The 226,109-nt window shown below is 59.6% G+C and carries 216 protein-coding genes, 1 other RNA gene and 1 pseudogene (2 of these 218 cut by a window edge); 140 read left to right on the top strand and 78 right to left on the bottom strand.

The genetic code is table 11. The annotated features are described in order from the left end of the window. The 3 genes from JFT87_RS04245 to aspA all read right to left on the bottom strand — a co-directional run. A protein-coding gene (locus JFT87_RS04245) for an asparaginase (protein ID WP_201199101.1) crosses the window boundary here: on the bottom strand, positions 1-701 show its 5' portion. Its footprint begins 304 nt before the window's first position; the window shows 701 of its 1,005 coding nt (coding positions 1-701); it begins with the start codon at positions 699-701; its stop codon lies beyond the left edge, outside the window. A gap of 168 nt (positions 702-869) precedes the next feature. After that, positions 870-2,318, bottom strand: a complete 1,449-nt coding sequence (locus JFT87_RS04240; RefSeq protein WP_201199099.1) for an alanine/glycine:cation symporter family protein — start codon at positions 2,316-2,318, stop codon at positions 870-872. 556 nt (positions 2,319-2,874) lie between these two features. Continuing rightward, positions 2,875-4,299: an aspartate ammonia-lyase gene (aspA, locus tag JFT87_RS04235; RefSeq protein WP_140664972.1), complete on the bottom strand. Its 1,425-nt coding sequence runs from the start codon at positions 4,297-4,299 to the stop codon at positions 2,875-2,877. A 180-nt stretch (positions 4,300-4,479) separates the two neighbouring features. Here aspA and JFT87_RS04230 point away from each other — a divergent pair, with 180 nt between their 5' ends. From JFT87_RS04230 to JFT87_RS04210, 5 genes are all read left to right on the top strand, one after another. Beyond that, positions 4,480-5,397: a LysR substrate-binding domain-containing protein gene (locus JFT87_RS04230; protein ID WP_201199097.1), complete on the top strand. Its 918-nt coding sequence runs from the start codon at positions 4,480-4,482 to the stop codon at positions 5,395-5,397. 304 nt (positions 5,398-5,701) lie between these two features. After that, the gene (gene purE / locus JFT87_RS04225) at positions 5,702-6,193 is read left to right on the top strand and encodes a 5-(carboxyamino)imidazole ribonucleotide mutase (protein WP_019694319.1); all 492 of its coding nucleotides are present in this window, start codon (positions 5,702-5,704) and stop codon (positions 6,191-6,193) included. Between the two features lie 11 nt (positions 6,194-6,204). Beyond that, positions 6,205-7,287 (top strand): 5-(carboxyamino)imidazole ribonucleotide synthase, encoded by a 1,083-nt coding sequence (locus JFT87_RS04220; protein WP_201199095.1) that lies wholly within the window; start codon positions 6,205-6,207, stop codon positions 7,285-7,287. A 119-nt stretch (positions 7,288-7,406) separates the two neighbouring features. Next, entirely contained in the window at positions 7,407-7,652 is a 246-nt protein-coding gene (locus tag JFT87_RS04215; RefSeq protein ID WP_201199093.1) for a GlsB/YeaQ/YmgE family stress response membrane protein, read from the top strand. A gap of 88 nt (positions 7,653-7,740) precedes the next feature. Then, positions 7,741-8,277 (top strand): DUF3299 domain-containing protein, encoded by a 537-nt coding sequence (locus tag JFT87_RS04210; protein WP_201199091.1) that lies wholly within the window; start codon positions 7,741-7,743, stop codon positions 8,275-8,277. A gap of 82 nt (positions 8,278-8,359) precedes the next feature. Here the strand turns inward: JFT87_RS04210 and JFT87_RS04205 are convergent, their stop codons facing one another. Further along, positions 8,360-9,259 (bottom strand): D-hexose-6-phosphate mutarotase, encoded by a 900-nt coding sequence (locus JFT87_RS04205; RefSeq protein ID WP_201199089.1) that lies wholly within the window; start codon positions 9,257-9,259, stop codon positions 8,360-8,362. Positions 9,260-9,316: 57 nt separating this feature from the next. Next, on the bottom strand, positions 9,317-9,721 hold the full coding sequence (locus JFT87_RS04200; protein ID WP_007896491.1) for an acyl-CoA thioesterase: 405 nt from the start codon (positions 9,719-9,721) through the stop codon (positions 9,317-9,319). A 364-nt stretch (positions 9,722-10,085) separates the two neighbouring features. Here JFT87_RS04200 and JFT87_RS04195 point away from each other — a divergent pair, with 364 nt between their 5' ends. The 8 genes from JFT87_RS04195 to JFT87_RS04160 all read left to right on the top strand — a co-directional run bounded on the left by JFT87_RS04195 (position 10,086) and on the right by JFT87_RS04160 (position 20,864). Further along, positions 10,086-11,384, top strand: a complete 1,299-nt coding sequence (locus JFT87_RS04195; RefSeq protein ID WP_201199087.1) for an MFS transporter — start codon at positions 10,086-10,088, stop codon at positions 11,382-11,384. Between the two features lie 242 nt (positions 11,385-11,626). After that, positions 11,627-12,628 carry a phosphate ABC transporter substrate-binding protein PstS gene (locus JFT87_RS04190; RefSeq protein WP_201190582.1) on the top strand — a complete coding sequence of 334 codons (1,002 nt, stop codon included), beginning with the start codon at positions 11,627-11,629 and terminating at the stop codon, positions 12,626-12,628. A gap of 233 nt (positions 12,629-12,861) precedes the next feature. Next, positions 12,862-15,144 (top strand): ABC transporter permease subunit, encoded by a 2,283-nt coding sequence (locus JFT87_RS04185; RefSeq protein ID WP_201199085.1) that lies wholly within the window; start codon positions 12,862-12,864, stop codon positions 15,142-15,144. Positions 15,145-15,159: 15 nt separating this feature from the next. Then, positions 15,160-16,830: a phosphate ABC transporter permease PstA gene (gene pstA / locus JFT87_RS04180; protein ID WP_201199083.1), complete on the top strand. Its 1,671-nt coding sequence runs from the start codon at positions 15,160-15,162 to the stop codon at positions 16,828-16,830. Positions 16,831-16,972: 142 nt separating this feature from the next. Then, positions 16,973-17,806, top strand: a complete 834-nt coding sequence (gene pstB, locus JFT87_RS04175) for a phosphate ABC transporter ATP-binding protein PstB (protein ID WP_201184614.1) — start codon at positions 16,973-16,975, stop codon at positions 17,804-17,806. A 71-nt stretch (positions 17,807-17,877) separates the two neighbouring features. Further along, positions 17,878-18,639 carry a phosphate signaling complex protein PhoU gene (phoU, locus tag JFT87_RS04170; protein ID WP_008150055.1) on the top strand — a complete coding sequence of 254 codons (762 nt, stop codon included), beginning with the start codon at positions 17,878-17,880 and terminating at the stop codon, positions 18,637-18,639. Between the two features lie 164 nt (positions 18,640-18,803). After that, a complete protein-coding gene (locus JFT87_RS04165) occupies positions 18,804-19,757 on the top strand; it encodes a response regulator (RefSeq protein WP_201199082.1) in 954 nt (317 codons plus the stop codon). Between the two features lie 210 nt (positions 19,758-19,967). Further along, positions 19,968-20,864 carry a peptidoglycan DD-metalloendopeptidase family protein gene (locus tag JFT87_RS04160; RefSeq protein ID WP_201199080.1) on the top strand — a complete coding sequence of 299 codons (897 nt, stop codon included), beginning with the start codon at positions 19,968-19,970 and terminating at the stop codon, positions 20,862-20,864. A 195-nt stretch (positions 20,865-21,059) separates the two neighbouring features. Here the strand turns inward: JFT87_RS04160 and JFT87_RS04155 are convergent, their stop codons facing one another. From JFT87_RS04155 to phoB, 3 genes are all read right to left on the bottom strand, one after another. Further along, on the bottom strand, positions 21,060-22,400 hold the full coding sequence (locus JFT87_RS04155) for a hemolysin family protein (RefSeq protein ID WP_201199079.1): 1,341 nt from the start codon (positions 22,398-22,400) through the stop codon (positions 21,060-21,062). Between the two features lie 123 nt (positions 22,401-22,523). Beyond that, positions 22,524-23,810, bottom strand: coding sequence for a phosphate regulon sensor histidine kinase PhoR (gene phoR, locus JFT87_RS04150; RefSeq protein WP_207200056.1), 1,287 nt, complete (start codon positions 23,808-23,810; stop codon positions 22,524-22,526). A gap of 74 nt (positions 23,811-23,884) precedes the next feature. Further along, positions 23,885-24,574, bottom strand: a complete 690-nt coding sequence (gene phoB / locus JFT87_RS04145) for a phosphate regulon transcriptional regulator PhoB (RefSeq protein ID WP_007896474.1) — start codon at positions 24,572-24,574, stop codon at positions 23,885-23,887. Positions 24,575-24,725: 151 nt separating this feature from the next. Here phoB and JFT87_RS04140 point away from each other — a divergent pair, with 151 nt between their 5' ends. After that, a complete protein-coding gene (locus JFT87_RS04140) occupies positions 24,726-25,103 on the top strand; it encodes a COG4315 family predicted lipoprotein (RefSeq protein ID WP_201199077.1) in 378 nt (125 codons plus the stop codon). Positions 25,104-25,212: 109 nt separating this feature from the next. Here the strand turns inward: JFT87_RS04140 and ubiA are convergent, their stop codons facing one another. Both ubiA and JFT87_RS04130 read right to left on the bottom strand, forming a co-directional pair. Beyond that, positions 25,213-26,103, bottom strand: a complete 891-nt coding sequence (gene ubiA / locus JFT87_RS04135; protein ID WP_201199076.1) for a 4-hydroxybenzoate octaprenyltransferase — start codon at positions 26,101-26,103, stop codon at positions 25,213-25,215. Then, positions 26,103-26,666: a chorismate lyase gene (locus JFT87_RS04130; protein WP_201199075.1), complete on the bottom strand. Its 564-nt coding sequence runs from the start codon at positions 26,664-26,666 to the stop codon at positions 26,103-26,105. Before JFT87_RS04130 ends, ubiA begins: the two co-directional genes overlap by 1 nt. 201 nt (positions 26,667-26,867) lie before the next feature. On the opposite strand from JFT87_RS04130, the gene JFT87_RS04125 reads away from it, so the two are divergent. The 47 genes from JFT87_RS04125 (at position 26,868) to JFT87_RS03910 (ending at position 73,634) form a co-directional block, all read left to right on the top strand. Next, complete coding sequence (locus tag JFT87_RS04125) at positions 26,868-27,035, top strand: rubredoxin (protein ID WP_103398534.1); 168 nt, start codon at positions 26,868-26,870, stop codon at positions 27,033-27,035. A gap of 20 nt (positions 27,036-27,055) precedes the next feature. Then, positions 27,056-28,204, top strand: a complete 1,149-nt coding sequence (locus JFT87_RS04120; protein ID WP_201199073.1) for an NAD(P)/FAD-dependent oxidoreductase — start codon at positions 27,056-27,058, stop codon at positions 28,202-28,204. Positions 28,205-28,396: 192 nt separating this feature from the next. Further along, positions 28,397-28,672 (top strand): HU family DNA-binding protein, encoded by a 276-nt coding sequence (locus tag JFT87_RS04115; RefSeq protein WP_003213368.1) that lies wholly within the window; start codon positions 28,397-28,399, stop codon positions 28,670-28,672. A gap of 651 nt (positions 28,673-29,323) precedes the next feature. Beyond that, positions 29,324-30,880, top strand: a complete 1,557-nt coding sequence (gene tssA, locus JFT87_RS04110) for a type VI secretion system protein TssA (RefSeq protein ID WP_201199071.1) — start codon at positions 29,324-29,326, stop codon at positions 30,878-30,880. A 32-nt stretch (positions 30,881-30,912) separates the two neighbouring features. After that, entirely contained in the window at positions 30,913-31,416 is a 504-nt protein-coding gene (gene tssB / locus JFT87_RS04105) for a type VI secretion system contractile sheath small subunit (protein WP_201199063.1), read from the top strand. A gap of 29 nt (positions 31,417-31,445) precedes the next feature. After that, positions 31,446-32,921 (top strand): type VI secretion system contractile sheath large subunit, encoded by a 1,476-nt coding sequence (gene tssC, locus JFT87_RS04100; RefSeq protein WP_201199057.1) that lies wholly within the window; start codon positions 31,446-31,448, stop codon positions 32,919-32,921. A 13-nt stretch (positions 32,922-32,934) separates the two neighbouring features. After that, positions 32,935-33,342 carry a type VI secretion system baseplate subunit TssE gene (gene tssE, locus JFT87_RS04095; RefSeq protein ID WP_201199052.1) on the top strand — a complete coding sequence of 136 codons (408 nt, stop codon included), beginning with the start codon at positions 32,935-32,937 and terminating at the stop codon, positions 33,340-33,342. Between the two features lie 239 nt (positions 33,343-33,581). Then, positions 33,582-33,992, top strand: coding sequence for a hypothetical protein (locus tag JFT87_RS04090; protein WP_201199049.1), 411 nt, complete (start codon positions 33,582-33,584; stop codon positions 33,990-33,992). Next, positions 33,992-34,771, top strand: coding sequence for a hypothetical protein (locus tag JFT87_RS28290; protein WP_242487236.1), 780 nt, complete (start codon positions 33,992-33,994; stop codon positions 34,769-34,771). Before JFT87_RS04090 ends, JFT87_RS28290 begins: the two co-directional genes overlap by 1 nt. Further along, positions 34,762-34,884 carry a hypothetical protein gene (locus tag JFT87_RS28600; protein ID WP_274610058.1) on the top strand — a complete coding sequence of 41 codons (123 nt, stop codon included), beginning with the start codon at positions 34,762-34,764 and terminating at the stop codon, positions 34,882-34,884. The genes JFT87_RS28290 and JFT87_RS28600 overlap by 10 nt, the downstream gene beginning before the upstream one ends. Then, positions 34,881-35,327, top strand: a complete 447-nt coding sequence (locus tag JFT87_RS04080) for a hypothetical protein (RefSeq protein WP_201199048.1) — start codon at positions 34,881-34,883, stop codon at positions 35,325-35,327. Before JFT87_RS28600 ends, JFT87_RS04080 begins: the two co-directional genes overlap by 4 nt. Continuing rightward, positions 35,320-35,748: a hypothetical protein gene (locus JFT87_RS04075; RefSeq protein WP_201199047.1), complete on the top strand. Its 429-nt coding sequence runs from the start codon at positions 35,320-35,322 to the stop codon at positions 35,746-35,748. The genes JFT87_RS04080 and JFT87_RS04075 overlap by 8 nt, the downstream gene beginning before the upstream one ends. A 24-nt stretch (positions 35,749-35,772) precedes the next feature. Further along, positions 35,773-37,560, top strand: a complete 1,788-nt coding sequence (gene tssF, locus JFT87_RS04070) for a type VI secretion system baseplate subunit TssF (RefSeq protein WP_201199046.1) — start codon at positions 35,773-35,775, stop codon at positions 37,558-37,560. Continuing rightward, on the top strand, positions 37,524-38,531 hold the full coding sequence (tssG, locus tag JFT87_RS04065; RefSeq protein WP_201199038.1) for a type VI secretion system baseplate subunit TssG: 1,008 nt from the start codon (positions 37,524-37,526) through the stop codon (positions 38,529-38,531). Before tssF ends, tssG begins: the two co-directional genes overlap by 37 nt. Before the next feature lie 13 nt (positions 38,532-38,544). Then, positions 38,545-41,199 carry a type VI secretion system ATPase TssH gene (gene tssH / locus JFT87_RS04060; protein WP_201199029.1) on the top strand — a complete coding sequence of 885 codons (2,655 nt, stop codon included), beginning with the start codon at positions 38,545-38,547 and terminating at the stop codon, positions 41,197-41,199. A 10-nt stretch (positions 41,200-41,209) separates the two neighbouring features. Beyond that, a complete protein-coding gene (locus JFT87_RS04055; protein WP_201199022.1) occupies positions 41,210-42,730 on the top strand; it encodes a sigma-54 interaction domain-containing protein in 1,521 nt (506 codons plus the stop codon). Positions 42,731-43,045: 315 nt separating this feature from the next. Continuing rightward, positions 43,046-43,186, top strand: a complete 141-nt coding sequence (locus JFT87_RS04050) for a hypothetical protein (RefSeq protein WP_008030659.1) — start codon at positions 43,046-43,048, stop codon at positions 43,184-43,186. Positions 43,187-43,203: 17 nt separating this feature from the next. Next, positions 43,204-44,400, top strand: a complete 1,197-nt coding sequence (gene tagH / locus JFT87_RS04045; RefSeq protein ID WP_201199013.1) for a type VI secretion system-associated FHA domain protein TagH — start codon at positions 43,204-43,206, stop codon at positions 44,398-44,400. A 5-nt stretch (positions 44,401-44,405) separates the two neighbouring features. Beyond that, positions 44,406-44,906, top strand: a complete 501-nt coding sequence (tssJ, locus tag JFT87_RS04040) for a type VI secretion system lipoprotein TssJ (protein ID WP_201199011.1) — start codon at positions 44,406-44,408, stop codon at positions 44,904-44,906. Between the two features lie 2 nt (positions 44,907-44,908). Continuing rightward, positions 44,909-46,240: a type VI secretion system baseplate subunit TssK gene (gene tssK, locus JFT87_RS04035; protein WP_201190514.1), complete on the top strand. Its 1,332-nt coding sequence runs from the start codon at positions 44,909-44,911 to the stop codon at positions 46,238-46,240. Positions 46,241-46,245: 5 nt separating this feature from the next. Further along, complete coding sequence (gene icmH, locus JFT87_RS04030) at positions 46,246-47,121, top strand: type IVB secretion system protein IcmH/DotU (protein WP_201199003.1); 876 nt, start codon at positions 46,246-46,248, stop codon at positions 47,119-47,121. Positions 47,122-47,134: 13 nt separating this feature from the next. Then, positions 47,135-50,674: a type VI secretion system membrane subunit TssM gene (gene tssM, locus JFT87_RS04025; RefSeq protein ID WP_201198996.1), complete on the top strand. Its 3,540-nt coding sequence runs from the start codon at positions 47,135-47,137 to the stop codon at positions 50,672-50,674. Next, on the top strand, positions 50,674-51,402 hold the full coding sequence (locus JFT87_RS04020; RefSeq protein ID WP_201198987.1) for a PP2C family protein-serine/threonine phosphatase: 729 nt from the start codon (positions 50,674-50,676) through the stop codon (positions 51,400-51,402). Before tssM ends, JFT87_RS04020 begins: the two co-directional genes overlap by 1 nt. Continuing rightward, complete coding sequence (locus JFT87_RS04015; protein ID WP_201198985.1) at positions 51,399-52,400, top strand: serine/threonine-protein kinase; 1,002 nt, start codon at positions 51,399-51,401, stop codon at positions 52,398-52,400. The genes JFT87_RS04020 and JFT87_RS04015 overlap by 4 nt, the downstream gene beginning before the upstream one ends. Before the next feature lie 28 nt (positions 52,401-52,428). Then, a complete protein-coding gene (locus tag JFT87_RS04010) occupies positions 52,429-54,471 on the top strand; it encodes a type VI secretion system Vgr family protein (protein ID WP_201198983.1) in 2,043 nt (680 codons plus the stop codon). A 49-nt stretch (positions 54,472-54,520) separates the two neighbouring features. After that, a complete protein-coding gene (locus JFT87_RS04005) occupies positions 54,521-55,996 on the top strand; it encodes a hypothetical protein (RefSeq protein ID WP_201198981.1) in 1,476 nt (491 codons plus the stop codon). Further along, positions 55,996-57,375 carry a hypothetical protein gene (locus JFT87_RS04000; protein ID WP_242487235.1) on the top strand — a complete coding sequence of 460 codons (1,380 nt, stop codon included), beginning with the start codon at positions 55,996-55,998 and terminating at the stop codon, positions 57,373-57,375. The genes JFT87_RS04005 and JFT87_RS04000 overlap by 1 nt, the downstream gene beginning before the upstream one ends. Beyond that, positions 57,368-57,826 carry a hypothetical protein gene (locus JFT87_RS28285; protein ID WP_242487234.1) on the top strand — a complete coding sequence of 153 codons (459 nt, stop codon included), beginning with the start codon at positions 57,368-57,370 and terminating at the stop codon, positions 57,824-57,826. The genes JFT87_RS04000 and JFT87_RS28285 overlap by 8 nt, the downstream gene beginning before the upstream one ends. After that, the gene (locus tag JFT87_RS28280) at positions 57,792-58,217 is read left to right on the top strand and encodes a tetratricopeptide repeat protein (protein ID WP_242487233.1); all 426 of its coding nucleotides are present in this window, start codon (positions 57,792-57,794) and stop codon (positions 58,215-58,217) included. Before JFT87_RS28285 ends, JFT87_RS28280 begins: the two co-directional genes overlap by 35 nt. Before the next feature lie 272 nt (positions 58,218-58,489). Then, complete coding sequence (locus tag JFT87_RS03990) at positions 58,490-58,897, top strand: hypothetical protein (protein WP_201198979.1); 408 nt, start codon at positions 58,490-58,492, stop codon at positions 58,895-58,897. Beyond that, positions 58,897-59,370, top strand: coding sequence for a hypothetical protein (locus JFT87_RS03985; protein ID WP_201198978.1), 474 nt, complete (start codon positions 58,897-58,899; stop codon positions 59,368-59,370). Before JFT87_RS03990 ends, JFT87_RS03985 begins: the two co-directional genes overlap by 1 nt. Positions 59,371-59,444: 74 nt before the next feature. Further along, the gene (locus JFT87_RS03980; protein ID WP_201198977.1) at positions 59,445-59,783 is read left to right on the top strand and encodes a hypothetical protein; all 339 of its coding nucleotides are present in this window, start codon (positions 59,445-59,447) and stop codon (positions 59,781-59,783) included. A gap of 342 nt (positions 59,784-60,125) precedes the next feature. Then, a complete protein-coding gene (locus tag JFT87_RS03975; protein WP_201198976.1) occupies positions 60,126-60,773 on the top strand; it encodes a hypothetical protein in 648 nt (215 codons plus the stop codon). Between the two features lie 469 nt (positions 60,774-61,242). After that, on the top strand, positions 61,243-61,704 hold the full coding sequence (locus JFT87_RS03970) for an XAC2610-related protein (protein WP_201198975.1): 462 nt from the start codon (positions 61,243-61,245) through the stop codon (positions 61,702-61,704). Positions 61,705-61,715: 11 nt separating this feature from the next. Beyond that, entirely contained in the window at positions 61,716-63,092 is a 1,377-nt protein-coding gene (locus JFT87_RS03965; RefSeq protein WP_201198974.1) for a lysozyme inhibitor LprI family protein, read from the top strand. 138 nt (positions 63,093-63,230) lie between these two features. Then, entirely contained in the window at positions 63,231-64,625 is a 1,395-nt protein-coding gene (locus JFT87_RS03960; RefSeq protein ID WP_201198972.1) for a TIGR01777 family oxidoreductase, read from the top strand. 9 nt (positions 64,626-64,634) lie between these two features. After that, positions 64,635-67,085, top strand: coding sequence for a PEP-utilizing enzyme (locus JFT87_RS03955; protein ID WP_201198970.1), 2,451 nt, complete (start codon positions 64,635-64,637; stop codon positions 67,083-67,085). After that, positions 67,082-67,591, top strand: a complete 510-nt coding sequence (locus tag JFT87_RS03950; protein WP_342367166.1) for a hypothetical protein — start codon at positions 67,082-67,084, stop codon at positions 67,589-67,591. The genes JFT87_RS03955 and JFT87_RS03950 overlap by 4 nt, the downstream gene beginning before the upstream one ends. 32 nt (positions 67,592-67,623) lie before the next feature. Then, complete coding sequence (locus JFT87_RS03945) at positions 67,624-68,325, top strand: hypothetical protein (RefSeq protein ID WP_342367191.1); 702 nt, start codon at positions 67,624-67,626, stop codon at positions 68,323-68,325. Positions 68,326-68,413: 88 nt separating this feature from the next. Beyond that, positions 68,414-68,863, top strand: coding sequence for a hypothetical protein (locus JFT87_RS03940; protein WP_201205067.1), 450 nt, complete (start codon positions 68,414-68,416; stop codon positions 68,861-68,863). 10 nt (positions 68,864-68,873) lie between these two features. Next, on the top strand, positions 68,874-69,245 hold the full coding sequence (locus JFT87_RS03935; RefSeq protein WP_201198968.1) for a hypothetical protein: 372 nt from the start codon (positions 68,874-68,876) through the stop codon (positions 69,243-69,245). Between the two features lie 19 nt (positions 69,246-69,264). Beyond that, positions 69,265-69,813, top strand: coding sequence for a hypothetical protein (locus JFT87_RS03930; RefSeq protein ID WP_201198966.1), 549 nt, complete (start codon positions 69,265-69,267; stop codon positions 69,811-69,813). Continuing rightward, positions 69,800-70,645, top strand: coding sequence for a tetratricopeptide repeat protein (locus JFT87_RS03925; protein ID WP_201198964.1), 846 nt, complete (start codon positions 69,800-69,802; stop codon positions 70,643-70,645). The genes JFT87_RS03930 and JFT87_RS03925 overlap by 14 nt, the downstream gene beginning before the upstream one ends. Then, positions 70,642-71,403 carry a lysozyme inhibitor LprI family protein gene (locus JFT87_RS03920; RefSeq protein ID WP_201198962.1) on the top strand — a complete coding sequence of 254 codons (762 nt, stop codon included), beginning with the start codon at positions 70,642-70,644 and terminating at the stop codon, positions 71,401-71,403. Before JFT87_RS03925 ends, JFT87_RS03920 begins: the two co-directional genes overlap by 4 nt. 61 nt (positions 71,404-71,464) lie before the next feature. After that, the gene (locus JFT87_RS28275; RefSeq protein ID WP_242487231.1) at positions 71,465-71,806 is read left to right on the top strand and encodes a hypothetical protein; all 342 of its coding nucleotides are present in this window, start codon (positions 71,465-71,467) and stop codon (positions 71,804-71,806) included. Next, positions 71,797-72,456 (top strand): hypothetical protein, encoded by a 660-nt coding sequence (locus tag JFT87_RS03915; RefSeq protein ID WP_242487230.1) that lies wholly within the window; start codon positions 71,797-71,799, stop codon positions 72,454-72,456. Before JFT87_RS28275 ends, JFT87_RS03915 begins: the two co-directional genes overlap by 10 nt. A gap of 74 nt (positions 72,457-72,530) precedes the next feature. Then, positions 72,531-73,634, top strand: a complete 1,104-nt coding sequence (locus JFT87_RS03910; RefSeq protein ID WP_242487229.1) for a hypothetical protein — start codon at positions 72,531-72,533, stop codon at positions 73,632-73,634. 62 nt (positions 73,635-73,696) lie between these two features. On the opposite strand, the gene JFT87_RS03905 is transcribed toward JFT87_RS03910, so the two are convergent. Then, positions 73,697-74,077 carry a DUF6124 family protein gene (locus JFT87_RS03905; RefSeq protein WP_201198960.1) on the bottom strand — a complete coding sequence of 127 codons (381 nt, stop codon included), beginning with the start codon at positions 74,075-74,077 and terminating at the stop codon, positions 73,697-73,699. 529 nt (positions 74,078-74,606) lie between these two features. On the opposite strand from JFT87_RS03905, the gene JFT87_RS03900 reads away from it, so the two are divergent. Beyond that, positions 74,607-74,990 (top strand): helicase, encoded by a 384-nt coding sequence (locus tag JFT87_RS03900; protein WP_201198958.1) that lies wholly within the window; start codon positions 74,607-74,609, stop codon positions 74,988-74,990. A gap of 278 nt (positions 74,991-75,268) precedes the next feature. Here the strand turns inward: JFT87_RS03900 and JFT87_RS03895 are convergent, their stop codons facing one another. The 6 genes from JFT87_RS03895 to exbB all read right to left on the bottom strand — a co-directional run bounded on the left by JFT87_RS03895 (position 75,269) and on the right by exbB (position 82,188). After that, on the bottom strand, positions 75,269-76,669 hold the full coding sequence (locus tag JFT87_RS03895; protein WP_201198956.1) for an aminoacyl-tRNA deacylase and HDOD domain-containing protein: 1,401 nt from the start codon (positions 76,667-76,669) through the stop codon (positions 75,269-75,271). A 79-nt stretch (positions 76,670-76,748) separates the two neighbouring features. Beyond that, positions 76,749-78,824 (bottom strand): ATP-dependent DNA helicase RecG, encoded by a 2,076-nt coding sequence (gene recG / locus JFT87_RS03890; protein ID WP_201198954.1) that lies wholly within the window; start codon positions 78,822-78,824, stop codon positions 76,749-76,751. Between the two features lie 9 nt (positions 78,825-78,833). Continuing rightward, positions 78,834-79,763 (bottom strand): hydrogen peroxide-inducible genes activator, encoded by a 930-nt coding sequence (locus tag JFT87_RS03885; RefSeq protein ID WP_201198952.1) that lies wholly within the window; start codon positions 79,761-79,763, stop codon positions 78,834-78,836. A gap of 278 nt (positions 79,764-80,041) precedes the next feature. Continuing rightward, entirely contained in the window at positions 80,042-80,791 is a 750-nt protein-coding gene (locus JFT87_RS03880; RefSeq protein ID WP_201198950.1) for a TonB family protein, read from the bottom strand. Continuing rightward, entirely contained in the window at positions 80,788-81,216 is a 429-nt protein-coding gene (gene exbD / locus JFT87_RS03875; protein ID WP_201190481.1) for a TonB system transport protein ExbD, read from the bottom strand. The genes JFT87_RS03880 and exbD overlap by 4 nt, the downstream gene beginning before the upstream one ends. 6 nt (positions 81,217-81,222) lie before the next feature. After that, positions 81,223-82,188: a tonB-system energizer ExbB gene (exbB, locus tag JFT87_RS03870; protein WP_201198948.1), complete on the bottom strand. Its 966-nt coding sequence runs from the start codon at positions 82,186-82,188 to the stop codon at positions 81,223-81,225. Positions 82,189-82,377: 189 nt separating this feature from the next. Between exbB and JFT87_RS03865 the strand changes: the two genes are divergently transcribed. Beyond that, the gene (locus JFT87_RS03865) at positions 82,378-83,235 is read left to right on the top strand and encodes an SDR family oxidoreductase (protein WP_201198946.1); all 858 of its coding nucleotides are present in this window, start codon (positions 82,378-82,380) and stop codon (positions 83,233-83,235) included. 139 nt (positions 83,236-83,374) lie between these two features. Here the strand turns inward: JFT87_RS03865 and JFT87_RS03860 are convergent, their stop codons facing one another. From JFT87_RS03860 to JFT87_RS03835, 6 genes are all read right to left on the bottom strand, one after another. Then, positions 83,375-84,115 carry a hypothetical protein gene (locus tag JFT87_RS03860; protein WP_201198944.1) on the bottom strand — a complete coding sequence of 247 codons (741 nt, stop codon included), beginning with the start codon at positions 84,113-84,115 and terminating at the stop codon, positions 83,375-83,377. Positions 84,116-84,171: 56 nt separating this feature from the next. Further along, positions 84,172-84,552 (bottom strand): RidA family protein, encoded by a 381-nt coding sequence (locus JFT87_RS03855; protein WP_003229509.1) that lies wholly within the window; start codon positions 84,550-84,552, stop codon positions 84,172-84,174. A gap of 24 nt (positions 84,553-84,576) precedes the next feature. After that, positions 84,577-86,682, bottom strand: coding sequence for a bifunctional GTP diphosphokinase/guanosine-3',5'-bis pyrophosphate 3'-pyrophosphohydrolase (spoT, locus tag JFT87_RS03850; protein WP_201198942.1), 2,106 nt, complete (start codon positions 86,680-86,682; stop codon positions 84,577-84,579). Between the two features lie 57 nt (positions 86,683-86,739). After that, the gene (gene rpoZ, locus JFT87_RS03845; protein WP_007894670.1) at positions 86,740-87,003 is read right to left on the bottom strand and encodes a DNA-directed RNA polymerase subunit omega; all 264 of its coding nucleotides are present in this window, start codon (positions 87,001-87,003) and stop codon (positions 86,740-86,742) included. Between the two features lie 167 nt (positions 87,004-87,170). After that, a complete protein-coding gene (gene gmk / locus JFT87_RS03840) occupies positions 87,171-87,791 on the bottom strand; it encodes a guanylate kinase (protein ID WP_201198941.1) in 621 nt (206 codons plus the stop codon). Positions 87,792-87,803: 12 nt separating this feature from the next. After that, a complete protein-coding gene (locus JFT87_RS03835) occupies positions 87,804-88,667 on the bottom strand; it encodes a YicC/YloC family endoribonuclease (protein ID WP_201198940.1) in 864 nt (287 codons plus the stop codon). Between the two features lie 270 nt (positions 88,668-88,937). Between JFT87_RS03835 and rph the strand changes: the two genes are divergently transcribed. The 4 genes from rph (at position 88,938) to JFT87_RS03815 (ending at position 92,265) form a co-directional block, all read left to right on the top strand. Continuing rightward, complete coding sequence (gene rph / locus JFT87_RS03830) at positions 88,938-89,660, top strand: ribonuclease PH (protein ID WP_201190467.1); 723 nt, start codon at positions 88,938-88,940, stop codon at positions 89,658-89,660. A 28-nt stretch (positions 89,661-89,688) separates the two neighbouring features. Continuing rightward, positions 89,689-90,057, top strand: a complete 369-nt coding sequence (locus JFT87_RS03825; RefSeq protein ID WP_201198938.1) for a DUF4870 domain-containing protein — start codon at positions 89,689-89,691, stop codon at positions 90,055-90,057. A 29-nt stretch (positions 90,058-90,086) separates the two neighbouring features. Next, positions 90,087-90,980 carry a helix-turn-helix domain-containing protein gene (locus JFT87_RS03820; RefSeq protein WP_201198936.1) on the top strand — a complete coding sequence of 298 codons (894 nt, stop codon included), beginning with the start codon at positions 90,087-90,089 and terminating at the stop codon, positions 90,978-90,980. Between the two features lie 94 nt (positions 90,981-91,074). Then, on the top strand, positions 91,075-92,265 hold the full coding sequence (locus tag JFT87_RS03815) for a M24 family metallopeptidase (RefSeq protein WP_201198935.1): 1,191 nt from the start codon (positions 91,075-91,077) through the stop codon (positions 92,263-92,265). A gap of 56 nt (positions 92,266-92,321) precedes the next feature. On the opposite strand, the gene JFT87_RS03810 is transcribed toward JFT87_RS03815, so the two are convergent. Further along, positions 92,322-93,101 (bottom strand): exodeoxyribonuclease III, encoded by a 780-nt coding sequence (locus tag JFT87_RS03810; protein WP_003176915.1) that lies wholly within the window; start codon positions 93,099-93,101, stop codon positions 92,322-92,324. An 82-nt stretch (positions 93,102-93,183) separates the two neighbouring features. Here JFT87_RS03810 and pyrE point away from each other — a divergent pair, with 82 nt between their 5' ends. Further along, on the top strand, positions 93,184-93,828 hold the full coding sequence (gene pyrE, locus JFT87_RS03805) for an orotate phosphoribosyltransferase (RefSeq protein WP_201198933.1): 645 nt from the start codon (positions 93,184-93,186) through the stop codon (positions 93,826-93,828). A 170-nt stretch (positions 93,829-93,998) separates the two neighbouring features. Here pyrE and argB read toward each other — a convergent pair whose 3' ends face one another. From argB to coaBC, 4 genes and pseudogenes are all read right to left on the bottom strand, one after another. Further along, positions 93,999-94,904, bottom strand: a complete 906-nt coding sequence (gene argB, locus JFT87_RS03800; RefSeq protein ID WP_123403785.1) for an acetylglutamate kinase — start codon at positions 94,902-94,904, stop codon at positions 93,999-94,001. A 24-nt stretch (positions 94,905-94,928) separates the two neighbouring features. Beyond that, a pseudogene (locus JFT87_RS03795) lies at positions 94,929-96,305 on the bottom strand (phosphomannomutase/phosphoglucomutase); the annotation flags it as partial. A gap of 317 nt (positions 96,306-96,622) precedes the next feature. Then, positions 96,623-97,078 (bottom strand): dUTP diphosphatase, encoded by a 456-nt coding sequence (gene dut / locus JFT87_RS03790; protein WP_201198929.1) that lies wholly within the window; start codon positions 97,076-97,078, stop codon positions 96,623-96,625. A 5-nt stretch (positions 97,079-97,083) separates the two neighbouring features. Further along, the gene (coaBC, locus tag JFT87_RS03785) at positions 97,084-98,292 is read right to left on the bottom strand and encodes a bifunctional phosphopantothenoylcysteine decarboxylase/phosphopantothenate--cysteine ligase CoaBC (protein ID WP_201205063.1); all 1,209 of its coding nucleotides are present in this window, start codon (positions 98,290-98,292) and stop codon (positions 97,084-97,086) included. Positions 98,293-98,427: 135 nt separating this feature from the next. Here coaBC and radC point away from each other — a divergent pair, with 135 nt between their 5' ends. Next, positions 98,428-99,102 carry a RadC family protein gene (radC, locus tag JFT87_RS03780; protein WP_201198927.1) on the top strand — a complete coding sequence of 225 codons (675 nt, stop codon included), beginning with the start codon at positions 98,428-98,430 and terminating at the stop codon, positions 99,100-99,102. A 135-nt stretch (positions 99,103-99,237) separates the two neighbouring features. On the opposite strand, the gene JFT87_RS03775 is transcribed toward radC, so the two are convergent. Further along, a complete protein-coding gene (locus tag JFT87_RS03775; RefSeq protein WP_201198925.1) occupies positions 99,238-100,824 on the bottom strand; it encodes an ABC transporter substrate-binding protein in 1,587 nt (528 codons plus the stop codon). 446 nt (positions 100,825-101,270) lie between these two features. Here JFT87_RS03775 and rpmB point away from each other — a divergent pair, with 446 nt between their 5' ends. Then, a complete protein-coding gene (gene rpmB / locus JFT87_RS03770) occupies positions 101,271-101,504 on the top strand; it encodes a 50S ribosomal protein L28 (protein WP_007894701.1) in 234 nt (77 codons plus the stop codon). Positions 101,505-101,515: 11 nt separating this feature from the next. Next, positions 101,516-101,671 carry a 50S ribosomal protein L33 gene (rpmG, locus tag JFT87_RS03765; RefSeq protein ID WP_007894709.1) on the top strand — a complete coding sequence of 52 codons (156 nt, stop codon included), beginning with the start codon at positions 101,516-101,518 and terminating at the stop codon, positions 101,669-101,671. 189 nt (positions 101,672-101,860) lie between these two features. On the opposite strand, the gene JFT87_RS03760 is transcribed toward rpmG, so the two are convergent. Beyond that, positions 101,861-102,223, bottom strand: coding sequence for a cupin domain-containing protein (locus JFT87_RS03760; protein ID WP_201198923.1), 363 nt, complete (start codon positions 102,221-102,223; stop codon positions 101,861-101,863). Positions 102,224-102,459: 236 nt separating this feature from the next. Here JFT87_RS03760 and JFT87_RS03755 point away from each other — a divergent pair, with 236 nt between their 5' ends. After that, on the top strand, positions 102,460-103,953 hold the full coding sequence (locus JFT87_RS03755; protein ID WP_201198921.1) for an aldehyde dehydrogenase: 1,494 nt from the start codon (positions 102,460-102,462) through the stop codon (positions 103,951-103,953). Between the two features lie 188 nt (positions 103,954-104,141). After that, complete coding sequence (locus JFT87_RS03750; RefSeq protein ID WP_201198919.1) at positions 104,142-105,287, top strand: MFS transporter; 1,146 nt, start codon at positions 104,142-104,144, stop codon at positions 105,285-105,287. 111 nt (positions 105,288-105,398) lie between these two features. Here JFT87_RS03750 and JFT87_RS03745 read toward each other — a convergent pair whose 3' ends face one another. After that, positions 105,399-106,934 (bottom strand): phospholipase D family protein, encoded by a 1,536-nt coding sequence (locus tag JFT87_RS03745; protein ID WP_201198917.1) that lies wholly within the window; start codon positions 106,932-106,934, stop codon positions 105,399-105,401. 382 nt (positions 106,935-107,316) lie between these two features. Here JFT87_RS03745 and JFT87_RS03740 point away from each other — a divergent pair, with 382 nt between their 5' ends. From JFT87_RS03740 to JFT87_RS03725, 4 genes are all read left to right on the top strand, one after another. Beyond that, positions 107,317-107,988: a DUF1120 domain-containing protein gene (locus JFT87_RS03740; protein WP_201198915.1), complete on the top strand. Its 672-nt coding sequence runs from the start codon at positions 107,317-107,319 to the stop codon at positions 107,986-107,988. Positions 107,989-108,156: 168 nt separating this feature from the next. Continuing rightward, positions 108,157-108,873: a fimbria/pilus chaperone family protein gene (locus JFT87_RS03735; RefSeq protein ID WP_201198913.1), complete on the top strand. Its 717-nt coding sequence runs from the start codon at positions 108,157-108,159 to the stop codon at positions 108,871-108,873. Further along, on the top strand, positions 108,870-111,263 hold the full coding sequence (locus tag JFT87_RS03730) for a fimbria/pilus outer membrane usher protein (RefSeq protein WP_201198911.1): 2,394 nt from the start codon (positions 108,870-108,872) through the stop codon (positions 111,261-111,263). The genes JFT87_RS03735 and JFT87_RS03730 overlap by 4 nt, the downstream gene beginning before the upstream one ends. A gap of 13 nt (positions 111,264-111,276) precedes the next feature. After that, positions 111,277-111,777, top strand: a complete 501-nt coding sequence (locus tag JFT87_RS03725; protein ID WP_201198903.1) for a hypothetical protein — start codon at positions 111,277-111,279, stop codon at positions 111,775-111,777. Here the strand turns inward: JFT87_RS03725 and JFT87_RS03720 are convergent. Then, positions 111,764-113,197, bottom strand: coding sequence for an aminotransferase-like domain-containing protein (locus JFT87_RS03720; RefSeq protein WP_201198901.1), 1,434 nt, complete (start codon positions 113,195-113,197; stop codon positions 111,764-111,766). The two genes, JFT87_RS03725 and JFT87_RS03720, sit on opposite strands and share 14 nt — an antisense overlap. A gap of 178 nt (positions 113,198-113,375) precedes the next feature. Here JFT87_RS03720 and JFT87_RS03715 point away from each other — a divergent pair, with 178 nt between their 5' ends. Beyond that, positions 113,376-113,621 carry a DUF1127 domain-containing protein gene (locus tag JFT87_RS03715; RefSeq protein ID WP_201198899.1) on the top strand — a complete coding sequence of 82 codons (246 nt, stop codon included), beginning with the start codon at positions 113,376-113,378 and terminating at the stop codon, positions 113,619-113,621. A 136-nt stretch (positions 113,622-113,757) separates the two neighbouring features. Here the strand turns inward: JFT87_RS03715 and JFT87_RS03710 are convergent, their stop codons facing one another. Beyond that, positions 113,758-115,071, bottom strand: a complete 1,314-nt coding sequence (locus JFT87_RS03710) for an NAD(P)/FAD-dependent oxidoreductase (protein ID WP_201198897.1) — start codon at positions 115,069-115,071, stop codon at positions 113,758-113,760. Between the two features lie 147 nt (positions 115,072-115,218). On the opposite strand from JFT87_RS03710, the gene JFT87_RS03705 reads away from it, so the two are divergent. Further along, complete coding sequence (locus tag JFT87_RS03705) at positions 115,219-115,572, top strand: YkgJ family cysteine cluster protein (RefSeq protein ID WP_201198895.1); 354 nt, start codon at positions 115,219-115,221, stop codon at positions 115,570-115,572. A 79-nt stretch (positions 115,573-115,651) separates the two neighbouring features. Here JFT87_RS03705 and JFT87_RS03700 read toward each other — a convergent pair whose 3' ends face one another. Beyond that, a complete protein-coding gene (locus JFT87_RS03700) occupies positions 115,652-116,140 on the bottom strand; it encodes an Lrp/AsnC ligand binding domain-containing protein (protein WP_003177284.1) in 489 nt (162 codons plus the stop codon). 156 nt (positions 116,141-116,296) lie between these two features. Here JFT87_RS03700 and dadA point away from each other — a divergent pair, with 156 nt between their 5' ends. The 6 genes from dadA to JFT87_RS03670 all read left to right on the top strand — a co-directional run bounded on the left by dadA (position 116,297) and on the right by JFT87_RS03670 (position 122,582). Then, a complete protein-coding gene (gene dadA, locus JFT87_RS03695) occupies positions 116,297-117,601 on the top strand; it encodes a D-amino acid dehydrogenase (protein ID WP_201198893.1) in 1,305 nt (434 codons plus the stop codon). Beyond that, on the top strand, positions 117,573-117,926 hold the full coding sequence (locus JFT87_RS03690; RefSeq protein ID WP_201198887.1) for a RidA family protein: 354 nt from the start codon (positions 117,573-117,575) through the stop codon (positions 117,924-117,926). The genes dadA and JFT87_RS03690 overlap by 29 nt, the downstream gene beginning before the upstream one ends. A 109-nt stretch (positions 117,927-118,035) precedes the next feature. Then, the gene (gene alr / locus JFT87_RS03685; protein ID WP_201198886.1) at positions 118,036-119,109 is read left to right on the top strand and encodes an alanine racemase; all 1,074 of its coding nucleotides are present in this window, start codon (positions 118,036-118,038) and stop codon (positions 119,107-119,109) included. Positions 119,110-119,238: 129 nt separating this feature from the next. Then, positions 119,239-119,787, top strand: coding sequence for a cupin domain-containing protein (locus tag JFT87_RS03680; RefSeq protein ID WP_047226150.1), 549 nt, complete (start codon positions 119,239-119,241; stop codon positions 119,785-119,787). 181 nt (positions 119,788-119,968) lie between these two features. Then, the gene (locus JFT87_RS03675; RefSeq protein ID WP_201198885.1) at positions 119,969-120,385 is read left to right on the top strand and encodes a c-type cytochrome; all 417 of its coding nucleotides are present in this window, start codon (positions 119,969-119,971) and stop codon (positions 120,383-120,385) included. Between the two features lie 274 nt (positions 120,386-120,659). Next, positions 120,660-122,582 carry an acetyl-CoA hydrolase/transferase family protein gene (locus JFT87_RS03670; protein ID WP_201198883.1) on the top strand — a complete coding sequence of 641 codons (1,923 nt, stop codon included), beginning with the start codon at positions 120,660-120,662 and terminating at the stop codon, positions 122,580-122,582. A 127-nt stretch (positions 122,583-122,709) separates the two neighbouring features. On the opposite strand, the gene JFT87_RS03665 is transcribed toward JFT87_RS03670, so the two are convergent. Together JFT87_RS03665 and rep are read right to left on the bottom strand one after the other, a co-directional pair. Beyond that, positions 122,710-123,282, bottom strand: a complete 573-nt coding sequence (locus tag JFT87_RS03665; protein WP_201198882.1) for a xanthine phosphoribosyltransferase — start codon at positions 123,280-123,282, stop codon at positions 122,710-122,712. 56 nt (positions 123,283-123,338) lie between these two features. Beyond that, positions 123,339-125,348, bottom strand: coding sequence for a DNA helicase Rep (gene rep / locus JFT87_RS03660; RefSeq protein ID WP_201198881.1), 2,010 nt, complete (start codon positions 125,346-125,348; stop codon positions 123,339-123,341). 263 nt (positions 125,349-125,611) lie between these two features. On the opposite strand from rep, the gene JFT87_RS03655 reads away from it, so the two are divergent. After that, positions 125,612-127,285 carry a putative bifunctional diguanylate cyclase/phosphodiesterase gene (locus JFT87_RS03655; protein WP_201198880.1) on the top strand — a complete coding sequence of 558 codons (1,674 nt, stop codon included), beginning with the start codon at positions 125,612-125,614 and terminating at the stop codon, positions 127,283-127,285. 143 nt (positions 127,286-127,428) lie between these two features. Here the strand turns inward: JFT87_RS03655 and JFT87_RS03650 are convergent, their stop codons facing one another. Then, entirely contained in the window at positions 127,429-128,826 is a 1,398-nt protein-coding gene (locus JFT87_RS03650; RefSeq protein ID WP_201198879.1) for a NorM family multidrug efflux MATE transporter, read from the bottom strand. 157 nt (positions 128,827-128,983) lie between these two features. Here JFT87_RS03650 and JFT87_RS03645 point away from each other — a divergent pair, with 157 nt between their 5' ends. The 3 genes from JFT87_RS03645 to JFT87_RS03635 all read left to right on the top strand — a co-directional run bounded on the left by JFT87_RS03645 (position 128,984) and on the right by JFT87_RS03635 (position 133,418). Next, on the top strand, positions 128,984-129,904 hold the full coding sequence (locus JFT87_RS03645) for a LysR substrate-binding domain-containing protein (protein WP_201198878.1): 921 nt from the start codon (positions 128,984-128,986) through the stop codon (positions 129,902-129,904). Between the two features lie 174 nt (positions 129,905-130,078). After that, positions 130,079-132,055 (top strand): methyl-accepting chemotaxis protein, encoded by a 1,977-nt coding sequence (locus JFT87_RS03640; protein ID WP_201198876.1) that lies wholly within the window; start codon positions 130,079-130,081, stop codon positions 132,053-132,055. 148 nt (positions 132,056-132,203) lie between these two features. Next, positions 132,204-133,418, top strand: a complete 1,215-nt coding sequence (locus JFT87_RS03635) for an aldose 1-epimerase family protein (RefSeq protein ID WP_201198874.1) — start codon at positions 132,204-132,206, stop codon at positions 133,416-133,418. 6 nt (positions 133,419-133,424) lie between these two features. Here the strand turns inward: JFT87_RS03635 and JFT87_RS03630 are convergent, their stop codons facing one another. The 4 genes from JFT87_RS03630 to JFT87_RS03615 all read right to left on the bottom strand — a co-directional run bounded on the left by JFT87_RS03630 (position 133,425) and on the right by JFT87_RS03615 (position 137,187). Continuing rightward, positions 133,425-134,918: a YifB family Mg chelatase-like AAA ATPase gene (locus JFT87_RS03630; protein ID WP_201198872.1), complete on the bottom strand. Its 1,494-nt coding sequence runs from the start codon at positions 134,916-134,918 to the stop codon at positions 133,425-133,427. 381 nt (positions 134,919-135,299) lie between these two features. Beyond that, complete coding sequence (locus tag JFT87_RS03625; protein ID WP_201198864.1) at positions 135,300-135,764, bottom strand: hypothetical protein; 465 nt, start codon at positions 135,762-135,764, stop codon at positions 135,300-135,302. Positions 135,765-135,955: 191 nt separating this feature from the next. Continuing rightward, the gene (locus JFT87_RS03620; protein ID WP_201198862.1) at positions 135,956-136,483 is read right to left on the bottom strand and encodes a BRO-N domain-containing protein; all 528 of its coding nucleotides are present in this window, start codon (positions 136,481-136,483) and stop codon (positions 135,956-135,958) included. A 443-nt stretch (positions 136,484-136,926) separates the two neighbouring features. Continuing rightward, entirely contained in the window at positions 136,927-137,187 is a 261-nt protein-coding gene (locus JFT87_RS03615; RefSeq protein WP_201198860.1) for an accessory factor UbiK family protein, read from the bottom strand. Between the two features lie 415 nt (positions 137,188-137,602). Here JFT87_RS03615 and glnK point away from each other — a divergent pair, with 415 nt between their 5' ends. From glnK to sutA, 4 genes are all read left to right on the top strand, one after another. Continuing rightward, a complete protein-coding gene (glnK, locus tag JFT87_RS03610; protein WP_002555808.1) occupies positions 137,603-137,941 on the top strand; it encodes a P-II family nitrogen regulator in 339 nt (112 codons plus the stop codon). 35 nt (positions 137,942-137,976) lie between these two features. Continuing rightward, positions 137,977-139,314, top strand: a complete 1,338-nt coding sequence (locus JFT87_RS03605) for an ammonium transporter (protein WP_201198858.1) — start codon at positions 137,977-137,979, stop codon at positions 139,312-139,314. Between the two features lie 214 nt (positions 139,315-139,528). Then, positions 139,529-139,954, top strand: a complete 426-nt coding sequence (locus JFT87_RS03600) for a secondary thiamine-phosphate synthase enzyme YjbQ (protein WP_033060691.1) — start codon at positions 139,529-139,531, stop codon at positions 139,952-139,954. A 102-nt stretch (positions 139,955-140,056) separates the two neighbouring features. Continuing rightward, positions 140,057-140,380 (top strand): transcriptional regulator SutA, encoded by a 324-nt coding sequence (gene sutA, locus JFT87_RS03595; RefSeq protein WP_201198856.1) that lies wholly within the window; start codon positions 140,057-140,059, stop codon positions 140,378-140,380. A 112-nt stretch (positions 140,381-140,492) separates the two neighbouring features. Here the strand turns inward: sutA and JFT87_RS03590 are convergent, their stop codons facing one another. Genes JFT87_RS03590 through lptM form a run of 6 tightly spaced genes read right to left on the bottom strand, consistent with a single transcriptional unit; the run spans position 140,493 to position 145,106 of the window. Further along, on the bottom strand, positions 140,493-141,200 hold the full coding sequence (locus JFT87_RS03590) for an HAD family hydrolase (RefSeq protein WP_201198854.1): 708 nt from the start codon (positions 141,198-141,200) through the stop codon (positions 140,493-140,495). After that, positions 141,197-142,096 (bottom strand): tyrosine recombinase XerC, encoded by a 900-nt coding sequence (gene xerC / locus JFT87_RS03585; RefSeq protein ID WP_201198852.1) that lies wholly within the window; start codon positions 142,094-142,096, stop codon positions 141,197-141,199. Before xerC ends, JFT87_RS03590 begins: the two co-directional genes overlap by 4 nt. Before the next feature lie 2 nt (positions 142,097-142,098). Continuing rightward, a complete protein-coding gene (locus JFT87_RS03580; RefSeq protein WP_201198850.1) occupies positions 142,099-142,824 on the bottom strand; it encodes a DUF484 family protein in 726 nt (241 codons plus the stop codon). Positions 142,825-142,837: 13 nt separating this feature from the next. Then, positions 142,838-143,668 (bottom strand): diaminopimelate epimerase, encoded by an 831-nt coding sequence (gene dapF, locus JFT87_RS03575; RefSeq protein ID WP_201198848.1) that lies wholly within the window; start codon positions 143,666-143,668, stop codon positions 142,838-142,840. A 4-nt stretch (positions 143,669-143,672) separates the two neighbouring features. After that, on the bottom strand, positions 143,673-144,920 hold the full coding sequence (gene lysA, locus JFT87_RS03570; protein ID WP_201198847.1) for a diaminopimelate decarboxylase: 1,248 nt from the start codon (positions 144,918-144,920) through the stop codon (positions 143,673-143,675). Positions 144,921-144,929: 9 nt separating this feature from the next. After that, positions 144,930-145,106 (bottom strand): LPS translocon maturation chaperone LptM, encoded by a 177-nt coding sequence (gene lptM, locus JFT87_RS03565; RefSeq protein WP_201198845.1) that lies wholly within the window; start codon positions 145,104-145,106, stop codon positions 144,930-144,932. Between the two features lie 314 nt (positions 145,107-145,420). Between lptM and cyaY the strand changes: the two genes are divergently transcribed. The 3 genes from cyaY to rnk all read left to right on the top strand — a co-directional run bounded on the left by cyaY (position 145,421) and on the right by rnk (position 146,612). After that, a complete protein-coding gene (cyaY, locus tag JFT87_RS03560) occupies positions 145,421-145,753 on the top strand; it encodes an iron donor protein CyaY (protein WP_201198843.1) in 333 nt (110 codons plus the stop codon). A gap of 4 nt (positions 145,754-145,757) precedes the next feature. Beyond that, positions 145,758-145,979 carry a DUF1289 domain-containing protein gene (locus JFT87_RS03555; protein ID WP_201198841.1) on the top strand — a complete coding sequence of 74 codons (222 nt, stop codon included), beginning with the start codon at positions 145,758-145,760 and terminating at the stop codon, positions 145,977-145,979. Between the two features lie 222 nt (positions 145,980-146,201). After that, complete coding sequence (rnk, locus tag JFT87_RS03550) at positions 146,202-146,612, top strand: nucleoside diphosphate kinase regulator (protein WP_201198839.1); 411 nt, start codon at positions 146,202-146,204, stop codon at positions 146,610-146,612. 5 nt (positions 146,613-146,617) lie between these two features. Here the strand turns inward: rnk and JFT87_RS03545 are convergent, their stop codons facing one another. The 3 genes from JFT87_RS03545 to JFT87_RS03535 all read right to left on the bottom strand — a co-directional run bounded on the left by JFT87_RS03545 (position 146,618) and on the right by JFT87_RS03535 (position 150,434). Further along, positions 146,618-149,464 (bottom strand): class I adenylate cyclase, encoded by a 2,847-nt coding sequence (locus tag JFT87_RS03545; RefSeq protein ID WP_201198837.1) that lies wholly within the window; start codon positions 149,462-149,464, stop codon positions 146,618-146,620. Between the two features lie 182 nt (positions 149,465-149,646). After that, a complete protein-coding gene (locus tag JFT87_RS03540; protein WP_150748704.1) occupies positions 149,647-149,892 on the bottom strand; it encodes a TIGR02647 family protein in 246 nt (81 codons plus the stop codon). 257 nt (positions 149,893-150,149) lie between these two features. Beyond that, on the bottom strand, positions 150,150-150,434 hold the full coding sequence (locus JFT87_RS03535) for a hypothetical protein (protein ID WP_201198835.1): 285 nt from the start codon (positions 150,432-150,434) through the stop codon (positions 150,150-150,152). A gap of 124 nt (positions 150,435-150,558) precedes the next feature. Here JFT87_RS03535 and JFT87_RS03530 point away from each other — a divergent pair, with 124 nt between their 5' ends. Beyond that, the gene (locus JFT87_RS03530; protein ID WP_201198834.1) at positions 150,559-151,218 is read left to right on the top strand and encodes a glutathione S-transferase family protein; all 660 of its coding nucleotides are present in this window, start codon (positions 150,559-150,561) and stop codon (positions 151,216-151,218) included. Positions 151,219-151,347: 129 nt separating this feature from the next. Here JFT87_RS03530 and argH read toward each other — a convergent pair whose 3' ends face one another. Further along, complete coding sequence (argH, locus tag JFT87_RS03525) at positions 151,348-152,742, bottom strand: argininosuccinate lyase (protein ID WP_201198833.1); 1,395 nt, start codon at positions 152,740-152,742, stop codon at positions 151,348-151,350. Between the two features lie 460 nt (positions 152,743-153,202). On the opposite strand from argH, the gene JFT87_RS03520 reads away from it, so the two are divergent. The 7 genes from JFT87_RS03520 to JFT87_RS03490 all read left to right on the top strand — a co-directional run bounded on the left by JFT87_RS03520 (position 153,203) and on the right by JFT87_RS03490 (position 159,712). Further along, the gene (locus tag JFT87_RS03520; RefSeq protein ID WP_201198832.1) at positions 153,203-153,949 is read left to right on the top strand and encodes a LytR/AlgR family response regulator transcription factor; all 747 of its coding nucleotides are present in this window, start codon (positions 153,203-153,205) and stop codon (positions 153,947-153,949) included. A 138-nt stretch (positions 153,950-154,087) separates the two neighbouring features. Beyond that, complete coding sequence (gene hemC / locus JFT87_RS03515) at positions 154,088-155,029, top strand: hydroxymethylbilane synthase (RefSeq protein WP_201198831.1); 942 nt, start codon at positions 154,088-154,090, stop codon at positions 155,027-155,029. After that, entirely contained in the window at positions 155,026-155,793 is a 768-nt protein-coding gene (locus JFT87_RS03510; RefSeq protein WP_201198826.1) for a uroporphyrinogen-III synthase, read from the top strand. Before hemC ends, JFT87_RS03510 begins: the two co-directional genes overlap by 4 nt. 16 nt (positions 155,794-155,809) lie before the next feature. Next, positions 155,810-156,952 (top strand): uroporphyrinogen-III C-methyltransferase, encoded by a 1,143-nt coding sequence (locus tag JFT87_RS03505; protein WP_201198824.1) that lies wholly within the window; start codon positions 155,810-155,812, stop codon positions 156,950-156,952. Beyond that, entirely contained in the window at positions 156,949-158,187 is a 1,239-nt protein-coding gene (locus JFT87_RS03500) for a heme biosynthesis protein HemY (protein WP_201198822.1), read from the top strand. The genes JFT87_RS03505 and JFT87_RS03500 overlap by 4 nt, the downstream gene beginning before the upstream one ends. A 336-nt stretch (positions 158,188-158,523) precedes the next feature. Continuing rightward, complete coding sequence (locus JFT87_RS03495; protein WP_201198820.1) at positions 158,524-159,075, top strand: disulfide bond formation protein B; 552 nt, start codon at positions 158,524-158,526, stop codon at positions 159,073-159,075. 178 nt (positions 159,076-159,253) lie between these two features. After that, positions 159,254-159,712 (top strand): Rsd/AlgQ family anti-sigma factor, encoded by a 459-nt coding sequence (locus JFT87_RS03490; RefSeq protein ID WP_046045098.1) that lies wholly within the window; start codon positions 159,254-159,256, stop codon positions 159,710-159,712. A 57-nt stretch (positions 159,713-159,769) separates the two neighbouring features. Here JFT87_RS03490 and JFT87_RS03485 read toward each other — a convergent pair whose 3' ends face one another. Then, positions 159,770-160,435: an FKBP-type peptidyl-prolyl cis-trans isomerase gene (locus tag JFT87_RS03485; RefSeq protein ID WP_201198812.1), complete on the bottom strand. Its 666-nt coding sequence runs from the start codon at positions 160,433-160,435 to the stop codon at positions 159,770-159,772. A 192-nt stretch (positions 160,436-160,627) separates the two neighbouring features. Between JFT87_RS03485 and JFT87_RS03480 the strand changes: the two genes are divergently transcribed. Beyond that, positions 160,628-161,806 (top strand): AlgP family protein, encoded by a 1,179-nt coding sequence (locus JFT87_RS03480; RefSeq protein WP_201198810.1) that lies wholly within the window; start codon positions 160,628-160,630, stop codon positions 161,804-161,806. Here the strand turns inward: JFT87_RS03480 and JFT87_RS03475 are convergent. Then, positions 161,803-162,267 (bottom strand): TIGR02444 family protein, encoded by a 465-nt coding sequence (locus JFT87_RS03475; protein ID WP_201198809.1) that lies wholly within the window; start codon positions 162,265-162,267, stop codon positions 161,803-161,805. The genes JFT87_RS03480 and JFT87_RS03475 overlap by 4 nt on opposite strands. 50 nt (positions 162,268-162,317) lie before the next feature. On the opposite strand from JFT87_RS03475, the gene JFT87_RS03470 reads away from it, so the two are divergent. The 3 genes from JFT87_RS03470 to JFT87_RS03460 all read left to right on the top strand — a co-directional run bounded on the left by JFT87_RS03470 (position 162,318) and on the right by JFT87_RS03460 (position 165,679). Beyond that, a complete protein-coding gene (locus JFT87_RS03470) occupies positions 162,318-164,228 on the top strand; it encodes an ATP-binding cassette domain-containing protein (RefSeq protein WP_201198808.1) in 1,911 nt (636 codons plus the stop codon). Further along, positions 164,228-164,809: a mechanosensitive ion channel family protein gene (locus JFT87_RS03465; RefSeq protein WP_201198803.1), complete on the top strand. Its 582-nt coding sequence runs from the start codon at positions 164,228-164,230 to the stop codon at positions 164,807-164,809. Before JFT87_RS03470 ends, JFT87_RS03465 begins: the two co-directional genes overlap by 1 nt. Positions 164,810-165,046: 237 nt before the next feature. After that, positions 165,047-165,679: a LysE family transporter gene (locus tag JFT87_RS03460; protein ID WP_201198802.1), complete on the top strand. Its 633-nt coding sequence runs from the start codon at positions 165,047-165,049 to the stop codon at positions 165,677-165,679. A gap of 213 nt (positions 165,680-165,892) precedes the next feature. Here JFT87_RS03460 and JFT87_RS03455 read toward each other — a convergent pair whose 3' ends face one another. From JFT87_RS03455 to JFT87_RS03435, 5 genes are all read right to left on the bottom strand, one after another. After that, the gene (locus JFT87_RS03455; RefSeq protein WP_201198801.1) at positions 165,893-166,636 is read right to left on the bottom strand and encodes a penicillin-binding protein activator LpoB; all 744 of its coding nucleotides are present in this window, start codon (positions 166,634-166,636) and stop codon (positions 165,893-165,895) included. 3 nt (positions 166,637-166,639) lie between these two features. After that, positions 166,640-167,227 (bottom strand): penicillin-binding protein activator LpoB, encoded by a 588-nt coding sequence (gene lpoB, locus JFT87_RS03450; protein ID WP_201198800.1) that lies wholly within the window; start codon positions 167,225-167,227, stop codon positions 166,640-166,642. Between the two features lie 35 nt (positions 167,228-167,262). Next, the gene (locus JFT87_RS03445; RefSeq protein ID WP_011336502.1) at positions 167,263-167,637 is read right to left on the bottom strand and encodes a YcfL family protein; all 375 of its coding nucleotides are present in this window, start codon (positions 167,635-167,637) and stop codon (positions 167,263-167,265) included. Between the two features lie 15 nt (positions 167,638-167,652). Further along, on the bottom strand, positions 167,653-169,047 hold the full coding sequence (locus JFT87_RS03440) for a COG3014 family protein (RefSeq protein WP_201198799.1): 1,395 nt from the start codon (positions 169,045-169,047) through the stop codon (positions 167,653-167,655). Between the two features lie 204 nt (positions 169,048-169,251). Next, a complete protein-coding gene (locus JFT87_RS03435) occupies positions 169,252-170,640 on the bottom strand; it encodes a COG3014 family protein (RefSeq protein ID WP_201198798.1) in 1,389 nt (462 codons plus the stop codon). Positions 170,641-170,847: 207 nt separating this feature from the next. Between JFT87_RS03435 and JFT87_RS03430 the strand changes: the two genes are divergently transcribed. Next, positions 170,848-172,746, top strand: a complete 1,899-nt coding sequence (locus tag JFT87_RS03430; RefSeq protein ID WP_201198797.1) for an FTR1 family protein — start codon at positions 170,848-170,850, stop codon at positions 172,744-172,746. Positions 172,747-172,853: 107 nt separating this feature from the next. Beyond that, the gene (locus JFT87_RS03425; protein WP_201198795.1) at positions 172,854-173,309 is read left to right on the top strand and encodes a YaiI/YqxD family protein; all 456 of its coding nucleotides are present in this window, start codon (positions 172,854-172,856) and stop codon (positions 173,307-173,309) included. Positions 173,310-173,336: 27 nt separating this feature from the next. Here JFT87_RS03425 and elbB read toward each other — a convergent pair whose 3' ends face one another. Further along, complete coding sequence (gene elbB, locus JFT87_RS03420; RefSeq protein ID WP_201198794.1) at positions 173,337-174,005, bottom strand: isoprenoid biosynthesis glyoxalase ElbB; 669 nt, start codon at positions 174,003-174,005, stop codon at positions 173,337-173,339. 115 nt (positions 174,006-174,120) lie between these two features. On the opposite strand from elbB, the gene JFT87_RS03415 reads away from it, so the two are divergent. Further along, positions 174,121-175,356, top strand: coding sequence for a sterol desaturase family protein (locus JFT87_RS03415; protein WP_201198793.1), 1,236 nt, complete (start codon positions 174,121-174,123; stop codon positions 175,354-175,356). Here JFT87_RS03415 and JFT87_RS03410 read toward each other — a convergent pair. Beyond that, positions 175,337-175,960, bottom strand: a complete 624-nt coding sequence (locus JFT87_RS03410) for a DedA family protein (protein WP_201198792.1) — start codon at positions 175,958-175,960, stop codon at positions 175,337-175,339. The genes JFT87_RS03415 and JFT87_RS03410 overlap by 20 nt on opposite strands. A gap of 208 nt (positions 175,961-176,168) precedes the next feature. On the opposite strand from JFT87_RS03410, the gene hemB reads away from it, so the two are divergent. Beyond that, positions 176,169-177,182, top strand: coding sequence for a porphobilinogen synthase (hemB, locus tag JFT87_RS03405; protein WP_201198791.1), 1,014 nt, complete (start codon positions 176,169-176,171; stop codon positions 177,180-177,182). 18 nt (positions 177,183-177,200) lie between these two features. Continuing rightward, entirely contained in the window at positions 177,201-179,426 is a 2,226-nt protein-coding gene (gene ppk1 / locus JFT87_RS03400) for a polyphosphate kinase 1 (protein ID WP_201198790.1), read from the top strand. A 206-nt stretch (positions 179,427-179,632) separates the two neighbouring features. Here the strand turns inward: ppk1 and ppx are convergent, their stop codons facing one another. The 5 genes from ppx to JFT87_RS03375 all read right to left on the bottom strand — a co-directional run bounded on the left by ppx (position 179,633) and on the right by JFT87_RS03375 (position 184,237). Continuing rightward, positions 179,633-181,135, bottom strand: a complete 1,503-nt coding sequence (gene ppx / locus JFT87_RS03395) for an exopolyphosphatase (RefSeq protein WP_201198788.1) — start codon at positions 181,133-181,135, stop codon at positions 179,633-179,635. Positions 181,136-181,378: 243 nt separating this feature from the next. Beyond that, entirely contained in the window at positions 181,379-182,116 is a 738-nt protein-coding gene (locus JFT87_RS03390; RefSeq protein ID WP_201198787.1) for an amino acid ABC transporter ATP-binding protein, read from the bottom strand. Beyond that, on the bottom strand, positions 182,103-182,753 hold the full coding sequence (locus tag JFT87_RS03385; protein WP_201198785.1) for an amino acid ABC transporter permease: 651 nt from the start codon (positions 182,751-182,753) through the stop codon (positions 182,103-182,105). The genes JFT87_RS03390 and JFT87_RS03385 overlap by 14 nt, the downstream gene beginning before the upstream one ends. Then, positions 182,750-183,430, bottom strand: a complete 681-nt coding sequence (locus JFT87_RS03380; RefSeq protein ID WP_201198783.1) for an amino acid ABC transporter permease — start codon at positions 183,428-183,430, stop codon at positions 182,750-182,752. Before JFT87_RS03380 ends, JFT87_RS03385 begins: the two co-directional genes overlap by 4 nt. A 21-nt stretch (positions 183,431-183,451) precedes the next feature. Continuing rightward, positions 183,452-184,237 carry a transporter substrate-binding domain-containing protein gene (locus JFT87_RS03375; RefSeq protein ID WP_201198781.1) on the bottom strand — a complete coding sequence of 262 codons (786 nt, stop codon included), beginning with the start codon at positions 184,235-184,237 and terminating at the stop codon, positions 183,452-183,454. Positions 184,238-184,493: 256 nt separating this feature from the next. Between JFT87_RS03375 and JFT87_RS03370 the strand changes: the two genes are divergently transcribed. From JFT87_RS03370 to JFT87_RS03340, 7 genes are all read left to right on the top strand, one after another. Then, complete coding sequence (locus JFT87_RS03370; RefSeq protein ID WP_201198779.1) at positions 184,494-185,201, top strand: FadR/GntR family transcriptional regulator; 708 nt, start codon at positions 184,494-184,496, stop codon at positions 185,199-185,201. Between the two features lie 122 nt (positions 185,202-185,323). Beyond that, positions 185,324-185,653 (top strand): thioredoxin TrxA, encoded by a 330-nt coding sequence (trxA, locus tag JFT87_RS03365; protein ID WP_201190319.1) that lies wholly within the window; start codon positions 185,324-185,326, stop codon positions 185,651-185,653. Between the two features lie 244 nt (positions 185,654-185,897). After that, positions 185,898-187,157 (top strand): transcription termination factor Rho, encoded by a 1,260-nt coding sequence (gene rho, locus JFT87_RS03360; RefSeq protein ID WP_007942421.1) that lies wholly within the window; start codon positions 185,898-185,900, stop codon positions 187,155-187,157. Between the two features lie 195 nt (positions 187,158-187,352). Continuing rightward, entirely contained in the window at positions 187,353-189,356 is a 2,004-nt protein-coding gene (locus JFT87_RS03355) for an acyltransferase family protein (protein ID WP_201198777.1), read from the top strand. A gap of 69 nt (positions 189,357-189,425) precedes the next feature. Next, positions 189,426-190,892, top strand: coding sequence for a 4-hydroxy-3-polyprenylbenzoate decarboxylase (gene ubiD / locus JFT87_RS03350; protein ID WP_007942423.1), 1,467 nt, complete (start codon positions 189,426-189,428; stop codon positions 190,890-190,892). Continuing rightward, complete coding sequence (locus tag JFT87_RS03345; RefSeq protein ID WP_201198774.1) at positions 190,892-191,860, top strand: CDP-6-deoxy-delta-3,4-glucoseen reductase; 969 nt, start codon at positions 190,892-190,894, stop codon at positions 191,858-191,860. Before ubiD ends, JFT87_RS03345 begins: the two co-directional genes overlap by 1 nt. Before the next feature lie 222 nt (positions 191,861-192,082). After that, complete coding sequence (locus tag JFT87_RS03340; protein ID WP_201198772.1) at positions 192,083-192,751, top strand: gamma-glutamylcyclotransferase; 669 nt, start codon at positions 192,083-192,085, stop codon at positions 192,749-192,751. Here JFT87_RS03340 and glpT read toward each other — a convergent pair. Further along, positions 192,727-194,076 carry a glycerol-3-phosphate transporter gene (gene glpT / locus JFT87_RS03335; protein WP_201198771.1) on the bottom strand — a complete coding sequence of 450 codons (1,350 nt, stop codon included), beginning with the start codon at positions 194,074-194,076 and terminating at the stop codon, positions 192,727-192,729. The two genes, JFT87_RS03340 and glpT, sit on opposite strands and share 25 nt — an antisense overlap. A gap of 224 nt (positions 194,077-194,300) precedes the next feature. Here glpT and JFT87_RS03330 point away from each other — a divergent pair, with 224 nt between their 5' ends. Further along, complete coding sequence (locus tag JFT87_RS03330; protein ID WP_201198769.1) at positions 194,301-194,930, top strand: flagellar basal body-associated protein FliL; 630 nt, start codon at positions 194,301-194,303, stop codon at positions 194,928-194,930. 6 nt (positions 194,931-194,936) lie between these two features. On the opposite strand, the gene JFT87_RS03325 is transcribed toward JFT87_RS03330, so the two are convergent. Further along, on the bottom strand, positions 194,937-195,914 hold the full coding sequence (locus JFT87_RS03325) for an NADPH:quinone oxidoreductase family protein (protein ID WP_201198767.1): 978 nt from the start codon (positions 195,912-195,914) through the stop codon (positions 194,937-194,939). Between the two features lie 150 nt (positions 195,915-196,064). Here JFT87_RS03325 and JFT87_RS03320 point away from each other — a divergent pair, with 150 nt between their 5' ends. Next, positions 196,065-196,475, top strand: a complete 411-nt coding sequence (locus JFT87_RS03320; protein WP_201198765.1) for a flagellar basal body-associated protein FliL — start codon at positions 196,065-196,067, stop codon at positions 196,473-196,475. Between the two features lie 142 nt (positions 196,476-196,617). Here JFT87_RS03320 and JFT87_RS03315 read toward each other — a convergent pair whose 3' ends face one another. Further along, positions 196,618-197,070, bottom strand: coding sequence for an EVE domain-containing protein (locus tag JFT87_RS03315; protein ID WP_201198763.1), 453 nt, complete (start codon positions 197,068-197,070; stop codon positions 196,618-196,620). Between the two features lie 195 nt (positions 197,071-197,265). Here JFT87_RS03315 and JFT87_RS03310 point away from each other — a divergent pair, with 195 nt between their 5' ends. After that, the gene (locus JFT87_RS03310; protein WP_201198757.1) at positions 197,266-197,433 is read left to right on the top strand and encodes a hypothetical protein; all 168 of its coding nucleotides are present in this window, start codon (positions 197,266-197,268) and stop codon (positions 197,431-197,433) included. A gap of 35 nt (positions 197,434-197,468) precedes the next feature. Here the strand turns inward: JFT87_RS03310 and JFT87_RS03305 are convergent, their stop codons facing one another. The 4 genes from JFT87_RS03305 to JFT87_RS03290 all read right to left on the bottom strand — a co-directional run bounded on the left by JFT87_RS03305 (position 197,469) and on the right by JFT87_RS03290 (position 198,893). Beyond that, positions 197,469-198,074: a 5-formyltetrahydrofolate cyclo-ligase gene (locus JFT87_RS03305; RefSeq protein ID WP_201198755.1), complete on the bottom strand. Its 606-nt coding sequence runs from the start codon at positions 198,072-198,074 to the stop codon at positions 197,469-197,471. Between the two features lie 86 nt (positions 198,075-198,160). Next, positions 198,161-198,339: non-coding RNA, 6S RNA (gene ssrS / locus JFT87_RS03300), on the bottom strand. Between the two features lie 30 nt (positions 198,340-198,369). Next, on the bottom strand, positions 198,370-198,687 hold the full coding sequence (locus JFT87_RS03295; protein ID WP_007942435.1) for a cell division protein ZapA: 318 nt from the start codon (positions 198,685-198,687) through the stop codon (positions 198,370-198,372). After that, a complete protein-coding gene (locus JFT87_RS03290) occupies positions 198,684-198,893 on the bottom strand; it encodes a TIGR02449 family protein (protein WP_007942437.1) in 210 nt (69 codons plus the stop codon). Before JFT87_RS03290 ends, JFT87_RS03295 begins: the two co-directional genes overlap by 4 nt. A 183-nt stretch (positions 198,894-199,076) precedes the next feature. Here JFT87_RS03290 and JFT87_RS03285 point away from each other — a divergent pair, with 183 nt between their 5' ends. From JFT87_RS03285 to gcvH, 9 genes are all read left to right on the top strand, one after another. Then, positions 199,077-199,631: a YecA/YgfB family protein gene (locus JFT87_RS03285; protein WP_201198753.1), complete on the top strand. Its 555-nt coding sequence runs from the start codon at positions 199,077-199,079 to the stop codon at positions 199,629-199,631. A 27-nt stretch (positions 199,632-199,658) separates the two neighbouring features. Then, the gene (gene pepP, locus JFT87_RS03280) at positions 199,659-200,993 is read left to right on the top strand and encodes a Xaa-Pro aminopeptidase (RefSeq protein ID WP_201198751.1); all 1,335 of its coding nucleotides are present in this window, start codon (positions 199,659-199,661) and stop codon (positions 200,991-200,993) included. Next, positions 200,990-202,177, top strand: coding sequence for a 2-octaprenyl-6-methoxyphenyl hydroxylase (gene ubiH / locus JFT87_RS03275; RefSeq protein ID WP_201198749.1), 1,188 nt, complete (start codon positions 200,990-200,992; stop codon positions 202,175-202,177). Before pepP ends, ubiH begins: the two co-directional genes overlap by 4 nt. Then, entirely contained in the window at positions 202,170-202,655 is a 486-nt protein-coding gene (locus tag JFT87_RS03270) for a DUF4442 domain-containing protein (protein ID WP_201198747.1), read from the top strand. The genes ubiH and JFT87_RS03270 overlap by 8 nt, the downstream gene beginning before the upstream one ends. 9 nt (positions 202,656-202,664) lie before the next feature. After that, positions 202,665-203,882 (top strand): 2-octaprenyl-3-methyl-6-methoxy-1,4-benzoquinol hydroxylase, encoded by a 1,218-nt coding sequence (locus tag JFT87_RS03265; protein ID WP_201205061.1) that lies wholly within the window; start codon positions 202,665-202,667, stop codon positions 203,880-203,882. Positions 203,883-204,103: 221 nt separating this feature from the next. After that, positions 204,104-205,108 (top strand): extracellular solute-binding protein, encoded by a 1,005-nt coding sequence (locus JFT87_RS03260; protein ID WP_201198744.1) that lies wholly within the window; start codon positions 204,104-204,106, stop codon positions 205,106-205,108. Positions 205,109-205,367: 259 nt separating this feature from the next. Next, the gene (locus JFT87_RS03255; RefSeq protein WP_201198741.1) at positions 205,368-206,984 is read left to right on the top strand and encodes an ABC transporter permease subunit; all 1,617 of its coding nucleotides are present in this window, start codon (positions 205,368-205,370) and stop codon (positions 206,982-206,984) included. Positions 206,985-207,139: 155 nt separating this feature from the next. Then, a complete protein-coding gene (gene gcvT, locus JFT87_RS03250) occupies positions 207,140-208,222 on the top strand; it encodes a glycine cleavage system aminomethyltransferase GcvT (protein ID WP_201198739.1) in 1,083 nt (360 codons plus the stop codon). Between the two features lie 50 nt (positions 208,223-208,272). Next, the gene (gcvH, locus tag JFT87_RS03245; protein ID WP_201198737.1) at positions 208,273-208,656 is read left to right on the top strand and encodes a glycine cleavage system protein GcvH; all 384 of its coding nucleotides are present in this window, start codon (positions 208,273-208,275) and stop codon (positions 208,654-208,656) included. A 65-nt stretch (positions 208,657-208,721) separates the two neighbouring features. Here gcvH and JFT87_RS03240 read toward each other — a convergent pair whose 3' ends face one another. Next, positions 208,722-209,861: a DegT/DnrJ/EryC1/StrS family aminotransferase gene (locus JFT87_RS03240; protein ID WP_201198735.1), complete on the bottom strand. Its 1,140-nt coding sequence runs from the start codon at positions 209,859-209,861 to the stop codon at positions 208,722-208,724. A gap of 155 nt (positions 209,862-210,016) precedes the next feature. Here JFT87_RS03240 and gcvP point away from each other — a divergent pair, with 155 nt between their 5' ends. Then, positions 210,017-212,890 carry an aminomethyl-transferring glycine dehydrogenase gene (gene gcvP, locus JFT87_RS03235; RefSeq protein ID WP_201198734.1) on the top strand — a complete coding sequence of 958 codons (2,874 nt, stop codon included), beginning with the start codon at positions 210,017-210,019 and terminating at the stop codon, positions 212,888-212,890. Between the two features lie 188 nt (positions 212,891-213,078). Here gcvP and JFT87_RS03230 read toward each other — a convergent pair whose 3' ends face one another. The 3 genes from JFT87_RS03230 to JFT87_RS03220 all read right to left on the bottom strand — a co-directional run bounded on the left by JFT87_RS03230 (position 213,079) and on the right by JFT87_RS03220 (position 215,702). Further along, on the bottom strand, positions 213,079-213,399 hold the full coding sequence (locus tag JFT87_RS03230) for a DUF2388 domain-containing protein (RefSeq protein ID WP_201190679.1): 321 nt from the start codon (positions 213,397-213,399) through the stop codon (positions 213,079-213,081). A 65-nt stretch (positions 213,400-213,464) separates the two neighbouring features. After that, on the bottom strand, positions 213,465-215,249 hold the full coding sequence (locus JFT87_RS03225) for a GspE/PulE family protein (RefSeq protein ID WP_201198725.1): 1,785 nt from the start codon (positions 215,247-215,249) through the stop codon (positions 213,465-213,467). Positions 215,250-215,363: 114 nt separating this feature from the next. Then, positions 215,364-215,702 (bottom strand): hypothetical protein, encoded by a 339-nt coding sequence (locus JFT87_RS03220; RefSeq protein ID WP_201198717.1) that lies wholly within the window; start codon positions 215,700-215,702, stop codon positions 215,364-215,366. A 126-nt stretch (positions 215,703-215,828) separates the two neighbouring features. Here JFT87_RS03220 and JFT87_RS03215 point away from each other — a divergent pair, with 126 nt between their 5' ends. Beyond that, positions 215,829-216,299 carry an Lrp/AsnC family transcriptional regulator gene (locus JFT87_RS03215; RefSeq protein ID WP_123509746.1) on the top strand — a complete coding sequence of 157 codons (471 nt, stop codon included), beginning with the start codon at positions 215,829-215,831 and terminating at the stop codon, positions 216,297-216,299. 155 nt (positions 216,300-216,454) lie between these two features. Here JFT87_RS03215 and JFT87_RS03210 read toward each other — a convergent pair whose 3' ends face one another. Then, the gene (locus JFT87_RS03210; RefSeq protein ID WP_201198715.1) at positions 216,455-217,822 is read right to left on the bottom strand and encodes a CYTH domain-containing protein; all 1,368 of its coding nucleotides are present in this window, start codon (positions 217,820-217,822) and stop codon (positions 216,455-216,457) included. A 157-nt stretch (positions 217,823-217,979) separates the two neighbouring features. Between JFT87_RS03210 and argE the strand changes: the two genes are divergently transcribed. After that, on the top strand, positions 217,980-219,149 hold the full coding sequence (argE, locus tag JFT87_RS03205; protein ID WP_201198713.1) for an acetylornithine deacetylase: 1,170 nt from the start codon (positions 217,980-217,982) through the stop codon (positions 219,147-219,149). Positions 219,150-219,416: 267 nt separating this feature from the next. Next, entirely contained in the window at positions 219,417-220,715 is a 1,299-nt protein-coding gene (gene argA, locus JFT87_RS03200; protein WP_201198711.1) for an amino-acid N-acetyltransferase, read from the top strand. A gap of 82 nt (positions 220,716-220,797) precedes the next feature. On the opposite strand, the gene tauA is transcribed toward argA, so the two are convergent. Beyond that, a complete protein-coding gene (tauA, locus tag JFT87_RS03195; RefSeq protein ID WP_446739723.1) occupies positions 220,798-221,784 on the bottom strand; it encodes a taurine ABC transporter substrate-binding protein in 987 nt (328 codons plus the stop codon). Positions 221,785-222,151: 367 nt separating this feature from the next. Here tauA and JFT87_RS03190 point away from each other — a divergent pair, with 367 nt between their 5' ends. The 4 genes from JFT87_RS03190 to JFT87_RS03175 form a co-directional block, all read left to right on the top strand. Beyond that, entirely contained in the window at positions 222,152-223,483 is a 1,332-nt protein-coding gene (locus tag JFT87_RS03190) for an OprD family porin (RefSeq protein ID WP_201198709.1), read from the top strand. Between the two features lie 296 nt (positions 223,484-223,779). After that, complete coding sequence (locus JFT87_RS03185) at positions 223,780-224,418, top strand: peroxiredoxin (RefSeq protein ID WP_201198707.1); 639 nt, start codon at positions 223,780-223,782, stop codon at positions 224,416-224,418. A gap of 316 nt (positions 224,419-224,734) precedes the next feature. After that, positions 224,735-225,328 carry an NADPH-dependent FMN reductase gene (ssuE, locus tag JFT87_RS03180; RefSeq protein ID WP_201198704.1) on the top strand — a complete coding sequence of 198 codons (594 nt, stop codon included), beginning with the start codon at positions 224,735-224,737 and terminating at the stop codon, positions 225,326-225,328. 101 nt (positions 225,329-225,429) lie between these two features. Beyond that, positions 225,430-226,109 carry the 5' portion of a sulfonate ABC transporter substrate-binding protein gene (locus JFT87_RS03175; protein WP_201198702.1) on the top strand. 286 nt of this gene lie beyond the right edge of the window, so only the first 680 of its 966 coding nucleotides appear in the window; it begins with the start codon at positions 225,430-225,432; its stop codon lies off the right edge, out of view.

Below are 226,109 nucleotides of genomic sequence, written 5' to 3'. Positions count from 1 at the left end.
CCCTGAATGCCGCTATCGAGCAGGCCGCTCAGCACTTCGGCGCTGATGCCGGGGAACAGCGGCAGTACCGCGACGTTCGCCAACTGTTTGGGCTGGTTGTAGGTCAGCGATGCCGGCATCGAAGCTGCCTTCACGCCGCCGCCCTGACGCTCAAGACGCTTGAACGGATGACGCCCGAAACTGCGTACCTTCGCGCAACGGGTCGGGTCCAGCAGTTCGCCGTGGAAGTACAAATGAACGCCCGGCGCCAGGCCATGGCCCAGAGCAACCAGCGCACCGCTGAGGTTTTCCCAGGCATCGCTGTCGGTCACGCCGGCTGGCAGCATCGAGCCGGTAAAGCACACGCGGGCATGCAGGCCGAGCAATTGAAAGCTCATGGCCGCCGCGCTGTAGGCCAGGGTATCGGTGCCGTGCAGAATCAGCACGCTGTCACAGCCCTGCACATCCACGGCATCGACCACTGCTTCACGCAGTTGCTGCCAGTAGCTCGGGGTCATGTTGGCGCTGTCGATCAGCGGGCTCATCTCGCGAAAGCGCCACTGCGGCACCACCAGTTCAGGCTGGCTGTGCAGGTAGTCGCGCATCCGCGCTTCGAAACCGGACGCCGGGGCCAGGCCGTTGGCGCTGGCTTGCATGCCGATGGTGCCACCGGTGTAGAGCACCATGACGTGCTGGGCGGCAGGATAGGTCGAGGAATTCATGGGGGTTCTCCGAAAGGATACGGTCCTGTGGGAGCGAGCCTGCTCGCGAAAGCGGTGTGTCAGTCAACCTGTGTATTAACTGGCAGATTGCATTCGCGAGCAGGCTCGCTCCCACAGTTTTTTGAACTGTACCTGACGGGCGCAGGGGATGCGCCCGGTTTTTACCGATCAGCGTTGCGCTGCGGTCACGCCTTGCTGCTCAGCTTCGGCCTTGGTGGCAGCGGCTGGCGGGTTGGCGGGCCAGGCTTTCAGGTCCAGGTCCAGATCCGGAAACTTGCTCGAATCAAACACTGGGGTCTTGATGCCGGCAGCACGCTGGTCATCGTAGTCACGCAGGATGCGCATGCCGATCTTGAACAGCAGGAACAGCGCGATCAGGTTCACGAACGCCAGCATCGTCATGGTGATGTCGGCGAAGGCGAACACGGTCGAAAGATCCTGCATCGAACCCCATACCACCAGCGCCAGCACCAGGCCGCGGAAAACCATCAGCGCGGCACGGTTGCGGGTGAGGAACTGCAAGCTGTTCTCGCCCAGGTAGTAGTTGTAGAGGATCGAGGTGAACACGAACAACGACAGGGCGATGGAGATGAAACTGCGGCCCCAGTCACCGACCACAGCGGCCAGGGAGTTCTGGGTCAGGGCAATGCCGTCGCCTTCGAAGCCCGGGGTGTAGAAGCCCGACAGCAGGATCAGCAGCGCGGTGCAGGTGCAGATCACGAAGGTGTCGAGGAACACGCTGAACGCCTGAACCACGCCTTGAGCAACCGGGTGCTCGACCGACGCGACGGCTGCCACGTTAGGCGCACTGCCCAGGCCAGCTTCGTTGGCAAACACGCCACGCTTCACGCCCATAACGATGGCGCTGCCGATCAAACCACCAAAGGCCTGGTCGAGACCGAAGGCACTTTTGACGATGGTCATCAGCATGCCCGGCACGTGGTCGAATTGCAGCACGATCACGTAGATGGTCACGCCGATGTACACCAGGGTTTTCACCGGTACCAGCAGGTCAGCAACCTTGGCGATCCGCTTGATGCCACCGATGAACACCAGGCCCAGCAACACTGCCAGCGCCGCCCCGGTGTACGTCGGGTCGAGTTGGAATGCGTTCTGCAGCGAGTGGGTCACGGCATGGGATTGCAGGCCGTTGAAGGCGAAGCCGAAGGTGATCAGCAGCAGGAACGCCATGATCATCCCCAACCAGCGTTTCTGCAGGCCGTGCTGGATGTAATAGGACGGGCCGCCACGGTAGGTGCCGTCGGAGTCGCAGCGTTTGTAGAGCTGGCCGAGGGAACATTCGAAGAAGCTGCTGGACATGCCGACCAGCGCGGTCACCCACATCCAGAACACCGCACCTGGCCCACCGAGGGTCACGGCGATGCCGACACCGGCGATGTTGCCTGCACCGACGCGGCCAGCCAGGCTGAGCATCAGGGCCTGGAACGAGCTGAGTTGACCGGCGCTGCTTTTGAGGCTATCGCGGAACACGGCGAACATATGGAAGAAGTGGCGCAATTGTACGAAACGCGATCGGATCGTGAAGTAGCTACCGAGCCCGACAATGAGCACGATCAGTACTTTCCCTGAGAGGAAGTCGTTGATGACTTCGAGCATGGATTATTCCTCGCTATTTTTTTGTTTAAGCAAATGCTGGAGGGGTAGAAATATCGCGTTACACCGGTTTGCGCGGGGCATAACAGGTGAGGCGAAGGTTCGTCCAGATTCTCCATATCGCGGGTTGTTATTAGGTCGGGTTTCGCATGGGTTATGGCCTCGTTACCGACGACCGCTCACGCGAAGAGGGGCGGCACTATACCTATCAGTGCGGTGCCCGTCTGCACGATTGTGGTGCAAGCGACGAAACGAAGCTTTGAAACACCCGACGTTACCGGCGTCGGGCTTATGTGAAAACTGTTTCATGTGGGAGCGAGCCGGCTCGCGAAGATGGCGGCACATCTTGCATCGATGTGCCTGACCAACCGCTTTCGCGAGCAAGCCCGCTCCCACATTTTTCAGCTTCCAGGCATTCTGTCTGTTGCTGCCAAAGAGTTAAAAAAAAGGGCTTGGAGATAAATCCCCAAGCCCTCAAAAGGTGAGAGGTGTCTAGTCCCTCGACCTGGTGAGCATGGCTCCATGCTCTTCGTTAAGAGAGCAAGAGCCGGGCGTTCGATCAAGCCTTAAGCGGGACCAGACGCGGAGCAATCATGTTTTCAGGGCGCAGGATGTCGGCGAGCATTTCGTCGTCGAGCAATCCTTCTTCGCGCACCAGTTCCAGCACGCCGCGGCCGCTTTCGAGGGCGATACGGGCGATGCGGGTGGCGTTTTCATAGCCGATGTACGGGTTCAGTGCGGTGACCAGGCCGATCGAGTGTTCGACCAGTTCGCGGCAGCGCTCTTCGTTGGCGGTGATGCCGACGATGCAGTGTTCGCGCAGCATGTCCATGGCGCGTTGCAGCAGACGGATCGAGTCGAAGATCTTGAACGCGATCAGCGGCTCCATCACGTTCAGTTGCAGTTGGCCGCCTTCGGCCGCGATGGTCAGGGCCAGGTCGTTACCGATGATCTGGAACGCTACCTGGTTAACCGCTTCCGGAATAACCGGGTTGACCTTGCCTGGCATGATCGAGCTGCCTGGCTGACGCGCTGGCAGGTTGATTTCGTTAATGCCGGTACGTGGGCCGCTGGACAGCAGGCGCAGGTCGTTGCAGATCTTCGACAGCTTGACCGCAGTGCGCTTGAGCATGCCGGAGAACAGCACGAAGGCGCCCATGTCAGAGGTGGCTTCGATCAGGTCGGCGGCTGGCACCAGCGGTTGACCGCTGATCAGGGCCAGGCGCTGAACAGCCAGGTGCTGGTAACGCGGGTCGGCGTTGATGCCGGTACCGATCGCTGTGCCGCCCAGGTTTACTTCGGTCAGCAGCTCAGGAGCCAGAGTCTTCAGGCGTGCCAGGTCTTCGCTCAAGGTAGTGGCGAAGGCGCGGAATTCTTGGCCGAGGGTCATCGGCACGGCGTCTTGCAGCTGGGTACGGCCCATTTTCAGGACGTGGTTGAACTCTACACCCTTGGCGGCGAACGACTGGATCAGGCTGTCGAGGCTGGCCAGCAGCGCGTCGTGACCCAACAACAGGCCCAGACGGATCGCCGTCGGGTAGGCGTCGTTGGTCGACTGCGCCATGTTCACGTCGTTGTTCGGGTGCAGGTATTGGTATTCGCCCTTCTGGTGACCCATGGCCTCCAGCGCGATGTTGGCGATGACTTCGTTGGCATTCATGTTGGTCGAAGTGCCAGCGCCGCCTTGAATCATGTCTACCACGAACTCTTCGTGGAAATCGCCGCGGATCAAACGTGCACAGGCTTCGCTGATGGCAGCGTGCTTGGCTTCGCTCAGATGACCCAGCTCGCGGTTGGCGTCAGCGGCGGCCTGTTTAACCATGGCCAGGCCGACAACCAGCTTCGGGTAGTGCGAAATCGGGACGCCGGAGAGACGGAAGTTGTTCACCGCTCGCAGGGTCTGGATGCCGTAATACGCTTGAGCGGGTACTTCGAGTACGCCAAGCAGGTCTTTTTCTGTGCGGAAAGATGCAGCGGAGGACATGATAGAAATCATCTCGATATGGACCCGGTCTGTGCCGGAACGCTGCAAATGCTAGGCTTGTGAAGAATTTTGGGCCAATGCTGTTAAGCACTAGCCTATGCACATTCGGCATAATACCCATGTGACGTCGCGTGTGCGGCGAGCGTGTGACCTAAGTTGGTGCGTGTCCGGGAGGGCGTGATGAATCTGGAAAGCAAATGGCTGGAGGACTTTAGTGCCCTGGCCGCGACCCGCAGTTTCTCCCAGGCTGCCGAGCGACGCTTCGTGACCCAGCCTGCATTTAGCCGGCGAATCCGCAGCCTTGAGGCCGCGCTGGGGCTGCAATTGGTCAACCGCTCGCGCACACCAGTCGAGCTGACGGCGGCGGGGCAGTTGTTTCTGGTTACCGCGCGGACGGTGGTCGAGCAGCTCGGCGAAGTGCTGCGCCATCTCCATCACCTGGAAGGCGGGCAGGGCGAAGTGATGCAGGTGGCGGCGGCTCACTCGCTGGCGCTGGGTTTCTTTCCGCGCTGGATCGCGCAGTTGCGTAATGAAGGCCTGAACATTGCCACGCGCCTGGTGGCGACCAACGTCGGCGACGCCGTGCACGCGCTTCGTGAAGGTGGCTGCGACCTGATGCTGGCGTTCTACGACCCGGACGCGGCGATGCAGATGGATCCGGAGATCTTCCCGTCCCTGCACCTTGGCCAGACTGAAATGCTGCCGGTGTGCGCGGCGGACGCCGAAGGCAATCCGCTGTTTGATCTGGAGGGCGAGGCCAGCGTGCCGTTACTGGCGTATAGCGCCGGTGCGTTTCTCGGGCGCTCGGTGAACATGTTGCTGCGCCAGCGCGCCCTGCGCTTTACCACTATCTATGAGACCGCCATGGCCGACAGCCTGAAAAGCATGGCGCTGGAAGGACTGGGCATTGCCTGGGTGCCGCAGCTGTGTGTGCGCGCAGAACTGGCGCGCGGTGAGCTGGTGGTGTGCGGCGGCCCGCAATGGCATGTACCGCTGGAGATTCGCCTGTACCGCTGCGCGCTGGTGCGTAAGGCGAACGTGCGGTTGTTGTGGCGTAAGCTTGAAGGCGGCGCAGCGCAGGGCACAACCGGTCAATGATGTTTTGTAGGAGCCAGGCTTGCCGGCGAAGGCGTCCGTGAGATCGCCTTCGCCGGCAAGCCTGGCTCCTACAAGAGCAGCGTGTGATGGCAGCTTTTTCACTGACCTTCGAGTCAATAAAACCGGCACTTTGCGCCGTATGACAGATGGTCGTCTCGGGGGCTGTTTATCTGCTTCATTGAGGTATACTGCGCGGCCTTCGGCCGGTTCGTCCGGCCATTTTTCGTACAATCAAGCCACGCATTTCTGCGTGGCTTGTTGTTTTTGACGCGCCTGCGGGCGCCCAGAGAGAAGAGGCACGACGATGAGTGCACTGGTTGGCGTGATCATGGGCTCCAAGTCCGATTGGTCCACCCTTAGCCACACCGCCGATATGCTGGAAAAGCTCGGCATTCCTTACGAGGTGAAAGTGGTCTCTGCCCACCGCACCCCGGACCTGCTGTTCCAGTACGCCGAAGAGGCCGAGGCGCGTGGCATCGAGGTGATCATCGCCGGTGCCGGTGGCGCGGCCCACCTGCCAGGCATGTGTGCGGCCAAGACCCATCTGCCGGTGCTGGGCGTGCCCGTGCAGTCGTCGATGCTCTCGGGTGTCGATTCGCTGCTGTCCATCGTGCAGATGCCTGCGGGCATTCCGGTTGCGACCCTGGCCATCGGCAAGGCCGGTGCGATCAACGCCGCTTTGTTGTCGGCGAGCATCCTCGGCGCCAAGCACCCGCAGTTCCACGCGGTGCTGAAAACTTTCCGTGCTGAGCAGACAGACAGCGTCCTGGACAATCCAGACCCACGCATCGCCTGAGGTTGTTGACGATGAAGATCGGTGTAATCGGTGGCGGCCAGTTGGGCCGCATGTTGGCGCTGGCGGGTACTCCGCTGGGCATGAACTTCGCTTTCCTGGACCCGGCGCCTGATGCTTGCGCAGCCGCGTTGGGCGAGCATCTGCGGGCCGATTACGGCGATCAGGACCACTTGCGTCAACTGGCCGATGAAGTCGATCTGGTGACCTTCGAGTTCGAGAGCGTCCCGGCCGAAACCGTGGCGTTCCTGTCGCAGTTCGTCCCGGTCTACCCGAGCGCCGAAGCCCTGCGCATTGCCCGTGATCGCTGGTTCGAGAAGAGCATGTTCAAGGACCTGGGGATTCCTACCCCGGCGTTCGCCGACATTCAATCGCAAGCGGATCTGGACGCTGCCGTGGCTTCGATCGGTCTGCCGGCCGTGTTGAAAACCCGCACCCTGGGTTACGACGGCAAGGGTCAGAAAGTCCTGCGCAAACCGCAAGACGTGGTCGGCACCTTCGCCGAACTCGGCAGCGTCGCCTGCCTGCTGGAAGGCTTCGTGCCGTTCACCGGTGAAGTCTCGCTGATCGCCGTGCGTGCTCGCGATGGTGAAACGAAGTTTTATCCACTGGTTCACAACACCCACGACAGCGGCATTCTCAAGTTGTCCGTAGCCAGCACCGATCACCCGCTGCAAGCCTTGGCTGAGGATTACTCCAGCCGTGTGCTCAAGCAGCTGGAATACGTCGGCGTGATGGCGTTCGAGTTCTTTGAAGTCGACGGTGGTCTCAAGGCCAACGAAATCGCCCCGCGTGTGCACAACTCCGGGCACTGGACCACTGAAGGCGCCGAGTGCAGCCAGTTCGAAAACCACCTGCGGGCCGTTGCCGGTTTGCCGCTGGGTTCGACGGCCAAGGTCGGCGAGAGCGCGATGCTCAACTTCATCGGTGTGGTTCCGCCGGTAGAGAAAGTGATCGCCATTGCTGATTGCCACCTGCACCACTACGGCAAGGCATTCAAGGTCGGTCGCAAGGTCGGTCACGCCAATCTGCGTTGTGCAGACCGTGAGACGCTGGCGGCGCAGATCCTCAAGGTCGAAGCGCTCATCGCCGAATAGTTTCATGTGGCAGCGGCGGAACCTTCAGTGTCCGCCGTTCTCTGATGGCAGGATGCCAAAGTCTGACTAGGCTTTGTGCCAGGTGTCCTGTCTCACCAAATCAATCAGAGGGAAATGCCATGGGAATTATTGGAACCATCTTTATCGGCTTGATCGTCGGCCTGTTGGCTCGGTTCCTGAAGCCGGGCGATGACAGCATGGGCTGGATCATGACCATCCTGCTCGGTATCGGCGGTTCGCTGGCGGCTACTTACGGCGGCCAGGCTCTGGGCATTTACCATGCGGGTCAGGGCGCAGGCTTCATCGGCGCGCTGGTGGGTGCGATCATCTTGCTGGTGATTTACGGCTTGATCAAAAAGAGCTGATTCAAGCGACAAAGCCCTCTGCGCGGTGCACGCGCAGAGGGCTAGAATGCTCGCTATTACGCCATCCTTTCCTTTGTCGAGCATTTCAATGCGCCGTCTTTTGTTGACCCTATTATTCCTGGGCTCGGGCCTTGCCCATGCCGGCGACCTGCCGGAAACCGACTGGCTGGAACTGATGCCCAAGTCGGACCAGAAAGCCCTCGAGGACATGCCCGAAATCGATCACAACTCCCCCGAAGGCAATGGCACCTTTACCCAAAAGGGTGGCATGAAGCAGAGCAAGGGCTTGCCGGCGGTGATGTACTCGACCAAAACCGTGCCGTCGATGAACGACAAGAACATCCGCATCGGTGGTTATCCGGTGCCGCTGGAAACCGACGCCAAGGGCCGCAGCACGCTGTTTTTCCTGGTGCCGTACCCGGGCGCCTGCATCCACGTGCCGCCACCGCCACCAAACCAGTTGGTGCTGGTGCGTTATCCCAAAGGCTTGAAGCTGGACGACATCTACACGCCGCTGTGGGTCACCGGCACGTTGAAGGTCGAGAAGGTCAATAACGACCTGGCTGACGCGGCGTATGCGCTGGATGCGGCGAAGGTGCGGGCGGTTAAAGAGTCGGATTTGTAGCGTTTGTTAGATCGATTCGCGGGCAAGCCTCGCTCCTACAGGTCCGTGTGATCCGTAGGAGCGAGGCTTGCCCGCGAAGCTTTTAAAGCGGCTTGCTGCCGATGCTGACGCCCAGGGTATGACTCGCACCCGCCGCCAAGGTCACCACATCGTCCATCACATTCGCCGTCTCGATGCACAGCATGCGCTGCCAGCCATCGTCGGCCATGTCACTGAACGCTGCTGCGCGATCAATCCACGGGTTCCAGATCACTGTCGAGCGTGAACCACTGCTGGTCAGCTCGATGCGGCGTTCCCAGGTCGGATCGACAATGCTCAGCTTAGCCGGGGTATTGAGGTAGATACGGTCAGTCTCGCCGGTGAAAACCAGATCGCCGGCCTGAGTGGTCGTGGTCCAGTCTTTAGTCGTATCGATATAGCTCAAGCCTTCCAGCCCCTCAACATGCACGTTGCGCACGTCGCTGACGGCGAAGTAGCTGTGCAACGCCTGGCTGATCGACACGGATTCAGCGCCGCGGTTGTGGCTGGTCAGGCTGATGTGCAGTTGCTCATCCAGACGAATGCTCAACGTCAAATCCACCTGATGCGGCCAGCCCGCAAAACCACCTTCGGGGTAGGGCAGGACGAATTCGACCTTCAGGCTTTCACCCTCAGCTTCGATGCCGCCCAGTTCCCAATCCATCGCCCTGACAAAACCATGGGCGCCGGCCGGTTCATTGCTGACGCGCATTGTCTTGACACTTTGCGGGTTGCGATCAAAGTTGCCGAACCACGGCCAACACACCGGCACGCCGGCGCGGATGCTTTTACCGGTCTTGAACACGGCCTCGTCGTTGAGCCAGATCAGCGGCGGTTGCCCGGCCAACTGATAACTGAGGATGTGCGCGCCTTGCTGGGCCACCAGCAATTCGGCCTGACCGTGGCGAATACGCCAGCAGTTCAGTTCATCCAGTTTGACGGCTTCAACGTTGGGCGTGCTCATGGGGCAACTCTCAATCAGGAACAATGACGGCTATGGACCGCAAAACGGTCTGCGCGTTTAACGCGCGCGTGGTGGAACCGAGCGAGTGCGGCCGCTGCCGTCGATGGCGACGAATACGAATACGGCTTCAGTCACTTTACGCCACTCACTGGACAGCGGGTCGTCGCTCCAGACCTCGACCATCATCTGGATCGAGCTGCGGCCGATTTCCAGGGCCTGGGTATAGAAGGAGAGCTGAGCGCCCACCGCCACCGGAACCAGAAATGCCATGCGGTCGATTGCAACGGTCGCCACGCGGCCACCGGCGACTTTGCTGGCCATTGCGGTGCCAGCCAAATCCATCTGCGCCACCAGCCAGCCGCCGAAAATATCGCCAAAGCCGTTGGTTTCACGCGGGAGCGCGGTGATTTGCAGGGCGAGGTCGCCTTGCGGGATTGGATCTTCTTGTTCGAGCTCTATCATGCCGGGGGTGCCTCTGACCCGTGACTCTCATTGGTACTTCAGGTGAATAGCCGTCTTCGGGAAAAACGATTCAGCCCGAACATACTACGTTCGTCACGTTTTTCGTAAGGCGCCTAAAGGGAAACTCTGCGAAATCGGCTGACAGGTGCCAACGACGTTTTCGCACAGCAACCCCTTACAAGCAGGTGCAAGGTTGCGAGTATATCGGTCGGTAGACTCCGAGACGACCGTCGGGTTCTCATTTTGACCGTCAAATAAGCACCTCTATGTGCTTTTTCGAACAATTTGCTATCGTGCCGAACCTGCCCAAGCCTCCGCCAGCGTTGTTGGGGTTGCAGATCCGACTATAAGAGAAGCCCTTGCCATGACCACAGCGCCCTCGAGCACTGCGCAGCCAACCCAGTCCGCACGTCCGTTGACCCGCAACGATTACAAGACTTTGTCGCTGTCTGCCCTGGGCGGCGCGTTGGAGTTCTACGACTTCATTATCTTCGTGTTCTTCGCCGCGGTGGTTGGCAAGCTGTTCTTCCCGGCCGACATGCCCGAGTGGCTACGGCTGATGCAGACCTTCGGCATTTTCGCCGCCGGCTACCTGGCGCGTCCATTGGGCGGCATTGTCATGGCGCACTTCGGCGACCTGCTGGGACGCAAGAAGATGTTCACCCTGAGCATTTTCATGATGGCCGTGCCAACCCTGATCATGGGTTTACTGCCAACGTACGCGCAGATCGGCATGTGGGCGCCGATCCTGTTGCTGGTGATGCGAGTGATCCAGGGCGCAGCGATTGGCGGTGAGGTGCCCGGCGCTTGGGTATTCGTTTCCGAACACGTGCCGCAGCGGCACATCGGCTACGCCTGCGGCACCCTGACCAGCGGTCTGACGGCCGGTATCTTGTTGGGTTCGTTGGTGGCCACGGCGATCAACAGCATTTACACCCCGGTGGAAGTGGCGGATTACGCCTGGCGGATTCCGTTCCTACTGGGCGGTGTGTTCGGCCTGTTCTCGGTTTACCTGCGTCGCTGGTTGCACGAAACCCCGGTGTTCGCCGAGCTGCAACTGCGCAAGGCCCTGGCCGAAGAAGTGCCGCTGCGCGCGGTGCTGCGTGACCATCGTGGCGCGATTCTGATTTCCATGCTGCTGACCTGGCTGCTGTCGGCCGGCATCATCGTCGTCATCCTGATGACTCCGACCGTGCTGCAGACCGTTTACCACTTCACCCCGACCATTGCGTTGCAGGCCAACAGCCTGGCAATCGTGTTCCTGAGCCTGGGTTGCGTAGCGTCCGGCGCGCTGGCGGATCGCTTCGGCGCGGGCCGGGTGTTTGTGTTCGGCAGCGCATTGTTGTTGCTGAGTTCGTGGACCTTCTACCACAGCCTGTTCAACCACCCTGAATGGCTGTTCCCGATGTACGCCGTGACCGGTCTGCTGGTCGGCACCATCGGCGCGGTGCCGTATGTGATGGTCAAAGCCTTCCCGGCGGTGGTGCGTTTCAGCGGGCTGTCGTTCTCCTACAACCTGGCCTACGCGATTTTCGGCGGGTTGACCCCGATGATCGTGACATTGCTGCTTAAGGAAAGCCCGATGGGGCCTGCTTATTATGTGGCGATCATTTGTGGAGTCGGGATTTTGGTGGGTGCTTATCTTTGGAAGAAGGGGCGTTAAGGCGGCTTCTTGCGCCGACTGTACTGGCCTCATCGCGAGCAAGCTCGCTCCCACATAGGATCTGTGTTCGCCGCAGAGCCTTGTGGGAGCGAGCTTGCTCGCGATGAAGGTGACACGAATTATCCTGCAACACGCCGAATGCTGGCCTTTCATCCAATTGTCATATTTCAGCCATAGAGTGTTCACACGGCCTGCTGATACTTGGCCCCGACTTAACACACCCTATCTGCTAGGAGTAAGGCATGAAACTGAAGCGTTTGATGGCGGCAATGACTTTTGTCGCTGCTGGCGTTGCGACCGCCAACGCGTTCGCCGCTGTTGACCCGTCGATCCCGAGCTACACCAAGACCACTGGTGTGTCGGGCAACCTGTCCAGCGTCGGCTCCGATACCCTGGCCAATCTCATGACCCTGTGGGCTGAGAACTACAAAAAAGAATACCCGAACGTAAACATCCAGATTCAGGCCGCTGGCTCCGCCACCGCGCCACCTGCGTTGACTGAAGGCACCTCTAACCTGGGCCCGATGAGCCGCAAAATGAAGGACACCGAACTGGCTGCCTTCGAGCAGAAGTACGGCTACAAGCCAACCGCTATCCCGGTTGCCGTGGACGCCCTGGCGGTGTTCGTGCACAAAGACAACCCGATCCAGCACCTGACCATGGAACAAGTCGACGCGATTTTCTCGTCCACTCGTCTGTGCGGCGCTAAATCCGAAGTCAAAACCTGGGGCGACCTGGGTGTGACCGGTGACCTGGCCAACAAGCCGGTTCAACTGTTCGGTCGTAACTCGGTATCCGGCACCTACGGCTACTTCAAAGAAGAAGCCCTGTGCAAAGGCGACTACAAGCCAAACGTCAACGAACAACCAGGCTCGGCTTCGGTCGTGCAGTCGATCAGCTCTTCGCTGAACGGCATCGGTTACTCGGGCATCGGCTACAAAACCGCTAGCGTGAAAACTGTTGCTCTGTCGAAGAAAGGCAGCACTGAGTTCATCGAAGACAGCGAAGAAAACGCACTGAACGGCAAATACCCGCTGTCGCGTTTCCTCTACGTTTACGTCAACAAAGCCCCGAACAAGCCTCTGGCCCCGCTGGAAGCCGAGTTCGTGAAACTGGTTCTGTCCAAACAGGGCCAGGAAGTTGTAGTGAAAGACGGCTACATCCCACTGCCGGCCAAAGTTGCTGCAAAAGCACTGGCTGACCTGGGTCTGGCTGAAGGCGGCGCCGAAGTCGCAAAGAAGTAACACCCTAGGTTCAGGGCACGCCCCGGACCTGTGTAGGAGCTGACGAGGGAACCGAGGCTGCGATCTTTTGATCTTGCAGTTATAAAGCCAGATCAAAAGATCGCAGCCTCGGTCTCCTCGGCAGCTCCTACGCCCCCCAATTTTTCGATCCTCTGCCAGTTCCCACCGGCGGCGGATTTGTTGCGTCACTGCATTGTCATCTTTCTGTCATACAGGATCGCTAGGGTGTGCGCATGAATGATCTGGCCAATTCCCCCATGACTACCAATCCCCCCAAGCGAATTGACTTCAATACGCCTGAGTTGAAACGCAAGCGCCGCATTCGCGCGCTCAAAGATCGCCTGACCCGCTGGTACGTTCTCATCGGCGGCCTCGCTGTTCTCGGTGCGATCACGCTGATCTTCTTCTTCCTTGCCTACGTGGTTGCGCCGCTGTTCCAGGGGGCCAGCCTGACCGCCAAGGACGCCATCACGCCAGCCTGGATGCAAGACGCCGGCAAGCCGTTGATGATCTCCCTGGAAGAGCAGAACCAGGTCGCCATGCGGGTTTCCGACAAGGGCCAGGCATTGTTCTTCGATATCGACAGTGGCGCCGAACTCAAGCGCGTCGATCTGCCGATCCCGGCCGGCACTACTGTGACCGCCATCGGCGAAGACCAACCGGGCCATCCTTTGGTGGCGGTAGGGTTGTCCAACGGCCAGGCGCTGGTGTTCCGTCACACCTATAAAGTCAGCTACCCGGACGGCAAGAAAACCATCTCGCCGGCTGTCGAGTACCCGTACGGCGAGACGCCGATTGCGTTGAATGAAGCGGGCGGTGCCCTGGAGCACGTCAGCCTCAACGCCACCGACACCACACTGATGCTGGTCGGCTCCACCGGTTCGCAACTCAATGTGCTGTCGCTGACCAGCGAAGAAAACATGATGACCGGCGAAGTCACCAACGAGCAGAAGCGCATTGATCTGCCGCAGATGACCGAGCCGGTGAAGAACATCTTCGTCGACCCGCGTCAGCAATGGTTGTACGTGATCAACGGTCGGGCCCAGGCCGACGTGTTCAGCCTGCGCGACAAGAGCCTCAACGGTCGCTACAAACTGCTTGAAGACGGCGAAGCGCAAATCACCGCCAGTACCCAATTGGTGGGCGGTATCTCGCTGATCATGGGCGACTCCAAAGGTGGCCTGGCCCAGTGGTTCATGGCCCGCGACACGGATGGCGAACTGCGCCTGAAGCAGATCCGCACCTTCCAGATGGGCACCACGCCGATCGTTGAAATCAGCGCCGAAGAGCGTCGCAAAGGTTTCGTCGCCCTCGACGCTTCCGGCAAGCTCGGCGTGTTCCACAGCACCGCCCACCGTACCTTGCTGGTAGACCAGGTGGTCGACGGCCAAGGCATTTTCGGGCTGTCGCCACGGGCTAACCGCGTGATCGTCGAAGCGGGTGGCAAGATTCAACCGCTGCTGCTCGACAACCCACACCCGGAAGTTTCCTGGAGCGCGTTGTGGAGCAAGGTCTGGTACGAGAACTACGACGAGCCTAAATACGTCTGGCAATCGACCGCCGCCAACACCGATTTCGAACCCAAGATGAGCTTGGCGCCACTGACCTTCGGTACGCTCAAGGCCGCGTTCTACGCCATGCTGCTGGCCGCGCCACTGGCCGTCGCCGCGGCGATCTACACCGCCTACTTCATGGCGCCGAGCCTGCGCCGCAAGGTCAAACCGGTGATCGAGCTGATGGAAGCAATGCCGACGGTGATCCTCGGCTTCTTCGCCGGCCTGTTCCTCGCACCTTATGTAGAAGGACATTTGCCGGGCATTTTCAGCCTGCTGATGCTGGTGCCAATTGGCATCCTGGTGGCCGGTTTCGTCTTCAGCCGCCTGCCTGAGTCGATCCGCCTGAAAGTGCCGGACGGCTGGGAAAGCGCGATCCTGATCCCGGTGATCCTGTTTGTGGGCTGGTTGTCGCTGTACATGAGCCCGTACATGGAAACCTGGTTCTTCGGCGGCGACATGCGCATGTGGATCTCCCATGACCTGGGCATCACCTACGACCAGCGCAACGCACTGGTGGTCGGTCTGGCCATGGGCTTTGCGGTGATCCCGAACATCTACTCCATCGCCGAAGACGCCGTGTTCAGCGTGCCGCGCGGTCTGACCCTCGGTTCCCTGGCCCTCGGCGCCACGCCGTGGCAGACCATGACTCGTGTGGTGATCCTCACCGCCAGCCCGGGCATCTTCTCGGCGCTGATGATCGGCATGGGCCGTGCGGTCGGTGAAACGATGATCGTGCTGATGGCCACCGGTAACACCCCGGTCATGGAAATGAACCTGTTCGAAGGCTTGCGGACTCTGGCGGCCAACGTTGCGGTGGAAATGCCGGAGTCGGAAGTCGGCGGCAGCCACTACCGCGTGCTGTTCCTCTCGGCGCTGGTGCTGCTGTTGTTCACCTTCGTCATGAACACCCTCGCGGAACTGATTCGTCAGCGTCTGCGCAAGAAATACTCGTCGCTTTAAGAAAGGTAGAAGTCTGTGAAACAGAACTCCCTGAATGGATGGTTCAAGAGCGGCGCCCCCGGCGTCTGGATCAGCGGTGGCGCGGTGTCCATCGCGGTCATCATGACCATTGGCTTGCTGGCAGTGATTGCCGTGCGCGGTCTGGGCCATTTTTGGCCGGCAGACCTGATCCACGCCAACTACGACGTACCGGGCCAGGCCAATCACCTGGTCATCGGCGAAGTGGTGCAGAAAGAAGAAGTGCCGCGTGAGCGCTTGAAAACCGCTGGCCTGCCGGTGCCCGATGTTGGGCCGGAATTCATGACCCGCGAGCTGATCAAGGTCGGCAACCGTGACTTGAACGGCAACGACTTCACCTGGATCGTCGGCGAGTGGCTGACCAACCAGACGACGCCGCGAGAGTTGATGACCATCGAGCGTCGCGAGTGGGGCAACTTCTACGGCTACCTCGTTAACGTCAAGCAGGACGGCAAGGTCATCGCCGAGGGCGAAGCTGCCTGGCCGGAGTTACAGGCCCGTGTGGACCGCGTCAACAAGCTCGCAGCACAGCTCAAGAGCCTTGAGAAATCCGACATCGGCGCGATCAACGCCGGTCTGGAACGCATCCGTCTGCACGGTCGCAAACTGGAACTGGCCGGTAAACTCGACGCCACCGCTCAAGCCGACATGGACGCTGAAAAGGCTGAACTGAACGCCCGTTATCAAGACATCGAAGCACGCCTGTCCGACCTGCACGCCCAGTTCAACCGTGACAGCCTGACCGCTCGCGACGCCAACGGCAAAGAGCTCGAAATCGGCATTGGCAAGGTGGTTCACGCCTATCAGCCGAACGCCATGAGCACCTTCACCAAGGTCAGTTTCTACTTCGGCAAGGTCTGGGAATTCCTCAGCGACGACCCGCGTGAAGCAAACACTGAAGGCGGGATCTTCCCGGCGATTTTCGGCACCGTGATGATGACGTTGATCATGGCGATGATCGTGACTCCGTTCGGCGTACTGGCAGCGGTTTACCTGCGTGAATACGCCAAGCAGAACACCCTGACGCGGATTATCCGCATCGCGGTGAACAACCTGGCAGGTGTTCCGGCGATTGTTTACGGTGTGTTCGGTCTGGGTTTCTTCGTCTACGTACTCGGTGGCTCGGTGGACCGGATCTTCTTCCCCGAAGCCTTGCCGGCGCCGACCTTCGGTACGCCGGGTCTGCTTTGGGCCTCGCTGACCCTGGCGCTGCTGGCTGTGCCGGTGGTGATCGTGGCCACCGAAGAAGGCCTGGCGCGGATTCCTCGCACCGTGCGTGAGGGCTCGTTGGCCCTCGGCGCGACCAAGGCTGAAACCTTGTGGAAGATCGTGCTGCCGATGGCCAGCCCGGCGATGATGACCGGCATGATCCTCGCTGTGGCGCGTGCCGCTGGTGAAGTGGCGCCGCTGATGCTGGTGGGTGTGGTGAAACTGGCGCCGTCGCTGCCGGTGGACGGCAACTACCCGTACCTGCACCTTGACCAGAAGATCATGCACTTGGGCTTCCATATTTATGACGTCGGCTTCCAGAGCCCGAACGTCGAAGCCGCACGGCCATTGGTGTACGCCACGGCGCTGTTGCTGGTGCTAGTGATCGCCACGTTGAACTTGTCGGCCGTGTGGATTCGAAACCACCTGCGCGAAAAATACAAAGCGCTGGATAGCTGATTTGCAGCACTGATTTCTATGTGGGAGCGAGCTTGCTCGCGATGCAGGCGACGCGGTTTAAGTTGAAACCGCAGTGATGCCATCGCGAGCAAGCTCGCTCCCACAAAAACCGAACCGAATTTGTTAGCACAGGGAGCCTCCCATGCAGCACGAAACACATACTCACGGCATCAACATGTCGGCCCTGGGCCGCGATAAGCAGAGCCTGAGTCTCGAACAGGAAACCGTGGCCATCGAAGTGCCGGGCCTGAGCCTGTTCTACGGCGACAAACAAGCGTTGTACGACGTCAGCATGAACATCCCGAAACAGCGTGTGACGGCCTTCATCGGCCCGTCCGGCTGCGGCAAGTCCACGCTGCTGCGTACCTTCAACCGCATGAACGACCTGGTGGATGGCTGCCGCGTTGAAGGCGAGATCAACCTCTACGGCAACAACATCTACCGTAAGGGCGAGGACGTGGCCGAGCTGCGTCGTCGCGTCGGCATGGTGTTCCAGAAGCCGAACCCGTTCCCGAAAACTATCTACGAGAACGTGGTCTACGGCCTGCGCATCCAGGGCATCAACAAAAAGCGCATCCTCGACGAAGCCGTCGAGTGGGCGTTGAAAGGCGCGGCGCTGTGGGACGAAGTCAAAGACCGTCTGCACGAGTCGGCACTCGGCTTGTCCGGTGGTCAGCAACAACGTCTGGTCATCGCCCGCACCATCGCCGTGGAGCCGGAAGTGCTGCTGCTCGACGAACCGTGCTCGGCCCTCGACCCGATCTCCACCTTGAAAGTCGAAGAGCTGATCTACGAACTGAAATCGAAGTTCACCATCGTCATCGTGACCCACAACATGCAACAGGCCGCGCGGGTTTCCGACTACACGGCGTTCATGTACATGGGCAAACTGGTGGAATTTGGCGACACCGACACCCTGTTCACCAATCCGGCGAAGAAGCAGACCGAAGACTACATCACCGGTCGCTACGGCTAGGAAGCTGTGGTTGTTCACTGAACTGACGCTGCGGTCCACCGCACCTTACCGGACGCTCCAAGGACGCCAACATGATTAGTAAAGAAGGCCTTACCCACCACATTTCCGCGCAGTTCAACGCCGAGCTTGAGGAAGTGCGCAGCCACCTCCTGGCCATGGGCGGGCTGGTGGAGAAGCAAGTCAACGACGCGGTGACCGCGCTGATCGAGGCCGACTCCGGCCTGGCTCAGCAGGTGCGCGAGATTGATGACCAGATCAACCAGATGGAACGCAACATCGACGAAGAGTGCCTGCGCATTCTGGCCCGTCGTCAGCCGGCAGCGTCCGACTTGCGTTTGATCATCAGCATCTCCAAGTCGGTGATTGACCTGGAGCGCATCGGTGACGAAGCGACCAAGATCGCCCGTCGCGCCATCCAGTTGTGCGAAGAAGGCGAGGCCCCGCGCGGTTACGTCGAGGTACGCCATATCGGCGACCAGGTGCGCAACATGGTTCGCGATGCGCTAGACGCCTTTGCTCGCTTCGACGCTGACCTGGCGTTGTCGGTGGCCCAGTACGACAAGATCATCGACCGCGAATACAAGACCGCCCTGCGTGAACTCGCAACCTACATGATGGAAGACCCACGCTCTATCTCGCGGGTCTTGAGCATCATTTGGGTGCTGCGTTCCCTGGAACGGATCGGCGACCACGCGCGCAATATCTCTGAGCTGGTGATTTACCTGGTGCGCGGCACCGACGTGCGTCACCTGGGCCTCAAACGGATGAAAGAAGAAGTTGAAGGCACAAGTGGTGAAACCGCTAATGTTCCGGGCAAAGCTGACGATAAGTAAGATTGCCTGAGTAAAACGCCCGGCCTTTTGGTCGGGCGTTTTTGTTTGTGAGGTCGAATTAAAACGCAGCACCCGCGAACGAAAAGTCCCGGCGTGACTGAAGAGTTTTGGCAATGTGCCATCAGCCAGCGTTATGCTTGCCGGGATTTTTATAGGGGTGTTGGATGAGCAAGATCAGTGTGTTGGTCGTGGACGATGCGTCGTTCATTCGTGACCTGGTAAAAAAGTGCCTGCGCAACTACTTCCCGGGTATCCGGACTGAAGACGCCGTCAACGGTAAAAAGGCCCAGGCGATGCTGGCCAAAGAAGCGTTCGACCTGGTGCTGTGCGACTGGGAAATGCCGGAAATGTCTGGCCTGGAACTGCTGACATGGTGCCGTGAGCAAGACAACCTCAAGACCATGCCGTTCGTGATGGTGACCAGCCGTGGCGACAAAGAGAACGTGGTCCAGGCGATTCAGGCCGGCGTATCCGGTTACGTCAGCAAGCCGTTCACCAACGAGCAACTGCTGACCAAGGTCAAGCAGGCCCTGAACAAGGTCGGCAAGCTCGATACCTTGATGAACAGCGCCCCGACCAAAATGAACTCGGCATTCGGCAACGACTCCCTGAGCGCATTGACCGGCGGCAAAGCCGCTGTGGCAGCGCCATCGGCCGCCCCGGTCAATCCGTTCGCCAAGCCTGTCGCCGTTGCCGCACCGACACCTGCAGCTGCGCCGTCCCGTGGTTTGCTCAACAGCCCGCCGGTCAAGGCACCGGTTGCTGCGGCAACCAATAGCGGCGGTCGTGGCCAGGGCCAGTTGCGCCTGTCGAGCGGCACCCAGCCGTGCGTGATCAAAGCCTTGAGCCTCAAGGAAGCACTGCTGGTGGTCAAGCGCGCCGACATTCTGCCGCAAGTCCTCGAAAGCGCTGTGCTCGACATGGAGCAGGGCGACAACGCCGAAACCGCGCGCCTCAATGGTTACCTGCACGCCATCGTTGCCCACGAGCAAAAACCTGACAGCGACTGGCTGCAACTGACCTTTCGCTTTGTCGATCAGGATGCACAGAAGCTCGACTACATCTCCCGCCTGATTGCCCGTGGTACGGCGCAGAAGCATTTCGTTCCCGGCGCGTAATCTTCGTCGCCTGCCAGTCCGCTATCGCGAGCAAGCTAGCTCCCACATTTGAAATGCATTCCAATGTGGGAGCGGGCTTGCTCGCGAAGGGGCCATCAAATTCACCACACCTCTTTCCTGAAGTCCCCCATTTTGAAACATCTGCCGACTACCCAGGTCCATTGCACCTGCTAGGCTCCTCCCCAGGCCTTCCTCGACAGACTCTTGCCAATGCTCGCGCGCCTGCTGTTTTTCTGTGGTCTTTTCATGGCCTCCACCTCGGCTGTGGCCATGACCATTTACAAATCCACCGATGCCAATGGCGTGGTCTCCTACAGCGACCAACCCACGAAAGGCTCTCAGGTATTCGTCTTTCGGGACCGGATGGTCGAGCACCTTGAGCGTCAGGTGTACCTCGACATCAAGAAGCAGAAGGGCGTGGATGTGGTGTTTGTGCGCAACGACTTGTATGCGCCGGTGGAGGTCGAGCTGAGCTTTGCCGGGTTGAGTAACGTCAAGGGGGCGCCGAGCCAGCCGATACGCCGGGTTTTGCCGGCGCGCAGTAACTCGCGGCTGGCGCTGCTGACGGCGATTACCGGCGGCAAGCCGCTGGTGTATACCCCGAGCTTCCAATACTCCATGGGCGACCCTTCAGGCGCCGCTCAGAGCTATCGTTATCCCTTCCCGTGGCTCGGTGGTCCGTTTCGCTTGAGCCAGGGCGCCAATGGCCAATACAGCCACTTTGGCGCCAAGAACCGCTACGCCTTGGACATCGCCATGCCTGAAGGCACGCCGATCATTGCGGCGCGAGCCGGCATGGTGGTGAAAACCGAGAATGACCAGAACGGCCGTGGCAATGATCCGTCAGGTAATTTCGTACGGGTGTTGCACGATGACGGGACCATGGGCGTGTACCTGCACCTCAAGCAAGGCTCGGTGAGCGTGCGCGAAGGTCAGCGGGTGGTGGTCGGCAGTGCGTTGGCGCTATCGGGCAACACCGGCAACAGCAGCGGGCCGCACCTGCATTTTGTGGTGCAGCGCAATACCGGTTTGGGGTTGGTGTCGATACCGTACCAGTTCAATCAACCGGTAGGCGCGTTGCCCAACTTTGCGTTGGGCAAGCAGTGAGCGCGAGGTAGATAAATTGTGGCGAGGGGGCTTGCTGTGGCGAGGGGGCTTGCCCCCGTTGGATGGCGAAGCCGTCCCAAAGCCTATGAATGCGGTGTGTCAGGATCTATGCGGCTGCGGGGTTTGGGGCCGCTTCGCAGCCCAGCGGGAGCAAGCTCCCTCGCCACAAGAGCCCGCCCGCCAACGGTGTTGCAATCAATCCAGCATCAACACCTTGGCCAAAATGATCTTCGGTCCTTTCATCTTCTTGATGATGATCCGCAGCCCTTCGACTTCCAGCACTTCTTCCTCTTCCGGCACCCGTTTCAGGGTTTCGTAGACCAGCCCGGCGAGGGTTTCGGCTTCGATGTGGTCCAGGTCGATGCCCAGCAGGCGTTCAACCTTGAACAGCGGCGTATCGCCGCGTACCAGCAGCTTACCCGGCTGATACGCGAGGATCCCGCGTTCGGCCTTGCGGTGTTCGTCCTGAATGTCGCCCACCAACACTTCCAGCACGTCTTCCATGGTCAGGTAGCCGATGATGTTGCCGTCGGCTTCTTCGACCACTGCGAAGTGCGAGCCGCCCTTGCGGAACTGTTCCAGCAATTGCGACAGCGGCATGTGCCGCGAAATGCGTTCCAGCGGGCGGGTCAGCTCCGCCAGGTTGAACGACTCGGGAATGTGGTCCAGAGCGGCCAATTCCAGCAGTAGATCCTTGATGTGCAGCAGGCCGACGAACTCCTGGCGGTCGCTGTCGTACACCGGGTAACGGCTGAACTTGTGGCGACGGAACAGCGCGAGGATTTCCTTGAGCGGCGCGTTGAACTCCAGCGTCACCAGGTCTTCCCGGGAGTTGGCCCAGTCCACCACTTCCAGTTCGCCCATTTCCACGGCCGACGCCAAAACACGCATGCCTTGGTCGCTCGGGTCCTGGCCACGGCTGGAGTGCAGGATCAGTTTCAGTTCTTCACGGCTGTAATGGTGCTCGTGATGCGGGCCGGGTTCACCCTGGCCGGCGATTCGCAGGATCGTGTTGGCGCTGGCATTTAGCAGGTAAATGGCCGGGTACATCGCCCAGTAGAACAGGTACAGCGGCACGGCGGTCCAGAGCGACAGCAGCTCCGGTTTGCGAATGGCCCACGACTTGGGCGCCAGCTCACCGACCACGATGTGCAGGTACGAAATGACGAAGAACGCGGCAAAGAACGACACGCCTTTGATCACTTCCGGCGATTGCACGCCGACGGCACCGAGCATCGGTTCGAGGATGTGTGCGAAAGCCGGCTCGCCGACCCAACCCAGGCCCAGGGAGGCGAGGGTGATACCCAACTGGCAGGCCGAGAGGTACGCATCGAGCTGACTGTGCACGGTGCGCAGGATGTGTCCGCGCCAGCCGTTTTTTTCAGCGATGGACTCGACCCGGGTCGAGCGCAGTTTGACCATGGCAAATTCCGCCGCAACGAAAAATCCGTTGAGCAAAACCAGGATCAGAGCAAAAAGAATCATGCCGAAATCGGCGAAGAGTGTCGCGAGGGTCAAGCCAGGGGATGGGTCCATGATGGAGTTTTGCGGTTTCCGTGTATTCAAATAAGGGGGAAATGCGGTGCCTGAAGGGCAGGCACAAGACAGCCAATGTAGCGGCTGACATGTGGATTGACTAGTGGCGAGTGCTGGCCGGTACTAGTCGGCCGCGCTGATAACCCGGGTTTTGGTCACCTGGGCCGGCGCGAAATGGCAGGTAAAGGTGCTGCCATGCCCCGGCACGCTGCTGATTTCCATCCGCGCACGATGGCGCAGCAGTACGTGTTTGACGATCGCCAGCCCAAGGCCGGTGCCCCCGGTGTTGGAGTTGCGGCTGGAATCGACGCGGTAGAAGCGCTCGGTCAGGCGCGGCAGGTGTTTGCTGTCGATGCCGATCCCGGAATCCTGCACGCTCAGGTGCGCGCCTTGTTCATCGCCCCACCAGCGAATGCGGATATTGCCTTCGGCCGGGGTGTATTTCACCGCGTTGAACACCAGGTTGGAGAACGCACTGCGCAATTCGGCTTCGCTGCCCTTGAGCAGGATCGTCGGGTCGGCTTCCAGGGTGATGCGCTGATTCTTTTGCGCGGACAACTGTTGAGCATCGCTCTTGATCGATTTCAGCAAGCCGTCGATGGGCACCGGCTGGTTGTCCGACGGGTAATCGGTGGCTTCCAGTTTGGCCAGTAGCAGCAGGTCGTTGAGCAAGGTCTGCATGCGCCCACCTTGCTGTTGCATCTGCTGCAAGGCGCGGGTCCAGCGCGGGTTCACGTCCTCGACGTTGTCGAGCAGGGTTTCCAGATAGCCGCAGATCACCGTCAGCGGCGTGCGCAGCTCGTGGGAAACGTTGGCGATGAAGTCTTTGCGCATCTGCTCCAACTGATGGATGCGCGTGACGTCGCGTACCAGCATTAAGTGTTCGTTGTTGCCGTAGCGAGTGATGTACAGCTGAATGCGTAGGCGATCATTAATCGGCGAAGGGATTTCCAGCGGCTCGGCGTAGCTGTCCTGCTCGAAGTATTCCTTGAAGCGCGGATGGCGCACCAGGTTGGTCACCGGTTGGCCGCTGTCTTGCGGAGTCTTGAGGCCGAGCAGGGTCTCGGCGGCGCGGTTCCACCATTCCAGGTTGCCGTCGCTGTCGAGCATGATCACCGCGTCTTTGAGCGCGGCGGTGGACTCCTGGACCCGGTCGATCACCGCTTGCAGGCGCCCGCGCACTCGTTGGTCGCGGCGTTGCAGGTGATAAATGCTGTCGAACACTTCGCCCCACAAGCCATAGCCATCGGGCGGTGCTTCATCGGGTTTATGTAGGCGCAGCCATTCGTGCAGGCGCGATAGCTGCTTGAGCGTCCAGGCCAGGTAAAGACCCAGGCCCGCCGCGAGGCTCCAGCCGTAGTAGCCGGTAATCAAGCCGATCACCAGGCAGGCGGTGACCAGCAACAGCATGTGGCGAATCAGGGTGCCATGCCAGTTTTGGTTCACGGAAACATGCGTCCTTGTCAGCGAGCCGGGCGGTCAGCTCAGGCCTTGGTGGAAAACCGGTAGCCGGTGCCGCGCACGGTTTGTACCAGATTTTCGTAGGCATCGCCGAGGGCTTTGCGCAGGCGCCGGATGTGCACGTCGACGGTGCGCTCTTCAACATAGACATTGCCGCCCCAGACCTGATCCAGCAACTGGCCACGGGTGTAGGCGCGTTCCTGGTGAGTCATGAAGAATTGCAGCAAACGGTATTCGGTCGGGCCCATCTCGGCGGGTTTGCCGTCGATGGTCACGCGGTGGCTGATCGGGTCCAGCAGCAGGCCGCCGACTTCGATTGGCGCTTCGCCATCGGTCGGGCCGGCGCGGCGCAGCACGGCTTTGAGGCGCGCCACCAGCTCACGGGGGGAAAACGGTTTGGTGATGTAGTCGTCAGCGCCGACTTCCAGGCCCTGGATCTTGTTGTCCTCTTCACCCTTGGCGGTGAGCATGATGATCGGGATGTCCCCGGTCAGCTCATCGCGCTTGAGGCGTCGGGCCAGCTCAATGCCGGAGGTGCCGGGCAGCATCCAGTCGAGCAGGATCAGGTCCGGCTTGCGGTCGACGATGATGGCGTGGGCCTGTTGGGAGTTCTCAGCCTCCAGGCAGTCATAGCCGGCCATTTCCAACGCAACGGCGATCATTTCGCGAATGGGCGCTTCGTCGTCGACGATCAGAATGCTCCTGCCAACCATGCCTTAATCCTCTTGTCATTTAACTGTCTTGCGCCGCATTAGATAACGGAATTATTGCAGTCGTGTGACAGTATTTTAGTCGCTCTGCGATTGTCATGAACCTGGGCTAAGCTCTAATTCCGAATCCTGACAACCACAAGAGAAGGTTTCCATGACTCAATACACGTTCTCCTTCAAGGCCCTGATGTTGGCCGCTGCCCTGGCTTTGCCGTCAATGGCGTTCGCTGCCGACCCGGTGATGATGAAAGACGGGATGATGACCGATCATAAAGGCATGACGGTTTATACGTTCGACAAGGACATGGGCGGCAAATCGATGTGCAACGGTGATTGTATGAAGATGTGGCCACCAATGATGGCCCCTGCAGACGCCAAGGCCGAAGGCAAATTCGCGCCGATCAAGCGCGATGACGGCATGATGCAGTGGGCTTATGACGGCAAACCGCTGTACACCTTCATGAAGGATAAAAAGCCGGGTGACAAGATGGGCGAAGGCTTCAAAGATATGTGGCACATGCCGAAGCATTGATCTGTGTACATTGATTTGAACTGCTAAAAAGATCGCAGCCTCCGGCAGCGCCTACATTGAAATACGATCCTATGTAGGCGCTGCCGAAGGCTGCGATCTTTTTCGAGCGTCAACGCAACGCGTAATCCAGCACAATCCCGACGAAAATCGCCAGCCCGGCCCAGTGGTTGTGCAAAAACGCCTTGAAGCAGCGCATCCGATCCTTGCCGCGGGTGTACCAGAACTCCCAGGCAAAACAGCCCGCCGCCGCCAGCAAACCGAGGTGGAACCAGCCACCGAGCTGGAATTTCGACCCGGCCAGCAACAGGCAACCCAGCGCCAGACCCTGCAACGTCAGAATGATCGCCCGGTCCGCGTCGCCAAACAGAATCGCCGTCGACTTCACCCCGATCTTCAAATCGTCATCGCGGTCGGTCATCGCGTAATACGTGTCGTAACCCACGGTCCACAGCAGATTGGCAATCCATAGCAACCATGCCGCCGCCGGCAATTCACCGGTCTCGGCGGTGAACGCCATCGGCATGCCCCAGGAAAACGCCGCGCCTAGAACCACTTGCGGATAATAGGTGTAGCGCTTCATAAAGGGGTAGCTGAGAGCCAGCGCCAAGCCACCCAGTGACAGCCAGACGGTCGGTGCGTTTGTGCAAAGCACCAGCAGAAAACTCACGCCCATCAACACCGCAAAAAAAATCAGGGCCTCTTTGGAGCTGATCTTGCCGCTCACCAGTGGCCGCTGTTCGGTGCGTTTCACGTAGCCGTCGACTTTGCGATCCGCCCAGTCATTGATCACACAGCCGCCGGCGCGGGTCAGCACCACGCCGAGGACGAAAATCACGATGTTGGCCAATGATGGCGAGCCCTTGCCGGCAATCCACAGCGCCCAAAGGGTCGGCCACAGCAGCAGGTAAATACCGATCGGTTTGTCCATGCGGGTCAACTGAATGAAGTCCCAGGCGCGCGGGTTCAGGCGATTCAGGGACTTGAGCAGGCTCTGGTACATCAGCAGTTCTCCGGATGGGCGCGGGTGGCGAGCCACAAGGTCGGCAGGAAAATCTCGGCCACCAGCACGCTCAGCGCACCGCGGTCGAAACGCGAGCGCCGGCCCCACAGTTCAGGGGCCCGGACCTCTGCGGGCAGCCATTCTTGAGGATAGTGACAAACCTCAATCGCCCGGCGCTGAAACGCCTGGTCGCAAAACAGCAATTCGCCCAATGAGCGACTGCCCAATTCGTCCATGTGCAAGCCGTCACCTTGCAATGCGCTGCGCGATGCAACGCTGCGGGCGAACACCCACGCCTCGCCATGACCCCGCAAATACACCTCGCGCACCCAGCCTTCGCTGCCTTCGGCCAGCTCCAGCGCCGCACATTCGTCGGCGCGCAGCGCTTGCCAGCCCTCGAACAACGGCGTGACGCTGAAGCCGTCATTCGATAAACGGATCAGGCGCCGTGTCAGGGAGCCTTCGTCGAACAGCCAGTCGAGGGTAGACGCGTCGGGGCGGGGCGCCAATTGGCTTTGCAGCAGCCATGGCGCGGGCGGGCAGGGAGATTTTGAGTGCGGCACAGTGAGTCATTATTGGCAGCAAATGAGGCCGTGAGCTTACCATGTCAGCCTGCGATTTTGATTGAACCGGGCCGCCGTTGCGCCGAACACGCTTGCATCTGCCGGGCTCGATCAGTACAAAACGCCCCTGAGCCGGACGGCAGCGCTGTACCCATCGACCGTTCGTGCCGGCAAAAGCCTGAATCCTGAGGAAGTAACTGAATGAAAAAGTGGCAATGTGTGGTCTGCGGCCTGATCTATAACGAAGCTGACGGCTGGCCGGATGACGGCATTGCGCCGGGGACTCTGTGGCAGGACGTGCCGGCAGATTGGCTGTGCCCGGACTGCGGCGTGGGCAAGATGGATTTCGAAATGATCGAAATCAACTAAGACAAAAAGAGGAGTAAGGAATGAACGCACCTGTCGTGATCGTCGGTACCGGCCTGGCGGGCTACAACCTGGCCCGGGAGTTTCGCAAACTCGATGGCGAAACTCCGCTGCTGCTGATTACCGCAGATGATGGACGCTCCTACTCCAAGCCGATGCTCTCCACCGGCTTCGGTAAAAACAAAGACGCCGACGGCCTGAGCATGGCCGAACCGGGCGCCATGGCCGAGCAGTTGAAAGCCGAAGTGCGCACCCACACGCGCATCAGCGGCATTGACCCGGGCCACAAACGCCTGTGGATCGGCGAGGAAGCCGTGCCCTACCGCGACCTTATTCTCGCCTGGGGCGCGGAAACCGTGCGCGTGCCAATCGAAGGCGACGCTGCTGACGCGGTGTTCCCAATCAATGATCTGGAAGACTACGCACGCTTTCGTGCGGCCGCGGCCGGCAAACGTCGGGTGTTGCTGCTGGGGGCCGGCCTGATTGGTTGCGAGTTCGCCAACGACCTGATCCTCGGCGGTTACGAAGTGCAGCTGGTGGCGCCGTGCGAACAGGTCATGCCGACCCTGCTGCACCCGGCGGCAGCCGCTGCGGTCCAGGCCGGGCTGGAAAGCCTCGGCGCGCGTTTCCACCTCGGGCCAGTGCTTAATCGCCTGCAACGGGTGGCTGAGGGGCTGGAAGCGCACCTGTCCGACGGCCAGGTCATCCCGTGCGATGTGGTGGTCTCGGCTATCGGCCTGCGTCCGCGCATCGATCTGGCGGCCGCGGCTGGCGTGCAGGTCAATCGCGGTGTGGTGGTCGATCGTCACCTCAAGACTTCCCACGCCAATATCTACGCCCTGGGCGACTGCGCCGAGGTCGATGGGCTGAATCTGTTGTACGTGATGCCCCTGATGAGCTGTGCGAGAGCGCTGGCCCAAACGTTGGCCGGCAACCCGACCGCCGTCAGCTACGGCCCGATGCCGATCACCGTGAAAACCCCGGTCTGCCCGTTGGTAGTTTCGCCACCACCACGGGGCGCTGAGGGCGTCTGGACCGTTGAAGGGCAGGGCGCCGACATCAAGGTGCTATGCCGTGATGGTGCGGGCAAATTGCTCGGTTATGCCCTGACAGGCGCGGCGGTGATGGAAAAACTCGCTTTGAACAAAGAGCTTCCGGCCCTGCTGGCGTAAATACCGGTCGTTCTGTCGGAATCACCCCGCTTTTGCCCCTACAAACGTCGCGCCGAGACTGGCGCGGCTCTTCGGTGCGTGCCATCCTCACTCCCGTCTGCCGCAGAGTAGAGCACCTGCGGCGCCTTGGGCGCTGTTCCAACGAGAACAGCACGGACATAACAACAAAAAACCGTCAAAGGGGCTTCACTAATGCGTAAACCAGAACTCGCCGCTGCAATCGCTGAAAAAGCAGATCTCACCAAAGAGCAGGCCAACCGCGTTCTCAACGCTGTTCTCGAAGAAATTACCGGCGCTCTGCACCGCAAGGACAGCGTCACGCTGGTGGGCTTCGGTACCTTCCTGCAACGTCACCGCGGTGCCCGCACCGGCAAAAACCCGCAAACCGGTGAGCCCGTTAAAATCAAGGCCAGCAACACCGTTGCGTTCAAGCCAGGCAAGTCGTTGAAAGACAGCGTTAATCCATAATTGCGGCGAACTCCCTGAATAACGGGGAGAACCGTATTGAAAAATGGGCCTGCCGATTAAGTCGGAGGCCCATTTTTTATGGGCGTCGTTTGCTCTCTATATAAAGCACACCCGGGACGGGTTAATACACTCTGGAAACAAAGTGAATGGCCGTAGTTGTCCTCGCCTTCGTTTTGTGAATTCGCCTTTATATAAAATGCCATCAGAACGATGGCACTTTTTTAATTGGCTGTTGTCGCTCGTCGCTTTGTTCATTGATGAGTGCAACCTTTCAGACATTTCCTACATTTATCATTTTTTATTCTTGTCATGCTTTGCACCTGCTTCAAGGGCTGAAGCTCCAAGGGTTATGCCGGACTTCAGGAGCCGCTCTAGGTCAATGGTTACGGGGCAGGGCGCTGGCAGATGAAATATTAAACAGAGAGCAAGGGATCCCCTGACAGATATAGGGATATCTCCTACGCAAAACAGAGAACAGTTCGTCTTGTTGTTTAATCGGATGCTTGCTAGTGGCCATCATCGTGAGTACGATGCGCCCACTTGAAAGAGCACGAACTCAATTGGATGAGACTCATCACAGCTCTTTGATACTGTCCGCCGCTGTTGGAACACCAATTGGCGTGTGACTGTAATCCTAATTAAAGGTCATGGATGTCCTACTCAAGCAAACTTTCCGCCCATTACCTTGAACTCGCAAAAGCCTCTGTTTCCAAAGAGAATTTCGCGGGCGAGGATGTTCGCTTTTCGAGCGAATATGAGGCCCTGGAAAGCGAGCTCGCCAAAGCCCAATCGATGCATGAAGCCGGTCAGATCGACTGGCTGAAAATCCGTGAAAACAGTGAAAATCTGCTGCGTACCCAGTCCAAGGATTTGCGGGTTGGCGCCTGGCTGACATGGGCGTTGTACCAGCGCGAGTCCTTCCAGGGGCTGCTGGCGGGCCTCGGTTTGCTGCACCACTTGTCGGAAAATCACTGGGCCGAAGTTCACCCGAACAAGGCTCGCACCCGCTCCGCTGCCATCAGTTGGTTGGTGCCGCGTCTTGAGCAGGTGCTGACTGAAAACGTCGCGATCAAAGAGCAGTTACCGCTGTTCCGGCAGTTGGTGGAGCACCTTGAAGGTCTCGATGCCGCTTGCACCGAACACCTGGGCGACGACGCGCCGTTGCTGCTGCCGATCTCCCGTCGCCTGAAAACCATGATCCAGCGTGCGGCCGACAACCAGCCGGCCCCTGGCGTCGTCGGTGCGGCGGTGGCGCAGGTCAAGCAGGCGGCGACGCAGTTGTTCACCCCCGGCGCGCCGATCGACAACGAGAAAGAAGCCCACAAGGCCCTGCGCGCCCAGCAGGAAAGTGCCCGCCCGTTGTGCGCCTGGTGGCTCAAGCAGAAAGCCACCGACCTGCGCGCCCTGCGCCTCAACCGCACGCTGCTGTGGTTGCCCATCGACGCGGTGCCCGAGCGCAACGCCGAGCAGATCACCGTTTTACGCGGGTTGCCGGCGGACAAGCTCAAGGCCTATCAGGACCGTTACGACCAGGCCAAGTACGCGGACTTGCTGGTGGAACTGGAGGCGAGCCTGGCGAAGGCGCCGTTCTGGTTCGATGGCCAGCGAATGGTCTGGGAATGTCTCCAGGGCCTGAATGCCGAGATGGCAATGCGCGAAGTGGAAATCCACTTCGCGCTTTTGATTCAGCGCCTGCCTGGCATCATCGAATTGCGTTTCCATGACGGCGCGCCGTTTGCCGACCCGGCCACCCGCGCCTGGGTCAGCGCCAACGTCATGCCGCACCTGCAAAGCGCCAGTGCGCCGCGCAAGGTTGAAGTCGCCGACAACCAGCCGGCCTGGGAAGTGGCCCTGGAAGAAGTCCTGCCGATTTTGCGCAAGGACGGCCTCAAGGCCGCCGTGCAGATCCTCAAGCAGGGCCTGCAAGCCGCCCAAGGCGGGCGGGCGCGATTTTTCTGGCAGTTCGCCCTGGCGCGGCTGTGCTTCATGGCCAAGAAGTACGAACTGGCCAGGACCCAACTCGAAACCCTCGACCAAACATTACAGGACTCAGGCCTGAACGCCTGGGAGCCCGATCTTGCGCTGGAAGTGCTGCATTTGCTGCATAGCTGCTGCGAGTTGTTACCGCAGAACCATGCAGTGCGTGAACGCAAGGAAGAGATTTATCGCAGGCTGTGCCACCTCGATCTCGAAGTGGTACTCGAATAGGCCCCAGGGCCACAACCGCAAGGAGAAAAGCCATGGCCAAAGAAGGCTCGGTAGCCCCCAAGGAACGCATCAACGTCACCTTCAAACCTGCCACCGGTGGTGCACAGGAAGAGATCGAACTGCCGTTGAAACTACTGGCAATCGGTGACTACACCCACCGCAAGGACGAACGCAAAGTCGAAGATCGCAAGCCGATCAGCATCGACAAAATGACGTTTGACGAAGTGCTGGCCAAGCAAGAGCTGAGCCTGACGCTGAGCGTGCCGAACCGTCTTCAGGAAGAAGGCAGCACTGAAGAGCTGGGCGTGCAATTGCGCGTCAACTCGATGAAGGACTTCAACCCGGCCAGCCTGGTTGAGCAAGTGCCTGAGCTGAAAAAACTGATGGAACTGCGCGACGCGCTGGTGGCCCTCAAAGGCCCGCTGGGTAACGCGCCTGCGTTCCGCAAAGCCATCGAAGGCGTTCTCGCCGACGACGAATCCCGCGGTCGCGTACTGGGTGAGCTGGGCTTGAACGCCGCAGCCCAGGACGCCTGAGTCCTCTATCAGCCAAGGAAGCCAACACAATGAGCACTAGCGCAGCACAGCAAAAGAGCAAAGAGAGCGGCGAATACAGCATTCTCGACAGCATCATCGCCGAAACCCGCCTGACGCCGGACGACGAAGCCTACGACATCGCCAAACGCGGTGTGTCGGCGTTCATCGAAGAGCTGCTCAAGCCGCAGAACAACGGTGAGCCGGTCAAGAAGGCCATGGTCGACCGCATGATCGCCGAGATCGATGCCAAGCTCAGCCGTCAGATGGACGAAATCCTGCACCACCCGGACTTCCAGTCGCTGGAATCGTCGTGGCGTGGCCTGCAGTTGCTGGTCGATCGCACCAACTTCCGTGAAAACATCAAGATCGAAATCCTCAACGTCTCGAAAGAAGACCTGCTGGACGATTTCGAAGATTCGCCGGAAGTGATGCAGGCTGGCCTGTACAAGCACATCTACACCGCTGAATACGGTCAGTTCGGTGGTCAGCCGGTTGGCGCGATCATCGCTAACTACTACATGTCCCCAAGCTCGCCGGACGTGAAGCTGATGCAGTACGTGTCCAGCGTAGCCTGCATGTCCCACGCACCGTTCATTGCAGCTGCCGGCCCGAAATTTTTCGGCCTGGAAAGCTTCACCGGCCTGCCGGACCTGAAGGATCTGAAAGATCACTTCGAAGGCCCGCAATTCGCTAAATGGCAGAGCTTCCGTGAGTCGGAAGACTCCCGTTACGTTGGCCTGACCGTGCCGCGTTTCTTGCTGCGTAACCCGTACGACCCGGAAGAAAACCCGGTCAAATCGTTCGTGTACAAAGAAACCGTCGCCAACAGCCACGAGCACTACCTGTGGGGCAACACCGCCTACGCGTTCGGCACCAAGCTGACCGACAGCTTCGCCAAATTCCGCTGGTGCCCGAACATCATCGGCCCGCAAAGCGGTGGCGCGGTTGAAGACCTGCCGTTGCACCACTTCGAAAGCATGGGCGAAATCGAAACCAAGATTCCTACCGAGGTTCTGGTTTCCGACCGTCGTGAATACGAATTGGCCGAGGAAGGCTTCATCTCCCTGACCATGCGTAAAGGCTCCGACAACGCGGCGTTCTTCTCCGCAAGCTCGGTGCAGAAGCCGAAGTTCTTCGGCATCAGCGCAGAAGGCAAGGCAGCAGAGCTGAACTACAAGCTCGGCACCCAACTGCCGTACATGATGATCGTCAACCGCCTGGCTCACTACTTGAAAGTGCTGCAGCGCGAGCAACTCGGTTCGTGGAAAGAACGTACCGACCTCGAGCTGGAACTCAACAAGTGGATCCGCCAGTACGTGGCCGACCAGGAAAACCCAAGCGCCGAAGTCCGTGGCCGTCGTCCACTGCGCGCTGCCCAAATCATCGTCAGCGATGTTGAAGGCGAGCCTGGCTGGTACCGCGTGAGCCTGAACGTGCGTCCGCACTTCAAGTACATGGGTGCCGATTTCACCCTGTCGCTGGTTGGCAAGCTGGACAAAGAGTAAGCGGAGCTAATTCATGACTGGATACGGCAGCCTTTTCGAACGCCTGGGTGGCGACGCGGACAAACGCGTCGGCTGGAGCCGCGAGGTCTCCGCCATGGCGTCCGTGGCTGCCCATCTGGCCAAGATGCTCAGCACCCGTGCGGGCAGCGTGCAAACGCTGTCCGATTACGGGCTACCCGATCTCAATGACATGCGTCTGAGCCTGCACGACTCCCTGAGTCAGGCCCGTCTGGCCATCGAAAATTTTATCGAAGCCTACGAGCCGCGCCTGAGCAACGTGCGTGTCATTTCCCTGCCGCGTGATCACGATCAGCTTCGCCTGTCCTTCAGCATCGAAGGCCTGCTGGAAGTTGAGGGGGTCAAGCGTCAGGTCAGTTTCGCCGCGCGCCTGGATGGCAGCGGTCAAGTCAAGGTCAACTAAGACCATGCGAGGGAGCGCCGTACACCGGAGCCCGTTCGCAACGTTGGGGCGTAGCGCTGTGCTTTTTTCGCCCTAGCGGCCGCTGCGCTGATCGCTGCTGCCTGTTACGTGAAAGCGACGGCGGCACGCCTGGCTCAAGAGTTCACCACGGATGAACGCTGGTATTGGCTGGGTACCCGAGCGGTCTACCCGACAGTGACAGGTTACGAGGGCTGGAATATTCCAGCGTGTGGCCAGCCATGAACATGCGTAAGTGTGCGAAGACGGTAGGCGTCTTCCTGGCCGTGACGCTGTTGCTGCCAGTGCTCATAGTGATCAACGAATTGACGCGTGCCCCGTCCCTGGTGACCTTCAGTCCTTCCGGCGATTACCGATTCGAGGTGGTACCCGCCAGTTGGATGATCGGTGCCTCCGGCATGCTCTATCTCAGACTGATTGACCTGAAAGAGCCCGGCCACACTTACCGTACGCCGCTGATGATCCGTGAGTCGCTGTATATGCGCGGCTATGAGGACAAGGAAGTCGTCGGCGTGTCGTGGATTGATTTCAACAAGGCTGATCGAACATTCACGTGGTCGCTTCCAAGCTGGAAAGAGCATTGGGCCAACAGCGTGATCAGCAATACCCCTTATAAAGTGATAGAAAACTGATGGGTACCCGACTCATTGGATTGGCCGTGCATGCGCTGGCCTGCGTGATTTATATCGTCCTGAATGGCTATGCCGTGCCGGCCTACAAACAGCTGGTCGGTGGACTGACCTCGCGTGGCGTAGCCATTGGCATGGCGATGTACCTGATTTTCTATTTTTTCGTTTCTCTCAATCTGATTCTGGTCTTCATTCAGCGCCAGGCCATTCAGTTCGGTCTGGTAATTTTCATGATGCTGACGATCCTGTTTTACCTGCTGCCGCAATATCCCATCCGGGGTTTGGCGTACTGCGCGCTCACGGGTGGCTTGACGGTTGGCGCGATCCTGCTGAGCAACGCCATAAACTCGGTGTACACCCGCTGGCGCCGGCAGGCGGGCGCGCAACCGCTGACGATTCACCCGCGTCGCGCGACATCGCGACTGCTGCTGGTGACCGCGCTGATCGGTGTGTGCATATGTACCGTTTTGCTTGGGTTGAAGATTTTCGGTGGTGTAACGGCAGAGCCCATCACCCGACACTCGAACGATTCGGGCGAGTGCTATCTCGTCACCTACGCGCCCGGCTATCACAAGCTGGGATTGCTCGGGAGTGTGTTCGAGTTGTTCGCCAGTGAGTATTTTTTCCGCGTGTACACCGCTGACGGCGCGCTGCTCGAATCGTCCGAATGGAATTTTCGGGTGACTGAAGTTTTCGGTGGGCCCCCGGAGTTCAGAGGCTCGACAGTGCTGTATCCCGGCACGCAAGGTTACGAAGACTGGTGGGTGCCGAAATGCGCCTGATCACTTTGCTCGTCCTCCCCAAGCAGCCTCTTTTTTACGGGCTGACGGCGCTGCTGTCGTTGGTTGCGATCGAAATGGCCGGCGCTTACTACTCATCGTTGCCTGTCGCATGAACCTGCCGGCCCGCCTGATCTGCTGCCTGTTGATCCACAGTGTTTTCTGTGTGGGTTACACGTTGCTGAACAATTTTGCCGCCGACTGGTACATCGCGACCTACGGCGGTTTGACCTCGCGTGGGGTGAACATTCGCCTGACCAGCAAATTCCTCTACGAGTTTTTCCTGGTGTTCAACTGGCTGTTGGCGATGATCCTGGTTCTGCGCGTGAAGCTGGTGTTGTGGGCGATCTGGGTAGCGCTGGTGCTGTTGTGGATGCTGCCGGATCACCCGCTGCGGGCGCTGCTGTATGGCGTCGGTCAAGGGACTTTCACCCTGGCGGCGATCCTGCTCTGCACCGGGCTGGACCGCTGGTACACGCGCAGATCCAACGCTGGAAAGAACCCGGCACATGGGCAAGAACCGGCCAGCGTGACTGTCTCGGGGGCCGAGCATGCTTAGTCGCGCGCAACTGAATTTCTTCATGGCGGCCTTGTGGATGCCATTGCTGTTGATGCTGGCGTTTTCATCCTATGGCCTGTGGATTGGCGACTACTCGACACTCGAATCGCCCGAGACCCATTGGGTGTATCTGCTGTGGTTCGGTATGCCCGGGCTGCTGTTGTTTGCGCTGTGGGTATCGCGGTCGGCGAAGAGTCGAAACGAGCAACAAGCGCTGCGAATGGTGTGGTGGGCGCCGGTCAGGTTCATCCCGTTCTACGCCGTGCCGTGGATGCTTTATGGCTTGTGCAGCCTGATCGCCGGCCCATTCGATGACGCTTTCATGGCCTACAGCTGGTTCTTGCTGGTGCCATACCTCCTGATCGCCGGTTATGTCTGTGCCGGCGTGACAGTCGCGCTCTACAGGACAGTTTTTTCATGAGATTTCATACCAGGCAGGTAACCCGTGTCCTTTAACCACTACTACCAAAGCGAACTCACCGCACTTCGCCAGTTAGGTCGTCGATTCGCCGAGCGTAGCCCGGCGTTGGCGCCTTTCCTGGGTCAGGCCGGGCGGGATCCGGACGTGGAGCGGTTGCTTGAGGGCTTCGCTTTCCTGACCGGGCGCCTGCGCCAGAAGCTTGATGACGAGCTGCCGGAGCTCAGCCATTCGCTGATGCACCTGCTGTGGCCCAACTACATGCGGCCGCTGCCGGCGTTCAGCATTTTGCAGTTTGACCCGCTGAAACGTTCGGGTCCTGCGCTGATGGTTGAGCGTGATACCCCTATCGAAAGCGTGCCGATCGAAGACGTGCGTTGCCGCTTCCGCACCTGCTACCCGACCGAAGTGTTGCCACTGGATCTGGCCGCGCTGAATTACTCGGTGAAGGGCGACGGTTCGTTGTTGAGCTTGCGTCTGGAGATGAGTGCTGACGGTCACCTCGGCGAACTGGAGCTGAGCCGCTTGCGCCTGCACTTCGCCGGCGAGCGCTACATCAGCCAGATGCTTTACCTGAGCCTGCTGCGCAACCTGGAAGGGATCGAACTGATCCCGCTGGACGGTGCCGGCAAGCCCATCTACGGCGCCAACGGCACGCCGATGGCATTCAAGATGCCGGGCGACCGCGTGCAGCCGGTGGGTTTTGCCGAAGAAGAAGCGTTGATCCCGTATCCGCTGAACACCTTCCGCGGCTATCGCTACCTGCAAGAGTATTTCGCCTTCCAGGACAAATTTCTGTTCGTCGATATCAACGGTCTGGACCTGCTCAAGGCGCTACCGGAAGACACCCTCAAGCAAGTGCGCGGTCTGGAGTTGCGCTTCGATATTCGTAAAAGCGGCATCCAGCGCCTGCGTCCGACCCTGGACAACGTGAAGCTGTATTGCACGCCGATCGTCAACCTGTTCAAGCACGACGCGTTGCCGATTCGTCTCGACGGCAAGCAAGACGAATACCTGTTGTTGCCGGCCGAATTCGACCTGGAAAACTGTGGCGTGTTCTCCGTGGAAACCGTTACCGGCTGGAAGCCCGGTGGCCTCGGTTATCAGGAGTACGTGCCGTTCGAATCCTTCGAGCACGACCCGAGTTTCGACGTGCCCAACAGCCGTCCGCACTACAGCATTCGCCAGCGTTCATCCTCGTTGCACGACGGCCTCGACACGTATCTGAGCTTCGGCATCCGCCACACCGAAGCCCACGAAACCCTGTCGATCGAGCTGATGTGCACCAACCAGAACCTGCCGCGCAAGCTCAAGCTCGGCGACATCAGCCAGGCCTGCGAAGAGACGCCGGAGTTCCTGAGTTTCCGCAATATCACCCCGGCGACCTCGAGTTTTGCGCCGCCGCTGAACCGTGACTTCCTCTGGAAGCTGATCAGCAACATGTCGCTTAACTATCTGTCCCTGGCCGACGTCAATGCGTTGAAGGTGATTCTCGAAACCTACGACCTGCCGCGCTACTACGACCAACACGCTGAAAAAGTCAGCAAACGCCTGCTGGGCGGGCTCAAGTCGATCAAGCACCAACACGTCGATCGACTGCACCGAGGGCTGCCGGTACGCGGGTTGCGCACCGAGCTGACCATCGACCCGGAAGGGTATATCGGCGAGGGCGACCTGTTCGTTTTCGCTTCTGTTCTTAACGAGTTTTTCGCGCTTTACGCCAGTCTCAATTCGTACCACGAGCTGCGGGTAAAAAGCACACAGGGAGAGGTGTACCAATGGACACCACGTATGGGCCTTCAGCCGCTGCTTTAAGCGGGCTGACCCGAGGAATACGCGAGTACTCGCTGTTTCAGGCCGTGCTGCTGGTGGTTGACCGGCTGCGCGAGGCCCACCCGCACCTGAGCCAAGACGATTTGTACGACCAGCTGGAATTCCAGGCCAACCCGAGCCTGGGTTTCCCTGGCAGTGACGTTGATCGCGTGGAGTTTTTCACCGAGCACGGCCACCTGCGCGCGCGCCTGCGTTTCAACCTGATTGGCCTGGTCGGCTCGGGCTCGCCGCTGCCGGCGTTCTACGGCGAACAAGCCCTGGGCGACAGCGAAGACGGCAACCCGACCCGCAACTTCCTCGACCTGTTTCACCATCGCCTGCAACGGCTGATGCTGCCGATCTGGCAGAAGTACCGCTACCGCGCGAGCTTCCAGAGCGGCGCCCTCGACCCGTTTTCCTCGCAGCTGTTTGCGCTGATCGGCCTGGGTGGTGAAGAGATCCGCCGTGCTCAGGAACTGAACTGGAAACGCTTGTTGCCGTACCTCGGCTTGCTCAGCTTGCGGGCGCACTCGGCAGCGCTGATCGAAGCGGTGCTGCGTTACTACTTCAAACACGCCGAACTGACCATCGAGCAGTGCATCGAGCGTCGCGTGGAAATTCTCGAGGAGCAGCGCAATCGCCTCGGTCGCGCCAACAGCATGCTCGGCGAAGACCTGGTGATGGGCGAACACGTTCGCGACCGCAGCGGCAAGTTCCGGATTCACATCCGCGAGCTTGACTGGTTGCGCTTTCACGAATTCCTGCCGATCGGTTTCGGCTACCAGCCGCTGTGCGCGCTGGTGCGGTTCACCCTGCGTGACCCGCTCGATTACGACATTCGCCTGGTCCTGCGCCAGGAAGAAATCCGCGAACTGCGAATCGGTGAGCAGAACGCCTGTCGCCTGGGGTGGACCAGTTGGCTCGGCCGCGAAAAAGCGGACGGCGTGGTGACCCTCGGCAGCAAAATTCATTAAGGACAGATGACCCATGATCAACGTAGACCTGCAACAACTGATTCAGGCGCTGGACGCCGAAACCCGTCGTGACCTGGAAAGTTCGGCCGAACGTTGCGTCGCCCGTGGCGGTAGCAAAATCCTCGTCGAAGACCTGCTGCTGGGCTTGCTGGAGCGCCCGCAAGGCTTGCTCGCACGCGCGCTGCAAGATGCCGAAGTAGATGCCGGTGAACTGAGCGCCGCGCTGCAATCGCGGGTTGAGCACAGCGCTTCGCGCAACCCGGTGTTCGCCCCGGAACTGGTGCAATGGCTGCAAGACGCCTTGTTGGTGGCCAACCTTGAACTGGGTCAGAGCCAGGTCGAGCAAGCCGCGCTGATCCTCGCGCTGCTGCGCAACCCGATGCGCTACGCCGGCAGTCGCTACCAGTCATTGCTGGCCAAGCTGAACATCGAGCGCCTGAAAGAATTCGCCCTGTCCCAGAAAGAACAACCGGCCACCGGCAAACCGGCTGTGCCGGGTGAATCGCTGTTGCAGCGCTTCACCCACAACCTGACCCAGCAGGCTCGTGACGGCAAACTCGACCCGGTGCTGTGCCGCGATGGCGCGATTCGCCAGATGGTCGACATCCTCGCCCGTCGCCGCAAAAACAACCCGATCGTGGTCGGTGAAGCCGGCGTCGGTAAAACCGCCATCGTCGAAGGCCTGGCCTCGCGCATCGCTGCCGGTGAAGTGCCGCAAGTACTGAAAGGCGTCGAATTGCTGTCGCTGGACATGGGCCTGTTGCAGGCTGGCGCCAGCGTCAAAGGTGAATTCGAACGTCGCCTCAAAGGCGTGATCGACGAAGTCAAAGCGTCGCCAAAACCGATCATCCTGTTCATCGATGAAGCCCACACCTTGATCGGCGCGGGCGGCAATGCCGGCGGTTCCGACGCGGCCAACCTGCTCAAGCCAGCCCTGGCCCGTGGCGAGTTGCGCACCATCGCTGCGACCACTTGGGCGGAGTACAAGAAATACTTCGAAAAAGACCCGGCCCTGGCCCGTCGTTTCCAACCAGTGCAACTGCACGAACCGACCGTCAGCGAAGCGGTGACCATCCTCCGTGGCCTGGCTCAGGTCTACGAGAAGAGCCACGGCATCTACCTGCGCGATGACGCAGTGGTCGCAGCGGCCGAATTGTCGGCGCGCTACCTCGCTGGCCGTCAACTGCCGGACAAAGCTGTCGACGTACTCGACACCGCCTGCGCCCGCGTGCGCATCAGCCTCGCCGCTGCCCCGGAAAGCCTGGAACGCCTGCGTGGCGAACTGGCTGAAGGTGGCCGTCAGCGTCAGGCCCTGCGTCGTGATGCCGAGGCTGGTCTGTTGATCGATCACGAAGCGCTGGACGCTTTGGAAGATCGTTTGGCCGAAGCCGAAGACGAAATGGTCGCGCTGGAAGCGCTGTGGACCGAACAGAAAGAACTCGCCGAGCGCCTGCTGGACCTGCGTCAGCAACTGGCCAAGGCTCGTGAGGCTGCCGCTGTCGAACCAACCGTCACGGTAGAAGAAGACGCCGAAGGCACCGTGATTGAAACCCTCGAAGTGCCGGTGGATGAAGCGCAAAGCGTTGAAACCCTGGAAGCCGCACTCAACGAAACGCACAAAGCCCTGACCGAGTTGCAAGTCAAAGAGCGGCTGGTGAGCTTCGAAGTGTGCCCGCGTCTGGTAGCCGAAGTGATCAGCGCCTGGACCGGTGTGCCATTGGCGCAACTGGCTCGTGAGCACAACGCCAAGGTTGCGAGCTTCGCCACCGACCTGCGCACCCGCATCCGGGGTCAGGAACAAGCGGTTCACGCGCTGGATCGCTCGATGCGCGCCACCGCCGCCGGCCTGAACAAACCTGATGCACCGGTTGGCGTGTTCCTGCTGGTCGGCCCGAGTGGCGTCGGCAAGACCGAAACCGCGCTGGCCCTCGCAGACCTGCTGTACGGCGGTGATCGTTTCATCACCACTATCAACATGTCCGAGTTCCAGGAGAAGCACACCGTGTCGCGCCTGATCGGTGCACCGCCAGGCTACGTTGGTTACGGCGAGGGCGGCATGCTCACCGAAGCCGTGCGGCAGAAACCGTACTCGGTGGTCTTGCTCGATGAAGTCGAAAAAGCCGATCCGGACGTGCTCAACCTGTTCTACCAAATCTTCGATAAAGGCGTGGCCAACGACGGGGAAGGGCGCGAGATCGACTTCCGCAACACGTTGATCCTGATGACTTCGAACCTGGGCAGCGACCGCATCGCCGAACTCTGCGAAAACGGTGCACGGCCATCGGCTGAAGTGCTCGAAGAAACCATTCGCCCGGTGCTGAGCAAGCACTTCAAGCCGGCGCTGCTGGCGCGGATGCGTGTGGTGCCTTACTACCCAGTGGGTGGCCCGGTGCTTCGCGAGCTGATCGAAATCAAACTCGGCCGTTTGGGCGAGCGCCTGAACCGTCGTCAGCTCGACTTCTCGTACTGCCAGAACCTCGTCGATCACTTGGCCGAACGCTGCACCCAAAGCGACAGCGGCGCGCGCCTGATCGACCACTTGCTGGACCTGCACGTGCTGCCGCTGGTGGCCGACCGCTTGCTCGACGCGATGGCCACCGGCGAAAGCCTCAAGCGCGTTCACGCAACGCTCGACGGCAACGCCAGCGTGATCTGCGAGTTCGCCTGAGGTGGGTGTGATGTTCACTCGAGTGCCGCAACCACTGGTCTATGCCGAAGCCTTGCTGGCGCAGTTCGCCAGCCTGTCGCGGGCGGCGGACGGTGCTGCGTTGCTGGGTGACTTCGTGCGCGGTTTGGCCGAGCTCAGCGGTTGCGAGTTGACCCAGTTGTACCTGCTGGACGCGACTCACACGTGCCTGGGGATGAATGCCGAGTGCCTCAACGGCAGTCTGCAACCCCGGGAGTCGGCGAGCTTGTCGGCGGATTACAACGGTGAGCAATTATTGCAATTCGCCCTGTGCCAGAACCGCGTGGTCTGCCTCAGTGAATTGAGCGGCAGCCTGCACGAAACCTCGTTCCTGCCGAACCAGGCCACGCCATGGCAGTCGTTGCTGTGCGTGCCTTTGGTTAATCAGCAGAAGGCCGTTGAAGGTCTGCTGCTGTGCGCCAGTCACCGGGACATCGACCTGCACGGCTTTGCCGATTCTCTCGGGCAACTCGGTTCGTTCGTGTTGGGCCAATTGCATCTGCTGCAACGTTTGCGCCGGCCAGTTACTGAAGTGCTGCCGAGCCCGGTCAGCGTTCCGAGCATCAGCGGCTACGGCTTGATCGGCAAAAGTGCGGCCATGCGCCAGACCTATTCGCTGATCAGCAAAGTCCTGCACAGCCCATACACCGTGCTGCTGCGCGGTGAAACCGGCACTGGCAAGGAAGTCGTTGCCCGGGCGATTCACGATTGCGGGCCGCGCCGTTCCCAGGCGTTCATCGTGCAGAACTGCGCGGCGTTCCCTGAGAACCTGCTGGAAAGTGAACTGTTCGGCTACCGCAAAGGCGCGTTCACCGGTGCTGATCGTGACCGCGCCGGTCTGTTCGATGCGGCCAATGGCGGCACCTTGCTGCTCGATGAAATCGGCGACATGCCGTTGTCCCTGCAAGCCAAGTTGTTGCGCGTGTTGCAGGAAGGCGAAATCCGCCCGTTGGGTTCCAACGACACTCACAAGATCGACGTGCGCATCATTGCTGCGACTCACCGGGATTTGGCGGTGCTGGTCAGCGAAGGCAAATTCCGCGAGGACTTGTACTATCGCCTCGCGCAATTCCCTATCGAGTTACCGGCCTTGCGTCATCGCGAAGGCGACATTCTCGACCTGGCCCGGCACTTCGCCGACAAGGCTTGCTCGTTCTTGCAACGGGACGCGGTGCGTTGGTCCGAGGCGGCGCTGGATCACCTGTCCGGCTACGCCTTTCCGGGCAACGTGCGCGAACTCAAAGGTCTGGTCGAAAGGGCCGTGCTGCTGTGCGAGGGCGGCGAGTTGCTGGCCGAGCATTTTTCCCTGCGCATGGAAGCGATGCCGGAAGACAACAGCGGCTTAAATCTGCGCGAACGTCTGGAGCAGGTTGAACGCAGTCTGCTGCTCGATTGCCTGCGAAAAAACGACGGCAACCAGACCCTCGCCGCCCGCGAATTAGGGCTGCCACGCCGCACGTTGCTCTACCGCCTCGGGCGCCTGAATATCAATTTGGGTGATTTCGATGGTTAACCCAACGGCCATTCCTGCGTTGAACGCGCTCCTTGTGGTGAGCGGATTCCCTGTGGCGAGGGGGTTTCCCCCCGTTCGGCTGCGCAGCAGTCGCCATCCAGTAAATGCAGTTTGCCTGAATAAACTGGGTAGTCAGTTTTGGGGCCGCTTCGCGACCCAACGGGGGCAAGCCCCCTCGCCACAAAGGGTCACCTCAATACAGGTGTTCGGCTTAAAGCCATTGGCTAGAGCCTCCCAATCCACCTCATTCGCTTCCAACAGCGCCACCCGAAAGGGTCGGCGCTTTGTATTTTGTCTACCCCTGGAGACCCTCTGATGTCTGTTCGTCACTGGCAAGCCGTCCTGCTGACCCTCGTCGTTCTATGCGGCCTCGGCGGCTGTAGCGGCAATTACAAATTCAACGACAACACCTATCGCCCATTGGGTGATCCGCAGGCGGTCAATCGCGGCAAGTGACCGCAAGGAGCATCATCATGGAACTGGTTTTCGAAATGCTGAACACCAAGCAATTCGTGCCCACGGATTTGTGCCAGAAGACCTTCAAACAGGCCGGCGGCGTGATTGGTCGGGGTGAGGATTGCGACTGGATCATTCCGGACCGCAAGCGTCACCTGTCCAACCATCACGCGTTGATCAGCTACCGCGAAGGCACGTTTTACCTGACCGATACCAGCAGCAACGGTATCCAGGACAGCGAAAGCGGCGCGCGCTTGCGCAAGGGCGAAGCCATGCGCATCGAGCACGGCAGCGTCTACGTGCTGGGTGATTTCGAGATCCGTGCGCGGCTGGTCCGCGACCCGGCGACCTTCGACGTGGAAGTCGGCCGTCCGCAGGCGGCGGGCAGCATCATTCCTGATGATGCGTTCCTCGACCTCGACCCGCTGAACGCCCTCGATCAGCAAGAGCGCGTGTACTCGGAAATCGACGAACTGATCTCCCCGCGCAACGCGCCCGAAGATACTCGTCAACGCGCCGACTACGCGCGTATCGACATGGAAAGCCTGATGGTCCCGGAGCTGATCGACGCCCCGGCCGAACCCGCGCCAGCCCCGGCGCCGATAGCGGCCCCGCGTCAGAGCGAAGGTTTCTGGGAGCACTTCGGTGCAGCACTGGGCGTGGACCTCAAAGGCCTCGACCACGATGCCCGCGAAGCCCTGGCCCTGAACGCCGCGCGCCTGCTCAAGCAAAGCGTTGGTGGTTTGCAGCAGAGCCTGCGTACCCGCAGCGAGTTGAAAAACGAACTGCGCCTGGCCCAGACCATCGTCCAGGGCAACAACAAAAACCCGCTTAAATTCGCCGTTGATGCCGGTGAAGCGCTGGGCATTTTGTTGCAGCCGAACAAGCCGGGCCAGTTGCCGGCCGAGCAAGCGATCTCCCGTTCGTTCCGCGATTTGCAAGCGCACCAGGTGGCCTTGCTGACCGCCAGCCGAGCAGCGGTTCGCGGCACGCTGGAGCACTTCTCGCCCGAGCAGTTGACCTTGCGTTTTGAACGCGACAACAAACCGATCCTGGCCACTTCCGGCAGCCGCTGGAGAGCTTACGGGCGTTATCACCAGGCCCTGCGTCAGGACGATGACTGGAGCGAGCGCCTGCTGGCCCGCGACTTCGCCCAGGCCTACGAAGAACAGATCCGCCTGATTTCCACCCTTCACACCGACCACCAAGGATGATGCGCATGTCTCGCTGCTCGACCGCTTTTTTCAAGACGCTGACAGCGCTGGCTGCCCTGGTGCTGCTGGCCGGCTGCTCGTCGCTGTCGCCGTATTCCACCGTGACCAAACTCAACCTGAAGCTGACCGCCAGCGATCAGTTGAACCCGGACCTTAATGGTCGTCCGTCGCCAATCGTCGTGCGCCTGTTTGAACTCAAGCACCCGGTGGCCTTCGAGAACGCGGACTTCTTCAGCCTGTACGAGCGCGCCAAGGAATCCCTGGCCCCGGACATGGTCGCCACCGAAGAGCTGGAACTGCGTCCGGGCGAAACCGTCGAGCTCAAGCTCAGCGTGGAAGAGGGCAGCCGCTACGTTGGCGTGCTCGCCGCCTACCGCGACCTGCCGGAAACCAAATGGCGCTACACGGTGCAAATCACCCCGGTGGCCCTCACCGAGGCTGATCTGACCCTCGACCAGTCCGGCATCCGCAACACCAATGAAACGCTCGCCAAGGCGGTTGACTGATCATGAACTCCCATAAAGTCATTTGGCAGGAAGGCATGCTGCTGCGGCCGCAGCACTTCCAGCACAACGATCGTTACTACGACCACCAGATGAAGACCCGCACCCAGTTGTTGGGCAGCTACACCTGGGGCTTCCTGAACCTGGACATCGACTTGCAGTTCCTCAACATGGGCAAACTGGTGATCAGCCAGGCCTCGGGGATTCTGCCGGACGGCAGCCTGTTCGAACTGGGTGGCAACACCGAACCGTTGGCCCTGGACGTGCCGCCGAACACCGGCAACACGCCGATCTACCTGGCGCTGCCGCTGGTCACCGGCAACCACATTGAGTCCCGTCGCCCGGAGCAATCCGATGTGCTGGCGCGCTACACCGCGTATGACGCGGAAGTGGCCGACTCCAACGCCGGCGACGACTCTGCCAGCCAAGTCAGTTGCGCCCGCCCGGATTTCAAGCTGTTGCTTGGCGAGCAGCAGAGCGACCAGGCCTACGTGAAGCTGAAGATCTGCGAAGTGCTCGACACCACGCCCGACGGCGTGATCAGCCTCGACCCGGACTTTGTGCCGACCTACATTCAGGCGCATTCCTCCAGCTACTTGCTGTCGTGCCTCAAAGAAGTCATCAGCATGCTCGGCCACCGGGGCGACACCATCGCCGACCGGATCCGCTCCAACGGCAAGGTCGGTGGCGCGGAAGTCGGCGACTTCATGATGCTGCAACTGATCAACCGCACCGAACTGCTGCTGCGCCACTATTTGGGCCTGGAGCAAGTTCACCCGGAAGAGTTGTACCGCACGCTGCTGACCATGCTCGGTGATCTGGCGACCTTCTCCAGCGACAGCAAACGCCCGCGCCTGGACAGCCGTTACCAGCACAGCGACCAGGGCGCGAGCTTCCGCAAACTGATGGAAGCGATTCGTCAGGTGCTGTCGATGGTGCTCGAACAGCACGCCATCGAACTGGTGCTGCAAGCGCGTCAGTACGGGATCATCGTTTCGCCGTTGCACGACCACAAACTGCTGGGCTCGGCGTCGTTCGTGCTGGCAGCCAGTGCCAACTGCGATTCCGAAGAACTGCGCCATCGCTTGCCGGCGCACCTCAAGGTCGGCCCGGTGGAGCGTATTCGCCAACTGGTCAACCTGCATCTGCCAGGCATCAAGGTCAAACCGTTGCCGGTGGCCCCGCGGCAGATCGCGTTCCACTCCAACAAAACCTATTTCATCCTCGAACTCAGTTCCGAAGACCTGGCGCAACTCGAGCGCTCCGGCGGCTTCGCGTTCCACGTGTCCGGCGAATTTGCCGAGCTTGAACTGAAATTCTGGGCCATCAGGAACTGATCGATATGATTAAGGACATGGAACATAACCAGGACGATAAAACCGTCCTGCTCGACCGCCAGGGCCACGGCCCTGCTTCGAGTCCGCTGACTGACTTCGCTGCTCCGCCGCGTTTCGAGCAGTTGGAAGAACGGATGATCTACGCCGCGCGCCTGCGCCCGGCCGAAGCGTTCAACATCAGCCTCAACTCGCTGGTGGCCGCCGCGTCCGATCTGCTGTCGGAAGTGGTGCGCCTCAAGCACAGCGACACCCGCGAAGACATGTACGCGCTCAACGAGCGACTGACCTCTGCGCTGAAGCTGTTTGAAGTGCGCGCGCTGCACAACGGCGCCGAAAGCAGTCAGGTGATGGCCGCCCGTTACGTGCTCTGCACCGTGGTCGACGAAGCCGTCGTGACCACACCGTGGGGCAACGAAAGCGAATGGTCGCAGATGAGCCTGCTCAGCAGCTTCCACAACGAAACCTTCGGCGGCGAGAAGTTCTTCCAGCTGCTGGATCGCCTGTCGAAAAACCCGGTCAAGCACCTGCCGATGCTGGAACTGATGTACCTGTGCCTGTCCCTGGGCTTCGAAGGCAAGTACCGCGTGCAAGCTCGCGGCATGCTCGAGCTCGAAGGCATACGCGACGCTTTGTATCGCCAGATTCGCCAACTGCGCGGCGACGTGCCACGTGAGCTGTCGCCCCATTGGGAAGGCTTGAACGATCAACGCCGCAGCCTGGTGCGCATCGTGCCGGCGTGGATGGTGGTGCTGTTCACCGTGGTCTGCCTGGTGGTGATGTATTCGGGTTTTGCCTGGGTACTGGGCGAGCAACGCGAAACCGTTCTGCAACCTTATCAGCAGCTAGATCCGGCCGCGGTCCAGCCGCTGTCGAAGCCGTAAACAGGGACGTGTGATGAAAAAGTTTTTCAAGAAAGTCGGCGCATTCTTGCGCAAGACCTGGGTCTGGACCCTGCTGGTGGTGCTGTTCGTCGCGCTGCTGGTGTGGTTCGTCGGGCCGCTGCTGGCCGTCGATGACTACAAGTTCTGGGAAGGTTCGACCTCCCGCCTGCTGACCATCAGTGTGCTGTTCCTGATCTGGGGCCTGACCATGGTCTTCGTCAGCTGGCGCGCCGGTGTGCGTAAAAAGGCTGTCGAAGACACCGAAGACGGCCAGGATCGTATCCGCCGTGAAGAGCTGATCGACGAAGAGCAGAAAGAGTTGAAAGTGCGTTTCAAAGACGCGCTGAAAACCCTCAAGACCTCGAGCCTGTATCGCGGTCGCAGCGAGCGCTGGCGCAGTGATTTGCCTTGGTACTTGCTGATCGGTCCACAGGGCAGCGGCAAGACCAGTTTGCTGGACTTCTCGGGCCTTGAGTTTCCGATCAACAAGATCGACCGCAAACTGACCCGTGACACCCTCGGCACCCGTCATTGCGACTGGTACTTCGCCGACCACGGCGTGTTGATCGACACCGCTGGCCGTTACCTGACCCAGCCGGATGCCGAAGTCGATGGCAGCGCCTGGAGCACCTTGCTCGACCTGCTGCGCAAGCGTCGTCGTAACCGTCCGTTGAACGGCGTGCTGGTAACCATTCCAGTGGAAACCCTGCTCGGTGGCAGCGAGCAAGACCTCGACACCCTCGCGCGTCAGGTCCGTGCCCGCTTGCAGGACGTGCATCAAAAGCTGCACGTCGACGTGCCGATTTACCTGGTATTGAGCAAGGCTGATCGCCTGCTCGGGTTCGACGAGTTCTTCGATCAACTGACCCGCGAAGAAAGCGATCAGGTACTCGGCACCAGCTTCCGCAAAGAGCAGAGCGGCACCGACGTCGCCGTCCTGCGCGCCGAGTTCGAAGAGCTGCTGCGTCGCCTGAACAGCCAAGTGATCATGCGCATGCACCAGGAGCGCGACACCCAGCGCCGTGGCCGCATCCTCGACTTCCCGCATCAACTGGGGCAGATCGGCGAGCGCCTGTGCCTGTTCGTCGACATGGCGTTCACCGGCAACCGCTACCAGCGTGTCAGCCAGTTGCGCGGTTTCTACCTGACCAGCGCACCGCACCTGACTCAAGAGATGGACCAGACCACCGCCGGCATCGGCGCCAATCTGGGCATGAACGCCGGCATGCTGCCAACCCTGCGCAGCGGCCGTTCGCGTTTCATCCACCATTTGCTCAGCCGCGTAATTTTCCCGGAGGCCGATCTGGCCGGTCTGGACAAGCGCGAACGCAGCCGCATCCACTGGGGCCAGCGTGCCTTGTACGTGGGCGCATTGGCGGCACTGGGCCTGTTCGGTCTGCTGTGGGCGGGCGGTTTCTCTGCCAACTATGAGCGTCTGGAAAACCTGCGTTCCCTGGCTCAAAACTGGACCCAATCGCGCTCGGCATTGACCGCCCGTGATGATTCCATGGGCGTGCTCAAGACCCTCGACACCAGCTACGCGGCGACCCAGGTCTTCCCGAAAAAAGGTGACGTGGGTTACCACGAGCGCGGCGGTCTGTACCAGGGCGAAGACACCAACCCGGTGGTCAAGGCTGCCTACGAGCGTGAGCTCGAAGCGCAACTGTTGCCACGGGTCGCGACCCTGCTGGAAGGGCAGATCCGCGCCAACATGCAGGACCGCGAACGCTTGCTCAACAGCCTGCGTGCGTACCTGATGCTGAACATGAAGGATCGCCGCGATGCGGGTTGGCTCAAGGATTGGGTTGCCACCGAGTGGTCCCAGCGCTACGCCGGCAACACCGCCGTGCAGAATGGCTTGAACACCCACTTCGAGCGTTTGCTCCAGCAGCCGTTTGTCTACCCGCTGAACGATCAACTGGTGGCCCAGGCACGTCAGGTCTTGCGTAGCGAGTCCCTGGCCAACGTGGTTTACCGGATGCTCCGTGAGCAGGCCCGCAACCTGCCGGACTATCGTTTGAGCCAACACCTGGGCCCACAGGGTTCGCTGTTTGTCGGCACCGATTACGTGATCCCGGGGTTCTACACCCAACAGGGTTATCAGCAGTACTTCTCGGTCCAGGGCGCTACGCTGGTCAGCGATATCCTGCGTGACAACTGGGTACTGGGCGAAGGCTCGGGCATCAGCGGCATGGACTTGCGTCGCCTGATGGTCGAACTGGAGCAACTGTACTTCCGCGACTACGCCAACTTCTGGAGCGAAGCCGTGGGCCAGGTTGCATTGCCGGCGATCAGCGACTTCAGCGAAGGCGCCGAGCAACTGGCGGGCCTGACTTCGGCCAACTCCCCCGTGCTGCAACTGCTGGTGGAAGTGCGCGAGAACACCCGGTTCCCGGCAGACGCCGAACCGGCTGATCAAGCGGCTGATGCTGCTGGCGCACTGGCCGACCAGAAAGGCAAGTTGGGCAAACTCGGCAAACTGGCGGCGGCTGCTGCGGACAAGGCGTCGGACATGGCCGCAGCCAAGAACCTGCCGGACACCGCGAAGAAATCCCTGCAACGTCGCTTCGAACCGCTGCACCGTTTGCTGGATGACAACAACGGCCCGGCCGCTGACCTGACCCCGGCACTGACCGCGCTCAACGACCTGCAATTGCAAGTCGCGAGCCTGGCCCGCGCCAGTTCGCCGGAACAAGCGGCGTTCGAAATGGCCAAGACCCGCATGGGCGGCCAGCGTGATGCGCTGAGCAACCTGCGCAATGCGTCCAACCGCTTGCCGCGTCCGGTCAGTGTCTGGTTCAACGTGTTGGCCGAAGACACCTGGCGTCTGGTGCTCAACGATTCCTACGCGTACTTGAACCAGCGCTACCAGAGCGAGCTGTACGGCTTCTATGGCAAGGCGATCAACAAGCGTTATCCGTTCAGCGCCCACAGCACCAGTGACGTGGCAATCAGCGACTTCCGCGAGTTCTTCAAGGCCCAGGGTATCGTCGATCGCTTCTTCGACACCTACATGCGTCCATTCGTCAGCGGCGATCCGGGTAACTACCGCATGCGCAGCGTCGACGGTCACAGCCTGCCGATCTCCAAGGTTTACCTCGACCAAATGGCCGCGGCACAAACCATTCGCCAGAGCTTCTTCGCCGAGAACCCGGCCGAGCCGCAAGTGCAGTTCAAACTCGAGCCGTACACCCTCGACCCGGCCGTCAGCCGTTCCGAGTTCAAGTTTGGCGACAAGACCATCGAATACCGTCACGGCCCAATCGTGCCGGTGTCCTTCAAATGGCCGACCGATGCTGAAGACGGTCGTACCAGCCTGGTCCTCGACAAAATGGCTGGTCGCCCAATCGGTATCGAAAAGAACACCGGCCCATGGTCGCTGTTCCGTCTGTTCGACCTGATGCAGACCGAGTACCTGAGCGGTCGCGACGTGCTGGTGCTCAAGGCTGACGTGGGTGGCCTGCGCGCCAACTACTTGCTGTCGAGCCAACGCACGCCGAACCCGTTTGACATGGGCGTGCTGCGCACCTTCCGTATGCCGGTGCAGCTCTGATGCTGGTTGCCAGTCCCTGGCGCAGCGCTGCGCGTACCGATCCGGGCAAGGTTCGGGCGCGCAACGAAGATGCCTTTCTCGACTCGCCACAGCAGGGGCTGTGGGTGGTCGCGGACGGCATGGGCGGTCATCAGGGTGGCGACATCGCCAGCCAGTTGATCGTCGCCAGCCTGGCGGAATTGCCGGTGCAGGACGACTTCGACGAACGACTCAAAGGCATTCGCCAGTGCTTGCACTGGATCAATCGCCGCTTGGGTCAGGAGTTGACCGTCACTGCCGGGCGCCACGACAGCATCATGGGCAGCACCGTGGTGGCGCTGCTGGTAGAAGGCAGTCGCGCGGCCTGCATCTGGGCCGGCGACAGCCGTTGCTACCTGTGGCGTGGCCAGCGGTTGTATCAGCTGTCCAAGGACCATTCGCTGCAACAGCAACTGATCGACGAGCAAAACATGAGCGTCGAAGACGCCCGCGCGCATCCATCGGCCCATGCCCTGACCCGTGCGGTCGGGGCAGCCGATGTGCTGACGCTGGACGTGCTCGAACTCGAGGTTTACCCCGGCGATACGTTCCTGTTGTGCAGCGACGGTTTGTACCAAGGGCTCAGCAGCGATGCCCTGGGCAACGCCCTGAGCCTGACCGCGCCGCACGTTGCGCTGGAGCGTCTGTTCGACGGCGCTCTGCGTGGCTCGGCACGGGACAACCTGACTGCCGTGGTGATCCGCCAATGACTGAACTCATGCGACCGATCGACGACCTGCTGGTGAGCGAAGAGCAGGACAACAACCTGACCTACTTTGCGTTCGCCAAGCCCAATCAGGCTTCACCTGCGCTGGCGCCGACCCGGGCCAGCGTCGGCGAATTGCCCGACGTGCTCGCAGGCCGTTACCGCATCGAGCGCCTGCTCGGTGCCGGTGGCATGGGCGCGGTTTACCGTGCCCGGGACCTGCTGAACGAACAGTTCGGCGATCCCGACCCTTACATTGCGCTGAAAATCCTCAGCGAAGAATTTGCCGAATCGCCGGACGCCAGTGCCTTGCTCTACAGCGAGTTCGCCCTGACCCGACGCCTGCGCCACGACAACGTGCTGCGCTTTCACACCTTTGAAGTCGACACCGACTGCCAGCGCGCCTTCATCACCATGGAACTCATGCGTGGGCTGACCCTGGACAAATTACTCTGCGAGCGGCCCCAAGGCATGCCGTGGAAAGAACTGCGCGACATCGCGCTGCCGCTGCTCGACGCGCTGGCCTACGCCCACGCTCGCGGCGTGCTGCACGGTGACATGAAACCGAGCAACGTCATGCTCAGCGAAGAAGGCGTGCGCCTGTTCGACTTCGGCCTCGGCCAGGCAGAAGAGGGCATCTTGCCCGGCCTGCCGCACTTGAGCCGCAGCCGCTTCAACGCCTGGACCCCCGGCTACGCCGCCCCCGAACTGCTCGAAGGCCAACCGCTGACCGCCAGCGCCGACGTCTACGGCGTGGCCTGCGTGCTCTACGAATTGGCGGGCGGCAAACACCCGTTCCGCCGCTTGCCCTCGACCCAGGCCCGCGACGAACGCCTGGAGCGCGAGCTGCATGCACCGAAGAATTTACCGAAACACTGTTGGCCAGCCCTGCGAAAAGCGCTGACCTTCAACGCGGCTGATCGAACGATCACTGCTGCCCAATTGCGTGACGCCTTGGGCGCCACTTCGTCTTTGCTGCAACGCCTGCGACGTCGGGCGTAACGGATGACTACCGAACAGGGAGCAAGCCATGTTCAACCCAGCTAACGAAACCCACTTCAGCCTCAAAGTCGAAGACTACGACGGCGACCTGCAAGTGCTGTCGTTCACCGGCACCGAAGGCATCAGCCAGCCGTATCGCTTCGACATCGAACTGGTCAGCGAAAACCCGGACCTGGACCTGGAAAAACTCCTGCACAAACAGGCGTTCCTCGCGCTCGACCCGCAGGGCAGCGGCATCCACGGCCAGATCTACCGCGTGGCCCAGGGCGATGCCGGCAAACGCCTGACCCGCTACAAAATCTCCCTGGTGCCGCAACTGCAATACCTGCATCACCGCACCAACCAGCGCATCTACCAGCAGATGTCCGCGCCGAAAATCATCGCGCTGATCCTCGACGAGCACGGCATCAAGGGCAACGCCTACAAATTCCAGTTGAGCGTGCCGTGCCCGGACCGCGATTACTGCGTGCAGTACGACGAAACCGACCTGCACTTCATCCAGCGGTTGTGCGAAGAGGAAGGCATTCACTACCACTTCCAGCACAGCGAAAAGGCCCACCTGCTGGTGTTCGGCGACGACCAGACCGTGTTCCCGAAACTCGGCCAGCCAACTGCTTACGTGCAAGGCAGCGGAATGGTTGCGGATGAACCGGTAATCAAAGGCTTCAAAATGCGCCTGGAAACCCGCACCAGCCGCACCACCCGTCGCGACTACGACTTTGAAAAGCCGCGCCTGCAACTCGAAGCCGCCTACAAACCTGAAGGCGAAAGCACCGAGCCGGATCTGGAAGACTACGACTATCCGGGTCGTTTCATTGACCGCGCGCGGGGCAAATTTCTTAGCCAGAGAGCGTTGGAACGTCATCGCGCGGATTATCAACAAGCCGAAGGCTGGGGCGACCAAACCACGCTCAACAGCGGCCACTTCCTGGAAATCTCCGACCACCCGCGCACCGCGTGGAACGACCTCTGGCTGCTCACCGAAATCTTCCACGAAGGCAAACAACCCCAAGTCCTCGAAGAGTCAGTGACCAGCGACACCACCGACAACAAAGACGACTTCCACCAGGGCTACCGCAACCGCTTCCTGGCCACGCCATGGAACGTGTTCTACCGCCCAGCCCTTGAACACCCGAAACCCCGCGTCCTCGGCAGTCAGACCGCCATGGTCACCGGCCCCAAAGGTGAAGAAATCCACTGCGACCAATACGGCCGCATCAAAGTCCAATTCCACTGGGACCGCGAAGGTCTGGCGGACGACAAAACCAGCTGCTGGATGCGCGTCTCAAGCTCCTGGGCCGGCGACCGCTACGGTGCCATCGCCATTCCGCGCATCGGCATGGAAGTGCTGGTGACCTTCCTCGAAGGCGATCCTGACCAACCGCTGGTAACCGGTTGCCTGTACCACAAGGAAAACCAGGTTCCCTACGAGCTGCCGGCCAACAAAACCCGCACGGTTTTCAAAACCCTCAGCTCACCGGGGGGCGGCGGGTACAACGAACTGCGGATTGAAGACAAGAAAGGTGCGGAACAGATCTACCTGCATGCTCAGCGGGATTGGGATGAAAACATTGAGCACGACCAGAAGATCCGCGTGGGGAATGAGCGGCATGACACGGTGGAGAAGAACACCTACACCGAGTTAAAGGCTGAGGAGCATCGCACCACGATTGCGGATCGGAAGACTGAGACGCGGATGGATGATCATCTGACGATTGGGCAGAACCAGCATGTGAAGCTCGGGACTGCGCAACTGACGAGTGTGGGGAAAGAGATACATCTGAAGGCTGGGGCCAAGATTGTCATCGAAGCGGGGATGGAGCTGACCATTCTTGGCGGTGGCAGCTTTATCAAGCTCGATGGCGGCGGCGTGACGGTGGTTGGGCCGGTGGTGAAGATTAATGCTGGCGGGGCGCCTGGGAATGGGACCGGGATCGGGATTAAACCGCCGGTGCTGCCGGGGGCGGCGGATAAGGATAAGGCGGGGAGTTTGATGGATCAGGCGTTGGCGAATTCGGTGCCTGAGAAAGCTAACCCTCGACCAATGCGAATGATCAGGTTCTCGGGTTGACCTTCAGCGGATAAAAAAGGATTAGGTAAACGTACAAATGACAGAGCCAGTGAAAGTTAAAAAATGGTCGTACCCATTAAAGATAGGCGGCGCAAGTGGGGCTGATCCACAACAGTTTTACGCAGCATTAGCGAAAGCGCAGGACGGCTATTACCCACTTGGCAGCAATGGTTTGTGGCATGGCGGCGTGCATTTTGATGAGGCATCCGGATTAGTCTCGGCACAGAGTGAGGTTCGTTGCATCGCTGATGGGCAAGTTGTTGCCTATCGTATAGATGACACCTATCCGGCTACGGTATATACGGATCGCACCGCTTTTGCTTCGACAGGCTTTGTGCTGGTAAAGCATCTCTTGGAGATGCCTGCCCCCGCTGCACCTTCTGACTCGGCCACTGCTCAAGCTGCGGGCCCGATATTGACGTTTTATAGCCTGTACATGCATCTGTTGGACATGGAAGGTTACAGGACGAAAACACCCCTGTTGGAACGGCCGTCATACTGGGTTAATGGTGGCTATCAAGTAAAAGCAGATGTAAGTGATCCTGTCGAGGGTTTGAACGTACGCGCCGACTTACCTGAGACAGCGGACTACACCCATATTTTGACTACATTGCCACGTGGCACTACCGTCACCACTGGAGACGCGAGTACAGATGGGAAATGGCTAAAAGTTGTCAGTGTGTCGCCGGAAGCTGACCAATCCGTAGCTATAGGCGGTTGGGTGTTCAAAACCCAAATGAACAGTAAAGGTGCAAATCAGTACCTGATTGGCGAGCTAGCGAAAAATATACCTGCTAATCACGCCAAGGGTTTGAGAGTGCGTAGGACCGGTTCGACTACCGGCGAGGTTATGTCGATACTGCCTGCTGGCACTCAAATTGAGATCAGCCAAGAAGGCGCAGTTGGTCACTACCGAAAATTAGTGAAAATTGTGAGTGGAAATCCAATCCCTGCACTTGCTCCTGATGAAACGGGCAATGTTGGAGGTTATGTATGGTTTCCCTCGCTTGAAACCAAGACTGAACCCAAGGAGATGGGAAAGGTCGTTCTGCTCGATGAGCCTGTGACCATCAAGGCTGGTGCGTTGGTGGGCTTTGCTGGCCAATATCAGGAACACGATGAAGGAACCGCTCGCAATCTAGTTCATGTGGAAGTATTCACGTGCGATGACATTGAGAAATTTGTTTCTCTTAGCCAAGGTAAAGCCGCTGCCTTACCAGAAGATCAAAAAAACCTGCTAAAAATTCACAAAGATACAAAGCTCATTACTCATCGCCCAGATATAAGTGCGACCAATCCACCACAAGCCAACGATGCCGGCGTGGTGATTGGATATGATCTGGTTGTTCCCTCTAGTGTTTTAGAGGCCTTGCCGGATTCACAAAAAATCAAACAAACTGTCACTACTCCAAGTTCAGGTACCACGCCTGCCGCTTCTAGCACTACTCGATGGTGGCGTCTCGAAGGATTGCTTGGAGACGCGCAAGGTAATCCTATAAGCGGGTGGGTGGGGGAAAAGATTTGATGACCACCCGCCATAATCCGTGGGATTGGATTGGATTCAAGTTTATTGAAGAAACGGAAAGTAATGCTGAACATCTTTCTTCATACCTTCATGATCGCGATCTGCTTACCGAAGCAGAAAAAGCTACATTCGTTCCTCTCGCTAGCAAGTCGACTAAGGGGCCAGTAAAGGAAAGGCTGTACGATATTATTGATACTGATAAGAACGATAGGCTGACCACAACGGAGATTCAAGCGGCACTCACAAAGCCTTGGTTCGCGCAATCTATATCGCAGCTAATTACAAAGTGTGAAAGTGAGTGGTTCTATGAAGCGGAGAAATGGGATGCGCTCGACAAGTTAATGGGGCATACAGTTGATACTCCTAATGTAAATTGGGTTCAGCAAAAAAAACGAATCAAAGAGCTATCTTGGTGGAAAGAAATTGTCTCGCAGGAGGGGTTAAGTCCAGATGGTAAAGTTTGGCATATACATGCAATTGGATTGATAGCGAATTTTGAGCAAAAGAAAAAATGCACATGTAATGCTGTCGTAAAAGGTACGAAGTGGTATTCTAATTTCGGGCCAGTAGTATGGGGTGAGGGAAAGCTGGGGGATGCCCCACAGTGGGCTGCTATCGAGGCGTCTGGGAAGGTTACAGCATTCGAGAAAAAAGTAATTACAGCGATGTGCGAGAATGAAGGGAAAATAAATGCAGTGCAGGCATATGATAGCGAGATAATAACTGCTGGAGCAATGCAGAAAACGATCAATCCAGATGGCGAGGGAGAGCTTCCGATTCAAGTTAAAAAATTCAAAGAGCTGTATCCTGATGAATTTTTTGAGCTGTTTGAGAGTCAGGGGTGGTATCTCGATATCAGCGCTGCTAAACCGAGAATGTATTACCAGCATCCTGATTTTCTGGATGGGGAAAAATTTGAGGGTGAAGATCTTAGAAAGAAATTGAAACTAGGTTTCTCACTAGCAACGTACGGGAAGGTTGTCGAGTGTAAACCAGTGTCAGTGATGTCCTGTGCAGTGGGCAGCTCTTTATATGTCGAGCTTCAGATCACAGACTTCATAGATCGATTGAGAGACGTTTTGCTGAAAGTGCCAGGTACGTATGGCTTTTCAATTGGCAAGGTTTTTCTTTCGGCGCTAGGGCAGGCAACGGCCCTGGATGAAAATGTTAATAGACCAAGTAAGGTTGCAACTAATGTTAAAAGAGCCTTGGATAAATTCTTTTTGCAGAACCCAGGGGTCAGTAAAGACATAACTACTTGGGGTGTTAATCACCCCATATATGAGCGAAAAATTTTAGATATTTACGGGCCGGATCGCCCTGAGATGACAGATCCGGGGCCAAGGTTTATTAAATTAAAGGCTGCGCTGAATGTTTAATATCTTTGTTTTATTTATGGTTTCTTGTTTTGTGTCCATGCAGACGGCTCATGCAGATGCAGTGGCTATGGAAATTAAAGGGGTGAAAAATACCTCTTTGAGTGCTCGAAGCTTCAATAAAAAATACGGCGGCTGGCGTGATATAGAATATAACGCTACTTCAGTGTCGTTTAAAGTATACGCCGTTCCTATTGGAATGGAGCCATCGGAGGACGGGGTAGTAGCAAACCCTGATACGGATTCTCTTTCTCCAGATAAAAAATATTTGATAATTCAAAGGACTAACGCTGGGGAGGTGGTGGATGACGAGGGTAATAGCATTATTTCTTCTCAAGCATATTGTGATGTGATTTCAATGGAAACCGGCTGTGTTAAAAATATAGGATCCGTGCAGCAGTGTGAAGGGACGTGGCAAAATGGAAAGTGGAAAACTTCCAGGGGGATTTTTTGATTTTTCTCAAGGAGGTAAGCCTCCAAAGCTTCTAATTACTAATGCCTCGCGGGACACTGAAAATCAATCGCGCGCTAGTTTTCTGAGGGATTATGTTTTCATGGGTATCCCCTCTTATATGGCATGTTATCCCCCTGAGAAAAATATATCTGAATATAATGATATGGGGTTTTATTTTGCTCAGGGAGGTGAACATCTTTTAGCGATGCAGGTTTATGATCGTTTATTAGTTGTCGCGCCGGATAGGGTGCCGTTAAAGCTCAACGTTGCTGACTCTCTATGGGCGCTTGGGAAGGAAGATGAAGCAAAACAATACTATGCTGAATATATTGGTGCGATGAAGAAAAAAATATGGAAAGTAAAATTCCTGGTAGGGTTAAGGAAAGATTGAATTAAAGAGGAGTCAGGGGCTGGTGATTAAATTAGTAAATTGCGCGAAAGGTGCCAGATTTATTTGTCCTGCTCGACTAATCAAATGGGACGGATTATTTTCCAGCCCGCCCCACGGACACCTCTTACTTTTTCGCTACCTGCCTCGCGGCGATTAATTCTTCCAGGTGATCCAGCGCACGCTCCACCATCAGTTGCGGGGTGAAATGGGGACAGACCACGTTTTAGTAATGATCCGAAAAACGTGGTCTGTTCCCACTTTCCCCGGTTAATTTGGGTAGCTATGTTTATGGCGGCAGAAATGGTAATGGAAACGAGGCGAGCCAAGAAGGGTATAAGTATCGGGGTAGAGGCATCATCCAATTAACCGGTAAATCTAACTATCGTGAATATACACGAATTCATAATCTAAGGGATCCTGCGGATCCCAAGGACTTTGTGGTAGATCCCGATCTGATTGTAAATGAATTAAAGTATGGGATAGAGTCGGCGTTTGTTTGGTGGGATATGAATAATATGAATGGTCTGATTGCAACCTCATATGCTTCGCGGACTGAGGCGAATATCTCGCTACATGTTGCCGATATATCTACTAAAGTGAATGGCGGAACAATTGGTTTGGCAAATAGGGTGATCTTGTTTAATAATCTGCGCGGAATGGTTGAAGCGGAGTTAAATTGATGAGAAATATTGTTCTGTTTTTGATTTTTGGCTATTCCGCTTGGTTAAGGGCGGAAGGTCAAATTATTGTTTTGGATCCGCCTTTCAATGAAGCTGTAAAAGTAGAATTTTCATCATCTGAAAGCGACCGAGGGCAAACGCTAAGAGGTAGTTTGATAGCCAAAGGTGGGAAGCGCTATGCAATTCCCGACACTTGTGAGCCTGAGGGAGGGGAAGCTGAGTTAACTGACGCATTTACCGTTAAAGGGAGAGAAGTATATTTTCTTTTTACGTGCGTTTGGGCTGTTCAACACTCGGGTCTCGGGCTAAGTGGTAAGCAGTATGAAACCTTTGTTTACTCCGGAAGTGACTTGGCTTCGATCGGGAATATGAAATCACTATCCCAAAGTCTTTCTGCATATGAAGGTAGTTTGGAGGAGGGGGTAATAGCTATTCTTGGTATACGCAGCGTAAACTTGCCGCGGAAAAGATAGCTGAAGTAGAAGCGGGTAGAAAAATAGACTCTATAGCGTTGGCGCATAATGTCGTTTTGGTTCGTTTGAAAGATATGGATTACGATGCGATTAAATCTTATCTTAATCCTGGGCGGTTACTGCAGTTGCAAGTAGATTATCCTCTAAGTGCTTCTACTGTAGTTGCATATAACGATTTTGGTTATGCTTTGGCGCAAGCAGGGGAATACGATAGTTCATATAAGCTTCTGGCGGAAATCGAAAAGAATTTTCCTAGTAGAGTGGTGTTGAAGCTCAATATCGCAGATGTGCTCTGGGAGACTGATAGGGCGCGGTCAGCGGCTTACTATAAAGAGTATGTCGACTTGATGCAGAAGTCAGGAAAAGCAAAAAACATACCTAAGAAGGCGCTTGAGCGAAGTCAAGAGAAGTAAGCTATGTTTTTAAGAAATAATATTGGCTCCCACGTTTTAATAATGATTTGAAAACGTGGGCTGTGCCTGAGGGATCCCCGATTTTTCTTACAGAAAATCAAGAAGTTGCAATATTGAAGAGACCTGCATGAGTCGGCAACTTGATTTGCACCACACAAATACAAGTTTTGGGTGTCCGGTCTTCGCCCGCTAATAGCCCAAAGTGGAGCGACTCGATAGCATTCTGCGACATTGCAGGGAGAAGTTTTAACAACGGCTTCTCCGATGTCTCATTGGATAAGGCGACGTTTTCCGACACCGAATTGCAGCTGACCTTCAAGCTGATGTCGTTGGTTGGAGTGAATGAAATTACCGAGTTATGCAAATTCAGCGTTGATGGTGAACGTCTCGCTGAACCTGAATGTACGGAGCAGTAATGGTCGTGTATTGCACATCTGTCAGCCGGGCCATCGGAGAGTCACAGTGAAAGTCGTTTCGCTGCTGTTCCTGGCATTGCCGTGGGCATTGTCCGCTAGCGCAGCGCCGGCCGGTGTCAGTACAAACCAAGCAATGCCCGCCGCCATGGTCGCTGCGCTAACGAAGGAAAGTGAAATGCCTTTCGATAGTTTCCACTCCATTGCAGGTGGCGTCGTGAACTGGAGTGGTGGAACGATTACTGCCGTGGTGATTGAAGATCCGAATAGCATTTGTGCGATTTACAGGTATCAAGACGGCCGGTTGGATCTGCCTTTTGACGGCGTGCCCTGTAAGTTTCTGGGGCCACCCACGCTGATGTCGGACAGAAAAACTGCTTTGCCCGATGTCGTGTTCGCCGTCGAGTTGTTTGTCCCCAACCGGGGCGGGATGGCCAAGCACAAGGTCGCGTTTTATTACGATGCCGAGAGGAACGCTTATTGCGAGAGTCAGTCGCTTGCGAGTTGGTATCTGTCGGGAAATCGGGCGCTGGCTCCTGATCTTCAGGATGGACAGTGTGTAGCGGGATCGGAATAGGCCCGTGTCCCCGATCTCTCATAAGGAAATGAACGTGAAAAAGTACTTTTTCTGCTATCCAGCCTCTTCCCGCTGGTAGCCCACAGCGCAGTCAGCAGCGAATCCTTTTGCTTCGAACTCTCCGAATCCAGCCCGGTAAAGTTTGAGTTCCGTACCTTTTACGACGCGTCCAGCAAATGGTCTGGTGGCTTCGTCAGGTACGCCAAGTACAACGACCCCATCTCCATTGTGTTGACGGATTCCGAGGAGGAGATGCTCGGTCCCGACGCCCCTTGGCAGAGAGCCACAACGTGGTCTGAAGTCGTCAATGGCAAGGTTGCGGGAACCTACGATTTCGTGACTCAAGGGACGCAGATCGTCTCGATGAAGTACACGAAAAAGTCCAACGGAAAGGTTTACCACTTCTTGAATAACCCCAACATCGACTCCTCCCAGGAGTCCGGATGCAAGTGGGAGTAGGGGCGAGCACATGCAATTCAAAACTCTAGCGGTATCACTGCTTGGCCTGCTGTGGGCGATCCCGGCACTGGCTGAAACCACTAAGTTCAGCCCAGTCACAGGTGTCGAAGCGACGCTGGTTATTGAGGGCGCCACACTGAATGTCTCGGTTAAAGGCGAAACGCCCAGCGAGCCCCGGACCATAGATTTTGAAGCCATAAACGAACTCAAGGTACAGATCGGGGACTTCAATTTCGACGGTGCCAAAGATTTCGCGATCTGGCAGCTGGATGACGGCATGGGCACTTACGACTACTTCAGAGTTTTCGTTTACCAAGCCAAAACCAGCACCTTCAAAGAGTTGCAGCCGGATTGCGGCGATGGCTTCGTCAATCTGCGCGCCGACAAAAAACGCAAAGTGTTGCTCAGCACTTACTGGGAAATGAACAGACCGAAGCAGTGCGTCACCCGATTCACCCAACGCAAAACCTGAATGACTCAAGGATGAACAAAGTGAAACGCTTAATCTTAATGCTGTTGGCCTCGCTGTTGCTGCCAGTTTCGGCAGCCTATGCGCAGGATGACTGCAGCAACGTCACCTCAAGCATGGAAATGGTGCCCTGCTCTGAGGCGGCGAAGAAGGCTGCCGATGCGCAGTTGAACGTTAGCTACAAGCAGCTGATGGCGCGGCTTGAATCTGACTATCGAACAGATCCGGCGTTGGGCGCGGAGTACGCGGCGAAGGTTAAAGAGTCGCAGCGTGCGTGGTTGAAATTGCGCGACGCGAACTGTCCGTTGGAGGCGTTCGAGATCGAGGTGGGTAAGCCTGCTTACGTGGCGGTCGGCAACTTGTGCATCGCCAGAATGAGTCGCGAGCGCTCGGCGTATCTGGACGAGATCGTCCCTGCTCTTGCGTCCGACAAGAGTACTTCGACGGCGCCGACCAGCGACGCATGCCCGTCGGAGGAGTTCGCGCCTTTCCTGACGGCGTTTTCCGCCAACAGCGAATCGCAACGCCGTCTCACGGCGTTGACGGTCAAGTCGCTGGTGTTGAAACCGGTAGCGGGAAAGGATCGAAGTACTTTTGAGCCTTCGACCTCGGGTGTCAGTGGAGCTACCTTCACCTATCCACTGATGGCTGCAATCACACCCGGCAAGACACCTGGAGTCGAGATCGAAGAGGTCGACGACAGTCACGTCAACGTGGTGGATAAGCGAGCGGGAAACAGCAATGTGAAAATCTTTAACTTCTCTCGGCAGGCCTGTTGGGTGCTGGAGGGAATTGAGGATTGGTCGATCAGCGAAAAGGATCTCGTCGCAACGGAAACCTCTGGAAGGAGTCGCGCCGAGAACTTCTGTTATCAACGTGCCGAAGCGTTAGGTGGATTGGGATTTCTTGAGCAATACCCGCTTACGGTGGAGTTGATTGAAGCGTCCCTGGAAAACTATTTATGTGCTGCAGAGTCGGGTGATGCACAGGCGAGCTTGTCGGCAGCAAGCCTGAGTCTTTCGCAAATGGCGTCGCAGTTGGAAACCCCTAGAGTTGAGGCATTGTTCAAAGCAGCCTCGAAAATACCGAGTGGTGCGTTGGGCTATGCCACGTTTTTTTGTTTAGGCAATTCCACCGACTACAGCGGTCCTTGCCTCCATCCCGCGGAGGCAGAAAAACAGGTTATTCGTGCTGTTTCCATGGGTTCCACAGAGGCGATGATTTATTTGGCTTCTTCTTTCGAAAGTGGCGATTTGGGAACGAAGGATATGTCCCGAGCCTTAGCCTGTTATCAAATGGCGGCTGACAAAGGTATTCAGTCGAGCATCGACAGCGTGAAACGATTGGGATCGCAAGGCGCGGAATCGATCAAGGCCAGTCACTGTATTTGAAATGCCAGGTCATGTTTGATGCGTTTTCGCAGGCGTTAAGTCTGAATCCGTTCGGTAAAACGTTTAGTTTTTGAGCGTCTGACGACTGCGATTTTCCTTTAAACTCCCCACCCCCAAGGAATGCGCTCAGGACACGGAATGCCAGCCCCCTCGATCTCCCTTCGCCCCGCGTTAGTGCTCTGGCTATACGCCGCCGCAATTGTGCATATTCTCGCCGGTCTGACCCTGACCTGGGCCGGTCACTCCGGTTTACTCGACGGCTATTTGCACACCCTCGAACGCGCATTCTGGGGCGCTGAAGCGGTGCCCGCGGCCGGCCACGAACAGCAGGTCTGGTGGCTCGCGCTGTTTGGCGCGACGCTGCAAAGCTATTCGCTGTACATGCTCGCGCTGGTGCACATCGGCAATCGTTCGAAAGCGCCGAGTGTGTGGGGCTGGTTGATCGCTGGTGTCCTGTTGTGGGCGCCGCAGGACATGTGGCTGTCAGCGCAACAACAGGTCTGGTCGCACCTGTGGCTCGACGGTTTTGCGCTGCTGATGCTGTTGCCGCCGCTGGTCTGGCTGTATCGCCATGACTGCCGGAAATCCCCTCGAGTAAAACCTCAGAGTACGTCCAATCCGTTTATGGGCGGCGCTTATAAGCGCGTTTTGGTCACTGGCGGCACCGGGTTTATCGGCGAGGCGTTGGTGAATCAGTTGCTCGACGCCGGCCACTCCGTCAGCGTGCTTGCTCGCGATCCGTTGAAAGCCGCGAGTCTGTTTGATGGCCGCGCCCGGTGCGTGCGCTCGCTGAGCCTGCTCGGCTATGACGAGGCGTTCGACGTGGTGATCAACCTCGCGGGTGCGCCGGTGGCCGGGCCGCGCTGGAGTGCCGAGCGGCAGGCGCAATTGCTGGCCAGTCGGGTCGATACCACCGAAGCGCTGATGACTTGGCTGAAGAGCGCCAGGCACACACCAGGACTGTGGGTGCAGGCGTCGGCCATTGGTTTTTACGGCGTGCGCGATGCCAGCGAAAGCCTGGATGAAGGCGCGAGCAAGGGCGACGGTTTCATGGCCGAGTTGTGCGCCAAATGGGAAGCCGCCGCGCAACCGGCCACCGGGTTGGGCGTGCGTCAGGTGGTGCTGCGACTGGGCGTGGTGTTCGGCCCCGGCGGCGCGTTGTTGCCGTTGCTGATGCCGTTTCGACTGGGCTTCGGCGGGCGCATGGGCGATGGTCGGCAGATCATGAGTTGGGTGCACCGCGATGATGTGCTTCAGGTGATCGCCCGGGCGTTCGACGACAACAGTTTGAGCGGCACGTACAACCTGGTGGCGCCGGATGCGGTGAGTCAGGGTGTGTTCGCCGAGCGCGCCGGCAAAGTCCTGAAACGCCCGGTGTGGTTCCACATTCCAGCGGCGCCGGTGCGGGCGCTGGCCGGGGAGATGGCGGAGCTGTTTTTCGACGGTCAACGGGTGGTGCCGAGCCGACTGACCGAGGCGGGCTACGCGTTCCGTTTCCCGACCCTCGACGCTGCCCTGCGCGATCTCGCCTGAGGACTGTCCATGAGCAAGCCGTTGATGTACCTGCTGGCCGGCAACGGCAGCGCCGCCGATTGGTGGGATGACGCGTTGCCGCACTTTCAGCGCTATCAGGTTGTGCCGCTGGAACTGCCGGGGTTCGGCAACAATCCTCAAGCGCCGTGCGAGGACCTCGCTGCGTACGCGCAGGCGTTGCTGGCGATGACGGTGAAGGGCAGCGCGATCATGGCGGTCGGGGTCAACGCGCTGCTGGTGTTGCACGCGCTGCAACGTTCGCCTGGGCATTTTTGTCGCAGCGTGTTGCTGGCGCCGGTCGGGGCGTTTTTGTGGCAGCGACGGCTGCCGGCGTTGATGTCGCCGTTGCCGATTCGCAAGACCATTCATTGGTTGCTGTCGAACAAACCGGCGGTCTTCGCGCACAAATTCTCCAACCAGACCTGGACGCCCGCGCAGTACCAGCGCATGGGCGCCGGGTATGCGCGGTGCCGCGCGTTTGTGCCGCACTGGGATCTGGTGCGCGCCGATACGGCGTTGCCGCTGCTGGAATGGATCACCGACTCGGTTGAGCTGGTGTGGGGCGATCAGGACAACGTACTCGGCATCGCCCAGGCTGCCGCGTGGTCGGCGATTCTGGCCCGCGCGGATCTGACGATCAGTTTGAAAACCGGCTGGGGGCATTACCCGTGGATCGACTCGCCAGCGGAATTCGCCGCGTGGCTGGAGTCGGGCGAGCGTGGGTTTGTGGCGCACACCAAGGGTGGCCGTTTGCGTCTGGCCGAGTTGGCCGGGCAAGCGGTGCCGCCGGCGCTGTCGCTCAACGATGCTCTTGATTCGCGGTTGCCTGCGTTCCTCGCCAGTCAACCGGACGCCACGTGGGCGGTGCGTTCTTCCAGTTTTGGCGAGGATCAGGCTGACGCGGCGAACGCCGGGTTGAGCACCACATTCCTGCGCGAACCGACGGTGAATGTTCCGGCGCGGATTGCCGAACTGAGCTCCGAGGGTGTGGAAGAAGTCGTGGTGCAGCGCTTCATCACGCCGCAGCTGTCCGGGATTGGGTTTGTGCGGCATCTGTCGGTGGAACTGGAATGGGTCGAAGGGCACTTGGAGTCGCTGGCCGACGGTCAGGTCAGCCCCGAACGCGCGATCATTTCCCGCCTCGGCGAGTCGTGGAGCAGCGACACGTTCAAGCCATCCCACGGGCTGACGGCGGAGCTGTTGTGGCGCTTTCTGCAAGGCGTGTTGCGGGTCTTTCACTACGTGCCCGGCGACGTCGAATGGGCCTGGGATGGCCAGCAACTCTGGCTGCTGCAATACCGGCCGATCAGCGATTACGGCTGGCGCCGACACCTGACCGCCGCCAACATCGCCGAGATCCTGCCGCCGCAACCGAGCGTGTTCGTGGAATATGCGCAACGACGTGCGGCGGCGAGTATTCCGGCGATCATGGCGCGTTGGGATTCGCGGGTGTTGCAGGACAATGAGCCGTTCACCGCGGTGTTTGGCGGTGCTTCGTACATCAACAATGATCTGTTTCTGGCGCGGCTGGCGGACTGGGGCATTTCTGCCAGCAGCTACGCCGGAGAAGTGGGTGGCGCGACACCGCATCTGCCTTGGCGACCGTTGCGTCTAGTACGTTCTCTGCCACTGTTTCTACGCATGCAACGTATCGCTCGCGGGCATTTGCTGACGCTGGAAAGGGGTTTGCAGCGCTTCGATCAGGAACTCTCCGAACTCATCGCCCAAAGTGCCGACGGCCAGCAACTGGCGGACTGGTTCACCCGGTTTTATGTGTTCGTGGTGCAGGGCAATCTGTGCATCGCCACGGCGTTGGCCAGCAGCGGCGGCGACCTGTTTGGCCGCCCGCCAACTGCGTATGACAACCTCGAAAACAGTCCGCATCGACTGCCGTGGGAAACCGATCCAGGCACACCGCGCCCGGCCTCGACCGACCTGCCGCTGCAAGCCTTCCCGCAATGGCCCGCGCTGATCCGCGTCGCCCATTCAACCAGCCTGTCGGGCCTGCGCGGCTACTACCTGCAAGTGCGCGAGTGGTACCGCGACAACCTGATGCGGATCTTCTTCCGCCTCCATCACGCCATGCCGATGGCCGACCGGGCGCACTGGTTCGCACCGCATCCGGACATTCGAACCCGCGACGGCAGCTTCTGGCAGGACGGCCGCGAAGGTACGGAACAAGCAACCGGGTTCATGATTTATCCGGGGCAGGTGCAGGGGATTTTGGGTGGAGACATTTTGCTCGAAGACACGCTGGACCCTGGGCGGCATGCGCACTATCAGGCCGCGCGGGCGGTGATTGCGCGAATGGGTGGGCGGTTGTCTCATGGTTCTACTTTGCTGCGGGAGTTGCGCAAGCCTTCGGCGGTGTTGCCGCAGGTGGATGTGGGGTGGGTGGGGCGTGAGGTGTTGTATCGGGATGGGGAGTTGGAACTGATGAAATCAAAGGATATGAAGTGAAACGACTGCTGGTGTTATTGATGAGCTGTATGCCAATGGCTGGCATGGCGACGGATCTGTGCAACGAGAGTAGCGATACCAAGAACTTTCTCTCGCAATGGATGGAAAGTGCAGATCGAAAGATTGATGTGCATTCGTCGTTCTACGACGGCCATTTCTCCCTGGAAGAAGGCAAGGTCGTGTATCAGGGTGACCTTAATGGCGACGGCCAGGATGACTTCATTTTTCTCTCATATTCAAGTCACGGCTCAGCAGGTGATATGACGTATGCCTTCCTGATCCAGTGCCGCGGTTATTTGAAACACACGGGAGGTGATTACTTCGCCGGGGTCAAGGTTCTGGACGGCCCGCCCAAGAACGGCGGTGATGTAAAAGACATCGAAATCTACTCCTACGTCAGGGACAAGCACGGCCAGATTCGCTACAAGGGCGAAGAAGCGATGACGCGTCCCCACCTGTGGCAATTCAACCCACAAACACAGCTTTACGAAGGGCTGGCCGAGTAATGGGCTCTATGAAGTTTCGATGCCTGCACGCAGTGTTGATCAGCCTTCTCACGCTCATGCCGGCCGTCCAGGCCGTGGCCGAAAGTACCGTGTCGGTCGGCAACTCGACAGGCCAGCGGCCGGTTGTCCAGGGGCCCACCGAAGCCTCGGTCGACATGACCCCCTGCCATTTTTCAATGACGCTTGCGCATAATCAGTGGCTGCAATTCAACGCACCCGATCTGATATTCATCGCCTCCCAACAACTGCCCGATCCCTCCAGCGCACCGCACTTGTGGCAAGCGCCGACATCCAGCGGCTATGAATGGAATTTCGAAACGTTGGCCAATCGGACTCAGCCATGGTTCGGGATGATGTGTGAAAACCTCGGCAGCTTTTCCTCCCTGACGACGCTGCCGCCAGCGGATGACACGATCGAACTGCAACTGCTGCGCGAGGCCAATGACCGCAAGTGCCCGGCGACCTTGACCGAAAACGGCTGGCGGCCAACAGCGCTGGCGGGTGATCCGCAGACCTATGCCTTTGAGTCACTGCAGGGCGCGAAGTCGTCGGGGTTCATCATCGGCTACCACCCACCGCATCAACCTCAATTCAGCCGTATCGCCTTCTGCCTGATGCAAGGTGAGCAGGTGCTGATCGGTGCTGCCGAATCAGGCTCGGCCACGCCGTTGTCGATCAGCGCCGCAGGCTTCAAACAGATCAAGACAGCGGTGCGCAGCATCGCCTTCGAATGAGCATCCCGACGATACGTCGCACAGATGGAGTTACAGCGTGAAAGGATTTTTGGTTCTACTCGGCAGCTTGCTGCTGGCGGTCTCTTCCATGGCTTTCGCCGCCGACCCGGATTTCAAGGATTACACCGTCACCCCGGTCTTCACCGGCACTCACCCTGCGCTGGTGCCGCAGGAAAACAGCAACCCGGTGATTGACAGTGCGCGAGCGAAGGCCCTGAAAGGCAAGGTCAACTTCGCCGGCCACTACATCATCAACCCACTGGGTTGTGGCGGCGGTGCCATCTGCGCCGAAGTGCTCGATGCACAAACCGGAAAAGTGGTCGGGGGCCTGCCGAATGCCTACGACGGCAGCACGTTCGCCATGGCGTACCAACCCGACAGCCGCTTGATCTTCATCACCGGCATCACCCTCGACGGCGAAGAAGACGCCCAGGGGAATTCGCTGGAGAGCGTCAACCGGGATCGTTACTACGAGTTTGTGAACAACGAATTTCGGCTGCTGACCATGGCCGACACGGAATCGCCGCCGCTTGAATAAGGATGATGGGATGAACCGTTTTTTCATTCGGTACGTGCTGAGCGCGCTGCTGCTTTTGCCTTTCGCCCTGCCGGCGAGTGCCAGTGAAGGCAGTTGCTATGGCTACCTCACCGAGATGGTCAGGAGCAGCGATTTCCCGTTTCAGTATGTCGGCAAGGACAAGGTCAATCTGCTGATTGATGAGGACAATGGAGACATGGTCCGTGCTCAGCTGTTCTTCGACACCGATGGCACCGGCACCATCGGCTGGATCAAATACACCCCGGCGACACGCGTATTGCTCAACACCTCGGCCGAACTGGACGAGCCGGTGACGTTGTCCTTCGACGCCAGGTTCGCCGATGGCTACGCAAAATGCCTGACGGAAAAACAGGCAGGATAACGGCGAAAGGGAATTCTCGATGAATCAGTTTTATCTCGCGGGCAGCCTCGCGTTGCTGCTCTGCGCGCCTGCGTATGCAGCGCCGGCGGATGCCTACACCCAGCGCGACGTGATGCAGTGCGGTGGGGTTGAAGTGGTCTTGGTGTCGTCGTGTCGATCGGTGACGGTGGATGACGCGGAAACCCACCTCATCGCGGTTTGTTCTGACCAGACCATCAATATCGGCGGCAAAGTGCTGCGGCGTGACATCGGTAAAGTTCTGCAACGTACCTCCGACGGTGCGAAGACGAAGATGTTGAACAACGTGGTGGTGGCAATGGATTGCGTGACAGGCAGCAAGGGCAGCCTTGTTTCAATCGGTGGCTACGGCGGTTGCGGTGCCTGCCCGGAGTGGCACGGGTATTACTCGACCGCCGGGCGACTGGAGCAATACAGCTTCGACAATACCCAGCGCTCGTTTGGTTCGAAGGGTTCCTGGGAGGAGCTGATTGAGGCGTATGGCGTTACCAAAAGGCAGTTGCAATCGCCAAGCTCGGCGGTGAAAAGGATTGAATATGGCCAGCGTTAAGTGGGTGTTGCTTGGCAGTCTGTTGGTCACCGCCAGTGCCTTTGCCGAGGATCCACCAGTAGTAGGCGTGAACGGAAATACTGTGACGTTTCGGGCGACGAAATGGACGTTGCCCGGTGTGGATTCGACGACTGCATGGTTCACCGCCAATGGCAAAACCTTCCCAGTCTTCAGCGCCGACGTTGGCGCCGATGGACACTCCGATTGGCTCAGCCCTGACAAGAAAACCTTGTTGCTCGACCCGGTCGTCTTCGGCATGTTGTCGGATGAGAATCAAGAAGAAAAACTGGTGTCGCAACAGCATTGCGATGTGATTTCGATGGAGACCGGTTGCGTGCTGGCTGAGCGCTCTCCTCGTTTTTGTCTCGGCAAATGGGTGGGTAATCAGTGGTTTTCGGAAGATGGCGAAGTCCTCACGCCCACCCTGGAAACGCAGTCCCCAAAGGACTGGTTGAAATACATCTCGACGATTAAAACTGCGCAGTCCCGCGCTAACTCCATCGAAGGCAGCCTGGACTTTTTAAGTCCCGAATCCTACATGGCGTGCCATCCCCCGGCGCAAAACGTTCAGGCCTACAACGACCTGGGTTTTTACTTGGCCGAGGGCGGTAGAGATGAGCTGGCGCTGAAGTTTTATCGCGGTGTTGAGGCGGTCGGCAAACGCACAGTGTTGATGCTGAACATCGCGGATTCACTGTGGCGATTGAACAAGAAAGACGAAGCACAGCGTTATTACCGCGAGTACGGCGAAGCGATGACTGCTGCTGGCAAGGCACAGAAAATTCCGCAACGAGTCGCTGAGCGATCCGAACTTCAGGGAATGAAAAATTGAACAGGTTGGTGCGCTTTATCGCGTTGTCCTTTGGACTGCTGTTCGCTTCAACCGCGTTCGCTGAGAATAATTGCAAAGTCATTACCGTGAGCTGGCAATACCTTGAATGCATTGAAGCCGAAGGTAAGGCGGCCGACGCGAAACTGAATGCCAGTTACAAAAAGCTGATGGCGCGCTTCGCGTCAGAGCGAGCAGAAGACCCAGCAGAAGCTGAGGCTTTCATGGCGATAGCCAAAGATTCACAACGTGCCTGGCTCAAGTTGCGCGACACAACGTGCCTGCTGGAAGCCACAGAAGTCCAACCCGGCTCCCAGGCACAGTCCTTGATGGTCAGCTTGTGTGTGGCACGGATAAGTCTTGAGCGCGCTGGTTATCTGGACGCTATCGCCTCTGATCGACCGAGTGATGTGACCAATATCAGTCTAGTGTCGCAATCTTCCTCTCAACGCTACGGCGATGTCGTGGCTCGCTACGTCAGTACCTTCAGCAATCCTTGCCTGACTGTTCAGATCCTCGCGCCCGACGGCAACTGGAGAGTGCTGTCGTCCAGGCAGTTTTGCAGTTTCGATGGCAAGACGTTCTGGAGCGACTATGCCGACGCGGGTTTCAAGGATCATGCGTTTGCCGAGGATGGGTTACACGTAACGCTCCGCCTGACCGAGCGGAGTGCGCCCGGGGAGAAGCGGCTGGCCTGTGTGATTCCGATTCAGAACGAGCAAATCAAAGAGCTGAAATGTGGCGCACCTGAATCATCGTGATGCCCCTCGCGCTAGTTATTGAAGACTGATCAATTCGTCGATCAACAAGGAAGTAATGGAAGTGAACAGGTTTTCAAGTTGTGTGTGCTTGCTCGCATCGATCATCGGTCTTAACGCGGAACCGGCAACTGCGGATGACTTGCAAACCATCAAGCAAATGCATCTGCCGGTGGTGGCATCAGTGGGCGAGCAGAAGATCACCGTGCTGTTCTTGAAGAACACGCTCAAAGGTCAGACGACAGGTGCCTACGTCCCCGGTGGTGAGGTTTTTTACACGACGATGAGTGCCACGAAGCCAGAACTCTCGTTTGTGGCGCCGCTCGTGGGTGAAGAAGTCACATCGGTGTTTTTTTCGAACGCAAATTCCCTGAGCGAGCGGGGAAGTCCCTGTACGTGCTCATGAGGCAAAAAGAGTCAAACGGTGGTTTCGAAGGCTACACCTATTGGACGCTGGAATTGCCACTCATCAAGCAGGGCGAACAGTTGTCGTTGCGTTTTTTTCGCGGTGATCCACCAGATCCCGAATTGCAGGATTGCCGAGACGGCCGAGACCTTGAAAACGGCGTCGATGTTGTGTGTGCCTACAAGGATGCGGCGAGTATCAAAAAGCGCTTGGCAGACCTCGATGCAAAGATCATTGCTGATTCAAAGCTTCAACAGGACCTGCGCCAGAAGTCGCCCGAAACCACCGGCGGCGTGCTCCGAGTAGCTTGTCCTTCACCCGAGTTTTCAGTGTTCCTCGCTGCGTTTTCCGAGCGCGCTGACGTGCAAAAGGCTTTCGTCCTGCAACCGCTGCAAATGGTCACTACCGTGGCGGGCGATCCTGAGCCTGAGATGCAAAAACGCAGCCTCAGCGGTGACGAACTCAAGTTTCCAATCATTCCGGATCTGGCAAAGCGAGAGGGCCAGGGCCTGACGTTGACCGTCAAGGAAGAGCGGGGCAACAAAGCGACCGCAATCCTGCAGAAACCGGATACCGACTATGTCTTCGAGTATCGGTTTGAGCGTGGGCAGTGTTGGCAGTTGAAAGAAGTGATGGATTACTCGCTTTAGAACGCAGGGCACAGGGTTCAGAGGCGAAATGCCTTCTGTTCAATCAGACCCGTAAATCATGACAGGAAGGCAAGTTGAAAAGATTAGGTTTGGTCGCGCTGTTGCTGTGTTCTTTCTCTGTGGCAGCGGGGCCGATGTTTCCGTCGCTCAAGTCGTGTAGGGACGTCGGCAGCGACTGTGCGCTGGCGCTGAAAGACGATTTCTTGGTGGACGCAAAGTCCGGGCAACGTCTCTCCGAAAGGCCGGTATCGGCGGGCGCGATGAGTGTTTTCTGGCTGTATCGAGATGGCGAGCGTTACATCCTGGAGGAAGAAAACTCCTCACAGGCGAAGTCGCGTCGTTGGCTGGTTTTTACCTACGACAGCGGCAAAGTGGTACTCGACGGCGCCTATATCTTCTCGATAGACATTGATATGAACACCGGGCCTTACTGGCATGGCTACGATTGCCGAGGTGATGCCAAGCCGTTCACCGTGCCAACGAAAGATTCGTTCAATGAAGTCGCCTTGGAGGAGTTGTGCGGGGAGGCCGAAGGCTGGGTCGTCTCGGGCCGGGATGCCGAAGTGCCGGTGTCTGCCAAGGGGCTGGCCGTCAGTGTTCCCGTTTACCACGCCCGCAATCGTGAGGGCTCAGCGACGTACCTGTTTACTGAAAGCGATGTTCCGGATCTTTCCAAGTTGGTGTGTTTGTCCAATTGTGCCGATGTCGCTCAAACACCAGAACGCGTTTCGCAAGAAACAGCGCTATTGAAGGGCGGGCAGGATGGAACGTTGTGTTCGGACGACGAAGACATTTATTTCAGTTGCCCGTTACAGGGCGGCAAGACGGTTTCCATTTGTGCGCGCGGAAACAGCAAACCCACGGCCGGTTCTGTTCAGTACCGATATGGTATTCCGGGAAAAATAGAGATGGTCTATCCGAAGACGGTTTTGCCGCCCAAGGGCAAAATCTTCGTTGTTGATGCGTCGGAAGGCAGCGTGAACCTGAACATCATCAAGTTCAAAAGCGGTGCCTACACCTACTTCGTTAGTCAGGCATTCGTGAGTTATCTGAAGGTGCTCAAAGAGGACAAAGTTGTGTTCCGCCAGTCTTGCAATGCCGGTGGCAACGCTTACGTCCACCGATTGGCGGACTTCGGGTTGGAAGCACGCGCAAAAAGCGCAGAGGACTTTCGCTAGTCGCTTTGGCTTAGGATCAGAAAAGGGGACTTACCGTCCCCTTTTTTCATCCAAACCTCTGGCTACGGCTTGATCGCCGCGCGCCGTATTTCGATGTGGTCGAGCGTGCCTTCCACCATCAGTCTCACGCCATCCGCCAATCGGCTCAGCGCCAATGCGACGGAGCGTCGTGGGCCGTCGATGTCGTCGGCCAGGTTGGCGGCGATGGTGCTGATGGACAGGAGGTCTTCGGACGCGTTGGCCAGGAGGGCTTCGGTGTCGATGTCGGGGGAGACGCTGAACAGCGCGCCTTTGCGGGGTTTGGGTTTGGTTTTCGCCTCGGGGTTGGGGCCGAGGTGGTAGTCGAGGGCGCGTTCGGCGGCTTCGTGGAGTTTTCTGGAATCGAGGGATTCGTAGGGGGATGTGGATAAGTCGTCGGGTGGATTAGGTGTTGGTTTGATCATTTAGTAATACCGATTTAATGAGCTAGCACCATTTCGCTCGCACTTCGAAAAGGTGGTGGCAGCTGTGTATAGGTGTGCAAGACCGGAATCGGTAGACCGGCAGACCCGAAGGTCTCCCACACACAGCCGCCATAACAATTCGCGAGCATAAGAAAACGCTCAATGAATAGCCATAACCGATTGTGTACCAATTCCGGACTTGCACGTCCGAGTCACCGATTTTGCGATGACACACAAAGCCTATCCACATCGCACCTGCTCGCCTAGTTCATGGACAGCCCCGCGGTTTGCAGGAAATTTCCCATAGATGTGCGGGGCGGAAGATCAAAAGATCGCAGCCTTCGGCAGCTCCTACATGAATGTGATTCTTAAGGTGTAGGAATGGTCGGTGGCTGGACTTTGTATCGTGACTTGGTGGTCATCGTGCGGGAAATGGTCTGCATCCTCTTCCAACAGTGGCGGATAGTGGCGTTATTGTGCGAATCCCTTACACTCCGCCAGCCGTTCATTTTCCTTTGAGGCTTTGCGCATGAAATTTCGTTTTCTTCTGTGGATGCTGGGTTTGTTGATGGGTAAGGCCAGTCGGACTAATCCTGCATTTCAACAGCAGTTGGGTGACAAGGAGCTTGTATTCCAATTACAGACCCTGGACGGGAAAGTCGCGCGGCATTTCCGGGTGAAGGATCAGCGCATCACCAGTAAGTCCGGCGTGTATGCCGAGCCGGCGTTTGCGATTGCCTTTAAAGATGCGGCGTATGGCTTTGCCACGATGCAGGCGAAGAACAAGCAGTTGGCGTTTATGACGGGGATTCAGGACAAGTCGATTCAGATTAAGGGCAACCCGGCGCTGGTGATCTGGTTTCAGGGGTTGACCAAGTATTTGAAGCCGCGCAAACCCAAGCCTAAGGCTTGAGAAGTAGAAGGACCTGAGTAGAAGAACTGTTGTGGCGAGGGGATTTAGCGAAACGTCGCACCGCCCCGCTGGGCTGCGAAGCGGCCCCAAAACCTGAGACCTCGGTTTTTCTGAAACACATTGTTGGCTGGGTTTGCGACTGCTACGCAGCCGAACGGTGCGGTGCGACGTTTCGCTAAATCCCTTCACAACAGGTTTTTTTGTGAGTCAGGTAAATCGGGGGAATTCATCGCGGGCAAGCCTTGCTCCTACAGGAGCGAGGCTTGCCAGCGAAGCTTTTAGGCTTGGGAGAATTGCGAAGCCAGTTCGCGCAGCAGCACTTCAGCCTCAAGCACTTTGCTGACCACATCATTCGCCTTGTCGCGAGTCAAACCAACCCGCTCCAGCAACGCATCCGGAATGTCTTCATCCGGCCCGGACCCAATCCCGCGGCTACGCAACAAACGCACTGACAAGCACACAAGGTTCGGGTACTCAGCATACGCGCCGTCATAACCCGGATCGTGCTGGAAGCGCAGCGCCGTGGCCAACTCATCCGGCATATCCCAGTAGCGCATCAGCCACGAGCCAATCTGTTCGCGGCTGATGCCCAGCAGATGTTGTTCAACATAGCTGTGGCACAGGTGCGGGTTGACCTCCAGGTGACGGCAGATCAGCGAGAAGTGCGGCGGGAAGACGTGGGCCAGCAGCAAGTAGCCGAAGTTGTGTAGCAAGCCCGCGAGGTAGGTCAGGCCGGCTTCCGGGCGCTGGGCGCGGGGCATGGCGCGGGTCAGGCCTTCGATGACGGCGGCGGTGTAGATCGATTGCTGCCAGTACGGCGTGGTGTGTTGCGGGTGGTCTTTGGGCAGGCTCAGGGTTTTGCCCAGGGCCAGGCCCAGCGCCAGGTTGATCACCAGGTCGAAACCCAGCACCCGGACGATGGCGTCTTCCACTGAACGAATCTTGCCCGGCGAGGCGTAGTACGGCGACGCCGCCCAGCTCACCACTTGCGCGGCCAGCGCCGGGTCGGTTTCGACGACGCCGGTGATGTCGTCGATGGTGGCGTTGGGGTCGACCCGCAGCTTGATGATTTTTTGCGCCGTTTCAGCCAGCGGCGGAATCTCGATGGTCGCTTCCAGACGTTGCTGGATGCGCCGCGCGGTGAATGCTTGAACGGCCTGGGTGATTTCCTCGCGGTCATCGTCAGGGCGGTCAAGGTTCGGGCGGATGCTGGTCAGGGCTTCGCCGAAGTTGGCGGCACTGGCTTTGGTCAGCATGGACTTGAAGGCTTCGCTGCTAATTTCCAGCAGTACGCCAGGCTCGCCCGAGTTGATCAGTAACGTCGGTTCGCGCAGCAGGCTTTCTTCGTAGAGGCACGGCGAACTGGTCAGCGCCGGCAGGCCCGGCAGTAGGCTCAGGCTGTGTTTGCCGAGCATTTTTTCCAGGCGTTCGGTCGAGACGGCGGTCAATCGGCGGCCAGTCAGTTCGGCGAGGCGATTGAGGTCCAGCAATTGGCTTTGCGGGAACAGCACCATGAGCGCGCCGACCGCATCATCGAGCAAAACGGCCTGCACTTTGCGCGCGGCGTTCAGGCCGTGATGGTCGAGAACTTCTTCGTAGGCGATGCCCAGCTTGCCGAGCAGCAGCCGAATTACAGACGGAGCGTGCGGGGGTTCTGGGGCGAGGGCAGCTTCGGTCATGGTGTGTATCCGCTTTTGAAACAATTGCAGGAGTATAACCAGCTTGCTCGGAACGATGGTCCAGAAACTGAGACGCTGCTCACACTTGGCCGTATTGCTGCCCATGACGTAGCCAGCGATCGAGCAACGGGCTGACATGATCCGGCCAGCGCTCCAGCAATGCCTGAGCCGCGTCACGTACGGCGGGCAGCAAGTCGGCATCGCGCATCAGGTCGGCGACCTTGAATTGAAGCAGACCGGTCTGGCGCGTGCCGAGCATTTCGCCGGGGCCGCGCAGTTCGAGGTCCTTTTCGGCGATGACAAAACCGTCGTTGGTTTCGCGCATGATGCCCAGGCGCTGACGACCGATCTGTGACAGCGGCGGATGGTAGAGCAGCACGCAATGGCTGGCGGCGCTGCCCCGCCCGACGCGACCGCGCAACTGGTGCAGTTGCGCCAGGCCGAGGCGCTCGGGGTTTTCGATGATCATCAGGCTGGCGTTGGGCACGTCGACGCCGACTTCGATCACCGTGGTGGCGACCAGCAGTTGCAAGTTGCCGGCCTTGAATTCGGCCATGACCGCGGCTTTCTCGGCGGGCTTCATGCGGCCGTGGATCAACCCGACCTTCAGCTCGCCGAGGGCGGCAGTGAGGTCTTCGTAGGTGGTTTCGGCGGCCTGACAGGTCAGCTCTTCCGACTCTTCGATCAGCGTACAAACCCAGTAGGCCTGACGCCCTTCGGCACAGGCGCCGCGCACTCGCTCAATGACTTCGACGCGCCGGGTATCGGTGACCAGCACGGTGTTGACCGGGGTGCGGCCGGGTGGCAATTCGTCGAGGATCGAGGTGTCGAGGTCGGCGTAGGCGCTCATGGCCAGCGTCCGTGGAATCGGCGTGGCGGTCATGATCAGTTGGTGTGGACACATCCGCCCGCCAACGCCTTTCTGCCGCAATGCCAGACGCTGCTGGACGCCGAAGCGGTGTTGTTCGTCGATGATCGCCAGCGCGAGGTTCTTGAACTGCACTTCTTCCTGGAACAGCGCGTGGGTGCCGACCACCATTGGCGTGCCGCTGGCGATTTGTTCCAGTGCGGCGACGCGGTTCTTGCCCTTGAGCTTGCCGGCCAGCCAGGCGACTTCGATGCCCAGCGGTTCGAGCCAGCGCTTGAAGGTGATGAAGTGCTGTTCGGCAAGAATCTCGGTCGGCGCCATCAGCGCGACTTGATAGCCGGCCTCCAGCGCTTGCAGCGCGGCGAGGGCGGCGACCACGGTTTTACCGGCGCCGACGTCGCCCTGGATCAGCCGCAGCATCGGCTCGTGCTGACTGAGGTCGTAGGCGATTTCATTGCCGACCCGTTGCTGGGCGCCGGTCGGCGTGAAGCCGAGGTTGGCCAGGTACTTGGGCGGCAGCTTGGTGGCTTTCGGCATCGCCGGTGCGCGCAGGGAACGCATGCTTTCGCGCAGGCGCTGCTGGGACAGTTGATGCGTCAGCAGTTCTTCGAAGGCCAAACGGTGTTGGGCCCAGTGATGACCGAGGGCGAGTTCGTCGACGTCGGCATCGGCGGGCGGGTGATGCAGGTAGCGGATCGCATCGGCCAGCGGCGCGAGTTGATAGTCCCGGGCCAGTTCGGTCGGCAGCCAGTCGGGCAGGCTGCTGGGGCCGAGCAGGGTCAGGGTTTGCATGCACAGTTGGCGCAAACGCTGTTGGGTCAGGCCTTCGGTGAGCGGGTAAACCGGCGTCAGGGTTTCATCCACTGGCGGCGGCTCGTCGCCGGTGATGGCGCGGTATTCCGGGTGGTAGATCTCCAGCCCGGACGCACCGGGCCGCGCTTCGCCGTAACAGCGAATTCGCGTGCCGCGCTTGAGGCCTTCTTTCTGGGCGTTGCTGAAATGGTAGAAGCGCAGGCTCAGACCGCCGGTGCCGTCCTGTATCCGCACCACCAGGCTGCGGCGGCGGCCCATGACCACGTCGGCGCCGCTGACGGTGCCTTCGATCACCGCGTCTTGCCCCGGTCGCAAGTGGCCAATCGGGACCACACGAGTGCGGTCCTGATAGCGCAATGGCAGGTGAAACAGCACGTCCTGGAGATTCTCCAGGCCAACCTTGGCCAATTTCTCGGCCATGGCTTCGCCGACACCTTTGAGTGCCGTCACCGACACTTGCGACAACTCGGTCATGGCAGCGACTTAACCCGCAACCACCGGCGCAGCGGGCTTGGCCACCGAGCACAGGCGAATGGAGTCAGCGAGGATTTCAATCGCCTTCGGCCGCGGGAAGCTCGCGCGCCAGGCGATGGCCACGGTGCGGAACGGCACCGGTGGCGACAGTGGACGCACGGCGATCACGCCGGGGGCGTAATGGTGGCTGTCCACTGCCGACAGCGGCAGGATCGAGATGCCGAGGCCGGAGGCGACCATGTGGCGGATGGTTTCCAGGGAGCTGGATTCCACCGTGGTGTGCTTGGCGCCGTCGTTGCCTTTGCCGAGCGTCGGGCAGGCTTCCAGCACTTGATCGCGGAAGCAGTGGCCTTCGCCGAGCAGCAGCAGGCTCTTGTCGTTGAGCAGGCTGGCGTCGATGGTTTCTTTTTGGGTCCACGGGTGCTGGGCCGGCATCAGGACGTAGAACGGCTCGTCATAGAGTTGCAGGGTCAGCACGTCGGCTTCGTTGAACGGCAGGGCGATGATGATCGCGTCGAGCTCGCCGTTGCGCAGTTTGTCGCGCAGCACGTGGGTGAAGTTTTCTTCGATGTACAACGGCATCTGCGGGGCGACCCGGTGCAGTTGTGGAATCAGGTGCGGGAACAGGTACGGGCCGACGGTGTAGATCGCGCCGACTTTCAGCGGGGCGGTCAATTGGTTCTTGCCGGCCTGGGCCAGTTCGCGGATGCCTTGGGCTTGCTCCAGGACCTTTTGCGCCTGGGCCACGATGCCTTCACCGACCGGAGTCAGGCGCACGGCGCTCTTACTGCGCTCGAAAATCAGCACACCGAGTTCGTCTTCAAGCTTTTTCACGCCCACCGACAGGGTCGGCTGGCTGACGTGGCAACGCTCGGCCGCATGGCCGAAGTGCTGCTCTTGGGCGAGGGTAACGATGTAGCGTAATTCTGTAAGAGTCATAGCGAGCGTCCATGAAGTTGCGGGCCAAGCATACCGGCTGCAATCGATAGACGCACGTTATCAGACTGAGTGTGTTGAGTGACACAAGGCAATGCAGGTTTGCCGCTGGCGGATATGTAAAAGGCACCTTTCGGGTGCCTTTCACAAATATCCCTGCTGCCAGCGATCCCTTGTGGGAGCGGGCTTGCTCGCGAAGAGGCCATCACATCCAGCATCTTTGTTGGCTGATACACCGCATTCGCGAGCAAGCCCGCTCCCACAGGGGGATTTGCGGTGACTTAACGCCGGCGTTTTTCCAGCGAGTAAACAAACGGTGCAACGATTTCGATAGAGCCGTTGTTCAGCATATCGGCCGGTGGCTTGGGCAGTGGTTGTGCGCGTTTGATCATTTCCAGGGTGGCCCGGTCCAGATCGGCGTTGCCAGAGCCGGTCACCAGTTCAAACGACAACACATTACCTTCGGCATCGACCACGAAGCGCAGGCGGTTCAACCCTTCCTTGCCCCGAGATTGCGCACTTGCCGGGTACTTCTTGTACTTGGCCAAGTGAGCCAGCAACGTGCCTTGCCAACTGGCCTTGGCGGCCTGCTGGGCGGGCGAAGGCCCCGGAGCTGGCTGCGCGGACTTCTCGGTCGGTGCCTGAGTCGGTTGCGCGTCGCTCGGTTTTGCCTCGGACGGTTTTTCCTTCGGCGGCTCCGGTTTTTTCTCCACAGGCTTGGGCGGTTGAGGCTTTGGCTTGGGTTTAACCGGTTTCGGCACGGCAATCTCGGCCTTCGGCACTTCAGCCAGTTTCGGTATCGGCAGCTCTTCTACCGGCGCCGGTGGCTGCGGTGGCGTGATGACCTTTGGCGGTGCGGGCGGTGGCGGGGCCGGAACCGGCGCCAACTCCACCATCATCGCCTGCGGTGGCAGCTCGATCGGTGGGCGTGCCGTCCAGTTCAACGCCAGCGCAATGGCCAGCGCATGGACGCCCAGCACCACGGCCAGGCTCCCGCCGTAACGCGTCAGCTTATGGCGCGTTGTGTTCATTTCTTGACTGCCGACTCGAGACCGACCAGACCCACCTTCAGGTAACCGGCAGAGCGCAGGTTGTCCATCACGCTCATCAGGTCGCCGTAGTCCACGCCTTTATCGGCCTGGAAGAAGATCGTCGTGTCTTTCTTGCCCTTGGTCCTGGCGTCGAGCGTGGCGCCGAGGGCTTCGGCTTTCACTTCGTCTTCGCCGAGGAACAGGCGTTGGTCAGCTTTTACGCTGAGGAACACCGGTTTCTCTGGCCGTGGCGCCGGTTTGGCGCTGGAGGCGGGCAGGTCGACCTTGATGTCCACCGTGGCCAACGGAGCGGCCACCATGAAGATGATCAACAGCACCAGCATCACGTCGATAAACGGCGTGACGTTGATTTCGTGGTTCTCGGCCAGATCGTCGTCTGCGCCTTCTTTCAAATGCAGGCCCATGGCCGATTACCCCACTTTCACCATGTGCGGTTGCGAGCTGCTGCGCTCGGGCGGCAGGTGATCCAGGTCGCGGCTGACCAGCAGCAGGACTTCTGCCGACGCATCGGAAACCTGCGCCTTGTAACCGGCGATGGAGCGGGCGAAGACGTTGTAGATCACCACGGCAGGAATCGCCGCAACCAGACCCAGCGCAGTGGCCAGCAGGGCTTCGGCAATGCCGGGGGCTACAACGGCGAGGTTGGTGGTCTGGGTTTTGGCGATGCCGATGAAGCTGTTCATGATGCCCCATACGGTACCGAACAGGCCAACGAACGGCGCGGTGGAGCCGATGGTGGCGAGTACGCCGGTGCCGCTGCTCATGTTACGACCGCAGGCTGCAACCAGACGCTCAAGACGGAAGGCGACACGTTCCTTGACGCCTTCTTTCTCGCGGCTGTTGACCGACAGGCGCATTTCTTCGAGGGCATCGTGAACCAGCAGGTTGGCGAGGGTGCCTTCCTTGGTCGCCGAAGCGCTGGCTTCTTTAAGGGTGGCGGCTTTCTTCAGGTGGACGATTTCGGTCCGCAGACGACGCTTGGCGCCCATCAGCTCGAAGCCCTTGGCGATCCAGATGGTCCAGGTGATGATCGAGGCGATGGCCAGACCGATCATCACGATTTTCACGATAATATCGGCGTTCTGGTACATGCCCCATGGCGACAGGTCGTGGGCCATGCCCAGAGAGTTGTCGGGCTCGAGGACTTCAGGTGCGTCGTCAGCAGTGGCGTCCACGGCTTGAGCCGGGTCGGTTGCGGCCGGTGCAGCAGCATGATCAGCAGGGGCCGGAGCAGTAGCGGCTGCCGGAGTGGCTGGTGCTTGTGCATCAGCGAAAGCGGCGATCGGCGCCAGCATCAGGCTGAGCAGCAGGGCGGCCACAGCGCTCCAGGCGCGAGGTCGTTTGGTTGGCGAAGCGGGAAATAGATTGCGTGTCATGCTGGCCGGACCTGAGAGGAAAATAGGGTAAATGTTCTTCCAGGCCTCGTAAGGCCGAGAACAAAAGTGGCTGGCATTATTGCAATTAATTCTTGTTAACAAAAGTAATGGCTTCTCTTTTTTTCCTCCATTGCTAGCCGCTCGTCCTTTACGGGCGCTAGTCTGTACCTTTCCTGAGGGAGTGTTCTGATGTCCGCGCCATCTGTTTTGATCGCCGGCTGCGGTGATGTCGGCAGCCGTCTGGCCACACAATTGCTGGGTTTTGGGTGGGAGGTTCACGGATTGCGGCGTGACATCTCACGTCTGCCCGAAGGGGTGATTGGTGTTGCCGGCAACTTGTTCAATAAAGACTGTCCAGAGACCTGGCCAATCGGTGCGGTGGATTACCTGGTGTATTGCGCGGCGGCTACCGATCACGATGAAGCCGGGTACCGCGCCGCCTATGTCCAGGGCTTGCAGTATGTACTTGAGTGGCTGAACGACTACGGGCAGGTACCTAAACGCTTGCTGTTTGTCTCCAGTAGCAGTGTCTACGGTCAGGAGGGTGGCGAGTGGGTCGATGAAACCTCGCCGACGGCGGCCGGTGGTTTTTCGGGGCGACTGATGCTGGAGGCCGAGCAGGTGGCGCTCGGCAGTGGCATCCCGGCGAGCATCGTGCGTTTGACCGGGATCTACGGCCCTGGCCGCGAAAGGTTGCTGACCCAAGTGCGCGGCGGTTATCGCGTAGTGACTGATCCACCGCTGTACGGCAACCGCATTCACGCCGACGACGCGGCCGGGTTGATGGCGTTTCTACTTGAAGCGGATCATCGTGATGTGGCGTTGGATGACGTCTACATCGGCGTCGATGATGCGCCGGCGCCGTTGGCCGACGTGGTGGGCTGGTTGCGGGAGTACCTGGGTGTGACCGAATGGGCCGAAGACGCGAGCGTGCGCCGCACTGGCAGCAAGCGCTGCAGCAATGCCCGGGCGAAAGCGTTGGGCTGGGTGCCGAAGTACCCAAGTTATCGCGAAGGGTATGCAGCGATTCTCGAAGGCCGTTGCTGACTTCCGGTCACCCGAAAACAAATGTGGGAGCGAGCTTGCTCGCGATGAGGCCCTAACATCCAACATCATCGTTGATTGTTATGCCGCCATCGCGAGCAAGCTCGCTCCCACAGGGGATCTTCTTGTAGTTAGATCCTTATTACTGCTTCTCGAGCAACCACTGCCGCTGGCCCGGCGTGAACGAAGGCATTTCATCCGCTCCGGCCGTGTTCACGGCCTGGAAAATTTCCAGCTCTTTACCCTTGCGCGCAAAGATCCAGGTGTTGCCCTGGCCGTTCAGTTGCAGCCACATGTTGTCATTGCCGCCGCTCATCGAAGCGCAATCACCTGCCAGGCACAGGGCATAACGGTCCGCGCCCGACAAACCGGCCACTTGCCCGTCGGCCTCGAATTGCACGGCGTTGCCTTCACCCGGGCCGCTGATGACTTTCCAGCTACCGCCCATGTACGAAGAATACAGTGCACGCTCGAAGCTGGCGCCAATCGGCGCGCCTTCCGGTACCGGGATCAGCGCGCGATCGAAGACCTGCGCCGGTTCGTTGTCGTTGGCGGCCTGGCTCAGTTGCTTGCCGTCACGTTTCAGCTCGCTGGCAGAGCTGCCATAGAAGTCGACTTTCCAGGCGCCGGACTTGTCGCCCAGCAGCTTGCCTTCGACGTTTTCAAAACCGTTGGTGTAGCGGGCCTGACCGGCCTTGGTGTTGACGTCCCATTCCAGATTCGGGCCGTAAGCCTGCAACGCTTCGCGCAGGGGGCTGCCCTTGGAGGCAGCATCGATGGCCACCTGGTTGATCCAGGTGCCGCTGATGTCGCGGTCGGCAGGATTGCTGGCGCAGCCGCCGAGAAAAACGGCGAGCAGGGAGAAGGCAAGCGCTTTGCGCATGGTGGAATCCTTTCAAAACGAAGTCGGCGCAACCTGTTGGGGCTGCGCCGGATGTATTACTCGATGACCAGAATGGCGTCCATTTCTACCTGCGAACCCTTTGGCAGGGCTGCAACGCCGATGGCGGCGCGGGCAGGGTACGGCTGGTCAAAGTACTTGCCCATGATCTCGTTGACCTTGGCGAAGTGGCTCAGGTCGGTGAGGAAGATGTTCAGTTTGACGATGTCTTTGAACGAGCCGCCAGCAGCTTCAGCCACGGCTTTCAGGTTCTCGAACACCTGGACGGTCTGGGCTTCGAAGCCTTCGACCAGTTCCATGGTTTTTGGGTCCAGAGGAATCTGGCCCGACATGTAAACGGTATTGCCAGCCTTGATCGCCTGGGAATAAGTACCGATGGCGGCCGGGGCCTTGTCGCTGGTGATAACTGTTTTGGTCATGAATGACTCCTTGTAATAGTGGGCTTAGGCACGCATGCGGGTGATGCGAATCACCCCGGTCAAGGCGCGCAGTTTCTTGATCACGCGGGCCAGGTGCACACGGTCGTGCACGCTGACCACCAGTTGGACCACGCTGATGCGACCATCGCGCTCATCCATGCTGATTTTTTCGATATTGCCGTCGGCCGCGTTGACGCTGCTGGCCAGCAGGGCGATCAGGCCGCGCTGATGTTCCAGTTCGACGCGAAGCTCGACGTTGAATTCGCCGGTGACATCCTTGGCCCACGAGAGCTGGATGCATTTTTCCGGGTTGTGGCGGATTTCGCTGATATTGCGGCAGTTGTCCAGGTGCACAACCATGCCTTTGCCGGCGGACAGGTGCCCGACAATCGGGTCGCCCGGGATCGGCGTGCAGCACTTGGCGTAGCTGAGTACCAGGCCTTCGGTGCCGCGAATTGCCAGCGGACCTTCCGCGCTCGGCAGTTGTTCGCCTTCGCCCAGCAGGCGGCGGGCGACCACATAGGCCATGCGATTGCCCAGGCCGATGTCTTCGAGCAGATCTTCGATCAGTTCCAGGCGGTACTCGATGAGCATCGCCTTGACGCGTTCGGCCGGGACTTTTTCCAGCGTGCTGTCGAAACCGTTGAGCACTTTGTTCAGCAGGCGTTCGCCGAGGCTGATGGATTCGGAGCGGCGCTGCAGTTTCAGCGCATGGCGGATGTGGGTCCGCGCCTTGCCGGTGACGACAAAGTTGAGCCACGCCGGGTTCGGCCGTGCGCCAGGAGCGCTGACGATCTCGACCGTGGAGCCGCTTTGCAGCGGTTCGGACAGCGGCGCGAGACGACGGTTGATCCGGCAGGCGATGCAACTGTTGCCGACGTCGGTATGCACCGCGTAAGCGAAGTCGACCGCCGTGGAGCCTTTGGGCAGCTCCATGATCCGGCCTTTTGGCGTGAACACGTAGACCTCGTCCGGGAACAGGTCGATCTTCACGCTTTCGATGAATTCCAGCGAGTTGCCGGCGCGTTGCTGCATTTCCAGCACGCCTTTGACCCACTGGCGGGCGCGGGCGTGGGTGCCTTTTGGCTGCTCGTCACCGCTGGATTTGTACAGCCAGTGGGCGGCGATGCCGTTGTTGGCCATCTCTTCCATTTCACGGGTGCGGATCTGGATCTCGATCGGTACACCGTGCATGCCGAACAGTGTGGTGTGCAGCGACTGATAGCCGTTGGCCTTGGGGATCGCGATGTAATCCTTGAAGCGCCCCGGCAACGGTTTGTACAAATTGTGCACAGCACCCAGTACGCGGTAGCAGGTATCGACCTTGTCGACAATGATCCGGAACGCATAGACGTCCATGATCTCGTTGAAGGCCCGACGCTTGCCGCGCATTTTTTTGTAGATGCCGTAGAGGTGTTTCTGGCGTCCGCTGACCTCGCCCTGGATTTCATCAATCGCCAGGCAGTGGCTCAGGGACTCTTCGATCTTGTTGACGATTTCCTTGCGGTTGCCCCGGGCGCGCTTGACCGCCTGGTAGATCCGCGCGGAACGCATCGGGTGCATGGCCTTGAAGCCGAGGTCTTCGAATTCTATGCGGATGGCGTGCATGCCCAGCCGGTTGGCGATGGGCGCATAGATTTCCAGGGTTTCCTTGGCGATGCGTCGGCGTTTTTCGCCGGACAGCACTTCCAGCGTGCGCATGTTGTGCAGGCGGTCGGCCAGCTTGACCAGGATCACGCGAATGTCGCGTGCCATGGCCATGGCCATTTTCTGGAAGTTTTCGGCCTGGGCTTCGGCCTTAGTCTCGAAGTTCATCTGGGTCAGTTTGCTGACCCCGTCGACCAGTTCGGCCACGGTTTCGCCGAACTGCGCTTGCAGCGCTTCCTTGGCAATGCCGGTGTCTTCGATCACGTCATGCAGCATGGCCGCCATCAAACTCTGATGGTCCATATGCATGTCGGCAAGAATATTCGCCACCGCAAGAGGATGCGTGACGTACGCCTCGCCGCTGCGGCGGCGTTGGCCGTCGTGGGCTTGTTCGGCGTAGAAATACGCTCGGCGGACCAGGTTGACCTGGTCATTGCCGAGGTAGGTCGATAAGCGATCGGCGAGGGCGTCTATGCTCGGCATGATGACTCCTGCCGTTCGCTGTGACCCCGCGCCGTGCTACGTCGACCAGGCATAGGCTTAGACGGCCTCGTTGGACTCGTCCTCGAACGCTGCGAACAGCGGTTCGTCTTCGACGATTTCAGCATTGGCGATGAACTCGTAGCTCATCAGGCCTTCAGCGATTTCACGCAGCGCTACAACGGTAGGCTTGTCGTTTTCCCACTGAACCAGTGGCTCTTTGCCGCCGGTGGCCAGTTGACGGGCACGTTTGGTGGACAGCATGACCAGCTCAAAACGGTTTTCCACGTGGTTCAGGCAGTCTTCAACGGTTACGCGGGCCATGGTATTCCTCGGAGCGAATGCAATATGCGCGCTGCCCGGTTGGGCGAGCGGACTCAACAGTTTAAAAAATCACCAGCGATTAGGGAAGCGCTGATTTTTTGACCAAGCCCTTCAACGCGCTGCAAGTGCCAATGTAAAGCCCTTGCAGCGGTTTTGGGAAGAGCTGTTTAGCCGAGCAATTCGGCCAAAAGTTTTCCGTGGCGCTGCTGCTGACGCTTTTGATGCAGCTGATTGGCACGGAAAATCGCCTTCAGATCGTGAAGTGCATGGGCGAAATCGTCATTGATGATCAGGTAGTCGTAGTCGACGTAGTGGCTCATCTCGCTGACAGCTTCACGCATCCGGCCATCAATGATTTCGTCGCTGTCCTGGCCGCGATTGGTCAGGCGCTGGTGCAAGGCCTGCAGGGACGGCGGCAGAATGAAGATCGAGCGGGCCTGGGGCATCAACTTGCGTACTTGCTCGGCGCCTTGCCAGTCGATTTCCAGAATCAGGTCGTGGCCTGCGTCCAGGGTCTGCTGCAGGTGGCTTTGCGACGTGCCGTAGAGGTTGCCGAACACTTCGGCGCGCTCGAGGAAGTCGCCATGCTCGCCCATCTTCACGAACGCTTCGCGCGAGACGAAGTGATAGTTCACGCCGTTCACTTCACCGGGGCGCATGGCGCGGGTGGTGTGGGAGACCGAGACACGGATCTCCTCATCAGCGTCGGTCAGGGCCTTGACCAGGCTGCTCTTGCCCGCGCCCGAAGGGGCAGAAATGATGTACAGGGTGCCAGTGCTGTGGGTCATGTCGGGGTAGCCTTACTCAATATTCTGCACTTGTTCGCGCATCTGCTCGATCAACACTTTGAGGTTGACCGCTGCCGTCGTGCTGCGCGGGTCGAAGGCTTTGGAGCCCAGTGTGTTGGCTTCGCGGTTGAGCTCTTGCATCAGGAAGTCCAGGCGCCGGCCGGCAGCGCCGCCGGACTTGAGTACCCGGCGAACTTCGATGATATGAGTGCTCAGGCGATCCAGTTCTTCGGCGACGTCGCTCTTTTGAGCGAGCATGACCATTTCCTGTTCCAGGCGCTGCGGGTCCATCTCGGCTTTCATGTCGGCGAAGCGGTCGAGGACTTTCTGGCGCTGGGTTGCGAGCATCTGCGGGACCAGTTCACGCAGGGTCACGACGTCTTCTTCAATGGACGTCAGACGCTCATTGATCAACCGTGCCAGCTCGGAACCTTCACGCTCGCGGCCGGCCTTGAGCTCTTTCAGGCCTTGGGTGAACAGCGCCAGTGCCTCGGCGTTCAGGGCTTGCGGGTCAGCGGCATCGCCCACCAGCACGCCGGGCCAGGCCAGGACTTCCAGCGGATTCAGCGCGGCCGGGTTCTTGATCAGGCTGGCGATGGTCTCGGCGGCGGCGACCAGTTGCGAGGCGCGCTCGCGGTCGACTTGCAGGGTTTTGCCGGTGCTTTCTTCAGTGAAGCGCAGGGTGCATTCCAGTTTGCCTCGAGACAAGCCTTGACGCAGGGCTTCGCGGACGGCGCCTTCGAGGTCGCGAAACGATTCCGGCAGACGCAGGTGCGGTTCCAGGTAGCGGCTGTTGACCGAGCGCAGCTCCCAGCTCAGGGTGCCTTGGACGCCGGCTTTTTCGACGCGGGCGAAGGCGGTCATGCTGTGCACCATGGAGGTACCTCGCAATGCAGGCCGGCGCGAAACCCTTGGGCTTCGCGGGCCTGATATCAATGAATTAAAGCCGACTGGCAGCAAGGCGCAGGATTGTAGCGCAGTGGGGCGGATGCGCCCAAACACACGGTGTGACAAATGGACTACAGGCCGTCGGTTAAGTGCTTTTCACGGCCTTCAGCTGTCGGCTGGATTTTTTAGACGTGCCCAGGCGCGGCCAGCGGCTCTATAATGCTCGGCAGTTTTCCGTCCCCCGTACAGGTATCCCCTATGAAACGTCCAAGTGGTCGCGCTGCCGATCAGCTCCGCTCGATCCGCATTACCCGCAACTACACCAAACACGCCGAGGGATCTGTACTGGTCGAATTCGGTGATACCAAAGTCATCTGCACCGTCAGCGTCGAGAACGGCGTGCCGCGTTTCCTCAAGGGGCAGGGCCAAGGTTGGTTGACCGCTGAATACGGCATGCTGCCGCGCGCCACCGGCGAGCGTAACCAGCGTGAAGCGAGCCGCGGCAAGCAAGGCGGCCGCACCCTGGAAATCCAGCGTCTGATCGGTCGTTCCCTGCGCGCGGCGCTGGACATGTCCAAGCTGGGCGATGTCACCCTGTACGTCGATTGCGACGTGATCCAGGCTGACGGTGGCACCCGTACTGCATCGATCACCGGCGCAATGGTTGCATTGGTTGATGCCTTGAAAGTGATCAAGAAGCGCGGCGGCCTGAAAGGCGGCGACCCGCTCAAGCAAATGATCGCTGCCGTTTCGGTAGGCATGTATCAGGGCGAGCCTGTGCTTGACCTCGACTACCCGGAAGATTCGGCTGCCGAGACCGACCTGAACGTCGTGATGACCAGCACTGGCGGCTTCATCGAAGTCCAGGGTACTGCTGAAGGCGCGCCGTTCCAGCCGGAAGAGCTGACGGCGATGCTGGAACTGGCCAAGAAAGGCATGAACGAAATCTTCGAATTGCAGAAAGCTGCTCTGGCTGACTGATCGGACTGTTCCACGCAAGGAGGACGCCATGAGTGACGAGCAACTGCCGCTGCCCAAGCCGAGCCAAGAGGTTCGTCAATGGGCTATGTTTTGTCACTTGTCCGCCTTGCTGGGGATCTGGATTCCGTTCGGCACGCTGATTGGTCCACTGATTCTCTGGCAGATGAAGCGCGAGAGTGACCCGTTCATTGATGCGCAGGGCAAGGAGGCGCTGAATTTTCAGATCACCGTCGCCATTGCCTCATTGGTCTGCTTCCTGCTGATGGTGCTGATCGTTGGTTTCTTCATGATCGGCATTGTGGCCATTGGCGCACTGGTGTTGACGATCATTGCCGGGGTCAAGGCCAACGAAGGTTATCCGTACCGGTATCCGTTTACCTGGCGGTTGATCAAGTAGGTTCGCGGGCCTGACGGGCGGAGTGCGCAATGTCTCAGCCCTTCGCGTTTTCTATCGAGCAGCAAACCGAGGATTGGCGGATGAAACCCGCCGCTGCCCTCACAGGTCTGCAATCGACCGGCGCTGCGGTGTTCCGCTGGCAGCGCTTTTCCACAGACAGTTATCGTTTTGAGCGCACGGAACCACGCGAGCATGTTTTGCTCAGCGTGATGCTTGCGCCTATGCAGTCGTGTGCCGCTGTTGGCGGCCAGCAGGTGTGGGACGGCCCGATTCACAGTGGTCAGGTGCGATTGCTACAACCCAGCCAATCCGCGAGCTGGAACACTCATAGCGCTTTCGACATCCTCCATGTGCACTTGCCCATGCAGGCGTTGACCGCTGCCGCGCAGGATCAGGGACTGAGCTTCGCGGGATTTCGCGGAACGCATCAGCCGCTGTATCAAAACGACCGAGTGGTTCACTTGCTTGCCCGGCAGTTGGCACTGTCCATCGGTGACAACCGTCAGGGCGCCCGTGAGCAGGCGGATCTGAGCGTTCAGGTGTTGATTGCTCATTTATTGAACAGTTATGAGCTTTCGAGTGCGCAGCCCATGGTTGCCAGCCAAGGCCTGATGGATGCCCTGCGCTACATTGAGCGTCACACCTGCGAAAAACTCTGCATCGCCCGGTTGGCGGCGATCGCAGCGATGAGCGAATTCCACTTCGCCCGCGAATTCAAACGCGCTTTCGGTACTTCGCCTCACGCTCGCGTACTTGCCGTCCGCCTGCAACGGGCGCGCAACGCTTTGGAAATCTCCGGCAAGACTGTTTTGGAAGTTGCCCTGGAAAGTGGATTTGCCGACTCCAGCCATTTCGCCAGAGTCTTTCGTAAAGCCTATGGCATCAGTCCGACGGATTTTCGTCAGTCCCGGCAAAACTCCTGAGCAAGAAAGTACCGGCAATCGAGCAAGAATCGGCGCGACGCCTGCAACGCCCTCGTTGAACACTGTCCGCACTTCAACGACACGGAGCCAGCCAATGGCACACCTCGGACACGCTGTGCGCGACTATCGCCTGCAACTCATGTACGCGCTGATGGATCGCGAAGGTTTTGATGCGCTGGTCTTTACCCAGGGCGATTTTTTCCAGTTTGCGACCAACTTCAATAACGATGTCGAGACGTGGGAGCGACCGATTCTGTGCGTCGTACCGAGAAACGGCGCGCCGTTCGTGATCGTCCATGAACTCTCGACCCATCATTGGCGATTCACCAGGGAAGCCGGGAACCTATGGGTCGAGGATGCGCGTTTTTACGCCGAGCATCCGCGGGTGCAAAATCGTCTGCCCTTGGTCACTCAGTGGAGTGAGTGGGTCGCGCAGTCTTTGCAGGATGCTGGCCTGCATCGCTCGCGCATTGGTGTTGATGCGATCACGGCACCGCTGGCCCGCGCCGGCACTCTGCTGCCGTCACTGGTGCTGGAAAGTGCCACTGAAGCGTGCCGCGCGTTGCGACTGGTCAAGCATGCGGAGGAGATCCAACTGATGCGCGAAGCCTGCGCGCTGACCGATTGGTTGCAGGATCGCTACCGGGAAAATATCCGCCCCGGACGCCTGGTTCAGGAGCTGGACATGAGCATGGCGGCGCTGTTTGTCGAAGAGGCGGCCAATCGTTTCCCCGGTGAGGATGTGCAATGCATCGAGTTTTTCACCCTGTCCGGCCCGCCGAGTTGCGCGCCCCACGGTGATGGCCGGCAATGCGGTGCGCGGATTGAAAAGGGCCATGGCTTGGTCAATATCATCATCCCGCGTATCAACGGCTTGATCATCGAGAACGAACGGACGTGGTTTTGTGGCAAGCCTTCGCCTCGACAGGCCCAACTGTACGAAGCAGCACGGGAGGCCAATGAAGCCGCGTGCGAAGCGGCGGTAACCGGCAATCCGGTATGCGCTATCGACGCAGCGGCCCAAGGGGTTTTCGAGCAGCACGGGGTTGCCGATCTGATCATTCATCGCACAGGGCATGGTCTTGGCCTGATCGGCCATGAGTTTCCCCACGACATGGCGTTCAACACGCGTGCGCTGATGAGTGGTGAAGTGTATTCGGCTGAGCCGGGGATTTTTCAGTGGGGGCTCGGGGGATTCCGCATTGATGACACGGTGGTGATCGGTGAAAAGCCAGACATCCTGACCCGCGCCCCAAGAGACATTGCCAGCCAGACAATCCTTTGACCGAAAAAATGCCCGTATCTTGCGATACGGGCATTTTTTTAGCTGCGAAACGACGCTTAGATGGTCAGCGTCCAGTCGTAATCCACGATCAGCGGTGCGTGCTGCGAGAACCGTGGCTGACGTGGCAGGCGTGCGCTGCGTACAAAGCGGCGCAGGCCCGGGGTCAGCAACTGGTAGTCGAAACGCCAGCCCAGGTTGAGCATCTCAGCCTGTTCGTTGTCCGGCCACCAGCTGTACTGGTCGCCTTCACGGCTGACTTCGCGCAGGGCATCGACATAACCCATGTTGCCGACAATCTCGTCCATCCAGGCACGTTCAGGTGCCAGGAAGCCCGGAGATTGCTGGCTGTCGCGCCAGTTCTTGATATCCAGCTTCTGTTGCGCCACGTACAGCGAGCCACAATAAATGTACTCGCGACGTTTGCGTCGCTGTTTATCCAGATAACGGGCGAAATCGTCCATTAGCTTGAACTTCTGGTTCAAGTCTTCATCGCCATTCTGCCCCGAAGGGAGCAGCAAGGTCGCGATGCTGACCTTATCGAAATCGGCTTGCAGGTAGCGCCCGTAGCGGTCGGCCGTCTCGAAGCCGAGACCGCTGATGACAGCCTTCGGTTGCAACCGCGAATACAAAGCCACGCCACCTTGGGCGGGTACTTCGGCATCGCAGGCATAAAGGAAGTAGCCATCCAGTTGGAAAGCTGGATCGTCCAGTTCAAAGGCGGAGGCGCGGGTGTCCTGCAGGCAGATGACGTCGGCATTCTGTGCTTGCAGCCAACTGAGCAAACCTCGCTCCACTGCAGCCTGAATACCATTGACGTTCACACTGATGATCCGCATAAATGGCCCCAAAAATCGCGTGCGTGTATGATACACGGCGTCAACCTAATTAGCTAAATCCGTGGTATTTGGGGTTTTTTTCATGCAAGCGTATCAGCGCGATTTCATTCGTTTTGCCATCGATCGCGGCGTTTTGCGCTTCGGTGAGTTCACCCTGAAGTCCGGACGTACCAGTCCTTACTTCTTCAATGCCGGCCTGTTCAACACCGGTTCGGCCTTGGCGCAGCTGGGTCGTTTCTACGCGGCAGCCATTGTCGAGAGCGGCATTCCCTTCGACGTTCTGTTTGGCCCGGCGTACAAAGGCATCCCGTTGGCGGCGACTACCGCGGTGGCATTGGCCGAACATCACGGCCGTGACCTGCCATGGTGCTTCAACCGCAAGGAAGCCAAGGCCCACGGCGAAGGCGGCAGCCTGGTCGGCGCCCCATTGGCCGGCGACGTGCTGATCATCGACGACGTGATCACCGCTGGCACCGCGATCCGCGAAGTGATGCAGATCATCGCTTCCCAGGACGGTGCCAAGGCCGCCGGCGTGCTGATCGCGCTGAACCGTCAGGAGCGAGGCAACGGCGAGTTGTCGGCTATCCAGGAAGTGGAGCGTGACTTCGGCATTCCGGTGATCAGCATTGTTTCGCTGAACCAGGTCCTGCAGTTCCTGGCGGATGATCCGCAGCTCAAGCAGCATTTGCCGGCGGTTGAAGCCTACCGAGCCCAGTTTGGCGTGTAACACCGACCTGTGTAGGAGCGAGGCTTGCCCGCGAAGAGGCCGTCACATTCGACATCTTCGTTGACTGATACACCGCTTTCGCGGGCAAGCCTCGCTCCCACAAGGGATCGCAGGCAAAAAAAGACCCCGCTCAGCCAGGCTGAGCGGGGTCTTTTTGTATGCGCTATCGCTTACGGACGCTTGCGATTGCTGATCAAAGTACCCACACCCGTATCGGTGAAGATCTCCAGCAGAATCGCATTCGGCACCCGGCCGTCAATGATCAGCGAGCTGCCCACGCCGCCCTGTACTGCTTCCAGCGCGCAACGAATCTTCGGCAGCATGCCGCCGTAGATCGTGCCGTCGGCGATCAAGTCATCGACTTGCTGGGTGGTCAGGCCGGTCAGGACCGTGCCTTGCTTGTCCATCAGGCCCGCGATGTTGGTCAGCAGCATCAGCTTTTCAGCTTTCAGCGCTTCGGCCACTTTACCGGCCACCAGATCAGCGTTGATGTTGTACGACTCGCCGTTGGCGCCGACGCCGATTGGCGCGATCACCGGGATGAAATCGCCTTTGACCAGCAGGTTCAGCAGGTCGGTGTTGATCCCGACCACTTCGCCCACCTGGCCGATATCGATGATTTCCGGCTGGGTCATCTCCGGCGTCTGACGGGTCACGGTGAGCTTTTTCGCACGAATCAGCTCGGCGTCTTTACCGGTCAGGCCGATGGCGCTGCCGCCATGACGGTTGATCAGGTTGACGATGTCCTTGTTCACCTGGCCGCCGAGGACCATTTCCACCACGTCCATGGTCTGCGCGTCAGTCACGCGCATGCCATCGATGAAGTGGCTCTCGATCGACAGACGCTTGAGCAAATCGCCGATTTGCGGGCCGCCGCCGTGAACCACTACCGGGTTGATGCCCACGGCTTTCATCAGCACGATGTCGCGGGCGAAGCCGGTTTTCAGCTCCTCGCTTTCCATCGCGTTGCCGCCGTATTTGATCACCAGCGTCTTGCCGACATAGCGGCGAATGTAAGGCAGCGCTTCGGACAGGACCTTGGCGGTGTTGGCGGCGGCTTCGCGTTCGAGGGTCATTCAGGGCTCCGGTGCATCAAAAAATCAGAACGGTAGTTGGAGATCAGGGGCAACACGTTTCAGTTGGGCGTGGAACACGTCCTTGATGCGCTGCAATTCAGCCTCGTCATCGGCCTCGAAGCGCAGCACCAGCACCGGTGTGGTGTTGGATGCGCGCACCAGGCCCCAGCCTTTGGCGTAGTCGACTCGCACGCCGTCAATGGTGGTCAGGTTGGCGCCTTCGCCCCACTTCGCGTCGTGCAATGCATCAATGATGCTGAATTTGCTCTCTTCGGTCACATGGATATTGATTTCAGGCGTAGAAATATCGTTCGGGAAGGTCGCAAACAGCTCCTCCGCGGTGGATTTTTCCTTGCTGAGGATCTCCAGCAGCCGCGCGGCGCTGTAAATACCATCGTCGAAACCGAACCAGCGCTCCTTGAAGAAGATATGCCCGCTCATTTCGCCGGCCAACAGGGCGCCGGTTTGTTTCATTTTCTTTTTGATCAACGAGTGACCGGTCTTCCACATTAGCGGACGACCGCCGTATTCCTTGATCAGCGGGGTCAGGCGGCGGGTGCATTTGACGTCGAAGATGATCTCCGCATCCGGGTTGCGTGCCAGTACGTCGCGGGCGAACAACATCAACAGGCGGTCGGGGAAGACGATGCTGCCAGTGTTGGTCACCACGCCGACGCGGTCGCCGTCGCCATCGAAGGCCAGGCCGATGTCTGCGTTGGTTTCCTTGACCTTGGCGATCAGGTCGACCAGGTTTTCAGGCTTGCCCGGATCCGGGTGGTGGTTCGGGAAGTTGCCGTCGACCTCGCAGAACAGCGGGATCACTTCGCAATTCAGCGCTTCGATCAGCTGCGGGGCGATCACGCCGGCCGCGCCGTTACCGCAATCGACCACCACTTTGAGGCGGCGGGCGAGTTTGATGTCCTGGACGATCTCAGTGTTGTAGCGATCGAGGATCTCGACCTTGGTGATGCTGCCCTTGCCGCTGCTCAGGTTGTTGGTCTTGAGGCGTTCGTGCAGGGCCTGGATTTGTTCGTTGGCCAAAGTATCGCCAGCGATAACGATCTTGAAACCGTTGTAGTTCGACGGGTTGTGGCTGCCGGTGAGCATGACGCCGGATTTGCCGGCCAGTACGTTGGCGGCGTAATACAGGGCTGGCGTTGGCACCAGGCCGACGTCGCTGACGTGGCAACCGCTGTCGGCCAGGCCTTGAATCAGGCGTTCGACCAGCTCGGGGCCGGAGAGACGGCCGTCACGGCCTACGGAAACGTTTGGTTCGTCCTGGGCCAGGCTCTGGGCGCCGATAGCGCGGCCGAGCCAGTAAGCGGTTTCAGCGTTCAAGAATTCCGGGACGGTGCCGCGAATGTCGTAGGCGCGGAAGATGCTGTCGGGGAACTTCGGTGCGACTTGGGCTGGGCTGCTCATCTGTGGGAATGCTCCATTTCGAAAGTGGCTGGACCTGCCTGTGAACTACGGGTCGACAGGCTCAAACTGAAGGGTATGACGGCGTTTTCCACAGAGAGTTCGTGGTGTGTAAAGGCCATGACGCCTCGGCTGGCGTGGCTTTCGGCCGGCAAAACCTTGATTTACGGTGTTAAAACCTGCCGCACAAATTGCACAAATTTCTCTCCTGTAGGAGCTGCCGCAGGCTGCGATCTTTTGATTTTGGTTTAAGAGAATCAAGATCAAAAGATCGCAGCCTGCGGCAGCTCCTACATGGGTTATTTGGTGCCGGTATGGCCAAACCCGCCGGTGCCGCGTTCGGTTTCGACGAACTCTTCAACCATTTCGAAGTGTGCCTGCACCACCGGTACCAGCACCAGTTGCGCCAGACGTTCGCCGACGGTCATGGTGAAATCGGACTGGCCACGGTTCCAGCACGAAACCATCAGCGGACCCTGGTAATCGGAGTCGATCAGGCCGACCAGGTTGCCTAGCACGATGCCGTGCTTATGGCCCAGGCCGGAGCGCGGCAGAATCAGCGCCGCCAGGCCTGGATCGCCGATGTAGACGGACAGGCCGGTCGGGATCAGCAGGGTTTCGCCCGGCTTGATCACGGTGTCTTTTTCCAGCATGGCGCGCAGGTCGAGGCCGGCGGAGCCTGGGGTGGCGTACTGCGGCAGCGGGAAGTCGGTGCCGATGCGGGGGTCGAGGATCTTGGCTTGCAAAGCGTGCATGTAAATTAAACCTGGTTCAGACGGTCGGCGATAAAAGTGATCAGCTGGCGAGCAATCTTGCTCTTGCTGGTCTGGGCGAAAAGTGTGGCGTGCAATTCACGATCGATCACGCTGCAGGCGTTTTCTTCGCTGTTGAAGCCAATACTCGGGTTGGCGACGTCATTGGCGACGATCAAATCGAGGTTCTTGTCTTTCAACTTGCGCGCAGCGTAATCGAGCAGGTGTTCGGTTTCGGCGGCGAAACCGACACTGAACGGACGGTCGGGGCGCGTGGCGATGGTGGCCAGGATGTCTGGGTTACGCACCATCTGTAGCAACAAGCCGTCGCCGTTCGTAGGGTCTTTCTTGAGTTTCTGTGGGGCGACGACTTCCGGGCGGTAGTCCGCGACCGCTGCCGAAGCAATGAACAGGTCGCAAGGGATCGCGGCTTCACAGGCGGCGAGCATGTCGCGGGCGCTGACCACATCGATGCGGGTGACGCGATCCGGGGTCGGCAGGTGCACCGGGCCGGTGATCAGCGTTACGCGGGCGCCGGCTTCCACTGCGGCTTCGGCCAGGGCAAAGCCCATTTTGCCGGAGCTGTGGTTGGTGATGTAGCGCACCGGGTCGATGTTTTCCTGGGTCGGGCCGGCGGTAATCAGTACGTGTTTGCCGGTCAGTGCCTGACGCTGGAAGCAGTCTGCCGCGCACTGGGCGAGGTCGGTGGCTTCGAGCATGCGGCCCATGCCGACGTCGCCGCAGGCCTGGCTGCCGGAGGCTGGACCAAAGGACTTGAAGCCACGGCTTTCGAGCAATTGCAGGTTGGCTTGGGTCGCCGGGTCGCGCCACATGGCCTGGTTCATCGCCGGTGCAACGGCGACCACTGCGTCGGTGGCCAGCACCAAGGTGGTCAGCAGGTCATTGGCAATGCCTTGGGCCAAGCGGGCGATCAAGTCTGCGGTGGCAGGGGCGATCAGCACCAGGTCGGCCCATTTGGCCAGCTCGATGTGGCCCATGGCGGCTTCGGCCGCCGGGTCCAGCAGATCGAGGTGGACCGGGTGCCCGGACAAGGCCTGCATGGTCAGCGGGGTAATGAACTCGCTGCCGCCACGGGTCATGACCACGCGCACTTCGGCGCCCTGATCGATCAGGCGGCGAACCAGGTCGGCGCTCTTGTAGGCAGCAATACCGCCACCGACGCCCAGAACGATGCGTTTCCGATACAGCCGCTGCATAGGTCTGCCTTTCATTTCGTTGATGACTGCATGGCGAAACCCCCTCCCCAGGGATGAATTCGCCCGCAAAAAAGATGGGCTACGATATCACAGCGACCGCTACGGAACAGCGGCGCCCACAGACATGGAGGTGCTATGAGCATTCGCGATTGGCCGGCAGCAGAGCGGCCGCGAGAGAAGCTTCTTGAACAAGGTTCGGCGAGTCTTTCTGATGCTGAGCTGCTGGCAATCTTTCTACGGACCGGCGTGTCCGGCAAAAGCGCGGTAGACCTGGCGCGACACCTGTTGAGTCAATTCGGCAGTCTGCGCACTTTACTGGAGGCCGATCTACGGGCCTTCAGCAGCCAATTGGGCTTGGGTCCGGCAAAGTTCGCCCAGTTGCAGGCGGTGCTGGAGATGGCCCGGCGGCATCTGGCCGAGCGATTACGCCGGGATTCGGTGCTGGAGAGTCCTTTGGCGGTACGCGACTACCTCAAGGCCATGCTGCGCCATGAGCCCCACGAGGTGTTCGGTTGTCTGTTTCTGGATTCCAAGCACCGGGTACTGGCGTTTGAAGCGCTGTTTCGTGGCTCCATCGACAGCACCAGTGTTTATCCGCGGCAGGTGGTCAAGCGCGCCCTGGCTCACAACGCCGCGGCGCTGATCCTGTGCCACAACCACCCATCGGGCAACACCGACCCCAGTCAGGCCGACCGAATGCTGACCAAGCGCCTGCAAGAGGCATTGGAGCTGGTCGATGTGCGGGTACTCGACCATTTCATCATCGGCGACGGTGATCCGCTGTCCATGGCTGAGTATGGGTGGATGTAACTCTCAAAGACAAACACTAAACCCTTGTGGGAGCGAGCCTGCTCGCGAAGGCGTTATGTCAGCCAGCATGGTTTTTACTGACAGACCGCTTTCGCGAGCAGGCTCGCTCCCACATTGGGCAATGTGCTGGACAGGTTATTTGATGCTGACCTTCGAATAGTCCTGCCGACCAAACGGGCTTACCGAGTAACCCTGCACATCTTTGCGCGTCAACGCGAAAGCAGTCGGGTGCGCCAAAGGCAGCCACAGCGCCTGCTGCTGAATCTGCGCCTGGGCCTGTTCGTAGAGCTTGGTGCGCACGCCTTGCTCGCTGGTGGTCTTGCCAGCGCTGATCAGCTTGTCCAGGTCCTGGTTGCAGTAACGGGCGAAGTTAGTCCCGGATTTGACCGCGGCGCAGGAAAACTGCGGCGTGAGGAAGTTGTCCGGGTCGCCGTTGTCGCCGGCCCAGCCCATGAACAGCAGGTCATGCTCGCCGGCCTTGGCGCGACGGATCAGTTCGCCCCATTCGATCACCCGGATTTCAGCTTGAATGCCGATTTCCGCCAAGTCGGATTGCAGCAGTTGCGCGCCGAGGCTCGGGTTGGGGTTCAGCAAACTGCCGGAAGGGCGAGTCCAGATGGTGGTCTGGAAACCGTCCTTGAGCCCGGCCTTGGCCATCAATGCCTTGGCCTTTGCCACGTCGTGCGGATAACCCGGCAAGCCTTTGGCGTAGCTCCAGGTGTTCGGCGGGTAAGGGCCGTTCGCCGCTTCAGCTGTGTCTTCGAACACGGCCTTGATGTAGTTGGCCTTGTCGAAGGCGAGGTTGATCGCTTGGCGGACTTCGGGCTTGTCCAACGGTGGATGCTGGCTGTTGATGCCGACGAAAGCGGTCATGAATGCGTCAGTCTTTTCGACTTTTAATGTCGGCTCTTTCTGCGCAGCCTGTACGTCCAGAGGCTTGGGCGACAGGGCGATCTGGCACTCGTTGCGGCGCAATTTCTGCAAGCGCACGTTGGCGTCCGGGGTAATCGCGAAGATCAACGGGTCCACCGACGGCTTGCCGCCGAAGTAGTCGCGGTTGGCCTTGTAGCGAATCGCCACGTCTTTCTGGAAGCGCGTAAAGATGAACGGGCCACTGCCGATCGGCTGGCTGTTGAGCTGCTCCGGGGTGCCGGCCTTCATCAACTGGTCGGCGTATTCGGCCGAATAGATCGACGCGAAGCCCATGCTCAGGGTCGCAAGGAAGGTCGAGTCCGGGTGATCGAGGGTGAAGCGCACGGTCAGCGGGTCGAGGGCGTCGATCTTTTTGATCAGCGCCGGCAATTGCATCGACTGGGCGTGTGGGAAGCCGCTTTGGGCGACTTTGTGCCACGGGTTGGCCGGGTCGAGCATGCGGTCGAAGCTGAACTTCACGTCTTCGGCGCTCAAGTCGCGAGTCGGGCTGAAGTACTCGGTTTTGTGGAATTTTACCTGCGGATGCAATTTGAAGACGTAGCTCAGGCCGTCGGGCGTGACTTCCCAGCTATCCGCTAGGCTGGCGACCACTTTGCCGCTGGCTGTATCGAAGTTCACCAAAGTGTTCATCAGCACATCGGCCGAGGCATTGGTGGTAGTCAGCGAGTTGTATTGCACCACGTCGAACCCTTCGGGGCTGGCCTCGGTGCAGACGGTGAGGGCGGCGGCGTGGGCCAGCGGGCTCAGCAGCAGGGGGGCAAGCAAGAGGGGGAGTGCAGCGAGGCGCATGGTCGGATTCCTTTACAGATCGAAGGCCCATCTGCAAGTGCAGTCTGGAAAAGGCCTACCCTAGTGGGCTCTTTTGCAAATGACTATCCCCTTTTTCATTTTGGGGGGACTATAGGCGCCAGTTTTGGTTGTGCGGTGGATGAGGAAACCTTCGAATTGGCGTGTTGGCCGATGCTCTGCGACGAGCGGTCACCATCGACGATAGCCTTTGTCCAAGGCGCTCGTGGCCAGGAAAATGGGCTTTTTGTGAATTCATCGCACACTGAATGTTGTTGCTCTGAGGTCTTTCTGGTATAAAGCAGCGCTCTTTTCTAGGGGCCCGGTTCCTTCACTGTAGGTGTAGCCGGTAAGACCTCTAAAGAAACGCGGCGCCTGGCGCCAAATGACTGAGAGATTAAGCGGCCAACCCATGCCGGGTTGGGCATGTGGTTTTAGAGGGCTGAGGCATGTCGAGAGTATGTCAAGTTACCGGTAAGGGTCCGGTGACTGGGAATAACATTTCCCACGCAAACAACAAAACCCGTCGTCGTTTCCTGCCGAACCTGCAGCATCACCGCTTCTGGGTTGAAGAAGAGAAACGTTTCGTGCGTCTGCGCGTATCTGCCAAAGGCATGCGTATTATCGACAAGCGTGGCATCACTGTCGTGCTGGCCGAAATCCGCAAAGCCGGCAAGATCTAAGGGAGCTAATCATGCGTGAATTGATTCGTTTGATTTCGAGCGCCGGTACTGGTCACTTCTACACTACCGACAAAAACAAGCGTACTACTCCGGACAAAATCGAGATCAAGAAATTTGATCCGGTTGTTCGTAAGCACGTGATCTACAAGGAAGGCAAAATCAAGTAATTGATTTTTCCGACTTATGAAAAAGGCCCGTATCGCGAGATACGGGCCTTTTTTGTTGCCTGTGGGTTATGCGTTGCCTGTCAGGCCCTCATCGCGAGCAAGCTCGCTCCCACAGGTTTTATGATCGACGCAAATCTCCTGTGGGAGCGAGCTTGCTCGCGATGAGGCCGGCCCAGGCAACACAAATCCTCAAGCCTTCTGTTCAAACACCACATAAATCTTGCGGCACGCCTCCAGCACTTCCCACGTACCCCGGAAGCCCGCCGGAATGACAAAGCGATCACCCGCCCGTAGCGTTTTGCTGTTGCCATCGTTATCGCGCAGCACCGACACGCCCTGAACAATCTCGCAGTATTCATGCTCGGTGTAATTCACCAGCCACTGGCCAATTTCGCCTTCCCACACGCCGGCGCTCATCTGGCCGCACGGGCTGTTGTAGTGGTTGTACACCGCTTGCTCTGGGTCGCCCTTGAGGACTTTTGCCGGGTCTGGCCGATAGCGATCAGGCTGCGTGGTGGCTTGGCTGAAGTCGACGACATCCTGGATATTCATTGTTGTAATTCCCCGTGATTGCGGCGCGATGGCTGAAAAGACCCAAAGTCTATGTTTATTAAAATGAACACTGCAAGGCCGTTTGCCGACCTTGTGTCAAATATATTGATACAACCCCGGCCACTGGTTTAGGGTGGCAGGTGCCTTGGGCCGATAGCAGGCTGGCCGGGCAGAATTCCTGACAGCACCCGCGAAGAACGCGGGGCACTCGTATTCAACAAGAGGAGGACACTCGTATGACCACCCTGACTCGTGCCGACTGGGAACAACGGGCTCGCGATCTGAAGATCGAAGGCCGCGCCTATATCAATGGCGAATACACCGATGCCGTCTCCAGTGAGACCTTCGAGTGCATCAGCCCGGTCGATGGCCGTCTGCTGGGCAAGATCGCCAGCTGTGACGCCGCCGATGCCCAGCGCGCTGTGGAAAACGCCCGCGCCACCTTCAATTCCGGCGCGTGGTCGCGCCTGGCGCCGACCAAACGCAAAGCCACCATGATCCGTTTCGCCGGCCTGCTGAAACAGCACGCCGAAGAGCTGGCCCTGCTTGAAACCCTGGACATGGGCAAGCCGATCAGCGATTCCCTGTACATCGACGTTCCCGGCGCGGCGCAAGCCTTGAGCTGGAGCGGTGAAGCCATCGACAAGATCTACGACGAAGTCGCCGCTACCCCGCACGATCAGTTGGGTCTGGTGACCCGTGAGCCGGTGGGTGTGGTCGCAGCCATCGTGCCGTGGAACTTCCCGTTGATGATGGCCTGCTGGAAACTCGGCCCGGCGCTGTCCACCGGTAACTCGGTGGTCCTCAAGCCGTCTGAAAAATCGCCGCTGACCGCCATCCGCATCGCCGCACTGGCGGTTGAAGCCGGTATCCCGAAAGGCGTGCTGAACGTCCTGCCAGGTTATGGCCACACCGTCGGCAAGGCCCTGGCCCTGCACAACGACGTGGACACCCTGGTGTTCACCGGTTCGACCAAGATCGCCAAGCAACTGCTGATCTACTCCGGCGAATCGAACATGAAACGCGTCTGGCTCGAAGCCGGCGGCAAGAGCCCGAACATCGTGTTCGCCGATGCCCCAGACCTGCAAGCCGCCGCTGAGTCGGCTGCCGGCGCCATCGCCTTCAACCAGGGCGAAGTCTGCACCGCCGGTTCGCGTCTGCTGGTCGAGCGTTCGATCAAGGACACCTTCCTGCCGCTGGTGATCGCAGCGTTGAAAACCTGGAAGCCGGGCAACCCGCTGGACCCGGCGACCAACGTTGGCGCTCTGGTGGACACCCAGCAGATGAACACCGTGTTGTCCTACATTGAATCCGGTCACACCGACGGCGCCAAACTGGTGGCTGGCGGCAAGCGCATTCTTCAGGAAACCGGTGGCACCTACGTTGAGCCGACGATTTTCGACGGCGTGAGCAACGCGATGAAAATCGCCCAGGAAGAAATCTTTGGCCCGGTGTTGTCGGTCATTGCTTTCGACACCGCCGAGGAAGCTATCCAGATCGCCAACGACACGCCATACGGCTTGGCCGCTGCGGTGTGGACCAAAGACATTTCCAAGGCTCACCTGACCGCCAAGGCACTGCGCGCTGGTAGCGTTTGGGTCAACCAGTACGACGGCGGCGACATGACTGCACCGTTCGGTGGTTTCAAGCAGTCGGGCAACGGTCGCGACAAGTCGCTGCACGCGTTCGACAAATACACCGAACTGAAGGCGACCTGGATCAAGTTGTAAGCCAGTGACGGAGCCCGGTAGTCAATCGGGCTCCTGATCGACGCAGATCCCTTGTGGGAGCGGGCTTGCTCGCGAAGGCGCCGTAACAGCCAACGATGATGTTGGATGTGATGGCCTCTTCGCGAGCAAGCCCGCTCCCACATTTGCTTTGTGTTGCCTGAATAATAATATCCACAGGAGTGTGGAACATGCGTTGGGCGACTTATTTCGCCGTGTTGGCGTCTGTCTTGAGTGTCGGGCTGGCCCTGGGTGTCAGCATGCCGCTGGTGTCGTTTCGCCTGGAAAACTGGGGCTACGGTTCGTTCGCGATTGGTGTGATGGCGGCCATGCCAGCCATCGGTGTGCTGCTGGGGGCGAAGATCTCCAGCCACCTGGCGGCGCGTTTCGGTACGGCCAACCTGATGCGTCTGTGCCTGTGGGCCGGGGCGGTGTCCATCGGTTTGCTGGCGCTGCTACCGAGTTATCCGATCTGGCTGGTGTTGCGGTTGATGATCGGGGTGATCCTGACCCTCGTCTTCATCCTCGGCGAAAGCTGGATCAACCAACTGGTGGTCGAGAAATGGCGCGGGCGACTGGTGGCGCTGTATGGCAGCAGCTATGCGTTGAGCCAACTGGGCGGGCCGTTGCTGTTGGGCGCGCTGGGCACCGAGCAGGATTACGGTTTTTGGGTCGGCGTCGGTTTACTGCTGACGGCACCGTTGCTGTTGCTGGGCCGTAGCGGTGCACCGAGCAGCGAAGCCAGCAGCGTGACCTTCGGCGATTTGCTGAATTTCTGCCGGGGCTTGCCGGCGATTGCCTGGGCGGTGTCGCTGTTCGCCGCGTTCGAAGCGATGATCCTGACGTTGTTGCCAGTGTATTGCCTGCGACAGGGCTTCACCGCAGAGATCGCCTTGGCGATGGTCAGCACCGTGGTGGTCGGCGATGCCTTGCTGCAACTGCCCATCGGTGCGCTGGCGGATCGACTGTCCCGGCGGACGTTGTTCACCGGGTGCGCCGTGGTCCTGCTGCTGTCGAGCCTGGCGATTCCGCTGCTGATCGATACGTTGTTGATCTGGCCGCTGTGGGTGCTGTTCGGTGCGAGTGCCGGTGGTTTGTTTACCTTGTCGCTGATCCTGATCGGCGAGCGCTATCGCGATGATGCGCTGGTGCGGGCCAATGCCCACATTGCGCAGCTATGGGGGATTGGCTGCCTGATCGGGCCATTGGCGGCCGGGGCCGGCAGTCAGTGGATCAGCGGGCATGCGTTGCCGTTGCTGATGGCGGTCGGGGCGTTGGGGTTGGTGATTTTGCTGATGCGCCAAGGCGCGTTTGGCGCGGTGGCCGAACCTGCATAGAACCTGTGGGAGCGAGCTTGCTCGCGATGGCGGAGTGTCAGTCAACATCATTGTTAACTGACAGGGCCTCATCGCGAGCAAGCTCGCTCCCACAGGGGTTTTGGTTGTCTGTTAAAGCATCCGCTCCAGGCCCACGGTAGTGCTCATCCACGCATTGAACCGTCGCCACCAATTCCCCGGTTCCTTGGTCAATGTGTGCAGTTTGCCGTTGTCTTCGGTGACCCAGACGAGCTGGCCGTTTTCCAGTTTTACCTCATAACTCAGCGGCGGCGCCATGCCTTGCACGGCCAGTTCACGCAAGCGCGCGGCCAGCTCCGGGCTGTCAACCAGCACGCCGACTTCGGTGTTCCAGAGCACCGAACGCGGATCGAAGTTAAATGAGCCGATGAAGGATTTTTGCTGGTCGAAGATCATCGCCTTGCTGTGCAGGCTCGAATCCGAGCCCTGATAGGCCGAGCGCCGGAACAGATGCGGACTACTGCCACCACCGGCGCCGGGCTGGCGCCGCAGTTCGAACAGCTTCACGCCGTGCTCCAGCAACGCCTTGCGATACGGCGCATAACCGCCGTGCACCGCCGGTACATCGGTGGCTTCCAGCGAGTTGGTCAGCAAACTCACCGAGACCCCGGCATCGGCGCGGCCGGTCAGGTACACCAGCCCCGGTTGGCCAGGCACAAAGTAGGCGGAAATCATGATCAGCTCTTTGCTGACGCCGTTGAGCTCAGGTGCCAACTGCGTGGTCAGCAATAACCGCGGGTCGGGTTCGCCCTTGGCCAGCACCTTGCTCGGTGCATCCCACAGTGCCTGGTTCCAGGCCCAGATCAGCTCCTGGCGCCAGATGTCCATGCGCGGATGCCTGGTATAGGTCATCAGTTGCCGATACAGCGCGTGATTCTGTTTGCGGGTCTCCTCCAGGGATTCTTCCAGGCGCGTACGGGTGTTTTGCAGGTCCTTGGCCGTCGGTTTACTTGAGAGAAATTCGTCGATCGGCTTGCTCAGGGCGCTGTTCCAATACTGGTCGAAACTGTGGCCGAGCTGCTCAGCCACCGGCCCGACGCTGAGCATGTCGATGTCGGTGAAATTCAGGTTGGGCTCGGCATCGAAATACTCATCGCCCAGATTGCGTCCGCCGACGATGGCCGCGCTGTTGTCCGCTAGCCACAGCTTGTTGTGCATGCGCCGGTGTTGCAGCGACAGGTTGAACAACCGGCCCATGTTTCGCGTCACGCCGGTACTGCGGCCCAGTTGCAGCGGGTTGAACAGACGGATCTGAATCTGCGGGTGTGCCGCCAGGGTTGCAATGATTTGGTCCAGACCATCGCTGGTGGTGTCATCGAGCAGGATCCGCACCCGCACGCCGCGATCTGCAGCCTGGAGCAATTCCTCCACCAGCATGCGGGTGCTGATGCCGTCGTGGACGATGTAGTACTGCAAATCGAGGCTGGTCTGTGCGTTGCGGATCAACTCGGCGCGAGCCATGAAGGCTTCGGTGCTGTTGGAAAGCAGGCGGAAGCCCGATTGCCCTTGATGGGGCGCGGCCAGGGCCTGGATTGAGCGACCGAAGGCCGAGTTGCCCGCCGGCAATGCCTGGCTGGGCTCACGTTGCACATCGACACTGGCGCAGCCGGCGAGCGACAACACGAGCATCAGAAGCAGGAGAGGGCTGGATCGCAAGTCGGATCATTCCGCGTGTGAGTAGGGATCGGAGTATGGCACGGGTTATGACCGTCATCCGCTGCGGTTGATTCAGGAAAAATCTGCCTTCGTGAACAGCCCGATTCGAGCGCTGTGTAGGCAATGCCCGAAGGGCAGGAAATGAGAATTTTTGAAGTAGGGCATTTCTCCTACTCCTGTCAGCTACGGCCTCAGGCGAATTTTCTCTAGTTGCTTTGTAACTTCGTCTTACATCGGAAACAGGGGCGAATCGCAATAATGGCCGGGCGTTGTCAGGGAGGAAGTTTCGCTATTTCACGCCAGACAATGCGCTTCTTGCTGTCGTTTTTTAATTCTTACGGAGAGAGAATTTCTCATGAAAAAGCTATTCATCAGCGCCACAGTGGTGGCTTCGTTGTTGCCGGTTTTTGCCCTCGCAGAAAGTGCCAGCCTCACGGTTAGCGGCACGATTATTCCTACGGCGTGTACGCCAAGTTTTGCCGGCGGCAGCGTGGTCGATCTGGGCAAGGTATCGGCGGCGGATCTGAACGCCACTACGCAAACCGAGCTAGAGCTGAAAAACATCACTCTGAGCATGAACTGTAACGGTCAGGTGCCGGTGGCGGTGAAAGTGCATGACAACCAGGCGGCGACCCAGCTGCAGGGTATTACCATCGATGGCCGTGCAGAGAGCATGTACATCTACGGCATGGGCGCTGCCAGTGGCGTGAAGATCGGCGGGTATGGCTTGCGTCATGGCACGCCTACGGTCGATAGCGCGGCCATGGCCCTGATGTTTCAGCAGGGTGGTGGAATTGGCGGGCCGACCTGGAATCAGCCGACTTCGACACTGGTGGGCAAAGACGCTTCCAGCGGTGGTTATCTGCATTATTCGTGGGGTCGCAGCATTGCTGAAGGCCCGAGCAATGGCCGCATCCACACCCTTCCAATGACACTCGTTCCAGTCGTTGGCCCGGCCAAGGATCTGCCGACCGGCTCAGACATTACCCTCGATGGTTCCGCGACCTTCGAACTGGTCTACCTCTGAGGCAAGCAGGTGTGTGAGCGCTGTCAGCGCTCACACACCTGAGCAAACACGCACCGCAGTTCTTGCGGTGCGTCGTTATCGGCGCCATGGGCGCACGCCTTTTACGATTGTGTTTCAAGGATGGGCCTTTTCGTCGGCATTGCCGCGACGAGGCGCCAGGGAATCGTCATGCCTCAGATTCAACGTTTTTCAACCACCGGCCTGTTGGCATTACTCCTTCTATCGAGTGCAACGTCCGTGGCCGACGCCGCCGGCATGGTGCCGCAAACGCCGATCCTGATCCTCGAAGAATCAGCCGGCGAAGCCAGCATCAATATCACCAACACCGAATCGCACCCGGCGCTGCTGCACACCAGCATTGAAAATGTCCCCGAGGACACCGAGTTGCTATTGCTGCTGACCCCACCGGTGGCGCGGGTGGAAAGCGGTGGCACGCAACTGGTGCGGTTCATTCTGCGCAGCGCTGAGCCGCTGCGAACCGAGCGCCTCAAACGGGTGATTTTCGAGGGCATTCGGCCGCTGGAAAAAGGCAGCAACGCGCGGGTCAGCCTGACCGTGAGACAGAACATTCCAGCGATTCTGCGCCCGAAAAACCTGCCCATCGAACGTCAGCCATGGACGCTGCTGAAGTGGTCGGTGCAGGGCGCTCAACTCCAGGTCAGCAATCCCAGCCCCTACGTGGTGCGGCTGGCCAATACCGTCAATCTGCTGCCTGGCGATGCCCCGGTGGATCTGGGTCGCAGCTACATCCTGCCCGGCGAACGCTTGCGTCTGACGCCCGCCTCACCACTGCCGGTAACGGTGGCTCAAGTGCGTCTGTACCCGGCGACGATGTACGGTTATGCCGCCGGCAGTTTCGATGCGCCGCTGGTGGCCGGTGAATGAAGCGCACCCGCAGATGTGCGCTGCTCAGCCTGTTGGCATCGACCAATAGCTTTGCCGACTCGGTCACCTTCGACCCTAACGTCCTGCGCGCCCGTGGGCTGGATCTGCAACTGGCGGAGTATTTTCAGGACGCACCGCGCTTTCAGGAGGGCGCGTATTCGGTGCTGCTCAGCGTTAACGGCGTGCCGAAGGGACGGGTGTTGGCGACGTTCGACAGGCAAGGCGAGTTGTGCACCACCGAGGCGTTGCTCGAACAGGCAAACATGCGTGTCGAGGCGCTGCCGAGCCTGGAATGCAGGCGCTTTGTCGACAGCTTCGACGGCGTGATCGCGCGGCTCGATCCGGCCAAGGAACAGGTCGACTTGCTGCTGCCCACCGCGCTCGTCGCATCATCGGTGGCGGCCCGTCGCAGTTACGCTCACGGCGGCAGCGCTGCACTGTTGAACTACGACGCGCTGGTGCTGGGCAACGAGTACGTCGGCCAGACCACGCACTACCGCAGCCTCAACACCGAGTTGGGGCTGAACATCAACGACTGGGCGCTGCGCAGCCGTCAGTCTTATGCGGCCTTCGAGGGCAGCAGTCAGACCGAGCATCTGTACGCCTACGCTTCGCGCACCTTCGAGCCGCTGCAAACCAACGTGCAACTGGGCCAGCTCAACATGGCCTCGCCGTTGTTTGCCGGCGAGGCGTTTACCGGCGTGCAACTGCAACCGGAGGCCGCCCTGGGGGAGCTGGATGCCGACAGTCAAGGCGCTCACGTCGAAGGCATCGCCTACTCCGCGGCGCGGGTCGAAGTTCGGCAGAACGGTGCGCTGATCTACACCACGCTGGTGCCACCCGGGCCGTTTTCGCTGGTGGGTTTGCCGTTGCTCAGCCAGACCCTGGACCTGGAAGTCATCGTGCATGAAGAGGATGGCCAGCAGCGCAGTTTCATTGTTCCCGGAAACAGTCTCGGCGGTTTGTCACCGGGGCGACAGCCAGGCTTCGCAGTAAGCGCCGGACGCGTTCGCCGCTATGCCCGCGATGATCGCGACGCGCCTGATTTCGTCGCCGCCAGCAAGGATTGGCGTTTGGCCGCGGGCAAGCAACTGACGGCGGGAGCGATGCTCGGCAGCGACTATCAATCGGCAGGCATGGCGCTACAGATTCCGTTGTCGCCGCGCACGGCGATGGGCTTGCGTCAGGTGGTATCCCGCGCCCGTCGCGAAGATCAGTTGGGTGCGCAGTTTCAGCTCAGCCTGAGCACGGCGCTGACCGAGCGCGTCTCGGCGAATCTGTCGGTCACCCAGCAGGTACAAGGCTTTCGCACGTTGTCCGATACCACCTGGAATCGTGACACCGATCAACCGGATCAGCGCATTCGTAATCAGATGACACTAGGACTTAGCGGCGCCAGTGTGTCGTTGGGCTCTTTCTCCGGTGGTTTTTCCCGCTACACCGATTTTGAAAACGACACCACCTCACGCCTCAGCGCTTCGTGGTCGCGGATGTTCCAGCGCACCAGCGTGTCGCTGAGTCTGGAGCGCGACATGGGCGGCACCGCGCGAGACAGCCGCGGATTTGCTACCTATCTGACAGTCAGCGTGCCGATCGGGCGCAACGGTGCGCTGCGCAGTTTTGTCAGAAAGGACGACCTCAGCGGCACCCGCAGCGGCTTGCGCCTGAATCAACAGCTCAACGATGCCGTGGCCTACAGCGCCACTGTCGAGCGCCCGGAAAACGGTGATGCGGATGTCAGTGCTCGACTCAACCTGCTGCCGCGTTACACCCAGGTCGATCTGGGTTATTCGCAGCGCGGCTCCGGGGCGAGGGGTTATGACTTCGGGGCAAGGGGCGGCGTGGCGCTGCACAGCGAAGGCGTGACGTTGTCGCCATACACCGTGCGCGAAACCTTTGCCCTGCTCAAGGCCGGGGATGCCGCCGGGGTCAAGCTGCGCACACCTCACGGCCCGGTATGGACGGACGCGGCTGGCCGCGCGGTGGTGGCCAGTGTGCCGGCCTATCGCAAAACGCGGGTGGAGATCGACACCACGAGCCTGGCGCGCAATGTCGATGTGCTCAACGGCTACCGCGAGATCGAAGCGGCGCGCGGCTCGGTGCAGCGCCTGGCGTTTCAGATGGTCACTTCCCGCCGCGTGTTGCTGCATGCGCGCACGGCTGACGATCAGGTGATCGGCAAGGGCTTCGGCGTGTTTGATGAGCAGGGTCGGTATGTCACCAGCGTGCTTGATGACGGGCGGATTTTTCTCTCCGACATTCAGGCAGGCATCGCGTTGCACGTGCAAAAGGGCGACGGCTCGCGCTGTCATCTGAGGTTCGAACTGGCTGAAGAGGCCGATCCCGATGAACTCTATGAATCTGCGCCGGCACGTTGCAGCGACGCATGATTGAGGCAAACCCATGACCTTTTTCAAAGCGCCGTTCGTGGCGATGATGTGGCTGTGCTGCGCGACGGCGTTTGCCCAGGGCGAAGATTGCGAGGTGCGCGTCAGCCCGCCAGCGTTTGATTTTGGCGTGACTGATCGGGGCGTGTTGTTGCAGCAAGGTATGACGGCCGGAGAGCTGAGTTTTGGCAGTCGCCGGGTGCAGGTGCAGGTCGTCTGCGATCAGACGTTGCCGCTGGCGCTGCGTTTTGCGGCGCCGGGCGCTGATGCCGAGCGTTATCGCTTCGGCATCGGCACGCTGCGGCTCAAGGTGATGTCGGTGCGGGTCGACGGTGCGGTCACGCAAAGGGCAGGGGAGCACGACGTGCTACGTCCCGGCGAGCGCCTTCTGCCACTGTTGGCGAGCGGCAGGCGGCTGGATGTCGAGTTCGAGGTTGAAGGGCAAATCAGCAACGCGGCCAGTCGGGTCGCGGACCTGACCCGACTGGACGGCGAAGGCGTGTTCAGGCTGGATTGATCTCGCTTTCGGCGAGCAGTTTGATTGCCGCGGCGCCGACCTTGCGCACCGCGTCTTCGACCTGCGGTGTCGGCTTGGCGGCGTAGTTCATCCGCAGGCAATTTCGGTACTTGCCCGAGGCCGAAAAGATGCTGCCGACGGCAATCTGTACGCCTTGATCGTGCAGCGCACGATTCAGTTTCAACGTGTCGAAGCCTTCCGGCAGCTCGACCCACAGCATGAAACTGCCCTGGGGTCGACTGGCCCGGGTGCCGGCGGGGAAGTAGCGCGTGACCCAATCGATCATCACATCGCGATTGCGTTGGTACTGGGTGCGCATCCGCCGTAGATGCGGCTCGAAATGCCCGCCCTTGAGGAAGTCGGCGATGGCGATTTGGGCTTGCGGCGCGGTGGAGCCGGTGCTGATGTATTTCATATGCAGCAACCGCTCAAGATAACGGCCGGGTGCCACCCAGCCGATGCGCAATCCCGGCGCCAGTGTCTTGGAAAAGGAGCTGCAAAGCAGGACGCGGCCGTCCTCGTCGAAAGATTTGATCGTGCGTGGGCGCGGGTAGGTGTAGGCCAGTTCGCCATACACATCGTCTTCGATGATCGCCACATCGAACCGCTGTGCCAGGTTCAACAACGCGCGTTTACGCGCCTCCGGCATGATGTAGCCTAAGGGGTTGTTGCAGTTGGGGGTCAACTGTATGGCCTTGATCGGCCATTGTTCCAGGGCCAGTTCCAGCGCCTCGAGGCTGATGCCGGTGATCGGGTCGGTGGGGATTTCCAGGGCTTTCATGCCCAGGCCCTTGAGGGTTTGCATGGCGCCGTGAAAGCTTGGCGAATCCACCGCGACGATGTCGCCGGGCGAACAGATGGAGCGAATGCTGGTGGACAGGGCTTCGTGGCAACCGGTGGTCACCACCAAGTCGGCGGCGCTCAATTGGCAGCCGGAATCGAGCATCAGCCGGGCGATCTGTTCGCGCAGTTCGAGGTTGCCGTGGATGTTGTCGTAATACAGGCCGGGCATATCCTGGCGTCGACAGATCTGCGCCAGCCCGCGCAGCAGCGGTTTCATGGTCGGCGTGGTGATGTCTGGCATGCCGCGGCCCAGTTGCACCACGTCTTTGCGTGGCACGGCGCGGATCAATTCCAGCACCTGATCCCATTGGGAAATATCCACCGGGCGTTGCGCCGGACGGCCAACGGCGGGCAGTTCCGGCAGATCGCGGCTGACCGGCACGAAATAACCGGATTTGGGTTTCGGTGTCGCCAACCCGCCGTCTTCGAGCACCCGATAGGCCTGCTGCACCGTGCTCAGGCTGACCCCGTGTTCGACACTCAACGCCCGCACTGAGGGTAGCCGGTCGCCGGGACGATAGAAGCCCTGTTCGATACGCGTGCCGAGCAATTCGGCGAGATTGACGTAAAGGGTCATGGCACTGCCTCGATACAGGTGATTCGGTTAACCCATACAGATGGGGCAAAAATACAGGATTCAGAGGGCTGAACAGTAATCTGTATGGAATTAATACAGACGCTTTGAATCTGTAATGCTTTTTGTCGCCCACGCATCATGAAAGCTCTGGCTACCCAAGTAAACAGGAGCAATCAAAATGAACGGCTTGAGCGATGTGCGGCTGACGTTACACAGTCAGGAACTGACGGCAGGGCAAATCAACGGCACCCGTGAGGCGTGCCTGCGCAACGCGCCGTCCTGCCTTGGTCGCTGGGGTCTGTTCTGGCATCGTCTACACACGCGCCGGGTGTTGCTGAGCCTGTCCCCGGAGCAGCTCAGGGATGTCGGGTTGAGTCGGGAGCAGGCGTTGGAGGAGGGGCTTAAACCCTTCTGGAGGATCTGATAGCGGCGGTGTTCTTTCGGCCCATTCGCGAGCAAGCCCGCTCCCACAGGGGATCAGCGGTAGGCACGCATCTTGTGCGCGCCAGAGATCAAATGTGGGAGCGGGCTTGCTCGCGAAGGCGTCAGTAGTCGCGCTATCAAACCAACTCTTTAAGCCGATGCCACAACATCCCCAACGCCAACAATGGCGAACGCAAATGCTGGCCGCCGGGGAAGGTGATGTGCGGCACCTGGGCGAACAGATCAAACCCACCACTGTGCTGCCCGCTGATGGCTTCGGCCAGCAACTGGCCCGCCAAATGCGTGGCATTCACCCCGTGACCGGAATAGGCCTGGGCGTAATACACATTCGGCTGGTTCTTGAGCCGGCCGATCTGCGGCAGGCGATTGGCGCCGATGCCGATCATGCCACCCCATTGATAGTCGATCTTCACCCCGGCGAGTTGCGGGAACACCTCCAGCATCTTCGGCCGCATATACGCGGCGATGTCTTTCGGGTCGCGTCCTGAGTAATGGCAGGCCCCACCGAACAGCAAGCGTCGATCCGCCGAGAGTCGGTAGTAATCCAGTGCCACGCGCTGGTCGCAAACCGCCATGTTCTGCGGCAACAACGCGTGAGCCTGTGTTTCGCTCAACGGTTCGGTGGCGATGATGTAACTGCCGGCCGGCAGCACTTTGCCGCTGAGTTCGGGGTTGAGGTCATTGAGGTAAGCGTTGCAACCCAGTACCAGGGTCTTGGCGCGGACCGAGCCCTGGGCGGTGTGAACCTTCACTTCGGTGCCGTAATCGATGCGGGTGACCGCCGACTGTTCGAACAGTTTTGCCCCCAATTGCTGCGCGGCCGCCGCTTCGCCAAGCGCCAGGTTAAGCGGATGCAAATGCCCGGAGCCCATGTCGATCAAGCCACCCACGTAACGGTCGGAGCCGACCACCGAATGCATTTCATTGGCTTGCAGCAGTCGGGTTTCGTAGCGATAACCGAGGCCGCGCAGCTCTTCGGCATCTTCGGCAAAGCCTTCGAGGTCGCGGGGCTTGTTGGCGAGGTCGCAGTAGCCCCAGGTCAGATCGCAGGGGATCTGAAAACGCTCGACCCGTTGTCGGACGATTTCCACCGCTTCCAGGCCCATGAGTTTCATCTGACGCACGCCGTCGGCACCGATGATGTTGGCGAACTGATCAAGGCCATGGCCGACGCCACGAATCAATTGCCCGCCGTTACGCCCACTGGCCCCCCAGCCGATTTTGTGCGCTTCCAGCAGCACCACGCTGAGTCCGCGTTCAGCCAGTTCGAGCGCGGTGTTCAACCCGGAGAACCCGCCGCCGACCACGCACACATCCGCCATCAACTCGCCCTGAAGCCCCGGATGATCGGGCTGCGGCAGGCTGCTGGCGGCGTAATAAGAGGCGGCGTGGCGGTGATTCGGGGCCGGTTGCTGAACACGGGCGTTCATGTGCGTCATCCAGAGGCGTGTGTTTGAAAAAGTTGACGGAGCATAAGCCGGACCTTCCGGCACGGGCAACACTGGTCGGTTGCTGCTGTCTGGATCGGGGCTTTTGCGTCAGAATCCCGGTCTATTCCGCTTTTGGTCACCGCTTCGATGAGCTGCAACAGTCAGAAAATTCGTACCTTGCGCCAGCAGATCCCCTCGTTCGAGTGCGTGCCTGGCTGCCATGACTGCTGTGGGCCGGTGACCACTTCGCCGGAAGAAATGTCCCGTCTGCCGCGCAAGACCCGCGCCGAGCAGGATGCGGCGATGGATGAGTTGAACTGCGTGCACCTGGGGCCACAGGGCTGCACCGTGTATGACGAGCGGCCGCTGATCTGCCGATTGTTCGGCACCACCAAGACCTTGCCATGCCCCAATGGGCGCGGGCCGGTGGAGCTGATTCATCCGCGGGTGGAGAAGCAGATTCATGAGTACATGGCTTCGACGCGGCAGGTGTTGGTTTAACGGTTGTGTTCATTCAGCCAGACCGCATCGACGCCATCGCGAGCAAGCTCGCGATGGCGCCCGTTCAGGCGACTTGATCTCAATCCGGAATCGGCAAACTCAAACTCTCTTTCACCTCTTCCATCACGATATAGCTCTTGGATTCGCGCACATGCGGCAGTTTGAGCAAGATATCGCCCAGCAATTTGCGATACGAAGCCATCTCCGAAATCCGCGCTTTCACCAGGTAGTCGAAATCCCCTGACACCAAATGGCACTCCAGCACGTGAGGCAGCTTCAGCACCGCGCGTCGGAACTCTTCGAAAGTATCGCCGGATTTGTAGTCGAGGCTGATCTCTACAAACACCAGCAGACTACCCTTGAGGTGCTGCGGGTTAAGCCGGGCGTTGTAGCCCATGATGATCCCTTCGCGCTCCAGTCGGCGAACCCGCTCGGTACAGGGCGTGGTCGACAGACCGACCTTTTCCCCCAGCTCGGTGAAGGAGATGCGCCCGTCCGCTTGCAGGATCCGCAGGATGTTGCGGTCGATCTTGTCCAGCTCACGTTTGGTCTGAGTATTGGTACGCATAGGGGATGCGCCTCCGTGAAAAGGGTTTTTGCCGAGAATTGTCGCCAAATATAGGCACTTATATAGTGAAAAGCACTGGCTAATCTTTTTTAAACTGCGCACATCTTCGGTCTGAACATCAAACGTCAGCGGTACGCCGCGATGAGGGACACAAAAATGCGCGTTATGGTCTTGGGTAGCGGCGTCATCGGTACCGCCAGTGCTTACTATCTGGCACGTGCCGGGTTTGAAGTGGTGGTCGTGGACCGTCAGCCGGCTGCCGCCATGGAGACCAGTTTCGCCAACGCCGGGCAAGTCTCCCCGGGTTATGCCTCGCCGTGGGCAGCGCCGGGCGTGCCGCTCAAGGCGATCAAGTGGTTGTTGCAGCGTCACGCGCCGCTGGCAATCAAGGCCACTGCCGACATCGACCAATATCTGTGGATGGCGCAGATGCTGCGCAACTGCACCGCCAATCGCTATGCGGTGAACAAGGAGCGCATGGTCCGTCTGTCCGAGTACAGCCGTGACTGCCTCGACGAATTGCGCGCCGAAACCGGCATCGCCTACGAAGGCCGCAGCCTCGGTACGACTCAACTGTTCCGCACCCAGGCTCAACTCGACGGCGCCGCGAAAGACATCGCCGTGCTGAAAGAGTCCGGCGTGCCGTTCGAACTGCTCGACCGCGCCGGCATTGCTCGCGTCGAACCGGCCCTGGCCAGCGTCACCGACATTCTTGCCGGTGCCCTGCGCCTGCCGAACGACCAGACCGGCGACTGCCAGATCTTCACCACCCGCCTGGCCGAAATGGCCGTGAAGCTGGGTGTGGAATTCCGCTACGGCCAGGACATTCAGCGCCTGGACCACGCCGGTGATCGCATCAACGGCGTGTGGATCGACGGCAAGCTGGAAACCGCTGACCGCTACGTCCTGGCACTCGGCAGCTACTCGCCGCAACTGCTCAAGCCGCTGGGCATCAAGGCACCGGTGTATCCGCTCAAGGGTTACTCCCTGACCGTGCCGATCACCAACCCGGCGATGGCCCCGACTTCGACTATTCTCGACGAGACCTACAAGGTCGCGATCACCCGTTTCGACAACCGTATCCGCGTCGGCGGCATGGCTGAAATAGCCGGTTTTGACCTGTCGCTGAACCCGCGTCGGCGCGAAACCCTGGAGATGATCGTCAACGACCTTTATCCTCAGGGCGGCGATCTGGCCCAGGCGAGTTTCTGGACCGGTTTGCGTCCGACCACACCGGACGGCACGCCGATCGTTGGTGCTACACCGTTCAGCAATCTGTTCCTGAACACTGGCCACGGTACGCTCGGTTGGACCATGGCCTGTGGTTCCGGTCGTTTGCTGGCTGACCTGATGGCGAAGAAAACACCACAGATCAGCGCCGAAGGCCTCGATATTTCCCGTTACGGTCACAAAATCCAGGAGTCCGCAAAACATGGCAATCCAGCGCCAGCTCACCAATGAACGCATGAGTCAGATCGTCGCCCACAACGGTACGGTGTACCTGGCAGGGCAGGTCGGCGATGACATGAGCGCCGGGATTGAACAGCAGACCCGTGAAACCCTCGCCAACATCGAGCGTTTGCTCGATCTGGCCGGCACCGACAAGAGCCACATACTCTCGGTGACGATTTATCTGAAAGACATCGATGCGCACTTCGAAGGCATGAATTCGGTTTGGGACAAGTGGCTGCCAAAAGGCGTTGCCCCTGCTCGTGCCACCGTTGAGTCGAAGCTGTGCGAACCGCAAATCCTGGTTGAGCTGTCGGTGGTTGCCGCGCTGCCGTAACGCGCCGCAACTACCTGTTAGTAACGATCCCTCTCCCGGTGCTGTTGGCGGTTCACGCCGTCAGCCAGCGCCGGTTTTTATTCCCATGACCGCCTAGAAGTCTGCCGCCATGCGTCCTGCTCGTGCCCTGATCGACCTCCAAGCCCTGCGTCACAACTACCGAATCGCCCGTGAAATCACGGGGGCCAAGGCCCTCGCGGTAATCAAGGCCGATGCCTACGGCCATGGTGCGGTGCGTTGCGCCCAGGCGCTGGAAGCCGAGGCGGACGGGTTTGCGGTGGCGTGTATTGAAGAGGCGTTGGAGCTGCGCGCCGCGGGCATTCGTGCGCCGGTGTTGTTGCTGGAAGGTTTTTTCGAAGCCGATGAGCTGTCGCTGATCGTCGAGCATGACTTCTGGTGCGTGGTGCATTCGCTGTGGCAGCTCGAAGCGATCGAGAAAGCCGCGCTGAGCAAGCCGATCACGGTCTGGCTCAAGCTCGATTCGGGCATGCACCGGGTTGGCTTGCATCCGGCGGATTATCAGGCGGCTTACCAACGGCTGCTGGCCAGCGGCAAAGTCTCGAAGATCGTTTTGATGAGCCACTTCGCCCGGGCCGATGAATTGCACGAGCAGTCCAGTGCCGAACAGGTCGCTGTGTTCGAAGCGGCACGCCAGGGTTTGTCCGCCGAGGTCAGCCTGCGTAACTCGCCGGCGGTACTCGGTTGGCCGCAGATTCCAAGCGATTGGGTGCGTCCGGGCATCATGCTCTACGGCGCCACGCCTTTCGAAGAAGCCAACGCTGTGGCCTCGCGCCTGCAACCGGTGATGACCCTCGAATCGAAAGTGATCTGCGTGCGCGAATTGCCGGCCGGCGAGCCGATCGGTTACGGCGCGAAATTCATCACGCCCAAGCCGATGCGCGTTGGTGTGGTAGCCATGGGTTACGCCGATGGCTACCCGCGTCAGGCACCGACTGGCACGCCGGTGATGGTCGCCGGGCAGCGTAGCCAGTTGATTGGCCGGGTCTCGATGGACATGCTTTGCATCGACCTGACCGATGTGCCGCAGGCCGGCCTCGGTTCCACCGTCGAGTTGTGGGGCAAAAACATCCTCGCCAGCGACGTGGCCGCCGCTGCCGACACCATTCCTTATCAGATCTTCTGCAACCTGCGCCGGGTGCCACTGCTCTATTCCGGGTCTTGAGGCGAAGCACGCCACGCCGGAAGTCGCCTCGCTGAACAGGATTCAGGCCCAAGTGTTGTAAATACTGAACGCTGTCGCCATGATAACGCTCAATATTTCAACAACCCTGAATCCCTGGAGGCGCAAGCATTGGACGTCGGTGAACGACTGCAATCCATCCGTAAGCTCAAAGGCCTTTCGCAGCGTGAGCTCGCCAAACGCGCGGGTGTTACCAACAGCACGATTTCGATGATCGAGAAGAACAGCGTCAGCCCCTCGATCAGTTCGCTGCGCAAAGTGTTGGGCGGGATTCCCATGTCCATGGTCGAGTTCTTTTCCGAAGAGATCCTGCAGGAAAAACCGACTCAGATCGTCTACAAGGCCAACGAGCTGATCGATATTTCCGATGGCGCCGTGACCATGAAACTGGTCGGCCGGGCTCACCCGAGCCGGGCGATCGCCTTCCTCAATGAAATCTACCCGCCAGGCGCCGATACCGGTGACGAGATGCTCACCCACGAGGGCGAGGAAACCGGGATTCTGGTGGAAGGTCGGCTGGAATTGGTGGTCGGGGCTGAAACTTTTGTGCTCGAAGCCGGCGACAGCTACTACTTTGAAAGTACCAAGCCGCACCGTTTCCGGAATCCGTTCGACGCGCCGGCGCGACTAATCAGCGCAGCCACGCCGGCGAATTTCTAAGAAAAGAGGCGTCCTGCCAGCACTGCCGAGGCGCCCGAGCAGTTTTACACCGCACAACAAGACCCCTTCGACTTTGGGGTTGTTTCAGTGTGGCGGGCTTGCCGTTATACTTGCGCCCGCCTGCGAACCGTGGCCGCGGGCGTGAATAGCCACCATTGAGGGTGAACGCGTGAACCTAATTATGAAAATGCTGGCTGCACCAGCAACTGTATTGGCCCTATGGGCAGTGAGCGCACAAGCTTCTACCACCGACGACATCGCCAAGCGTCTTGAGCCCGTCGGCCAGGTCTGTGTAACAGGTCAAGAATGCAAAGGGATGGAAGTCGCTGCTTCGGTAGGCGGCGGCGCAGCGAAAACCCCTGATGAAATCATTGCCAAACATTGCAATGCTTGCCACGGCACCGGCCTGTTAGGCGCGCCGAAAATCGGTGATGCCGCAGACTGGAAAAAACGCGCCGATAAAGAAGGCGGCACCGCTGCTGGCTTGGCGAAGGTTGCGTTGGCAGGGCTCAATGCGATGCCACCAAAAGGCACCTGCAGTGACTGCGAAGTGAAAGATCTTGAAGGCGCCATCCAGAAGATGTCCGGCCTGAAATAAGCCCCATTTTCAGCAAAAAGCCGCTTACGAGCGGCTTTTTTGTGCCTGCTGTTTTGTCCTGAAGTGAATGAAGATCCCTTCTGGGAGCGGGCTTGCATCGCGAAGGGGCCCTGGCAGTTGCCATCATGCTGACGGACACACCGCTTTCGCGAGCAAGCCCGCTCCCACAGGGGTCATCAGTGTTCGCATGATTTGGCTTCTGAGACTGTTCTTTGCAGCAAAGACCCGGCAAGCTCGGTCCAACCCCAATTCACGGAACGCGCGGGAGGATCAGATGGTGCAGTTATGTTCTATCGAGCAGGCGGTCGATGACGTACTGGCAAGGTTGCCGGTGCATATTCACATGGGCTTGCCCTTGGGTTTGGGTAAACCCAACCACTTCGTCAATGCGCTGTTCCAACGCATCGTGCAACTGCCCGAACGGCGGCTGACGATTTACACCGCGCTGTGCCTTGGTCGGCCTTCCTTGGGCGATGGCTTGCAAAAGCGCTTCCTCGAACCGTTTATCGAACGGGTCTTCGGCGACTATCCAGAGCTGGATTTCCTCGCCGATCTTCACAAAGATGACCTGCCAGCCAACATTCACGTCGAGCAATTCTTCATGCAACCGGGCAGCCTGCTGCACAGCGCCCAGGCCCAGCAGGATTACGTCAGCAGCAACTACAGCCACGCCGCCCGGGACATCAACGCCGCCGGCCTGAACCTGGTGGCGCAACTGGTGGCCAGCCATGCCGAACACCCGGACCGCTTGAGCCTGAGTTGCAACCCGGACATCACCCTCGACCTGTTTCCGATGATCGCCAAACGCCGGGCGGCGGGGGAGACGGTGCTGATCGTCGGCCAGGTGCACAACGATTTGCCCTACATGCCGGGGGACGCCGAAATCGGCATCGACACCTTCGACTTGCTGATCGACGAGAAGGACAACACCACGCTGTTCTCCACGCCGAATATGCCGGTGGGTTTCCAGGACCACTTCATCGGTTTGCACGCCAGTGCGCTGGTACGCGACGGCGGCACGCTGCAAATCGGCATCGGTTCCATGGGTGATGCATTGACGGCGGCATTGCTGGCACGCCAGGCCGATAACGCCGGTTACCAGGCGTTGTTGGCGGACTTGAATCTGAGCCAATGGGCGCAGTTGATTGATCGCGAAGGTGGCGTCGAGCCGTTCGCCAAGGGCTTGTACGGTTGTAGCGAAATGTTCGTCAACGGTTTGCTGGTATTGGCCGATGCCGGGATCGTACGGCGCAAGGTCTACCCGGACGTGGCAACCCAGCAACAGGCCAACGACGGCACCCTCGATGAAGCCGCGCAAACCGACGGCATCTCGGTGCATGGCGGGTTCTTCCTCGGGCCGCGCAGTTTCTATGAGCGCCTGCGCGAGTTGCCCCAGAGCAAGCGCCTCGAATTCAACATGACCCGCATCAGCTACATCAACGAGCTCTACGGTCAGGAAGAACTCAAACGCTTGCAGCGCATCGATGCACGGTTCATCAACTCCGCGTTCACCGTGACCCTGATGGGCGCCGGCGTAGCGGATCAACTGGAAGACGGGCGGGTGCTCAGCGGTGTCGGCGGGCAGTACAACTTCGTCGCCCAGGGCCATGCGCTGGAAGGCGCGCGCTCGGTGCTGATCCTGCGCAGTTGGCGCGAGTCGGGCGGTGAGGTCAATTCGAACATCGTCTGGGAGTACGGCCACTGCACCATCCCGCGACACCTGCGGGACATCGTCGTCACCGAATACGGCATCGCCGACTTGCGGGGCAAGAACGATGCGGCGGTGATTGAGGCGCTGTTGAACATCAGCGATTCACGCTTCCAGCCGGGGCTGATCGAACAGGCTCAGGCCGTTGGCAAGTTGCCGAAGAATTTCCGGATTGATCCGAGGTTCACCGACAACAACCCTCAGCGCTTGCAGGCCATTCAGGCGCGGCACCCGAACCTGTTTCCGGAGTATCCGCTGGGGTGTGATTTCACTGATGTGGAACGGGATTTGTTGCGGGCGCTGAACTGGTTGAAGAGCAAGTTCAAGCTGACCGAGATTCTGGAGCTGGGTAAGGCTGCGCTGGATGCGCCGCAGCCTTCGGAATTTCCCGGGCATTTGGAGCGGATGCAGCTGACCAACCCGGAAGGCTTGAAAGAGGACTTGTTTCAGCGTTTGCTGCTCACCGGCCTCAAAGCCACCGCGCAATAAATGCAAACAGAAATCAAATGTGGGAGCGGGCTTGCTCGCGAAGGCAGTGTGTCAGTCGACATCAACATTGACTGATACTGCGCTTTCGCGAGCAAGCCCGCTCCCACATGGGTTTTGCGGTGTGGCTTTATTCGATGAAGGTCACGACGCCGCCGGCCAGCGACTGAACGCGAGCCAACGATTCAACGCGATAACCCTGCGCATCCAATTCCGCACGGCCACCCTGGAACGACTTCTCGATCACGATCCCCAAGCCAGCCACGGTCGCGCCGGCCTGTTTGATGATCGAGATCAGCGCTTGCGACGCCTTACCGTTGGCCAAAAAGTCATCGATGATCAGCACGCGGTCGCTGCTGGTCAGGTGGCGCGGGGAGATCGCCACAGTGCTTTCGGTCTTCTTGGTGAACGAGTAAACGGTCGCCGACAGCAGGTTTTCAGTCAGGGTCAGGGACTGCTGCTTGCGGGCGAAAATCACCGGCACACCGAGGTTCAGACCGGTCATGATCGCCGGGGCGATGCCCGAGGCTTCGATGGTGACGATCTTGGTGATGCCCGAATCCTTGAACAGCGTGGCGAATTCGTCGCCGATCAGCTTCATCAGGGCCGGGTCGATCTGGTGGTTCAAAAAGGCGTCGACCTTCAAGACCTGATCGGAAAGCACGATGCCTTGTTCGCGGATTTTCTGGTGCAGTGCTTCCATGAAGCTTTCCTCTAAGGACGGCTGTGCGTCTAGGGCTGGTTAAAAAGTAGTCGATTCTAGCGCTTTAACATCGCGCGTATATCCGCCAATGCGGTATTGCCGCGAACGGCTTTGACTTCAACGGGGGTGTCGTCGTTGCCTTCCCAGGCCAGGTCGTCCGGCGGCAGCTCATCGAGGAAGCGGCTCGGCGCGCAATCGATGATTTCGCCGTACTGCTTGCGCTTGGCGGCGAAAGTGAACGCCAGGGTCTGACGCGCCCGGGTAATCCCGACGTAGGCCAGACGGCGCTCTTCTTCGATGGTGTCGGCTTCAATGCTGGAACGGTGTGGGAGGATTTCCTCTTCCATGCCCATGATGAACACGTAGGGAAATTCCAGGCCCTTGGAGGCGTGCAAGGTCATCATCTGCACACCTTCGGCGCCGTCTTCCTCTTCCTGCTGGCGTTCGAGCATGTCGCGCAAGACCAGTTTGCCGATGGCGTCTTCGACGGTCATCTCGCCTTCTTCGTCTTTCTCCAGGGTGTTTTTCAACGCCTCGATCAGGAACCAGACGTTACCCATGCGGTAGTCGGCAGCCTTGTCGCTGGAGCTGTTGGTGCGCAGCCAGTTCTCGTAGTCGATGTCCATGACCATGCTGCGCAGGGCCGAGATCGGGTCTTCGCCGGCGCACTGCTCGCGGACCCTGTCCATGAAGCGCTTGAAGCGCGACAGGCGATCGGTGAAGCGTGTATCCAGATGCTCGCCCAGGCCGATTTCGTCGGTGGCGGCGTACATCGAGATTTTGCGTTCGGTGGCGTAGTTACCGAGCTTCTCCAGCGTCGTCGAACCGATTTCCCGGCGTGGGACGTTGATCACCCGCAGGAAGGCGTTGTCATCATCCGGGTTCACGATCAGACGGAAGTAAGCCATCAGGTCTTTCACTTCCTGACGGCCGAAGAAGCTGTTGCCGCCAGACAGTCGATACGGAATCTGGTGGTGTTGCAGCTTCAGTTCGATCAGCTTGGCCTGATAGTTACCGCGATACAGGATCGCGAAATCGCTGTACGGCCGGTCGGTGCGCAAGTGCAGGGTCAGCAGCTCAACGGCCACGCGCTCGGCTTCGGCATCTTCGTTGCGGCAGCGGATCACCCGGATCTCGTCGCCGTGGCCCATCTCGCTCCACAGTTGTTTTTCAAACTCGTGGGGATTGTTCGAGATCAGCACGTTGGCGCAACGCAGGATGCGGCTGGTGGAGCGATAGTTTTGTTCCAGCATGACGACTTTCAGTGATGGATAGTCGTCCTTCAACAGCATCAGGTTTTCCGGCCGGGCGCCGCGCCAGGCGTAGATCGACTGGTCATCGTCGCCGACCACGGTGAACTGGTTACGGGTGCCGATCAGCAACTTAACCAGCAAATACTGGCTGGCGTTAGTGTCCTGGTATTCGTCCACCAGCAGGTAGCGGACCTTGTTCTGCCATTTTTCGAGGATGTCGGCGTGTTCCTGGAACAGCTTCACCGGCAGCAGGATCAGGTCGTCGAAGTCCACCGCGTTGAACGCCTTGAGCGTGCGCTGGTAGTGGGTGTAGACGATGGCGGCGGTCTGTTCCTTGGGGTTGCGTGCGTTTTCCAGGGCTTCAGCGGGCAGGATCAGGTCGTTTTTCCACGAGCCGATCATGTTCTTGATCTCGTCGACGCCGTCGTCGCCCGCGTATTCCTTCTGCATGATGTCGGTCATCAGGGATTTGACGTCGGTCTCGTCGAAGATCGAGAAGCCCGGTTTGTAGCCCAGCCGCACGTGTTCCTTGCGGATGATGTTCAGGCCCAGGTTGTGGAAGGTGCACACCGTCAGGCCACGGCCTTCGCCGCCCTTGAGCAGGGTGCCGACCCGTTCCTTCATCTCCCGCGCAGCCTTGTTGGTAAAGGTCATGGCGACGATGTACTGGGCACGGATGCCGCAGTTCTGGATCAGGTGCGCGATCTTGCGCGTGATCACGCTGGTCTTGCCGGAGCCTGCACCGGCGAGCACCAATAGAGGGCCGCCGACGTAGTTCACGGCTTCTTGCTGCCGGGGATTGAGTCGGGACATACGGAATCAGGGAGTCATTTGCGAAATGGGCCGGCATTTTAACAGGCTCAGCGAATTGTGCTGCTCTCTCCGACTTGTGACGCAGCACGCGATCTCTATTTGCCGGTTTTGGTACTTTCACGCAGGATGCGCGGGGGTTTTGCGTCTAATGTTCGTATTCCAGATACAAAACCGCGTTTGATAACCCAGGTCAGTTGGTCATTGGTTATCGGCGCGGCATAATGCCCGCCGCCTACATCATTAGCAGAGTCTAGGGAGCTAGCTTGTCTACGCCTGTCGAACCCTTGCGTTTGCTGCTACTGGCCGAAGAGCCAGCGTGGGCAGCGTTGTTGCGCGAGTGTCTGGCTCCAATGGGGAGCTCGGCAGTGCTGATCAGCGCGCCGAGTTGGGAGTCGGTCAGCAGTTTGTTCGAAGACAACCGCAGTGCGGTGTTGTTGACGATCCCGGCCCTTCAGCCTCTGCCTGGCCGTTGCAGCCTGCCGACGGTGATGTTGCTCGAACACGAGCCGCTGACCCCGCCCGACGGTGTGAGTGACTGGCTGGTGCGCGATATGCTCGACGCCGGCATGTTGCGCCGGTGCCTGCGCCATGTGCGCGAGCGCGGCGTGCTGGAAAACACCCTGCAACGCCTGGCCGAGCAAGACCCGCTGACCGGCATCGCCAACCGCCAGGGTTTCCAGACCCTGCTGGCGGCGCGTCTGGCGGAAAACGACGGCCGCGGTTTGGCCCTCGGCCACCTCGATCTCGATAACTTTCGTCATGCCAACGACGCCCTCGGCCATCAGGCCGGCGACCGATTGATCCTGCAAGTGGTCGCGCGGCTGAAAAGCCAGCTTGAGGCCGGCGATCAATTGGCCCGGCTGGGCAGCGATGAGTTCGCCCTGCTGATCGACACCCGCCGCGCGCCGCAACGCGCCGAATGGATGGCCGAACGCATTACCGAAGCGTTGTCCGAGCCTTATTGGGTCGACGGCGAGAGCCTGTTGATCGGCTCCAGCCTCGGGATTGCCCATGCCCGGGCCCAGGCCGGCGCCGACCCGCTGATGTGGCACGCGCACATCGCCATGCAGCAGGCCAAGAGCACTCAGGGCTGCACCTTTCACATCTTCAACGAACGCATCAACCGCAATGCCCGCAGCATGGCCGATCTCGAAAGCGAGCTGCGCCGGGCCTTGCGTCGCGATGAGCTGGAACTGCATTACCAGCCGCGCCTGAACCTTGAAGACGGCCAGATCGTCGGCCTCGAAGCGTTGGTGCGCTGGCGTCATGGCGAACGGGGCTTGCTGCCGCCGAGCGAGTTCGTGCCGCTGGCCGAGCAGAGTGGTTTGATCGTGCCGTTGGGTTACTGGGTGATTTCCCGGGCCCTGCGCGACATGCAGGCGTTGCGCGAACGTGGTTTGCCGGCGCTGCACATGGCGATCAACCTGTCGTTCCGGCAGTTTCAGGACAGCCAATTGTTGTCGACCCTCAGTCGCTTGATCATCGAGCGCGGCGTTGAGGCGCAATGGCTGGAGTTCGAACTGACTGAAACCGCAGTGATGCGCCGTAGCGATCTGGTCAAGCAGACCATGGATGCCCTCGGCCGACTCGGCGTGCGTTTCTCTCTCGACGACTTCGGCACTGGTTTCTCATCGTTCGTGCACCTCAACAGCCTGCCGATCACCTTGCTCAAGGTCGACAAGAGCTTCGTCGGTGGCATGGAGGAGCGCGAAGAGAACCGCAAACTGGTGCACGCGATGATCAACCTGGCGCACAACCTCAATTTGGAAGTGGTCGCCGAAGGCGTGGAAACCCCGGAGCAGTTGGACTTGTTGCGCGGCTTTGGCTGCGATCAGGTGCAGGGTTACCTGATCAGCAAGCCTTTGCCGTTGGCGGAGTTGGTTGAGTATTTGACCTTTGGCAGCAGCCAGCAGCCCGCCCTCGAAATCGTGAGTTAAACGCGAAATCTGTGGGACGGGCTCTTGTGGCGAGGGAGCTTGCTCCCGCTTGGGCGCGTAGCGGCCACAAAATCTTTGCGACTGCTGCGCAGTCGAGCGGGAGCAAGCTCCCTCGCCACACAAGCCTCGCTCCTACAGGGATCTCAGTCAGGCTGGGCGACTTGGAAGCTTGCCCCTGACGCAGGCTCGCGCCGAATCATCCGCTTCATCTTCCACTCAAACGCCAGCGTCAAACTCACCGCCGCGCACGCCAGTCCCAGCGCCAACCCCCACCAGACGCCCGTTGGGCCCCAGTTCAGATTGAAGGCCATCATCCACGCGGCCGGCGCGCCAATCAGCCAATAGCAACCGAGCCCGACCAAAAACGTGGTCTTGGCATCCTTGAGCCCGCGAATGCAGCCCATGGCGATGGTTTGCGTGCCGTCGAACAGCTCAAACCACGCTGCCACCGCCAACAGGCTCACAGCCAGGTCGATGACCGGGCGAAAGGCCGGGTCGTTGTGGTCGAGGAACAAGCCAATCAACTGATTCGGCAGCAGCCAGAAGACCATGGCGAAGGCGAGCATCGAAGCGCCGCCAAAGGCGATCCCGACCCGACCGGCCAGCCGCGCATCGAGCAGTTGCCCGGCGCCGTAGTGCTGGCCGATGCGCATGGTGATCGCATACGAAAGCCCCGCCGGCACCATGAACGCCACCGAGACAATCTGCAGCGCGATCTGGTGCGCCGCCAATTGCGTGCTGCCCATGGTGCCCATGCACAGCGCCGCGAAGGCAAACAACCCGACTTCCACCGCGTAGGTGCCACCAATTGGCAGGCCCAGGCGCCACAGTTCTTTCAGGTACTGACGGTTCGGCCGTGACAGACCCTGGCGCAATGGGTAAGCGTCATACGCCGGGTGCCGACGAATATGCAGCGCCAGCGCCACGGCCATCAGGTTGGCAACAATCGCGGTCACCAGGCCGATCCCCACCAGGCCCATTTTCGGCAAACCGAACATCCCGGTGATCAGCGCATAGTTGAGCAGGAAGTTGGCCACGGTGCCGCAGAGGCTGATGACCATCACCGGTGTCGCCCGGCCGATGGCGCTGGTGAAGCCGCGCAGGGCCATGAAACTCAGGTAGCCGGGCAGGGCGAACGGCAGGAACGTCAGGAACAGCCCGGCGGAGTGGACGTTGGTTTCGGTCTGGCCAAAAAGCAGCAACACCGGTTTTAGGTTCCACAGCAGCAACCCCGCCACCAGCGCCATCAACCACGCCAGCCAAAGCCCGGCTTGCGTCAGTCGCGCCGCGCCAACGATATCGCCGGCGCCCTGACGGATTGCCACCAGGGTGCCGACTGCGGCGATCACGCCGATGCAGAAAATCGACACGAACGAGTAAGTCGCCGCGCCCAGCCCACCGCCGGCCAACGCCTCGGGACTCAGGCGCGCCATCATCAAGGTGTCGGTGAGGACCATCAGCATGTGCGCCAACTGCGAGGCAATCAACGGCCCCGCCAGCCGCAGGATGGCCCAGAGTTCGATACGTGCTGGATGCTGCATGGTCATCACGCTCCCTTATGAGATGAACTGGAAAGGCACGATTCTCGGCGCTCTGCGGGGTTTGCACAAAGGGATAAAAAGGATGGGTGGCATGATTAAAACTCATCCTGCGGCGTTTCTGATAAGTTTGCCGAATCCCGCTATAGGAGCTTTCTCCATGTCACGTCGTCTTCCTCCCTTGTATGCCCTGCGCGCATTCGAAGCGGCGGCGCGGCACAGTTCGTTTACCCGCGCGGCCGAAGAACTGTCGATCACCCAAAGCGCGGTCAGTCGGCATATTCGTACGCTGGAAGAGCATTTCGCCTGTCGGCTGTTTCACCGCAGCGGGCGCAACTTGCAACTGACCGAGTCGGCGCGGCTGATCCTGCCGGGCATCCGCGAAGGCTTCACGGCCCTGGAGCGCGCCTGCAACACCTTGCGCGCCGAAGACGACATCCTGCGTATGAAGGCTCCGTCGACCCTCACCATGCGTTGGTTGCTGGCGCGGCTCAGTCGCTTTCGCCACTTGCAACCGGGTAATGAAGTGCAGTTGACCAGCGCCTGGATGGACATCGACTCCGTGGACTTCAACCACGAACCGTTCGACTGCGCCGTCATCCTCAGCAATGGGAATTTTCCTCCGGACTGGGAGGCGACGTTCCTGTTTCCCGAAGAGCTGATTCCGGTGGGCGCGCCGAATCTTCTGAAGGATCAGCCGTGGGACGTCGCGCGGCTGGCCAGCGCCGAGCTGCTGCACCCGACGCCGGACCGTCGCGACTGGCGCAGTTGGCTGGAGCGCATGGGGCTGTCGGATCAGGTCTCGCTCAAGGGCGGGCAGGTGTTCGACACGCTGGAATTGGGCATGATCGCGGCCGCCCGAGGTTATGGCGTGTCGATGGGGGATTTGCTGATGGTGGCCGAGGACGTGGCGCAGGGGCGTCTGAGTTTGCCGTGGCCGACCGCCGTCGCCAGCGGTGAGAATTATTACCTGGTCTGGCCGAAAACCCGCCCCGGTGGCGAACGTTTGCGCCGGCTCAGCGATTTTCTGCAAGGGGAAGTCCGGGCCATGGAGTTGCCGGACGTCGAACGCTTGAGCTAAATCGATGTAGCTGCCCGTGGCCATAACCGGGTTAATTACTCAAGTATTCAGCGTTGCCGCCGAAAATCTGCTTGTGGAACCTTCGTGCCGGTTTCGCGTTTTTCCCATTATTAGAAATTTTGCTGAGCGTAGAGCCGGATCAAGGAGGATCCGGTCGCTCGGCCAGGAGCTGTCATGTCTCATCCCCGTGCCCGGATCGCCTCACAGCTTGGTCTCGCGCTAGCCGTGATTCTGGCGATTGTCATCAGCGGTAGCACCGTGTTCGCACTGCGCTCGCTGAACACCGCCAACCTCGCCACCCGCGAAGAACACCTGGCCAGTGAGGCCCGGTTGCTGGCGGATCAGCTGAGTACGTTCCACGGCACGTTGCGTGAAAGCACTCAGCGCCTGAGCGGTCTGTTCGAGAAGCGCTTCAGCGCGGGCCTCACCGTGCACGCGGATGAGCCGGTGACCGTCGCGGGCGTGCAGACCCCGGGCTTGCACCTGGGCAGCGAAGTGTTGAACAACAACTTCAAGGAAGTCGACGAGTTCAAGCAAATGACCGCCGGCGTGGCGACGTTGTTCGTGCGCAGCGGCGAGGATTTCATTCGGGTCAGCACGTCCCTGAGCAAACAGGACGGTAGCCGGGCCATCGGCACGTTGCTGGACCACGCTCACCCGGCCTATGCACGCTTGATGGCGGGGCAGAGTTATGTCGGTCGCGCCTTGTTGTTCGACCGCTCCTACATGACTCAGTACACCCCCGTACGCGACAGCAGCGGTAAGGTGATTGCCGTGCTGTTCGTAGGATTCGATTACACCGACGCGCAGAACGCGCAGTTCGAGAACCTTAAACGCTTCCGTATCGGCCAGACCGGCTCCCTGGCACTGCTCGACGAACAGAATAAATGGCTAGTGCCAATCGCCGGCGTACAAGCGCTGGATCAAGCCGTGCCGGCCATCGTTGCGCTGGCGAAGAAGCCGGGCAAGGGCGAGTTCTGGAGCGACAAATCGAAAGAATTCTACAGCCTCGCCGTGCCCTTCGAAGGCGGACCATGGTCGGTGGTGGCAAGCATGCCGCAAGACGAAATCAGCGCCGTGACCTGGAACGTCGGCATTAAACTGGCGATTGGCAGCCTGCTGGCGATGTTGATTGCGGTGGGTTCGGCAGTCTGGTTGCTGCGCAGCAAACTGGCGCCGTTGGGGGATCTGGTGCGTCAGGCTGAAGCCTTGGGTGCCGGTGATTTGAGCGTGCGCCTGAACGTGTCGAGCAATGACGAAATTGGTCAGTTGGCCCGGGCTTTCAACCAGATGAGCCAAGCGCTGTCGACCATGGTCGAGCACATCCGCAAGGCGTCGGAAGAGGTCAACAGTCGTGCCCAGGCCTTGTCCGGTCTGTCCGGCGGCGCGTATGAAGGGATGGAGCAGCAGTCCGGCGAGATCACCAGCATGGCCGGCGCCGTGGAAGAGTTCAGCGCCACGTCCCTGGACATTGCCGACAATATGGGCAGCACCCAGCGTCTGGCCCAGGAAAACGCACAGCAAACCCAGATCGGTCGTACATCCATGGAGGAAGCGTCCGCTTCTCTGGAGCAAATCGCTGGTGCCTTGAACAGCACCGCGACCGTGATTAACACCCTCGGCCAGCGCTCCCAGGAAATCGGCGGCATTGTCGGCGTGATTACCGCGATTGCCGATCAGACCAACCTGCTGGCGCTGAACGCCGCGATCGAAGCCGCCCGTGCGGGCGAGCAGGGCCGTGGGTTCGCGGTGGTGGCGGATGAGGTCCGTAACCTGGCGTCGCGGACACGCGAAGCGACGGACGAAATTTCCGGCATGATCCAAAGCATCCAGCAGGAAACCGGCAACGCCATCAGCACCATGGAGCAGGGCAACGTGCTGATGCAGGAAGGCTTGTCGCGCAACGCCAACGTCGCATCGGCACTGGCGCGCATTGATGAGCAGAGCCGTTCGGCGGGGCAGCAGTTTGCCGCGATCACCACGGCAACTCAGGAGCAGAGCAGCACCGCGACCTTGCTCAGCAGCAATCTTCAGAGCATTGCGCTGGCGAACAGTGAGCAGCGCGAAGTGGTGTCGAACCTGGCCATTACCGCCAAGGAATTGGAGTCGCTGGCGGCAGACTTGCGCCAAGAGGTTGATCGGTTTCGTTGAGGCGCCTTTGAAATAGCCTTCGCGAGCAAGCCCGCGATTGCATCGCTGAAGATCTTCGGCAGAACAGGCGATCTGTCGATCTAATACACTTGCTGAAACGATTCATCAGCGCTATAAAAAATATACAACTCCAAGAAAGGCTTTCCCCATGACCCCGCTCAAACTCGCCGTCGCCCTCGGCGCGCTGTCCGCTGCCTCCCACGCCTTGGCCTGGGATTACGTCCTGCTCGACACCGACAAAGCCGCCCAGAACTGGCAGATCACCAGCCAGCAACTCGGGGTGACAACCGACAAACCTTTTTCCGTGACCCTGCGCACCTTGCACGGTGGTCGGCAGGAGGGCGTCAGCATCGTCGACATCGATAACGGCACGCTGAAACTCTCGGTGGTGCCGACCCGTGGGATGAACGTCCTGCAAGCGTCTGTCGGCAATGTGCGGATGGGCTGGGATTCGCCGGTCAAGGACGTGGTCAATCCGTCCTTTATCGAACTCAATGGTCGCGGCGGCTTGGGTTGGCTGGAAGGCTTCAACGAACTCGTCGCCCGCTGCGGCTACGAATGGGTCGGCCACCCCGGCATGGACAACGGCGAACTGCTGACCCTCCACGGCCGCGCTGCCAACATCCCGGCCAGTAAAGTAACCCTGCACATCGACGAAAAACCGCCGTACACCATCAGCCTGCGCGGCGAGCTGAAGGAGCAGGCGTTCAAGAAAGTCGACTTCTCGGTGCAGACCGAACTGGTCACCGAACCGGGCAGCGTGGCGTTTGCTCTCAACGATACGTTGACCAACAACGGCGACTATCCGAAGGAATACCAGGCGCTGTACCACAGCAACTTCAGCACGCCATTCCTGGAACAGGGCGCCCGTTTTACTGCGCCGGTGAAGCAGGTTTCGCCATTCAACGACAAGGCCAAAGCGGAACTGTCGGACTGGCAGACCTACCGTGCGCCGACCAAGGATTACGACGAGACGGTTTACAACGTCGTGCCGTACGGCGATGCCAAGGGCGACACGCTGACCGTGTTGCATAACAAGGCTGGCAGCCTCGGGGTTTCCGTCGGCTTCAATACTCAGCAGTTGCCAGTGTTCTCGTTGTGGAAAAACACCGATACCCAAGGGCAGGGTTATGTCACTGGGTTGGAGCCTGGGACGAGCTTTTCCTACAACCGTCGGTATCAGCGGCCACTTGGTTTGGTGCCGACGATTGGGGTGAAAGAGCAGAAGCAGTTTCAGATTCGCTACAGCTTGTTGGCGGATAAGGGGGCTGTGGATAAAGCGTTGAATCGTGTTAGCGAGATTCAGGGTGGGCGCGAGACTGAAGTGCGGCAAGCGCCGTTGGTGGATCTGACTAAGGAGTAATCACGGTCAGCTCGCTGTTGGTCGGTATTGCAGCGCTTCCGCCAGATGCTCGCGGCTAATGCCATCGACTTGCTCAAGGTCCGCCAGGGTTCGGGCTACTTTGAGCAATCGGTGGGCTGCTCGTAGTGACAATGTCAGTCGTTCACAAGCGGATTCCAGCCAGCTTTCATCGGCTGTGGATAACTTGCAGTGCCGGCGCAGCCCCGGCAGATCGAGGAATGCATTGGCGCAGCCCTGGCGTTTGTGTTGTCGTTCTCTTGCGTCAGCAACCAGTGCTGCCGCGGTTGCCGTGTCGTCGCCAGGTTTGGGAGCAGGATTCAATGCAGTCGCTTCCCGAGCGACGGTCAGGTGCAAATCGATGCGATCCAGCAGTGGCCCCGACAGTTTGTTGCGGTAGCGCTGGACCATGTCCGGTGAACAGCTGCATCTGCCGCTCGGCTCGCCAAGATATCCACAGGGGCAGGGGTTCATCGCGGCCACCAATTGGAAGCGCGCCGGAAAGCGTACGCGGTCCTTGGCGCGGGATATAACGATGTGGCCGGACTCCAGTGGCTCCCGCAAAACCTCCAGCACCTTGCGATCAAACTCCGGGAGTTCGTCCAGAAACAGCACGCCGTGGTGGGCGAGGGTGATTTCGCCGGGTTGCGGTCGTGAGCCGCCACCGACCAGTGCCGGGCCTGATGCCGAGTGGTGGGGCTGACGAAAGGGTCGCTGCGGCCAATGACTTAGCTGCACGCAACTGGCGACCGACTGAATCGCCGCGACTTCCAGTGCTTCATTCTCGGCCAGCGGCGGTAGCAGCCCTGGCAAACGACTGGCCAGCAGGGTTTTCCCCGTTCCTGGCGGCCCGCTGAACAACAAGTTATGCGCGCCCGCCGCCGCAATCAGCAGCGCACGCTTGGCGGACAGTTGGCCCTGCACCTCATTCAAGTCAGGGTAGGGCATGCTGGCGTACAGCAAACCGTTGGAAACATAAGGCTCGATCGGTGTGTGTCCATTGAAGTGCGCCACTGCCTGAAGCAAATGATCCACCGCGATCACCTTCAACCCCGACGCGAGGCACGCCTCTTCGGCGTTCGCTCGTGGCACCACCAGCGTGCGCCCGGCTTTGCGCGCCGCCAACGCTGCCGGCAACACGCCACGAACAGCCCGCACTGCGCCTGAAAGCGCTAATTCCCCCAGACATTCCACATCATCCAGCGTCAGCGTCGGCACCTGAACACTGGCCGAGAGAATCCCCAAGGCAATCGCCAGATCGAACCGCCCGCCGTCCTTCGGTAAATCCGCCGGGGCGAGATTCAACGTGATCCGCCGCGCCGGAAATTGCAGCCCCGAATTGATGATCGCGCTGCGCACCCGGTCCTTGCTTTCCTTCACCGCGGCTTCCGGTAAACCGACCATCGTCAGTGACGGCAAACCATTGGCCAGGTGCACTTCTACGGTAACGGCGGGCGCATCCACGCCTATCTGGGCGCGGCTATGGACGATGGAGAGGGACATGGTCGTTCCTTGAGCTTCTACGGGAACCGCTTCCTGCGGTTTTTTGAAGGGTAGTTGAGCCGGGTTTCAATGCTGGAATAGAGGTTTACAAGACGTATCAAGACCCGATGGGCTGTCACTGCTTGCCTGAATTGGAGCGTTGACTCTCGCCCGGCATTGACGGATCATCCCGTTCGAGGACTGCAACTGCGCATTCGTCGGGACTGGGCACCAGTAAAAGCTCCCCCGCATTTTTGGCAGCAGAGAAAGCTGGTTTCTCTGAAGTAGTGACGACGGGCTAGCCTGTCGGATTCTGAACCCAAGGCCGTAAGGCCCGGAGCTAAAGAATCGCTGCGACTACTCCTCAAAAAATACTTAAAAGGCGTCCATCGGACGCCTTTTTTATTTCTGATTTGATGGTACTCGTGGTATGTGTCCCACTAACGTGCCATGTGCGCGTTTTTGCGGGTACCAAGTCACCACGAAGTAACCAAATCCGGTGGCGCGCTCGTGTCGCGGTTCAAGAATCATTGTTCCCATGGATGTCCTCAGAACAGCGACCCTGTTTCCACATCGCTGTTCTTTGAACTCACAATAGATTTGTGCTCCCGGGACGATCATTTTCGCAACAATCGCTGCTACTCCATCGGCAGTCTGGCAACCATGCTTGAGCAAATCGGCACTATGGGCTTCCCAAATGTGCACTACGCCAAAACCACTATTCGCTCGACGGTGGATACCTACCCGCAGATAAATCTTCCCGCCTGGCAAGCCGAATTTTGGCATATCGGGGATCGTGCCAAAGATGTAACCACCATCTGGATGCTGAACCAGCGTGTTTTCTTTTAGCTTGAGCAAATCAGACAAGAGGGATCCAGAACCAGAGTGTCTGGCGATCAATGTGTATCGTCTGGAACTCGACGAATAGGATCGACCAGCGCAGGCGAAAGCAACCAGCCTAATCACAGCGAAGAACTCACGGAATCAGGCGCAGACGCTGGTTCTCGTAGGGTCATACCCTAATAGTTGTAGGACGCCAGCCAAACGGGCATGCGGATTTATAGCGATTGCAGCATCCGCGAAGCTCTTTTCCACCAAGGCCCCGTTACTGGGCGCCTCGGCTCTTCCCGTTCCACAACCATCAGCGGAACATCCTGCAGCCGAATCCACGGTTGGTTATTCCAGTGCAGCAAGCTCAATGACATCTCTGGCCAGTTCAGCAGGCTCAAAATCGGGCGTTCGGTTGAGGTGGGTTGTTGCGCGTCCCTGAGGACGGGCACTACGTCGTGGGTCAGCCATTCGCGCAGGCTTCGGTATTCGGGGCAGTAGTGGTAGATCAGTAGTGCGTAGACGCCGGATTCGCTGATCAGCAGGGTGCTTTCGACGGTGCCGTGGCTGAGCATTATCAGGGTTTGGTATTGGTCGGGGTCGAGTTTGCGCACGGCGCGTTCGTCGAGGTAGAGGCGCAGGAGGCGGCCGAGGTCGCGGGCGCTGAACCAGGGTTGGTTTTCGAGGAGGAGGGCGTGCAGGTGAAGTTTGTGGCGGGTGAAGGTGTGTGGTGTCAGATACGTGTCGTCACTATTCATTGATACAACTCCTTTTGCTAAAGGGGCTGCCGTCAATCGTCGCCAAACGATTGGGTGGCAGCTGTACGCGGGTTGGCGAACCGGAGCAAAAGGAACCCGGCAGACCCGAAGGTCTCCCACGCACAGCCGCCATGACTCGATGTGGCGGAAGTGAACCCGCCGTCGATGGTCGTCGTACGCCTTAAGCTTCCAGGTCGCCAAACCCAGTGCTGAACATTCAGCATCGGGTGAGCTTAGGAGTCGGGGCTTTGCGACGCTATCGGACGGCGGTACTGATCTTTGTAGGACGTTGCCGAGATTGTGGCGGGGCGGGAGATCAAAAGATCGCAGCCTTCGGCAGCTCCTACGGGGGTGGTCCGTCCCGTGTGGGAGGGCTGGGAGACCGAGGTGTCGCTATTCGCGGGCAAGCCTCGCTCCTACAGGGGAACGCATTGTCAGATGGGTTACTCGGCAGGTGGATTGAGCTTCGCTTCCATCTCCGCGACCTTCGCCTCAAGGCTTTCCAGCCGTGCCCGAGTGCGTGCAAGTACAACCATCTGGCTATCAAACTCTTCCCGGCTCACCAGATCCAGCTTGCTGAAGCCGCTTTGCAACAAAGCCTTGAACTGGCTTTCGATTTCGCTTTTCGGCAGCGGAGTTTCGCCGCTGAAGAGGCGGGAGGCGGTGCCGCTCAGGGCGTCGAGGAAGTCTTTGGGCGCGAGCATGGGAAAGGTCCTGGAAACAATGGCGGGCAGTGTATCACGCAGTGTCTATAGTCAAATCCGCAGCCAAGGATGCACGCTTTTCGCGCAGGCGGACGGACGGCAGCGCACTGTTGTTGTGCGTTATGTCATCGGCGTTTGTGAGAAGCGGCTTGCAGCAGCGACCAAGGGACTGAATTCAGTGGGTTTTGGCGAGATGGCAAGCTTTCTGCTTAGTCGCTAGTGACCCATGCACTGATGCAGTCGCTGTGACGAATGCAGTGCGCCACGTGAAACGGGGAAGTTTCGCACGGAGTGGTTAGCTGGCGTCGGACGGGCAGGTTGGGCCGACGATGCGTTACAAAGCCAGGCACTGCGCTTAGACTTGAGTCGGGTTTGTTTTCCTGGGGCAAGTCCACCAATTCGGGAGAGAGTTTTCATGAAGCTAGTCACTGCCATCATCAAGCCGTTCAAACTGGACGATGTACGCGAGTCGTTGTCCGAGATCGGCGTGCAGGGCATTACCGTTACTGAGGTCAAAGGCTTCGGTCGGCAGAAGGGTCACACCGAGCTGTATCGCGGCGCGGAGTACGTGGTCGATTTTCTGCCCAAGGTGAAGATTGATGTCGCCATTGACGACAAGGATCTTGACCGGGTTATCGAGGCGATAACCAAGGCAGCCAACACCGGCAAGATTGGTGACGGCAAGATCTTCGTGGTCAATCTGGAACAGGCGATTCGCATCCGTACCGGCGAAACCGATACCGACGCAATCTAAGCCGCCACAACCCCAACGCCCCAGGAGAAAACAATATGACTCTGCGTAAATTCGCAGGGCTAGGAGCCCTGTTGTCCATCGTAATGCCCGGCCTGGCTATGGCGGCAGATCCGGTGGCGCCTCCAGTCCTCAATTCCGGCGATACCGCCTGGATGTTGACCTCGACTGCCCTTGTGCTGTTCATGACCATTCCTGGCCTCGCGCTGTTCTACGGCGGCATGGTTCGGTCCAAAAACATTCTTTCCGTGATGATGCAGTGCTTCGCCATTACCGGTCTGATCACCATCCTGTGGTTCATTTATGGCTACAGCATGGCGTTCGATACCACGGGGATGGAAGTCAACGTCGTCAACCTCAACTCCTTTGTCGGCAGCTTTGCCAAGGCCTTCCTCGCGGGCATCACGCCTGCCAGCATTACTGGCCCGACGGCGCTGTTCCCAGAGGCAGTATTTGTTACTTATCAGATGACCTTTGCGATCATCACCCCGGCGCTGATCGTCGGTGCGTTCGCTGAGCGGATGAAGTTCTCCGCGATGCTGATCTTCATGGGCGTCTGGTTCACCCTGGTGTACGCGCCAATCGCGCACATGGTCTGGAGCGGTCCGGGTTCGCTGTTGGGCGACTGGGGCGTGCTCGACTTCGCGGGCGGCACCGTGGTTCACATCAACGCCGGTGTGGCTGGCCTGATTGCCTGCCTGGTACTGGGCAAGCGTAAAGGCTTCCCGACCACCCCGATGGCACCGCATAACCTCGGTTACACCCTGATGGGCGCGGCGATGTTGTGGGTCGGCTGGTTCGGCTTCAACGCCGGTTCCGCTGCTGCGGCCAACGGCACCGCCGGTATGGCGATGCTGGTCACTCAAATCGCTACTGCTGCCGCTGCACTGGGCTGGATGTTCGCCGAGTGGATCACCCACGGCAAACCAAGTGCACTGGGCATCGCCTCGGGTGTGGTTGCCGGTCTGGTAGCCATTACTCCGGCTGCCGGCACCGTGGGCCCAATGGGCTCGCTGATCATCGGCCTGGCGGCTGGCGTGGTGTGCTTCTTCTGCGCCACTACCTTGAAACGCAAACTCGGCTATGACGACTCCCTGGACGCCTTCGGCGTGCACGGTATCGGCGGTATCCTCGGCGCGATCCTGACCGGTGTGTTCGCTGCACCGTCCCTGGGTGGCTTCGGCACCGTCACCGACATCGCCGCACAAGTCTGGATTCAAACCAAAGGCGTGGGCTTCACGGTGATCTACACCGCGATCGTCACCTTCATCATCCTCAAGGTCCTGGACGCCGTCATGGGTCTGCGTGTGACCGATGAAGAAGAATCGGTTGGCCTCGACCTGGCACAACACAACGAACGCGGCTACAACTTGTAAGACGCACTCAAAAAAACTTGCCCGGCTTGCCGGGCATTTTTTTGTCCAGGATTTGTCATTAAAGACGTAGCTGAAAGGTTTTTTCCTACGGCTTAAGTCGTGTTTACGCCGGGCGTTTTTCTGGGGCGAAAGACTTACAGCATTGCAGGAATATTAGGGCCTTTGTTTTTTCCCAGAGCGCGCTAGAATGCGCCCCGAACGTGCGGAGAACTGTATGTGGCAACAGACTCTGATTACCCTGCGGGCAAGGCCCCGGGGCTTTCATCTGGTAACGGACGAGTTACTCGCCGGCCTGCCTGAACTCAAGGCGTGCCGGGTCGGTCTGTTGCATTTGTGGCTGCAGCATACCTCGGCGTCGTTGACCATCAACGAGAACGCCGATCCGGCGGTACGTCGCGACTTCGAACGATTTTTCAATCGTCTGATCCCACAAGGCACAGACGGCTATGAGCATAACGACGAAGGCCTGGACGACCTCCCGGCGCACTTCAAGGCCAGCGTGCTTGGCTGTCAGCTCAGTTTGCCGATTTCGGCAGGCCGACTGGCGTTGGGGACCTGGCAAGGCGTTTATCTGGGCGAGCACCGTGATTTTGGCGGTGCCCGTAAAGTCCTCGCCACCGTGCACGGTGAAGGGGCATAAACCGCTGGTAGCCAGCGGTTGTAGAATTTTCCCCGGCCGCCTTCGACAGATGGCGAAGCTGGGCTATAACTAATCTGCTTTTCGCAAGTCATGAGGTAGAACATGAGCGACGATGATCTGGAAAACGACGACCTCGAAGTAGGTGACGAAGACGAGGCCGAAGAAGGTTTGGAAGCAGCGGCGGAAGACGTTGCTGACGACGACGGCGGTGATGCGCCGGCTCCGACCGCTAAAGGCAAGGCCAAGGCTGCTGTGTCAGTCGATGAGCTGCCGAGCGTCGAAGCCAAAAACAAGGAGCGCGATGCCCTGGCCAAGGCCATGGAAGAGTTCCTTGCCAAAGGTGGCAAGGTGCAGGAAGTGGAGGCCAATGTGGTCGCCGATCCGCCCAAGAAGCCTGACAACAAGTACGGCAGCCGGCCTATCTAAGCGCCTGCTACTTGCTTGCCGAAAAAGCCCGCCGTCGCTGCGGGCTTTTTCATGGGTGAGGACAAAGGGTCGAAAAGCTTCGCGGGCAAGCTTTGCTCCCACGGGGTTTGTGTCAGGCCGAGGCTGCGTTCCACCGTGCCAAGACCGCCGGCAAATCGGTCAGGCTGCGAATCTCCGCATCCGGCAGGCGATCCGCTTCCCAGGCTTTGCCTGTCGGGTTGAACCAGATCGCACGCAACCCTGCCTGTTGGGCGCCAGCAATGTCATCGCCCGGATGATCGCCAATGTGCACCGCCGTATCGGCCGTCGCACCACCACGCTGCAAGGCTTCGTGAAACAGTCGCGCATCGGGTTTGGCGATGCCGATGTCTTCGGCGCACAACGCAAACTTGAAGTAATCCGCGAGCCCCAACCGGCTTACATCAGCGTTGCCATTGGTGACCACGCCGAGGGCGTAATGGTTGGCCAGGATTTCCAGGGTCGGCTCGACCTCGGGGAACACCTGGATCTGGTGCCGTGCATGCAGAAACACTTCGAAACTCTGATCCGCCAGGTCTGAAGCCTGGCCATGGTCGTAACCGGCCTCTTCCAGCGCATGAAACAACACATGCCGACGCAGGGCGCTGATGCGATGTTTGAGGCTCGGATCGTTGATCAGTACCCGTTCACGAATGGCCCACAAATGCTCCACCGGCACAGCGCCCAGCTTCGGCGCATGTTCGGTCAGCCATTCACGCAAGGTAGCTTCGGCACTGACGATCACCGGGGCGGTGTCCCACAGGGTGTCGTCGAGGTCGAAGGTGATCAGTTGGATTCTCATGACTCATCGCCTTTAATGCGTTTGGCCCGCGGATGGGCACTGTCGTAGACCGTTGCCAGGTGCTGGAAGTCCAGGTGGGTGTAAATCTGGGTGGTCTTGATGTCCGAGTGGCCGAGCAATTCTTGCACGGCGCGCAGATCCTGAGAGGATTCAAGCAAGTGGCTGGCGAAGGAGTGACGCAGCATGTGGGGGTGCAGGTTTTGTCCCAGCTCACGCTCGCCTGCAGCCTTGACCCGCACCTGAATCGCCCGTGGGCCGAGGCGCCGGCCTTGCTGGCTGACAAATACTGCGTCGTCGGCCGGATTGGTCATGGCGCGCAACGGCAGCCAAAGCTCCAGCGCTTCGCGAGCCTTTTTGCCGACCGGCAGCAGCCGAGTCTTGCTGCCCTTGCCGAGCACCTGAACCATGCCGTCGGCCAGGTCCAGCTGATCGAGGTTAAGCCCGGTCAGCTCCGACAGCCGCAGGCCAGAGGAATAGAACAGCTCCAGAATCGCTTGATCCCGACGTGCCAGAAAATCATCCTCGACCGCGCCTTCCAGCAGTTGCAGCGCACGGTCAGTGTCGAGAGTTTTCGGCAAGCGACGTTCACCCTTGGGCGGCGCCAGGCCATTGGCCGGGTCGTGATCGCACAGGCCTTCGCGATTCAGGTAGTGATAGAGCCCGCGCACCGCCGACAGCAGTCGTGCCAGGCTGCGGGAGGATTGACCCTGGGAATGCAGGCGAGCAATCAGGCTGCGCAATCGCTGAATATCCAGCGCGGCCCAGCTACCGATGTTCTGTTTGACGCACCAGCCCAGCACTTTGTCGAGGTCGCGGCGGTAGGCATATAGCGTGTGAGGCGACACCTGACGCTCACTGCGCAGGTGTTCGCAGTAAGCGTCCAGTTGTCGTTCCACGATCAGCGTACCGAGCGTAGGGAGTTGTTGACCCGTGGCAGCACGCGGCCCATGACTTCGGCGATGTAGCTCAGGAACAGCGTGCCGACCGAGCTCTTGTAGTGCTGCGGATCACGGCTGGCGATGGCCAGGACGCCGTGAATACCTTGATAGCTGATGGCGACGACGGCGGTGGAGCCAATCTGCTTGCGTTGTTCTTCGCCGAACAGGAAGTCCAGTTCGTGCTCGCGCAGGCTGCCGCTGACGCTTTTGTCTTCCGAGAGCAGGCCGCCGATGGCCACTTGCGCTTCGGCGTGGGTGGCCCATCGGCCGACCGGCATCGGGTTGTCGCCCAGCAGGATCAGGCTGACGAAGGGCACCTGGAAGTCCTGGCGCAGGCTGTCTTCGACGCCGATCACCACGTCTTCGAGGCTGGTGGCATCCATCAGCGCGAGAATCAGGCGGCGGGTTTTTTCGAAGAGGCGGTCGTTGTCGCGGGCCACGTCCATCAGGTGCGAGAGGCGGTGGCGCAGCTCAATGTTGCGGTCGCGCAGGATGGTCATCTGGCGTTCCACCAGCGAGATGGTATCGCCGCGCTGGTGGGGAATACGCAGGGCCGGAAGCAGTTCTTCGTGCTCGATGAAGAAATCCGGATGAGCCTCCAGGTACGCGGCAATCGCCGCCGCCTCAAGGCTTTCGGAAGGGGATTCGTCGGGCTGTAGGGCGGGAACCTGAGGCTTATCTTTCATGGATTTGGCTCTCTCAAAGACGCACTTGTCCTTCATATACGCGTACTGCCGGGCCGGTCATCATGACCGGTTGGCCAGGGCCTGCCCATTCAATGGACAGGCGCCCGCCGGGCAGGTCGATCAATAGCGGCGAATCCATCCACCCCTGGCTGATCGCGGCCACTGCAGCAGCGCAGGCGCCGGTGCCGCAAGCCTGGGTTTCCCCGGTCCCGCGTTCCCAGACACGCAGCTGCGCACGGTTCCGGTCGATGACCTGGAGAAAACCTACATTGACCCGCGACGGAAAGCGCGGATGGTTTTCGATTTTCGGTCCCAGTTCATGCACCGGTGCGTTGTTGATGTCGTTGACCCGCAGCACCGCATGGGGATTGCCCATGGACACCGCCGCCAGTTCGACCGTGGTGCCGTCGACTTCGAGCTGATAGCTCAAAGCCTGACCCTCGGCTTCAAACGGGATGTCGGCCGGTACCAGGCGCGGTGCGCCCATGTCGACGCTGATCTGGCCGTCGCTGCGGATATCCAGTTCGATGATGCCGCTTTTAGTCTCGACACGAATCTGCCGTTTGGCGGTCAGGCGCTTGTCGAGCACGAAGCGGGCGAAGCAGCGTGCACCGTTGCCGCACTGCTCCACTTCGGAACCGTCGGAGTTGAAGATCCGATAACGGAAGTCCACGTCCGGGTTGCTCGGCGCTTCGACGATCAGCAACTGGTCGAAACCGATGCCGGTGTGCCGATCGCCCCATTGCTTGGCGTGCTTTGGCAGGATGTGCGCGTGCTGGCTGACCAGGTCGAGGACCATGAAGTCATTGCCCAGGCCGTGCATCTTGGTAAAACGCAGCAGCATGGTTTTACTCCGGCAGCAGGCTTTCGCCAGCAAACAACTCGGCTACCGTCTCACGGCGACGCACTTCAAATGCCTGATCACCGTCCACCAACACTTCGGCGGTACGCCCGCGGGTGTTGTAGTTGGAGCTCATGACAAACCCGTAGGCACCGGCCGAATGCACGGCCAACAGGTCGCCTTCTTCCAGGGCCAACTGACGATCCTTGGCCAGGAAATCGCCGGTTTCGCAGATTGGGCCGACGATGTCATAGGCACGAGCCGCGGTGTCGCGCGGGCGCACGGCGGTGACGTCCATCCAGGCCTGGTACAGCGCCGGGCGGATCAGGTCGTTCATGGCCGCATCGACGATGGCGAAGTCTTTGTGTTCGGTGTGCTTGAGGTACTCGACCTGGGTCAGCAGCACGCCGGCGTTGGCAACGATGTAGCGGCCCGGCTCGAACACCAGGGCCAGCTCGCGACCTTCGCAGCGCTCGCGCACGGCTTTGATGTAGTCGGCCACCAGCGGCGGCTCTTCATCGCGATAACGCACGCCGACGCCGCCGCCGAGGTCGATATGACGCAGGTAAATGCCGCATTCGCCCAGACGATCGATCAAGCCCAGCAGGCGATCGAGCGCGTCGAGGAACGGTGGCAGGCTGGTCAGTTGCGAGCCGATGTGGCAATCGACGCCGAGCACTTCCAGGTTAGGCAGTTGTGCGGCACGGATGTACACGTCTTCGGCATCGGCAATGGCGATGCCGAACTTGTTCTCTTTAAGACCGGTGGAAATGTACGGGTGGGTGCCGGCATCGACGTCCGGGTTCACGCGCAGCGAGATCGGAGCACGAACGCCCAGCTCGGCGGCAACCACTTGCAGGCGTTCCAGCTCATCGGTGGACTCGACGTTGAAGCAATGCACGCCGACTTCCAGGGCGCGACGCATGTCTTCACGGGTCTTGCCGACACCGGAGAACACGATCTTGTCGGCGCTGCCGCCAGCGGCCAGTACGCGTTCCAGTTCGCCACGGGAGACGATGTCAAAACCGGCGCCGAGACGGGCCAGGACATTCAGTACACCCAGGTTGGAGTTGGCCTTGACTGCAAAGCACACCAGGTGCGGCACGCCGGCCAGCGCATCGGCATACGCCAGATACTGGGCTTCGATGTGGGCGCGGGAGTAGACGTAGGTCGGTGTGCCAAAGCGTTCGGCGATGGCGGACAGGGCCACGCCTTCCGCGAACAGCTCACCGTCACGGTAGTTAAAAGCGTCCATGGCGTTCCCTTATTGGTAGACGTCGTGCTTGTGTGCTTTGGATGCAGGGGTCTGTTGCGACGACTTGGCCTGCTCGGCTGGGTCCTGGTTGTCATCGGGCAGATACAACGGGCCTTTTTGACCACAGGCCGACACTAAGCAGGCAACCGCAACGAGCGCGGCAAGGGAAGAGATCAGGCGCTTCATGGCGAAATCCTTGAAAATGCGTTAATTGCGCCGGAGTATACCGGCCACCCGGCAGCTTGCCTATGTAACGCGGCTCCCGTCCGGCGGGGCTTGTGCCGATGCAGGTCGGCCAAGCGCAGCCCATGTGGGAGCGAGCTTGCTCGCGATGGCGTAGTGTCAGGCACCATTGATGTTGAATATGATGGCCTCTTCGCGAGCAAGCTCGCTCCCACAGGTTTCGTGATCGCCCTTGGTCGTTATCCTTTGCAATCACCGGGGCTCGCCCGTATCTTGCGGCGCTTGAGCGTGATCAGACACTTTTTGAGGTTCCTGCAATGAGTTTGACCGAAGCCCGTTTCCACGACCTGGTCGATACCACCCAGCAGATGCTGGAGGATATTTTCGACGAGAGTGACCTGGATATTGATCTGGAGAGCTCGGCCGGTGTTCTTACCGTCAAGTTCGAAAACGGCAGCCAGTTGATCTTCAGCCGTCAGGAGCCGTTGCGTCAGCTGTGGCTGGCGGCGGTGTCCGGCGGGTTCCACTTCGACTATGACGAAGAGAGCGAGCGCTGGATGTGTGACAAGAGCGAAGAGCAGTTGGGTGAGATGCTTGAGCGCATCGTCAAGCAGCAAGCTGGCGCAGAATTCGAATTCGAAGGTCTGTGAAACTGTGACTCAGCCTGCATCTGTTCGTCCGCCCAAGCCGCTTTACAGTAATGTCAGCGCGGCGGTGCCTTCGCCGTGCAGCGGGGTGTGTCGGTTGGATGAGCAGAAGGTTTGCCTGGGGTGTTTTCGCCATGTTGAAGACATCCGTGAGTGGCGCTCGGCTGATGATGATCGGCGGCGGGTTATTTGTGCCCAAGCCACAGACCGTCGCAATTCCTCAATGTAGGAGCTGCCGCAGGCTGCGATCTTTTGCTTTTAAAGATTCAGGATCAAAAGATCGCAGCCTGCGGTAGCTCTTGCAGAGGGAGCATGGGGTGGGTGGCTTGTATATTTATTGAGCTGTGATAGTGTCCGGAAACGCCTCAACCCATCGAGGCCCGTGAAAACCCCGCCTTTTTCTGGCGGGGTTTTGCTTTTTTTGTGCAGAAGAAAGGAGTCTGCCTGGATCATGACCGTACCTTCTATCACCCTTACCCGTCTGGACGTGCAACGTCTGGAGCGCCTGATCGACAGCCTGGATGACTCGCTGCCGGGCGTTATCGCGCTGCAAACCGAGCTGGATCGCGCCGATACACTGGTCGGTCACGATGAAGTGCCCGCTGATGTCGTGACCATGAATTCGCGCGTGCATTGCCGCGAAGAAATCAGTGGCAAGGACTATCACCTGACGCTGGTTTATCCCAAGGATGCCAATGCCGACGAAGGCAAGATTTCCATTCTGGCGCCGGTGGGCAGTGCCTTGCTCGGCCTGAAAGTCGGTCAGCACATTGACTGGCCCGCACCGGGTGGCAAGACCCTGAAACTGACGCTGCTGGAAGTTGAATCGCAGCCAGCCAATGGCGGCGACTGCTCATTCTAAAAGACTTAGACCTGCTCGAGCGCTTCGTTCAAGGCGCGCTCCAGGTCGGCCTTGTAGCGTAGATACAGATTGCTTGAACTCTGCCCATCACCGAGCAGGCCTGTCAGGTCCAGGTCGGTGATGTAGCAGCGGTAGCGTTCAGTCTCGCGGCGCTGGTTGATGATCTCCCGGGCGACCACGCTGAACAACTGATCGCCATACTCCAACTCCGAAAACTCCCGTTGATTGCAATACAGCGTGACCTGCACCTGCCCCGGTGCGGCTTTGCCGATGATTGCCTGGACGTCATAGAACGGTTTGTTGACCGGGGTTTGCGGCGCTGGCCGGTTTTCAACCCGCCGTGCCCGGCCGGGGCCGGACGGCAATAGTTGGTAATACAGCGTGTCGAGGCTTAGCGGCTGGGCGGCGTCCATCGGCAGCAAAGCGTCGCGGCGATACAGGATCGATTGCAGGAAGCGTTGCAGCGGCACCAACAGGCTTTGTTCGTCGTGATAGGGCAGGCGCTGCTGCCATAACGCATTGAATTCATCCAGCACGTACAGATCGGCCTGCTGCTCGTTGATCCGGTAGAACACCTGAATGCACTCGGGCTGACCCATCGGCAGCAGCAGCGCGAGGTCTTGTTCTTCGAGGGCCATCGGGTCCAGGTGCAGCGGGCTGTAGCTCGCCAGCTCTTCGCCAAGGTAGTCGAACAGCGCCGGCAGGGTAGCGAGGGCGACGTGGTTGACCTGGCCGGGCACCAGTTCCAGCACGTGGTAATGCTGCTGGACCTGAAACAGGTAGCGATGATTGAGTTTGCTCAACAGCAGGTTTTGCGCGGTGTCGATGATGGCTTCGACGCGCTGGGCGATGAACTGCGCGCGGTTGTGGCAGAAACAGCGGACCCGCAAGCGCGGCTGCTGTGGCCCTTTGGGCAGGTTGTTGAGGTAGTCGCGCAGGCAGTCGAGCAGGGCGTGAGGGCCGTCATAGCGACTGACCAGCACTTCGTTCCAACTGTTGAGGGTGACCTGATCGAGGGTCAGCACCAGGTTCTCCCGCACGCCCGCGTAACTCAGGGAGTCGGTGCGCTCGGTGGTCATCAGGATGTTCAGGTCGCGATGATGCTTGAGCGGATCGACGCCGACGTTCACCAGAATCAGCACTTCGCTGGGCACGCTGGGACGCAACAGCGGTTCTTCGGCAACGGTGGTCAGGGGCAGGGCGATGGTCTGTTGCAGGCTGCCGAGCAGGTTGAACAGTTCGAACTCGCTCAAATCGCTGCTGCCGGGGTGCAAGGCCAGGCGGGTGCTGCTGTCGATCACGCCGTTGCGGTGGCACCAGGTCAACAGTTCGAGCAATTGGCGGCTGCGTTTGATCGGCGCGAAATGTTCCCACTCATGGGCGGTCAGGCTGCCGTTGTACAAACCCCATTGGGTTTGCCCGGGTTCTTTTTTGTTCGGCGCCTGCACCAGCGTCAGGGTGTCTTCGGCCAGGTCCGGGGCGATGCCCGGGTTAATGAATTCGACCTTGTCGGCCTTGCGCTCGAACGCTGCGTACAGCCTTCGTCCGAGCACGTTGAGGTCGCGCTTGTTGATCAGGCTGACGGTTTGCTCGGCGCGGGCGAATTGGGTCAGGAAGCGGTAGCTGTAATTCAGTTCATTGACCAGGGCTCGGCGCTCGGCACTGACCTGACGGACTTTCCACTGACTGCGACTGTCGAGCAGCGCCAGCTGCCGTTGATCCCAATGCCATTCGTTGGCCAGGCGTTCCAATAGTGAACGCTGCCAACTTGCGGTGCGACTGCTGCTGCCGGTCAGCTTGCGATTGACCTTCAGGTATAGCGCGCGGCGTACCAGTTCCAGGCGTTCGGGCTCGCCACGGGCAGTCAGGTATTCCTCGATGCGCCGGTAGACCACGATGTACGGGTCTAGCTCATCGAGGTCCAGCCGATTGGCAAATACGGCCTGTTTGAAACGCAGGCTCAGGCAATGGACCTTTGGGTGCTCGCTGGCGTAAACCTCGGTCAACAGCAGCTTGAGCACTGACTTATAGGGCGACTCGATGCCCTTGAACAACTGCCACAGCCCGGCGCCGATGAATTCCCCTGGCGGAATGTGCGCCAGATGCCCGAGGTCCAGGGTTTCGTCAGCGCGGATGAAGCGCTTGGAAATCAGCGTGTGGGTGTACTGGTCGTAACCGGCCTCTTCGTAGACCGGCACCAGCCACCAGATCGGTGTGCGCCCGGCCAGCCAGATTGCGGTGCGATAGAACTCGTCCAGCAGCAAATAGTGCTGGGTGGTGCCGCAGTCTTCCGAACTCAGTTGAGTATCCCGTTCGCCGCGCACGAAGCGGGTCGGGTCGATCAGGAAGAAATGCGCCTCGGCACCCTGGCTGGCGGCCCAGACTTCGAGTAACTGGCATTTCTTGCGCAGCTCGGCGAGTTCGTTTTCGCTCAAGTCCGGGGCGTGGCAAACCCACACGTCCATGTCACTTTGATCGGCCTGGGCGAGGGTGCCGAGGCTGCCCATCAAAAACAGCCCGTGAATCGGCCGTGGTGGATTGCTGCCGTGGCGTGGCTTGTAGGAAAACGAACGGGTCAGCCGTTGGGCTTCGGCGAGCACATTGTTGTCGGGTTCGTAGTTCGACAGCCCGGCCGGCGTGCTGCCGGAAACGTAGCCCGGCAACAGCGGATGATTGACGTGGAAAAACAGCGGCAGCAAGGTCAAGACCCCTTGCTGGCGCGTCGACAACCCTTCCATGGCCCTGGCCATGCGGCCTTCATTAAGCTTCAGAAAACGTGCGCGCAGCTGGCTGAGAACCTTGCGGTCGATTCCCTCGTCCAGATCGGGGCGAATTTCATGGGTGCGGGTCATGTCAGCTCAAACCGGCTCGCGAGGCTCGGACGTGGGGGACTACGGATGACGGGCAGTTTAGCGCCTCGGCCCCGGGACTTTTAAGCTGAATTTGTGTTTCTGGCGTCAGATCTCTATCGCGAGGCGACAGAATGCCCGCGGAAATCCCGTGGAAGGGGTTTCCGTGGGCGATGCGGTGGTGCTTAGGCTGTTTCCTGGACGCTCAGAATGGTCAGGACGGTTTGTATATTTTGCGCGGCGTCACGACCCAGGCTGGTCAGGTAACCGCCATCGGGCTGGTCGATCAGGTCTTTCTCATACAGGCGTTGGGCGGCGGCAATCGCTTTCGGGGCAGCGGTCTGATGGATTTTCAAACCTTCCTGGGAACTGTCCAGGTTGAAGAGGGCGAGGATTTCCAGTTCGGCAACCAACTCAGGGGTAAGCGACATAAGGACTCCAGACTTTCTAGGAATTAGACGACAGCGCCCCTAAGGTGAGCCCACTCGTGCGGCATGTCCAGTGCTTCAGATCAGGGATTTTGTCTTGAGGCGGATTCCAGTGTAGTCCGGCTCCGTGAGATGGCTGGCCGGATACGTAACAAACCTTGTGGGAGCGAGCCTGCTCGCGAATACGGTGTGTCATTGAGCGTGTTTTTGCTGATGCACCGCATTCGCGAGCAGGCTCGCTCCCACAGGGGATTGTGTTGTTACGGCTTCTCTGGCGGCAGCTCTGGCAGGGCGCGCAGGGCGGTTTCGTACCATTCGGTATTGAACGCGCGGTCTTCTTCGAGGATCGCGTCGATTTCCACTGCTAGCACGTGGGCCATCAGGTTGAGGATTTCTTCACGCTCGTAACCCACCAGGGTCAGCTTGTTGAAGGTTGCCTTGGCGGCTGGCGGGTTGTCGCTTTCGATCTGGTTTTCAATCGCTTCGATCAAAGTGTTCTCGGCGAACTCTTCTTCGTCGATCTCGATATCAGTTGGCTCGCTCATGGCAGGCTCCTCAAGTTAAGGCGGGCAGTTTACCTGCATTCAACGCTGTGATGCTGCTGGCAAGAAACGCTTGAGCGTTCTATAAAAGGCACCTGCCAACCCCGCACGGCCTGGAGGCTATGTGATGCTCAAGCTTTATGGATTTTCCGTCAGCAACTACTACAACATGGTGAAGCTGGCGCTGCTGGAGAAGGGACTGCCGTTTGAAGAAGTCCTGTTTTACCCGGGACCGAGCCCTGAGGCGCTGCTTATAAGCCCGCGCGGGAAGATTCCGGTGCTGGGCGTCGAACAGGGCTTCGTCAACGAAACCAGTGTGATCCTCGAGTACCTCGAACAAAGCCAGAAAGGCACGCCGCTGCTGCCGAGCGATCCCTTTGAGCGGTCGCGAGTGCTGGCGCTGGCCAAGGAAATCGAGCTGTACATCGAATTGCCGGGCCGCGCCTGTTATCCCGAAGCGTTTTTCGGCATGACCGTGCCTGAGGCGATCAAGGACAAGACCAAGGCCGAGTTGCTGCTGGGCTTCGCTTCGCTGGGCAGGCACGCCAAGTTCGCCCCTTACGTGGCAGGTGAGAGCCTGAGCATTGCGGATTTGTATTTCCTCTACAGCGTGCCGCTGGCCTGTGCGGTCGGGCAGAAGCTGTTCGGTATTGATCTGTTGGCCGAGATACCGGCGGCCAAGGCGCTGCTGGAGCGTCTGGAGCAGAACCCGCATGTACAGCGGATTGCAGCGGACAAGGATGCGGCGATGCCAGGGTTTTTGGCGATGGTCGCGTCCAAGAAGTAGGTTTTTGTAGCGTCTTCAAGAATGCATTCGCGGGCAAGCCCGCTCCCACATTGGATCTGGTGTACACAGCATGTGTGTTCACCACCGAACTAATGTGGGAGCGGGCTTGCTCGCGAAGCTTTTGGCGGTTTAACGGCTAGCTAACAACGCCTGGCCGCGAACCACTGCTTTCTTGACCTGCGCCGGCGCAGTGCCGCCGATATGGTCACGGGCATTCACCGAGCCTTCCAGGGTCAGCACGGCAAACACGTCCTGATCGATCTGGTCGCTGAACTTGCGCAGCTCTTCCAGGCTCATTTCCGCCAGGTCCTTGCCGCTTTCCACGCCGTACTTCACCGCATGGCCAACGATTTCGTGGCAGTCACGGAACGGCAGGCCGCGGCGCACCAGGTAATCCGCCAGGTCAGTGGCGGTGGAGAAGCCGCGCAGCGCCGCTTCGCGCATGATTGCGTGCTTGGGTTTGATCGCCGGGATCATGTCGGCAAAGGCTCGCAGCGAGTCGCGCAGGGTGTCGGCGGCGTCGAACAGCGGCTCTTTATCTTCCTGGTTGTCCTTGTTGTAGGCCAATGGCTGGCCTTTCATCAGGGTCAGCAGACCCATCAGTGCACCGAATACGCGACCCGTCTTGCCGCGAACCAGCTCCGGCACGTCCGGGTTTTTCTTTTGCGGCATGATCGAGCTGCCGGTGCAGAAGCGGTCCGGCAGATCGATGAACTGGAATTGCGCGCTGGTCCACAGCACCAGCTCTTCGGAGAAACGCGACAAGTGCATCATCGCGATGCTCGCGGCGGAGCAGAACTCGATGGCGAAGTCGCGATCGGAGACGTTGTCCAGGGAGTTGCCGCCGACAGCGTCGAAGCCCAGCAACTGCGCGGTGAACTCACGGTCGATCGGGTAAGTAGTGCCGGCCAGCGCGGCGCTGCCCAATGGCATGCGGTTGGTGCGCTTGCGGCAGTCCACCAGACGCTCGTAGTCGCGGCTGAGCATTTCGAACCAGGCCAGCATGTGGTGCCCGAAGGTCACCGGCTGCGCGGTTTGCAGGTGGGTGAAGCCCGGCATGATGCTGCCGGCTTCGCGCTCGGCCTGCTCCAGCAAGCCTTTTTGCAGGCGAGTGATTTCGGCCAGAATCAGGTCGATCTCGTCACGCAGCCACAGGCGGATGTCGGTGGCGACCTGGTCGTTGCGGCTACGGCCGGTGTGCAGCTTTTTACCGGTCACGCCGATGCGGTCGGTCAGGCGCGCCTCGATGTTCATGTGTACGTCTTCGAGGTCGATGCGCCAGTCGAACTGGCCGGCCTCGATTTCACCCTGGATGGTCTTCAGGCCATCGGTGATGCTGTCGCGCTCGGCATCGGTCAGCACGCCGACCTTGGCCAGCATGGTGGCGTGGGCGATCGAGCCCATGATGTCGTGGCGATACAGGCGCTGGTCGAAAGTGACGGAGGCGGTGAAGCGGGCGACGAAGGCGTCGACGGGTTCACTGAAGCGGCCGCCCCAGGACTGATTGGTCTTGTCAGTGCTCATGAATTCGCTCGTATCGGCTTGAAGAAAGTTGGCGTTGAACGCTGTGGCGGATAATAACAGGGTTGCCAATCCTGTCGCTGACACTGGTCGATACGTTTTTTTCTCATGTGCAGGGCCATACTCGGGGCAACACTGGAGGGAATTGCGCAACGATATTTTTCATTTGAGCAATATCGCGCCGGCAACCGTCTACAGTTGGACAGTAGGAACAGCGCACTTCTCTACGCTGCGGCTGACTATAAGAAGAGGGGGTGTTCGTATTGTGTATCAGCAAACCCTACGGCGATGCCTCGCCAACGCGGGCCCGGGCCGCCAATCGCCCGGCAGATGAAAATTTAGCCGCCGGTCTCGCGGCACTTTTTGGCCCTCGCGCCAGTCTTAGCGTGGATCGCGGTGACGGATGTCACTTCACCTGTCTACGCTATCCTTGTGCGAGACTCACGCAGGAATCCAGCGCAATATGAATGTCCTGATCGTTGATGACGAACCCCTAGCCCGCGAGCGCCTGAGCCGAATGGTCGGCGAACTCGAGGGATACAGTGTCATGGAGCCCGGCGCCACGAACGGCGAAGAGGCGTTGGCGCTGATCGACAGCCACAAGCCGGATATCGTGCTGCTCGATGTCCGCATGCCGGGCCTTGATGGTCTGCAAGTGGCTGCACGGTTGTGCGAGCGCGAAACACCGCCAGCTGTGGTGTTTTGCACCGGTCCCGATGAATTCGCCGTGGAGGCCTTGCAGGCCAGCGGTGTCGGTTATCTGGTCAAGCCGGTGCGCGCCGAGCAATTGCTCGAGGCCTTGAAGAAGGCCGAGCGCCCCAATCGTGTCCAGCTTGCCGCCCTGACTCGCCCGGCTGCCGAAACAGGTAGCGGCCCGCGCAGTCACATCAGTGCCCGCACCCGCAAAGGCATCGAGCTGATCCCATTGGGGCAGGTGGTCTATTTCATTGCTGACCACAAGTACGTGACCTTGCGCCACGAAGGCGGCGAAGTGCTGCTGGATGAACCGCTCAAGGCTCTTGAAGACGAATTCGGCGACCGTTTCGTGCGGATCCACCGCAACGCCCTGGTTGCCCGCGAACGTATCGAGCGCCTGCAACGCACGCCGTTGGGGCATTTCCAGCTGTTTCTCAAAGGCCTGAACGGCGACGCGCTGATTGTCAGCCGCCGTCACGTGGCCGGCGTGCGCAAAATGATGCAGCAGCTTTAATCCGCCACTCACAGGCGGATTTCACACCCAATTGCCGGATGTTGAAGGCCAGGGAGGCCGTGCAGTTCCTGATACAAGTCAAAGTGGATTTGACTGAGCTGTTATTATCCGCCGTATCTATTCAGTACGGATTGATCCATGTCCTCTCGCGAAATCCGCATCGCCACCCGTAAAAGTGCGCTGGCCCTATGGCAGGCCGAATACGTTAAAGCTCGCCTGGAAGAAGCCCATCCGGGCTTGCAGGTAACGCTGGTGCCCATGGTCAGTCGCGGCGACAAGCTGCTCGACTCGCCACTGTCGAAAATCGGCGGCAAAGGCCTGTTCGTCAAGGAACTGGAAACCGCGCTGCTGGAAAACGAAGCCGACATTGCTGTGCACTCGATGAAAGACGTGCCGATGGACTTCCCCGAAGGCCTCGGTCTGTTCTGCATCTGCGAGCGCGAAGACCCGCGCGATGCCTTCGTTTCCAACACCTACGCCAGCCTGGATGAGTTGCCTCAGGGCCGCATCGTCGGCACCTCCAGCTTACGCCGTCAGGCCCAGTTGCTGACCCGCCGTCCGGACCTGGAAATACGTTTCCTGCGCGGTAACGTCAACACGCGTCTGGCCAAGCTCGACGCCGGCGAATACGACGCCATCATCCTCGCCGCCGCCGGTTTGATTCGCCTGGGTTTCGAAGATCGCATCACCTCGGCCATCAGCGTCGACGACAGCCTGCCTGCCGGTGGCCAAGGCGCGGTCGGTATCGAATGCCGTAGCGTCGATAGCGAAATCCACGCCTTGCTGGCGCCCCTGCATCACCAGGACACCGCCACCCGCGTCACGGCCGAACGTGCCCTGAACAAACATCTGAATGGTGGCTGCCAGGTACCGATCGCCTGCTACGCCGTGCTTGAAGGCGATCAAATCTGGTTGCGTGGGCTGGTGGGCGATCCAAGCGGTGGCCTGCTGCTTAACGCCGAGGCCCGTGCGCCGCGCAGTGAAGCTGAATCGCTGGGTGTGCAGGTCGCCGAAGATCTGCTGAGCCAGGGCGCCGGCGACATTTTGAAAGCGGTCTACGGCGAGGCAGGTCACGAGTGACCGGCTGGCGTCTGCTGCTGACGCGCCCCGCAGATGAGTCGGCGGCGCTGAGCAGCGTGTTGGCCGAGCAGGGGGTTTTCAGCAGTTGTCTGCCGCTTTTGGAGATAGAGCCGATTGCGCCCTCTGACACAATGCGCGCAGTGATAGCGGGTCTGGATCGCTACTGTGCGGTGATTGTGGTCAGCAAGCCGGCCGCCAGAATCGGCATCGATCTGCTCGGCCAGTGTTGGCCGCAGCCACCGAAGTTGAAGTGGTTCAGCGTGGGCGTTGCGACGGCTCAAATCCTAGAGGCTTCCGGCCTGGATGTAAGTTTCCCGGCCGAGGGCGATGACAGCGAAGCCTTGCTTGAACTTCCCGAGTTGCGCGAGGCTATCGCCCGGCCCGATCCGCGAGTGTTGATCATGCGCGGGGAGGGCGGGCGCGAGTTGCTGGCTGAGCGTTTACGCGAGCTTGGTGCTAGTGTCGATTATCTGGAGTTGTATCGTCGCGGCTTGCCGCACTATGCGACGGCTGCGTTGCCGGACCGGATCGAAGCGGAACGCTTGAACGGACTGGTGGTCAGCAGTGGACAGGGTTTCGAGCACCTGCACCAATTGGCCGGCGATGCCTGGCCACGGTTGGCGCGGTTGCCGTTGTTTGTTCCAAGCCCAAGAGTCGCCGAGCTGGCACGTGCCGCCGGGGCTCAAACAGTTGTGGATTGTCGTGGCGCGAACGCCGCGGCTTTGCTGACGGCGTTACGGGAGCAACCCGTACCCGTTCTCTAATGCAAAGGATGGATACGTGAGCGAAACAGCCTTGCCTAAAGATGACGTCCAGCCGGTGCTCGATGCACCTGTTGAAACACCACCACCTGCTGCTGTGCAGCGCCGAGGCAATGGCCTGGCAATCGTCGCACTGTTGTTGGGTGCCGCTGGGGTCGCCGTGGGCGGTTGGGGTGTCTGGCAGGTACGTCACCTGCAAGCCAATACTCAAGCGCAGTTGAGCCAGGTCCAGGCCTTGAGCGATCAGGCACAAAGCCTGAAACTCAGTGATCAGCGCCTGACCGCACGCCTGGAGCAACTGCCTGCCGCCGACGAGCTGGAAGACCGCCGTCGTCTGGTGACGCAGTTGCAAGGCGATCAACAACGCTTGAATCAAAAGCTGGAAAGCGTCCTCGGCGCCAGCCGCAAGGATTGGCGTCTGGCCGAGGCCGAGCACTTGCTGCGTCTGGCCAGCCTGCGTCTTTCGGCATTGCAGGACATCAGCAGCGCCCAGGCCCTGGTGCAGGGCGCCGACGAAATTCTCCGCGAACAGAACGACCCCGGCGCCTTTGCCGCCCGCGAACAAGTGGCCAAGACCCTGGTGGCCTTGCGCAGCACCGAACAGCCGGACCGCACCGGGTTGTTCCTGAAACTGGGTGCCTTGCGAGACCAGGTGATCAACCTCACCGAGCTGGCGCCGGAGTACAAGGACCGTGGCGAATCGCTGTTGGGCCTGACCGCCGATGGCGATGGCGCCAGTCGTTGGGCGCAATGGTGGGATGAGATCTCGCGTTACATCCGTATTGACTTCAACGCTGAAAAGAATGTTCGTCCTTTGCTGGCCGGGCAGGGTTTGAGCCAGGTCCGTCTGGCCTTGAGTCTGGCGCTGGAGCAGGCGCAGTGGGCTGCGCTCAATGGTCAGGCGCCGGTGTATACCCAGGCGCTGACCGAAGCGCGGGACGTGCTCAAGGGCAACTTCAATGCGGACAACCCGCAGAGCAAGGTGATGCTTGAGCAGGTTGGCGAGTTGAGCACGCAGCCGGTTACGGTCGTCACGCCAGACCTGACGGGCACGTTGAGTGCGGTCCAGGCCTATCTTGAACGACGCAATGTCAGTGCCGAGGACTCGATCAAGCCGCTGGCCAAACCTGCTGCGGACACCGCGCAGGAGGCCACGCCATGAAACGCCTCTATGTGATCGTGTTTCTGGTCATCGCCGCCGCCGGGGTGCTGGGGTTGGCGATTGCCGAGCACTCGGGCTACGTGCTGATCGCCTACAAGAGCTTCCGTTACGAGTCGAGTCTGTGGGCGACCCTGGCCTTGCTGGCCGTGCTCTGGCTGGTGTTTTGGGGCATCAAGGCGTTGATCGAGTTGGTGACGACCTCCAGCGGCGTGGTCAATCCGTGGTCCCGTCGCAATCGCAGCCGCCGGGTGCAAGTCGCCATCGAGCATGGCCAGCTGGACCTCGCCGAAGGTCGTTGGGCCAGTGCCCAGCGTCATCTGTACCGGGCCGCAGAAGCCGAGCGTCAACCACTGCTGTACTACCTCGGTGCGGCACGTGCCGCCAACGAACAAGGTCACTACGAGGAATGCGACAACCTGCTGGAGCGCGCCCTCGAGCGCCAGCCCCAGGCCGAGTTGGCGATTGCCTTGAGTCACGCGCAATTGCAGACCGACCGTGGTGATACCGAAGGCGCCCTGGCGACGCTGGAAGCCATGCACGAGCGTCACCCACACAACGTGCAGACTTTGCGTCAGCTACAGCGCCTGCATCAGCAGCGGGGCGACTGGTCGGCAGTCATTCGGCTGCTGCCGGAGCTGCGCAAGGACAAAGTCTTGCCTGTCGCCGAACTGGCTGAGCTGGAGCGTCGGGCCTGGGGTCAAAACCTCAGCCTTGCAGCGCGCGGTGAAGAAGACGGGACGGTCGGGTTGCAGTCACTCACCCGCGCCTGGCAACAGCTTACTAATGCTCAGCGCCAGGAACCGCAATTGGTGCTGGCCTATGCTGAACAACTGCGCCAGTTGGGCGCTCAGGTCGAGGCTGAAGAAATCCTGCGTGCGGCGCTCAAGCGCAACTTTGACAGTCATCTGGCACGTCTCTACGGACTAGTACGCGGTAGCGATCCGGCGCGGCAGTTGCAAACCGCCGAGGGCTGGCTCAAGGATCACCCGGCCGACCCGAGCTTGCTGTTGACCTTGGGCCGCCTGTGCCTGCAAAGCAGCCTTTGGGGCAAGGCCCGGGACTATCTGGAAAGTAGCCTGCGCCTGCAGCGCAACCCGGAAGCCTGTGCGGAGCTCGCCAGGTTGCTGGCACAGTTGGGCGATACCGAGCGCAGCAACCAACTGTTCCAGGAAGGCCTTGTCCTGCTGGACGAGCGCCTGCTGGCGGCACCGCTGCCGGTACCTGTTCGGGCCTGACATCCAGGATTCAGGATTTGGCATAAACCTGTGGCGGGGGAGCTTGCTCCCGCTGAGGTGCGAAGCGCCTTCAAAAAGGGACTGCTGTGCAGTCCAACGGGAGCAAGCTCCCTCGCCACAGGCAAGCTCCCACTCCACAAAGTGCTGTGTTCAGTCGCACGATGTTTACCTTTGTAGCCCTGTATCGGAAACGTCCTACCGAGGGCTGCATCTTATCCTCTCTATTCTGTCGGGAATTCCCTACACCTCTGGTGAAGTGTCCGTGCCGGCCTGCCTTGAAAGGCTGCCGCGCTTTCCTCTACCGTAACCGCCTGTCTCTACTGTTACGGATTAGCCATGTCTTTGGCCTGCTCACGCTCCTTGTTTTTCATGGCTTTCACCGCAGGTGCCCTGGCCTTGGGCGTTTCCTATTACCTCGAATATGTGGTCGGGCTCAAACCCTGCGGGCTGTGTTTATTGCAGCGCGGTTGCCTGGCGCTGCTCCTGGTTGTTTACCTGGTGGCTTCGGTACATGGTCCGCGACGATTCGGTTCTTTCGTCTATTGGCTGCTTGGTTTGTCCGCCAGCCTGGGCGGGACTGTCGCGGCGTGGCGGCAGGTGTTGTTGCAGAGTGATCCGCAGCAACAACTCTCGCTCTGTTCGCCCAATCTGGAAGCTTGGTTCGGGAGTATGCCTTGGGGCTGCGCCGTACAAAGGCTGTTCAAGGGCACTGACGACTGCGCCGAGATCTCGTGGACCTTGTTTGATCTGAGCATCCCCGAATGGAGTCTGCTGTTCTTCGTCGCGATGCTGATCCTGGGGATTTACCAGTTACTGCGCCACGTCTGGATCGCCTGTCAGGGACCGCCCAGCGGCGAGTCGTCGCACCGGGCCGGGACGGGTGATTAAACACTTGTATGAACTTTATCTCCTGCGTACCTTGAAGCCATTGTCGTGCGGGCATAATCTGGCCCGCACGTGTCATTGGAATTATGTTGCTCGATGACGCTCTGCCTGGCCGATCCTTGACCCTCAAGAGTGCGGCAGGTGTAGAGCAGCATGACCCACATAGGGAAGAGAGATCACCATGCTCGAAAGTTGTCAGAATGCTCAGGAACGCTGGGGTGGAGTGCATCTGCTGATCGATCGCTGGTTGCAGGAGCGTCACGAACTGGTTCGGGCCTATGATGCTCTCGGCGCGAAGCCTGAAGCTCTGGGCGAGAACCGCAAGCCGTTGCAGGAATTTTGCGGGGTGCTGGTCGATTACGTATCGGCGGGGCATTTCGAAATCTACGAACAGCTCACCGGTGAAGCCAAGGCCTTTGGTGACACTCGTGGTCTGGAGTTGGCCGAGACCATCTATCCGCGCATCGACGTCATCACCGAGAAGCTGCTGGCGTTCAACGACCTGTGTGATGCAGGCCAGTGCGTAGCCGAGAAATTCAAGGAGCTGGGTGGCCTGCTGCACGAACGCTTCGAACTGGAAGACTGTCTGATCGAAGTGCTGCACACCGCTCACAAGGAAGAGGATTCGGTTCAGGCCTGATCCAGGTCCCGATCAAAAAAACGGTGCGCCCAAAGCGCACCGTTTTTTATTGCCTGCTCAACTCGTCGCGCCGCGCAATTCCACTTCAAACACCAGCGGTGTGAACGGTGCGATCAAGTCACCGGCACCATCTGCGCCGTACGCTTGATCCGATGGAATCACCAGTCGCCATTTCGCACCTACCGGCATGTTCTGCAACGCGGTGCGCCAGCCAGCGATCACGCTGTCGAGGTTGAACCACTGCGGCTGAGTGTTCTGATCGAACACGGTGCCGTCCGGCAACCGCCCGATATATAGCACCTGCACTTTTCCATCGGGGCCCGCCTTGGTACCAGTGCCTGGCGTCAACTCGGTCAGCAGGATGCCGTCGGCCAATTCCTTCACACCCGGTTTGGCTTTTTCTGCGGTGAGAAAACGTTGTTCGTTTTCCATCGCAGCATCGCTCGAGGGTTGTGAGGAATGCTCGGCATTCTGCGATTCGTGATCGGCCAGAATCTGCTCGATGCGTGCTTCGCTGAGCGCCAGGGGTTTGCCTTGATAGGCTTGCTGCAACCCTTCGATCAGCGCTTGAAGTTGCAGGTCGGGAACCTCCTGGCGCAAGCGTTCGCCGAGACTTGCGCCTAAGCTGTAAGCGAGATCGTGAGCATCATTCTCAGCGGTTTTTTCGGCGGCTTGAACGGTGGAAAAACACACGAGCAGGGATAAAAAAAGGTAGCGCGACATGGGCACTCTCCGACCTCAGATGCGGGGGATTATGCCAGCGAGAATGGGTTAAACGGTGAACTGCTTTTGCGCAGATGCAGAACATTTTCAATCCGGTGCAACGCCGCGCTTTCGATACTGTCAACATGACCTAGCGGCGGTGTCAGCAGAGGTCTAGTATGAGCCGCATTCACGTCAGCCAGGAGGTAAACCATGTCGGCCACCAAGAAGCCTGTAAATACTCCGTTGCACTTACTCCAACAACTTTCGGGCAGCCTGCTCGAGCATTTGGAAACCGCTTGTTCCCAAGCCTTGGCTGATGCTGAAAAACTGCTCGCCAAACTGGAAAAGCAGCGCGGAAAAGCGCAAGAAAAACTGCACAAATCCCGTACCAAATTGCAGGACGCTGCGGCGGCCGGCAAAGCCAAGGCACAAGCCAAGGCCAAGGACGGAGTGAAGCAACTCGAAGACCTGCTCGATGCTTTGAAGGATCGTCAGTCCGAGACCCGCACCTACATTCTGCAACTCAAGCGCGATGCTCAAGAAAGCCTGAAACTGGCCCAGGGCGTCGGTCGCGTACAAGAGGCTGTCAGCAAGGCGTTGTCCCTGCGTTCGGCCAAGCCAGCTGCGGCACCTGCCAAGAAAGCCGCTGCCAAACCGGCAGCAGCCAAGGCTCCGGCAAAAGCAAAAACTGCGGCGGCCAAACCAGCTGCAAAAGCTGCTACTAAAACTGCGGCCAAGCCAGCTGTAAAAGCGCCGGTGAAAGCGGCTGCAAAACCTGCAGCGAAAAAACCCGCTGCAGCGAGCGCTGCAAAACCAGCGGCTAAAACCACTGCGGCAAAACCTGCTGCCCGTACTGCCGCTGCTAAACCAGCTACCCGCGCTGTCGCTGCAAAACCAGCTGCTGCCAAAGCTGCGCCAGCGAAAACCGCTGCCGCCAAACCGGCCGCTAAACCCGCTGCCAAAGCTGCAGCAAAACCAGCAGCAAAACCTGCTGCTAAAACTGCCGCTGCCAAACCGGCTGCCAAACCAGCTGCAGCCAAACCCGTTGCAAAAGCTGCGGCAAAACCCGCCGTAAAAGCCGCCGCCAAACCGGCAGCCAAGCCAGCCGCCAAGCCGGCCGCCGCTGCTAAACCAGCGACTGCTGCCGCCAAGCCTGCTGCTGCAAAAACAGCCGCCAAGCCTGCTGCAAAACCTGCCGTGAAAAAGCCAGCCTCTGCCAAACCAGCTGCCGCCAAACCGGCCATTGCACCAGCCGCCAAGCCTGCCGCAGCGGCAACTTCGGCTGCTCCAGCGGCACCTGCTCCAGCCGCTACTGCCTCGACACCTTCGACTGCGCCAACGCCAGCCGCTGCGTCGAGCGTCAGCAACAATCCAACCAGCGCCTCCTAAGTGCCGGTTACCGCGACGCGCAGCACTTGCAGCGCGTCGCGGTTCGGGCTGGTGGCCGCTCCCGCCAGGCTTTCCAGCCATTCCCCCGACGCTGAGGTGTCATGCATCGGCCAGTCTTGAGCCGTTTGTTCCAGTTGCAACAACAGATGCCGTTCGGCTTCCAGCTCCAGTGCCTTGATTTGCTCGCGTAACGCATTCAGATCGGCGTCGTCAGCGGCGGCGGCTTTCCATTGCTGGCGTAACGTGCGCATCGGTTGCACGACATTCACCTCCCAGGGCTCGGCCACCTGAAAAAGTTGCTGCAAGCGTTGCTCGGTGCAGTCCACAGCCCTTTGTTCCAGCCACAGGCCACAGAGCAGCAGGCAGACATTTGCTCCCGCCGATTGCAATTGCAGGCACAGGCTTTCAACGCCGGGGCGGGCGTAAGTGCCAAGGGAAAAGCTCCACAGGTCAGAGGACATAGTGCTACTCGCGCCAGTTGCGAGCGAAGCTGGTAGACTCCGCCGCCATTATGATTCGACTTCAGAACCTGACTTTACAGCGTGGCCCGCAACGTCTGCTAGAAGACGCCGAGCTGACCCTGCACGCCGGCCACAAAGCCGGCCTCATCGGTGCCAATGGCGCCGGCAAATCGAGCCTGTTCGCCTTGCTTTTGGGTGACCTGCACCCGGATTCGGGTGACTGCTTGCTGCCGGGCGACTGGCGCATCGCCCACATGCGCCAGGAGATCGACACCCTCGATCGCATCGCAGTCGACTACGTGCTCGATGGCGACCTGCGCCTGCGTGAGGTGCAACGCGACCTCGCCGCCGCCGAAGCGGCCCATGACGGTGCCGCTCAGGCGCGCCTGCACGCCGAACTCGACAGCGCCGACGGTTACACCGCCGACGCCCGGGCGCGCAAGCTACTGGCCGGTTTGGGCTTCACCAACGATCAGATGGATCGTCAGGTCGCAGATTTCTCCGGTGGCTGGCGGATGCGTCTGAACCTGGCGCAGGCGTTGATGTGCCCTTCGGACCTGTTGCTGCTCGATGAACCGACCAACCACTTGGACCTCGACGCCATCATCTGGCTCGAAGAGTGGCTTAAAAGCTATCCTGGCACGTTGATGCTGATTTCCCACGACCGGGACTTCCTCGACGCCGTGGTCGATCACGTGGCCCACGTCGATCAGCGCAAGATCACGCTCTATCGCGGCGGCTACAGCGCCTTCGAACGTGCCCGTGCCGAACGTCTGGCCCAGCAACAGCAGGCCTACGAGAAGCAGCAGGCGCAACGTGCGCACATGGAAAGCTACATCGCCCGCTTCAAGGCCCAGGCCACCAAGGCCCGTCAGGCCCAGAGCCGGATCAAGGCGCTGGAGCGGATGGAAGAGCTGTCCGCTGCTCACGTCGATTCTCCGTTCGACTTCGTTTTCCGCGAATCGCACAAAATCTCCAGCCCGTTGATTGATATCTCCGATGCTCGCCTGGGTTATGGCGAGCGAGCCGTGCTGGAGAAGGTCAAGCTGCAACTGACCCCCGGCGCGCGCATCGGTTTGCTCGGCCCCAACGGTGCCGGTAAATCGACCCTGATCAAAAACCTCGCCGGTGAACTCGAGCCGTTGTCCGGGCGCCTGACCCGTGGCGAGAACACCGTGGTCGGCTACTTCGCCCAGCATCAGTTGGACTCGCTCGACTCCAAGGCCAGCCCACTGCTACACATGCAGCGCCTGGCACCGACGGAGCGTGAGCAGACCTTGCGCGACTTCCTCGGCGGTTTCGACTTCCGCGGTGCGCGTATCGATGAGCCGGTGCTGAATTTTTCCGGCGGCGAGAAGGCCCGTCTGGCGCTGGCGTTGATCGCCTGGGGCCGGCCGAACCTGTTGCTGCTCGACGAACCGACCAACCACCTGGACCTGGAAATGCGCCTGGCGCTGACCATGGCGTTGCAGGAATTCAGTGGTGCGGTACTGGTGGTCTCCCACGATCGTCATTTGCTCAAAAGCACCACCGACAATTTCTATCTGGTGGCGGACGGCAAGGTTGAAGAGTTCGACGGCGACCTGGAGGACTACACCCGCTGGCTGGTGGAGTATCGCCAGCGCAATGCCCCGGTCAGCAACACGCCGGTGAACCCGGACAAAACCGACAAGAAGGCTCAGCGTCAGGCTGCCGCTGCGTTGCGTCAGCAACTGGCGCCACATAAGCGTGAAGCCGACAAGCTCGAAGCCGAGTTGGGCAAGCTGCACGAGAAACTGGCGAAGATCGATGCCAGCCTCGGCGACAGCGATATCTACGAACCGGCGCGCAAGAACGAGTTGCGTGATCTGCTGGCCGAACAGGCCAAGCTGAAGGTGCGTGAAGCGCAACTGGAAGAATCCTGGATGGAAGCCCTGGAACTGCTGGAAAGCATGCAGGCGGAGTTGGAGGCGCTGTCCTGATGGACGCCTTCAAACTGCCGTTGCCGGCGATGTGGGTCGAGCCGATTTTGCTCGGCGTGCAAATCCTGCTGATCCTGCTGGCCGGGTATTTTGCTCAGCGCTTCGTCGCCAAATGCCTGACTCGCCTGGGCGAACGTTATCCGTTTCCGCCACAACTGCTGATGCCGCTGCGTGGTGGACTGCGCTGGCTGATCATGGGCAGCGCGTTGATTTTCGTGCTGGAACGTCTCGGTGTTTCGGCCACGGTACTCTGGACCGCGTTGTCCGGGTTCGTGGCGGTGGCTGCGGTGGCGTTCTTCGCCATGTGGAGCGTGCTCTCCAATCTGCTGTGCGCGATCCTGATCTTCACTGTCGGCCCGTTCCGCATCGGTGATGTGGTCGAGTTGGTGGACACCCTCGACAAGCCCGGCGTCAAAGGCCGGGTGGTGGCGATCAATTTGCTGTTTACCACGTTGATCGAGGCTGAAGAGGCCGGGACTGGCAGTGCGATGGTGCAGGTGCCTAACAGCCTGTTCTTCCAGCGCTCGGTTCGCCGCTGGCGCGGGTCGGATGTTTTCCCTTCCAGCGGCTTCGAAAAGTAAGCCTTCTGTTGCCTGATACACCGCTATCGCGAGCAAGCCCGCTTCCACATTGGATCTTCAGTAGACATCACATGAGTGAACAACACTGATCTACTGTGGGGGCGGGCTTGCTCGCGAAGTGGCCCTAAAGCCATAAACGCTGGTCGGCAGTCACCCTGTCCGACAAAAAATCGGTAGTCATTGCGCCAAAGCCGCATTAGCTTAGAGGTCTGTCACGAGTCTGAGTCGAGGTGTGCGATGGTGCTTCAAACATGGCTGGCGTTTTTTGCTGCCTGCTGGGTGATCAGTCTGTCTCCTGGTGCCGGCGCGATTGCGTCGATGTCCAGCGGCCTGCGCTACGGTTTCTGGCGCGGCTACTGGAACGCCCTGGGCCTGCAACTGGGCCTGGCATTGCAAATTGCGATTGTGGCGGCTGGTGTCGGTGCGATCCTCGCGGCTTCGGCCACGGCTTTCTATGCGATCAAATGGTTTGGCGTGGCCTATCTGGTCTACCTCGCGGTCAAGCAATGGCGTGCGTTGCCCAGCGACATGAGCGATGACGCGTCTGTACGGCAGATCGGCAAACCGCTGGCGCTGGTGTTCCGTGGTTTCCTGGTGAACATCAGCAACCCCAAGGCGTTGGTGTTCATGCTGGCGGTGCTGCCGCAATTCATCGACCCGCATGCACCGTTGGTGGCTCAGTACCTGATCCTTGGTGCGACGATGATCTGTGTCGACCTGATCGTCATGGCCGGCTACACCGGGCTGGCGTCCAAAGTGCTGCGACTGTTGCGCACGCCCAAACAGCAGAAACGCATGAACCGCACGTTTGCCGGGCTGTTCATCGGTGCGGCGGCGTTTATGGCAACCCTGCGCAAAGCGGTGATGTAAAACCCTGGATACAAGAGCGACCTCTTGTGGCGAGCGAGCGAGCTTGCTCGCGCTGGGCTGCGAAGCGGCCCCCGGATTTTGCGAGCGCTGCGCACTCGGGCGGGAGCAAGCTCCCTCGCCACATTAGGTTTCAGTACGGCAATATTGCGTTGATGGGCTTAAGAACAAGCATAAAAAAGGCGACCCTTCAGGTCGCCTTTTTCGTTCCAGAGATCAGCGCAAAATCACCGGCGCCGTATCCTGTGGCAGGTTGTTACGCTGCGGGGCTTGTCCCGGCTTCTCGTAACCACCGCCGCCAAGCTGTTGGCTCAGTTGCCCGGCCACGTCTTCGCCCAATGCCTTGGACACGTCACGCACCACCCGCGGGCGGTTCAGCGAAATCTTGATGTCCCGGCCATTCACCAGTTTGGTGTCCTGGCCTTCGCCCATCGCCGTGAAGGCCGACGTGATTTCGAAAGTCTTGGTGTTGATCAGGCTGAAATCCGCCACCAGGGTCAACGCCAGCACCGCTGAATAGCTGTCGGTGTTCGCCAGCTCGTTCGTGTCTTGGGTGAAGTCGATGTCCGACACCGTGCCGAACAGCACGTAATCCGCGCCCTTGAAGTTACCGGCCTTGATCCGCTTGATCACGTCATACACATCGCTTTTGGCGTTGGCTGTGTAGGGCGTGCCCTGAATCAGCTGGAACATCCCGGTCTTGAGGATCTGACCTTTGATGTCGCCGCTGAAACGCCGGATTTCGGTCTGCTCCAGATAGCTGTTCTTTGTCGTGTACTCGTCGTAACTGGACGAGCCGCTGGCGCCGTAATAGTCCTGTTGCTGATCGTCGCGGGCCGAGATGACGTGAACGTATTGATCGACGCTGGCCTCGTAGGCCAGGTCGGCCACGGCGATTTTCGGCGCCGCCTGTACGCCAGCGGCGCACACCAAAGCGATGATGCCTATCCATGTCCGCATGACTTAGCGCTCCGTGGTTTTGCGGATTTCTTTCTCGTCCATCCACTCGGCCAGCCCGCTTTCGACATCAACCAATTGCAGACTGAATTTGTAGAAGACGTCCTTGTAGTCGTTGCTGCGCTTGATAATCGAGCTGATCGAGCCTTCGAGGCGGTAGCGGGCGGCGATCATGTTGCCGGTTTTGGCCACCGTACTTTTTTTGTACAGACCGCTTTGGTTTTGCAGTTTGAGATGGTCGACCTGGCTTTGCATGTTGGTGTTGTCGCTGGCAAAGCGAGCGGTGCCGGTACGCATCAATTGGGTCTTGATGGACGTGGTGATCTCGCGCGTGTCGATGTACTCGCTGGTCTTGTTCATCACGTCGTATACCTGAACCACCGGGCGACCCTTGAGAACACCGGACTGCGCGAGGGAGCGGGTCATGCTTTCAGCGATCATTTGCAGGTCGGTCGAACCGAATTCGTTGGTCACCAGTTCCACGGCTTTCGGGTCGCCATAGCTGATGTTCTTGCTGCCCAGGGTCGGCGAAGTATTGGCGCAACCGGAGGCCAGCAGGGCGATGACAGCGATGCAGGAAAAGCGTGCAAACATGGCAATGTTCTCTAAATCAGGAATAGGGGGCGGGCTTAGGGCGTCTTGAGTTCCAGACGGAAGTCCACGGCTTTCGGCGTCGGGGCGATGCCCTGGATGAAGCTGGTCTGTGCGCCGTACATCATCTGGCTTTTCCAGACTTCTTCTTCGGCGATCGGGAAGCCTTCCGGGCCGAGCCAGGCGAAGCGGTAGTAGAACGTCTTGTTGCTGTTGAGGGTGTTGCTCAACTGCACGTTGACGGTCATGAAACCGTTTTCGCGAGCGACGCGCATGGCGCCGACGACGATGTGCTTTTGCGGGCCCATGGCCACGACTTTGCTCGCGGCGCTGCCCGGCTCAGGTGGTGGCGGGGTGGCGCAGCCGCTCGCCAGCAAGGCGAGGGCAGCGACGGCGATGAGTTTGAAGCGCATGCAAAGACTCCGTTCTTAAGGTTGTTTGAGGCTGGCGACGTTGGTCGCGCCGGCGCTCGGGACTACGTGTGCGGCGAGGCCGCCGGCGAATACCTGATTGCCCACTGCGCGCAGGCTGATCACCTGATAACGCTGATCGACGGTGACCTTGACCACCGAACCGCCCACGGCGCTCGGCAGGGTAACCTGATGCTCGCCCTTTTTCAGGCGCAGACGCACCACTTGGGTGTAGTCCGGCAGGGTACGCCACGTGCGGGTATCGGCACCTTCGAGCACAGCTGAAGAGATACCGACGGCCAAGCCAGCCAGTGGGTTGGTTTCGTTGATCTTCTTCTGCGCGACACCTTTGGTAATCGCGCGCACGGTGGTGCGTACGATGATCCCCGGCATGTCATCACGCAGGGCGCGACGCGACATCGCGGTGGTGCTGTTGAGGGCCGTCAGATCCACTTGCTGACCGTCGACACCAATTTGCGCAAACGTTGCGGTGGAAGTGTCCGGTTTGATGATCGGGAACGACAGCGGGGTGATCACCAGGTTGTTGGAGATTGGCAGTGGCAGTGGCACGCGGATCGAATCACGGGCCGGTGCCAGGCCGCTTTGCACCACGATCAGGATGTCGCTGTCGTCGGATTTGACCGGCTTGTCGAGGTTGACCAGCGCCTGTTCCAGCAGCGGCGTGTTCGGGCGCAGTTCGGCCGCTTTGCGGTAACCCGGCGCCGCCAGGTCTTTTTCACCCAGGGCTTCGTAGACGAAACCGGCCAGGTAATGGCTGAAGGCACTCTGGTAGCTGTTCTTCAGGCCGACCACTTCCGGCGCGTCGAGGCTGGCGACCGGGTAGCCTTGCAGATCCTTGTACTGAGTCTTGATGCCTTCTTTCTCGGCCTCTTCTTCGCTCTTGAGGTATTCCTTGTCACGCAGGTCGGCGATCACGGCTTCACGCTCGTGAGTCTTTTTGATCGCAGTGCGCGCGCCGTCGAAGTCGTTGACCGCCAGCAGGTTCAGGGCCATCTGCGTGGTCAGCATGACTTTTTCGTAGTCGTAGCCTTCGTAGCGACGCACCTTGTCGTTGACGATGAAGCTGCCGAACTGAGCGAGGTATTTACCGGTGTCGAGCTTGACCGAATCTTCCCACTGACCGACCACCTGATCGGCGCTGGTCCAGGCACTCTGGCTACCCGACAGGTCGCCCTTGGCACGCAGCAATTCACCTTTCTCGAAGTAATAGAGCAGGTCTTTGTCCGGGCCGCTGTTGTTCTTTTCCAGCAGGGTCAGGGCGGCGTCGACGTGGCCGCTGGCCAGTTGCTGGTTGGTCTGGGCCAGTTCGGAGTCGTAGTTGCGAAAAGCGGAACAACCGGACAGCAGAGTGACAGCGCTGAGCGCGATCAAGGTGGGAGCGCGGAATGCCATGGGGGTACTTCTTCCCTGGAGTAAATACAGCCGCGGATGCTGGTCGGGCTGGTATGACCCATCGACAGTGGCGCTGGCCTCCTGCCAATTCCTCATATCCTGAGGAGCTTTAATGCCGTTTCGCAATAGCGAGGGCGCGGCATTATAAGCGGGAGGTGATGGCTATGTAATAGCTTTTTAATTGCACTGGTTAGTTAGATGCCATTACGGCGGCGGAGGTGTTTCGGGGAACAGCCATGACGATCCTATGTAACGGTTCTGCCCCATGAATACCCGCAGGCTGAACACCTGATGGCTCTGGTCGACGCGCACGGTGAACCCGTCCTCTGCATGGTGGTAGGGAAAACGCACGCGGTGCAGGCCTTTTTTCAGGCGCAGCCGTGCGACCAGGGTTTTGTCCGGCAGGGTGCGCCAGGTGCGCGTGTCAGCCTCTTCGAACGGGTCGTGCTCGGTGACTACCAGTGAAGCCTTGGAGGGATCGCGTTGGTTCTTTTCAGCCTGGCCGATTGCCGCCATGTTGGCGCGAAACATGGCACGCGAAATGATCGCCGGCATGTCATCACGCAAGGTGCGCATGGCCATGTCGGTGACGCTGTTGATCATCGTGAGTTTGTGTTGTTTGCCGTCGACGACGATATCCGTCAGGGCGGGCGTAAGGGTATCGGGCACCATCACCGGAAACGAGATCGGCGCGACAATCGTCAGATTTTCGTTGAGTCGCACCGGGATTGGCACTTGCACCGAACTGCGTGCCGGGGCGAAACCGCTTTGCACCACGACCAGGATCTCGCTTTCATCGTCGGCCGGCCCGGGCTTGTCCAGATTACGCAAAGCGCTTTCGAGGAAGGGCACGCCCGGACGCAACTCGATCGCCTGACGATAACCCGGCGCCGCGAGCGTGCGTTCACCCAAGGCTTCATAAGTAAATCCAGCCAGATAATGGCTGAACGCGCTCTGGTAACCGTTTTTCAGTTCGATGACCTGCGGGGCGTCGAGGACGGCGACCGGATAGCCTTGCAGGTCTTTGTAATGCAGCTTGATCCCTTCTTGTTTCGCTTGCTCTTCAGCTTCTTCGTATTGCCGCTCGCGCTGGCGGGCAATCAGGGTTTCGCGCTCGTGGGTTTTCTTGATGTCGGCGCGGGCATTGTCGAAATCGTTGTCCGCCAGTTGGTTGAGGGCCATCTCGGTGGTCAGCATGACTTTTTCGTAGTCATAGCCGTCGTAGCGCAGCAACTTGTCGTTGACCAGCATCGTGCCCATTTCGTTGCCGAAGCGGGTCAGCAGCTTCATGGGGGCGGAGTGCACGGCGTCTTCGCGCTGGATAATCATCTGGTCAGCCCTGCGCCACGCTTCCTGGCTTTTTGGCAGGGCAGTGCCGGCGCTGAGAATCGCACCTCGCTCCAGGTAATACAGCAGATCCTTGTCTTCCCAGGGGTTGTTCAGTTCTAACAGGTAGAGCGCTTCGTTGAGATTACCCTTCGCCATCTGGTCGATGGTCTCCTGCATCTCCTGATCGTAATTACGGTAGGCGGCGCATCCGCTCAGTTGCACGGCGGCGCTGAACAGCAGGAAAAACGGCAAGCAATGGCGCATGGAGGCAGGTTCTTCCGTGAACGGCAATGGCTGGGAGGTGACGCATTATAGGGTTGGTTTGAGGTCCGGAGTTGTCGTCGAGTGCACGGCTGAACTTCCCGCCAACGACCACGAAAGTGCGCTGAAACATAAACGCCGACAAAGCTTGAGTGAAAGTCATTGGAAGTGAACAATGTATTACTTCGTATTTCCCCTTGAGATTCATTCATGACTGCCTCCTCCCGTTTTCTGGCGTGGCTAGTGCTGCCGGTTATTGCGTTTTGCAGCCTCAATGCGCAGGCCGAAACTGCCGAAGGCGCGCCAAAGGCCCTGCATTTGCTCGATTACATTGGCGCTGACTACCCGATGGCGGTCGAAGCGGGCAAGGTTATCGATGAGTCTGAATACCTCGAGCAGCAGGAATTTCTGGGTGTGCTGCAAGGTTTGATCTCCGAGTTACCGGCCAAGCCCGAGCGCGCTGAATTGGAGCAAGGCGTCAACAACCTGCGCACCGCGATCGCTGCACGCATGGACGGCACCGACGTTGCACGTCAGGCTCGCCAACTCGGCGCGAAACTGGCGGTGGCGTATGAGGTCAGCCAGGCCCCGGTGATTACTCCGGACCCGACTCGCGGCGCGCCGCTGTATGCGCAGCAATGCTCGGTGTGCCACGGCGACACGGATGTCGGTGACGGCCCGGCAGGCGTTGGCATGACGCCGCCACCCGCCAATCTGCGCGATGCGGCGCGACTCGATCGCCTCAGCCTCTACGCCATATACAGCACCCTGGGTCAGGGCGTCGAAGGCACCGACATGCCGTCGTTCGCCGATCAACTGGACGACCGTCAGCGCTGGGACCTGGCAACCTACATCGCCGGCTTCAGTGCCGACCCGACCGCAGCCAAATCCGAAAAGACCTACAACATCGCCGACCTGGCCCGCCAGACACCGGCCGAAGTGCTGGCCGCCGAAGGCCCGCAAGCCTTGGCAACCTTCCGCGCACAACGGGCGCAACCGCCGCAGGTTAAGCGTGGCCCGGCACAGTTGCTCGACTACACCGCGGCAACTCTGGACAAGAGCATTGCCGCTTACCGTGCCGGCGAACACGATCAGGCCTACGACCTGTCGGTGGCGGCGTACCTGGAAGGCTTCGAACTGGTCGAAAGCTCTCTCGATAACGTCGACGCCAACGTGCGTAAAGACACTGAAAAATCGCTGATGGCTTACCGTCAGTCGTTGCAGGACGGCTTGCCGGTGGCTCAGGTCGAACAGCGTCTGGATGCGGCCAAGGCCAAGTTAAAGGAATCGGCCGGCCTGCTCGGCAGCGATGGCTTGAGCTGGTCGCTGAGCTACATCTCTGGCCTGTTGATTTTGCTGCGCGAAGGCCTGGAAGCGATTCTGGTGCTCGCGGCGATCCTCGCGTTCCTGCGCAACACCGGCCAGCAATCGGCGGTGCGTAGCGTCAACGTCGGTTGGGGGCTGGCGCTGTTGGCGGGCCTGGGGACCTGGGCGCTGGCGGCGTACGTGATTGATGTCAGCGGCGCCCAGCGTGAGCTGCTGGAAGGCTGCACGGCGCTGTTCGCCAGCGTCATGGTGTTGTGGCTCGGCGTGTGGATGCACGACCGTCGCCACGCGGCAGCCTGGCAGGATTACATCAAGAGCAGCCTGGTGGGCGGCGGCGGACGTTTCGGTTTTGCGATCCTGGCGTTCTTCTCGGTGTATCGCGAACTGTTTGAAGTGATCCTGTTCTACGAAACCCTGTGGTTGCAGGCCGGCCCTGCCGGGCATAACGCGGTGCTCGCGGGCGGCGCGACGGCGTTGGTGCTGTTGGTCGGTCTGGCTTGGGTGATCCTGCGCGGCTCGGCAAAACTGCCACTGGCGCTATTCTTCGGCATCAACGCCGGGTTGTTGTGCGCGTTGTCGGTGGTGTTTGCCGGTCATGGCGTGAAGGCGTTGCAGGAAGCCGGGATCTTCGGCACCCGGCCCGTTCCGTTCTTTGACTTCGACTGGCTGGGTATTCACGCTGATGCGTATTCGCTGAGTGCGCAGGCGGTGGCGATCATTGCGATCATCGTGCTGTATAGCCGCAGTCGCATGGCAGAGAAGCGGCGGGTGCCGGTTTCTTAACAGCATTCGCTGTGCTCACATTCGCGGGCAAGCCTCGCTCCTACGGGTTTACATTAACCTTGTAGGAGCGAGGCTTGCCCGCGAAGCTTTTAGAAGAGGAAAACACAATGCGTGTCTGGATCGATGCCGACGCCTGCCCACGGGCAGCCAAGGATCTGGTGGTGAAGTTCGCCCTCAAGCGCCAGTTCGAAGTAGTGATGGTGGCCGGTCAGCCGCAGATCAAACCGGGTCTGGCACTGGTGAAGCTGATCGTGGTGCCCAGCGGCCCGGACGCGGCCGACGATTACCTGGTGGAACACGCAGTGCCCGGCGAGCTGGTGATTTGCAGCGATGTGCCGCTGGCTGACCGCTTGGTGAAGAAGGGCGTTTCAGCGCTGGACCCACGCGGCAAAGAGTTCGATGCGCAGAACATGGGGGACAGGCTGGCGGTGCGTAATTTGTTCACTGATCTGCGTGAGCAAGGCCAGATGAAGGGCGGCCCCGCGCCGTTTGGCGAACGGGAGAAACAGGCGTTCGCCAATTCGCTGGACCGGATCCTCACTCGGCTAACCCGCAAGCCTTAAGCCAGACCGCTCCCACATTAGTCCGCGTTACACATCATTTTCGTGGGTGAGTTCTAGAACCCGGTCGACCAACTTGTTAATCCCCGAAGCCGCTTCACTGATCGACTGCGCCAGCATATACGCCGGGGTACTCACCAACTTGCGCGCCTTGTCCTCAACAATGTCTCCGACCGCACAGTCCGCATGAGTGGCGCCCATCTTGTTCATCGCCGCTGCCGTTTCGGCATTGTTGCCGATGGTGCAGGTTACGCCCGGGCCATAGATCTTCGCCGCCAGCGCTGGCGAGATGCAGATCAACCCCACCGGTTTACTTGCTTCGGCAAAAGCTTCGGCCAATGCCAGGACTTCTGGCTGAACCGTGCATCCGGCGCCTTCGACCGCGAAGTTGGAGAGGTTCTTCGCCGCCCCGAAGCCGCCCGGCACGATTAGCGCATCGAAGTCTTCGACGCTGGCCTCGCGGATGTCCTTGATGTTGCCCCGGGCAATGCGCGCCGATTCCACCAGCACATTGCGCGACTCGGGCATTTCTTCGCCGGTCAGGTGGTTGATCACATGCAACTGGGCGATGTTCGGTGCAAAACACTGCACCTGGGCACCGCGCTGGTCCAGGCGCAGCAAGGTAATCACGCTTTCTTGGATCTCGGCGCCGTCGTACACGCCACAGCCGGAAAGGATCACTGCAATTTTTTTGCTCATGGGCTTTTCTCCAGATTCATGGCGTTAAATGTCCACTAATTTGTCGCTCGTTGCCATAGGGTTAAATCGCGGCGAGGCCTAGGATCAGTCATCACCATTGCGATCAGGTCGCGTCATGAATTTCATTCTGTATGCGGTGCCGTTTTTCTTTGTGCTGATAGCCATCGAACTGCTGGCCGACCGTTGGCGCGGAGTGAGCAATTACCGCGTGGCTGACGCGATCAACAGCATGAGCACTGGCGTGTTGTCGACCACCACCGGCCTGCTGACCAAGGGGATGGGGCTGCTGACGTATGCATTTGCGCTCGAGCATCTGGCACTGTTCAGACTCTCGGGCGACAGTGCCTGGGTCTGGGTGTTTGCCTTCGTCCTCTACGACTTCTGCTATTACTGGCTGCACCGCATGGGCCACGAGCGGAACATCCTCTGGGCGGCGCATTCGGTGCATCACCAGAGCGAGGACTACAACCTCTCCACGGCCCTGCGCCAGACCAGCACCGGTTTTCTGCTGGGCTGGATCTTCTATCTGCCCATGGCCGTGTTCGGCGTGCCGTTGCTGGTGTTCGTCAGCGTCGCGGCGCTGAACCTGCTGTATCAATTCTGGGTTCACACCAAGCACATTCCCAAGCTCGGCTGGTTCGAGTGGTTCTTCGTCACGCCGTCCAATCATCGGGCCCACCATGCACAGAACGCTCTCTACATGGATCGCAACTACGGCGGGGTGTTCATTATTTGGGACCGTCTGTTCGGCTCGTTTCAGGAAGAAGACGACAACGAGCCGGTGATTTTCGGCGTGACCACACCACTGGCGAGCTGGAATCCGCTGTGGGCCAACCTGCAGTTCTATGCGCAATTGTGGGATGACGCCCGGCGGGCGCAGAGCAAGTGGGACAAGTTGCGAATCTGGTTTATGCGCACCGGTTGGCGGCCGGCGGACGTAGCGGCCAAGTACCCGATGAACAAACCCGACCTGAGCCAGTTCCGCAAATTCGACGTGCCGCTGGACGGCCGGCAGCAGCTGTATGTGGCGTTGCAGTTCTGCGTCTACATCGCCTTGGGCAGCTATTTGATGAAACTGGAGCAGAGTCTGCCGACCGCAGCCATGGTGCTCGGCTGGAGTGCGGTGGTGCTGGGTTTGTTTACGTTGGGCGTGGCCCTGGAGAATCGCCCGTGGGCGTGGAAGTTGGAGCTGCTGCGGCTGGCGTCGAACGTGCCGCTGGTGTGGCTGGCGCCGCTGGTCGGGCTGTGGCCGGCCAGCGCGCAAGGCTGGGTCGGCCTGATCAGTTACAGCCTGCTCAGTGGAATCGGTCTCTACTGCTGTAGAAACCGTTTCACTCGACTGGCGTCTTAGCCTCGGCGGTCTTGGCCAGTTCAGCCTGCTCGTCGGCGTAGATCTTCTTCGCCAGGCGAGCATTTTTGAACCGCCGGCGTAGCCACAGGGCCAGGCCCAACACCAGCAGCGCGCCGAGTACCCACAGCTCGTACTTCTTGACGCTGCCGAGCATGCTTTCGAGCACCGCACCGAAATGGTAGGCCGCCGCCGCCAGGGCGCTGGCCCAGATCGCGGCGCCAATCCCGTTGAGCAGCAGATAGCGTCCCGGTGGATAGCCGGAGAGGCCGATCGCCACCGGCATCACCGTGCGCAAACCATAGACAAAGCGGAAGCTCAGGACCCAGATGTCCGGGTGCTTGCGGATATGTTCCAGCGCCCGGTCACCCATCATTTGCCAGCGCGGTTTGCGCGCCAGTAATTTGCGGCCGTGCTTGCGCCCCAGGAAGTACCACAGCTGATCACCGGCATAACTGCCGAAGAACGCCACGACGACAACCAGATTGATGTCCATGTATCCGCGAAACGCGAGGAAGCCCGCGAGCACCAGGATGGTTTCGCCTTCGAAGAACGTGCCGAGAAAAAGGGCAAAGTAGCCGAAGTCATGCAGAAATTGTTGGAGCATTGTCTGGGTGCTAGCGAAATGAACGCGCAGCCTAACCCTTCAGACACATTCAGGAAAGTGTCCAAATGTGTCTCGACGTGAACAATTCCTACACGGACAATGGAATACAGCTACGTGACGCAGGGCTAAGCACAACTGTCATGTGTCCGTCATAATGGCAGCTTATAACTGTCACGCTCGCCCGCCAGCGCGGGCTCAGGAGTCTGCCGTGAGCTTTACCCCCGCCAACCGATTGTTTCCTGCAACCCGCCTGCGTCGTAACCGTCGTGATGATTTCTCGCGTCGATTGGTCCGTGAAAACGTTTTGACCGTCGATGACCTGATTCTGCCGGTGTTCGTGCTGGACGGTGAAAACCGTCGCGAAGCGGTGGCGTCGATGCCGGGCGTTGAACGCCTGACCATCGATCTGTTGCTGATCGAGGCGGCCAAGTGGGTCGAACTGGGGATTCCGGCAGTGGCGCTGTTCCCGGTCACGCCGCCAGAGCTCAAGTCGCTGGATGCGGCCGAAGCCTGGAACCCGGAAGGCATCGCCCAACGCGCCACCCGTGCGCTGCGCGATCGCTTCCCGGAGCTGGGCGTTATCACTGACGTCGCCCTGGACCCGTTCACTACTCACGGTCAGGACGGCATCCTCGACGAAGAAGGCTACGTGCAGAACGACATCACCGTCGACGCACTGGTCAAGCAGGCCCTGTCCCACGCTGCAGCCGGCGCTCAGGTGGTAGCTCCGTCGGACATGATGGACGGTCGCATCCAGGCGATCCGCGAAGCCCTTGAACTGGCCGATCACGTGAATGTGCGGATCATGGCTTACTCGGCCAAGTACGCCAGCGCCTATTACGGTCCGTTCCGCGATGCGGTCGGTTCGGCGCTGAACCTGGGCAAGGCGAACAAGGCCTCCTATCAGATGGACCCGGCCAACAGCAACGAAGCCCTGCACGAAGTGGCGGCGGACTTGTCAGAAGGCGCGGATATGGTCATGGTCAAGCCTGGCATGCCGTATCTGGACATCCTTTATCGGGTCAAAGAAGAATTCAAAGTGCCGACGTTTGTTTACCAAGTCAGCGGCGAATACGCCATGCACATGGCGGCGATCCAGAATGGCTGGTTGAGCGAAGGGGTTATTCTCGAATCCCTGACCGCTTTTAAACGTGCAGGCGCAGATGGCATCCTGACTTACTTTGCCGTGCGCGCCGCCCAATTGTTACGAGAGCAAAAATAGCCCTCCCAGGAACATTCGATGAATACCGAAGGACTCTCTGAAGTTGCAGTAAAGGAAGCCCAACCCGTGGTGGAGCAAATCGACGAAACCCCGCCGGATGTGGAGCCAGCTCCCGCCCCGGTGGTGTCCGAGCCCGCGGCTGCGGCGCCGGCGGCGATTGCCATTCCCGGCCTGGATGACAGCAGCCTGTACATCCATCGCGAGCTCTCGCAACTGCAGTTCAACATCCGCGTGCTGGAACAGGCGCTGGATGAGTCCTATCCGTTGCTGGAGCGGCTGAAGTTTCTGCTGATCTTCTCCAGCAACCTGGACGAGTTCTTCGAGATTCGCGTGGCCGGCCTGAAGAAGCAGATCACCTTTGCCCGTGAACAGGCGGGCGCCGATGGCCTGCAACCGCACCAGGCCCTGGCCCGGATCAGCGAACTGGTGCACGGTCACGTCGACCGCCAGTACGCGATCCTCAACGACATTCTGTTGCCGGAACTGGAGAAACATCAGGTCCGCTTCATCCGTCGCCGTTACTGGACCACCAAGCTCAAGACCTGGGTTCGCCGTTATTTCCGCGACGAGATCGCGCCGATCATCACCCCGATCGGCCTCGATCCGACGCACCCGTTCCCGTTGCTGGTGAACAAGAGCCTGAACTTCATCGTCGAGCTCGAAGGCATCGACGCCTTCGGTCGCGATTCCGGCCTGGCGATCATCCCGGCACCGCGTCTGCTGCCGCGGGTCATCAAGGTTCCGGAAGAAGTCGGCGGCGCTGGCGACAACTATGTGTTCCTGTCGTCGATGATCCACGCTCACGCCGATGACCTGTTCCAGGGCATGAAGGTCAAGGGCTGCTACCAGTTCCGTCTGACCCGAAACGCTGACCTGGCGGTCGATACCGAAGATGTAGAGGACCTGGCCCGCGCTCTGCGTGGCGAGTTGTTCTCCCGTCGCTACGGCGATGCGGTGCGTCTGGAAGTCGCCGACACCTGCCCGAAACACCTGTCCGACTACTTGCTCAAACAGTTCAACTTGCACGAGACCGAGCTGTATCAGGTCAACGGTCCGGTCAACCTGACCCGCCTGTTCAGCATCACCGGCCTGGACAGTCAGCGCGCACTGCAATACCTGCCGTTCACGCCGCAGATTCCGAAACTGCTGCAAAACAGCGAGAACATCTTCAGCGTGATCAGCAAGCAGGACATCCTGTTGCTGCACCCGTTCGAGTCGTTCACCCCGGTGGTCGACCTGCTGCGCCAGGCGGCCAAGGACCCGCATGTATTGGCGGTCCGTCAGACCCTGTACCGCTCCGGCGCCAACTCGGAAATCGTTGATGCCCTGGTCGACGCTGCGCGTAACGGCAAGGAGGTCACCGCGGTGATCGAATTGCGTGCGCGGTTCGACGAAGAGTCCAACCTGCAACTGGCCAGCCGTCTGCAAGCGGCCGGCGCGGTGGTGATTTACGGCGTGGTCGGCTTCAAGACCCACGCCAAGATGATGCTGATCCTGCGTCGCGAGGCTGGCGAGATTGTCCGTTACGCGCACTTGGGCACCGGCAACTACCACGCGGCTAACGCCCGTCTGTACACCGACTACAGCCTGCTGACCTCCGACGACGCTTTGTGCGAAGACGTCGGCAAACTGTTCAGTCAGTTGATCGGCATGGGCAAGACCCTGCGCATGAAGAAGCTGTTGCACGCGCCGTTCACGTTGAAGAAGGGCATGCTCGACATGATTGCCCGGGAAACCCAGTTCGCCCTAGACGGCAAACCGGCGCACATCATTGCCAAGTTCAACTCGCTGACCGATCCGAAGATCATCCGCGCGCTGTACAAGGCCAGCCAGTCCGGTGTGCGCATCGATCTGGTGGTGCGCGGCATGTGCTGCCTGCGCCCTGGCATTCCGGGGGTTTCCCACAACATCCACGTGCGCTCGATCATCGGCCGCTTCCTGGAACACACCCGGGTCTTCTACTTCCTCAATGGCGGCGAAGAGCAGATGTTCCTCTCCAGCGCCGACTGGATGGAGCGCAACCTCGACAAACGCGTCGAGACTTGCTTCCCGGTGGAAGGCAAGAAGCTGATCATGCGGGTCAAGAAAGAGCTGGAGCTTTATCTGACCGATAACACCCACAGCTGGAGCCTGCAGTCGGACGGTCGTTACATCCGTAACACACCGACCGGCAACCAGAACCCACGCAGTGCCCAGGCAACGTTGCTGGAGCGATTGGGTAGCCCGATTCTTGCGGTGCGTTAACGCAAACATCGGCTCATAAAAAATGGCGATCCCTGCGGATCGCCATTTTTTTGGTCACATTCCTGTGGCGAGGGAGCTTGCTCCCGCTGGGCTGCGCAGCAGCCCCAAAACCGGTCACCTAATAATTTCTGATAAACCACTAAGGCAGATGGGGGCGCTTCGCACCCCAGCGGGAGCAAGCTCCCTCGCCACAGGGATTGTGTTCGTTAGCGCACGTTCAACGTAAAACCAACCCGGGTCAGCCATTCCGCTTCCAGCGCGAAATCAGCCTGGGTCAGCTGGTTTTCGTCCAGCCAGTTTTTCGGGAACAGCACATCCAGGCTGTCGCCATTGGCTTTGAGTACGACCTGGGGCATTTCCTGGGTGCCGCGAATGTGGTGGAACAGGATCGCAAAGCGCAGCAGCACGCACAGGCGAATCAGCTTGATGCCGTCATCGCCGAAATCGGCAAACTTGTCCCGGGGAATATTGCGGCGGTGACCGCGCACCAGCAGCGCGAGCATTTGCTGGTCTTCGCGGGAGAAACCCGCCAGGTCCGAGTGCTCGATCAGGTAGGCGCCGTGCTTGTGGTAGTGATAGTGGGCGATGTCCAGGCCGACTTCATGGACCTTGGCGGCCCAGCCCAGCAATTCGCGCCAGACGCCGTCGTCCAGGTCCCAGTCCGCGGCTACTTGGTCGAAAGCATGCAGGGCCTTGCGTTCAACTCGCGCGGCTTGTTCCAGATCAACGTGGTAACGCTCCATCAGCGAGCTGAGGGTGCGCTCGCGGACGTCTTCGTGATGATGACGGCCCAGCAGGTCATAGAGCACGCCTTCACGCAGGGCGCCTTCACAGTGATCCATACGTTGCAGTTCGAGGGCGTCGAAGATGGCTTCGAGAATCGCCAGGCCCGCCGGGAAGATCGCACGGCGGTCGGGCTTGATGCCTTCGAAGTCGATTTTCTCCGCATCACCCAGTTTGATCAGCTTGCGCTTGAGCCAGGCGAGGCCTTCGGCATTCACTTCGCCGGTGCCATGACCGCCAGCCTTCAGTGCCAGGCCGATGGCGCGGATGGTGCCCGAGGAGCCGATGGCTTCATCCCAGGTCAGGCGATGCAGGGCGTGCTCGATGCTCATGATCTCCAGCCGTGCCGCGGTGTACGCCTGGGCGTAACGGGCCGGGGTGACCTTGCCATCCTTGAAATAGCGCTGGGTATAGCTGACGCAGCCCATTTGCAGGCTTTCGCGCAGCAGCGGTTCGAAGCGCTGGCCGATGATGAATTCGGTACTGCCGCCGCCGATGTCGGCCACCAGGCGTTTGCCCGGGGTGTCGGCGAGGGTGTGGGAGACGCCGAGGTAGATCAGGCGCGCTTCTTCACGACCGGAGATGACTTCCACCGGGTGGCCGAGGATTTCTTCGGCGCGGTGGATGAACTCGGCCCGGTTACGGGCTTCACGCAGGGCGTTGGTGCCGACGATCCGCACGGCGCCGGGGGGCATACCGTTGATCAGTTGGGCAAAACGCTTCAGGCAATCGAGCCCGCGCTGCATGGATTCTTCGTTGAGCTGGCGCTCGTCGTCGATGCCGGCGGCCAGTTGGACCTTTTCGCCGAGGCGCTCAAGAATACGGATTTCGCCGTTCTGGGCCTTGGCCACGACCATGTGAAAGCTGTTGGAGCCCAGGTCGATTGCGGCGATCAGGGACAGATTCTTGGCTTGGGATTGCGGCATGGTCAGGGGGTCTCGGTCGATAACCTCGACATCGTGCCACGATCAAACGCTGGCGCCAACGCGCAGAACTGAAAGCCTTGATTCAGCACAACTTCTGTGGCGAGGGAGCTTGCTCCCGCTCGGCGGCGCAGCAGTCGTAAAATCTGCCGACCGGAATTTGCCGGTGTTGCGCGGTGTATGGCTTTGGGGCTGCTTCGCAGCCCAGTGGGAGCAAGCTCCCTCGCCACAGGTGATATGCGCGACTTAGCTCGCCGCTTCCACGGTGCCGATGAAATTCGCCAACTCCGCCGTCTGCGGATTCGCGAACAAAATCTTCGGATCCCCAACTTCATGCACCTTGCCCTGATGCATGAACACCAACTTATCCCCAACCTCCCGGGCGAAGCGCATTTCGTGGGTGACCATGATCAGCGTCATGCCTTCTTTGGCCAGTTGCCGGACCACGCTCAGCACTTCATTGACCAACTCCGGGTCCAGCGCCGAGGTGATCTCGTCGCACAGCAACACCTTCGGCGACATCGCCAAGGCCCGGGCAATCGCCACGCGCTGCTGCTGACCACCGGACAAACGATCGGGGAACGCATCAAACTTCTCCCCCAGTCCGACCCGTTCCAGCATCTCTTTTGCCAGTTCTTTTGCTTTTGCCTTGGGCACCTTTTGCACCACTTGCGGCGCCAGCATCACGTTCTCGCCGACCGTCAGGTGCGGGAACAGGTTGAACTGCTGGAACACCATCCCGACTTTCTGCCGCAAGCTGCGCAAATCGGCGCGGGCGGCGTCGAGGTATTCACCGTCGACTTCGATCACGCCGTCGTTGATCGACTCCAGGCCATTCAAGGTGCGCAGCAACGTGGATTTGCCCGAGCCGCTGCGGCCGATGATCGCCACCACCTGGCCTTCCTCGACGCTCAGGTCGATGCCTTTGAGCACATGGTGGTCGCCGTAATATTTATGCAGGGCCGAAATTCTAAGCAGAGGCATGCAGTCTCCTTTCCAGATAGCGCGCACTGAGGGACAAGGGGTAGCAGAGCAAGAAGTAACCGAGGGCCACGAGGCCGTAGACCATGAACGGTTCGAAAGTCGCGTTGGCGAGCATGCCGCCGGTCTTGGTCAGTTCGGTGAAACCGATGATCGAGGTGACGGCGGTGCCTTTGACCACTTGCACCGAAAAGCCAACGGTCGGCGCCACGGCGATGCGCAGGGCTTGCGGCAGGATCACGTAGCGCAACTGCTCCAGCGGGTTGAGCGCCAGGCTCGACGAAGCTTCCCATTGACCGTTGGGGATCGAGTCGACGCAACCGCGCCAGATCTCCGCCAGGTAAGCGCTGGTGAACAGCGTCAGCGCCACCGCCGCCGCCATCCACGGGGAAATCTCCACCCCGGCCAACGCCACGCCGAAGAACACCAGAAACAACTGCATCAACAGCGGCGTGCCCTGGAACAGTTCGATGTAGGTGCGGGCGAAGTTGCGCGGCAGGGCTTTTTTCGAAATGCGCATGACCATGATCAACAAGCCGATCAAGCCACCGCCGATAAATGCCACCAGCGACAGTGCCAGCGTCCATTGCAGGCCCGTGAGCAGGTTGCGCACGATGTCCCAGAAGGTGAAATCGCTCATTGGCTGCTCCCCGCGCTGCTTCTGGATATATACCGGCGACCGATCCAGTTCAGCAGTTGGCGGATCAGCAGCGCCATGCACAGGTAGATCAGCGTGGTCAGGGCGTAGGTTTCAAAGGCGCGGAAGTTGCGCGATTGGATGAAGTTGGCGGCGAAGCTCAGTTCTTCGGTGGCGATCTGCGAGCAAACCGCCGACCCGAGCATGACGATGATGATCTGGCTGCTCAGCGCCGGCCAGACCTTGCCCAGTGCCGGCAGCAAGATCACGTGGCGAAAGGCTTCGAAACGGCTCATCGCCAATGCCGCCGCGGCTTCCAGTTGACCCCGTGGGATCGCTTGAATGCCGGCGCGGATGATCTCGGTCGAATAGGCACCGAGGTTGATCACCATCGCCAGTACCGCCGCTTGCCATTCGGAGATCTGCACACCCAGCGATGGCAGACCGAAGAAGATGAAAAACAATTGCACCAGGAACGGCGTGTTGCGGATCAACTCGACGTAAACCCCGAAGATCGCGGAAAACGGACGGATGTTCCACGCCCGCACCAGCGCCCCGACAATGCCCAGACCGACGCCGAACACCGCGCCGATGGCCGTCAGTTCAAGGGTGAACAGCGCACCGCGCAGCAACAGGTCGGTGTTTTGTATCACCGGAATAAAGTCGAACTGATAAGCCATATTGAGTCTCCCGGCTGGCGATCAGAGATCGGCCGGCAGCGGTTCTTTGAGCCAGGTCTGGGAGTTTTTCTCCAGTGAACCGTCGGTTTTGGCCGTGGCGAGGATCTGGTTGACCTTGTCCAGCAGCGCCGGCTCGTTCTTGTTCACGCCGACGTAGACCGGCGAATCCTTGAGTTTCACTTTCAGCGCCGGCACGCGTTTCGGGTTTTTCTCGCTGATCGCCACCATCACCACGTTGCCGCTGGCGATCAGGTCAACCTGGCCGGCGAGGTAGGCGGCGATGGTCGTGTTGTTGTCTTCGAAGCGCTTGATGGTTACGCCTTCCGGGGCGACTTTGGTCAGCTCGATGTCTTCGATGGCGCCACGGGTGACGCTGATGGTTTTGCCCTTGAGGTCGTCCAGAGTCTTGATAGCGGCGTCTGGCGGGCCGAACACGGCGAGGTAGAACGGCGCGTAGGCGCTGGAGAAGTCGATGACTTTCTCGCGCTCGGGGTTTTTGCCGAGGCTGGAAATCACCAGGTCGACTTTGCCGGTGGTCAGGAACGGGATGCGGTTGGTGCTGTTGACCGGGGTCAGTTCGAGTTTGACCTTGAGCTGCTCAGCCAGCAGCTTGGCGGTGTCGATATCCAGACCTCGCGGTTTCATGTCCGGGCCGACCGAGCCGAACGGCGGGAAGTCCTGCGGCACGGCGACTTTGAGGGTGCCGCGCTTGACCACATCCTCCAGACCGTCGGCGTGGGCGGGTGCCTGGCTCAGCATCAGGCTGGCAAACAGGGCAGCGAGGAGGGCGCTGTAACGCTGGGTCATGGCAAATCTCCGAATCGGCGAGAAGTGATTTCTGCGATTCGACAGAGCACGGGCCATGCCAACATTGGGCTTTGCGGGTGGCAGGCCGCGGTTTTACTGGTGTTGTTCGGTCTTACTGGTCTGAACAGTCAGGTCGCGTTTCGCACCTCGATAGCGCATTGCCTTTGATCACCGAACCCCAGTGGGGCACGACTTGCCGGGCGCCGCGAATAGCTTTACAACTAGCCGCTCATTGGCCTGGTTCGTCTGAAAAACCATGAACTCGATCTCTCGCGCCGTACCTGAAGTGGCGCTGCAAGCCATCCGCAAACTGATTACCGAACAGGATTTCGGACCGGGGGATGCGTTGCCCTCGCAACGGGATTTGGCGGTGCAATTGGGGGTTAGCCGGGCGTCGCTTCGCGAGGCGTTGTCGTCCCTGAGTGCGCTGGGCGTGATCAGTATCCAGCCGGGCAAGGGCGTTTTCGTGCAGGCCCCGGTGGACTTGCCCCGAGGCGATGGAGCGCTGAGTTGGCCATTTGCGTCCCAGGCTTCGCCGCTGGATATCTTCCAGTTGCGCTATGCCCTGGAAGGGTTCGCCGCAGGGTTGGCTGCCGTGACCTTAAGCACTGATGAACTCGATGCACTGGAAGATAACGTCGCCGCCATGCGCAACGAATTAAAGGCCTGCGACTTCGATGCTGCGGCGCGGCTGGACTTCGAATTTCATCGGCGCATCCTGCTGGCCAGCGGCAATCAGGCGATGTTGAGCATCCTGACCGCCAGCGCCGACATCTTTCTGGAGAGTCAGAAGTTACCGTTCATCCGGGCAGAGCGGGCCATGGAAACCTGGCAGGAACACCGCAAAATCCTCCGCGCACTGGCGCGCCGGACGTCCGGTGCGGCACAGAAGGCAATGCAGGAACATGTGCGCAATGCCGCGCTGCGCACCGGAATCGCTTTCATCGCCCCCGCCACCTCATGACTTGAGCTATACCCAAACTCATGCGCCACCATAGCGAGACTCAATCATCTGCACCTTCCTGAACGAGGGAAGGGCAGCTATGATGGGCCACGTTTTTTTTTGCTTACAACCCGGAGACATCCATGAGCAGCGATCTTATCAAGCACGTCACCGACGCTAACTTCGAAGAAGAAGTACTTAAGGCTGCCGGCCCTGTGCTCGTTGACTACTGGGCTGAGTGGTGTGGTCCTTGCAAAATGATCGCCCCGGTTCTGGACGAAATTGCTGGTACCTACGCTGGCAAGCTGACCATTGCCAAACTGAACATCGACGAAAACCAGGAAACCCCGGCCAAGCACGGCGTACGTGGTATCCCGACCCTGATGCTGTTCAAGAACGGCAACGTTGAAGCAACCAAGGTTGGCGCACTGTCCAAGTCGCAATTGGCTGCATTCCTCGACGCCAACATCTAAGTCGGCGACGTTGTATAAAAAAGCCCCGCAAATTGCGGGGCTTTTTGCGTATTCAGGGCTAGACGCTCCGAAACTCAGGTGGTACATTCGGCCCCGCACTGGTTTCTCCACTGCCCCCTGCTAGCCGTCGCCGACGCACTCCTTTTCGAATAAGTACGCGATCCTGTCGCCTTCTCTGCGGCGCGGCCTCATTAAGCCAAAAGCTTAATTTCCCCCCCTCCATAAATGATTACGTCATTCCTATATGAATCTGACTGAACTCAAGCAAAAGCCGATTACCGAACTGCTCGAATTGGCCGAACAGATGGGCATAGAAAATATGGCCCGTTCGCGCAAGCAGGACGTGATTTTCTCCCTGCTCAAAAAGCACGCGAAAAGCGGCGAGGAAATCTCCGGTGATGGCGTGCTGGAGATTCTCCAGGACGGCTTCGGCTTCCTGCGCTCCGCTGACGCTTCCTATCTCGCCGGCCCAGACGATATCTACGTCTCGCCGAGCCAGATCCGTCGCTTCAACTTGCGCACCGGTGACACCATCGTTGGCAAGATCCGCCCTCCAAAGGAAGGCGAGCGTTATTTCGCGCTGCTCAAGGTCGACACGATCAACTACGATCGTCCCGAGAACGCGAAAAACAAGATTCTCTTCGAGAACCTGACCCCGCTGTTCCCGACCGTGCGCATGAAGATGGAAGCCGGCAACGGTTCCACCGAAGACTTGACCGGTCGTGTCATCGACCTGTGCGCCCCGATCGGCAAAGGCCAGCGCGGTCTGATCGTTGCACCGCCGAAAGCCGGTAAAACGATCATGCTGCAGAACATCGCGGCGAACATTGCGCGTAACAACCCTGAAGTTCACCTGATCGTATTGCTGATCGATGAACGTCCGGAAGAAGTAACCGAAATGCAGCGCACCGTGCGCGGCGAAGTGGTTGCCTCGACGTTCGATGAGCCGCCAACCCGCCACGTGCAGGTTGCCGAAATGGTGATCGAGAAGGCCAAGCGCCTGGTCGAACACAAGAAAGACGTGGTGATCCTGCTTGACTCCATCACCCGTCTGGCTCGCGCCTACAACACCGTGATCCCGAGCTCCGGCAAAGTGCTCACAGGTGGTGTCGATGCTCACGCCCTGGAGAAACCGAAACGTTTCTTCGGCGCTGCACGGAACATCGAAGAAGGCGGTTCGCTGACCATCATCGCCACTGCGCTGGTTGAAACCGGCTCGAAGATGGACGAAGTGATCTACGAAGAATTCAAAGGCACCGGCAACATGGAACTGCCTCTGGATCGTCGTATCGCTGAAAAACGCGTCTTCCCGGCCATCAACATCAACCGTTCCGGTACCCGCCGCGAAGAGTTGCTGACCGCCGACGACGAGTTGCAGCGTATGTGGATCCTGCGCAAGCTGCTGCACCCGATGGACGAAATCGCTGCCATCGAGTTCCTGGTCGACAAGCTGAAAACGACCAAGACCAACGACGAGTTCTTCTTGTCGATGAAGCGTAAGTAAGACGGTTTTTTAACCGCTAAAAATGGCGTCCTTCGGGGCGCCATTTTTTGCCCGTTTTTTGTCCCGGCGATGGGAGGTTCTCGATCTGGTAAGGTCTGTGAGTGGGCAAAACAAGAAGCGGCATCGGTGACCTTCTCGGCCTGAGAGGCACCTGCTGTACAAAAAACAACCATCTGATTTGGCATTAAAGATTTTATGAGCTCTCTTGCTTATCGAAGGGACATCGACGGCTTGCGCGCAATCGCTGTGATTGCTGTCGTGCTGTTTCATTTTGGTATTCCTGGCTTCTCCGGCGGCTTCGTCGGTGTGGACATCTTTTTCGTGATTTCCGGTTTCCTGATCACCTCGATTATCTTGAACCAGCGGCAGGCCGGGTGCTTCAGCTTTGTCGATTTCTGGGCCCGGCGTGCCCGGCGAATCCTGCCGGCGCTGTTTGTGATGATCATCGTGGTGCTGGCGGTGGGCTGGTTCCTGCTGGCCCCCAAGGATTACGAGGAACTGGGGCGCTCGGTGCGTTATCAGGTGATGTTCGTGTCCAACCTCCTGTTCATGCGTCAGGAGGGTTATTTCGATGTGGCCTCCGACCTCAAGCCGTTGCTGCACACCTGGTCGCTGGCGGTTGAGGAGCAGTTCTACATTGTCTTTCCGCTGCTGCTGACGGTTTTGTCGAGTCGCCTCAAGCATTGGCGGCTGGCGCTGTTCGGTGTGTTGCTGGTGTCATTCGGGCTCAGCGTCTGGGCCGTGGCGCATCACCCGGAAAAAGCTTTTTTCCTGTTGCCGATGCGCGCCTGGGAACTGTTGGCCGGCGCGATGCTGGCGGTTGCGCCCAGAGGTAACTGGCGCCTGACACCGATGGGCGCTCAAATTGTCAGCCTGGGCGGCCTCGGGCTGATTCTGCTGGCGGTGTTCTGCTACGACAAAAGCACCCCATTCCCCGGCGCAGCAGCGCTATTGCCGACGTTGGGTGTGGTCGCGCTGATCTGGGCCAACGGACATCGGCAAACCCTGGTCGGCGGCCTGCTGGGCAGCCGTGTGCTGGTGGGGCTTGGGCTGATTTCCTATTCCTGGTACCTGTGGCACTGGCCGGTCTTTGTTTTCTCCAGCTATGCCAGCGTCGATGAACCTGGCCTGTTTGATATCTCAGGCTTGATTCTGCTCAGCCTGGTGCTGGGTTATCTGTCATGGCGCTTCGTCGAAACGCCGTTTCGCGAGCGGCGGTTGTTGGCGGGGCGTCGGCAGATTTTGCTGGCGGCAGGTGTCGGCGTGTTGGTGCTGGGGCTGGCCGGTCAAGCGCTGCGCTGGACCAATGGCTTACCCTGGCGCTTGCCTGATCAAGCCTTGCAGTACGCCAAAGGGAAGGAATGGCGGCCGGAACTGATGCGCTGCCTGGCCAATGATAAAACCCCTGACGACAAGCTCTTCTGTCACTACGGGACTCAAGCGTCTACCGCTTCAAAGGCACTGGTCTGGGGGGACAGTCATGCCACGGCGCTGATCCCGGTGTTCGATGATGGGGCGCAAAAACATGGCGTCAGCGTGATCCTTGCCAGCTCCCCGGGCTGCATTCCGGTTGAGGGTCTGGAGTTCGATCAGACGTGTGCCCGGTTCAATCGCCGGGTCGAGCTGGCCTTGAAGCCGCAATCGGTGGGCGATGTAGTGCTGGTTGCGCGCTGGAGCCTCTATCTCTATGGCGATGCGAAAGGCGATCTCGGGCACGCGCTGAGGAATTCCAGTGGTCGTTATGAAAGAGCCAGCGTCGAACAACGACTGGCCGAAGGATTACGGGCGACAGTGCGAAAGCTGCGGGACGGCGGGCATCGTGTCTGGCTGGTCAAGGAAGCGCCGCTGCAGCAGTTCAGCCCGCCTTACCGCCTAAGTCGATTGGCGATGTTGCATCGTCCGACCGATGACGTGGGCCTGGCGGTGACGGAGCACTTCAAGCGCCAGGCGTTCATCAGCCAGTTGTTCGCGCAAATTGCGGCCGCCAATTCGGGTGTGACCGTAGTTGATCCGGCCCCGGCGTTGTGTGATTCATCGGGCCTGTGCCGGGTCGAGCTCAACGGCCATTCGCTGTATACCGACGACAATCACCTGTCGGAGATCGGCGCGCGGTTCGTTGCGCCGGTACTTGAGCCTCTATTCAAGCACTTGCAAGCCCGGGCAACCCTTGGCAATGGCAACGTGAATGCGGCCAAGTAAGCAGCGATAAGCTGCCAGCGGCCGGCAGAGCAGGTAGGATGTACGCCTATTTTACGGGTGCCATCATCAATGAAATTCAAGGATCTTCGGGATTTCGTGCAGCAGCTTGAGCAGCGCGGAGAGTTGAAACGCATCCAGATCCCTGTCTCTCCAGTGCTGGAGATGACCGAGGTCTGTGATCGCACGCTGCGAGCCAAAGGCCCGGCGCTGCTGTTCGAGAACCCTACCGGCTACGACATCCCGGTACTCGGTAACCTGTTCGGCACCCCCGAGCGGGTCGCCATGGGCATGGGCGCCGAGGCGGTCAGCGAGCTGCGCGAGATAGGTAAGCTGCTGGCGTTCCTCAAGGAACCCGAGCCGCCGAAGGGCTTGAAGGATGCCTGGTCCAAGCTGCCGATCTTCCGCAAGATCATCGCCATGGCGCCGAAAGTCGTCAAAGACGCGGTCTGCCAGGAAGTGGTCATCGAAGGTGACGACGTCGACCTGGCGATGCTGCCAGTGCAGACCTGCTGGCCCGGCGACGTCGGCCCGCTGATCACCTGGGGCCTGACCGTCACCAAAGGCCCGAACAAGGACCGCCAGAACCTCGGGATCTACCGTCAGCAAGTCATTGGCCGCAACAAGGTCATCATGCGCTGGCTGAGTCACCGTGGCGGCGCGTTGGATTATCGTGAGTGGTGCGAGAAGCACCCCGGCCAGCCGTTCCCGGTGTCCGTGGCGTTGGGCGCTGACCCGGCAACCATCCTCGGTGCAGTGACGCCGGTGCCGGACAGCCTCTCCGAATACGCCTTCGCCGGCCTGCTGCGCGGTAACCGCACCGAACTGGTGAAGTGCCGTGGCAATGACCTGCAAGTGCCGGCCACCGCCGAGATCATCCTCGAAGGCGTGATCCATCCGGGCGAAATGGCCGACGAAGGTCCATACGGCGACCACACCGGCTATTACAACGAAGTCGACAGCTTCCCGGTGTTCACCGTCGAGCGCATCACCCATCGGATCAAACCGATCTACCACAGCACCTACACCGGCCGTCCACCGGATGAGCCGGCGATTCTCGGTGTGGCGCTGAACGAAGTGTTCGTGCCGATCCTGCAGAAGCAGTTCCCGGAGATCACCGACTTCTACCTGCCGCCCGAAGGCTGCTCGTACCGCATGGCCATCGTGACCATGAAGAAGTCGTATCCGGGCCACGCCAAGCGGGTAATGCTCGGTGTCTGGTCGTTTTTGCGACAGTTCATGTACACCAAGTTCGTTATCGTCACTGACGACGATATCAACGCGCGAGACTGGAACGACGTGATCTGGGCCATCACCACGCGCATGGACCCCAAGCGCGACACGGTGATGATCGATAACACGCCGATCGACTACCTGGACTTCGCCTCGCCGGTTTCCGGCCTGGGGTCGAAAATGGGGCTCGATGCCACGCATAAATGGCCCGGCGAAACCACTCGCGAGTGGGGCCGGGTAATCGTCAAGGATGACGCCGTTACCCAACGGATCGATGCCATCTGGAATCAGTTAGGAATAGATTGATGCGTGTAACTTTGCAGCCCTCCGGAGCAGTGCTTGAGATATTGCCCGGCGAGCGGATTCTCGATGGCGCGCGGCGCCTGGGTTATGAATGCCCACAGAGCTGTCGCAACGGCAACTGCCATGTCTGCGCGGCGTTGCTGGTAGAAGGACGGGTCGAACAGGCCGGCAATGTGCGCGACCATGGCGAGTTCTACACTTGCATAGCAGAGCCGCTGGAAGACTGCATCGTGCTGTGGGATGGCGTGCTCGCGCTGGGAGAACTGCCGGTGCGCAGCTTGTCGTGTCAGGTCATTGAGTGCAGGGACGTCGGCGGCGATACCTGGCGGGTTCGCCTGCGGGCGCCGGCCGGCAAGCCGCCGCGCTATCACGCCGGTCAGTACTTGATGATCGAGCGCGAGAACGGCGAGAAGTCGGCCTTCTCCTTGGCCTCTGCACCCCACGGCGGGCGTGACCTGGAGATCCACGTACTGGCGCGCGAAAGCAGTGCGCTGAGCCTGATCGAACAGCTGCAACGCAATGCCATGGTGCGGATCGAGATGCCATTCGGCGATACCCACCTGGCCGAACTGCCGGACGGGCCGCTGGTGCTGATCGCTGCGGGCACAGGCATGGGCCAGATTCACAGCTTGATCGAACATTGCCGCGCCACCGGGTTCAAGCATCCGGTACATCTGTATTGGGGTGTGCGCCGTCCTGAAGATTTTTATGAAATCGAACATTGGGACGAATGGCTGAAGCTGCCCAATCTGTTCCTGCATAAAGTTGTCAGCGATCAATGCGGTTGGGAAGGGCGCTGCGGCATGCTGCATGAAGCAGTGTGCGAAGACTTCGCCGATCTGAAGCCTCTGCATGTCTACGCCAGCGGCTCACCGGCCATGGTCTACGGCACGCTGGACGCCCTGGTTGAAGCGGGGATGGATGCTCATCAGATGCGCGCTGACGTGTTTGCGTACGCGCCTCGATCTTGAGCCTCGCTCTTAAGCTGCGCTGCTGATTCGTTATAACTCTCTATATAGCCGATCGGTATTTATCTAATTGGATAAATACCGCTAGGTTATATATCAATCAGGCAATCGATTAATAACTGTGCCATGGCACTTAAATTGCCTTAAAACATATGTGCCTTATTGTTACAGCGGTGCGTTCTATTAAGTAATTCTTCACCCGCGGGGAGCTGAACGCTATTCGCCATGACAGCCATCGAATCTGCTTTTCTGAATCTGGCTTACCCTCCGCGGCTCGATCTGGGGCCGCAGCTTACGCACGAACAATTGCTCAGCTCGATGCAGTCGACCATGGCGCGCCACAAGGGTGGGCCGGTCTGGCTGTTTGCTTACGGTTCGTTGATCTGGCGCCCTGAATGCGCGGCGGTGGAGCGCGTGCGCGGCCGGGTTCACGGCTACCATCGCGGGTTGTACCTGTGGTCCCACGAACACCGCGGCACGCCGGAAGTGCCAGGCTTGGTGTTTGGCCTGGATCGCGGCGGCTCATGCAGCGGGTTCGCCTATCGCCTGCCTGAAGAACAACTCGAAGCTTCGCTCTACGCCCTCTGGCAACGCGAAATGCCATTCCCGTCCTATCGCCCACACTGGCTCAACTGCCGTCTCGAAGACGGAAGCCAGGTTCAAGCATTGGGATTTGTGTTGGAGCGGCACCTGCCCAGCTATGCCGGCAACTTGCCGGATCATGTGCTGAGCCAGGTGTTCGAAAGCGCTTGCGGGCGTTACGGCACCACTCGCGATTATGTCGAGCAAACCGCCAACGCCCTGCGTAGCCACGCCATGCCAGACCGGAATCTGGAGGCGCGGCTCAAGCGCTGCAAATCAAAGTCCGATCAGGCGATCGCTTCGCGGCCCTGACTGGCGACTTGCTTGTGCCACAGGGTCGGTGCCAGGCAAACCATCGCCAGGATGCACCCGCCGATCAGTAGTACGAAACCGCCATCCCAGCCGAAATGGTCCACGGTGTAGCCCATCGCTGCACTGGCCGCGACCGAACCACCCAGGTAACCGAACAGACCGGTAAAGCCCGCTGCCGTACCAGCAGCTTTCTTCGGCGCCAGTTCCAGCGCTTGCAGGCCGATCAGCATCACCGGGCCATAGATCAGGAAGCCAATGGAGAACAACGCGATCATGTCGATGGTCGGATTACCGGCCGGGTTCAGCCAGTAGACCAGCGTTGCCACGGTCACCAACGCCATGAACACCATGCCGGTCAGGCCACGGTTGCCACGGAAGATCTTGTCCGACATCCAGCCGCACAGCAGCGTGCCCGGAATACCGGCCCACTCATAGAAGAAGTACGCCCAGGACGTCGTGTCGACGGTGAAGTGCTTGGCTTCTTTGAGGTAGGTCGGCGCCCAGTCCAGTACGCCGTAGCGCAGCAGGTAAACGAAGACGTTGGCCAAAGCGATGTACCAAAGCATTTTGTTGCGTAGCACGTACTTGACGAAGATTTCCTTGGCGCTGAATTCGTCTTCGTGGCTGGCGTCATAGCCTTCCGGGTAGTCGTTCTTGTACTGCTCGATCGGCGGCAAGCCGACCGATTGCGGGGTGTCGCGCATCACGATGAAGGCAAACGCCGCCACCAGCAACGCCACGGCCGCCGGCACGTAAAACGCCGCGTGCCAGTCATTGAACAGGCCCATGCCCAACAGGAACAACGGGCCGATCAAACCGCCGCCGACGTTGTGCGCCACGTTCCACACGGACACCACGCCACCGCGTTCCTTTTGCGACCACCAGTGAACCATGGTCCGGCCACTCGGCGGCCAGCCCATGCCCTGTGCCCAACCGTTGATGAACAACAGGATGAACATCATGGTTACGCTGGACGTCGCCCACGGCGCGAAACCGAAGATGAACATCACCCCGGCCGAGACCAGCAAGCCGAACGGCAGGAAATAACGCGGGTTGGAACGGTCGGATACCAGGCCCATCAAGAACTTCGACAGACCGTAGGCAATCGCAATCGCCGACATCGCCAAGCCCAACTGACCGCGGGTGTAACCCTCGTCAATCAGGTACGGCATGGCCAGGGAGAAGTTCTTGCGCAGCAGGTAATAACCCGCGTAGCCAAAGAAAATCCCGGCGAAGATCTGCCAGCGGAGGCGTCGGTAAGTACTGTCTATTTTTTCTTCAGACAGGGGCGCCTGATGTGCGGCAGGTCGAAAGAAAGCAAACATTCAAGAGCTCCAAATTTCTTGTTTTGACTGCGGATGCGAATGTTACAGTTTCGTTACCGAAAATAGCACCGGCTCGCATTGGCAAAACAGCGGAAAATGTTGGAAGTCGCATGTTCTTTTACGAACCTGTCGCTCAGCTGTAAGAACAGGGCGTTTTTGTCGCCGTCACAGGGTTGTGTCATAGACTCGCCAGCAGTCACCCACTGATCGCGCAGAGAACAATGATGGCCCCGATGATTCGCAGGTTATGGCCCAGATTGCTGATGGTGGTCGCCGTCATCGCCTCTGTTCTCGCGCTGAGTTTCGCTCAGGGCGCTGCGGCGCCGGGGTTGCGCAATGCCACGGTGCTGATCGTCCGTCATGCGGAAAAACCGGCATTAGGCCCGCAACTCAATGCTCGGGGTGAAGCGCGCGCCGCCGCTTACGCTGACTACTTCACTTCATTGCAGCTGGAGGGTGAGGCCCTGACACCGCAACGCCTGATCGCCACCGCCGACAGCGCGCAAAGCATCCGCCCGCGCCAGACCTTGATCCCCTTGGCGCAACGCCTGCAACTGCCGATCGAACAACCCTTCGCCAACAACGACGTCGACAAACTGGTCAGCCTGCTGCGCAAGGACAATCAGGCGAAAACCGTGCTGATCGCCTGGCACCACGGCCACATCAATAAACTCATCGGCGCGTTCGGCGGCAATGGCCCGGCATTGATCGGCCAGCCGAAATGGCCGGTGGATGTATATGACTGGCTGATCGTTTTGCGTTTCGACGACAAGGGGCAACTGGTTGAGTCCCGAAGCGAGAAGGTGCAGGAGCAGCTGATGCCGGGCGACATGGCAGCGTCGCCCGGTCGTTGAAGCGCCTCAGCGAACCTGAACCACCACTTTCCCAACCGCCTTACGCTGGCCAAGATCATTAATCGCCTGCGCCGCCTCACTTAGCGGATACACCTGCGACACCAACGGTTTCAACTTACCTTCGGCAAACCAGCCAAACAACTGCTGGAAGTTCGCCGCGTTGTCCTGCGGCTGGCGCTGGGCAAACGAGCCCCAGAACACGCCGACGACGGCTGCGCCTTTGAGCAACGCCAGGTTCACCGGAAACTCGGGAATGCGTCCGCTGGCGAAACCGACCACCAAGAGGCGGCCGTTCCAGGCGATGGCGCGCACGGCCTGGTCGAACAGGTCGCCACCGACCGGGTCGTAGATCACGTCGGCGCCCTGGCCGTCGGTCAGGCGTTTGATTTCGTCCTTGAGGTTGGTTTCGCTGTAGTTGATCAGCTCATCGGCGCCCGCGGCCTTGGCCACCGCGAGTTTTTCGGCGCTGCTGGCTGCCGCGATCACCCGGGCGCCCATGGCTTTGCCGATTTCCACGGCGGCCAGGCCGACACCGCCTGAGGCGCCGAGTACCAGCAGGGTTTCACCCGGTTGCAGGTTGGCGCGTTGCTTGAGTGCGTGCATCGAGGTGCCGTAGGTCATGCTGAACGCGGCGGCGGTGTTGAAGTCCATCGAAGGCGGGATCGGCAGCACGTTGTAGCCTGGCACGGCGACCTGTTCGGCAAAGCTGCCCCAACCGGTCAGGGCCATGACCCGGTCGCCGACCTTGAGGTGGCTGACCTTCTCGCCTACTGCGCTGACCACGCCAGCCGCTTCGCCACCCGGCGAGAACGGGAAGGGCGGTTTGAACTGGTATTTGCCCTCGATGATCAGCGTGTCCGGGAAGTTGACCCCGGCGGCGTGCACGTCCAGCAGGATTTCGTTCTTCTTCGCGACAGGACTGGCAACGTCTTCCAGCACCAGCGATTCGGCGGGGCCGAAGGCTTTGCATAGCACGGCTTTCATCAGGGCTATTCCTTTGGGAGTGATGGCCGATAAGTGTAGGTGTGTGAGTCATTGGGTCAACGAGCATGCCCGGCCCTGATAGTCCGCCATAAGCTTGTGCTTGCGCGGCGGGTCGTTATGCTAGGCCGCAAACCGGATAAGGAGCGAATTGTGAAAGCGTGGATCATGTTGATGCTGGCCCTGTCTCTGCCTATGGCAGCCATGGCCGAAGAAGCCGCCAAAGAAGGCGAGGCGCCGAAAGTCAGCTACGTCACCCTTAGCCCGCCGTTCGTGGGTAACTATGGGTTGGATGGCACGCCGAAGTTGAAGGTCTTCAAGGCCGACGTGGCGCTGCGGGTCACTGGCGAAGAGTCGATCAAAGCGGTCAAGGCCAACGAGCCGTTGATTCGCAACCAGTTGGTGGCGTTGTTCACCCAGCAGACCACCGAGGCGATGAACAGCATCGATGGCAAGGAAAAGCTGCGTCAGGAAGCCCTGAAACAGACCCAGCAAGTGATGAACGACGAAACCGGTAAGCCGGTGGTTGAGGATCTGTTGTTCAACAACCTGATCATTCAATAAGACTTGTGCTGTCTGGGCGGGCCTCTTCGCGAGCAAGCCCGCTCCCACATTGGATCTGTGGCGTTCACAAAAGCTGTGTACGCAGCAAATCCCTGTGGGAGCGAGCCTGCTCGCGATGGCATTTTGTCAGGCGAAGGATTATTCAGGGTTTCAGGGCGATAACCGCAGCCCATTGTTCGGCGGTGACTGGCATCACCGACAGGCGCGAGCCTTTCTGCACCAGCGGCATTTCGGCCAGCGCCGTTTGCTGTTTCAGGTAATCGAGCTTCAGGACGTTGGCGAACGTTTCGACGTGGGCCACATCGATGGCGCTCCAGGCGTTTTTCTCCGGGGTGGCCTTCGGGTCGAAGTAATGGCTCTCAGGCTCCAGCGCCGTCGGGTCGGGGTAGGCCGCTTCGATAATCTTGCCAGTCCCGGCAATTCCGGGCACCGGGCAGCTGGAGTGATAGAAGAAAAACTCATCGCCCACCGCCATCGCCCGCAGGAAATTGCGTGCCTGATAGTTGCGAACCCCGTCCCAGCGCGCTTTGCCGAGCTTTGCCAAATCTTTGATCGAGAGTTCGTCGGGCTCGGATTTCATCAGCCAATAGGCCATGGGTTTTGCTCCTTGCGAAGTGATTGGGCAAGTTGTCGGGCGATTTTATGACAAACCGACAGTCGGTTGACGCCAGCGTTTGCGTGTCGGTTCACGTTGCCGCAAAATGCCGGCCTTCTTAGCTTGACGCTGCTGCACGGCCTACAACGGAAACCGCTGCTGTCATCGTGTTGATGTGCCTTTGGGGGGCAATCGATGAAACGCAAACCGGATTTACTATGGATTTTGGTTATTTTGTTTGGCCTCGGCGTCGTGACCACCGGCTATGCCCAAAGCCTGTGGAACAACAAGACCGACGCGCCGATCGAAATCGCGCAACAGCAACAACACCACCAACTGCAGCCGTCGGCCTTCAAGCGCTGAACCTGTCTTCCGGACGCCGCTGATCGTGGTGGCGTCTAGCTTGCGAAATACCACGCCTTGTCGGTCACCGTTCCTTGCAACGGCACATCCCAGCTCGCTTGAGCCAATCGTTCGACCTTCTGACATTCATGGGCCAGCCCCAGCAGCGTCGGTTTGCGCCAGGTTTTGCGGCGCGCCAGGTACGCCAGGCTGCGGTCATAGAACCCACCGCCCATTCCCAAACGCCCGCCGACATCGTCAAACCCGACCAATGGCAGCAACACCAGGTCCAACGCCCAGACCTTGCGTTGCCGGCCGAGGTTGGCTTGCGGTTCGAGAATGCGGAAACGGTTGGGCTTGAGCTTTTCGCCCGGGCGAATGCGCTGGAAGACCATTTTGGTTCGCGGCCACGCGCTGAGCACCGGCAGGTAGGTGGCTTTGCCCCGGCGTTGTGCAGCACGCAGCAGTAGACGCGGGTCGATTTCACCGTCGGTGGGTAAATAGAGAGAGATGTGTCTGGCGCGGCGAAACAGCGGCTGCTGGGCCAATTGCTTGTATAGCCCGCGAGCGGCCTGGCGCTGCTGACTGGGTGTCAGTGCGCGGCGGGCCTTGCGCAGCATGCGTCGAAGTTGCGGGCGGGGAAGCAGCGCAGGTTCGGTCATGGATTCGGGCTTCGGCAGTGCGAGTACACAAAGCGTACTCGTAAAAAAGCCGATGCCGGTATTTAAACCGGCATCGGACTGGAATCAGGCTCCCCGGATGAACCGCTGCTGACTTAGCCCTTGAACCCGAAAGTTCAAGGTGGAAGAAGCAGTAGGCTTTAAGGCTTTCCGTCTAGCGGACATGCACACCAGCCCAACGTGCAACTTCCAGGGTAGTGCGAATCGGCTCAGGGACATCGTCAACTGGCAAGCACCCCAGGGAGTGACGCGAGTATACCCCAAGCGATCCCACGAATCAGCCCTTGGTGACGTCCGGATCAGTTGCCAGCACCAGATCGACGCGGTCGAGCAGGTCGCGAACCTGCTCTCGGGTCGAACCGCTGGCCTGTACGTCCGGGCGTTCTTCCTTGTGCAGCAGGTCGTGGGTGATGTTCAGCGCGGCCATCACGGCGATGCGGTCGGCGCCGATGACTTTGCCGCTGCTGCGGATTTCGCGCATCTTGCCGTCCAGGTAACGGGCGGCACTCACCAGGTTGCTGCGCTCTTCCTGGGGGCAGATGATCGAATATTCTTTGTCGAGGATCTGCACGGTAACGCTATTGCTTGAACTCATGAGTCTTGCTCCAGGGCCTTGAGGCGCGAAATCATCGATTCGACCTTACGCCGGGCGATTTCGTTTTTTTCAATGAGGTGCGCGCGTTCCTCGCGCCAGGTCTTTTCCTGAGCTAATAGGAGTCCGTTTTGACTCTTTAGTTGCTCGACCCGGCTAATTAGTAGCTCGAGTCTGGCCATCAGCGCTTGCAGATCGGTGTCTTCCATTGTGTCCACTGAATATGTGTCTGATGGGTGGCAGGCTCTGTAGGAAACTGCCGACGCGTCGAGCGCGCTTAGTTTCTTACAGCCCCAGGCTGGTGGACAGCCTTTAATAGTCTTGGCGAGTCTGTCGATGTAGGATACAAGGCCTTCATTCTAGACATAGCGCCGTCTGGCGCCTAGCTGCCCATGCCCATTCAGAATTCCCCGTACCAAGCCTTCGCCACCCTGCTGAACACCAGCGGCCATTCCGTCTCGCCTGCCGAACTGCATGGCCTGTTGCTCGGCCGCAGTTGCGCGGGTGCCGGCTTCGAAGCCGACAGCTGGCTGGCCGATGCCGCCGAGCTGCTCGAAGGCGAGCCACAAGACAACGTTCGCAACGCCCTGATCGGCCTGCAAGAGATGGTCAAGGGCGAATTGACCGGCGACGACATGACCGTCGTTCTGCTGCTGCCAACCGACGACGCACCGCTGGCCGACCGCGCCGCCGCGCTGGGCCAATGGTGCCAGGGTTTCCTGACCGGCTTCGGTCTGACCCGTCGTGAATATGCCCTGACCACCGAAGCCACCGAAGTGCTGCAGGATCTGGCCGCCATCGCCCAGGTGCAAGATGCTCTGGAAGAGTCTGACGACGGCGAAAGCGATTACATGGAAGTGATGGAGTACCTGCGCGTTGCTCCATTGTTGCTGTTCACGGAAACCAAGAAAACCGACGAAGCCGCTGCTAAACCGTCGTTGCACTAATCGCCTGCCAGGGAAAGCCATCTGCCCATGATCCATATCCCGAAATCGGAATACAGCCGTCGCCGCAAGGCCTTGATGGCGCAGATGGAACCCAACAGCATCGCGATTCTGCCCGCCGCCGCGGTGGCCATTCGCAACCGCGACGTCGAGCACGTCTACCGTCAGGACAGCGACTTCCAGTACCTCAGCGGTTTCCCCGAGCCTCAAGCCGTCATCGTCCTGATGCCCGGCCGGGAGCACGGCGAATACCTGCTGTTTTGCCGGGAGCGCAACGCCGAACGAGAATTGTGGGACGGCCTGCGCGCCGGCCAGGAAGGCGCGATCCGCGACTTCGGCGCCGACGATGCATTCCCGATCACCGACATCGACGACATCTTGCCGGGCCTGATCGAAGGTCGCGACCGGGTCTACTCGGCCATGGGCAGCAACCCCGAATTTGATCGGCACCTGATGGACTGGATCAACGTGATCCGCTCTAAAGCGCACCTCGGCGCCCAGCCGCCGAACGAATTCGTTGCCCTGGATCATCTGCTTCACGACATGCGCCTGTATAAATCCGCGGCAGAAGTGAAGGTGATGCGCGAAGCCGCACGGATTTCTGCCCAGGCGCATATCCGCGCCATGCAGGCCAGCCGTGCCGGGCTGCATGAATTCAGCCTCGAAGCCGAGCTCGATTACGAATTCCGCAAGGGCGGGGCGAAGATGCCGGCGTATGGCTCGATCGTCGCGTCAGGGCGCAACAGCTGCATCCTGCATTACCAGCAGAATGACGCGGTCCTCAAGGACGGCGACCTGGTGTTGATCGATGCCGGATGCGAGATCGACTGCTACGCCAGCGACATCACCCGCACCTGGCCGGTCAGCGGCAAGTATTCAGCGGAGCAGAAGGCGATCTACGAATTGGTGTTGGCGTCTCAGGAAGCCGCGTTTGCCGAAATCGCCCCGAACAAACACTGGAATCAGGCCCACGAAGCCACGGTCCGGGTGATTACCGCCGGTCTGGTGAAGTTGGGCCTGTTGAAGGGGGACGTCGACGAACTGATCGCCAGCGAAGCCTATAAAGCGTTTTACATGCACCGCGCCGGCCACTGGCTGGGCATGGATGTGCATGACGTCGGCGAGTACAAGGTCGGCGGCGAATGGCGTGTGCTGGAAGTCGGCATGGCGCTGACCGTTGAGCCGGGGATCTACATTTCCCCGGACAACCAGAACGTGGCGAAGAAATGGCGTGGCATTGGCGTGCGCATCGAGGACGACGTGGTAGTGACCAAAACCGGTTGTGAAATCCTGACGAAAGGCGTGCCGAAAACGGTCGCCGACATCGAGGCCTTGATGGCACAAGCACGGACACAAGCGGCATGAGTCGAGTCAATCTGGCAATCATCGGCGGCGGCCTGGTCGGCGCAAGTCTGGCGTTGGCGTTGCAGGCCGGGGCCAAGGCCCGTGGCTGGAAGATCGTGTTGATCGAACCGTTCGCCCCCGGTGACACCTACCAACCGAGCTACGACGCCCGATCTTCGGCGCTGTCCTATGGCGCTCGGCAGATTTATCAACGGCTGGGCGTGTGGCAGGAAATCACCCGCCGGGCCGAGCCGATCAAGCAGATTCATGTGTCTGACCGTGGACGTTTCTCCACGGCACGGCTGTCGGCGATGGAAGAGGGTGTTCCGGCGCTGGGTTATGTGGTGGAAAACGCCTGGCTCGGCCAATGCTTGTGGCAAGGTCTGGACAAAGAAGTCGTCAGTTGGCGCTGCCCGGCGGAAGTCACCCGCATGGAACCGTTGACCGACGGTTATCGCCTGACCCTCAATGACGAAACCACTCTGGAATGCGACCTCGCGGTGCTCGCTGATGGCGGCCGTTCCGGTCTGCGCGAGCAACTGGGGATCGGCATCAAGAAGCGTCCGTACAACCAGAGCGCGCTGATCGCCAACATCACCCCGAGCGAATCCCACAACGGCATGGCGTTCGAGCGTTTCACCGACGAAGGCCCGATGGCGTTATTGCCGCTGCCGGACAACCGTTGCGCTTTGGTCTGGACCCGTTTGGGCATGGACGCGCAACGGCTGGCGGCCCTTGATGAAAAGAGCTTCCTCAGTGAGTTGCAAGGCGTGTTCGGTTATCGCCTCGGCACCTTGAAGCAGGTCGGCGCGCGGCATTTGTACCCGCTGACCTTGATCGAGGCCGAAGAGCAGGTGCGTCCGCATCTGGCGATTCTCGGCAACGCCGCCCACAGCCTGCACCCGATTGCCGGCCAAGGCTTCAACCTGTCCTTGCGCGATGCCCAGGCCCTGGCCGACGCGTTGCTGGCCAGCGAGACTTCGCCTGGCGACTTTGCGACGCTGCAGGCCTATCGCGAACGCCAGCGTATGGATCAGAACCTCACCGTCGGCTTCTCCGATCAGGTCACCCGGTTGTTCGGCAGCACCCAGCCGCTGGTCTCCCTGGGCCGCAACATCGGCCTGCTCGGCCTTGACCTGTTGCCGCCGGCCAAGCGCTGGTTCGCCCGCCAGGCCATGGGTTTGGGTACGCGTCCTGATGCTTAAGTGGCTGACCGCAAAATTCGGCAAGGCGCGGTTGATGCGCTGGGTCATGACGTTTTACCCGCCGTACTTCGGCGCCGGGGTGCGGGTTCGGCATATCAGCGATGATTTCCGCGACATTCAGGTGTCCATGGGGCTGGGCTGGTACAACCGCAATTACGTTGGCACCCAGTTCGGTGGCAGCCTGTATGCGATGGTTGACCCGTTCTACATGCTGATGCTGATGGAAAACCTCGGGCATCGGTACATCGTCTGGGACAAGGCGGCCGACATCGATTTCATTTCGCCGGGCAGAGGCCCGGTGTTCGCTCGCTTCAACATCGACGAAACCTTGCTCGACGAAATCCGCCGGCAAACCGCCGATGGCGAGAAATACCTGCCGCAGTTGCAGGTCGATATTCACGACGGCGCCGGCACCTTGGTGGCGCGGGTCGAAAAAACCCTTTACGTGCGGCTCAAGCCGCAAGCGAGACAGGCTTAAAGCATGGACATGCGCGCAGATCTGCTGATTGTCGGGGCCGGAATGGTCGGCAGCGCCCTGGCGCTGGCGTTGCAAGACAGTGGGCTGGAAGTCCTGCTGCTGGACGGCAGCCCCATGAGCGTCAAACCTTTCGACGGCGACGCGCCGTTCGAGCCGCGAGTGAGCGCCTTGTCGACCGCCAGTCAGCGCATCCTCGAACGCCTCGGCGTCTGGGACGGTATCGCCAGCCGACGCAGCAGCCCGTACACCGACATGCAGGTCTGGGACGGCAGCGGCACCGGACAAATCCACTTCTCGGCGGCCAGTGTGCACGCCGACGTGCTGGGGCATATCGTCGAGAACCGGGTGGTTCAGGACGCCTTGCTCGACCGCTTGCACGATTGCGACCTCGGAATGCTGGCCAATGCGCGCCTTGAGCAGATGCGCCGCTCCGGTGATGACTGGTTGTTGACCCTGGCTGATGGCCGCACCTTGCGCGCGCCGTTGGTGATCGCGGCGGATGGCGCCAATTCAGCAGTGCGACGCCTGACCGGTGTGGCCACCCGCGAGTGGGATTACTTGCACCACGCCATCGTCACCAGCGTGCGCAGCTCAAAACCGCATCAAATGACGGCTTGGCAGCGGTTTACCGACAACGGTCCGCTGGCCTTCTTGCCGCTGGAACGTGACGGTCAGCAGGATTGGTGCTCGATTGTCTGGTCGACCACGCCGAGCGAAGCCGAACGCCTGATGGCGCTGGATGACGAAGGCTTCTGCCGCGAACTGGAGCGGGCCTTCGAGGGCCGTTTGGGCACGGTAATCAGCGCCGATCCGCGTCTGTGCGTGCCGCTGCGTCAGCGCCACGCCAAACGCTATGTCGCGGAAGGCTTGGCACTGATCGGCGACGCGGCGCACACCATTCACCCGCTGGCCGGGCAGGGCGTGAACCTCGGTTTCCTTGATGCGGCGGTGCTGGCTGAAGTGCTGCTGCAAGCGGCTGAACGCGGCGAGCGCCTGGCGGATGTGAAAGTCCTCAGCCGTTACGAGCGTCGGCGCATGCCCCACAACCTGGCGTTGATGGCGGCGATGGAAGGCTTTGAACGGTTGTTCCAGGCCGATCCGCTGCCAGTGCGCTGGTTGCGTAATGCCGGGTTGAAAATGGTCGAGAAAATGCCTGAGGCCAAAGCGTTGTTTGTGCGTGAAGCGTTGGGGCTGACCGGGGATTTGCCGGCACTCGCCAAGGCTTGAAATCAATATTGAGGCTGATGGCCTCTTCGCGAGCAGGCTCGCTCCCACAATTGACATGCATTCCAATGTGGGAGCGAGCCTGCTCGCGAAGGCGTCAGCCCAGTCACCGCATCTTTCAACCTGTGCAACATCTGGTAACTCACCCGCGAACTGTTCGATTGAGAAGGTAAATGTGAGTCCTTATCATTTGGCCTCATTTTTTCAATCGAGAGACCGCTCCCATGTTGGCACCGAAGCGTCTACTGACCGCACTGGCCCTGACCCTGATCGGCAGCACCGCCGCCCAGGCCGCCGACGAGGTGGTGGTTTACTCCTCGCGTATCGACGAGTTGATCAAGCCAGTCTTCGATGCCTACACCGCGAAAACCGGTGTGCAGGTGAAGTTCATCACCGACAAGGAAGCGCCGTTGATGCAGCGCATCAAGGCCGAGGGCGAAAACGCCACCGCCGACCTGCTGCTCACCGTCGACGCCGGTAACCTCTGGCAGGCCGAGCAGATGGGCATCCTCCAGCCGTTCACCTCCAAAGCCATCGACGCCAATATCCCGCTGCAGTACCGCGCGTCCTCCCACGCCTGGACCGGCCTGAGCCTGCGGGCGCGGACGATTGCTTATTCCACTGCCCGAGTGAAGCCGGGCGAGCTGACGACTTACGAAGCGCTGGCGGACAAGCAGTGGGAAGGTCGCCTGTGCCTGCGCACGGCGAAGAAGGTCTACAACCAGTCGCTGACCGCCACCATGATTGAAGTCCATGGCGCCGAGAAAACCGAGCAGATCCTCAAGGGCTGGGTGAGCAACCTGTCCACCGACGTGTTCTCCGATGACATCGCGGTACTGGACGCGATCAACGCCGGTCAATGCGACGTTGGCATCGTCAACACCTACTACTACGGCCGCCTCCACAAGCAGAAGCCTGATTTGGCGGTGAAGCTGTTCTGGCCGAATCAGGGCGACCGTGGCGTGCACGTCAACCTGTCGGGCATTGGCCTGACCAAGCATGCACCGCACCCGGAAGCAGCCAAGGCCTTGGTGGAGTGGATGACCACGCCGCAAGCGCAAAAGATTTTCGCTGACGTAAACCAGGAATTCCCGGCCAACCCTGCGGTTGCGCCTTCTGCGGAAGTGGCGAGCTGGGGCAAGTTTGTCGCCGATACGTTGCCGGTGGAAATTGCCGGCAAGCGCCAGGCTGAAGCGATTCGCATGATGGATCGGGCGGGCTGGAACTGAGTCCTTCCTGAAACCATTGTTTGCCATGACCGCTGCCCTCACCCCAGCCCTCCCGAAACGTCGGACCGCCCCGAGGGAGAGGGAGCCGATTTGGGTTGCTTTCGAGACCTGAGTTCGGCTCGATTTATCAGGTCGGCGTAACTCGAAAGATCATCACGGTCAGTCCCCTCTCCCTCCGGGAGAGGGTTAGGGTGAGGGCAGCAATCCTGACCTGAAACAAAAAAATCAAGAACACCTACATCCCTCCAGAGTTCTAAAAGTGGCCCACCCCGCCCAACGCCGCTGGTACCCCATCGTCTTCGTCATCGCTGCGTTGGTCCTGCTGCCCCTGAGCGTTCTGCTTTTCTCCTGGCAAACCATCGATCAACAGATCTGGTCCCACCTCTGGGACACCCAGATGCCACGCCTGCTGGGCAATACCCTGACGCTGGTGCTCGGCGTCGGTATCGGGGTGACGCTGTTGGGTGTGAGCCTGGCCTGGCTCACCAGCCTCTGCGAATTCCCCGGCCGGCGCTGGCTGGACTGGGCATTGATGCTGCCCTTTGCGATACCTGCCTATGTGTTGGCGTTCGTCTTTGTCGGCCTGTTGGACTTCGCCGGTCCCGTGCAAACCTTGCTACGGGAGTGGTTTGGCGCGGGGCTACGATTGCCGCGAGTGCGTTCCACCGGCGGTGTCATCCTCGTTCTGGTGCTGGTGTTCTACCCCTACGTTTACCTCTTGGCGCGCACCGCGTTTCTGGCCCAGGGCAAAGGCCTGATGGAGGCCGCTCGGGTTCTCGGGCAATCGCCATGGCAAGCGTTCTGGCGGGTGGCATTGCCGATGGCGCGCCCGGCCATCGGCGCTGGCGTGGCGTTGGCGCTGATGGAAACCCTGGCGGATTTCGGCGCAGTGTCGGTGTTCAACTTCGACACGTTCACCACCGCCATCTACAAGACCTGGTACGGCTTTTTCAGCCTGTCGACCGCCGCGCAACTGGCCAGCCTGTTGCTGCTGGTGGTGATGGTCGTGCTGTACGGCGAGCGCCGTGCCCGGGGGGCGAATCGGGCGAGCAACGAGCGGCCACGGGTCAAGGCGTTGTATCACCTGCATGGCATCAAGGCGTTGGCGGCGATGAGTTGGTGCGGGCTGGTGTTCGCCTGCGCCTTTGTCATTCCGATGCTGCAACTGATGGTGTGGTTCTGGCAGCGCGGGCGCTTCGACCTGGATGAGCGTTACGCCGGGCTGATCGTCCACACCCTGTACCTGGGCGGCATGGCTGCGTTGATCACCGTCAGTGTTGCGCTGCTGCTGGCGTTTGCCCGACGACTGGCGCCGACCCGGGCGATCCGTTCCGGCGTCAGCCTGGCCAACCTTGGCTACGCCTTGCCTGGTTCGGTGCTGGCGGTGTCGATCATGCTGGCGTTCAGTTATCTGGATCGCGAACTGGTGATTCCGCTGTCGGGCTGGTTTGGCGGCGCGGGCAAGCCGTTACTGCTGGGCAGCCTGTCGGCGTTGTTGCTGGCCTATCTGGTGCGTTTCATCGCAGTGGCTTACGGCCCATTGGAAAGCAGTCTGGCGCGAATACGGCCTTCTTTGCCCGAAGCGGCACGTAGTCTTGGAGTGAGTGGGCCACGACTGTTTTTCAAAGTGTATCTGCCGCTTTTACTGCCCGGTACCTTGAGCGCCGCGTTGCTGGTGTTCGTCGATGTGCTTAAGGAAATGCCCGCCACCCTGCTGATGCGCCCGTTTGGCTGGGACACGCTGGCGGTGCGGATCTTCGAAATGACCAGCGAAGGAGAGTGGGCGAGGGCGTCGTTGCCGGCGCTGACCCTGGTTTTGGTCGGGCTGTTACCGGTTATCGGATTGATTCGACGTTCGGCGCATCGAAACGCCTAGGTGCCAGTCCTACACCTTGCGGCTACAATGCGCGGCATTCGGTGCGGTCCGTCTGACAGATCAGGTAGCTGAAATCGGCTGTAGGCCTTCTATTTCAAGGCTTTCACCCGTGCAGTGCTTGTCCGCACCTTCGCCACGCCCGGAAGGAGAAACCCATGGGACAGCGTACGCCTCTGTATGACCTTCATCTCGCCCTCGGCGCGAAGATGGTCGATTTTGGCGGTTGGGATATGCCACTGCATTACGGCTCGCAGGTCGAGGAACACCACCAGGTGCGCCGCGATTGCGGGGTTTTCGATGTATCCCACATGACCGTGATCGATGTCGACGGCCCCCAGGCCAAGGCCTGGCTCCAGCATTTGCTGGCCAATGACGTCGGACGCCTGCACAGCTCCGGCCGTGCCCTGTACAGCACCATGCTCAACGAGCACGGCGGTATCGTCGACGACATGCTCGTCTACCGTCTCGACGACGGCTATCGGCTGGTGGTCAACGCCTCCACCCGCGATCAGGACCTGGCCTGGATGCAGGCGCATCTCGGCGGCTTCAAAGTCCAGATCCATGAGCGTTCCGAGATGGCGATGCTGGCTATTCAAGGTCCGCAGGCCCGGCACAAGATTGCCGAACTGGTCACCCAGTCCCGCGGAAACCTGATCCAGATCCTCAAACCCTTCGAAGGTCAGCCTGATGGCGACTGGTTTATCGCGCGCACCGGTTACACCGGCGAAGACGGGCTGGAAATCGTTCTGCCAGCGGATCAGGCGCCAGGTTTCTTCAATGACCTGGTCGGCGCCGGCATCTCTCCTATCGGTCTTGGCGCCCGGGACACCTTGCGTGTTGAGGCCGGGATGAACCTCTACGGTCAGGACATTCATCAAGACGTCTCACCGCTGGCCTCTAATATGGCCGGGAGCATTGCCTGGGAGCCGGCCACTCGCCAGTTCATTGGTCGTGCGGCCCTGGAAGCCGAAAGGGCCAACGGCGTACAGCACAAACTGGTCGGTCTGGTGCTTGAGGAGCGTGGGGTTTTACGCGCTCATCAAGTCGTCCGTATCGCCAATGTTGGCGAAGGGGAGATCACCAGTGGTAGTTTCTCTCCTACGCTAAGCAAGTCGATTGCACTGGCGCGCGTGCCGATGGCGACAGCCGACCGCGCAGAAGTGGAAATCCGTGGCAAGTGGTACCCGGTCCGAGTGGTCAAACCGACCTTCGTACGCCACGGCAAAACCTTGATTTAAACTTTTCCGGCGGGCAACGACCGCTGACATTCTTCTTGAGGACACAGAACATGAGCGATATCCCTGCCGACCTGCGTTTCGCCGAAAGTCACGAATGGGCCCGTCTGGAAGCCGATGGCACCGTCACCGTGGGCATCAGCGATCACGCACAGGAAGCCTTGGGCGACGTGGTGTTCGTTGAGTTGACTGAAGTCGGCAATGTGTTTGCTGCCGAAGATCAGGCAGGTGTGGTGGAGTCGGTTAAAGCGGCTTCCGACATCTACTCCCCGATTGCCGGTGAAGTGATTGCGGTCAACGAAGAGCTGAGCGCCAACCCGGAATTGCTCAACTCCGAGCCGTACAACGCCTGGATCTTCAAACTCAAGCCAAGCAACACGGCTGACCTGGAAAAGCTGCTTGATGCAGCTGGCTACAAAGCCGCCATCGGCGAGTAATCCTCGCCCAATGTAGGAGCTACCGAAGGCTCGGGCCGCCTTCGGCAGCTCCTACACAGGTTGGTTTACGGCTTCAATACAGCTTTTACCGCTGCCACGGACTGCTCGACATCCGCTTTGCTCATCGCCGTAAACATCGGCAGCGAAACGATCAAACGGCCGACGCGTTCTGCCACCGGGAACATCCCTTCCTTGAAACCGCGCTCGCGGTAAAGACTCAGCAAGTGAATCGGCGGGTAGTGATAACCGATGCCGACGCCCAGTGCCTGCATCTGCTCCATGAACGTGGCCCGTGCCGGTTGGCCGTCCTTGCGCTCAGGCAGCACCAGTTGGAACAAATGCCAGTTGCTGTTCTCGAAATCCGCCGGCGGCAGTTGCGCCCCGTACTGCGCTTCGAAATCCGCGCCGAAACAGGCGAAATAATGCTTGGCCAGCTCACGACGATGAGCAGTGATCGCCTCGATATGAGCAAATTGCCCCAGGCCAATGGCCGCCGCAACATCGGTCATGTTGAACTTGCCGCCCAGCACATCCACGTCCAGACCATCAAAACCCGTGCGGGTGACGCCCTGCAAACGGTACTTCTCCGCCAGTCGCACTTCCTCAGGCGTGTTCAGTACCAGGCAACCGCCCTCCGACGAGGTGACGTTCTTGTTCGCCTGGAAACTGAACGACACGAAGTCGCCTGTCGCGCCGATGCGTTGGCCATTCCAGCTCGAACCCAGGGCTTGAGCGGCGTCTTCGACTATCCGCAGGCCATGTTTTTTGGCAATCGCATACAGCCGGCTCATGTCTACCGGCAAACCGGCGAGGTACACCGGAATGATTGCTTTGGTGCGCGGGGTGATCGCGGCTTCCAACTGATCCAGATCGATATTGCGGGTGATCGGGTCGATGTCGGCAAACACCGGCGTGGCGCCCACTTCCAGAATCACGTTGGCGGTGGCGACCCAGGAAATCGGCGTGGTGATCACTTCATCGCCTGGCCCGATGCCGGCGATGCGCAAAGCGATTTCCATGGTGCAGGTACCGGAGTTGAACGTGCGCACCGGGCGCCCGCCAAAGAACTCCGACAGTTGCGCTTCAAAGGCCTGGACCTTGGGGCCGCTGGTGATCCAGCCCGAACGCAATACATCACCGACCGCCGCAATCGTGGCTTCGTCGATGGTGGGTTTGGAAAACGGCAAAAATGGCAGTTGGCTCATAAACAGTAGACACCTGATTGGCGGACATTAGGCATGCGCCGCACATGATGATCCGGTTTGAGCGAAGGCGCCACGCCATCTGCTCGGGTATCGACTGCTATGCTGGTTTGACCGTGTTGCATCGACGCTGAGCGCCAGTCAAGAGAGAGCCCGTCATGTCCCAATTGCCGTCCTTGAGCCAGTTACGCGACCCCAATACTTTCCTGCGTCGCCACTTGGGCCCCGATGCCGCCGAACAGCAGGCGATGCTCGACAGCCTCGGCCTCGGCAGCCGGGTCGAACTGATCGAGCAAACCGTGCCGCCAGGCATTCGCCTCAACCGTGAACTGGACTTGCCGCCAGCCCTCGACGAAGAAGCGGCGCTGGCCAAGCTGCGCGGTTATGCCGAACAGAACCAGGTCTGGACCAGCCTGATCGGCATGGGTTACCACGGCACCCTTACGCCGACCGTCATCCTGCGTAACGTGCTGGAAAATCCCGGTTGGTACACCGCTTACACGCCTTATCAGCCCGAGATTGCCCAGGGGCGGCTCGAAGCGCTGCTCAACTTCCAGCAATTGACCATCGACCTTACGGGCCTGGAGCTGGCTAACGCCTCGTTGCTGGATGAAGCCACGGCTGCCGCTGAAGCCATGGCGTTGGCCAAGCGGGTCGCCAAGTCCAAGAGCAATCTGTTTTTCGTCGACGAGAACTGCCATCCGCAGACCATTTCCGTGGTCCGGACCCGGGCCGAAGGTTTCGGTTTCGAGTTGATCATCGACGCTGTGGATAACCTGAAGCAGCACCAGGTTTTTGGTGCGTTGCTGCAGTATCCCGACACTCACGGCGAGATTCGTGATCTGCGGCCACTGATCGATCACTTGCATGCCCAGCAGGCGCTGGCCTGTGTGGCGACTGACCTCCTGAGTTTGTTAATGCTGACCCCGCCGGGAGAGCTGGGCGCCGATGTGGTATTTGGTTCGTCCCAGCGGTTCGGCGTACCGATGGGCTACGGCGGTCCGCATGCAGCGTTTTTTGCCAGCCGTGATGAGTACAAACGGGCGATTCCAGGGCGGATCATCGGCGTGTCGAAAGATGCCCGTGGCAACGTCGCCCTGCGCATGGCCCTGCAAACCCGCGAGCAACATATCCGTCGGGAGAAGGCCAACTCGAACATCTGCACCGCCCAGGTGCTGCTGGCCAATATCGCCAGTTTCTACGCGGTCTACCATGGCCCGGAAGGGCTGAAACGGATTGCTCAACGCGTGCATCGGCTGACTTGTATCCTCGCCGCGGGCCTTGAGCGTCATGGCATTACCCGCCTCAACAAACAGTTTTTCGACACCCTGACCCTGGAGGTCGGCGGAACGCAAACCGCGATCATCGAAAGCGCCCAAGCGGCGCAGATCAATTTGCGTATTCTCGGACGCGGGCAACTGGGCCTGAGTCTTGATGAAACGTGCGATGAGTCCACTGTCGCGAAGCTGTTCGATGTATTCCTCGGTGCCGATCATGGGCTTAACGTCGACGAACTCGACGCTGAAACCCTGGTCTGCGGCATTCCTGACGGATTGTTGCGCACCACGCCTTATCTGCGTCACCCGGTGTTCAGCGCCCATCACAGCGAAACCGAGATGCTGCGCTACCTCAAGCAGTTGGAGAACAAGGACCTGGCGCTGAACCAGTCGATGATCCCGCTCGGCTCCTGCACCATGAAACTCAATGCCACCAGCGAGATGATCCCCATCACCTGGCCGCAATTCGCCAACCTGCACCCGTTTGTGCCCAAGGAGCAGGCGGCGGGTTATGCGCTGTTGATCGAGGAGCTGGAGCGCTGGCTTTGCGCGATCACCGGTTTTGATGCGATCTGCATGCAGCCCAACTCCGGCGCCCAGGGTGAGTACGCGGGGTTGCTGGCGATTCGCAAATATCACGAGAGTCGGCATCAAGGCGCCCGGGATATCTGTTTGATCCCGTCCTCGGCCCACGGCACCAACCCGGCCTCGGCGCAAATGGCCGGGATGCGGGTGGTGATCGTTGAGTGTGACGAGGCGGGCAACGTCGATCTGGACGACCTGAAGGGCAAAGCGTCAGCAGCGGGGGACAAACTCGCCTGTCTGATGGCGACTTATCCTTCGACCCACGGCGTCTATGAGGAAGGCATCAGCGAGATCTGTGAAGTTATCCACAGCCATGGCGGCCAGGTTTACATGGACGGTGCCAACCTTAATGCCCAGGTCGGCCTGGCGCGACCGGCTGATATTGGCGCCGATGTGTCCCACATGAACCTGCACAAAACCTTCTGCATTCCCCACGGTGGCGGCGGGCCGGGCATGGGGCCGATTGGTGTGCGCGCGCATCTGGCGCCGTTTGTGGCCAATCACCCGGTGGTGCCGATCGACGGTCCGCAGCCGCAGAACGGCGCAGTCAGCGCCGCGCCTTGGGGCAGCGCGAGTATTTTGCCGATCAGTTGGATGTACATCGCCATGATGGGGCCGCAATTGGCGGATACCAGCGAGGTGGCGATTCTGGCCGCAAATTACTTGGCGCAGCATTTGTCCGGCGCTTTCCCGGTGCTCTACACCGGGCGCAACGAGCGGGTGGCCCATGAATGCATTCTGGATCTGCGGCCGCTCAAGGCGCTGACCGGGATTAGTGAGGAGGACGTGGCCAAGCGTCTGATGGATTACGGCTTCCACGCACCGACCATGTCCTTTCCGGTGCCGGGGACGTTGATGGTCGAACCGACCGAGAGCGAATCGAAGGCTGAACTGGACCGCTTTATCGCGGCGATGCTGAGCATTCGCGCAGAAATCACCGAAGTGCAAAACGGTCATTGGGACGCTGAGGACAATCCGTTGAAACGCTCACCGCACACCCTGGCTGATATCACCGGGGTCTGGGAGCGGCCTTACACCATCGAACAAGCGGTGACGCCGGATGCGCACACCAAGGCGCACAAGTATTGGCCAGCGGTGAACCGTGTCGATAACGTTTATGGCGACCGGAATCTGTTTTGCGCGTGCGTGCCGGTGGATGATTACCGCTGATCTACCGGTTTACACCTATCCAATGTGGGAGCGGGCTTGCTCGCGAAAGCATCGTGTCAGAAGGCCTACATGTATCTGACCCAGCGCATTCGCGAGCAGGCTCGCTCCCACAGGGTTATGTGGTGGATTTGAAATTACGAACAAAAAAATGCCGCTCATGTGAGCGGCATTTTTACATCTGTAAACGCTTAGTCCGAGGCGACGGCGTTCTTCGCCAGGATCGCATTCGCCAGTTCCATGTCCGTGGCTTTGAGGCCCGGGTTGTCGGCGCGGACTTTCTGCATGGCGGCTTCCAGGTAAGGGCCGCGGATGCCGCCGTCACTGGCGACGAAACTGCCGGCATCGTCCTGGGCCGCGACGATCAGCTTGTGATCCTTGAAGGTCAGGTAGGTCGAACCGGTGGTCGCACCGGACGAGATGACGTTACGCCAAAAGCTGTCGGCCATCGCTGAACCAACGGGTAGGGACAGCATGGCAAGGGTAGCGACAGCAAGTTTGAGACGCATGATGGGTGACTCCACTGAATTAACTACGGGGTTGGATCGCCATTTACCCAATCCGGTTCCGTGCCGGGCTATTTCTGCTCGCTCTGCGGCGTCACCCGCAACACTTCCTCGATGGTCGTCAAGCCTGCCGCCACCTTCTGCGCCCCCGACAATCGCAAGCTGCGCATGCCTTCCTTGAACGCCTGACGCCGAATCGCCAGCAAGTCGGTATCGGGGGTGATCAGCGCTTTGATGCTGTCGGTCAGTTGCATGATTTCGTAGACCCCGGCGCGCCCGCGATAGCCGGTGTCGCGGCATTCCAGGCAACCGATGGCGCGATGGGCATTGGTCGGCAGCGGTGCTTGCCAGGGGCGGGTCAGGGTTTGCCAATCCTCTTCCTCAAGGGTCAGCGGTGCCTTGCAGTGGGGACACAAGGTACGGACCAGGCGCTGGGCCATGACCCCGAGCACCGTGGCTTTGATCAGGTAATGCGGCACGCCGAGTTCCAGCAGGCGGCTGATGGCGCTCGGCGCATCGTTGGTGTGCAGGGTCGATAGCACCAGGTGACCGGTAAGCGCGGCCTGGATCGCCATTTCGGCGGTTTCGAGGTCGCGGATCTCGCCGATCATGATGATGTCCGGGTCTTGCCGCATCAGCGCACGCACCCCGGCGGCGAAGGTCAGGTCGATGTTGTGCTGGACCTGCATCTGGTTGAAGGCTGGCTCGACCATTTCAATCGGGTCTTCGATGGTGCAGAGGTTGACCTCCGGAGTCGCCAGTTTCTTCAGGGTGGTATAGAGGGTGGTGGTCTTGCCCGAACCGGTCGGCCCGGTCACCAGAATGATGCCGTTGGGCTGGCGGGTCATGTCCTGCCAGCGCCGCAGGTCATCGGCGGAGAAACCCAACTGATCAAAATCCTTGAGCAGCACTTCCGGGTCGAAGATCCGCATGACCATTTTTTCGCCGAACGCGGTGGGCAAGGTCGACAGCCGCAGTTCGACTTCACCGCCGTCCGGGGTCTTGGTCTTGACCCGGCCGTCCTGGGGTTTACGTTTTTCGGCGACGTTCATCCGGCCCAGGCTTTTCAGGCGGCTGACGATGGCCATGGTTACCTGGGGCGGGAATTGATAGACGTTGTGCAGCACGCCATCGATGCGAAACCGCACCGTGCCTTGCTCGCGCCGGGGTTCGATATGGATATCACTGGCCCGCTGCTGGAACGCGTACTGGAACAGCCAGTCGACGATGTTGACGATGTGCGCGTCATTGGCGTCCGGCTCCTGATCGCTGGCGCCGAGGTTGAGCAGTTGTTCGAAGTTGCCCAGGGTGCTGGTCTGCTGATCAGCGTTGGTGGCGCCGGTCACCGATTTGGCCAGGCGGAAAAACTCCACACTGAAGCGCTGGATATCCACCGGGTTGGCCACCACACGCTTGATCGGCAGCTTCAGCACGTGGGTCAGGTCGGCTTCCCAGCCAGTGACGTAGGGTTGCGCGCTGGCGATTGTCACGGCGTCGCGGTCGATGGAAACGGCGAGAATCTTGTGCCGCTGGGCGAAGGCGTAGGACATCAGCGGCGTGATGGCCGCGACGTTGATTTTCAGTGGGTCGATGCGCAGATAAGGCTGACCGGCCTGTTGGGATAACCACAGGGTCAGGCTTTCAAGGTCGAGATGTTTGCCCGGACGGCTGAGGTCGTCCAGGTGTTGGCTGGCAATAAATTCCAGCGGGTGCAGTTGGCCATTGGCGGCATGCCGGCGGCGGGCGTTGAGCGCGAGTTCGGCCGAGTCCTGATTGATAAAGCCCTGGGCGACCAGTTCTCGCAGCAAATCATTGAGATCCAGCCAGCGGTCCTGAGTGGCAAGTTGAACGGACATGCGGGTTCCTTATGAACAATCCTGCAAACAGCGATCTAGACCGCAGTGTGCAAAGGATAGTCGCGGACCCGCAGACCGTTGGGCCACTACCTGGCAAAGCCGTTTCCAGTTCTTTCAGCCCGCCGCTTGTGTTTGCTCATCCCACGCCGCATCGGCACTTTGCAGGTTTACCGAGCAGACGCTGATCAGGTTACGTAGTTTTTCAGCGATCACTTCAGCTCGATGCCAACTCAAGCCGTCGATGACGATGTCGATCGACAGCAAATCGTCCATGCGTTGCACGTTGACCTGCTCGGGGGTCAGAAACTGCAAGGCGAACAGGTTGAGTGCGCGGCACAGCAGATCCGGTTCGGCCTCGGCCAGCAGTTGGTACTGAACGCGGCAATGGGCGTTGCTGACATTCCACACGTCGGCGCGGGCTAGCGGGGTATTCACGGCTTCAAGATGCGGCATGGTCGGTCTCCAAAATCACTGGAGGAATTTTTACATTCGGTGTCGGGCATTTCTTATCTATGATTGGGCTCATTGGCGATTTATCGAATCGTTTGATTCAACAAGCTATCAATCAAAGGTTTTTCTATGCACGCCGAGCTGGATGGCTACGACCGCAAAATTCTCGCGTTGCTGCAAGAGGACGCCTCACTCTCCAGCGCACAAATCGCCGAGCAGGTGGGACTGTCGCAATCGCCGTGCTGGCGGCGGATTCAGCGGATGAAGGAGGAGGGGATCATTCGCGCTCAGGTGACCCTGCTTGATCGCAAGAAAATAGGCCTGAACACGCAGATCTTCGCCGAGATCAAACTCAATGCCCACGGGCGTTCGAACTTCACAGAGTTCACCGAGGCGATTCGCGGCTTTCCCGAAGTACTGGAGTGTTATGTGCTGATGGGGTCGGTGGATTTCTTGCTGCGGATCGTCACGGCGGACATCGAGGCTTATGAGCGCTTCTTCTTTGAGAAGCTGTCGATGGTGCCGGGGATTCAGGAGGTGAACTCGATCGTGGCGCTGTCGGAGATCAAGTCCACGACGAGTTTGCCGGTGTTGCGGTAACGCCTATGAACTTGTGGCGAGGGAGCTTGCTCCCGCTGGAGGCCGAAGGACTCCCTATCCCGAAAACGCGGTGAAACAGGCGTAACGCGTTTGTCGGATTTGGGGGCGCTTCGCACCCCAGCGGGAGCAAGCTCCCTCGCCACAGGTCTTAGTTGTTACATACGCAACAACATTTTCCAGGCACGGTTCTGATACACGGCAATCGCCTGCTGCTTGCGCGCATCCAGGCTTTCGTCGGTGATCGGCTCGTTGGCCAGTTGCGCCAGTTTGTTCAGCTCACCGTACAGGCGATCCATTTCCGGGATGTCCAGCACGCCACGGGCGTGGTGCATCCAGGCCTGGATGCGTTCGATGCGTGGCAGTTGCTCGGCCAGGTCTTCCGGCTGTTGCTGATAACGCTGCAATTGCAGGGCCGTGGCTTCTTCGCCCAGCAGGCGCGGGAGCCAGTTGGCCAGTTGCGCAGCGCCTTGGCGATTGCCGCGCACGTTGCGATCAGCAGCCCAGGTGCGGGCCAGCAACCAGCGCGAAGTGTTCAGCGAGAACAGGCCCCAGCGCGGGTCTTCCAGTTCTTCGAGGAACTGCTCCGGCGCGGCTTTGCGCACGTCTTCGTCGTCCAGCCCGGCTTGAACCAGCGGACGCCAGTCTTCCAGCAAGGTGTCGAGTGCAACGCGCAGGTCGTGAGTCGACTGACGCGGTGCCGCTTGACCGAGGCTGCTGAGCAGCGCGCGCAGTTCACCGAGGTTTTCGACCCAGTCCTGCAACAGGCGCCAGTGGCCATTGAAGCGATATTGTTCAGCCAGACGCTGGCTGCTGCCCAACAAGTGCCAGCTCAGGGCGGCGAAAGCGTCGTCCAGCGGCATTTCGGCAGTGATTTGCGGCGCCGGCAGGCTCAGCGAGTAGCTGTTGGCGTCGTACAAACGATAGCCGCGCTCGGCCTTGCTGATGTCACACGGCATCAGGGCCAGGGTCGCGGCCAGTTCAGCGGCCAGTTCCAGCAGCGCGGAAGGTTCGCCTTCGCGCAGTTCCAGTTCGAGCTCGCAGATTTCTTCTTTCTGTTTACCGACCACTACGTGGCCGAAGTCCAGCGCCGCTTCGATGACCACTTTGGTCTTGCCACGGCCCCAAGCGATTTCCGCGCGTTCGCGAACGAAATCGGTGGTGAAAATGGCTTTCAGGGTTTTCTTGTCCAGCTCGGCCAGCTCTTCAGGCCAGCATTCGCCGTCGAGTTTCTTCACGTCGAGCTTGGCTTTGGGCAGGTTCCAGTCGTATTCGTTACGCTCGGACAGACCGGCAACGCTCTGGCCGCGGGTCTTGAGGGTCTGAATCACTTCTTCGCCATCGCGGCGCAGGCGCAGGGCAACCTTGGCGCGGGCCAGGTCGCGCTCAGGCGTGTCGAAGTACTGGTTCATCAACTCACGGCGTTCCCAGCCACTTTTGTTGCGTTTTTTCAGTAGCGGGTGCTCGCGCAGGGCAGCGAGGGTTTCGCGGCTGACGCGGAGTTTGATTTCGGTTTCTTTCTGCATGGCCGGAAAATCCAGGATCGGGAGCGCAGCCGGGGGAATGTGTGGCTGCCAAGGTCGTGCAGTGTACAGGACTCACAAGTCCTACGCGCCGCGGCGGTTTATTCCTGAAGCCGGATGGTTCTATGATGGACTTCAAATCGGGAGTTTGGAGTCAGCGATGCCTTTGCCGTCCATGAAAGATCAGTTCGCTGCGCTGATCGCTGCGCCGTCGGTCAGTTGTACCCAGCCGAGCCTGGATCAAACCAATCGTCCGGTGATCGACTTGCTGGCGACCTGGCTCGGTGATTTGGGTTTTGCCTGTGATATCCAGCAGGTCAGCCCCGGCAAATTCAACTTGCTCGCCAGTTTTGGTTCCGGCCCCGGTGGGCTAGTGCTGGCCGGGCACAGCGACACCGTGCCGTTCGACGGCGCGTTGTGGCAGACCGATCCTTTGAAACTGACGGAAGTGGACGGCCGTTGGGTCGGCCTCGGCAGTTGTGACATGAAGGGCTTTTTCGCCTTGGCCATCGAAGCGGTCATTCCGCTGCTCGACCAGCCGTTCAAGCAGCCCTTGATGATCCTCGCCACTTGCGATGAAGAAAGCTCGATGTCCGGGGCGCGGGCCCTGGCCGCCGCTGGACGCCCGCTGGGCCGGGCGGCGGTGATTGGCGAGCCGACCGGCCTGAAGCCGATCCGCCTGCATAAAGGCGTGATGATGGAACGCATCGATATTCTCGGTCGCAGCGGCCATTCCTCGGACCCAAGCCTGGGGCACAGTGCTCTCGAAGCCATGCACGACGCGATTGGCGAACTGCGCGGCTTGCGTCTTTTATGGCAACGCGAATTCCGCAACCCGCAGTTCAGCGTGCCGCAACCGACGATGAACTTCGGCTGCATCCACGGCGGTGACAACCCCAACCGCATCTGTGGCCAGTGTTCGCTGGAATTTGACCTGCGACCGCTGCCGGGCATGGACCCGAATGCCCTGCGCGAGGCGATTTTGCAGAAGCTCAAGCCGATTGCCGAGCGGCATCAGGTGAAGATCGATTACGCGCCGCTGTTCCCCGAAGTGCCACCGTTCGAGCAGGCCGAAGACGCCGAATTGGTCCGGGTCGCGGAAAAGCTCACCGGTCATCGGGCCGAAGCAGTAGCGTTCGGCACGGAAGCACCTTATCTTCAGCGTCTTGGCTGCGAAACACTGGTGCTTGGCCCGGGCGACATCGCCTGCGCTCACCAACCGGGGGAATACCTCGAAATGTCACGTTTGCAGCCTACCGTGCATCTATTACGACAACTGATTGAACATTACTGCCTGACGCCGGCCCAAAACCCAATGCCAGCCAGTTAAACGCAATCCAGGTGGGAGCGGGCTTGCTCGCGAAAGTGGTGTGTCAGGCAATATTGATGTCGGCTGACACGGCCCCTTCGCGAGCAAGCCCGCTCCCACAGGTTCTGTGTTTAGGCTGATTAACCGGTTTAAATTACCAGTGTCCAAACCCGTATTCATGAGGAGAGCTCGCGTGTTGCCAAGCCTGTTCCGACGATAACCACCAGCCCGTTGTGCGTTTTGTGTTTCGCCCATTTTTTGGCTGCTATTTATTACAGGCCCAGGTTCATGCCCGAATACGTTAATTGGCTTCGTCACGCATCTCCTTACATCAATGCCCACCGCGATTGCACGTTCGTCGTCATGCTGCCCGGCGACGGTGTGGAGCATCCGAACTTCGGCAATATCGTCCACGACCTGGTGCTGTTGCACAGCCTCGGCGTGCGACTGGTGCTGGTTCATGGTTCCCGTCCGCAAATCGAAACCCGCCTCGCCGCCCGCGGCCTGATCCCGCACTACCACCACGGGATGCGCATCACCGATGCCGCGACCCTGGAATGCGTGATCGATGCGGTCGGTCAACTGCGTATCGCCATTGAAGCGCGGTTGTCCATGGACATGGCCTCGTCGCCGATGCAGGGCTCGCGGCTGCGGGTGGCCAGCGGCAACCTGGTGACGGCACGGCCGATTGGCGTGCTCGAAGGCGTCGACTATCACCACACCGGCGAAGTGCGCCGGGTCGACCGCAAGGGCATCAATCGCCTGCTGGACGAGCGCTCCATCGTGCTGCTGTCGCCGCTGGGCTACTCGCCGACCGGTGAGATTTTCAACCTGGCGTGTGAAGACGTCGCCACCCGTGCTGCCATCGACCTCGGCGCGGACAAACTGCTGCTGTTCGGCGCGGACCTGGGCTTGATCGATGAACACGGTCGCCTGGTTCGCGAATTGCGCCCACAACAGGTGCCGGCGCATCTGCAACGCCTGGGCAGCAACTATCAGGCTGAGTTGCTGGATGCGGCGGCTGAAGCGTGTCGCGGCGGCGTGGCGCGTAGCCATATCGTCAGCTACGCCGAAGACGGTGCGCTGCTGACCGAACTGTTCACCCGCGACGGTGGCGGCACGTTGGTGGCCCAGGAACAATTCGAGCTGGTGCGCGAAGCGGCGATTGAAGACGTCGGTGGTTTGCTGGACTTGATCAGCCCGTTGGAAGAGCAGGGGATTCTGGTACGCCGTTCCCGTGAAGTGCTGGAACGTGAGATCGAGCAGTTCAGCGTGGTCGAGCGCGAAGGCATGATCATCGCCTGCGCGGCGCTGTATCAGATTGCCGATTCGGATGCCGGGGAACTGGCCTGTCTGGCGGTGAACCCGGAGTATCGCCATGGCGGTCGTGGCGATGAACTGTTGGAACGGATCGAAACCCGTGCCCGGGCGCAGGGTCTGAAAACCCTGTTCGTGCTGACCACCCGGACCGCTCACTGGTTCCGCGAGCGTGGGTTCGAGCCAAGCAGCGTCGAGCGCCTGCCGTCGGCGCGGGCGTCGCTGTACAACTATCAGCGTAATTCGAAGATCTTCGAAAAGACCCTCTGACCGAGTTGTTCCATTCGCGAGCAGGCTCGCTCCCACATTTGGTCAATGAATCCATGTGGGAGCGAGCCTGCTCGCGAAGCTTTTATTGCGCTACGAACTTCGCGCTAACGTACGGCGAGTAATCCGGCAGCACCGTTTCGACCTTTCCTTGCTCCTTCAAAAACTTCGCAGTCTCACCAATTGCCTTGGCCGTGCCGCCGTCCAGCAGTGCGCTGGTCTGTTGTGCCTTGGCATCCGGGAAGTTTGAGCCGGCCAGCAATTCCGGCACGTCGGCGGCATTGGCTCCGGTCAGTTTGGCGATTTTCTGCACCGGCACCGAGTCGGCAGTCCAGCTGTCTTTATGGGCGGCATAGTCGGCGAACGAGTCCAGGGTGACCTTGGCGAATTTCGCCACCACCTCTGGATGCTTCTCGGCGTAATCCTTGCGCGCGACCCAGACCTCGAAGGTCGGCGCACCCCATTGGCCGACCTGTGCGGCATCGGTCAAGGTCTTGCCGGTCTTACGAATTTCCCCCAGCGCCGGTGACCAGACAAATGCGCCGTCGATGTCGCCACGCTTCCAGGCAGCGGCGATTTCAGCAGGTTGCAGGTTCACCACTTTGACTTTTGAGGCATCGAGGCCCCAATGCTTCAGTGCGCCGAGCAGGCTGTAATGGGACGTTGAAACGAAGGGCGTGGCGATGGTCTTGCCGATCAAATCTTCCGGTTTATTGATGCCGCTGCCATTACGCACAACCAAGGCTTCGGCGGCGTTGATCTGGGCGGAAACGATAAACGCGACGATTGGCAGATTGCGTGAAGCGGCCGCGGCCAGGGGGCTGGAACCAAGGTTGCCGATCTGCACATCGCCGGAGGCAATGGCGGTGACCACTTCCGGGCCGCTATTAAAACGCCGCCAGTCAATTTTCTGTCCAATGGCTGTCTCATAAGTGCCATCTGCCTGAGGTACTTTGCTCGGGTCGATACCGGTCTGATAGCCCACCGTGAGGTTGGCCGCTTGAGCACCACAGGAAATTAATATCGATATACAAACTGTAACAATTTGACTGGATAGTGCGCGTTTGGCCATCATGGCGTCGCCTTTTCGATAGGGGTTGACGAATTGAAGATGTGTCAACGCTAAGCGATCTAAAAAAAGGCTAATAAATACCATTTAGTAATTAGCTTATGAGCCGATACCTGATGTCCCGGTGCGGTTTCGCAGTGATGAGCTATATTCCATTGCGGTATGAAAAAGAATGAAATAATTCTTTTTGGGTTTATGAGTAATTCATTACCCTGCAGGGACCAAATCACTGCGGTTAGACGAAGGTCGTAGACATGGTTGGTAACGATTGACTTATTGGTCACGGTCTGGCGCTAATCGCGCATCTTCGGATCCAGGGCATACGACCCAGGACCAGATACACAAGAATTAGAACGAGAGGAGCGAAACAATGAACAAGTCCACTTTGGCCCTGGCAGTGGCCGTAGGGGTTTTGGCGCAGCAGGCAGGCGCCGCCGGTTTCATCGAAGACAGCAAGGCTACCTTGGGTCTGCGTAACTTCTACATCAACACCGATAACCGCGATGGCACTGGCGCGAACAAGAACGAAGAGTGGGGCCAAGGCTTCGATCTGCGTTTCATCTCGGGTTACACCCAAGGTACTGTTCAGTTCGGCGTTGATGCGATCGGCCTGTACGGCGTGCGTCTGGATTCCAGCCCGGCCAAGAGCGGTAACTCCAGCGGCACTTCTTCTGGCGGCACCGTGTTCCCGAGCGATGGCAACAGTGCTGTTCCAGACTTCGGAAGCCTGGGTCTGACCGGTAAGGTCAAGATCTCCCAGACCGAACTGAAAGTCGGCACCCTGATGCCGAACAACCCGGTCATCAAGTACAACGATGGTCGTCTGCTGCCACAAACCTTCACCGGTGGTCAGCTCACTTCGAACGAAATCAAAGACCTGACCCTGACCGCTGGTCAAATCGAGTCCGCCAAAGGCCGTAACTCCAGCAACGATGCAGATCTGTCGATCGCTGGCGCCAACAAAGGCTCCAACTACGACACCGGCCAGTTCAGCAACAAGTTCTACTACGCTGGCGCTGACTACAAGATCACCAAGGATCTGACCGCTTCGTACTACTACGGTGAGCTGAAAGACTTCTACTCGCAGAACTTCCTGGGCCTGGTGCACAACTGGTCCATCGGTCCTGGCGTCCTGAAAAGTGACCTGCGTTACTACCGCAGCCGCGACAACGGTGCCAACGGCGATACTGCTGCCTACTTCACCTCCGGTTACTATCCGGACAACAAGACCAAAACCGCTGGTAAAGTCGACAACGACCTTTACAGCTACCTGGCCTTGTACTCGGTTGAAGGTCACACCTTCGGCGGCGGCTACCAGTACACCAAGGGCGACAGCGACTTCCCTTGGCTGAACCAGGGTGACGGCTCGTCCAACAGCACCATCACCGACATGCAGATCCAGAAGTTTGCCCGTGCTGGCGAACGTACCTGGCAAGCTCGCTATGCCTATGACTTCGCCAAAGTCGGCCTGCCAGGCCTGACTGCTGGTGTGATCTACCTGCGTGGCAACAACATCGACAGCACCGCTGGTGAGAAGACCGAGTGGGAACGTGACCTGACCGTAGGTTATGTTGTTCCACAAGGTCCGCTGAAAAACCTCGGTGTTGCCTGGAAGAACGCCATGTGGCGCACCGACCTGGCCAGCACTCGCGATCAAGACGAAAACCGTCTGATCGTCAGCTACTCGATCCCGCTGTTGTAATAGCGTGACCTTGTAAGTCTGAGTAAAAAAAGCCCCGCCCGGCACCACGCCGAGCGGGGCTTTTACATTTCCGAGTCAGGCTCACCCCCGTAAACCTTCCCCGAAATTCCCCTCTGTGCAGCTACTCAAGGCCTTCTCGAACCTTGTGAGCGATGTTCGTCTCGATGACCGTGCAGGTCCAGTGAACAGATCTTTAATATTCATTTATGATCTAAATAAATCGATATTTATTCTTTTTAAACTATAAGAAACACAGGCACAGTTGAGCTCATCAAGCACTCACCAGGAGCAGCACCATGAGCCTCAGACTTGGCGACATCGCCCCCGACTTCGAACAGGATTCCAGCGCCGGCACCATCCGTTTCCACGAATGGCTGGGCGATAGCTGGGGCGTGCTGTTTTCCCACCCGGCGGACTTCACCCCGGTGTGCACCACCGAACTGGGCTTCACCGCCAAGCTCAAGGATGAATTTGCCCTGCGCGGCGTAAAAGCCATCGCGCTGTCCGTCGACCCGGTGGATTCGCACCACAAGTGGATCGAGGACATCAACGAAACCCAGAACACGATCGTCAACTTCCCGATCCTGGCCGACGCTGATCGCAAGGTCTCGGACCTGTACGACCTGATTCACCCGAATGCCAACGACACCCTGACGGTGCGCTCGCTGTTCGTAATCGACCCGAACAAGAAGGTTCGGTTGACCATCACTTATCCGGCCAGCACCGGTCGCAACTTTCATGAAATCCTGCGGGTGATCGACTCGCTGCAACTCACCGATAACTACAAAGTGGCCACCCCGGCCAACTGGCAGGACGGTGATGAAGTGGTGATCGTGCCGTCGCTCAAGGACGAAGACGAAATCAAGAAACGCTTTCCCAAGGGTTATCGCGCGGTGAAACCGTACCTGCGCCTGACGCCGCAACCGAATCGTTGATCTGAAATACTGCCCCTGTAGGAGCGAGGCTTGCCCGCGAAGAGGCCATCACGTCCGACATTGATGCTGGCCATGATGACGCCTGCGCGGGCAAGCCTCGCTCCTACAGGTGGGGCATGCATTCTCAAAGCAGGGGATTTCAGGCCGTTTCGACGGCCTTTTTTTTGCCTGAATTTGGGTGTTCTGTATAGATCTACAAAGAATAACTAAATGAATAAATATGATTTATGGATATATAAATCACCTGTTAAGGTCACTTCCATCAAAGCGAGATCGCGCACGGCGAATCGCTAACACCGCTCAAGGAATCATCTGAATGCTGGTCGTCTCACTCGGTGGCAGCCCCAGCCAACGCTCTCGTTCCGGGGTGCTGCTGGAGCGTTCGCAGCGCTGGTTGCAAGAACAAGGTGTGGAAGTGGTGAGTTATCAGGTACGGGACTTCCCGGCTGAAGACTTGCTGCATGCCCGCTTCGACAGCCCGAAGGTGATCGACCTGCTGCAACAGATTGAAAACGCCGATGGCCTGCTCATCGCCACGCCGGTCTACAAGGCATCGTTCTCCGGCGCTCTGAAAACTGTATTGGATCTGCTCCCCGAGCGGGCCCTGGCCCACAAAGTGGTGTTGCCAATGGCCACCGGCGGCAGCATCGCCCACATGTTGGCGGTGGACTACGCACTCAAACCAGTGCTCTCGGCATTGAAGGCCCAGGAAATGCTCCACGGGATTTTCGCCGTGGACAGCCAGATCGCTTACGGCGAAGGCAGCGCCCAGGCGCTGTTGGCGCCCGAGTTGGAAGAACGACTGAATGAATCACTGGAGCTGTTTTTCAGCGCCATGGCGCGACGGCCCAAGCCGATCGACCCGAACCTGCTGAACGAACGTTTGTTGAGTGCTCGCTGGAGCATTTAAGCCGGCACTTAAGCCACCCCTGAATTTGAAGTCCTCACCTTACTCAGCCGCTAACGGCCAAGCAGGTGCAGCCAAAACCCAACAGCAAATAGGAGAGCGCTATGCGCACTGTCATTTTGCGTCGTGGTCTGGTCGCTCTGTTTGTGGCGGCTGTGTCCTTCGGCGTTATTTCTCAAGCACAAGCCGAGACTTTGCGAATCGGCTATCAAAAGTACGGCACCCTGGTGCTGCTCAAAGCCAAAGGCACGTTGGAAAAACGCCTCGCCGCCCAAGGTGTGGACGTGCAATGGACTGAATTCCCCGGCGGCCCGCAGCTGCTGGAAGGCCTGAACGTCGGCTCCATCGACTTCGGTGTCACCGGTGAAACGCCTCCGGTATTCGCCCAGGCGGCCGGCGCCGATCTGCTCTACGTCGCCTACGAACCGCCAGCGCCGCACAGCGAAGCGATCCTGGTGCCGAAGGACTCGACAATCAAATCCGTAGCGGACCTCAAGGGCAAGAAAGTCGTCCTGAACAAAGGCTCCAATGTTCACTACCTATTGGTCCGGGCGCTGGAAGACGCCGGCCTCAAATACACCGACATCCAGACCGTATTCCTGCCGCCCGCCGATGCCCGCGCTGCGTTCGAGCGCGGCAGCGTCGATGCCTGGGTGATCTGGGACCCGTACCAGGCTGCCGCCGAACAGCAACTGCAAGCGCGCACCCTGCGCGATGGCCAGGGCATCGTCGACAACCATCAGTTCTACCTGGCGACCAAACCCTACGCGCAGAAAAATCCCGA

The sequence above is a fragment of the Pseudomonas sp. TH15 genome (assembly GCF_016651105.1).
Lineage (GTDB): Bacteria > Pseudomonadota > Gammaproteobacteria > Pseudomonadales > Pseudomonadaceae > Aquipseudomonas.
This window is presented reverse-complemented; position numbering and strand designations above follow the sequence as displayed.

What these genes read in the sequence shown, in the direction of transcription:
- JFT87_RS04240 (WP_201199099.1), bottom strand. Translation starts at nt 2,318, where the DNA reads ATGCTCGAAGTCATCAACGACTTCCTCTCAGGGAAAGTACTGATCGTG.
- aspA (WP_140664972.1), bottom strand. Translation starts at nt 4,299, where the DNA reads ATGTCCTCCGCTGCATCTTTCCGCACAGAAAAAGACCTGCTTGGCGTA.
- JFT87_RS04230 (WP_201199097.1), top strand. Translation starts at nt 4,480, where the DNA reads ATGAATCTGGAAAGCAAATGGCTGGAGGACTTTAGTGCCCTGGCCGCG.
- purE (WP_019694319.1), top strand. Translation starts at nt 5,702, where the DNA reads ATGAGTGCACTGGTTGGCGTGATCATGGGCTCCAAGTCCGATTGGTCC.
- JFT87_RS04220 (WP_201199095.1), top strand. Translation starts at nt 6,205, where the DNA reads ATGAAGATCGGTGTAATCGGTGGCGGCCAGTTGGGCCGCATGTTGGCG.
- JFT87_RS04215 (WP_201199093.1), top strand. Translation starts at nt 7,407, where the DNA reads ATGGGAATTATTGGAACCATCTTTATCGGCTTGATCGTCGGCCTGTTG.
- JFT87_RS04210 (WP_201199091.1), top strand. Translation starts at nt 7,741, where the DNA reads ATGCGCCGTCTTTTGTTGACCCTATTATTCCTGGGCTCGGGCCTTGCC.
- JFT87_RS04205 (WP_201199089.1), bottom strand. Translation starts at nt 9,259, where the DNA reads ATGAGCACGCCCAACGTTGAAGCCGTCAAACTGGATGAACTGAACTGC.
- JFT87_RS04200 (WP_007896491.1), bottom strand. Translation starts at nt 9,721, where the DNA reads ATGATAGAGCTCGAACAAGAAGATCCAATCCCGCAAGGCGACCTCGCC.
- JFT87_RS04195 (WP_201199087.1), top strand. Translation starts at nt 10,086, where the DNA reads ATGACCACAGCGCCCTCGAGCACTGCGCAGCCAACCCAGTCCGCACGT.
- JFT87_RS04190 (WP_201190582.1), top strand. Translation starts at nt 11,627, where the DNA reads ATGAAACTGAAGCGTTTGATGGCGGCAATGACTTTTGTCGCTGCTGGC.
- JFT87_RS04185 (WP_201199085.1), top strand. Translation starts at nt 12,862, where the DNA reads ATGAATGATCTGGCCAATTCCCCCATGACTACCAATCCCCCCAAGCGA.
- pstB (WP_201184614.1), top strand. Translation starts at nt 16,973, where the DNA reads ATGCAGCACGAAACACATACTCACGGCATCAACATGTCGGCCCTGGGC.
- phoU (WP_008150055.1), top strand. Translation starts at nt 17,878, where the DNA reads ATGATTAGTAAAGAAGGCCTTACCCACCACATTTCCGCGCAGTTCAAC.
- JFT87_RS04165 (WP_201199082.1), top strand. Translation starts at nt 18,804, where the DNA reads ATGAGCAAGATCAGTGTGTTGGTCGTGGACGATGCGTCGTTCATTCGT.
- JFT87_RS04160 (WP_201199080.1), top strand. Translation starts at nt 19,968, where the DNA reads ATGCTCGCGCGCCTGCTGTTTTTCTGTGGTCTTTTCATGGCCTCCACC.
- JFT87_RS04155 (WP_201199079.1), bottom strand. Translation starts at nt 22,400, where the DNA reads ATGGACCCATCCCCTGGCTTGACCCTCGCGACACTCTTCGCCGATTTC.
- phoR (WP_207200056.1), bottom strand. Translation starts at nt 23,810, where the DNA reads ATGCTGTTGCTGGTCACCGCCTGCCTGGTGATCGGCTTGATTACCGGC.
- phoB (WP_007896474.1), bottom strand. Translation starts at nt 24,574, where the DNA reads ATGGTTGGCAGGAGCATTCTGATCGTCGACGACGAAGCGCCCATTCGC.
- JFT87_RS04140 (WP_201199077.1), top strand. Translation starts at nt 24,726, where the DNA reads ATGACTCAATACACGTTCTCCTTCAAGGCCCTGATGTTGGCCGCTGCC.
- ubiA (WP_201199076.1), bottom strand. Translation starts at nt 26,103, where the DNA reads ATGTACCAGAGCCTGCTCAAGTCCCTGAATCGCCTGAACCCGCGCGCC.
- JFT87_RS04125 (WP_103398534.1), top strand. Translation starts at nt 26,868, where the DNA reads ATGAAAAAGTGGCAATGTGTGGTCTGCGGCCTGATCTATAACGAAGCT.
- JFT87_RS04120 (WP_201199073.1), top strand. Translation starts at nt 27,056, where the DNA reads ATGAACGCACCTGTCGTGATCGTCGGTACCGGCCTGGCGGGCTACAAC.
- JFT87_RS04115 (WP_003213368.1), top strand. Translation starts at nt 28,397, where the DNA reads ATGCGTAAACCAGAACTCGCCGCTGCAATCGCTGAAAAAGCAGATCTC.
- tssA (WP_201199071.1), top strand. Translation starts at nt 29,324, where the DNA reads ATGTCCTACTCAAGCAAACTTTCCGCCCATTACCTTGAACTCGCAAAA.
- tssB (WP_201199063.1), top strand. Translation starts at nt 30,913, where the DNA reads ATGGCCAAAGAAGGCTCGGTAGCCCCCAAGGAACGCATCAACGTCACC.
- tssC (WP_201199057.1), top strand. Translation starts at nt 31,446, where the DNA reads ATGAGCACTAGCGCAGCACAGCAAAAGAGCAAAGAGAGCGGCGAATAC.
- tssE (WP_201199052.1), top strand. Translation starts at nt 32,935, where the DNA reads ATGACTGGATACGGCAGCCTTTTCGAACGCCTGGGTGGCGACGCGGAC.
- JFT87_RS04090 (WP_201199049.1), top strand. Translation starts at nt 33,582, where the DNA reads ATGAACATGCGTAAGTGTGCGAAGACGGTAGGCGTCTTCCTGGCCGTG.
- JFT87_RS28290 (WP_242487236.1), top strand. Translation starts at nt 33,992, where the DNA reads ATGGGTACCCGACTCATTGGATTGGCCGTGCATGCGCTGGCCTGCGTG.
- JFT87_RS28600 (WP_274610058.1), top strand. Translation starts at nt 34,762, where the DNA reads ATGCGCCTGATCACTTTGCTCGTCCTCCCCAAGCAGCCTCTTTTTTAC.
- JFT87_RS04080 (WP_201199048.1), top strand. Translation starts at nt 34,881, where the DNA reads ATGAACCTGCCGGCCCGCCTGATCTGCTGCCTGTTGATCCACAGTGTT.
- JFT87_RS04075 (WP_201199047.1), top strand. Translation starts at nt 35,320, where the DNA reads ATGCTTAGTCGCGCGCAACTGAATTTCTTCATGGCGGCCTTGTGGATG.
- tssG (WP_201199038.1), top strand. Translation starts at nt 37,524, where the DNA reads ATGGACACCACGTATGGGCCTTCAGCCGCTGCTTTAAGCGGGCTGACC.
- tssH (WP_201199029.1), top strand. Translation starts at nt 38,545, where the DNA reads ATGATCAACGTAGACCTGCAACAACTGATTCAGGCGCTGGACGCCGAA.
- JFT87_RS04055 (WP_201199022.1), top strand. Translation starts at nt 41,210, where the DNA reads ATGTTCACTCGAGTGCCGCAACCACTGGTCTATGCCGAAGCCTTGCTG.
- JFT87_RS04050 (WP_008030659.1), top strand. Translation starts at nt 43,046, where the DNA reads ATGTCTGTTCGTCACTGGCAAGCCGTCCTGCTGACCCTCGTCGTTCTA.
- tagH (WP_201199013.1), top strand. Translation starts at nt 43,204, where the DNA reads ATGGAACTGGTTTTCGAAATGCTGAACACCAAGCAATTCGTGCCCACG.
- tssJ (WP_201199011.1), top strand. Translation starts at nt 44,406, where the DNA reads ATGTCTCGCTGCTCGACCGCTTTTTTCAAGACGCTGACAGCGCTGGCT.
- tssK (WP_201190514.1), top strand. Translation starts at nt 44,909, where the DNA reads ATGAACTCCCATAAAGTCATTTGGCAGGAAGGCATGCTGCTGCGGCCG.
- icmH (WP_201199003.1), top strand. Translation starts at nt 46,246, where the DNA reads ATGATTAAGGACATGGAACATAACCAGGACGATAAAACCGTCCTGCTC.
- tssM (WP_201198996.1), top strand. Translation starts at nt 47,135, where the DNA reads ATGAAAAAGTTTTTCAAGAAAGTCGGCGCATTCTTGCGCAAGACCTGG.
- JFT87_RS04020 (WP_201198987.1), top strand. Translation starts at nt 50,674, where the DNA reads ATGCTGGTTGCCAGTCCCTGGCGCAGCGCTGCGCGTACCGATCCGGGC.
- JFT87_RS04015 (WP_201198985.1), top strand. Translation starts at nt 51,399, where the DNA reads ATGACTGAACTCATGCGACCGATCGACGACCTGCTGGTGAGCGAAGAG.
- JFT87_RS04010 (WP_201198983.1), top strand. Translation starts at nt 52,429, where the DNA reads ATGTTCAACCCAGCTAACGAAACCCACTTCAGCCTCAAAGTCGAAGAC.
- JFT87_RS04000 (WP_242487235.1), top strand. Translation starts at nt 55,996, where the DNA reads ATGACCACCCGCCATAATCCGTGGGATTGGATTGGATTCAAGTTTATT.
- JFT87_RS28285 (WP_242487234.1), top strand. Translation starts at nt 57,368, where the DNA reads ATGTTTAATATCTTTGTTTTATTTATGGTTTCTTGTTTTGTGTCCATG.
- JFT87_RS28280 (WP_242487233.1), top strand. Translation starts at nt 57,792, where the DNA reads ATGGAAAGTGGAAAACTTCCAGGGGGATTTTTTGATTTTTCTCAAGGA.
- JFT87_RS03985 (WP_201198978.1), top strand. Translation starts at nt 58,897, where the DNA reads ATGAGAAATATTGTTCTGTTTTTGATTTTTGGCTATTCCGCTTGGTTA.
- JFT87_RS03980 (WP_201198977.1), top strand. Translation starts at nt 59,445, where the DNA reads ATGGATTACGATGCGATTAAATCTTATCTTAATCCTGGGCGGTTACTG.
- JFT87_RS03975 (WP_201198976.1), top strand. Translation starts at nt 60,126, where the DNA reads ATGAAATTACCGAGTTATGCAAATTCAGCGTTGATGGTGAACGTCTCG.
- JFT87_RS03970 (WP_201198975.1), top strand. Translation starts at nt 61,243, where the DNA reads ATGCAATTCAAAACTCTAGCGGTATCACTGCTTGGCCTGCTGTGGGCG.
- JFT87_RS03965 (WP_201198974.1), top strand. Translation starts at nt 61,716, where the DNA reads ATGAACAAAGTGAAACGCTTAATCTTAATGCTGTTGGCCTCGCTGTTG.
- JFT87_RS03960 (WP_201198972.1), top strand. Translation starts at nt 63,231, where the DNA reads ATGCCAGCCCCCTCGATCTCCCTTCGCCCCGCGTTAGTGCTCTGGCTA.
- JFT87_RS03955 (WP_201198970.1), top strand. Translation starts at nt 64,635, where the DNA reads ATGAGCAAGCCGTTGATGTACCTGCTGGCCGGCAACGGCAGCGCCGCC.
- JFT87_RS03940 (WP_201205067.1), top strand. Translation starts at nt 68,414, where the DNA reads ATGGCTTTCGCCGCCGACCCGGATTTCAAGGATTACACCGTCACCCCG.
- JFT87_RS03935 (WP_201198968.1), top strand. Translation starts at nt 68,874, where the DNA reads ATGAACCGTTTTTTCATTCGGTACGTGCTGAGCGCGCTGCTGCTTTTG.
- JFT87_RS03930 (WP_201198966.1), top strand. Translation starts at nt 69,265, where the DNA reads ATGAATCAGTTTTATCTCGCGGGCAGCCTCGCGTTGCTGCTCTGCGCG.
- JFT87_RS03925 (WP_201198964.1), top strand. Translation starts at nt 69,800, where the DNA reads ATGGCCAGCGTTAAGTGGGTGTTGCTTGGCAGTCTGTTGGTCACCGCC.
- JFT87_RS03905 (WP_201198960.1), bottom strand. Translation starts at nt 74,077, where the DNA reads ATGATCAAACCAACACCTAATCCACCCGACGACTTATCCACATCCCCC.
- JFT87_RS03900 (WP_201198958.1), top strand. Translation starts at nt 74,607, where the DNA reads ATGAAATTTCGTTTTCTTCTGTGGATGCTGGGTTTGTTGATGGGTAAG.
- JFT87_RS03895 (WP_201198956.1), bottom strand. Translation starts at nt 76,669, where the DNA reads ATGACCGAAGCTGCCCTCGCCCCAGAACCCCCGCACGCTCCGTCTGTA.
- recG (WP_201198954.1), bottom strand. Translation starts at nt 78,824, where the DNA reads ATGACCGAGTTGTCGCAAGTGTCGGTGACGGCACTCAAAGGTGTCGGC.
- JFT87_RS03885 (WP_201198952.1), bottom strand. Translation starts at nt 79,763, where the DNA reads ATGACTCTTACAGAATTACGCTACATCGTTACCCTCGCCCAAGAGCAG.
- JFT87_RS03880 (WP_201198950.1), bottom strand. Translation starts at nt 80,791, where the DNA reads ATGAACACAACGCGCCATAAGCTGACGCGTTACGGCGGGAGCCTGGCC.
- exbD (WP_201190481.1), bottom strand. Translation starts at nt 81,216, where the DNA reads ATGGGCCTGCATTTGAAAGAAGGCGCAGACGACGATCTGGCCGAGAAC.
- exbB (WP_201198948.1), bottom strand. Translation starts at nt 82,188, where the DNA reads ATGACACGCAATCTATTTCCCGCTTCGCCAACCAAACGACCTCGCGCC.
- JFT87_RS03865 (WP_201198946.1), top strand. Translation starts at nt 82,378, where the DNA reads ATGTCCGCGCCATCTGTTTTGATCGCCGGCTGCGGTGATGTCGGCAGC.
- JFT87_RS03860 (WP_201198944.1), bottom strand. Translation starts at nt 84,115, where the DNA reads ATGCGCAAAGCGCTTGCCTTCTCCCTGCTCGCCGTTTTTCTCGGCGGC.
- JFT87_RS03855 (WP_003229509.1), bottom strand. Translation starts at nt 84,552, where the DNA reads ATGACCAAAACAGTTATCACCAGCGACAAGGCCCCGGCCGCCATCGGT.
- spoT (WP_201198942.1), bottom strand. Translation starts at nt 86,682, where the DNA reads ATGCCGAGCATAGACGCCCTCGCCGATCGCTTATCGACCTACCTCGGC.
- rpoZ (WP_007894670.1), bottom strand. Translation starts at nt 87,003, where the DNA reads ATGGCCCGCGTAACCGTTGAAGACTGCCTGAACCACGTGGAAAACCGT.
- gmk (WP_201198941.1), bottom strand. Translation starts at nt 87,791, where the DNA reads ATGACCCACAGCACTGGCACCCTGTACATCATTTCTGCCCCTTCGGGC.
- JFT87_RS03835 (WP_201198940.1), bottom strand. Translation starts at nt 88,667, where the DNA reads ATGGTGCACAGCATGACCGCCTTCGCCCGCGTCGAAAAAGCCGGCGTC.
- rph (WP_201190467.1), top strand. Translation starts at nt 88,938, where the DNA reads ATGAAACGTCCAAGTGGTCGCGCTGCCGATCAGCTCCGCTCGATCCGC.
- JFT87_RS03825 (WP_201198938.1), top strand. Translation starts at nt 89,689, where the DNA reads ATGAGTGACGAGCAACTGCCGCTGCCCAAGCCGAGCCAAGAGGTTCGT.
- JFT87_RS03820 (WP_201198936.1), top strand. Translation starts at nt 90,087, where the DNA reads ATGTCTCAGCCCTTCGCGTTTTCTATCGAGCAGCAAACCGAGGATTGG.
- JFT87_RS03815 (WP_201198935.1), top strand. Translation starts at nt 91,075, where the DNA reads ATGGCACACCTCGGACACGCTGTGCGCGACTATCGCCTGCAACTCATG.
- JFT87_RS03810 (WP_003176915.1), bottom strand. Translation starts at nt 93,101, where the DNA reads ATGCGGATCATCAGTGTGAACGTCAATGGTATTCAGGCTGCAGTGGAG.
- pyrE (WP_201198933.1), top strand. Translation starts at nt 93,184, where the DNA reads ATGCAAGCGTATCAGCGCGATTTCATTCGTTTTGCCATCGATCGCGGC.
- argB (WP_123403785.1), bottom strand. Translation starts at nt 94,904, where the DNA reads ATGACCCTCGAACGCGAAGCCGCCGCCAACACCGCCAAGGTCCTGTCC.
- dut (WP_201198929.1), bottom strand. Translation starts at nt 97,078, where the DNA reads ATGCACGCTTTGCAAGCCAAGATCCTCGACCCCCGCATCGGCACCGAC.
- coaBC (WP_201205063.1), bottom strand. Translation starts at nt 98,292, where the DNA reads ATGCAGCGGCTGTATCGGAAACGCATCGTTCTGGGCGTCGGTGGCGGT.
- radC (WP_201198927.1), top strand. Translation starts at nt 98,428, where the DNA reads ATGAGCATTCGCGATTGGCCGGCAGCAGAGCGGCCGCGAGAGAAGCTT.
- JFT87_RS03775 (WP_201198925.1), bottom strand. Translation starts at nt 100,824, where the DNA reads ATGCGCCTCGCTGCACTCCCCCTCTTGCTTGCCCCCCTGCTGCTGAGC.
- rpmB (WP_007894701.1), top strand. Translation starts at nt 101,271, where the DNA reads ATGTCGAGAGTATGTCAAGTTACCGGTAAGGGTCCGGTGACTGGGAAT.
- rpmG (WP_007894709.1), top strand. Translation starts at nt 101,516, where the DNA reads ATGCGTGAATTGATTCGTTTGATTTCGAGCGCCGGTACTGGTCACTTC.
- JFT87_RS03760 (WP_201198923.1), bottom strand. Translation starts at nt 102,223, where the DNA reads ATGAATATCCAGGATGTCGTCGACTTCAGCCAAGCCACCACGCAGCCT.
- JFT87_RS03755 (WP_201198921.1), top strand. Translation starts at nt 102,460, where the DNA reads ATGACCACCCTGACTCGTGCCGACTGGGAACAACGGGCTCGCGATCTG.
- JFT87_RS03750 (WP_201198919.1), top strand. Translation starts at nt 104,142, where the DNA reads ATGCGTTGGGCGACTTATTTCGCCGTGTTGGCGTCTGTCTTGAGTGTC.
- JFT87_RS03745 (WP_201198917.1), bottom strand. Translation starts at nt 106,934, where the DNA reads ATGCTCGTGTTGTCGCTCGCCGGCTGCGCCAGTGTCGATGTGCAACGT.
- JFT87_RS03740 (WP_201198915.1), top strand. Translation starts at nt 107,317, where the DNA reads ATGAAAAAGCTATTCATCAGCGCCACAGTGGTGGCTTCGTTGTTGCCG.
- JFT87_RS03735 (WP_201198913.1), top strand. Translation starts at nt 108,157, where the DNA reads ATGCCTCAGATTCAACGTTTTTCAACCACCGGCCTGTTGGCATTACTC.
- JFT87_RS03730 (WP_201198911.1), top strand. Translation starts at nt 108,870, where the DNA reads ATGAAGCGCACCCGCAGATGTGCGCTGCTCAGCCTGTTGGCATCGACC.
- JFT87_RS03725 (WP_201198903.1), top strand. Translation starts at nt 111,277, where the DNA reads ATGACCTTTTTCAAAGCGCCGTTCGTGGCGATGATGTGGCTGTGCTGC.
- JFT87_RS03720 (WP_201198901.1), bottom strand. Translation starts at nt 113,197, where the DNA reads ATGACCCTTTACGTCAATCTCGCCGAATTGCTCGGCACGCGTATCGAA.
- JFT87_RS03715 (WP_201198899.1), top strand. Translation starts at nt 113,376, where the DNA reads ATGAACGGCTTGAGCGATGTGCGGCTGACGTTACACAGTCAGGAACTG.
- JFT87_RS03710 (WP_201198897.1), bottom strand. Translation starts at nt 115,071, where the DNA reads ATGAACGCCCGTGTTCAGCAACCGGCCCCGAATCACCGCCACGCCGCC.
- JFT87_RS03705 (WP_201198895.1), top strand. Translation starts at nt 115,219, where the DNA reads ATGAGCTGCAACAGTCAGAAAATTCGTACCTTGCGCCAGCAGATCCCC.
- JFT87_RS03700 (WP_003177284.1), bottom strand. Translation starts at nt 116,140, where the DNA reads ATGCGTACCAATACTCAGACCAAACGTGAGCTGGACAAGATCGACCGC.
- dadA (WP_201198893.1), top strand. Translation starts at nt 116,297, where the DNA reads ATGCGCGTTATGGTCTTGGGTAGCGGCGTCATCGGTACCGCCAGTGCT.
- JFT87_RS03690 (WP_201198887.1), top strand. Translation starts at nt 117,573, where the DNA reads ATGGCAATCCAGCGCCAGCTCACCAATGAACGCATGAGTCAGATCGTC.
- alr (WP_201198886.1), top strand. Translation starts at nt 118,036, where the DNA reads ATGCGTCCTGCTCGTGCCCTGATCGACCTCCAAGCCCTGCGTCACAAC.
- JFT87_RS03675 (WP_201198885.1), top strand. Translation starts at nt 119,969, where the DNA reads ATGAAAATGCTGGCTGCACCAGCAACTGTATTGGCCCTATGGGCAGTG.
- JFT87_RS03670 (WP_201198883.1), top strand. Translation starts at nt 120,660, where the DNA reads ATGGTGCAGTTATGTTCTATCGAGCAGGCGGTCGATGACGTACTGGCA.
- JFT87_RS03665 (WP_201198882.1), bottom strand. Translation starts at nt 123,282, where the DNA reads ATGGAAGCACTGCACCAGAAAATCCGCGAACAAGGCATCGTGCTTTCC.
- rep (WP_201198881.1), bottom strand. Translation starts at nt 125,348, where the DNA reads ATGTCCCGACTCAATCCCCGGCAGCAAGAAGCCGTGAACTACGTCGGC.
- JFT87_RS03650 (WP_201198879.1), bottom strand. Translation starts at nt 128,826, where the DNA reads ATGCAGCATCCAGCACGTATCGAACTCTGGGCCATCCTGCGGCTGGCG.
- JFT87_RS03645 (WP_201198878.1), top strand. Translation starts at nt 128,984, where the DNA reads ATGTCACGTCGTCTTCCTCCCTTGTATGCCCTGCGCGCATTCGAAGCG.
- JFT87_RS03640 (WP_201198876.1), top strand. Translation starts at nt 130,079, where the DNA reads ATGTCTCATCCCCGTGCCCGGATCGCCTCACAGCTTGGTCTCGCGCTA.
- JFT87_RS03635 (WP_201198874.1), top strand. Translation starts at nt 132,204, where the DNA reads ATGACCCCGCTCAAACTCGCCGTCGCCCTCGGCGCGCTGTCCGCTGCC.
- JFT87_RS03630 (WP_201198872.1), bottom strand. Translation starts at nt 134,918, where the DNA reads ATGTCCCTCTCCATCGTCCATAGCCGCGCCCAGATAGGCGTGGATGCG.
- JFT87_RS03620 (WP_201198862.1), bottom strand. Translation starts at nt 136,483, where the DNA reads ATGAATAGTGACGACACGTATCTGACACCACACACCTTCACCCGCCAC.
- JFT87_RS03615 (WP_201198860.1), bottom strand. Translation starts at nt 137,187, where the DNA reads ATGCTCGCGCCCAAAGACTTCCTCGACGCCCTGAGCGGCACCGCCTCC.
- glnK (WP_002555808.1), top strand. Translation starts at nt 137,603, where the DNA reads ATGAAGCTAGTCACTGCCATCATCAAGCCGTTCAAACTGGACGATGTA.
- JFT87_RS03605 (WP_201198858.1), top strand. Translation starts at nt 137,977, where the DNA reads ATGACTCTGCGTAAATTCGCAGGGCTAGGAGCCCTGTTGTCCATCGTA.
- JFT87_RS03600 (WP_033060691.1), top strand. Translation starts at nt 139,529, where the DNA reads ATGTGGCAACAGACTCTGATTACCCTGCGGGCAAGGCCCCGGGGCTTT.
- sutA (WP_201198856.1), top strand. Translation starts at nt 140,057, where the DNA reads ATGAGCGACGATGATCTGGAAAACGACGACCTCGAAGTAGGTGACGAA.
- JFT87_RS03590 (WP_201198854.1), bottom strand. Translation starts at nt 141,200, where the DNA reads ATGAGAATCCAACTGATCACCTTCGACCTCGACGACACCCTGTGGGAC.
- JFT87_RS03580 (WP_201198850.1), bottom strand. Translation starts at nt 142,824, where the DNA reads ATGAAAGATAAGCCTCAGGTTCCCGCCCTACAGCCCGACGAATCCCCT.
- dapF (WP_201198848.1), bottom strand. Translation starts at nt 143,668, where the DNA reads ATGCTGCTGCGTTTTACCAAGATGCACGGCCTGGGCAATGACTTCATG.
- lysA (WP_201198847.1), bottom strand. Translation starts at nt 144,920, where the DNA reads ATGGACGCTTTTAACTACCGTGACGGTGAGCTGTTCGCGGAAGGCGTG.
- lptM (WP_201198845.1), bottom strand. Translation starts at nt 145,106, where the DNA reads ATGAAGCGCCTGATCTCTTCCCTTGCCGCGCTCGTTGCGGTTGCCTGC.
- cyaY (WP_201198843.1), top strand. Translation starts at nt 145,421, where the DNA reads ATGAGTTTGACCGAAGCCCGTTTCCACGACCTGGTCGATACCACCCAG.
- rnk (WP_201198839.1), top strand. Translation starts at nt 146,202, where the DNA reads ATGACCGTACCTTCTATCACCCTTACCCGTCTGGACGTGCAACGTCTG.
- JFT87_RS03545 (WP_201198837.1), bottom strand. Translation starts at nt 149,464, where the DNA reads ATGACCCGCACCCATGAAATTCGCCCCGATCTGGACGAGGGAATCGAC.
- JFT87_RS03540 (WP_150748704.1), bottom strand. Translation starts at nt 149,892, where the DNA reads ATGTCGCTTACCCCTGAGTTGGTTGCCGAACTGGAAATCCTCGCCCTC.
- JFT87_RS03535 (WP_201198835.1), bottom strand. Translation starts at nt 150,434, where the DNA reads ATGAGCGAGCCAACTGATATCGAGATCGACGAAGAAGAGTTCGCCGAG.
- JFT87_RS03530 (WP_201198834.1), top strand. Translation starts at nt 150,559, where the DNA reads ATGCTCAAGCTTTATGGATTTTCCGTCAGCAACTACTACAACATGGTG.
- argH (WP_201198833.1), bottom strand. Translation starts at nt 152,742, where the DNA reads ATGAGCACTGACAAGACCAATCAGTCCTGGGGCGGCCGCTTCAGTGAA.
- JFT87_RS03520 (WP_201198832.1), top strand. Translation starts at nt 153,203, where the DNA reads ATGAATGTCCTGATCGTTGATGACGAACCCCTAGCCCGCGAGCGCCTG.
- hemC (WP_201198831.1), top strand. Translation starts at nt 154,088, where the DNA reads ATGTCCTCTCGCGAAATCCGCATCGCCACCCGTAAAAGTGCGCTGGCC.
- JFT87_RS03500 (WP_201198822.1), top strand. Translation starts at nt 156,949, where the DNA reads ATGAAACGCCTCTATGTGATCGTGTTTCTGGTCATCGCCGCCGCCGGG.
- JFT87_RS03495 (WP_201198820.1), top strand. Translation starts at nt 158,524, where the DNA reads ATGTCTTTGGCCTGCTCACGCTCCTTGTTTTTCATGGCTTTCACCGCA.
- JFT87_RS03490 (WP_046045098.1), top strand. Translation starts at nt 159,254, where the DNA reads ATGCTCGAAAGTTGTCAGAATGCTCAGGAACGCTGGGGTGGAGTGCAT.
- JFT87_RS03485 (WP_201198812.1), bottom strand. Translation starts at nt 160,435, where the DNA reads ATGTCGCGCTACCTTTTTTTATCCCTGCTCGTGTGTTTTTCCACCGTT.
- JFT87_RS03480 (WP_201198810.1), top strand. Translation starts at nt 160,628, where the DNA reads ATGTCGGCCACCAAGAAGCCTGTAAATACTCCGTTGCACTTACTCCAA.
- JFT87_RS03475 (WP_201198809.1), bottom strand. Translation starts at nt 162,267, where the DNA reads ATGTCCTCTGACCTGTGGAGCTTTTCCCTTGGCACTTACGCCCGCCCC.
- JFT87_RS03470 (WP_201198808.1), top strand. Translation starts at nt 162,318, where the DNA reads ATGATTCGACTTCAGAACCTGACTTTACAGCGTGGCCCGCAACGTCTG.
- JFT87_RS03465 (WP_201198803.1), top strand. Translation starts at nt 164,228, where the DNA reads ATGGACGCCTTCAAACTGCCGTTGCCGGCGATGTGGGTCGAGCCGATT.
- JFT87_RS03460 (WP_201198802.1), top strand. Translation starts at nt 165,047, where the DNA reads ATGGTGCTTCAAACATGGCTGGCGTTTTTTGCTGCCTGCTGGGTGATC.
- JFT87_RS03455 (WP_201198801.1), bottom strand. Translation starts at nt 166,636, where the DNA reads ATGCGGACATGGATAGGCATCATCGCTTTGGTGTGCGCCGCTGGCGTA.
- lpoB (WP_201198800.1), bottom strand. Translation starts at nt 167,227, where the DNA reads ATGTTTGCACGCTTTTCCTGCATCGCTGTCATCGCCCTGCTGGCCTCC.
- JFT87_RS03445 (WP_011336502.1), bottom strand. Translation starts at nt 167,637, where the DNA reads ATGCGCTTCAAACTCATCGCCGTCGCTGCCCTCGCCTTGCTGGCGAGC.
- JFT87_RS03440 (WP_201198799.1), bottom strand. Translation starts at nt 169,047, where the DNA reads ATGGCATTCCGCGCTCCCACCTTGATCGCGCTCAGCGCTGTCACTCTG.
- JFT87_RS03435 (WP_201198798.1), bottom strand. Translation starts at nt 170,640, where the DNA reads ATGCGCCATTGCTTGCCGTTTTTCCTGCTGTTCAGCGCCGCCGTGCAA.
- JFT87_RS03430 (WP_201198797.1), top strand. Translation starts at nt 170,848, where the DNA reads ATGACTGCCTCCTCCCGTTTTCTGGCGTGGCTAGTGCTGCCGGTTATT.
- JFT87_RS03425 (WP_201198795.1), top strand. Translation starts at nt 172,854, where the DNA reads ATGCGTGTCTGGATCGATGCCGACGCCTGCCCACGGGCAGCCAAGGAT.
- elbB (WP_201198794.1), bottom strand. Translation starts at nt 174,005, where the DNA reads ATGAGCAAAAAAATTGCAGTGATCCTTTCCGGCTGTGGCGTGTACGAC.
- JFT87_RS03415 (WP_201198793.1), top strand. Translation starts at nt 174,121, where the DNA reads ATGAATTTCATTCTGTATGCGGTGCCGTTTTTCTTTGTGCTGATAGCC.
- JFT87_RS03410 (WP_201198792.1), bottom strand. Translation starts at nt 175,960, where the DNA reads ATGCTCCAACAATTTCTGCATGACTTCGGCTACTTTGCCCTTTTTCTC.
- ppk1 (WP_201198790.1), top strand. Translation starts at nt 177,201, where the DNA reads ATGAATACCGAAGGACTCTCTGAAGTTGCAGTAAAGGAAGCCCAACCC.
- ppx (WP_201198788.1), bottom strand. Translation starts at nt 181,135, where the DNA reads ATGCCGCAATCCCAAGCCAAGAATCTGTCCCTGATCGCCGCAATCGAC.
- JFT87_RS03390 (WP_201198787.1), bottom strand. Translation starts at nt 182,116, where the DNA reads ATGCCTCTGCTTAGAATTTCGGCCCTGCATAAATATTACGGCGACCAC.
- JFT87_RS03385 (WP_201198785.1), bottom strand. Translation starts at nt 182,753, where the DNA reads ATGAGCGATTTCACCTTCTGGGACATCGTGCGCAACCTGCTCACGGGC.
- JFT87_RS03380 (WP_201198783.1), bottom strand. Translation starts at nt 183,430, where the DNA reads ATGGCTTATCAGTTCGACTTTATTCCGGTGATACAAAACACCGACCTG.
- JFT87_RS03375 (WP_201198781.1), bottom strand. Translation starts at nt 184,237, where the DNA reads ATGACCCAGCGTTACAGCGCCCTCCTCGCTGCCCTGTTTGCCAGCCTG.
- JFT87_RS03370 (WP_201198779.1), top strand. Translation starts at nt 184,494, where the DNA reads ATGAACTCGATCTCTCGCGCCGTACCTGAAGTGGCGCTGCAAGCCATC.
- trxA (WP_201190319.1), top strand. Translation starts at nt 185,324, where the DNA reads ATGAGCAGCGATCTTATCAAGCACGTCACCGACGCTAACTTCGAAGAA.
- rho (WP_007942421.1), top strand. Translation starts at nt 185,898, where the DNA reads ATGAATCTGACTGAACTCAAGCAAAAGCCGATTACCGAACTGCTCGAA.
- JFT87_RS03355 (WP_201198777.1), top strand. Translation starts at nt 187,353, where the DNA reads ATGAGCTCTCTTGCTTATCGAAGGGACATCGACGGCTTGCGCGCAATC.
- ubiD (WP_007942423.1), top strand. Translation starts at nt 189,426, where the DNA reads ATGAAATTCAAGGATCTTCGGGATTTCGTGCAGCAGCTTGAGCAGCGC.
- JFT87_RS03345 (WP_201198774.1), top strand. Translation starts at nt 190,892, where the DNA reads ATGCGTGTAACTTTGCAGCCCTCCGGAGCAGTGCTTGAGATATTGCCC.
- JFT87_RS03340 (WP_201198772.1), top strand. Translation starts at nt 192,083, where the DNA reads ATGACAGCCATCGAATCTGCTTTTCTGAATCTGGCTTACCCTCCGCGG.
- glpT (WP_201198771.1), bottom strand. Translation starts at nt 194,076, where the DNA reads ATGTTTGCTTTCTTTCGACCTGCCGCACATCAGGCGCCCCTGTCTGAA.
- JFT87_RS03330 (WP_201198769.1), top strand. Translation starts at nt 194,301, where the DNA reads ATGGCCCCGATGATTCGCAGGTTATGGCCCAGATTGCTGATGGTGGTC.
- JFT87_RS03325 (WP_201198767.1), bottom strand. Translation starts at nt 195,914, where the DNA reads ATGAAAGCCGTGCTATGCAAAGCCTTCGGCCCCGCCGAATCGCTGGTG.
- JFT87_RS03315 (WP_201198763.1), bottom strand. Translation starts at nt 197,070, where the DNA reads ATGGCCTATTGGCTGATGAAATCCGAGCCCGACGAACTCTCGATCAAA.
- JFT87_RS03310 (WP_201198757.1), top strand. Translation starts at nt 197,266, where the DNA reads ATGAAACGCAAACCGGATTTACTATGGATTTTGGTTATTTTGTTTGGC.
- JFT87_RS03305 (WP_201198755.1), bottom strand. Translation starts at nt 198,074, where the DNA reads ATGACCGAACCTGCGCTGCTTCCCCGCCCGCAACTTCGACGCATGCTG.
- JFT87_RS03295 (WP_007942435.1), bottom strand. Translation starts at nt 198,687, where the DNA reads ATGAGTTCAAGCAATAGCGTTACCGTGCAGATCCTCGACAAAGAATAT.
- JFT87_RS03290 (WP_007942437.1), bottom strand. Translation starts at nt 198,893, where the DNA reads ATGGAAGACACCGATCTGCAAGCGCTGATGGCCAGACTCGAGCTACTA.
- JFT87_RS03285 (WP_201198753.1), top strand. Translation starts at nt 199,077, where the DNA reads ATGCCCATTCAGAATTCCCCGTACCAAGCCTTCGCCACCCTGCTGAAC.
- pepP (WP_201198751.1), top strand. Translation starts at nt 199,659, where the DNA reads ATGATCCATATCCCGAAATCGGAATACAGCCGTCGCCGCAAGGCCTTG.
- ubiH (WP_201198749.1), top strand. Translation starts at nt 200,990, where the DNA reads ATGAGTCGAGTCAATCTGGCAATCATCGGCGGCGGCCTGGTCGGCGCA.
- JFT87_RS03270 (WP_201198747.1), top strand. Translation starts at nt 202,170, where the DNA reads ATGCTTAAGTGGCTGACCGCAAAATTCGGCAAGGCGCGGTTGATGCGC.
- JFT87_RS03265 (WP_201205061.1), top strand. Translation starts at nt 202,665, where the DNA reads ATGCGCGCAGATCTGCTGATTGTCGGGGCCGGAATGGTCGGCAGCGCC.
- JFT87_RS03260 (WP_201198744.1), top strand. Translation starts at nt 204,104, where the DNA reads ATGTTGGCACCGAAGCGTCTACTGACCGCACTGGCCCTGACCCTGATC.
- gcvT (WP_201198739.1), top strand. Translation starts at nt 207,140, where the DNA reads ATGGGACAGCGTACGCCTCTGTATGACCTTCATCTCGCCCTCGGCGCG.
- gcvH (WP_201198737.1), top strand. Translation starts at nt 208,273, where the DNA reads ATGAGCGATATCCCTGCCGACCTGCGTTTCGCCGAAAGTCACGAATGG.
- JFT87_RS03240 (WP_201198735.1), bottom strand. Translation starts at nt 209,861, where the DNA reads ATGAGCCAACTGCCATTTTTGCCGTTTTCCAAACCCACCATCGACGAA.
- gcvP (WP_201198734.1), top strand. Translation starts at nt 210,017, where the DNA reads ATGTCCCAATTGCCGTCCTTGAGCCAGTTACGCGACCCCAATACTTTC.
- JFT87_RS03225 (WP_201198725.1), bottom strand. Translation starts at nt 215,249, where the DNA reads ATGTCCGTTCAACTTGCCACTCAGGACCGCTGGCTGGATCTCAATGAT.
- JFT87_RS03220 (WP_201198717.1), bottom strand. Translation starts at nt 215,702, where the DNA reads ATGCCGCATCTTGAAGCCGTGAATACCCCGCTAGCCCGCGCCGACGTG.
- JFT87_RS03215 (WP_123509746.1), top strand. Translation starts at nt 215,829, where the DNA reads ATGCACGCCGAGCTGGATGGCTACGACCGCAAAATTCTCGCGTTGCTG.
- JFT87_RS03210 (WP_201198715.1), bottom strand. Translation starts at nt 217,822, where the DNA reads ATGCAGAAAGAAACCGAAATCAAACTCCGCGTCAGCCGCGAAACCCTC.
- argE (WP_201198713.1), top strand. Translation starts at nt 217,980, where the DNA reads ATGCCTTTGCCGTCCATGAAAGATCAGTTCGCTGCGCTGATCGCTGCG.
- argA (WP_201198711.1), top strand. Translation starts at nt 219,417, where the DNA reads ATGCCCGAATACGTTAATTGGCTTCGTCACGCATCTCCTTACATCAAT.
- tauA (WP_446739723.1), bottom strand. Translation starts at nt 221,784, where the DNA reads ATGGCCAAACGCGCACTATCCAGTCAAATTGTTACAGTTTGTATATCG.
- JFT87_RS03190 (WP_201198709.1), top strand. Translation starts at nt 222,152, where the DNA reads ATGAACAAGTCCACTTTGGCCCTGGCAGTGGCCGTAGGGGTTTTGGCG.
- JFT87_RS03185 (WP_201198707.1), top strand. Translation starts at nt 223,780, where the DNA reads ATGAGCCTCAGACTTGGCGACATCGCCCCCGACTTCGAACAGGATTCC.
- ssuE (WP_201198704.1), top strand. Translation starts at nt 224,735, where the DNA reads ATGCTGGTCGTCTCACTCGGTGGCAGCCCCAGCCAACGCTCTCGTTCC.